Below are 220,397 nucleotides of genomic sequence, written 5' to 3' on the forward strand. Positions count from 1 at the left end.
ACCATCCGGATGGAACCCGGCGTGCAGACACCCGGCCACACGCTGCGCACCGCCCTGGGCTCCTGCCGGGATTCGGCCTGGCTGCTGGTCGCCATCCTGCGTGCGTACGGCCTGGCCGCGCGCTTCGTCTCCGGCTACCTCATCCAGCTGGCCCAGGATGTGCCCTCCCTCGACGGACCGTCCGGCCCGCCCGCCGATTTCACCGATCTGCACGCCTGGACCGAGGTCTACATTCCCGGTGCGGGCTGGATGGGCCTGGACCCCACCTCCGGCCTGTTCGCCGGGGAGGGCCACATCCCGCTCGCCGCCACCCCGCATCCGGTGTCCTCCGCCCCCATTACCGGCGCCACCGACCCGGTCCGGGCGACCCTGGACTTCTCCAATACCGTCCGCCGCATCCACGAGGATCCCCGAGTCACCCGCCCCTACACCGAAACCCAATGGGACCGCATCACCGCCGTCGGCGCGGCGGTGGACACCCGCACCGAAGCCGCCGACATCGGCCTGACCGTAGGCGGCGAACCCACCTTCGTCGCCATCGACAACCAGACCGCCCCGGAATGGACCACCGCCGCCGACGGCCCGCACAAACGCGAACGCGCCGCCGACCTGGCCCAGCGCCTGCGCCGCATCTACGCCCCCCACGGCCTGATCCAATACCGCCAGGGCAAGTGGTATCCGGGAGAACCCTTGCCCCGCTGGGACATCGCCCTGCTCTGGCGCACCGACAACCAGCCCCTGTGGCACCACCCCGACCTCCTCATCGACCCGTGGCTCCCGCCGCCGCATCCGGAACAGGCGCACAGGGAGGCGTCCACCGCCCCACGGCGGATCTCTGATTCGGAGCTGGGAACCGCGCTCGATCCCGGCGGCGTCGTGAGTGCGGAGCGGGTTCGCGCCGAGTCCGAATCGGAGTCGAACCCAGCTGTGCACCGGGAAGCGGACGAGCGCGGTGCGGGTGATCCGCTGCCACACTCGGATGCCGGTGCCGCGGTCGCGGTGGCAGGTGCGGACCCGCAACAGCTTTCGCGGCCGACCGGTCCGTTGCCCGGTCGGGCCGGGCAGGGCGGAGTGCTGGTCGACGATCATGGCGCCGAACGCGCGGTCCGCTCGCCCGCCGTGCCGGACGGCGGCGCGGCGGTGACGCCGGACGATGAGGAGTGGGGCGCAGACCCGCAGCGGCGGTTACGGGCGGGCGGATCCGAATTCGATGACGGCCGGGAAAGTGGGCGGCAGGAGCCGATACGGCGCGGTGGTCGGCCGGTCCGGCGTATCGCCGACTCCGCACAGAGTGCGGAGCGGACTGATTCGCCGCTGCCGTGGCGCGCCGAGGCGGCGGCCGCGCGGGCGGTCATCGCGCATGTCGCGGCCGGTCTCGGGCTGCCCGGCACGCAGGTGCGGGCGGCGTATGAGGATCCGTTGTTGCGTATGGCCGCGAAAGCCCATGCGCCCGAAGGGGAACCGGTGGAATCCCCGGACGATCTCGTGCCGGAGGAGGATTCGGCGCAGGCGCGCAAGGACCTGCTGGCGCGGTGGGATGCGGCGGTGACCGAGCCCGCCGCCTATGTGCTGTCGCTGTATCGGCGGTCGGACGAATCCGGGTGGGCCAGCGCCGATTGGCGGTTGCGGCGGGGCCGGATCATGTTGACGGAAGGGGATTCTCCCGCGGGTCTGCGATTGCCGCTGGGTGCGATCTCCTGGCAGTCGCCGCCGCCGCGGCCGGAGGTCGATCCCTTCGCGCCGCCGCGGCCGATGCGGGCCGATGAACCGGTCGCGGTGGTGGAGACCGCGGATCGCGCGCCGACCACCGCGCTGGTGGCCGAGGTGCGGGACGGGCGGCTGTTCGTGTTCCTGCCACCGGTGGAGGAGCCGAACGCGTTCTTCGATCTGGTGCGGCGGGTGGAGGCGGCGGTGGCGGCGGTCGGGCAGCCGGTGGTGCTGGAAGGGTATGCGCCGCCGGTGGATTCGCGGCTGCGGACCTTGTCGATCACGCCGGATCCGGGGGTGATCGAGGTGAACGTGCAGCCGACCGGGTCGTTCGCGGAGCAGGCCGGGTTGCTGGAGAACCTGTACGAGCAGGCGCGGTTGGCGCGGTTGAGTACGGAATCGTTCGATGTGGACGGGACGCACAGCGGGACCGGGGGCGGGAATCACATCACGCTGGGCGGGCGGACCCCGGCGCGGTCTCCATTGCTGCGGCGGCCGGATCTGCTGGTGTCGATGCTGAGGTATTGGCAACGGCATCCGGCACTGTCGTATCTGTTCTCCGGGCGGTTCATCGGGCCCACCTCGCAGGCGCCGCGGGTGGACGAGGGCCGCGACGAGGCGCTCTACGAGCTGGAGATCGCGTTCGCCGAGATCGCGCGGCTCAGCGCTGACGGCGGCGGCGTCGCGCCGTGGCTGGTGGATCGGGCGCTGCGGCATCTGCTCACCGATCTCACCGGCAATACCCATCGCGCCGAGTTCTGCATCGACAAGCTGTTCAGCCCGGAATCCGCGCGCGGGCGACTGGGGCTGGTGGAGTTGCGTGGATTCGAGATGCCGCCGCATCACCGCATGGCCATGGTGCAGTCCCTGCTGGTGCGGGCGCTGGTGCTGCGGTTCTGGGAGCGCCCCTGCACCGCGCCGCTCATCCGGCACGGTGCGAATCTGCACGGGCGATATCTGCTGCCGCATTTCCTGCTGGCCGATATCGCCGAGGTCGCGGCCGATCTGCGCGCGCACCGTATCGAATTCGATATCAGCTGGCTCGATCCGTTCGCCGAGTTCCGTTTTCCGCGGGTGGGCACGGTGGTACTAGGTGATATGGAAGTCGAATTGCGCGGGGCCATCGAGCCCTGGAACACCCTCGGCGAGCAGACCACCGCGTCGGGGACCGCGCGCTATGTGGATTCCTCGGTGGAGCGCCTGCAGGTGCGGGTGGTGGGCGCCGATCGCGGCCGGTATGCGCTGACCTGCAATGGTTTCCCGATTCCGCTGCTGTCCGCCGGGAAGGCGGATGTGCAGGTGGCGGGTGTGCGCTATCGGGCCTGGCAGCCGCCGAACGCGCTGCACCCGTCGCTGACGGTGGACGCCCCTTTGGTTTTCGATGTGATCGACATGGAGACCGGTCTGTCGCGTGGCGGCTGTACTTACCACGTCTCGCATCCGGGCGGCCGCTACTACGAGGGGCCGCCGGTGAATGCCGTCGAGGCGCAATCCCGGCGCAATCGTCGATTCGAACCTTTCGGACATACCGCTGGTCCCGTCGACACCGCCGCCCTGCGTGCCAAAATGGCCGTACAGGCCACCGATATCGGCGCACCCGGAATCCTCGACCTCCGCCGGGCGCGAACCGTGTGGGGCGTGGCCGGCGACCGGTAGGCATCCCGTGGGAAGTGGTAGCGGTGACACTGCTCGATGCGACGCCACCGGGTGACCCCATGGCCGAAGAACCGGACCGGTGGACCGACCCGGCCGCCCGGCCGGGCGTCGCCGCGGATTTCGCCGCGTATCGCGCCGCCGCGGCCGAGACCGGCGGTATCGACGCGTGCGGTCTGCCCACCGGCGGCTACTACGACGAACTCGCCGACGGCGCCGGGCGATTGCGGCCCATGTGGACCGATCTCTCCGCCGACTTCCTGGAACAGGGTCGCGCCGGCCTGCACCGGATCGACGGCCGGGTGCGGCGGCTCATCGAGGACGACGGGATCACCTATACCGAACTGAAGCCCGCCCCGGAGGAAACCGCCGCACCCGCCCCGTGGCGGCTCGATCCGATCCCACTGCTGGTCTCCGCCGAGGATTGGGCCACGCTGGAAGCCGGTGTGGTGCAACGCTCCCGCCTGCTCGACGCCCTGCTCGCCGACCTCTACGGCCCGCGCCGCACCCTCACCGCCGGACTGCTGCCGCCCGCGGTCGTCTTCGCACACAGCGGTTATGTCCGTGCCGCGCACGGTATTTCGCTGCCCGGCCGCCATCAGCTGTTCCTGCACGCCTGCGATATCAGCCGCTGGAGCGACGGCGGCTTCCGCGTGCTCGCCGACTGGGCGCAGGCGCCCTCCGGCATCGGCTATGCCGTCGCGGACCGGCGGGTGGTGTCGGCCGCCATTCCGGAGGCTTTCGAACTGGCCAGCCCGCTGCCGCTCACCCCGTTCGTGCGCGCCATGCGGCTCATGCTGGTGGAGGCCGCGCCGCATGCGGCCGCCGAGGAGCCGGTGGTCGTGGTGCTCAGTCCCGGCGTGCATTCCGAAACCGCCTTCGATCAGGCGTATCTGGCGTCCATCCTGGGATTTCCGCTGGTGGAGAGCGCGGATCTGGTGGTGCGTGACGGCCGCCTGTGGATGCGCTCGCTGGGCACGCTCAAACAGGTCGATGTGGTGCTGCGCCGCGTGGACGCCGAATTCTCCGATCCCCTGGACCTGCGCCCGGATTCGCGCCTGGGCGTGGTGGGGCTGGTGGAGGTGCTGCGCCGGGGCGCGGTCACCGTGGTCAATACGCTCGGCAGCGGACTGCTCGAGAGCCCCGCCGTGGCAGCCTTCCTGCCGCGCCTCTCTCGCCTGCTGCTGGACGAGGAACTGAAGCTGGCGGGCATCGAATCCTATTGGGGCGGAGATGATTCCGAACGTGCCGCACTGACCGCCAACCTGCACCGGCTGATCCTGCGCTCCGCCATCGACAACACCACCGTCTTCGGTCCCATCCTCACGAAATCCCAACGCGCCGAATGGCGTTCCCGCATCGACTCCGAAGGCTGGAAGTGGGTGGGCCAGGAACCCGCCCGCTTCTCCGTCGCCCCCGCCGTCGCCGCGGCGGGCGGCCTCGCCGCCGCACCGGTCGCCCTGCGGCTGTTCTCCCTCGCCGGGCGGGTCGGCTACCGCGTCATGGCGGGCGGCCTCGGCCAGCTCCATCAACGCGGCGGCCCGGACGGCATGATCGGCGAGGCGGCCGCCAAGGATGTCTGGGTCCACGCCGCCCCCACCCCGGTCCCCGCGGTCGAGGTCGTCGAGGAACGCGAACGCCGCGCCCCGGCGGTCCCGGGCCTGGCCACCGTCAGCTCTCCCCGCGTCCTCGACGACCTGTTCTGGATGGGCCGCTACGGCGAGCGCGCCGAGGCGACCGTCCGCCTGCTCGCCGCCATCCACGACCGGCACCAGGACTACCGCTACCGTCCCTGGATGGAGGGTGCGGAGGCCATGCCCATTCTCATGCGCGCACTGGGCCATATGACCGGCGCCGGCCCGCCCGCTTCCAAACACCCGGGGGGCCAACGGGAGTCGGCTCCAGAAGAGCTGGAACAGCAGCAGGGCCCGACCGAGCCGCGCACCGAGGCGGGGGAACAACGGCGGGGTCCCCGCGGACAGCAACAGCGCGGCCGCGGCGGCGAACAGCGCCAAGGCTCCGGCGAACAGCGGCAGGACGGCGGCAGCGACGAGAGGCGGCGGCTCGCCGACGAACTGCGGGCGGCGCGGCGGCGCGAATACTCCGATGAGCCGACCATGCCGATCGCGCTGCCGGGTGCGTCCCATCGCGACCACGACTATCTGGTGTCGCTGACCGTCGACCGGGAGCTGCGGGGGTCGCTGGCCTTCGCGGTGGATCGGTACGGGAAGGCGGCGCGGGCGGTGCGCGATCAGCTGTCGCCGGATACCTGGATGATCCTCGGTTCGGCCGATCGCGCGCTATCGGAATACCGTGCGGCGCACGGTGATCGCGGTGCGGCGCTGTCGGCGGTGCATGCGCGGGCGCTGACGGCGCTGCTGTCGCTCTCGGGTATCGACGCGGAATCCATGGTGCGCGATACGGGCTGGCATGTGCAGGACATCGGTCGCCGCATCGAACGCGGGCTGACATTGTCCGCATTGCTGCGCGCCGCGCTGACCGAGACCTGTCCGCAGGAAGTGACGCGAGTGGTGATCGACGCGGTGCTGCAGGCGACCGTCTCCTCGGTGAGTTACCGGCGACGGCACCGGGATTCCATGCGGATCGCCGCGCTGGCCGGGCTGCTGCTGTTCGATGCGAGCAATCCGCGCTCCCTGGCCTACCAGCTCGAACGGCTGGAGTCCGACTTCCTGGCGCTGCCCGCGGCGAGCGGATCTTCCCGGCCGCAACGGCTGCTCACCGATGCCCAGCGCATGCTGCGCCGCATCGATCCGGCCGATCTGGAGGCGGCCGACGCCGATGGCCACCGAGCCGAACTCGCCGAATTGCTCGACGGCGTGCACCTGCGGCTGCGCAAGATCTCCGAATCCTTCGAGGCGACCCGGCTTTCGGTGCCGCGGGAGATCCAGCCGCTGTGGGGCTCCACCCGGGTGGTCGGATGAACACGCGGCGCTATCGAATCCTGCACAGCACCACCTACGTGTACTCCGACGCCGTCACCAGTTCCTACGGCCGCGCCTATCTGACGCCGCGTGAATTTCCGGGACAGCGATTGCGCGAGCACGAGATTCGCATCGATCCGGTGCCCTCGGATCTATCGGTCGGCGCGGATGTGTACGGCAACACCACGCTCTACTTCCATGTCACCGCCGAACACCATCGCCTGGAAGTGACGGGGGAGTCCGTGGTGGAGGTCGTTCGCCCGGCGCGCGCGGGCGTCTCCGAGCCCTGGGAGAAGGCTCGCCCGACGGCCGAGAACGGCCCGCTCGCAGTGGAATTCACCCTCGATCTCATACCGCCCGAGCTCACCCCCGAGATCGCCGCCTATGCCGCGGAGTCCTTCGCTCCGGGCCGCCCCCTGCTCGCTGCCGTGGCCGAGCTGACCACCCGCATCCACACCGACTTCACCTACGAATCCGGGTCCACCACGGTGAGCACCAGCGTCGCCGATGTCTTCGCCGCCCGCACCGGCGTCTGCCAGGATTTCGCCCGCCTCGGCCTGGCCTGCCTGCGCTCGCAGGGCCTGGCCGCGCGATACGTGTCCGGCTATCTGGCCACCGAACCGCCGCCGGGCAAGGAACGCGTGGTGGGCGCGGATGCCACGCACGCCTGGGGGGCGGTGTGGCTGCCGGGCGAATCCGGCGGCCACTGGGTCGGTTTCGATCCCACCAATGATCAATTCGCCGACGAACGCTATGTCACCCTCGCCTGGGGCCGCGACTACGCGGATGTGCCGCCGCTGCGGGGCATCATCTACACCGACGCCAAGGAGAGCACCATCACCGTATCGGTCGACGTCGCCCCGCTGGAGGTGGCGCCGGATGCGTGATTTCGCCTGCCCGGAATGCGGTCAGCGGCTGGCCTTCGAGAACTCGCTGTGCCTGGGCTGCGGCCGTCCGCTCGGTTTCAGCCTCGCCGAGCGAGCGCTGGTCATCGTGGACAGCGGATTCCGGCTCTGCGACAACCAGCAGGTGGCGGAATGCAATTGGCTGGTGCACAGCGATGGCGGCCCGGCCCTGTGCGAATCCTGCCGGCTCACCCGCACCCGCCCGGCCGATTCGGACGCCGAGGGCATGCCCGCCTTCGCCGAGGCCGAGGCCGCCAAGCGCCGGCTGGTGCTGGAGCTCGCCGAACTCGGCCTGCCGTTGGTCGGCCGCGACAGCGATCCGGAGCACGGCCTCGCCTTCGACCTGCTCTCCAGCGCCGACCGCACGGTCACCACCGGGCACGAGAACGGCGTCATCACACTCGATCTCGCCGAAGGCGACGATCTGCACCGCGAACAGCTCCGCGTCGAGATGGACGAGCCCTACCGGACCCTGCTCGGTCACTTCCGCCACGAGATCGGCCACTACTACTTCCCGGTCCTGGTCACCGCCGACGCCGGCCTGAACCGTTTCCGTGAACTCTTCGGCGATCCCTTCGCCGACTATCAGCAGGCATTGCGGCGGCACTATGCCGAAGGCGCGCCGCCCAATTGGGAGTCCGATTACGTCTCGTCCTACGCCACCATGCATCCGGCCGAGGACTGGGCCGAGACCTTCGCTCACTACCTGCACATTCGCGACACCCTCGACACCGCGGCCGCTTTCGGCTTCGCCCCCGCGGGCGCGACCCTGGATCGGCCGCAGTCCGGCCCGGCCGCCTTCGGCCGCATCATCGACCTCTGGCTCCCGCTGGCCTGGGCGCTGAACATGGTGAACCGCTCCATGGGCCACCACGATCTCTACCCGTTCGTGCTCGCCGATCCGGTGCTCGACAAGATGCGCTTCATCCACGACCTCTGTGCCGCGGAGGAGCGCTGACTATGTGGTCAGCAGCCGGACGACGGCGATCAGGCCGACCGCCACGATGACCCCGCGCAGCACGGCCGGGGGCATCCGCCGGCCCACACGGGCTCCGATCTGACCGCCCGCGATCGAGCCGATGGCGATCAGAGCCGCCGCTTCCCAGGCGATATCGGCGATCGCGATGAAGATGGCCGCGGACAGCGCGTTCACCAGCAGTGCGAGGAAATTCTTCACGCCATTGAGCCGCTGCAGCTCGTCGTGCACGAAGATGCCCAGCAGGCCGATCAGCAGAACGCCCTGGGCCGCACCGAAATAGCCGCCGTAGACGCCGGTCCCGAAGACCGCCGCGAACAGCAGCGGCCCGCCGTGCTCGGGCATGGCGCCGGCCTGCCGCCGCTTCACCCACGCCGAGACGCGCGGCTGCACCACCACGAGCGCCAGGGCGATGATGATCAGCACCGGCACGATCGCCTTGAACGCGCCCGCGGGCAGGGTCAGCAGCAGGACCGCGCCGAGTGCGCCGCCCAGCAGCGAGGCCGTGCCGAGCCGGAGCAGCCGCGCCTTCTGCCCGGCCAGTTCGCGGCGGTAGCCGTACACGCCGCTGAGCCCGCCCGGCACCAGTCCGACGGTATTGGAGACATTCGCGGTCACCGGCGGATAGCCGAAGGCCAGCAGCACCGGAAAGGTGATGAGCGTGCCCGAGCCCACGATCGTATTGATGCATCCGGCGGCGACGCCCGCGCCGAGCACCGCCACCGCTTCGATCCAAGTCATTGCAGAAATCCTTCGACGTCCCGTCGGACAGCGTCCGTACAAGCGTGCTTTGCTGCGGACGCTATAGGTAGGACGAATTCGTGTGGCGCCCGCCTCCCCCCGTTCCGGGGCGGTATTGCCGCCCTGTAAACTCCGATCATCATGCAGCGGGCACTTCTTCTCCTCGGCCGCCGCGACGGGTTCTGATACGGACTGGCTCCCGTCGCGGGTGTTAGTCGTGCCGGTCTACCCCAACCTTGGGATCCAGCCACACTCTCGGAGATAAATCGCCATGTCACCCGCAGACGCCTTCGTATCCGGCCGCTCCATCACCGCGCCCGCCAAGCCGGCGCCGGCCGATCAGCCCGCCTGGAACAAGCAGAAGAACTCCTCCATGCCGGTGTTCCGGTACCGGCCGTTCGCCGAGGAGGTCGAGCCGATCACGCTGCCCGACCGGACCTGGCCGGACAAGATCATCGACCGCGCCCCGTCCTGGTGCGCCGTGGATCTGCGCGATGGCAATCAGGCGCTCATCGATCCCATGAGCCCGGCCCGCAAGCGCCGCATGTTCGATCTGCTGGTGCGGATGGGCTACAAGGAGATCGAGGTCGGCTTCCCGTCCGCCTCGCAGACCGATTTCGACTTCGTGCGCGAGATCATCGAGGACGGCGCGATTCCGGCCGACGTCACCATCCAGGTGCTGACGCAGTGCCGCCCGGAACTGATCGAGCGCACCTTCGAGGCGTGCAACGGCGCGCCCAATGTGATCGTGCACTTCTACAACTCCACCTCGATCCTGCAGCGGCGCGTGGTGTTCCGCGCGGACCGCGACGCGGTCAAGAAGATCGCCACGGATGCGGCCGAGCTGTGCCTGGAGGTCGAGAAGCGCTACCCGGACACCAGCTGGCGCTACGAGTACAGCCCCGAGTCCTACACCGGCACCGAACTGGACTACGCCCGTGAGGTGTGCGACGCGGTCTCCGAGATCATCGCGCCCACCCCGGACAAGCCGCTGATCATCAACCTGCCCGCGACCGTGGAGATGGCGACCCCCAACGTCTACGCCGACTCCATCGAGTGGATGAGCCGCAATCTGGCCCGCCGCGACTCCATCGTGCTGTCGCTGCACCCGCACAATGACCGCGGCACCGCCGTGGCCGCCGCCGAACTGGGCTACCAGGCCGGCGCGGACCGCATCGAGGGCTGCCTGTTCGGCAATGGTGAGCGCACCGGCAATGTCTGCCTGGTCACGCTGGGCATGAACATGTTCTCCCGCGGCATCGACCCGCAGATCGACTTCTCGAATATCGACGAGATCCGCCGCACGGTCGAGTACTGCAACCAGCTGCCCGTGCACGAGCGCCACCCCTACGGCGGCGACCTGGTCTACACCGCCTTCTCCGGCAGCCACCAGGACGCCATCAACAAGGGCCTGGACGCCATGAAGGCCACCGCGGACGCCGCGGGCGCCGATGTCGACGACATCACCTGGGAGGTTCCGTACCTGCCCATCGACCCGAAGGACGTCGGCCGCACCTACGAGGCCGTCATCCGGGTGAACTCGCAGTCCGGCAAGGGCGGCGTCGCCTACATCATGAAGACCGATCACGGCCTGGTGCTGCCGCGCCGCCTGCAGATCGAGTTCTCCCAGGCGATCCAGCGGATCACCGACGGCGAGGGCGGCGAGGTCACCCCGAAGGAGATGTGGGACGTCTTCGCCGACGAGTACCTGACCCCCATCCGCCCGCTGGAGCGCATCCGCCAGAAGGTCTCCGCCTCCGAAACAGACGGCGGCGTCGACCACATCGAGGCCGTGGTCAAGGTCGACGGCGTCGAACAGGAAATCTCCGGCGAAGGCAACGGCCCCCTGGCCGCCTTCGTGGACGCGCTCTCCGCCATCGGCTACGACATCCGCATCCTGGACTACTCCGAGCACGCCATGTCGGCGGGCGACGACGCCCAGGCCGCCTCCTATGTCGAATGCCAGGTCGGCGACAAGGTGACCTGGGGCGTCGGCATCGCCACCTCCATTACGACGGCGTCGCTGCGCGCCGTGGTCTCGGCCGTCAACCGGGCGGCCCGCACCCGCTGAAACCGAAGCCGATCAACAGCATTCGAGGGGCCCGCTCCGGCATCGCCGGGGCGGGCCCCTTCGCATCCGGCCGTGAACCGGCGGTTGCGGCCGAGTTGCCGAGGGGTGCGAAGACTGACCAGACCAGGATGTGAGTGGGCACGTGATGCTAGCGTTGTTTCGCATTAGCGCCGAGCTCTCTGTTCGAGCCGTCGAACAGATGGGGGACACGTGACCACTAAAGACCAGAATCCGACCTCGCAGCCCGAGTTGGGGCCGCCGGTGGACGCCGACGACATCGAACCGGACGAGCGCGCCTCGGGCGCGCTGGAACGGGACGAGGACGCCGCGGCGGAAGAGGCCAAGGACGAGGCGGAGCAGGGGTCCGGGTTCTTTCCGCCGGTTCCGGATTCGATCGACCAGACCACGGTGTTCTCGCCGGAGGGTCCCGGGCCGGGTGGATTCCCGCCGCCCGGGCCGGGTGAGGGGCCGAATCCGTTCGCGCCGGGGCCGTACGGGCCGGGCAGTGGTCCGAACCCGTTCGCCGGCGGGCCGGAAGGCGCGCCGTCGTTCCCGGCCGGGCCGTACGGCGGGCCCGGTTTCCAAGGCGGTCCGAACGGGGCCGCCGAGGGGCACGGACCGTTCTCCGGTTCCGGGCCGCAGGGGTTCGCGCCCAGCGGTGGTTTCCCGGTGCCGGATGCGGGGCAGTTCGCGCCGCCGCCGAATCCCGGTGCGCCGGGCGGGTTTCCGCCGCCGGGCGGATTGTACGGCGAGGTGCGGGACGAGACGCCGTACGGCGAGATCCGGCAGGAGATCGGGCCGGATGGCATGGTGCGCCGGGTTTTCCCGGATAAGCCGCAGTCCGAGCAACAGCAGCCGGAACCGGGCCAGTTCGGCGGGCCGTCGCAGGGGCAGTTCGCCCCCGGGAACGATCAGCCGGGCGGACCCATCTACAGCTGGTCGCCGCCGCCCGCGCCGCCGCAGCCACAGCCGCCGGTCGAGCAGTCGCAGCCGGGCTTCGCGCAGCAGCCTGGTTATCAGCAGCAGCCGCCGGGCTGGAATCAGCAGCCGCCGCAGGGTTTTCCGCAGCCGCAGCAGTCCTTCGGCCAGCAGCATCCGCAGCCGGGGCAGTCGGTCAATGATCTGAACCTGCTCAAGCGGGCCCGCAAGGCGCCGCGCAGCGGCTGGCGCCGCGCCGTGCACAAGGCGTCCGGCGGCATGATCAATCCGGGCGAATCCTCGGCGGATGTGGTCTACCGGCAGCTGGTGGACCGGGTGAACCAGCCGGTGCGCGGCGACTACCGGATCGCCATCCTGTCGCTGAAGGGCGGCGTCGGAAAGACCACCACCACGGTCGGTCTCGGCTCCACCTTCTCCTCGCTGCGCGGTGACCGCGTCATCGCCATCGACGCCAACCCGGACCTGGGCACGCTCGCCCACCGGGTGCCCCGGCAGACCCGCTCCACGGTGCGGAACCTGCTGGAGGACAGCCACATCACCCGCTACTCCGATGTGCGGGCGCACACCTCCCAGGCCCCCAGCCGGCTGGAAGTGCTCGCGTCCGAACAGGATCCGGCGGTGTCGGAGGCGTTCAGCGAGGCCGATTACCGCAAGGCCATCGGCATCCTGCAGCAGTTCTACAACATCATCCTGACCGACTGCGGTACCGGGCTCATGCACTCGGCCATGTCCGGCGTCCTGGATATGGCCAGCTCCCTGGTGCTGGTCACCTCCCCGGCCATCGACGGCGCGCGCAGCGCCTCGGCCACCCTGGACTGGCTCGACCACCACGGCTACCACAAGCTGGTGGAGCGAACCGTGGTGGTGGTCAACGCTTCTCGCAAGGGTTCCTCCACGGTCGACCTGGACCAGCTGCGCAAGCTGTTCCTGGACCGCACCCGCGCCGTGCAGGTCGTGCCCTTCGACGACCACCTGGCCGAGGGCGCGGAGATCGACCTGGAACTGGTCAGCAAGCCCACCCGGCGTGCGCTGCTGGAACTGGCCGCCATGGTCGCCGACGACTTCGGCTACCACGCCGCCCAGCAGAGCTACCCGCACCACCGGTAGCGCCGAACCTCGGACGAGAGCGCCCCGCAGCACCGTGCTGCGGGGCGCTCTCGTATCCGGGCGCGTCGCGGTCGGGTAGAGCCGCCGCGGTTCCGGCGCGTTCACCCGGGCTGGGTGGAACCCGTTCGCCCGGTGGCTTTCTGCGCGGCGGTCCGGAAGGCGGCGAGGACCGTGGCCACGGCCGGGCGCTTCTCCGCGTGCGGGCGCGTCGCCAGATCGTAGAGGCGGGCGGCGCGCACCCCGGCCAGCCGCAACAGCACCAGATCCGGATCGCGGCTGGCGTAGCGGGGCATGAGGGCCACGCCGTAGCCGGAGGCGACCAGCGCCTCGATGACGGTGAAGTCGTTGAGCCGCTGGGCGATCCGCGGCTGTACGCCGGTCACCGTGGCGATCGAGCGCAGCACATCGTCCACCGGGAACCCGCCCCGCACGCTCAGCCAGGTCTCGTCGGCCAGCTCGGCGGGCACCACGGCCCCCTTGCGTGCCAGCCGATGCTCCGGCGCCACCAGCACATCGATCGGCTCCCGCATGAGCACCCGCGAATTCACCCGCGGCCCACCGGGAGACGGCCCGCGCTCGTCCCGATGCGTCAGCACCACGTCGTAATCCGCCAGCAGCCGCGGCACCTCGATGGGCGGCACATCCTCGTCCCGCGCCAGCATCTCCACCCCGCTGTCGCGCAACTCCGCCAGCACATGCGGCAGCAGCAGCGCCGCCCCGGACGGGAACAGCGCCACCCGCACCTGCCCCCGCGGCGACCCGCGATACGACGCCATCTCGGCGGCGGCCCGCTCCATGGCCGCCAGCACCTCATCGGCCCGCACCACCAGCGCCCGGCCGGCATCGGTGAGCCGCACCCGCCGCCCATCGGGCTCCAGCAGCGCGACTCCCGCCTCCCGCGCCAGCACCTTCAACTGCTGCGACACCGCCGACGGCGTCATCGAAAGCGCCTGCGCCACCGCCGCGACCGTCCCCCGATCCGCCAATTCCCGCAATACCCGCAGCCGTTCGACCGACATGCCGGTCCCGCCGATCTGCGCGGCGGCGGGACCGGCCGCCGCGGCCCGCTCCGAAAGTCCGGCCTCCTCGTGCGTCGTAGCGGCCGCGCTACCCGTGACTCGGCGCGGCGTCTTCGGAACAGGCCGAGGCTCGGCGCCCGTCCCCGGGGCGGGCTGCCGATAGCCCTGGCCGGAGGTGAGGTCCTGGCGTCCCGCTGCGGTGACCCCGGCACTCGTCACGATCTTGCGCGGTGCCTTCCGGGTCTGCGGCCGCTCGGTGCTCGCGGGTCGCGAGGTCGATCGTCGGCTCGCTTCGCCCGCCGTGTTCGTCGGCTCGGCCGTTCGGCTACCGGTCGCGACGGCCTCGTCCGGCGGAGCTGCCGACTCGGTGGCCGGGTTGTCCGTGGATCCAGGCCCCTGACCGGTTTGCCCGGTGGGGCCGGGGATGCGTCGTGGGGGTGGGACGGTGCGCGGAGGGTGCGGGTCCGCTGGGCGGGGTGGATCGGGCTGCGGCATGGTTAAGTTCTACTACAGCATTGGTGCAGAATTATTCGATTGTTCTTACCTATCGGTGCCCGCAGAATTTTCTGCATGACCAATCGCGATCGCCTGCTCGGGCTCACTGTGGTGGTGCTGTGGGGGCTGAACTTCCTCGCCATCCGGGTGGGCCTGGACCACTTCCCGCCATTCTTCTTCGCGGGGCTGCGATTCGCGGTCATCGCGGTGCCGGTGCTGTTCTTCATTCCGCGGCCGAATGTGCCGTGGCGGTGGCTGCTGTTGTACGGCACCGGATTCGGGATCCTGCAGTTCGCGTTCCTGTTCACCGCCATGCGCGCCGGGATGCCGACGGGGTTGTCGTCGCTGGTGTTGCAGTCCTCGGCGCCGTTCACGGTCATGCTGGGCGCGCTGCTGCTGAAGGAGCGGCTGCGCGGAATCCAGCTGCTGGGCATCGCGGTCGCCATGGCCGGAATGGCCGTCATCGGCTGGGATCGCGCGCAGCACGCGGCACTGCTGCCGCTGCTACTGACGCTGGCGGCCGGATTGGGCTGGGCCTTCGGCAATATCGGATCGCGGCTGGCGGTCGCCGGTGCGGATGCGTCGCCCGACCACCCGGTCAACCCACTGCACCTCACACTGTGGATGGCCGTGGTGCCGCCTATTCCGATGTTCGCGCTGTCGGCGCTGACCGAGGGTCCCGCCACCGGCTGGCATGCGCTGGCGGCCTCCTTCTCGCCGAGCGGCTGGCCCGCCTTCGCGGCGCTCGCCTACATCGTGCTGCTCGGCACCATTGCCGGGTCGGGGCTGTGGACGTATCTGATGAGCCGCTACCCGGCCGGCACGGTCGCCCCGCTCTCCCTGCTGGTCCCGGTGGTGGGCATCGGCGCCTCCTGGGCGTTCCTGCACGAGACGCCCTCGGCGCTGTCTCTGCTGGGCGCTCTCATCGTGATCGTCGGTGCGTTCACCGCCACCTCGGCGGGCAGCCGGACAGCTATCCCGGCCCGCTGGAAGATCTTCGGTCCGAAAAAGATCACCCCTACGGACCCGGTGCCCGTTCCCGCTGCCTAGGATTCCTCCCAGCGTGGGAGGTAGCAGGGATGGCAGGACAGCGGAGGTCCGTCACGCGGCGGACGGTGCTGCGGGGCGCGGTCGCGGCGGGGGCTGTCGCGGGGGCGGCGAGCGCGGGCGCACTGCGCGCCACCTCGGCGACCGCGGCGCCGGGACGCCGGGTGGCGGTGCTGGGCGGCGGCGTGGCGGGCCTGACCGCGGCGCACGAGCTCGCCGAGCGCGGGTTCGCGGTGACCGTGTACGAGCGGCGGGCGCTGGGCGGTAAGGCGCGCAGCATCCGGGTGCCGGGCAGCGGGCGCGACGGACGGCCGGAGCTGTGGGGGGAACACGGTTTCCGCTTCTTTCCCGGCTTCTACCGGCACCTCCCGGACACCATGCGGCGAATCCCCTTCGCGGGCAATGCCAATGGGGTGTGGGACAACCTGGTCGCCGCGCCGGAGGCCCGCTTCTCCCGCCGCGACGCCGATGATGTCATCCTGCCGCTGGGCAAGGCGTTCAAGTCCTGGGCGACTCCGGATCAGTTCCGGGAGACCGTCGGCTCGGCCATCTCCACCTCGGCCAAGATGCCGACCGCGGACGCGCTGTTCTTCGCCAATCGCCTGCTGGTCTTCAATTCCAGCTGCGATGCCCGCCGCGACGGCCAGTGGGACGGCATCTCCTGGAAGGAGTACGTCGGCGCGGGCCAGCGGTCCAGGGAATTCCGCATGCTGCTCTCCCGCACGCTGACCACCCTGTTGGTGGCCGCCAAGGACGATCTGGCCAGCACCCGCACCATCGGCAATATGGGGGAGCAGTTCCTGGGCAATCCGCTCGAGATCGCCAACGACGGCCCGCTGGACCGATTGCTGAACGGCGCCACCACCGAATCGTGGATCGACCCGTGGACGGCCCTGCTGCGCGAGCTGGGCGTGGAATTCGTGCAGGCGGAGGTGCGCGGCCTGGAAGTGGAAGGCGGCCGCATCTCGGCCGCCCGCACCGCCGGCGGCTCTCGCATCGAGGCCGACCATTTCATCGCCGCCATGCCGGTCGAGGTGGCGCGAACCCTGTGGACGCCCGAGATCCTGGCGCTGCGACCGGAATTGGCGGGCATGAGCCAGCTGGTCGTGGACTGGATGACCGGTATCCAGTTCTTTCTGAAGAACCCCACCAATATCGTGCGCGGCCACGCGGCCTATGTGGATTCCCCGTGGTCGCTGACTTCCATTGCGCAGAACCAGTTCTGGAATCGCACCCCGATGACCGACTTCGGCGACGGCACCGTGCGGGACTGCCTGTCGGTGGACATCTCCGACTGGAACACCCCCGGCATCCTCTACGGCAAGCCCGCCAAGGAATGCACCCACCAGGAGATCGCCCGTGAGGTCTGGGCCCAGCTGCAGGCCCATCTCAATGACCGCGAGGACCTGCTGCGCGACGACGATCTGCATTCCTGGTTCCTGGACACCGGCATCACCTGGGATGCGGCCAACCGCCGCAATGTGAATGCCGACCCGCTGCTGATCAATACCGCCGGTTCCTGGGCGCTGCGCCCCGAATCGCATCGGCCGGCCATTGAAAACCTGTTCCTGGCGGGCGATTACGTGCGCACCGGCGTGGATCTGGCCACCATGGAGGGCGCGTCGGAGTCGGCGCGGACCGCGGTCAACAAGATCCTCGAGGTGACCGGTTCGGACGCGCCGCGCTGCAAGCTGTTCTCGCTGTACCGCGCGGCCGAGCTCGAACCCTTCCGGCAGCTCGACGTCGCCCGGTACGCGGCCGGGCAGCCCAACCTCTTCGACGTTCCGATCTAGCGAGCCCCACACCCCTTAACCACTGGCGCTCCAGCGCGGTTCACAGTTGAATCGAGTGATGAGTGAGATCACCGACCCCGCCGAATTACGTGAACTCCTCGGCACGCCCGCCGAGCGCACCGTCAAGAAGGAACGCGCCCTCCTGCATCCCCGCGATCGGGAGTGGATCGCGGCCTCCCCGTTCCTGGTGCTGGCCACCAGTGACGCCGCGGGCAATTGCGATGCCTCCCCGAAGGGCGATCCCGCCGGCTTCGTGCGGGTGCTCGATGACAAGACCATCGCGATTCCGGAGCGTCCGGGCAATCGCCGCGCCGACGGCTATCTCAATATCCTGAGCAACCCGCATGTGGGCATGATCTTCCTGATCCCCGGCCGCGGTGAGACGTTGCGCGTCAACGGCCGCGCCCGCCTGGTCCGCGATGCCCCGTATTTCGACGACATGGTGGTGCGCGGCCATCGCCCGATCATGGCCATCGAGGTCGATATCGACACCATCTTCCATCACTGCGCCAAGGCTTTCCTGCGCAGCAATCTGTGGCGGCCCGAGAAGTGGGCCGAGGTCACCCTGCCCAGCCAGGCGCAGCTGGTGAAGGAGGTGCAGCCGCAGATCTCCGAATCGGTGGAGGAGCTGGAGCGGCACTACGGCGAGCACTACGAGAAGCTGCTGTACAACACCTGATCGCACGTCACACCCGCCATCCCCATAAACTCGCGTCGTGGCAGACATCTCGATGCGGGGACGATTGGCGTTGCGGGCGGCGACGGCGGCGTCGTGGGCCTCGCAGGCGGCCGGGCGCGGCAAGGGCTCCATGATCGGCGGCCTGATCGCGCTGAAGATCGATCCGACGATCATGACCCAGCTGGGCCGCGGCCGGCGCACGGTGCTGATCACCGGCACCAATGGCAAGTCGACCACCACGCGCATGACCACCGCGGCGCTACAGACGCTGGGTCCGGTCGCCACCCAGGCCGACGGCGCGAACATGGACGCCGGAATCGTGGCCGCGCTCACCGCGAATCGCACCGCCGGGCTGGCCGCCATCGAGGTCGACGAGCTGCATCTGCCGCATGTCGCCGATGCGCTGAACCCGTCCGCGGTGGTGCTGCTCAACCTGTCCCGCGATCAGCTGGACCGGGTCGGCGAGATCAATATGATCGAGCGCCGCCTGCGCGCCGGCATGGCGAAGCACCCGGACGCGGTGCTGATCGCCAATTGCGACGACGTGCTGGTCACCTCCATCGCCTACGACCACCCCAAGGTGGTGTGGGTGTCGGCGGGCAGCGGCTGGGCGGTGGACGCCACCAGCTGCCCGCGCAGCGGCGAGCCCATCGTGTGGGAGGGCGAGCACTGGTACAGCACGGGCGCCGATTTCAAACGCCCCGAACCGCAGTGGCGCGTCGACGAGCACACCCTGTACGGCCCCAACGGCGTGGAAATCCCGCTCTCCCTTGCCCTTCCGGGCCGAGCCAATCGCGGCAACGCCGCGCAGGCGGTCGCGGCGGCGGTGGCCATGGGCGCGGATCCGGCGCGAGCCACCGCGGCGGCGGCCACCGTCCGCGAGATCGCGGGCCGCTATCGCACCGTCCAGATCAACGGCCACAGCGCCCGCCTGCTGCTGGCCAAGAATCCGGCGGGCTGGCAGGAGGCGCTGTCCATGATCGACCCGGCCGCAACGGGTCTGGTCATCGCGGTCAACGGCCAGGTGCCCGACGGCGAGGATCTGTCCTGGCTGTGGGATGTCCGCTTCGAACATTTCGAAGGCACCCAGGTGGTCGCCGCCGGTGAGCGCGCCACCGACCTCGCCGTGCGCCTCACCTACGCCGGCGTAGAGCACACCACCATCGCGGATCCCTTGCGCGCCATCGCCTCCTGCCCGCCGGGCCGGGTCGAGGTGCTCGCCAACTACACCGCGTTCCGCGATCTGAACCGCGACCTCGAGGAGAAGGCGGCCGTCTCCGCATGAACGGTCAAGCGCGGAGGCGGCAGCGGAGCGTAACCACGGAGGGCTCCGATCATGCGGCGAAAGGACACAGCATGACCGAATCAACGCTTCGAATCGGCCTCGTCCTGCCCGATGTCATGGGCACCTACGGCGACGGCGGCAATGCGGTGGTGCTGCGCCAGCGCGCCCGCATGCGCGGCCACGATGCCGAGATCGTCGAAATCTCGCTGAGCGACCCGGTTCCCGACTCGCTCGACATCTACACCCTCGGCGGCGCGGAGGATTCCGCGCAGCGCCTGGCCACGCGTCATCTGCAGCGGTATCCGGGCCTGCAGCAGGCCGCGGGCCGCGGGGCCCCGGTGCTGGCGATCTGCGCGGCCATCCAGGTGCTCGGCCACTGGTACGAGACCTCCTCCGGCGAGCGCGTCGACGGCGTCGGCCTCATCGACGTCACCACCTCCCCGCAGGACAAGCGCGCCATCGGCGAGGTGGCCACCGCGCCGCTGATCCCCGGCCTCTCCCAGCCGCTCACCGGCTTCGAGAACCACCGGGGCGGGACCAAACTCGGCGGCGAGGCCACCGGCCTGGCCCGGGTCACCCGCGGCGTCGGCAATGGCGTGGGCGACGGCCTCGAGGGCGTGGTCCAGGGTTCGGTCATCGGCACCTACATGCACGGTCCGGCGCTGGCCCGCAATCCCGAGCTCGCCGATCTGCTGCTGGCCCGCGCGCTCGGTGTGGATGCCCTGCCGCCGCTGGATCTTCCGGAGGTCGAACAGCTGCGCCGGGAACGCTTGCGCGCCTGAGGATATGAGCTCCGCACTCGGCGAGCCATAGCCGATCGGCATTAATTCCGGCCGGTTCTTTTCGAACGTGTTGAGCCGGTGCCCTCCTCCCGGTAGTGTCGCGCGCGGCCATATGTGATGAGGGAGGTGGCCGGTTGCGCAGGCGCGCCGTGTTGAAGGCTGCCGGGGTGGCGGCTCTGCTGGCGGGTGTGGGAACAGGTACCGCCGCGCGCGGTGCGGGTACCGCGTCCGCGAATCCGGTGTGGAACGCGCTCTTCGCGGAGTGGGTGCCGGAAATCTTTGCGCCCCTTCCGAATCCGCCGGAGCACTCGGAGGCCATCGTCATCGGCTCCGGATTCGGCGCGGCCGTCACGGCGCTGCGGCTGGCCGAGGCCGGCGTGCAGAACACGGTGCTGGAGCGCGGCTCGCGCTGGCCCAATGATCCGTGGCGGGAGATCTTCACCGGCGACGATCTGCCCGACGGCCGCGGCTTCTGGCATCGGACCAGCTTCACCGGCGTCACCAAGGTGCCCATGTCCTTCGCCGATTTCGGCGGCGTGCTCGATGTCACCGAATATCCCGGCATCGACGTGTGGCGGGCCGCGGCGGTCGGCGGCGGCTCGGTCATCTTCACCGGCGCCATGGTGGCCCCGCCCAAGCATCTGTTCGACGCCGTCTTCGGCGGCGTCGTCGACTACGACGAGCTGGACCGGGTCTACTACCCGCGGGTGCGGCAGATGCTGCGGCTGAGCCCCATGCCCGCGGATGTGTACAACTCCGCGCCCTTCGCCCATTCCCGCATCTGGGACCAGCAGGTGCGGGCCGCGGGTTATCAACCGCAGGCCAATGATTCGATATTCAACTGGGATGTCATCCGGGCCGAGCTGGCGGGCGCCTCGCGCGCGTCGGCCACCGCCTCGCGCAGCAATCTCGGCAATTCCAATGGCGCCAAGTTCGATCTGAACCAGAACTACCTGCGCTACGCCGAGGCCACCGGCAAATCGGCGATATACCCCGGGCACCGGGTCGATGCCATCGGCCAGGACGCCAATGGCAAGTACGTCGTCAAGGTGACGAAGCTGGCCCCCACCGGTCAGGTGCAGGCCACCCGCACGCTCACCTGTGACCGCCTGTTCCTCGGCGCGGGCTCGGTCGGCACCTCGGAGCTGCTGGTGCGCGCCCAGGCCACCGGCGCGCTGCCGCAGCTCAACGAGCACATCGGCGACGGCTGGGGCACCAATGGCGATGTGGTGCTGGCGCGCAGCTTCAGCACGCCCACCGGGACCGGAGGCGGCGTGCCGAGCGCGAGCCGCATCCTGGACGAGTCGGGCGTACCGCTGACCCTCGAAAACTGGTATGTCCCGGGCATTCCCGTGGAGACCGGCGCCATCGCCTCGCTGGGCATGGTGCTGGATCCGACGCGCGCCCGCTTCGGCTACAACCGGGGCAGCGATTCGGTCGGGCTGTCGTGGTCGCGGGCCACCCAGGATCAGGTGCTCGCGGCCTGCCGCACCGTGGACGATCGCATTGCCGCCAAGGGTGGGTCCTCGGTCGACTACACCCCGATCGGCTACGACGCCAATGCCTTCTTCACCGCCCATCCGCTCGGCGGCGCGGTGCTCGGGCGGGCGACGGATGCGCACGGCCGCGTGCACGGGCACCCGGGTCTGTACGTCATGGACGGCGCGGCCCTGCCGGGCAGCACGGCCACGGTGAACCCGTCGCTGACCATCACGGCGGTGGCGGAACGGAATATCGAGGCGATCATTCGCGCAGGTCGGTAGCCCTTTCCCGGCCCGGCCGGGTTGTACCCCTGCGGATTTCTGCTGAGCGGAAAGTCTGGGTAGCGGGAAAATTGCCCTGCGGACTTTTCGCGTTTCATGATCGGCTCGGCGCGGCCGATTACGCTGGCTCGGGACCGTTCGATGTGGAAGGGGTCGGCGTGATCGAGGCCAGTGCACCGGATCCGGAGTTCCCGCGCAAACCGCCGGCCCTGTGGACGGATTGGTTCATGCTCGCCCTGGCCGTGGCGTCGGTCGTGCTGGTCGTCTGGGTGACCTTCTTCCCGGTCTCCGGCGATACCTACCGCACCATCCAGATCCTCGACTACGCCATCTGCGCGATCTTCGCGGCCGAATTCCTCTGGCGCTGGCGGCGGGAGGGCTGGAGCTGGACATTCCCGTTCGTCTACTGGTACGAGGTGCTGGGCATGATCCCGGTGACCAGCCCCTTCTTCCGCGCCTTCCGGCTGCTGCGCATCGTGGTGATCGTGGTCCGGCTGGCCCGGATGGCCGACCGCGCCTTCGGCGACCGGGTCACCGCCGCCATCGTGAACCGTTCGGTGGGCACCATTGTCGAGACCATCAAGCGCCCGGTCACCATGGCCGTGCTGGACGAGGTGGCGCATGTGCTGCGCACCGGTCACTACACCCGCAATATCGCCAATGCGCTGGAGGAGAATCGCGGTGAGATCGACGAGATGATCGTCGAACTCATTCGCAAGGACCCGCAATTGGGCCGCGTCCGCTATCTCCCCTTCCACGAGGACATCATTCGCGGCATCGCCGACGCCAGCTTCCGCATCGTCTTCCAGGTGCTGGCCGATCCGCGTACCGACGAACTGATCGCCGATGTGTTGCGGGAGAACGTGAATCAGATGCGCGACGCCGTCCGCGAGGGGGTGCGGGTGCCGGAGTCGATCAACCACCGGCTGCCCGCGCGGTAGCGCCGCCCGGCGCCGCTAGAGCGCGTGCCGGATCTCCTCGCGGGGATCCCGGTAGCGCACGGTCTCCCAGCCGATCAGCGCCGCCAGCACCGCGCACAGCATGCCCAGCGCCGCCAGCGCGGGCAGCACGTTCGCCAGCGGGATCAGCGCGAGCAGCAGCAGCGCCGCCACCAGCCGGTGCACGCCCAGTTGCCCGGTCGCGTAATGCTTGAACCCGACCAGCGCGAGCAGGTACACCACCACGCCGCCGTACAGCGCGAACAGCGGAATTCCGTGCAGGGCGTCGCTGAGCGTGTGGTCGGTCTCGTCGCCGACGTAGTTCAACACCTTCTTCAGCCCCAGCGACAGCGCGATGACGCCGACGATCATCGGGAAATGCCAGTAGGTGTAGCAGTTTCGCGCGATCTGAATGCGCCGCGCCCCGGTGGCGTGGTGCATGGCGTGCTCCACCGTCAGCGCCGCCACATCGAAGTAGGCCCACCACAGCAGCCCGGAAACGGCCAGTCCCAGCATGGATCCCACGATGATGGGCCAGTCGATGGGCAGCCCGGCCACCCCGATGCCGATGGACACGATGGATTCGCCCAGCGCGATGATGATGATCAGCCCGTAGCGCTCGGCGAAGTGCTTGACGGAGTTGAGCCGCCAATCGGTGCCCGCGAACTGGGTCCACAGCATGTCGCCCGCGAGCGCCACGAACCACAGCCCGATCTGCCAGCCGCCGTCGGTGAAGGCGCCGATGAGCAGGAAAGTGCCCGCGACACTGAGTGATCCGGCCGCCCAGCGCACCACCTGGCCGCGCAGCTGCGCATCATTGGCGCTGGCCAGCAGGAACACCGCCAGGTGCACCAGGCGCACCACGAGGTAGGCGATGACGAATACCAGCGGCCCGTAGAAGCCGCCCGTCAGATCGTGGAAGGCCTCGGGGATGGTCAGCGCGATGACGAAGACCGCGCCCATGGCCACGAACATGGCCACCCGCACGATGCCCTCATCGGCCTTGACCACATTGCCGAGCCAGGAGTAGGCGATCCAGGCCCACCACAGCAGCGTGAGAATCAACAGCGCTCGCAGCATATTGACCGCGGTGGTCTCGTGGGCGGCGAGGTCGGTGACCATGGTGAAGGCGAAGACGATCACCAGGTCGAAGAAGAGTTCCAGCTGGGTGACGGAGGCGTTTTCCTCGACCTTCGTCATACGGGAGCGTTGCGCACCGGGCATAGGGGACATCTTGCAATGTGCAAGCCCCCGAAACAGCCCCCAAATATGGCGTGTTCGCTGTGGGCGTCAGGCGGTGCCGAAACCGGGTTCGAACTTGCCGCCGTGATGCAGCCACGGATTGTTGGTCGCTGGTTCGTAGCCCACGGAATCGACGTAGGGCATTTCCTCGAGATCGGCCGGTCCGTCGGCCAGGCCCTCGACGCCGGTGAGCGCCTCGACGAAGGCGACGAAGTTGGCGATGGTCGCCTCGCCCTCGCGCCGCGCGCCGCGCTTGAGCAGCATGCCGGGCGCGGGAATCGGCAGGTAGACCTCGGTGTGGTACCAGACCTCGGTGCTGCCGTCCTCGAGTTCGGCGAGCTCGAAGAAGCCCTGCCCGCCGGCGCCGGCGCTGCTCTCGGTGACCTTCCAGGCGACTCGGTTCTCGGTGCAGGTGTATTCGACGACCTGCCGGTCCGGGCGGCCCATGATGCTGGCGGAGACGTAGACCCGCTTGGGGCGGCCCAGCTTGTCGCGGGTGGCGACGCGCACGTCCTGGTGGGAAGGCGACCAGTCGGGCAGTTGCTCGACCAGGAGCAACGCCTCCATCACCTGATCGGGATCGATGTCGATGACGAACCGGTGATCGTTCTTAGTACGCATTCCAAACCCTCCAGCTTTGAGGCCCGATTGTGACCAGCGTCGCTTCGAGAGTCAACTGCGTCGACCGCCCCACGGGACCCCTGCGGCCGGGTTGAGCTGTGAATACTGCTGGCAGCCAAGGGAATCGGAATAAACCGTACAAAAACATAAAAATCGGTCGGCTAGCCGCCGTCCGGCGGCAGCACCTCCGCGTCCGGGCCCGGGAAGACGAGGCTCTCATGCCCGTCCGGGAACCGCACGACATACGGCGGCGCGCCGTCGTCGCCACGCACTTCGATGATCTCCGCGGTGTGATTGGGCAGGCCCACATTGCGTCCGTGAACGACAAGCTGGTCGCCGATGTTCGCTCGCATGACTGAAATTTTCTCCGCTCGTGACGCGCGTCACAAGGTTCCGGCCACATTTGCCCGTTGACACCACTCCAGCCGTAGTACTACATTCTTAATCACTACGAACGAAGTGCAACAAACGAGGCGGTTCAAATGCGAAAGCTTGTCTACTACGTCGCGGTCTCGCTCGACGGCTACATCGCTGGTCCGCAAGGTGAGTACGACTTCTATCCGCTCGATCAGGACATGGCGGCCTGGATCTGCCGGCGGTATCCGGAATCGGTGGCGGCGATGTTCCGCTCGCAGGCCGGCGTGGACGGCGTGCCCAACGAGCACTGGGACACCGTGCTCATGGGCCGCGCCACCTACGAGGCGGGCGGTCAGGCGAATCCGTACTCCCACTTGAAGCAGTACGTCTGGACGAACTCGCGCACTCTCGACGAACCCGGAATCGAGCAGGTCACCGGCGATCCGGTGGAGTTCGTGCGGGAGCTGAAGAAGCAAGAGGGCAAGGACATCTGGCTATGCGGCGGCGCGCAGCTGGCCGGCGCGCTCATGGACGAGATCGACCAGCTGATCATCAAGCACTATCCGGTGATCGCCGGTGCGGGCATCCCGATGTTCTCGGCCGGGTTCCGGCCCACGCAGTTCACGGTCACGCAGCGAGAGGAGTTCGGCAATGGCGCGACGGTCACCTGGCTCGACCGAGCCTGATCACTTCGACCCGATCATCCCGATTCTCAACGGACAAGGCGGTATTCCCATGCGAAAGCAGACCAGCACCTACCCGGCCGCGATCCAGCGGCGCTTCCAGGACCCGGGCAAGTCGAAGATCCGGGCCGACCGCGGCCGGCAGGCCAAGCAGCTCAGGCGCGTTCGCGCAGTAGTCCGGTGACCCGCACCGAGGTCTCGTGCAACCGGTTGAACACCTCGAGCAGCCATTCCAGCTGCTCGACGGTGTAACCGGCGGATATCTTCCCGAATTCTCTTGCCAGCACCTCGTAGTGGGGTGCTATCTCGTCGATGCGCTCGGCGACCGCGGTGATGATGATCCGCCGCCGATCCTGCGCATCGTTGTCCCGCCGCACGAACCCGGCCTTCAGCAGCCGGTCGATCATGCGGGTGATGGCCCCCGTGGTGAGCCCCGTGCGCTGGGCGAGTTCCCCGGCCGTGGCCGGGCCCTCCAGGCGCAGCATGTTCAGGCAGCGCAGATCCGTCACGTGCAGGCCCAGCCGATCGGCCATGGCCTGATGCAGCATCACGGCGTCGGTGGCGGTGCGCTGGGCGGCGAGGGTGAGCGCGGCCCCGAGTTCTTCCTGCTTCTTCGTCATTGCTTGACAGCTTAGTCTTACGCGGGCAGTATCTTACTCATTCAACTATTGATCTATTCAGTTAATGAACAGATCAAGCAATAAGGAGCTGCCATGACCACGCACGTCACCGACGAAACCGCCGTCCGCGCCGTCTTCGACCGGCTGAACCAGGCCTGGGCCGCGGCCGATGCCCGCGCCTATGCCGCCGAGTTCACCGAGGACGCCGACTACGTCACCTTCTTCGGCCCGCGCTACCGGGGCCGAGCGGATATAGAGGCCATGCATCAGCCGGTCTTCGAGAAATGGCAGCGGGGCACCCGGCTCGACGGCGAGGTCACCTCGGTCCGATTCCTGACGCCGGACGTGGCGCTGGTGCACGGCAAGGGCGCGGTGGTGAAGGGCAAGCGCCGGCGCAACCGCTTCAACACCAAGGTCAATCTGTTCGTCATGATTCGCGAGGACGACCGGTGGCGGGTCGCGGCATTCCACAACACCAAGCAGAATTGGTTGCTGACAATGCTTTCCACCCGGCACGACCCCCGGCCCGCGGCATAACGTGGATCACAGCCGGGAGGTAGCGCAAATCCGCTGGACCCGGCTCGGTAGTCTTGGGGATCGGTAGCAGCAGTTTGTCGATCTTGGAGGATTCCCACCGTGGCTCTCGTCGTCCAGAAGTACGGAGGATCCTCGGTCGCCACCGCCGAGCGCATCCGCAGGGTCGCCGAGCGGATCGTCGAGACCAAGAAGCAGGGCCACGATGTCGTCGTCGTGTGCTCGGCCATGGGTGACACCACCGACGAGCTCCTCGACCTGGCCCAGCAGGTGGCCCCCGCGGCCCCGGCCCGCGAAATGGACATGCTGCTCACCTCGGGTGAGCGCATCTCGAACGCGCTGGTGGCCATGGCCATTCATTCCCTCGGCGCGGAGGCCCGGTCCTTCACCGGTTCCCAGGCCGGCGTGATCACCACCGGCACGCACGGCAACGCCAAGATCATCGACGTCACCCCGGGCCGCGTCCAGGACGCGCTGGCCGAGGGCACCATCGTGCTGGTCGCGGGCTTCCAGGGCGTATCCCAGGATTCGAAGGACGTCACGACGCTGGGCCGCGGCGGCTCCGACACCACCGCCGTCGCGCTGGCCGCCGCGCTCAATGCGGACGTGTGCGAGATCTACACCGATGTGGAGGGCGTCTTCTCCGCCGACCCGCGCATCGTCTCCGACGCCCAGAAACTCGACACCGTCTCCTTCGAGGAGATGCTGGAGCTCGCCGCCTGCGGCGCGAAAGTTCTCATGCTGCGCTGCGTCGAGTACGCGCGCCGCTACAACGTGCCGGTCCACGTGCGCTCGTCGTACTCGGATAAAGAAGGCACCCTGATTACCGGATCGATGGAGGACATCCCCTTGGAGCAAGCAATCCTCACGGGCGTCGCGCACGACCGCAGCGAGGCCAAGGTGACCGTGGTCGGCATTCCGGACGAGCCGGGCTACGCCGCCAAGGTGTTCCGGGCCGTCGCCGATGCCGAGATCAATATCGACATGGTGCTGCAGAACATCTCGAAGGTGGAGACGGGCAAGACCGACATCACCTTCACCCTGCCCAAGCTGGACGGCCCGCGCGCGGTCGAGCTGCTCACCAAGCGGCAGGGCGAGATCGGCTTCTCGCAGGTGGTCTACGACGACCACGTCGGCAAGGTGTCCCTCGTCGGCGCGGGCATGAAGTCGCATCCGGGCGTGACCGCCACCTTCTGCGAATCCCTCGCCGAGGCCGGCATCAATATCGACCTCATCTCCACGTCGGAGATCCGGATCTCGGTGCTGGTCAAGGACACCGACCTGGACGAGGCCGTGAAGGTGCTGCACCAGGCGTTCGACCTGGGCGGCGACGAAGTGGCGGTCGTGCACGCCGGAACGGGACGGTAGAGCCATGGGAGTACGCGTAGGCGTCGTCGGCGCGACCGGTCAGGTCGGCGCCGTCATGCGGAAGCTGCTGGAGGAGCGCGACTTCCCGGCCGATGAGGTGCGGTTCTTCGCCTCCTCGCGCTCGGCGGGCACCAAGCTGCCCTTCCGCGGCCAGGAGATCATCGTCGAGGACACCGAGACCGCCGATCCGTCCGGCCTGGATATCGCGCTGTTCTCGGCCGGGGCCACCATGTCCCGCGTGCAGGCCCCGCGCTTCGCCGCCGCCGGTGTCACCGTCATCGACAACTCCTCGGCCTGGCGCAAGGATCCCGAGGTGCCGCTGGTCGTCTCCGAGGTCAATCCGGAGCAGACCCGCAACCTGGTCAAGGGCATCATCGCCAATCCGAACTGCACCACCATGGCCGCCATGCCGGTGCTCAAGGTGCTGCACGACGAGGCGAACCTGCGCCGGCTGATCGTGTCCAGCTACCAGGCCGTCTCGGGCTCCGGCCTGGCCGGCGTGGAGGAGCTGGCCTCCCAGGTGCGCGCCGTCATCGGCGATGCCGAGAAGCTGGTGCACGACGGATCGGCCGTGCGGTTCCCGGCCCCGAACAAGTACGTCGCGCCCATCGCCTTCGACGTGATCCCGCTGGCGGGCTCGCTGGTCGACGACGATTCCGGCGAGACCGACGAGGACCAGAAGCTGCGCAATGAATCGCGCAAGATCCTGGGCATCCCGGATCTCGCGGTGAGCGGCACCTGCGTCCGCGTGCCGGTCTTCACCGGTCACTCGCTGTCCATCAATGCCGAGTTCGCCGAGCCGCTCTCGGTGGCGCGTGCTCAGGAGTTGCTGGCCACCGCCCCCGGCGTCAAGCTGACCGACGTCCCGACCCCGCTGGCCGCCGCCGGTATCGACGAATCGCTCGTCGGCCGCATCCGCCAGGATCCGGGCGTTCCGGACGGCCGCGGCCTGGCCCTGTTCATCTCGGGCGACAACCTGCGAAAGGGCGCCGCCCTCAACACCATTCAGATCGCCGAGGTACTGCTCGCCGATCGCTGATCCGGCCGTAACGGAAAACGGGCCGTCCGATCCCCTGGGATCGGACGGCCCGTTTCGTATCTCCCGCCAAATATCCGAAATATCGGTAAGTTTGATTAGGGATCAATCGGTCCAAAGTTCGGCACAGGGGAGGGGCGGCAGTTGATCTATCGCCATCCCGTCGATCGTCACTTCAATGCAGTGCGGTCGCAGGTGTCTTGCGAGGCGTTCGGCAATTGCGCGTTCGGTGCGGTAGTCGAGCACCATGCCACCGGGAAAGCGTAGGCGCACATGAACTTCGCGTGTTCCGGGTGCCACGCTCATGACCACCTCTTGTCGTCCGTTCGGTTCGACGGGTCCTCTTCAAACGGTAAACACAGAAAAATTGCGGTGCAATAAGAAAAATACATGTTCCATACTGTGCGCCGTAAGCTCGCCGGTTCTGGAATCCTTGTCGGCAGATCCCATCGGGAAGGAGAAGGGCATGAAGGACATCGGCGAAACCAGCGGGCGGTGACGGCCGGGAAAGCCGATCAGGCAGAAGGAGTTTGACCCGGTGGCCGAAAGTACCCTTGGGGCACGGGTAGCGGAGTTACGCCGGCGGCGGGGACTATCGCAGAAAGAGCTGGGCGCGGCGATCAGGCGCTCGGAAAGCTGGGTGTCGCAGGTCGAACGGGATGTACTTCCCGTCGAGCGATTGTCGGTGCTGCAACGACTGGCCGATGTGCTCGGCGTGGCGGTGCGGGATCTGCGGCCGGAGGCGGCCGAACCCATGGCCGCCGACCGCGGGGACGGCCGGCGCGCCGGATCCGTCGTCTTCGAGCAATTGCGGTTGCTGCTCACCGGGCATCCCGCCCTGGAGCAACTCTTCGGTGACGAGGCCGATCGCGAGTCGGCCGAGAAGTTGCCGGGGCTGCAACAGCGCGTCGACATCGCCTGGCAGCTGGCGCACGAATCGCGGCTGGTGGAAGTCGGCGGCGCACTGCTGGAACTGATTCCGGAGCTCGAGCACGCCGCCCGGACCACCAGCGACAAGCGGCCGGAGGTGCTGACGCTGCTGTCGCGCGCCTACCAGGTGGCCGCGACCGCGTTCACCCGGCAGGAAGAGGTCGACGCCGCGTGGGTGGCCGCCGATCGGGCGCTCACCGCGGCCGAGGAATCCGGTGACGCGCTCAGCGTGGTGGCGGGAACCTACCGCATGGCACAGGCATTCCTGCGCTTGCAGCGACTCGAGCAAGCCGAACAGGCGGCCCGGGTCTCGGTGACGGCACTCGCGCCGCAGATCGGCGACGAGACGCTGTGCCGGCCGGAGGTGCTGTCGCTCTACGGTTCTCTGCAGCTCATGCTGGCGGTGATCGCGGCGACGGACGGGAATCGGACGGCGGCGCGCACGGGCCTGGCCGCGGCGCGCACCGCCGCGGAGCGACTCGGCGAGGGCCGCAACGACTTCGACACCGAATTCGGTCCGACCAGCGTGGCCGTGCACGCGGTGGCGGTGGCGGTCGAATTGGGCGATGCCGGTGAGGCTCTCGATACCGCCCGCACCGTGGACGCCACGGTCCTGTCCCCGGAGCGGCAGGCCCGCTTCCTGGTGGACGTGGCCCGGGCGCACGCGCAGCGGCGGCAGGCGCAGGAAGCCTTGGCGGCCTTGCTCACTGCCGAACGGCTGACCCCGGAACTGGTGCGCACCGATCATCGGGCGCGCGAGGTCGTCCGCGATCTGCTGCAGTTCGCGGGCCGCCGGCCCGCCGACGAACTGCGCGAGCTCGCGGGCCGTGCGGCGGTGACACCCTAGCGCCTACTCGCGAATGCCGGGCGTGCGCGGATCCGGGCCGACGCATGCCAGCAGCAGGCAGCCCGGCGGTGCGTCGGTGAACGGCGCCGAAAGGGGGATGTTCAAGCAGGCGTGCACATCACAGCCCGGATAGGCGTACCGGCCGAGACCGAAGACGGCGAGCGCGATCTCGGTGTCGAAGAACTTGCTGTAGTCGACCTGCAGCGGCGGCTCGACGAATTGCCCGGGGTCGGGGACGGGACGGTCGTGGAAGGCGGCGAACAGCTGCCGGAAGAACTCGTACGCGGGTTCCTCGGTGTACTGCACGATTCCGCTCACGCCGCGGGTGGTGTGCACGCCGAAGACGCCGGTCCACACCACCAGCAGATCCAGGCTGGGAATGACGTAGACGTGCTGCAGCCCCAGCCCGGACATGGAATAGGCGTCCTCGGGCAGGAAGGCGGGGTTCTCCGCGCAGTCCGCGCCGAGCCAGAACAGGTAGCCGTAGCAGCGGTAGGTGTCCGACGGTGTGACGGCGCGCGTCAGATAGTCGCCGGAGACGATCCGGCGGCCGTGCCAATCGCCGCCGTTGGCGACGAGCAGGCCGAGCCGGGACAGGTCGTCGGGCGGGATCATCAGATGCGCGTAGCCGTAGGTGTGCCCCGAGCGGTCCCGGGCCCAGTAGTAGTCCTCGCGCGCAATCCCGATGGGCCCGAACAGTTCCCGCTGGGCGAACTCCTGCAAGGGTTCGCCGACGGCCAGTTCGATGACGTAGGCGAGCAGGTCCACATTGCGCTGGCTGTAGGTGAACTCGGTGCCCGGCGGATCGTCGAACGGCAGCGCCAGCGCCTGGACGGCGCTGAACGGATCGACGGGTATGACGCCGGTGATGCCCTCGGTGACCACGCCGATCCGCAGCCCGGAGGTCTCGGTGAGCAGATTCTCCACCGTGATGGCCCGATGCGCCGCATCGCCCAGTCCCGGCGGCAGATACGCGTCGATCGGCGCGTCGATATCGAGTCTGCCCTGATCCCAGGCGATTCCGGCGAGCAGCGACACGATGCTCTTGGTGACGCTCCAGACATTCCAGGCCACTCGCCCGGTCAGCTCATTGGCGGGACCCTCGCCGATGAGGCAGCCGTAGCGAAACACCTGCACGTTCAGCCGGTTTCGGCCGGCGGCGAACTGGAGTGCGTCGTTCAACCGCTGTGCGTCCAGCCCGGCGGCTTCCGGGGTCGCCCGCTCGAATTCCCGCCCTACCGGTTCCGCGCAGCGCAATTCACCCGTATCCGCGTATGCGAATCCGCCGCCGAAGATCACGCTGCCCGCTGTCAGAACCGCCGCCACCGCGCCGGCCAACCCCCTGCGCATGCGCACCATGGGCTTCAGGCTATCGCCCGGTCCGCCGTCCTCCCTGCTGAAACGTTCACCGCGTGGCGAATTTCCGCGCCCAATAGGCGCTCGCCCCGACCGCCAGCACCGCCGCGCCCGCTAGCACCGAACTCATCGGCAGCGACAGCGCGACGACACCGCACCCCAGCGCGCCGATTATCGGAACAGCCCGCGCCGGACGGTTTTCCGAAACGCTCAGCGTCCCCGCCGAAATATTCGCGATCAGGTAATAGACCAGCACCGCGAACGACGAGAATCCGATTGCCGCGCGAATATCGAAACTCGCCGCCACCACCGCCACGATCAATCCCACCGCGAGCTCGGCCCGATGCGGCACCTGGTATTTCGGATGCACCGCCGCGAGCGCCCGCGGCAGATGCCCGTCCCGCGCCATGGCCAGGGTCGTCCGCGACACCCCCAGGATCAAGGCCAGCAGCGACCCGGCCGCCGCCAGCACCGCGCCGATCCGGACCACCGGCGCGAGTCCGTCCACCCCGGCCGCGGTGACGGCGCGCGCCAGCGGATCGGCCCCGGCCGCCAGTCCCGCCGACCCGAGCACCAGCAGCACCGCGACCGCCACCACCGCGTATACGGCCAGCGCGATACCCAGCGCCAGCGCAATGGCCCGGGGAATCGTCCGCCCCGGATCCCGCACCTCCTCACCGAGCGTCGCGATCCGCGCGTACCCGGCGAAGGCGAAGAACAACAGGCCCGCCGCCTCCAGCACGCCGCGCACGCCGATTCGATCCGGCAGCGCCGCCGCCCCGCCGTGGTCTCCGGCGAAGCACACCGCCGCTACCACCGCGAGCACCACCAGCACCGCGGCGACAATGATCCGGGTCGCCAGCGCCGACTTCTGCACTCCCGCATAGTTGATCGCGGTGATCACCACGACCGCCCCCACCGCCACCGCCCGCGCCTGCTCCGGCCAGGCATAACTCCCGACGGTCAGGGCCATGGCCGCACACGAGGCCGTCTTCCCGACCACGAACCCCCACCCCGCCAGATACCCCCAGAACTCCCCGAGCCGCTCCCGCCCGTACACATACGTCCCGCCGGACACCGGATACACCGCCGCCAGCCGCGCCGACGAGGTCGCATTGCAATACGCCACCACCGCCGCGATCCCCAGCGCGAGCAACAGCCACGATCCGGCCGCCGCGGCCGCCGGCGCCAGCGCCGCGAAGATCCCCGCCCCCACCATGGACCCGAGCCCGATCACCACGGAATCGTTCAGTCCGAGGCGCCGGCGCAGCTCGGGTTCATCGCTCATGCGCCCAATCATCGGGGAACCGGCCGCGATCCGCGCGCTACGACTCCCGGATACGCGAAACGCCGCCAGGCGGGGGGTCCTGGCGGCGCGCGCTCGCGGCGGCATCCCGCGAAGTGAAAGCCGACGTCCGACAAGCGCCTCTCGGCGAGTGGTCGCTCGTAGCGACAAAGGGTGCGGCCCGGGGCTGTCCAGGACGCCGACAGTGGGGTTCAACCGCCTTGTCCCGGTATCTATTCCGGGTACCCGCCTGTGATCCGCGCAACGCATTTCGATGGTGCGCTGTCACCCCTTCCGGATAACATTCCGCCCGTACGACAGGTGTTTTCGCGGGGGTGCGGGGGATGAACGACACGATCGACGAGACCGACAACGGTCAGGTGTGGCGCGAACGGGCGCTGGCGGAACTCGAACTGGCCCGGGAGGTCGACCGGGATGCCGCGGACCGGGACGAACACCGCTTGAACGCGGTGGTCGCGGCTCGCCGAGCCGTCGAACTGGAACCCGGGAATGCCGAGAACTACTACGTCCGGGCCCGGACCCTGCGGCAGTTGGGTCCCGCCGATGCCCTGCGCGCCCTGGAGCGAGCGCAGGCCCTCGATCCGCACGACACGCGAATCCCGCAGTTGCGGAAGACGATCGAGCACTTCATCATCACCTCGAACCCCAGGCCGGTGCGCCGGCCGGCTCCGGTCCCCGCTCCGCCCGCGCGCGACCCGGACGACGAGACGGATTGGAAGCTCATCGGCAAGATCGTCTTCGGCGTGGGCGCATTCGTGGTGGGCCTCCTGATCGACGTCGCCATGTCGGACTCGCAGAACAATCAGGACCGCCAGCGATCGGAGATCCCCTCCGCTGTGTACAACCCCTGGGCAACCACCTATCGGCCGGTCACCATCCCGCCCACCTACCTGCGCCCGCCGCTGACCACACGGCCCCAGCTGCCGGGTGTGACCGTGGCTCCCGGTGCGGTGAGGTGACGCTTCTCAGCGATATTTAAGCCTGCTACCAGCCAAAACTTTCTTTTCTTGACTTATTCCAGAAAAGGGAGCAGGGTGTAGATCATGCACACCGGATACGACGCGCGGGAGCAGTTGCGTGCGGTCGGCCTGCGGGTCACCGCCCCGCGGGTCGCGGTTCTGGATGTTCTGGCCAACTCTCCGCATACCGATGCGGAGGGGGTGACCGCCAAGGTGCGGGAGAAGCTGGGGTCGGTGTCCACGCAGGCTGTGTACGACGTACTCAGGGCGTGTGTGGGGGCCGGGTTGTTGCGGCGCATCGAGCCCGCCGGGTCGGCGGCGCTGTACGAGGCGCGTACCGGCGACAACCATCACCATCTGGTGTGCAGGAAGTGCGGCACGGTCGTGGATGTCGACTGTGTCGTCGGCGCAGCACCCTGTCTGGAACCCGATCAGTCCCACGGTTTCGTGATCGACGAGGCCGAAGTCGTGTTCTGGGGCCTGTGCCCGGCATGTAATTCCTGATCACCCGAAGGAGGTTTCGCATGACCAAGGCGACCACCACCAATACCGGCACACCGGTTCAGAGCGATAACGAGTCGCTCACCGCGGGCACCCAGGGCCCGATCCTGCTGCACGACCATTACCTGATCGAGAAGCTCGCCCAGTTCAACCGGGAGCGGGTCCCGGAGCGCATCGTGCACGCCAAGGGCGCCGGCGCCTTCGGCGAACTGGTGGTCACCGGCGATGTCAGCCGCTACACCAAGGCCGCGCTGTTCCAGCCGGGCACCCGCACCGAATCGCTGGTGCGGTTCTCCACGGTCGCCGGTGAGCAGGGCTCGCCCGACACCTGGCGCGATCCGCGCGGTTTCGCGGTGAAGTTCTACACCACCGAGGGCAACTACGACATCGTCGGCAACAACACGCCGATCTTCTTCATCAAGGATCCGATCAAGTTCCCGGACTTCATCCGCTCGCAGAAGCGCTTGCCGGGCAACGGACTTCGCGACAACAACATGCAGTGGGACTTCTGGACCCTGCGCCCGGAGACCGCGCACCAGGTGACCTGGCTGATGGGCGACCGCGGCATCCCGAAGACCTACCGCCACATGGACGGTTTCGGTTCGCACACCTACCAGTGGGTCAATGCCCAGGGCGAGCGCTTCTGGGTGAAGTACCACTTCAAGACCGATCAGGGCATCGAGTTCCTGACCCAGGCGCAGGCCGACGAGCTCGCCGGCAAGGACGGCGACTACCACCGCCGCGACCTGTGGGAGTCTATCGAGCGTGGCGAGTTCCCGAGCTGGACCCTGAAGGTCCAGGTCATGCCGGTGCACGAGGCGGAGGGTTACCGCTTCAACCCGTTCGACCTGACCAAGGTGTGGTCGCAGCGGGACTACCCGCTGATCGAGGTCGGCAAGTGGACCCTGAACCGCAATCCGCAGAACTACTTCGTCGAGATCGAGCAGGCCGCCTTCGCGCCGTCGAATGTCGTTCCGGGCATCGGTTTCTCGCCGGACAAGATGCTGCTGGGCCGCGTCTTCGCCTACGCCGACGCGCACCGCTACCGCATCGGCGCCAACCACGCGCAGCTGCCGCCGAACCGCGCCAAGGCCGCCGAGGTGAACTCCTACTCCAAGGAGGGCCCGATGCGCTACGACTTCAATGCGCCGGATGTGCCTGTCTACGCGCCGAATTCGTTCGGCGGCCCGCACGCCGATCCGGAGAAGGCCGGCGATGACGGCCTGTGGAACTTCGGCACCGAGGCGGTCCGCGCCGGCTACGTGCAGCACCGCGAGGACGGCGACTTCACCCAGGCGGGCACCCTGGTCCGCGAAGTCCTCGACGACGGCGAGCGGGATCGCCTGGTGGCCAATGTGGTCGGCCACATTCTCGGCGGCGTGCAGGAGCCGGTGCTGAGCCGCGTCTTCGAGTACTGGAAGAGCGTCGACACCGAGCTCGGCAAGCGCATCGAGGAAGGGGTCCGCTCCCAGCTCTGAGCGCGACCCACCCGTTTCCGGGTCAGCCCCTCGGAAACCGCGAGCCCGCATCCCTTTTCGGGATGCGGGCTCGTCGCGTTCTACGGCGAGGCCGGGGCCGTCATCCCGGCTGCGGCGGTTGGACCCCGTCGAGCAGGCGCGCTATGTGTTTGGCGAAGCCTTCGTCGCGGACGGTGTCCATATCGGCGGTGAGGCCATCGGTCCGCGCGTCGAAGCTGGTGTAGCGGCGGTGCAGGCGCGGATAACCGCGGGTCGCGGCCTCCGCCGCGGGCCACATCTTCTGAAACCATTCGGAGTCGCTGAGGCCGCTGCGGCGGATGGTCTGCCGGGAGGCGGCCTCGCTGATGGCCATGCCGAGAACGAACGAGAAGAGCAGTGTGACAACGTTATCGGCCTCCTCGTCGTCGAAGCCGTTCTCCTCGAGCAGGGTGAGCAGGGCCTCGTTGAGCCGCATGACATTCGGGCCCAGGTAGAGCAGGCCGATCTCGCCCAGCATGATGGACAGCCAGGGATGGCGCAGGATCATGGCGCGCAGATCGTTGGCGAGGCCGGTCAGGGCCGAACGCCAGTCGGCGCCGGCGGCGGGCGGGGGCACCTCGCCGAAGGTGGCGTCGGCGACGAGCTCCATGAGTTCGTCCTTATTGGCGACGTAGGTGTAGAGGGAGGTCGCTCCCGCGCCCAGGCGCGCGCCGAGTTTGCGCATGCTCAGGGCCTCGGGACCCTCCTCGTCCAGTAGGTTCAACGCCTCGGCGACTATCTGGTCGCGGCTGAGCGCGGGTTGTTCGCGCCGCCGCCGTGGCTGTTCCCGCGTCCATACCGAGCCGATGCCCTGTTCCTTGGTCGCCATCGCGAGTCCTCCTTCGTCTACTCATGAGCATAACCGCTGCTAGAACGCTGTTCGTATGTTCGCACATCGTTCCCACTTGCGAACAGTGTACGTCAGACCGTACAGTGTTCGATAACACCGCACGATGTGCGGAGAAGGCATCCGAAGGGGATCGACATGAGTAAGACCGAAAACGCCGCGGTGGTGAATGCGACCGCGGCCGAACGCAATCCGAAGCGCTGGCTGATTCTGGTGGTGCTCTGCCTGAGCTCGCTGGTGCTGGTGATCGACAATATGGTGCTGAATGTCGCCATTCCGCAGATCTCCACCGAGCTCGGCGCGACCTCGCAGGACATTCAGTGGATCATCGACTCCTACATCCTGGTCTTCGCCGGCCTGCTGCTCACCTCGGGCAGCCTGTCCGACCGGTTCGGGCGGCGGCTGGTCATGGTGGTGGGCCTGGTGCTCTTCGGCGCGGCCTCGGTGCTCGCGGCCTATGCCACCAGCCCGGAACTGCTGATCGCCGGTCGCGTGGTGATGGGCATCGGCGGCGCGCTCATCATGCCGAGCACGCTGTCCATCCTGATCACGGTGTTCGACGAGGAGGAGCGCCCGAAGGCCATCGCGTCCTGGAGTGCCGTGGCCATGATCGGCATGGTCGGCGGGCCCATTGTGGGCGGCGTGCTGCTCAATCACTTCTGGTGGGGTTCGGTGTTCGTGCTGAACGTCCCGGTCGTGGTGGTGGCCATCATCGCGGCGATGGCGCTCATGCCGGAGTCGAAGGGGCCGTGGGCCAAGCCGGACGTGTCCGGCATGGTGTTGTCGATCATCGGCACCACCGCGCTGGTGTGGACCATCATCGAATGGCCGACCAAGGGCATCGAGGGCACCTGGGGCTCGCTGCTCATCGCCGTTGCGGGTATGACCGCCTTCATCGTTCGTGAGATGAAGGCCGAGCACCCGATGGTTCCGCTGCAGCTGTTCCGCAACCGCGTCTTCACCGGTTCCAGCTTCTCGCTGGTGCTGGTCACCTTCGCCAATGGCGGTCTGCTGCTGGTGCTGACCCAGTACCTGCAGTTCGTGCTCGGCTACTCGCCGATCCGCACCGCGCTGGCCTTCACGCCCTTCGCCCTGACCGCCCTGATCTTCAACGGCATCGGCGCGGGCCTGGTGCAGAAGTTCGGCGTCCGCCCGGTGACCCTGATCGGCATGACCATCCTGGCCGGCGGTTTCGGCGTGCTGTCCATCCTCACCACGGAGTCCGGCTTCTGGACGCCCGCCGCGGCCATGGCACTGGTCGGCGCCGGCGCGGGTCTGGCCATGCCGGCCGCCATCGGCGCCCTGATGGGCGCGATTCCGCCCGAGCAGGCCGGTGTCGGCTCGGCTCTGAACGACACCATTCAGCAGACCGGCGGCGCCCTGGGCGTGGCGGTGCTCGGCGCGGTGCTGGCCGGGACCTACACCGACGCCATGCCTGCCGACGCCCCCGAAGCGGCCCGCGAGTCCATTGCCCCGGCCCTGCTCAGTGGTGACAGCGCCCTCATCTCCGCGGCCCGCGAGGCGTTCACCGACGCCATGTCCGCGACGTTCATCGGCGGCGGCATCAGCGTGGTGGCCGCGACCGTGATCGCCTTCTTCCTTATGCGCGGCGCCCAGGCGGCGGGACACGAGGGCGCGCCGGTCGAGTCGGCCGGCGAGGAAATGGCCGAGGCCAAGTAAGTCCAACCCGCACAACGAAATCCGCCCCCGGCTCCACTGCCGGGGGCGGATTTCTTACATCCTTGTCAAAGTTAACCGGCGAGCATAACCTTGACATGTTGTAAGAATTCAATCATGGGAGATGTGCATGCGTACTCGCCTTGTTCACGCGCTGGCCCTGCTCAGCACCGGATTGCTCGCCGGCGCTTTCGGTTACGGCGCAGCCAATCTCGCGCCCACCTTCCGGCGGGTCCCCTTGCAGATGCGGCTCGAGTTCCACACCGAGCTCATGAAGAACAACAGCGTCAGCATGCAGCTCACCATGGCCATCGCGGCGGTGAGCTGCCTCGCCTTCGCGGTGCTGACCCGGGGGCGGGCCCGGCTGCTGGCCGGGCTGGCGACCGGTTTCGTGGTGGCATCCTTCGTCATCACCCGCTTCGGCAATGTGCCGATCAACTATCGGATCAATGACTGGGTGACCGAGGGCGCGCCCGTCGACTATGCCGAAATCCTGTCGCGGTGGGATATGTTCCACTATCTCCGGACGGGCACGGGACTGGCGGCCTTCGGACTGATGATCGTTCTCGCACTGGGTGTTTCACACCAGCAGCTGCGCAATGCGAGCGGTGCAGAAGCCGGTGATGTTCATATCCGGCGGCAGCCGGACCTGATTGGACATGCGGAGTAGCGGAACCGAGAGCAGCACCGCCGCCAGGATCTCGTTGTAGCGGAGGTTGCGGACCGGCAGGCCGGTGCGCTGCTCGTAGTAGGCGATGGTCTGCGCGCGGGTGGGCGTGCCCGGCAGGCGCTCGTGGCCCTCGAAATCACTGCAGGCCCAGTCCAGGAACAGCATCCAGGCCAGATCCAGCTCGGCGTCGCCGAGATTGGCCATCTCCCAGTCCAGTACGCCGGTGACGCGAAAATCGCTGTCGTACAGAATGTTCGACATACGGGCGTCACCCCAGCACAGTGTCACCCGCTCCGGCTCGTACAGATTCTCCCGCAGGAAGGCGATGGCCCGCCGGTAGATCTCCGGCTGATTCCCGTCGCAGGCCCAGGTCAGCGCCGTGTCCAGATAGTTCACGGCTTGGGTGACCGGCCCCGCGCCGTGCCGGGGGAAGGCCAGGAACCCCAGGCGCAGCGCCCGCCAATCCACCTCGTGCACGGCCACCATGGTGTCCACGCACTCCCACCACATGCGCGCCCGCTGCTCCGGTGTGGCCTCGAAGTAGTTGCCCGCCACGTGATACGACGGGAAATCACTCGGGGCCTCGCCCGGCAGCCGGGTCATGACGACATAGGGTCCGCCGAGCTCGCCGCCCTCGCGGTCGATCCACAGCGGGGTCGGCACCGGCAATCCGGTCGCGGACAGGCGCTGCATGACCAGTACCTGACGCAGCAGGTCGTAATCCGGGAACAGCGGCGATTCCGGCGGCCGCCGGAACACCAGCGGCAGATTCCCGCTCTCGTCGTGGAGCTCGAAAACGTATGTCTCGGTGGAGAAGCCGCGATCGGTGCGGGTGAAGTTCCGGATCCGCGCCTGATCGGAGACCGGAAAGTGCTTGCGCACCAGCGGTTCCAGGGCCGCCGCCAGCTGGTCGGCCGGCAGTCTGTCGGCACACATGATCAGTGGCCCTGGTAGCCGTAGCGCGCATTGCGCCCGAAGAACACCATTTCGACCAGCCCGTAGCCGACCTTGCCCTCGGATTCGATGCGGCACAGGGTTCCCGACAGCATGCTGACCTGCTGCAGGTCCTCGGTATCGGTGAGATCGGCGACGAAGCCGTCGCTCCAGGATTCGCCCTTCCAGACCCCGGAGGCGTAGCCGCGGTAGTCGTCGTACCCCGCGATGCCCGGCCAATAGTTGGTGACCGGGGTGACGGCGAATTCGCGCCGGGCGCGATCGGCCCCGATCACGGTGAACGTGCCGCCGCTGATAATGCGGAAGTCGTCGCGGAAGGTCAGCTCGTGCTCGACATCGATGATCGGCAGCACCGGCGCGCCGGAATCGATGCGCGGCAGGATGTGTCCCTCGAAATGCCAGCGCTGCCCGTCCGCCGTCTCGCGCTGTGCGAAATGCACCAGCTCATCGTCGAATTCGAAGATGCCCATGTAATAGAGCACGCCGTCCGGCACCTCGGCCGGCTGCAGGCCGGTCCCCTCCGGCAGGCTGCCGCCGCCACCGCCGTGCCGGGTGCCCCAGGAGTGGTCGCGGCCGAACCACCACTTGGCGGGATCGATATCGATACGCTCGCCGTGGATTTCGATCCAGCCCGAGACCACCCCGTTCTGGTAGAACCGCCGCGCGTCCTCCCGCACCCGGCCCCGGCTCCGGAAGAACGCGGGTTCCTGTTCGTAGGCTTCGAATTCGCCGTCGAAGTCCAGGTGCATCCGGATTCCGTGCTCGTTGTCGTCGAGCGTGCCGCGCACCTTGCGCAGCGGTTCCACGATCTCGTAGGTGAACGGCCCGACCTTCCAGGAGGTGAGGCTGTCGGAGCCGGAATCCAGCTGCCGGGAGAATCGCGCCACATGGGCCTGTTTGTTGTCGATGGTGACCATGACGTAGGCGTCCGCGACATTCCGGTTGGGGTAGCGCGCCATGCCGGTCATGATGTTGACCTTGCCGCTGGTGTCGAACCCGTACAGCACGATTCGCTCGGTCCAGCGCAGATCGCTCTGTGCGACATGGTCGAAGGTGGTGGGCAGCTGATGGCAGAGCAGCTCGTCCTGGGGAGTCAGCATCGACGGATACCTCTCATGCATACGGCCTGGCCGTAATTCGAATACGGGCCGTAGCGTATTTGAAACAGGTTCTAGCTGTAGCCTGAATCGCGGAATTCGCTTCGACCCGAGGGAGATGCCCGTGAGCGCACCCGCAGGGACCCGACCCGGCCCGGGGCGCCCGCGTGACCCGCAGCTGGACGCCCAGTTGCTGGCCGCCACGCAGGAACTGCTGGTCAGCGAGGGTTATCAGGCCACGACCATTGCCGCCGTGGCGCGCCGGGCCGGAGTGGTCACCACCTCGATCTACCGGCGCTGGCCCAGTAAGCGGGCGCTGGTCGAGGACGCCATCTTCGCCCTGGACGGCGGCGTCTTCCCCGAGCCGACCGGCGATCTGCGCGCCGACCTGCTGGCGTGGATACGGCTGTTCCTGGAATCGGCCTCGCATCCCGCCGCGCGGTCGGCGCTGCCCGGGCTGATGTCGGAGTATCACGACGATCGCGACAGCTACCGCCGGCTGCTCGATCGCGGCGAGCTTCCGACGCGAGAAGCCTTGCGGGAGTTGATAGCCGGAGCCGCGGCCGCAGGCCAGGCGGACGCCGATTGCGATGTCGACGCCCTCTTCGAGCTACTGCGCGGGGCCACCCTGATCCGGGCGCTGACGCACGGCACCGACGACTCCGGTGAGTTCTGCGAGCAGATCGCCGATGCTCTGCTCGCCGTCGCCTCGGCTCAGCGTAAGAGGCCGAACCAGTAGATCAACGTTGCCAGCAAGAAGACGACCACGGTTTCCATCGTCTGTTCCAATCTCTGTGGCGACCTTATTTCCATGATGCAGTGCGCGGCGCCCGTTCTGCCACGAAAAAGAACCCACCGGACCTGACACCCCTCGTGGACAGGTCCGGCGGGCCGATTGGTTTGCCGGGGCACGAACCGACACCCCTCGTAGACGGGTCGTGCCCCGGCGCTCCACCCCCCGATCGGGTGGTCTCGCACCGGTTGTTCCGGTGCTGACACAAACGATGCGGGTTGGCGCTTGGCACGGCCTTAACAAGATCTTGTATCCGGCATTCGTCCCATTTGTCCGCCCGAAAATCCCTGCAAAACACCTAAATTCGGCCATTCCGGCGTGCCGCGCGGGCGCCGGGCGAGGACCCTTCAACGATGTCGCTGTCAATCAGCACAACTCCCCGATAAGCACGACTCCTAGGAGGAGCATGTGAAGTTGTGGCGATCCCGCTGGTGCCGGGCGGCGGTGCTGCCCACACTGGTGGGTGCGACCGCGGTGGCCGGTCCGGCGGCCCGCGCCGATATCGGCGCCGAGATTCCGCGGATCATCGATGTCAGCACCCTGCCCGGCGAGCGGTGCGACAGCCCGCTGCGCGGCACCACCTCGGTCTTCCTCCCGCCGGGCGGGCCGGCCGGGACCGAGGTGGAGTGGCGCATCCTGGCCGGGCAGCAGCCCCTGCGCTCCGGCATCGCACCGGTCAATGCGGAGGTGATGACGGTCGGTTTCGATATCGCCCAGGACGAGCTACCCCCCGACGGCCTGCTACGCATGGACGCCCGCACCCGCACGCCCGGCGGCGCGGTCGGCGAGTACGGCAAGCCGTGGAATTTCCGGGTGAGCCGGGAATGCCATCCGCTGCACGTGGTTTCGGTCGGCGATTCGGTGCTGTGGGGTCAGGGCCTGGATCTGGAACGCAAATTCGCCCACCTCACCGCGGAGGCGCTGGGCGTGCAGACCGGCCGTGGCGCCGAACTACACGACTACTCGCGCTCCGGCGCCGTACTGGACTCCCCGGAGCTGCCCGCCGGCAATGACGACAGACTGTGCCGGGCCGAATCCGGCGCGGAGGCCATTGCCGGCGGCTTCACCGAATCGGGCATGAATCGCCTGCCCGATGTCTTCTGCCAGCTGGAACAGGCCGCCGCGGCGGCCAGGAACCAGGGCTACACGGTCGATCTGGTGCTGCTGGACGGCTGCATCAATGATCTGGACCCCTTCTTCGGCATTCCCGTCGGCGTCACCCCCGGCACCCAGGATCTGACCGCCGCCATCCACCGCGAATGCGGCGGCGCCGGAGCCGAACCGGTGAATCCGGCCGCCAATGTCCCCTATTTCAGCAGCGCCGCAACGGGTTACGGCGGACGCGGCATGCAGGAGGCCATCGAGCTCGCGCATGCCCTGCCCGGACGCCCGAAAGTCTTGGTGGCCAATTACCTCCACGGATACGACACCGAGAGCGTCCCGGATGCGCTGCGGCAGCGCTGGTCGGAATTCGTCCGCGTCTCGGCCGAAGTCTTCCGGATGGCGGCCAAACAGGCCAATGCCGTCGCGGGCGAGAACTTCGCCGTATCCGCCGACGGCCTCTACGCTCGTCCCACGGGGCGCTCCGGTGATGATCGCCGGCCCGCCATGAATCCCCTGGGCGACGAAGGGATTTCACTGCGCCTGCTGGCCTGCCCGCAGCTGGGTGAACTGCCGCCGCAGTGCCTCGGGGCCGTGGGACCGCCGGATCCCGAGGGCGCCCGCCGGTATGCCGAGGCGTTCCTGCTGAACCCGCGCATCCGCGAATGGTTCGGCGGCGGCGGTCCGGCCGGGGAGGGCTTCACCGTCGACGGCACCCCCGGCGCCGACGGTGTGACGGTCGATTTCGACGCGACCCCGGCGGGCGGCGCTATCCGCCAGTACGAGTGGCATTTCGGCGACGGCACCCACCTGGTCACCACCGAACCGGTGATCTCGCACCACTACACCGACAGCGGCCCGTATCTGCCGCGGCTGGTCGTCACCGATATGACCGGCAATCGCAGCCTCTACGAACACGGGAAGGCCCTCGTCGTCGACTGAGCCCGGGACAGTGAGCGGGGCGCCGGTGGTCGTCATCCGGCGCCCCGCGAGCGGTTCGGGAGAGCAAGGGAAGTAACAGCACTCACGATCCGCCGTCTGTGACGGCTACACTTCGATGAACTCGGCGCACTTCTCGCCGATCAGGTAGCTGGGCGCATTGGTATTGCCGCCGGTGATGGACGGCATGATGGAGGCGTCCGCCACCCGCAGGCCCTCGATTCCGCGCACCTTCAGCGTCGGATCCACCACGGCCCGCTCGTCGGCGCCCATGCGGCAGGTGCCGACCGGATGGTAGATGGAGTGCACCCGGTTGGGCAGTTCCGCCCGCAGCGCGGACTCGTCGGCCCACTCGTCGCCGGGGAAGAAGTTCTCCACCACGTCGCCCGCGATCTCCTTGTGCGACATGACGTCCCGGATCATCTTGATGCCCTCCACCAGGAATTCGGTATCCCATGGATCGGTCAGATAGCCCGGGTCGATGAGCGGTGAGGCGAATGGATCGGCCGAGGCCAGCCGCACCTCGCCGCGGCTCTTCGGGTAGATGAGGCTGGGCATGACGGTGAGCGCCGCGCGCCGGTCCACCATGTGCAGCTTGTCCTCGTCCTGGTTGGGCGTCGGGTAGGACCACGGCAGGGTGTGGATCTGCATATCCGGGTGGTCGCCCTCGGCGAACTTGGTCTTGACGAAGCCCGCGGCCTCGAAGACCGTGCGCCCCATCCAGGAGCTGCCCGGATTGCGCAGCTCACGCAGGATGCCGCGCGCGAAGTAGGTCGGAATACCGCGGTGCAGCGCCTTTTTCGAGACGAAGGTCATGGGCACGAACAGGTGATCGTGCAGGTTCTGCCCGACCGGCAGATCGGCGTGCACCGGCAGCCCGAGCTCCCGCAGGTGCGCGGCGGGGCCGATGCCCGAGAGCATGAGGATCTGCGGCGAACCCACCACGCCGCCGGAGACGATGACCTCCTTGGCGGCGCGCACAATCCGGCGCGCGCCCTTCTTGTCGGCGATCTCGACGCCGGTGGCCCGGCCGTTCTCGATCACCACTCGGGTCACGTGCGCGTGCGTGAGCACGGTCAGGTTCGCGTTCGGCCGATCGGTGATGAAGGCGCGAGAAGAGCTGTAGCGCAATCCATTGCGCACGCTCTGCTGGAAGATCGAGATGCCTTCCTGCGATTCGCCGTTGTAGTCGTCGATGATCGGCGCGCCCAGCGTCTCCGAGGCGGCGACCATGAATTCCTGGGTGATGGGGGTGATATCGCGCTGCCGGGTGACCTCGACCGGTCCGCCCGCGCCGCGCACCTCGCTGGCCCCGCCCTCCCAGTTCTCCAGGCGCTTGTAGGCGGGCAGCACGTCCTCGTAGCTCCAGCCCTTGCAGCCCTCGGCGGCCCAGGAGTCGAAGTTGGCCCGGTTGCCGCGCACGAAGAGCATGCCGTTGACCGAGCTGGATCCGCCCAGCACCCTGCCGCGGGTCATGGGGATGAGGCGATCGTTGGCGTGCTTCTGCGGGGTGGAGAACTGCTTCCAGGTCACGCGCTTCTTCAGCTGCGGCACCGTGTGCACCATGGTGATCATGCCGGGGGAGGTGACCAGGCGGGTGTCGTCCTTGCGCCCGGCCTCCAGCAGGATCACGCTGGCGCCGCGCTCGGCGAGCCGGCCCGCCACGACGGCGCCGGCGCTGCCCGCGCCTACGACGACGTAATCGGCCTCGGTTGCGGCGTCCGCGGAGCGCGGCGAAGCGGTCATGTCAGTACCTCATCCTCGAGTGTGCCTGCGATCACTGTAGAACAAGTTCTAGTCTGCGCACACGGTGGACACAATGTCCAGTCACAAGATCAAAGTTCAGCACCCCTGTGGGCGCAATTGTGCCACAGGGAGCTTATTGTCGAACGTGTTCTAGAGAAGTGCTGCGGGATAGCTGGCGCGGCGAAGGTGTGATCGGGTGGATTCGGCGACCGAAAGCCCTGTCTGGACACGTGTCGATGTGGTTGAATCGGCATGAAACACGTTCCAATTCCGTGATCATAGCGGGAGCATGCCCGAGGAGGAACAGTGTCTGTTCCGTCATTGCCCGCCGGATTCGATTTCACTGATCCGGCCTTGTGGGCCGACCACAGTCCCGCCGCGGAGTTCGCCGCGCTGCGCCGGACGGCGCCGGTCTGGTGGAATGCGCAGACACCCGAACAGGCGGCCCCGTTCACCGACGGCGGCTACTGGGCGATCACCCGGCACGAGGACATCAAGGAGATATCCCGGCGCCCGGATCTGTGGTCCTCGCATCGCACCGGGGCGATCATCCGGATGCCGGCCGATGCGACCGCCGAGCAAATGGAATTGTCGCGGAATGCGTTGCTGGTGAATATGGATCCGCCGAAGCACACCAAGATCCGGCGGATCGTCTCCAAGGGATTCACCCCGCGCGCGGTGGAGGGTCTGCGCCGGGCGCTCACCGATCGCGCGGCCGCCATTGTGGCCGAGGCGAAGGCCGCCGGCGGCGGCGATTTCGTCCAGCAGGTCGCCTGCGAACTCCCGCTGCAGGCCATCGCCGAACTGCTCGGGGTACCGCAGGACGATCGGCACAAGCTGTTCACCTGGTCCAATCAGCTGCTCAACTACGACGATCCGGAATTCGCCGGCGAGAACATGACCGCCAATGCCGAGCTGCTCGGATACGCCTACACCATGGCCGAACAGCGCCGCGCCCACCCGGTCGACGATATTGTCAGCCAGCTGGTGAACGCCGATATCGACGGTGAGGCCCTGGGTTCCGACGAATTCGGATTCTTCGTCATCCTGCTTTCGGTGGCGGGCAATGAAACCACCCGCAACGCCATCACCCACGGCATGAAAGCCTTTGTGGACAACCCGGATCAGTGGGAGCTGTACAAGGCGCGGCGCCCGCGCACCGCGCCGGACGAGATCGTGCGCTGGGCGACCCCGGTCACCGCATTCCAGCGCACCGCCATGCAGGACACCGAACTCGGCGGGCAGAAGATTCGCGAGGGCGATCGGGTGGGCCTGTTCTACAGCTCCGCGAATTTCGACGAGGACGCCTTCGAGAATCCGTTCCGGTTCGATGTGCTGCGCGATCCGAATCCGCATGTCGGTTTCGGCGGCACCGGCACCCACTTCTGTGTGGGCGCGAATCTGGCCCGCCTGGAGATCGACCTCATGTTCAATGCGATCGCCGATGCGATGCCGGAGATCACCGAGGTCGCGCCGCCGGAGCGATTGCGCTCGGGGTGGATCAACGGCGTGAAGCGCTGGGAGGTCAGCTACGGGTGACGCGGTGCCGGTCACGAACTCGTTCTAGTATTCGATCGTGACCTCACTTCGCGAAATTCCGCTGCGCACCCTCTCCGATGAGCCCACCACGCTGGCCGAACTGGCCGGTGAGAAGGTGGTGCTCCTGGTCAATGTCGCCAGCAAGTGTGGCCTGACCCCGCAGTACACCGGCCTGGTGGAACTGCAGCAGAACTACGGCCCGCGCGGGTTCACCGTGATCGGCGTGCCGTGCAATCAGTTCATGGGCCAGGAGCCCGGCACCGCCGAGGAGATCGCCGAATTCTGCTCGGCCACCTACGGCGTGGACTTCCCGCTGCTGGAGAAGACCGAGGTCAACGGGGAGAACCGGCACCCGCTCTACCGGGAGCTGACCCAGGTCGCCGATGCCGGCGGCGAGGCGGGCGATATCCAGTGGAACTTCGAGAAGTTCCTCATCGGCCGCGACGGCGCGGTGACCCGCTTCCGCCCGCGCACCGAGCCCAAGGACGCCGCGATCACCGAGGCCATCGAGGCCGCGCTGTAAACACCCGCTATCGGCGGCGGCGCCGGTACCGCACCGCGCACGGCTGCTCCAGCTGCACCACCATCTTGGAGTGGTCGTTGCGATAGCTCTCCGATGGCTGGGCCAGTTCGAATTCCCAGTCGCGCAACAGGATCGAGAAGATCGCCTTCAACTGCATGAGCGCGAAGGCGGCGCCCACGCAGCGATGCCGCCCGGCGCCGAAGGGAATCCAGGTCCAGCGGTTGGCGAGATCCTCCTGCTTGGGGTCGAGGTAGCGGCCCGGATCGAAGCGATCCGGGTCCGGGAAGTCCGCGGCGATCCGATTGGACACCGCGGGCGTGGCGGCGACCAGGTCCCCGGGATCGATGCGATGCCCGCAGACCTCGAACTCCGCCCGCGCCACCCGCATCAGGACGATGAGCGGCGGATGCAGCCGCAGCACCTCCTTGAGCACCGCCTCCAGCTGCGGAATCTGTCGCAGCGCATGGAAACTCACGTCCGCGCCGTCGGCGTAGAGCGCCTCCAGCTCGGCCACCACCCCGGCCAGCGCCTCGGGGTGCCGCAGTAATTCGATGATCGTCCACGCCGCCGTGCCCGAGGTGGTGTGGTGGCCGGCGAACATCATGGAGATGAAGATTCCGGTGACCTCGCTGGCGCTGAAGCGCGGATTGCCCTGTTCGTCGCGCACCGACACCAGCACGTCGAGCATGTCCCGATCCGCCTTGCCCTGCGGCGGATTCGCCATGCGCCCGGCCATGATGTGCCGCACCAGCTTCACCAGCTGCCAGCGCGCCTCGTCCCGGCGCCGGAAGCTCTCGATCGGTGCGTAGGGGTCCACGTAGCAGTAGGCGTCGGTCCCGCGCTCCAGTTCGTGATAGAGGTGCGCGAACCGCCCGTCCAGCTCCTCGCGGAACTTGGCGCCGATGAGGCAGGCCGAGGATGTGTAAATGGTGAGTTCGGCGAAGAATTCGAGCAGATCGATCTCGCCCGCATCGCCCCACCGCGCCACCATGCGCTCCACCTCGCGCGCGATGGTGGCGGCGTGCCCGCGCATCTGCTCGGCCCGCAGCGCCGAATTGTGCAGCATCTCCTTGCGCCGTTCCGGCGGCGCGTCGAACACCACGCCCTCGCCGAAGATCGGCTTCATGAACGGATAGGCGGCGGCCTGGTCGAGCTCGTCATCGCCGGCCCGGAAGAAGAACTCGTTGGCCTGTGCGCCGGACAGCATGATCACATCGCGGTCCGCGAGCCGGAATGCGCCGATATCACCGCATTCGGCGCGGACCCGTGTCATGAGCGCGATGGGATCGGTCCGGAACTCCTCCAGATGGCCGTGTTCGTGCTCGCCGCCCGATACCTGCCGGGGCTTGACCAGGGTCATGGGAATCCTCCCGCGTCATGGACACCTGTCTGGACGGTACTACGGGAGTCGTTGCGCGGCAAGATATTCCACGACAATCGGGAGATTTTCGCGAAGGCGGGAAATTGGGGGTGAAAACTCAGTCGCGCAGTGCGCGCACGGCCGATTTCTCCAAGAGGTCGGCAATTTCCGCATAGGAGGCATAACCCATGCCCGCGCGCACCAGTGCGCCCGCATATAGCAATTCCAAGGTCTCCACGATTTCCGGATCGGCCGGTTCGCCGAGCGCGTCGACCAGTCGCTGCCGAATCTCGCGCCCGATGCGCAAGCGCAGATGCGCCACGTCCGGATCGGTGCCCAGCAGCGCCGCGGTCACCGCGCCCGCCAATTGCGGATCATCGGCCACCAGCATGGCGATCTGCCGCAATACCGCCACCACTCGGGCGGTCGGGTCCGGCTCCTCGGTCGCGGGCGGTTCGGTGGCCGCCAGTCGGCGCCAGAACATCTCCGCGACCAGGTGTTCCTTGGAGGAGAAGTAGGTGTAGGCGGTGGCCGTTCCCACGCCCGCGGCGGCCGCGACCATGCGCACGGTGAGCCCCGCGAAACCCTCGCGCGAGAGCACCTCCATCGCCGCCCGGGTGAGCCGGTCGACGGTGTCGGCCTGCTTCTCGGTGAGGCGGCGGCGGGTGGCCTCCATGTTCACCACCGAGCGGGAAAGGGAATCAGACACGTGTCCGGATGCTACTATGGGTCGGCTCTCCGAGCAACTCGCTCCATGCCTGACCGGCATGAATGCGATGGCTCCAGAAAGGTTTTCGGATGACGCAGGCCGAGATTTCCGACCGCACCGGCGAATTGTTCGCACTCGCCGAACAAGTCCCCGGATTCATGCCGCCGGAAGAAGGCCGTGCCCTGTACGAGGCCGCGCGCGACTACGCCGGTGACGGGGTGATCCTGGAAATCGGCACCTACTGCGGCAAGTCCGCGATCTACCTCGGCGCGGCCGCCCGCGAAACCGGCGCCACCGTCTACACCGTCGACCATCACGGCGGCTCGGAGGAACACCAGCCCGGCTGGGAGTACCACGACCCCACCCTGGTCGATCCCGAGACCGGCGTCTTCGACACCGTGACCGCCTTCCGCCGCAGCATGATTCGCGCCGGGCTCACCGATACCGTGGTCGGCGTCCTCGGCTCCTCCGGCGCCGTCGCACGGCATTGGCGCACCCCGTTGCGCCTGCTCTTCATCGACGGCGGGCACACCGAGGAGGCCGCCCAGCGCGATTACGACAACTGGGCGCACTGGGTGGCCGGCGGTGGACTGCTCGCCATTCACGATGTCTTCCCGGATCCGGCCGAGGGCGGGCAGGCGCCGTTCCACATCTACCGGCGCGCTCTGGACAGCGGAAAGTTCCGGGAGCTGTCGGTGACCGGCTCGCTGCGCATCCTCCAGCGCACCGCGGCCTGCAATTAGCGAGCCAGTTTGGGCCGGACCGTCGTTCACGCCGCCCACCGCGTGAGCATATAGCCGTGCGGAGATCGGGCGGCTCAGCAGCCGGAGTCCCGGAAGATTCCATGGGCGGGGGTGGTCCGGGTCAGCGCGTCGGCCGCCAGCAGCATGGCCGCGGCGGTCCAGGTGGTGCGTTCCTCGGGCCAGCGTTTGCCATCGGTGAAGACCAGACCCGTCCAATAGGATCCGTCGGTCTCGCGCAGATGCTGCATATTCGTGAACAGCCGCAGCGCGCGGTCGTCGTCGCCCAGGGCATTCAGGGCCAGCACCAGTTCGCAGGTTTCCGCGCCGGTCACCCAGGGCTGATCGGAGACGCAGCGGATGCCCAGCTCGGGCACCACGAACTCGGACCAGTGGGCGTCGATGCGGGCGCGGCCCGCCGCGCCGCGGATCGCGCCGCCCAGGACCGGGTAGTACCAATCCATGGAGTAGCGGCTCTTGTCGAGGAAGGCCTCCGGATGGTCGCGCAGGGCACGGCCCAGGCGCTGTGCCGCCGCCGCCCATCCCGGCTGTGGATCACCTACGCGTTCGGCCAGCCGCACCGCGCAGTTCAGGCTGTGGAAGATGCTGGAGGAACCGGTGAGCAGGGCTTCGCCGGTACTGCCGTCCGGGCCGCAGGACCAATGGATTTCGCCGCGGTCGCCCTGGAAGCGCAGCACGAAGTCGATGGCCGAGCGCACCACCGGCCACATCTCGGCGGCGAAGTCCGCATCGCCGGTGCCGGTGAGAAAGTGCAGGACCCCGGTCGCGATATAGGCGCAGAAGTTGGTGTCCGCGTCATGGTTCTCGATCCGGCCCTGGCGGAACTGCATGGGCCAGGAGCCATCCGAGCGCTGGGTCTTGGCCGACCAGATGTAGGCGGCGCGGGCCTCGTCCAGCAGCCCGGCGGTGGTCAGGGCCATGGCGTTCTCGACGTGATCCCACGGATCGGTGTGGCCGCCGGTGAACCAGGGAATGGCGCCGTCGGGTTCCTGGGCGGCGGCAATGGATTCGGCCGTCCGCAGACAGTCGCGGGCGCTCAGGACACCGGGGACGACGGGTAGTTCAGAGACCGGCACGGCGGCTCACAGGGTTCGGTTTGCCGAAGTACAGGGCCACGCTCTTACCGATGAACGGGTCCAGCAGGCGCTCCGCGACGCGGGTCAGCGGCGGAGCGGACATCATGTCCCACACCAGCATTCGGTGATACGCCGACACCAGCGGGTGCTCGCTCTCGGATACCCCCACAGCGCATTTCAACCACCAGTACGGCGCATGCAGGGCGTGCGCGTGCGAGGTGTGGGTATGGCGCAGGCCGTGCGCGGTGACCTTGTCGCGGAGCTGATCGGCCCGGTAGATGCGGACATGGCCGCCCTCATTGGCGTGGTATTCGTCCGACAGCGCCCAGCAGATGCGCTCGGGCAGCCAGCGCGGCACCGTGATCGCCAGTGCGCCGCCGGGCCGCAGCACCCGCACCAGTTCCGAGATGGCCTGCATATCGTGCGGGATGTGCTCGAGGATCTCCGAGGCGATGACCACGTCGAATTCGCCGTCGCCGTAGGGCAGATCGAGGGCGTCGCCGCGCACCGTCTCCGCCTTGGCGTAGTCGGGGGCCTCACCGGCCGCGGCCATGGCCTCGAACATGGTCGCCACGCCCGCCAGATCCTCGGCGTTCTGGTCGAAGGCCACGATGTCCGCGCCGCGGCGGTAGGCCTCGAAGGAATGCCGTCCGGCGCCGCAGCCCACGTCGATGACGCGGACGCCGGGTTCGATGCCGAGGCGGTCGAAGTCGACGGTCAGCATGGGTGTTCCTCCTGCCAGGGGTTGTGGATGATCACCGGGGCGCGCCCAGCGGTCCGATGGCCGGGCGGATCAGATGCCGGGCGATGGCCTGCTCGTACACCGTGACCGTCCGGGCGGCGACGGCCTCCCAGCTGAAGACCTCGAGCGCGCGCCGGCGGCCCGCGGTGCCCATGCGGCGCAGCCGATCCGGGGAGTCCAGCAATTCGCCGAGCACCCGGGTCAGCTCGTCCACATTGCCGGGCTCGACCAGTTCGGCGCAGTCGCCCACCACCTCCGGCAGCGCGCCCGCGCGACTGGCGACCAGCGGCGTGCCGCTCGCCATGGCTTCCACCGCGGGCAGTGAGAAGCCTTCGTACATGGAGGGAATGCAGGCGATCTCCGCCGAGCCGAGCAGGTCCGCGAGCTGCTCGTCGCTCAGCCCGCTCGCGGCGGTGACGATATCGGAGATGCCGAGTTCGGCAATGAGCTTCTCGGTGGGGCCATTGGGCTCCAGCCTGGCGACCAGCCGCAGTTCCAGATCGTGGGTATGACGCAGCCGGGCAATGGCATTCAGCAGATGCGCGATGCCCTTGAGCGGTTTGTCCGCACTGGCCACCGCGACGATGCGCCCGCGCACCCGCCCGGTGTCGCGCGGGCGGAACAGCTGGGTGTCCACACCCAGCGGCACCGTCCGCAGCTGCTGCGGCGCGACCCCGAAATCGGCCGCGATATCGGCCGCCGAGGACGCGGAGACCGTGATCAGATCCGGAATCCGGCGCGCCACCCGCCGCTGCATCCCGAGGAACCCGTACCACCTGCGCACGAACGGTTTCCGCCGCCACGGCGCGGCCGCCAGATCCACCGCCCGGTCCCGGGTGATCGGATGGTGGATGGTGGCCACCAGCGGCAGATGCGCCGCGATATCCAGCAGCCCGTAGCCGAGGCACTGATTGTCGTGCACCACATCGAAATCCGCGGCTCGCTCGCGCAGCAGCCGCGCCGCCCGCAGGCTGAACGTGCGCGGCTCCGGGAACCCGGCGGTCCACATGGTCGCCACTTCCAGCAGGTCGATCCGATCGCGGATCTCGCTCGGGCGCGGCGTCCGGAACGGATCGGGTTCCCGGTACAGGTCCAGGCTCGGCACCTCGGTCAGCCGCACCCGGGGGTCGAGCAGTTCGGGATACGGCTGCCCCGAGAACACCTCGACCTGGTGCCCGAGCTCGGCCAGTCCCTGGCTGAGGTATCGGACGTACACCCCCTGACCCCCGCAGTGGGTTTTGCTGCGATAGGACAGCAGGGCGATACGCAGCACGTCACAGCCTTTCTTCGGGCATGGCGAAAATCCCGGAAGGGAAATGGATTTCAGAAGCGGCGCGGGCTCAGCGGGTCAGGCCGAGCGGTTCGAGCTTGGCGGCCAGCCGGTCCAGGTACGCCAGGACGTCGGCCTCGGGCTTGTCCGGAAGTCCGTACAGCACATCGGTGACTCCGGCCTCGGCCCAGCGCGCCAGCCGATCCGGATCCGGTTTGAAGTCCAGGGCGACCACCCGCGGTGCGCCGTCGCGCCCGGCGTCCTGCCAGCACTTCAGCAGCAGCGCCGTGGCGGCCGACACATCGGATTCCTGCGGCGTGGTGATCCAGCCGTCGGCCGAGCGGGCGATCCACCTGAAGGTCTTCTCGGTGCCGCCCGCGCCGATCAGTAGCGGCACATGCGATTGCACCGGCTTCGGCCAGGCCCAGCTGGGGCCGAAGGACACGAACTCACCGGAGTAGCCGGCCTCCTCCTGCGTCCACAGCGCCCGCATGGCCTCCATGTACTCGCGCAGCACGGTGCGCCGCTTATTGCCGGGCACGCCGTGATCGGCGAGTTCATCGGTGTTCCAGCCGAATCCGGCGCCCACGGTGACCCGGCCGCCGGACAGGTGGTCCAGGGTCGCGATGGTCTTCGCGAGGGTGATGGGATCGCTCTCGGTGGGCAGCGCGACCGCCGTCGACAGCTCGATGCGCGAGGTCACCGCCGCCGCCGTGCCCAGCGACACCCACGGATCCAGCGTGCGGGTGTACCGGTCGTCGGGCAGCGCCGCCGTGCCCGTACCCGGGTGCGCCGCTTCCCGTTTCACCGGGATATGCGTGTGCTCGGGCACGAAGAAGGAGTGGAAGCCCCGCTCCTCGGCGGCCTTCGCGGCGGCCGCGGGCGTAATGCCCCGGTCGCTGGTGAACAGGACGATGCCGAAACGCATGCGCTGCAATCCCTCTCAGTTGCCCTTGGCGGCGGACACGCCCGCGCGCCGGCCGTAGAAGCTGCCGTCGCCCAGCGAGCAGCCGCTGGCGTAGCCGCCGGTGCAGATGCCCGAGGTGACCCGGCCCGCCGCGTACAGTCCGGGAATCGGTTCCCCGTCCACGTGCAGCACCCGCGAATCCAGATCGGTGCGCAGCCCGCCGAGGGTGAATCCGCCGGTGTAGCCGCGCAGGTCGTAGGCGCCCAGCGGGGCGCCGATGGGCTTCACCCATTCGGACTTCTTGTGCAGGAAGGGATCCTCGCCCTTGGCGGCGTGATGGTTGTACAGATCGAGGGTGGCCTGCAGGGTGTTCTCCGGCAGCCCCATCTCGCTCTCCAGCTCCGCCACCGTCTCGGCCACCCAGGTCGGCGCGATGCGCAGGAAGGACATGGAGGACTGCGTTTCGAACGCCTCCTCCAGTGCGGTCTCGTCGATGATCAGGTACGCCTGGTTGTCCTGATCCTGCAGCACCGCCTGGCCCATACGGCCCGGATAGGTGTCCTCGGTGATGAAGCGCTGACCGCGGCCGTTCACCAGAATGCCGCGCACCACCACCTGCGGATCGGCCACCAGCGCGACCTCGGTGGCGTCCATGTGCGCCAGGTCCGCGCCGAGCGCCTGGGCGACCCGGATGCCGATGCCGTCGTGCTCCTCCACCGTGGCGGCCGGGCGGCCGTGGATCTTGGGCGCGAACCGCTCCACCATCTCGTGCTGGTAGGCGAAGCTGCCGGTGGCCAGCACCACGCCGCGCTCGGCGCGCACGTGCACCGGCTTGCCGTACCGGGTGGCGGCCACGCCGACCACCCGGCCGGCCTCGTCGACGATGAGCCGCCGCAGCCGGGTGTCGTATTCGTGTCGCACGCCGAGTTTTTCGGCGGTCTGGGCGAGCGGTTCCATGAGCATGTAGCCCCCGCCCTTCTCGCCCAGCTTCTTGTCCTTGGTCCAGGCCAGATGCCCGCGCGGGGCGGGATCGGCAATGGCGTTGAACGGGGCGGCGTTCTCGCCGCCGGAGTACATCAGGCCCTGATCGGCCGGGGGCTCGTAACCGGGTTCGCCCCAGAACTCCTCCTTGAACGGAACGCCCTGCGCGACAAGCCAGTCGAAGTGCTCGACACTGCCCTGGCAGTAGTCGTGGATCTTGGCCTTGTCCACGCCCGGACCGAGGGCCGCGGTCAGGAACTTCTCCATGTTCTCGGGAGTGTCCTCGAAGCCGAGCTTCTTCTGGAGCGCGGTGCCGCCGCCCAGATAGATGAACCCGCCGGACATCGCGGCCGCGCCGCCCCAGCCGCCGGTGCGCTCCAGGACCAGGGTGTCGGCGCCCGCGCGGGCGGCCTCGATGGCGGCGCAGGCCCCGGCGACGCCGAAGCCGACGACCACCACATCGGCCTGGAGGTCCCAGGTGCTCACCTCACTGGACCGGAGCGGTCGCACGGTTGCGGTTTCGGCCATGGTTACTGAATTCCTAACTGGTGAACGGGAATACTGCGGAGAACCTATTGCTTGCGTGACTTCTTGTCCTGGGCGATGACCTTGCCGATGACGCCGTCGAGCTTGGTGCCTGCGGGCCAGCCCGCGTAATGGCAGAGAAACAGCGCGATCTCGCGCAGCTGCTCCTCGTCGAGTTCGTCATTGCGCAGTGCCGCGCCGATCTGGATCTCGGCGATATCGAACAGGCCCTGCGCGGTGAGCGCGCCCAGCAGCAGCAGGCGGCGGTCGCGTATGGACAGGCCGGGGCGGGACCAGATATCGGCGAAGAGGTGATCGGCGGTGACCGCGAAATGGGCGCCCGGCCCGTCCTGGAACTCCCACCCGTAGACCTCGGTCATCTTCTTCAAGCCGCGCTGCCTGCGCTCGTCGGTCATGACTGTTCCTTCGCGATATCGCCGGGACCGACGCCGAGACCGTCGCCCAGATTGTGCAGGGACTGCTGCGCCAGCGGAAGATCCACACCCAGCCGCCGCCCCAGCTCGAGAGCCAGGGACAGGTCCTTCTCGCCGAGATTGCGGACATGGCTGAGGATGGGGAACCAGAAGTCGTCCGCGGCCACCGGCGCGGTGGTGTTGCGCAGCATGATCGAGCCCGGCCCGCCGGTGTGCGCATCGGAATGCCGGACCACCTTGCCGAGTTCGGTGATGTCCAGGCCCGCCGATTCGGCCAGGCGTTGCGCCTCCGAGGCCGCGGTGAAGGCGACGAAGTGCATGAGATTGCGCGCCAGTTTCATGCGCGTGCCCGCGCCGACCGGCCCGGCGTGCACGAGCAGGGAGCCGAAGCGGGAGAACGGTTCTCGTACGGTGGCGAAGGCCGTCTCGCTGCCGCCGACCATGACCGCGAGCGCGCCGTGCTGTGCGGCCGGAGCGCCGCCGCTGATGGGCGCGTCCACGAATTCCACACCGGCCTCGGCGCACTCGGCGGCCAGCTGCACCGCCGTGGCATCGGCGATGGTGGAGTGGACCGCGATGACGGTGCCGGGCTCGGCCGTCTGCAGGAGTCCGTTCGGACCCGAGACGACCGCGCGTACCTGGGCGTCGTCGAGCACGACCACCGACACCACGCCGCAGCGCTCCGCGACATTGGCGGCCGAATCGGCCTGTACCGCACCGTCTTCGGCAAAAGGCCGCACCGCCTCGGCCCGCATGTCGCACACCACCAGCCCGCCGGGCCAGTCGAGCAGCCGCCGGGCCATGGGCGCGCCCATATTGCCCAGGCCGATGAAACCGACTGTGATTTCGCGTGTTTCGCTCATGGCCGGAAGACTTGCCCGCCGTCGACGGTGAGCACCTGTCCCGTCACCCACTTGGCGTCGTCGGAGAGCAGATACAGGCACGCGCCCACCAGGTCCTCCGGCGTCCCGAGCCGTTTGATGGCCATCTGCTGCACCATGAGATCGACAATGCTGCCGGGCACCTTGGTGCGGGTGGCCTCGGTATCGGTGGGTCCCGGTGCGATGGCATTGATGCGGATGTTCGACCCGCCCAGCTCGTGCGCCAATTGCTGGGTGAGGCTGTTGATTCCGGCCTTGGCCACGCCGTAGAACCCGGAGTACAGCCAGGCGGCATTGGAGGACTGGTTCACGATGGACCCGCCGCCCCGGGCCGACATGTGCTGCCAGACCGCGCGGGTCATATTCAGCGCGCCGTCGAGATTCACGCCCATGAACGTCTTGTAGTAGTCCCAGGGCACGGTGAGCAGCAGGTCGAGTTTCATGGAGCCGTAGATGGCGGCATTGTTGACCAGATGGTCGATGCCGCCGAACTCGTTCACCGTGAATTCCGCGACGGCCGCGGCGGATTCGGGATCGGCGACATCCGCGGTGTGGAAGACGGCTGTGCCGCCGTCCGCGGTGATCTGCTTGGCGACTTCCGCGCCGCGCTCGCCGTCGATATCGGCCACCACGACTCGCGCCCCTGCGGCGGCCAGGGCCTGCGCGTACACCGCCCCGATGCCCTGGGCGGCTCCGGTGACTATTACGGACTTATCGGTGAATCGGGCCATGTCCTGCACTCCTTCAGACGCCGGTCGCGATGAGCTTGGTCTCGGTGTATTCCTCGAATCCGGCGACGCCCATCTCCCGTCCGATGCCGGACTGCTTGTAGCCGCCGAACGGGGCGTCGGCGGAATACCAGATGCCGCCGTTCACGCTGAGGGTCCCGGTGCGCACGCCCTCCACGACGGTGCGGACGCGATTCGGATCGGCGCCCCACACCGAGCCGGACAGACCGTAGGGGGAGTCGTTGGCGAGGCGGACGGCATCGGCGTCGCCGTCGTGCGGAATGATCACCAGGACCGGGCCGAAGATCTCCTCCTGCGCGGGGGCCGCCGAATTCGGCAGTCCGGCAATGAGAGCCGGCTCGAGGAAATAGCCGTCCCGATCCGGTCGCGCACCCCCGGTGACGATGGCGCCGCCCGCGGCGCGCGCGAGGTCCAGATAGCGTTCGACGCGTTCGCGCTGGCGCTCGGAAATCAATGGACCGCAGACCGTCCCGCTCTTGTTCGGGTCGCCCGGCTTGATAGTGCCGAGCGTGCGCGTCGCGATCTCGACGGCCTCGTCGTAGCGCTCCCGCGGCACCAGCAGCCTGGTGTTGATCGCGCAGCCCTGACCCGCGTGCACGCAGACGCCGAAGGCCGCGTAGCTGACCGCCGCGTTCAGATCCGCGTCGTCGAGCACGATGAAGGCCGACTTGCCGCCCAGTTCGAGGAAGACCTTCTTCAAAGACGCCGCCGCCGCGGCCATGACGGCCCGCCCGGTCTGCGTGGACCCGGTGAAGGTGATCATGTCCACCCGCGGATCGGTGACCAGCTGCGCGCCCAGCGCATGGTCGTCGCCGGTGACGATATTGACCACGCCCGCCGGAATATCGGTCTCCTCGGCGATGATCCGGCCCACGACCGCCGCGCACCAGGGTGTGTCGGGTGCGGGCTTGAGCACCACCGTGGTGCCCGCCGCCAGCGCCGGGCCCAGCTTCGCGAAGTTGATCTGATGCGGGAAGTTCCAGGGGGTGATGGCCCCGACCACGCCGACGGGTTCGCGCCGCAGCCGCCGGCTGCTCTTGATGCCCATGGGCGCGGCGATGCCGAGATCGGTTTCCCAGCTGTAGTTCTCGGCCAGATCCGCGAAGTAGCCGAGATCGTTGACCGGCCCTTCGAGCTGTGGACCGCTGGTGAGCATGCGGGGTGCGCCGGCCTCGGCGATGGTGATCTCGCGCAGCGCCTCGATATTGTTCCGCAGCGCATCGCGCAATTGCCGCAGACAGCGCGCCCGGAAGGCGTGCTCGCGGCTCCAGTCCGTGGCGTCGAAGGCGGTGCGCGCGGCGGTGATGGCGGCGTCCATATCGGTGGCGTCGGCATTGGCCGCATGGCCGAGCACGGCGCCGTCGGCGGGGTTGACCGTGGGAAACAGCCCGCCCCGGCCGGGCACGAGTTTGCCGCCGATCAGCAGCGCGGAGTTGCCGTCGGGAACGAGACTGCTCGAGCTCATCGGTAGCTCCCATGCTGTCCGGACACGTGTACGGACTATAGGTTCGGCACTTCCTGGCGCGCAAGAACATGTTTCAGAAATGGCGGTTTTCGGCGACTGCCCGATCCGGCCAAATTCCGGATTCCATTGTCATGTACCAGCCGCGCTAGTACCGTACAGACACGTGTCCAGCTACGTGTCCCCGTAGCCGCCGGGCGTTCCGCGCTGCCGCTGAACGCGTTATCGAATACGAGGTGCAGAGACGATGACCGCAGCCTCCCTCGAGCCGCTGCTCTTCGACCCTTACGACTACCGCATCCATGACGACCCGTACCCGGTCTACCAGCGGATGCGCGCCGAAGCGCCGCTGTACCACAATCCGGAACTGGACTTCTGGGCCTTGTCGCGGCATGCCGACGTGACCGCCGGATTCCGCGACGATAGGCGGCTGTCCAGCGCCAATGGGGTCTCGCTGGATCCGGCCGCCTGGGGGCCGCACGCGCATCGCACCATGTCGTTCCTGGCCATGGACGATCCGGCGCACCTGCGCCTGCGCAAGCTGGTATACCAGGGGTTCACGCCGCGGCGGGTGAACGAGATGAGCGATCGGATCCGGGAGATCACGCTGCGGCATCTCGAACCCGCGCTGGCGGCAGGCGGTTTCGACTGGATCGACGAGGTGGCGGGCAAGCTGCCGATGGACGTGGTGTCCGAACTGCTCGGGGTGCCCGAGGCCGATCGGGCCGAATTGCGCAGGCTCGCCGACATTCTGGTGCATCGTGAGGAGGGTGTGCTCGATGTGCCCGTCGCGGCCATGGAGGCTTCGCTGCGCCTGATCGGCTATTACGCCGAGATGGTGGCGCGGCGGCGCACGCGGCCCACCGCGGATCTCACCTCCGCGTTGGTGGCGGCCGAGGTCGATGGGGACCGGCTCACCGAGGACGAGATCATCGGGTTCATGTTCCTCATGGTGGTCGCGGGGAACGAGACGACCACGAAACTGCTGGGGAACGCGCTGTATTGGGCCGGACGCAATCCGGAGCAGTACGGCAAGGTCGTGGCGCATCCGGAACTGGTCGAGGACTGGGTGGACGAGACGCTGCGCTACGACGCGTCCACGCAGATCCTGGCGCGCACGGCGGCGGCGGATCTGGAGTACTACGGGCGGACCATTCCGGCGGGGTCGAAGGTCCTGCTGCTGATCGGATCCGCGAACCGGGACGACGCCGTCTTCCACGCTCCGGATCGATACGACATCGAACGGCCGGACAAGGGCGGGTTGATCAGCTTCGGGCGGGGCGTGCACTTCTGCCTGGGCGCGCACCTGGCGCGGCTGGAATCGGCGATCGTATTGCGGGAGTTCGCGACCCGGGTGCGCGGGTACGAGGTCGCGGAATCCGGGGCCGAGCGGGTGCATTCGGTCAATGTGCGCGGTTTCGCCAAGCTGCCGGTCACGGTGGAGGTGCGGTAATGCCTCGCTTCGCACCACACCCGCGGCGGCGGCCGGCGCTCATTGCGGGCGCGTCCTCCGGGATCGGGGCCGCCACCGCCGTCGCCCTCGCCGAACTCGGGCATCCGGTCGCGCTGGGGGCCCGCCGCGTCGAAGTCTGCGAGACCCTCGCCGAGAAGATCCGCGCCGACGGGGGCGAGGCGTTCGCGCACCGGCTCGACGTCGCCGACGGCGCATCGGTGGACGAGTTCGTGACGGCTGCCGAAAAGGCGCTCGGCCCCATGGAAATCGTCGTCTCCGGCGCCGGTGATCTGGAATTCTCGCACGGCTGGACCATGGATCCCGAGGTTTTCCGATCACAGATCCTCGTCCACCTGGTCGGCGCGCAACGGCTCGCGCATCGCCTCATGCCCGGCATGGTCGAGCGGCAGCGCGGCGATTTCGTCGTCATCGGCTCGGATTGCGCCGATCACGCCCGGCCCGGCGTCGGGGCGTACAACGCGGCCAAGAGCGGTGTCGAAGCCTTCGCCCGGCAATTGCGCATGGAACTCGAGGGCACCGGCGTGCGCGCCTCGATCGTGCGGCCCGGCCCCACCCAGACCGGGATGGGCATGACGGCCACGCCCGAGGTGGTGGGGCCGCTGCTGGAGGACTGGGTGAAGTGGGGATTCGCCCGGCACCCCTACTTCCTGCGGGCCTCCGATATCGCCGCGGCCGTGACGGCCGTGGTGTCCACACCCCGCGGCGCACATCTCGTACTGGTCGAGGTGCAGCCGGAAGCGCCGCTGCGCGAACCGGATTCGGGAGGCATGTGATGCGGCTGGTCGTCGATCTCGACCTGTGCCAGGGGCACGCCGTCTGCCAGGACGAGGCCCCGGACCTGTTCGAGGTGCCCAAACAGGGACAGGTGCGGATCCTGCGCGCCGATCCCGGAACCGATCTGGAGGCGGCGCGGCTGGCCGTCCGCTACTGCCCGACGCAGGCGCTGTCCCTGCTCGACGATTGAAAGAGGCCGCCATGAGCTGGGAACGCTCCGAACTCGACGATATGATCGCCCGCTGGATCGAGGAGAACAAACGCTGCGAGGCGCTCGGCGACTGGAAACCCCTCGCCGACTTCTACACCGAGGACGCCACCTACGGCTGGAACTACGGGCCCGCACAGGAATTCATGGCCGTCGGCCGGGACGAGATCCGCGACCTCGCACTCGATCAGGAGATGTTCGGGCTGGAGGGCTGGACCTATCCGTACCAGGAATTCGTGGTCGACGAGCGCAGCGGCAATGTCATCGGCTTCTGGAAACAGGTCAACGAGAAGCAGCGGCCGGACGGACGGCCCTACAGCCCCGAAGGCATCGGCGGCAGCTGGTTCCGCTACGGCGGCAACGGGCAGTGGAGCTGGCAGCGTGACTTCTTCGACTTCGGCAATGTGACAGCGCTTTTCGTCGAGATGATGTCGGACAACGCGCTCTCGCCCGGCATGCAGAAGCGCATCGAACGGTCCATGACCGGCGAGCGGCTGCGCGGCTGGTATCGGGTGGGTGAGGGGCCGGTCCCGCTGTGGTGAGCAGTCGCTACGAAACGCTGTCGCGGTCCGAGCTGGCGGCGCTGGCGCCGGAACTGCTGCTGTGCGGGCACCTGATCGACCGGTCCGGCATGGCGCACGCCATCGGCGCCTTCGGGCGGGAGGGCATGACCGCGATCGCGGTCGAGGAATGGCGGCTCGCCAGTCCGGTGTACACGCGGCGGCTGCGAAAAGCGCTGGGAATCACCGGTGATGGCGTGGACGCCATCTTCAAGTGCTTCCAGTTCGATATCGGCGCGCCCCCGCAGTTCATGGACTTCCGGTTCCGGGTGCACGACCACGATCACGGGGAATTCCACCTCGATCACTGCGGCGCGCTGGCCGATGTGGAGCCGATGGGGGAGGAGTACGTGGTGGCCATGTGCCATCACATCGAGGATCCGACCTTCGACGCGACCGCGCTGGCGACGAATCCGCATGCGCGGGTGCGGCCGGTGCACCGGCCGCCGCGGGTGCCGGCGGATCGGACACCGGTGTGCGCGTGGACGGTGACGATCGACCCTGCGGCCGAACCGGTCCCGAATCCGGAGTCGGCGCTCACGGATACGCATGCGGCGCGCGTGGAACTCGGTGCGATCGATCCCGGCGACCCTGGGCTGGCGGACTATGCGGGACCGTTGCTCAGCGATGTGCCGTGGGGCGAGTTCTCCCGGTCGGCGCTCGTCCGGATCGCGGATGAGATTGCCCTGCAACATCATCTGCTGACTCTCGGCTTCCGCGCCGGGGTGGACGCGCGGGCGGAAGCCGGGGTGGCGGCGGATATCGTTCGGAAGCAGTTCGCGGGCATCGCCGGGCTCACCTCGGAACGGATTCGTACCGCGCTCGGACTCGGCGACGACGCGGCCGCGCTGGCCAAGGTGCTGCGGGTGCACCCGGCGTTGAATCCGGCGGCCTATGTGCACGCCGAGGTTTCGAGCGAAGTGCGCGACCGGGATCGGGTCGTGGAACTGCGGCTGGCCCGCGACTGCGGGGCGGTCGCGGACGGTGGCTGGGCCGCCCTGCTGGACGTCGGGCACCTCGATCCGCTGAACGCCCTGGTGCGCGGCGTGAACCCGCACTTCGAGGCGCGCGTCCGAGCCGCCGACGCGCAAGCGTTGACCATCGAAATCGCTTCCGCGGCCACGCCTTTCCCGGAAGCGCCCGAGGTCGCCATCACCCGCTTCAGCTCCGGGGCCGCCTTCACCTTCACCGATCGAGGCGCACCCCTGCCACTCACTGTCCTTTAGGAGTCAGGAGCAGTCATGGCCCGCAACTTCGCCGACCTCTTCGAACACGCCGCCGACGCGGTCCCCGACCGGACCGCGGTGGTGCAGGCGGGGCGGCGGCTCACCTTCGCCGAACTGGACCGCCGCGCCAACCGGCTGGCCCACCACCTCGCCGCCGCCGGGGCGAAGCCGGGCACCCATATCGGATTCCACATGCACAACAGCATCGAGACCCTCGAAACGCTGCTGGGCTGCTTCAAGATTCGCGCGGTGCCGATCAATATCAACTACCGGTACCGGGCCGAGGAACTGCGCTACGTCTACGACAACGCGGACCTGGAAATGGTGGTCCACCACCGCTGTTACGCACCCCTCATCGAAGAAGTGCGGCCGCAACTGCCCACGCTGCGGCATGCGCTGGTGGTCGAGGACGATCAGGGCGGGGACGGTGTGCCGTCCCGCTCGGTGGCGTACGAGCGGGCGCTCGAAAGCGGTTCTCCAGACCGAGATTTCGGTGAGCGCAGTTCCGATGACCTGTTCATCATGTACACCGGCGGCACCACCGGTCTCCCCAAGGGCGTCATGTGGCGGCAGGAGGACATGTGGCGAGTCCTCGGCGGCGGCATCGACTTCTATACCGGTGAACCGGTCGCCGACGAATACCAGCAGTCCCGCAACGGATCACAAGCCCAGCCCATGCGCTGGTTCGTGCTGCCGCCCCTCATCCACGCCGCCGCCATGATGCCGACCTTCACCGCCCTGTGGTCGGGCAATACGGTCATCTTCGAACCCCGCTTCGATCCGGCCCGAGTCTGGCGAGTGCTGGCGGCCGAACAAGCCAACATTCTCGTCATCACCGGCGACGCCATTGCCCGCCCCCTCATCGACGCCTACCGCGCCACGCCCGTGGACACATCCTCCCTGTGGTCCATCGGCTCCGGAGCCGCCCAGCTGACCCAGCCGGTGAAAAACGAGCTACTGGAGCTGTTCCCCTCCACCCTGATCACCGAATCCATCGGCTCCTCCGAAACCGGTTTCGGCGGAATAGGATTCGCACAGAAGGACGATGACCCGGCCCGCGGCCCGCGCGTCAACGTCAGCCGTGGCGCGACAGTCGTCGACGACGCCGGGCACCCCGTGCCGCCCGGCGGCGAAGGCTGGGTCGCCAAAACCGGCAATGTACCCATCGGCTACTACAAGGACCCCGCCAAGACCGGCAAGCTCTTCCGCACCGTGGAGGGCGTCCGCATGGTCGTCACCGACGATCGAGCCCGAGTCGAGGAAGACGGCTCGGTCACTCTCATCGGCCGCGGCAACATGGTCATCAACACCGGCGGTGAGAAGGTCTTCCCGGAAGAAGTCGAAGCCGTCGTCAAGGCCCACCCCAGCGTCTACGACGCGGTCGTCATCGGCGTCCCGCACGAACGCTGGGGCCAGCAGGTGGTCGCCATCGTCTCTGTCGCCGGTGAGCCGGACGTCCCCGACCTCGAAGGCCATGTGCGCGACCACCTCGCCGGGTACAAGGTGCCACGCCGCATCTGGGTGGCCGACACGGTGGGCCGCACCCCGAGCGGTAAACCCGACTACCGCTGGGCCAAGGCATACGCCGCCGCCCGCCCGGCCGATCACGAAGTGCGATAACCGGTTATGGAATCGAAGCCCATCTCCGGGCCCGTTCAATGGGATAACCCGGCAGAACCTGTGGCGGATACCACAGGAACCTGTTCTAATTCGAGCATGGCGGAGGCACATTCCATCCAGGGTGAACACGTGCGAATGCCGGTGCGGATCCGCCAGGCGGACGCGTGCTCGGCCTTGTTCGCGGCCGATCCGGCCGCCGCGCGGGTAATACTCGCGGCGACCGGGCTCGAGCCCGTCACCGTGTTCGGGCGGGCCGTGGTGTCGCTGGCCTTCGTGCGCTACGTCGACGGGGACCTCGGGCCGTACCACGAATTCGCCTTCTCGCTCATGGCTCGGCAGCCGGGGCGCAAAGGCAGCACCGGGGCCTATATTCACTGGCTGCCGGTGAATCAGAGCTTCACCTGTGAAGCCGGGCAATCGATTTGGGGGTTTCCCAAGTTGATGGCCGATATCGACATCACGCCGGTGCGGGGCGGCAAGCGCTGCGAGGTGCGGGTGGACGGGCAACTCGTGGTCGCCTTGCGCATCGCCGCGGGCCTGCCCATGCCCGGCGGGGCCGGTGGGGCGTCCATCGACGCCTACACCTATCGCGACGGCCTGCTGCGCCGCACGCCGTGGGTGATGAATCCGGCGCGGGTGCGGGGGCGGCCCGGCGGAGCGCGGGTCGAACTCGGCGACCACCCTGTCGCCGAACGGCTCCGCGCACTCGGCCTGCCCCGGAAGGCGCTCTTCTCCAGCGCAATCGGCGCACTCCGCATGACTTTCGACGACGCCACCACGGTGTTGCAGACCCGGGAGGGACGATGACCCAGACAGCACTCGTAACCGGCGCGGCCAGCGGCATGGGCCGCATAGTCGCGCAGCGGCTGGCCGCGGCGGGCTGGCGGGTGGCCGCCGTCGACTTGAATCCGGACGGTCTGGCCGAGACCGCCCAGCGGTCGCCGAACATGCACACCTACACCTGCGACGTCTCCGATACCGAGCAGGTCTTCGCGGTCGTGGAGAAGGTGCGCGCCGAACTCGGCGCCATCGACCGGCTGGTGCACGCGGCGGGCATGTGCCACGTGCACGCCCACGCGCTGGATCACAATGTGGCGCAGATCAAGAAGATGATCGACGTCAACTACATCGGCACCGTCAACCTGTGCCAGGCCGTCATTCCCGCCATGCAGCAGGCGGGCGCGGGCACCGTGGTGCTGTTCGCCTCGGTGGCGGGCTGGCTGCCGTCGCCGGGCATGGCCGGATACTCGGCCTCGAAGTTCGCGGTCATCGGATTCGTCGACAGCCTCTCCTACGAGCTGGCCGGCTCGGGCGTGCGACTGCTCGCGCTGTGCCCGCCCATGGTCGAGACGCCGTTCCTGGACGCGGTCCGCAAGGAGAACGAATCCGTCCTCGGCGGCGCCGCCGGCGTCACCCCGGAATCGGTGGTGGACACGCTGGAGAAGGCGCTCGCCAAGCCGAAGAACCCGCTGTTCGTCTTCCCCGGCCCGGCCAAACCCCAGTACTACATGCGGCGATTCGCACCCGGCCTGGCGCGCCGGATACTGGCCCGCATGGTCAAGCCGACGGACTAGCTCCGTCGTGCGGACGCCGGCACGTGCTCCGATCGGCATCCGCAACCGGCGCTGGGCAATCGGGGCTCTGCGATTGCCCAGCGCTGTCCACCCGCTGGTCCCTTTCGAGATTCCGGGCGGTTTCAGCCCTGGGAGTCCTGCTCGCCCGTTTCCGGATTCCTGGGGTTCCGGCCCTGGGGAGCCCCGCTCGTCTCGGTCCCGGGGTTCCAGGGGTGGCAACCCGTGGGAGTCCCGAGAGTGGGTCCAGCTAGCCCTCAGCGAATATTCGCTGGCCTGCGACCGCCCGGGCGCGAGACCATAGCTCACCTGCATCGCTCGTCATTTCGAGTCGAGAGGGGAAGCATGAGTTCACGCGCAACGGCGGTCAAGCTGGTGCTGCGTTTCTACGGCCGGGAGATGGCCTCCCGCAAGGCCATTGCGATTCCGGCGCTGCTGGCGCCGGCACTCGGCAATATCTGCAACCTGTACGTGGCGCCGCTGCTGGTCGCCATGATGGTCGGCAGGGTGGCGGTCACCGGGGATGCGAGTTTTGGGGCGCTGGCGCCCTACATTCTCGCCTTCGCCGGTTCGCTGCTGCTCGCGGAGGTGTTGTGGCGCATCGGAATACACTGCCTCAACCGGGTCGACGCCTACGGTATCGAGGCGTTGTACGTGCGCGCCATGGACGAGCTGCTCGCCAAGGACGCCGCGTTCTTCCACAATAACTTCGCCGGTTCGCTGACGAAGCGGTCGCTCAGCTTCGCGTCCCGGTTCGAGCAGTTCGTGGACACCCTCGCCTTCGAGATCTTCGCGGCCCTGGTGCCGCTGCTCTTCGCCTCGGTGGTGCTGTGGCGCTACGACCCCATGCTGGTCGTGGTCCTGCTGGGGATGATCGTGGTGACCGCGCTGGTCATCATGCCGCTGATCCAGCGCCGCCAGAAGCTGGTGGACGACCGCGAGGCCGCCATCGCGCGAGTGTCGGGGCACGTGGCCGACAGTCTGGCCAATATGCAGGTGGTGCGCGCCTTCGCCGCCGAACCGCAGGAGGCCGCCGAACATCAGCGCCGGGTCGCCTGGTCGCGGCGAAAGGCGTTGCGCTCCTGGGATTACGCCAACCTGCGCATCGATACGCTGGTGGCGCCGATTGTGGTGCTCACCAATGTGATCGGCCTGCTGATCGCACTGGGGCTCGCCGACGGGAAGCTGGGTGTGGAGGCCATCGTGGTGGCCTTCACCTACTACTTCAACGCCACCGGGATCATGTTCCGGTTCAACCAGATCTACCGGCGGCTGGAGAGCGTGCTCACCGAGGCGGCGCAGTTCACCGAACTGCTGGCCGACAAGCCCACGGTGCTGGATGCGCCGGATCCGGAACCGCTGCGGCCCCAAGGATTCGGTGTGCGGTTCGAGCAGGTGCACTTCACCCACGCGGGTGCGCGCCAGCTGTTCGACGGCTTGAACCTGGATGTGCCCAACGGCGCCAAGGTGGGCCTGGTCGGGCGGTCCGGCGGCGGCAAGACCACCATCACCCAGCTGCTGCTGCGGTTGATGGACATCCAATCCGGCGCCATCCGCATCGGCGGGCAGGACATCGCCCGGTTGCGGCAGGCCGATCTGCGCAGCCTGATCGCCTACGTGCCGCAGGATCCGGCCATGTTCCACCGCACCCTGCGCGAGAACATCCGCTTCGCCCGCCCCGACGCCACCGACGAGGAGATCCTGCGCGCCGCCAAGGCCGCCCATGTCACCGAATTCGCCGAAGACCTGCCCCAGGGCATGGACACCCTCATCGGCGAGCGCGGCGTGAAACTCTCCGGCGGTCAGCGCCAGCGTGTGGCCCTGGCCCGCGCCATTCTCCGCGACGCCCCCATCCTGCTCCTGGACGAGGCCACCAGCGCCCTCGACTCCGAGAGCGAACTGCTTGTCCAGCAAGCACTCTGGGAGCTGATGGAAGGGCGTACGGCGCTGGTGGTCGCGCACCGGCTGAGCACCGTGGCCGGCATGGACCGGCTGGTGGTACTCGACCACGGGCGAATCGTCGAGGAGGGCACCCACGAGCAGCTGCTCCGCGCGGAAGGAACATACGCGCAGCTGTGGCGGCACCAATCGGGTGGATTCCTCGGCGAAGAAGTAGTCGCCCGCTGATCAGGGGCGCGGCCCGACGAGGGCGTCGGGCCGCGCCGAAATCGGGGTGTTGGGCGGAGCCCGGGATCGGGGTGTTGGGCGGAGTCCAGGATCGGGGTGTTGGGCGGAGCCCGGGATCGGGGTGTTGGGCGGAGTCCAGGATCGGGGTGTTGGGCGGAGCCCGGGATCGGGGTGTTGGGCGGAGCCCGGGATCGGGGTGTTGGGCGGAGCCCGGGATCGGGGGTGTTGGGCGGAGCCCAGGATCGGGGGTGTTGGGCGGAGCCCGGGATCAGGGTGTTGGGGCGGAGCCCCAACTGGGGGTGTGGGGGTAACCCCCACCTCTCTCCCCCGGGGGGTGTGGGGGCGGAGCCCCCACACCACTTCCCTTACTTCCCTTGGAAGTTCGGCTTCCGCTTCTCGGCGAAGGCGCGAGGGCCCTCCTTCGCATCTTCGCTGCGGAAGACCGGCAAACCCACCTTGGCGTCGATCTTGAAGGCTTCCTCTTCGTGCATGCCTTCGGTATCGCGCATGACCTTGAGGATCGCCTGAACGGCAAGCGGTCCGTTGTTGTTGATCAACTCGGCGATTTCGAGCGCCTTGTCGAGCGCGCTCCCATCCGGCACCACATGCCCGATGAGCCCGAACTGCAACGCCTCCGCCGCGGTGATGTGCCGCCCGGTGAGCAGCAGCTCCGCCGCCACGGTGTACGGAATCTGCCGCGGCAGCCGCACCGCCGACCCGCCCATCGGGAACAGACTCCACTTCGCCTCGGACACACCGAATTTGGCGCTCTCGCCCGCGATCCGGATATCGGTGCCCTGCAGGATCTCGGTGCCGCCCGCGATGGCCGGGCCCTCCACGGCCGCGATGAGCGGCTTGGACAGCCGATATCCCTTGAGCAGCCCCGGCATCCGCGTCGGATCGAACGAACTCCCGCTGGTCATATTGTCGCCCGGGTTGGACTTCGCCATGTTCTTCAGATCCGCGCCCGCGCAGAACGCCCCGCCGGCCCCGGTGAGGATGCAGCTCCGGATCTCCGGATCGCTGTCCACCCGCTCCCACGCCTCGGTCATGATCGCCAGCATCTCGCCGGTGAGCGCGTTCTTGGCAGTGGGCCGGTTCATGGTGACGATGAGTGTTCCGCCCCGCTTCTCCACCAGCGCGTGCGGCTCGGTGTTGCTACTCGTTTCAGCAGTGGCTGTGGTCATCGCCGACCTTTCTTTCCGCAGGATCAAACCGTCGATTCCGGGATGAAACTACCCCGCGCCGTTGTACTGAACAATAACGTGTTCTAGTTTGGATCATGGTGACCGCCGTCACGGGCGGCAAGTAATGGAGAGAGCACCATGAGCACAACGCAGAGCGGCTCGCGGGCGAAGCTGCCCCCGCGCATCACGGAATCCCTCGTCAACCGGCTCACCGCCATGGTTGCCGCCGGCCAGGCGGGCGAGACCCGCGAACCCTACGACATGATCGAGGTCTATACCGGCGATATCGTCGGCCAGTTGCCGCAATCCTCCCCCGAGGACGTGCGGGCCGCGGTCGCCACCTCGCGCGCCGCGCAGAAGGACTGGGCGAGCCGCCCGCTGGAGCAGCGGCTCGCGGTGTTCGAGCGGGCGCACGAGCTGATTCTCTCCGAGATCGAGACCATTGCCGATCTCATTCAGATCGGCTGCGGCAAGACCCGGCGCATGGCCATCGAGGAAGCCTGCGACACCCCCATGGTGATCGCCCACTACCTCAAGACGGCCAAGAAGACGCTCAAGCCCAAGAAGCGCAGCGGCCCCATGCCGATCATCACCACCTCCACCGAGGAGCACCGGCCCAAGGGCGTGGTCGCGGTCATCGCACCCTGGAACTTCCCGTTCGCCATCTCCATGTCCGACTCCGCCCCCGCGCTCATCGCGGGCAATGGCGTTGTCATGAAGCCGGACAACAAGACCGCGCTGTGCACCCTCTACGGCATCGAACTGCTGCACAAGGCGGGCCTGCCGCGCGGCCTGATCCAGGTCGTCTGCGGCGGCGGCCCGGATGTGGGCCCGGCGCTCATCGACAGCGTCGACTTCGTCATGTTCACCGGCTCCACCGCGACCGGCCGGGTGATCGGCGAACAGGCCGGCCGCAATCTCATCGGCTGCTCCCTGGAGCTCGGCGGCAAGAACCCCATGGTCGTCCTGGACGACGCCAATCTCGACGAGGCCATCCCGTCGGCCATCTTCGCCGTCTACGGCAATACCGGCCAGGCCTGCATGCACATCGAGCGCATCTACGTGCAGGACCGCCTCTACGACGAGTTCGTCCGCCGATTCGTCGCCGCCGCAGAGGAATTGGGCGCCAAGGCCGGCGCCTCCTACACCTTCGACCCGGAGTTCGGCTCACTGGTCTCGGTGGATCACATGCAGCGCGTCGCCGCCCACGTGGACGAGGCCCGTGACAAGGGCGCGAAGGTCCTGACCGGCGGCAAGCCCCGCCCCGACCTCGGCCCCGCCTTCTACGAGCCCACCGTCCTGACCGACGTCACCCCCGATATGGCCCACGCCACCATGGAAACTTTCGGCCCCGTGGTCACCATCTACAAGTTCGCCACCGAGGAAGAAGCCATCCGCCTGGCCAACGCCACCACCTACGGCCTCAACGCCAGCGTCTGGTCCGGAAACCTCGACCGCGCCGCCCGCATCGCCGCCAAGCTCGAGGCCGGCAGCGTCAACGTCAACGACGGTTTCGTAACCACCTACGCCGCCAAGGGAACCCCCTCCGGCGGCATCAAACAATCCGGCGTCGGCACCCGCCACGGCGCCGCCGGCCTCCTCAAATACACCGACACCATCAACATCGGCGTCCAGAAGAAACAAATCATGGCCGCCCGCGCCAACATGCCCTACGAAAAACAACTCAAATCCACCCTGGTGACCCTGCGCCTGATGAAGCGCCTGCACCTCGGCTGATCCCCGCCACGAACGGCCCCGACCGATCCCGGCCGGGGCCGTCGCGCACGTTTGGCCCCGCCGATCCGGGTATATCCGAAAGGGTATGAGCGAATCCACCCTGCTGAAGGAACTGCTCGAACTGGAACACGCCGGCTGGAACTCGTTGTGCGACAACACCGGAGCCGACTTCTACAACGCCCTCATGACCGCCGACGCCCTCATGATCCTGGCCAGCGGCGCCATCATGGACCGCACCACCGTCACCGCCTCCCTGCGCGAAGCCCCACCCTGGCTCACCTACGAGATCACCGACCCGCGTGTGGTCCACGCAGGCCCCAACACCGCCGTCCTCGTCTACACCGCAACCGCTCACCGCGCCGACCACGAGCCGGCCTTCCGCGCTCTCATGTCAAGCATCTATGTCCGAGAGAACAATCGCTGGGCACTGGCGCTCTACCAACAGACACCGATCCCGGATTGATGCCGTTGCGCCGGGATCCGGTCGTTCCCGCTGCCCCAAAACTGAACTTGGGCAGTGGGTTTGAAGCGTGCCGGGGGCATTGGTTCGAATTTCACCGCGTGTCGGCGCAACATGCGGGCCGGAAGTCGCGATTGGCGACTTGTGCAGGGGAATTCGATAGCTGGTGCAGATGCCGGGTTGGGATCGTTCACGGTCGTGGATGTGGAGACCTCGGGGTTGAGTTCGGGAACGGATCGGGTGCTGTCGGTCGCAGCCGTGGCGTTGGGAGTGGACGGGCGGGTGGAGCGCGAGTTCCACGCGAACAATCCCTGATGGTGGACCTCGAAGCCTTACCCCCACACTGTCGCCGCATTGTCTGTGCCGCGGCTTTGGCCGGCGATGCGGCCACTTTCGGTGATCTCGGTCCCATCGAACTCCAAGCAAACCCGGGCACCGAAGGCGGTGCCATGGCTACGTCCACGCTAGACGCCGCTACCCGAGAGCGGACCTTACTGCTGGCCGAGCTGTACCTCCGCAACGATGCCTGGCGACTCCGCCCGGTCGGCCAGGGCTACACGACCGGTCTGGCCGCACTGGCCCAAAACTATGGAGTCGACATCGAGGACTGACCCAGCCCGTCATGTGAAACGATGCCGACCGGGAACTGGTGGCGGTAAACGTCGAGAAGCCTCCTCCACCAGTTCCCGGTCGATGATGTTTCACATCATTGGTGGGTAGTGGAGTGCTGCCGGAAAACGAGGAAGGCCCTGACCGAATGGTCAGGGCCTTCTACTGTGTCTCAACCAACACGTCGGGGTGACAGGATTTGAACCTGCGACCTCTTCGTCCCGAACGAAGCGCGCTACCAAGCTGCGCCACACCCCGTGAAGCGAACCTGGAGTAGCTTAGCGCATGGCTGGTCCGGACGTTAAATCTGCTGGTCAGGTGGCTAAATCAGGCGGAATGTGGCCAGTAGGGTGCGGGCGAGATCGCGCGTTATGGCGCGGTCTATGCCGGTGTCGGCGGCGATGGTGAGGACCAGGGCGCCGGATTCGCCGCCGACTGCGAAGGTGTAGATGGTGAAGGTGGAGGCGCAGGAGGGGGCGGGCGGGGTGAAGGCGCCGCTGGCTTCGGCGTAGACGCCGTGCAGGTCGTGGTCGCTGGAGTCGAAGGGTTCGGGGGTGGAGGCGTTGACGGAGGTGGGGGTCCAGCCGAGGCGGGCCATGCGGGCGCCGACGTCGAGGGCGGCGGCGGAGGGGTCGGCTTGATCGGCGGTGGTGAGGAACATGCTGCTGCGGACGTAGTCGGGGCAGTAGTTGACGCCCTCTTGCGCCAGGCCGGCCACCGGGACCGTGTCTGCGCCGGAACCGAATTCGGTGATGGACTGGTCTATCTGCCAGTCGGCGGGGACATCCCAGGCGGCGGTGACGCCGGAGGGGACCACCACCTGGTAGCCGGGGATCAGCGGAGCCGGGGTGGTCGGTGCGGGGGTGGTGGTCGTGGTGCGCGGGCGCGTCGTGGTCGAGGACGGCGTGGTGGAGATCGGGGGATCGGAGATGATCTCCGGTTCACGGTTCACCAGGACGATGGCGACGACGGTGACCAGGGCTACGACGAGGGCGGCAATGCCGATGTAGAGCCAGATTCGCCCTTTGCCGGGCCCGGGTGGGTAGCCATACGCCGGCGGGGTGCTCTGGTGCGGATACTGGCCCGACGCATAGGGGTTCGGGCCGATCCGCGGATCAGGGCCGGACACATAGGGGTTCGCGCCGGACGCATAGAGGTTCGCGCCGGACGCATAGGGATTCTTGCCGGACGCATAGGGATTCGGGCCGGACGAGTACGGATTCTGGCCGCGGAGTTGGGGATTCGGCCCGGAGGATTGCGGACTCGAGGATGGTCGGGGCGGTTGCGGTGGTGGCGGCCGCCTGGACGCGCCCGTATCTGGCGCGGCCTGCTGCCACCAGTTCGCGGTCGGATCCCGCCCGTCCGGATCGTCGTTCCGGTCGTCGAAACCGTTTGTCATCGTCGGACCCCCTGTCGGACGAATCGTGCCGCCCCGCCGGGCGCCCGCCTACTCGTACGGGCGGATGGTGGCGAGGATCTTCTTCGCCAGCGTCTTGTCCACGGCCTGATCCACCCCGGTGTCCGCGGCGATCGTGAAGACGAAAGCCCCACTGTCACCGGGGAATGCGAAGGTGTAGATGGAGTAGGTGGAGGCGCATCCGGTCGACGGCGCGGGCGCATTGCCGGTGATCTCCATGAAGATCCCCTCCAATTGCCCGTCCGAGGACTTGAACGGCTCGGCCATGCCGGGCGTCGTATCGGTCGAGGTGGACCAGCCGATGCGGCCCAGGCGCACACCGATATCCGTCGCCGCCTTGGTCGGGTCGGTCTCGGTGGACTGGCTCAGAAAGACATTGGTGCGCACATAATTCGGGCAGTAGCCGACGCCGTCCTGGGCGAGACCGGCGATCGGGATGGAATCGCCGCCGGAGCCGAAGGTGCTCTGACCGGTGCGGTCGACCTTCCACTCCTTCGGAATGTCATAGGCCGCGCCATTGTCCGGAATCGTGACGACCTGATAGCCGGGCACCACCGCGGCCGGGCCGGTGGTCTTGGGCGTGGTGGTCGATTTGGTCGTCGGCGCCGTGGAACTGCCGGTGGGGGTGAGCGCGCTGATCAGCGAGGGCGTCGCATTCGACTGCGCGGACTGCTCGCTCGAATCCCGGTTCACCAGCGCGACCGTCACCGCGCCGATAATGGCCAGCACCAGCACGCCGATGCCGGCGAACAACCAGATCTTGCCGCTGCCGCCACCCGGCGGCTGCTGCGGCGGGTACGGCTGCTGCGGATATCCGGGCTGTCCGTACTGCGGCTGCACCGGATACGGCTGTGACCCCGACTGATACGGCTGCGGTCCCGATTGATACGGTTGCTGCCCCGACGGAAACGGTTGCGGCCCCGACTGGTACGGCTGCTGCCCCGGATAGGGCTGCGGCCCGGTATAGGGCTGACCGGGCTGACTCTGATACGGATCCTGCGGATACTGCCCGCCCGTGATCGGCGTGGTGGGCTGCGGCGGTGTGTAACCCCCCACCCAGGTCGGATCGGACTGCTGCCCACCGTAATTCGGATCCTGCGCCGGGGCGCCCTGCTGCCACCAGTCCGGATCCGGGCCGCGCTGCCCCGGATCGTCTTTATCGTTACCACTGGTCACGGTTGTCCCCTGACTGACGACTACATACCGCGTTGTATATCGCGGCCAACGCTCAACGCGCGACAGTCTCCGATACGGTTCGTCCGCGACCGGACTCCGAGAACGGCTTCTTGGGCGGTGCGCCGACCAGAGTCAGCAGCGTCGCCTCCGGACGGCAGCAGAAGCGGTACGGCGCCCACGGCGAGGTGCCGACGCCGGCCGAGACGTGCAGCCGGGTGTGCGCGCCCCACTTCGACGCGCCCTTGACCCGCGCCCGGTCGATCCCGCAATTGGTGACCAGCGCGCCGTAGAACGGCAGGCACAGCTGCCCGCCGTGCGTGTGCCCGGCCATCACCAGGTCGTAGCCGTCCTCGGCGAAGCGATCCAGCACTCGCGGCTCCGGCGAATGGGTGAGCCCGATGCTCAAGTCCGCCAGCGGGTTCGGCGCGCCCGCGACGGTGTCGTAGCGGTCCCGCCGCAGGTGCGGATCGTCCACGCCCGCGGTCGAGATCCGCACCCCGGAGACCTCGATATCGCGGCGCACATGGGTGAGATCCAGCCAGCCCCGCTCGGTGAACGCGGCGCGCAGATCCTGCCACGGCAGCGGGTCGCCGAAAACGCGCTTGTGATCCTTCTTGAAGTACTTCAGCGGATTCTTCGGCACCGGCGCGAAATAGTCATTGGAGCCGAAGACGAAAATGCCCGGCCGCGCCAGCAGCCCGCCCATCGACTGCACCACGGAGGGCACCGCCTTCATATGCGACAGATTGTCGCCGGTATTCACCACCAGATCCGGTTCCAGCCGATCCAGCTCCCGCAGCCAGGCCTGCTTCAACTGCTGACCGGGCATCATGTGCAGGTCGGAGATGTGCAACACCCGTAGCGAAGGTTTACCCGGTTCCAGCACCGGTAGCGTCGCCTCGCGCAGCGTGAACGCATTGCGCTCGATCAGCGAGGCGTAACCGATTCCGGCGACCGCGGCCCCGGCGGCTCCCAGTGCGGCACGGCTGAGGGCGGAGGTCGAGATAACGGGCATTTGCCCAGAATAGGCGACCGGCGGCGGAAACACCGCTTTAAATGAGGTGGGCCACCACACCGGCAGGCGCTACCGTGGCCGCATGTCGGAACTCAAAGAGAAGCTGCGTGCGGACATGACCGCTGCGATGAAGGCGAAGGACGCGCTGCGCCTCGGCACGCTGCGCATGCTGCTGGCCGCGATCCAGAACGCCGAGGTCGCCGGAGCCCAGGCGCGTGAACTCACCGACGCCGATGTCATCGCCGTGCTGTCCAAGGAAGCGAAGAAGCGCAACGAGGCCGCCGTGGTGTACGAGCAGGCCGGGCGTGGCGAACTCGCCGCCAACGAGCGCGCGGAAGAGGCCGTCATCGAGGAGTACCTGCCGACCCCGCTGACCGAGGCCGAGGTCGCCGATATCGCCGACACCGCCATCGCGGATGTCGCCGAGCAGATCGGCGAGCGCCCGGGCATGAAGCAGATGGGGCAGGTCATGAAGATCGCCACCGCGCTGGCGGCCGGGCGCGCGGACGGCTCGCGCATCTCGGCCGCCGTGAAGGCCCGGCTCTGACCAGAACGTGAACAAGGCCCCTCGTCCGCTGGACGAGGGGCCTTGCCTGTTGGCGCGAAGCTCGGCACTGAGCCGAGGTCCTTGGGCACGAGCCGTGGGTTCCGGGGGGATGGCGAGGCCCGTGGTCCCCGGGGGTCTCAGGGGCGAAGCCCCTGAGAGTCCCGAGAGTTGGTGCTACCGGGGGATCGGGATGGGGATGGGGATCGGCGGGAGCTGGATCCCGGGCAGGCCGGGGAGGGTCGGCGCCGGGGCGGCCGGTTGCGGCGGCGGGATCTGGGTGCCGTCGCTGACGTAGACGGTGATCACCGAGCCGGGAATGGCCGAGCCGTCGGGGGAGATGCTGAGCACGGTTCCCTTGGCGGCGCCGGGGGCGGAGGCGATCGAGACCTGGAAGCCCGCGCCGATGAGCGTGGAGGTGGCCTCGGCCTGCGTCATGCCGATGACGTCGGGGATCTGTGAGTTGTTCGCGCCCCGCACGTACTTGTCGTCCAGTGGCGGCAGGCCCGCGGGCGGGAAGCGATCCAGCACGTTCTTCATGGCGCCCAGCCAGGTGCGCGCCGGTTCGTTACCGCCGAACAGGTTGCCGCTGCCGCAGTTCCGCAGCGGGAACGAGCAGATCTCGCCCGGGGTGGGGCTGTCACCGTAGATGTAGGCCGCGCCCGCGAAGGAGTTGGTGAAGGCCAGGAAGGCCGAGGAGCGGTGGCTCTCGGTGGTTCCCGTCTTGGCGGACAGCGGCGCGTTCCAGCCCACCGCGCGGGCGGCGCCGGCCGCGGTGCCGCTCACATCGTCCTTGCCGAGGGCGTTGGCCAGGGTATTGGCCAGCCCGGGCTCCACGACCTGCTCACAGGCCTGCTGGGTGAGCGGCACCGACTTGCCGCTGCGATCCACCACTTCCCGGATCGGGGTGGGCGGGCACCATTTGCCGCCGGAGGCGATGGTGGCGGCCACATTCGACAGCTCGAGCGGATTCACCGCGACCGGTCCCAGGGTGAACGAACCCAGGTTCTGGTCCTTGATCATGTCGGCCAGGCTCTGGTTGCCGTGCCCGGAGGTGCCGGGCTGGGTGTAGGACCGCATGCCCAGGCGCACCGCCATATCCACCGTCGGGGTGACGCCCACCGACTGGATCAGCTTGACGAACGCGGTGTTCGGCGAGGTCGCCAGCGCCTCGGTCACCGACATGGGCGACTTGTAGGCGCCGGCGTTCTTGACGCAGTAGGTCTCGGCGGGGCAGCCGGGCGTGCCCGAGTTGCCCATGCCCTTGGCGGCGAAGGAACCGGGCACGTCCAGTTGCGCGCTGATGCCGAGCCCCTTCTCCATGGCCGCGGCCGTGGTGAAGATCTTGAACACCGATCCGGCGCCGTCGCCGACCATCGAATACGGCTGCGGCTGCACGGTTTCGTTGGCGTCGCCATTGAGACCGTAGGTGCGGCTGGAGGCCATGGCCAGCACCGGATGCGAATCCTGGCCCGGCGCCACGATATTCATGACCTGGGCGATATCCGGCAGATTCGGGTCGGCGTTCTGCACCACCGAGGCCTTCACCGCGTCCTGCACCGCCGGATCGAGGGTGGTGCGGATCAGGTACCCGCCCTTGTCGATCTGATCGCGGCTGATGCCGGCGTTGGCCAGGTACTGCAGCGCGTAATCGCAGAAGAACCCGCGGTCCTGGGCGGCGATGCAGCCGCGCGGCAGCCCCTTGGGCTCCGGCAGCACGCCCAGCGGTTCGGCCTTGGCCTTGCGGAATTCGTCGGCCCGGCTGGGGATGTTCTGGATGAGCGTGTCCAGCACCGTGTTCCGCCGCTCCAGCACGCCCTGCGGGTTGGTGTAGGGGTTCAGCTTGGAGCTGGACTGCACCATGCCGGCCAGCATGGCCGACTGCACGATGTTCAGATCCTTGGCGTCGATGCCGAAGTAGGTCTGCGCGGCGTCCTGGATGCCGTAGGAGGAGTTGCCGAAGGGCACCAGGTTCAGATACCGGGTGAGGATCTCGTCCTTGGTGAGCTCCTTCTCCAGCGTCAGCGCCATCCGGATCTCGCGGATCTTGCGGGCGGGCGTGGTCTCGATGGCGGCGCGGCGTTCGGCGTCGGTCTTGGCGACCACCAGCAGCAGGTAGTTCTTCACATACTGCTGGTCGATGGTCGAACCGCCCTGCTGCACTTCGCCACCGGTGGTGTTGGTGAGGAAGGCGCGGAAGGTGCCCTGCCAGTCGACGCCGCCGTGCTCGGCGAAGCGCCGGTCCTCGACGGAGACGATGGCCAGCTTCATATCGTTGGAGATCTTCTCACTGGGCACTTCGAAGCGGCGCTGCTCGTACAGCCAGGCGAACGGCGTGCCGTTCACATCGACCATGGTCGATACCGCCGGCACCGTGCCCTCCACCAGTTCGGCGGAGACATTGTCGACGGCGTCGGCGGCGCGGTTCGACATATAGCCGAAGCCGCCGGCGAGTGGGAACAGCAGCCCGGCGAGGAGAACGGCGGCCAGGACGCAGCTGCCGGCCAGTCTCGCGAGCGTTCGTGTGATCGGCACGTGTCTAGCCTAATTGGCCTTCCGGGCAGTCGGCGCCCGCGTCGCTCGGTGTCAGTTCGTCTCAAAGGTGCCGACTGCCCGGTTTTAGGTGACGAATGCATGGACGGACGTACCAGAAAATCTCGGGACGGTCTTGCGCAAGCCGCACACTCTTACCTAGATTGAGAACCCAGTGTGATAGAGCTAACACTCAAAGTGGAATGTGGTACAGGACGCAGTGGGGTTGGGTAGCTGCGCGCTGTACTCGCGATTCTGGAGCGCCGTGACCCGGTGTTCGGACTGCAAAGGGGCACACCAAATGCACATGACTACCCCGATCGCTCGATTGGACGTGGAGCAGGCCGAAGCGAGAATCGCCTGGGTTTCCCAGGCCCGATGCAAGGAAGTGGATCCCGACCAGCTGTTCGTGCGTGGCGCAGCACAGCGCAAGGCAGCGACCATCTGCCGGCACTGCCCGGTGCTGATGGAGTGCGGGGCGGACGCCCTGGACAATCGAGTCGAGTTCGGTGTGTGGGGCGGCATGACCGAGCGGCAGCGCCGCGCGCTGCTCAAGCAACATCCGGAGGTGACATCCTGGGCCGACTTCTTCCGGGTCCAGCGGTCACAGAAAGTAGCGATGTAACCAGTATCCCCATAAGCAGAACGGACCGAGCCCGCTTTCGCGGGCTCGGTCCGTTTCTGGGGACAGATCGGGCAAATCACGCAGATCCGCCGCGTGTCACGCGGATCGCGCGGCGCCCGCCTCGGCCAGCTGATCGCCCACCGCGCGCAGCGCTTCCAGGTCCGCGACCTCGAAGGGCAGCGCGGTGACCGCGGCGATCGGCACGCTGGGGTGCGCGCCCGTGAACCGGTGCAGCAGGTGCGTTTCGCGCTTGGCGGTCGCCGCCCGGTGCGCGTGAATGCGCAGCACGGCCGCCGCCAGCGCCGCCGGCGTCTCGGCTTCGCCGTCGACCGCTGTCTCCGGGGCTAGACGATCCGCCGCGACCTGAGCCTGCTCGGCGGACAGCGAGTTCAGCAGCACCGGATGGGTGCGGTTGAGCACCAGACCCGCGAGCGGCATCTTGTCGTGCGAGAGCCGGTCCACGAAGAACGACGCCTCGCGCAGCGCGTCCGGCTCGGCCGCCGCCACCACGATGAAATGGGTGCCCGGCCGCGACAGCATGGCGTAGGTGCGGTCGGCGCGATCCTGGAAGCCGCCGAACATGGATTCCAGCGACTGCAGGAACACCGAGGCGTCCTTGAGCAGCTGCCCGCCCACAATGGTGGAGACGCCGCGCAGCGCCAGGCTCATGGCGCCGGCCACGAACTTCCCGACGCCCCTGCCCGGGGCCATGATGACCCGGATCATCTTGCCGTTCAGGAAGTTGCCCAGGCGCTTGGGCGCGTCCAGGAAGTCCAGGGCGTTCCGCGACGGGGGAGTGTCGACCACGATCAGGTCCCACTCGCGCTTGGACGCCAGCTGGCCCAGCTTCTCCATCGCCATGTACTCCTGGGTGCCGCCGAAGGAGGACGCGACGGTCTGATAGATCGGGTTGGCGAAGATCTGTTCCGCCTTGTCCGGGCTGGTGTGCTCGAGCACCATCTCGTCGAAGGTGCGGCGCATGTTCAGCATCATGGCGAACAGCTCGCCCTTGGCCCCGGGCCCGAGTTCCACCTTCTGCGGCACATTCCCGAGATCGCTGACGCCCAGGGACTGGGCCAGCCGGCGGGCCGGGTCGATGGTGAGCACCACGACCTTGCGACCCATTTCGGCGGCCCGCAACGCGATGGCGGCGGCGGTGGTGGTCTTGCCGACGCCGCCGGAGCCGCAGCACACCACGATGCGCGCGGACGGATCGGCGACGATCCGCGAGATGTCCAGCGGGACAGTGCTAGCCGGGACGATCATGGTCAGCGGACCCCCTGTGCGCTCAGAACTTCGGCCAGCTCGTAGAGCCCGCCCAGATCCATGCCATCGGCCAGCGACGGCAGGTACAGCCGCGAGATGTCGACCCGGGCCAGCTCCTCGGCGCTCTCGTCCTGCGCCTGCAGCCGGGTGGAATGCTCGACGGTTTCGGCGACCAGGCCCTGGAAGTCCGCGTCGGACAGGGTGATTCCGGCCTCGGCCAGGCCCGCGCGCAGCGCGTCGGTATCCAGATCGCCCTCGGCGGCCTTGGCGCGCAGCGACTTCGGCAGATAGCCCTCGCCGGCCCGGTTCACGATGACCGTGCCGATATTCAGGTCGTTGGCGGTCAGCTCGGCAATGGCGTCCGCGGTCTCCTGCACCGGCAGCGCCTCCAGCAGCGTCACCAGGTGGATCATGGTCTGCGGCGAATGCAGCAGCTTGGACACGCCCTCGGCTTGCGAGGCGATCGGCCCGCCCCCGGCGATCTCGGCCATGGCCTGGGTGACGTCCAGGAAGCTGGCGATGCGGCCGGTGGGCGGCGCGTCGATCACGATTTCGTCGTAGACGGGTTTACCCGACTTGTCGACGCGCACCGCGCATTCCTTGATCTTGCCGGTGAGAATGACATCCCGCAGACCCGGCGCGATGGTGGTGACGAACTCGATGGCCCCCACCCGCCGCATGGCCCGCCCGGCGAAGCCCAGGTTGTAGAACATGTCGAGGTATTCCAGGAAAGCGTGCTCGACATCCAGGGCCAGCGCGATGACCTCGCCGCCGCCGTCCGCGGTCGCGATCTTGGTTTCGGTGGGCGGCAGCGGCGGCAGATCGAACAGCTGGGCAATGGACTGCCTGCCCTCGACCTCGACCAGCAGCACCTTCCGGCCGCCGGCCGCCAGGGCCAGCGCCAATGCGGCCGCGACCGTGGACTTTCCGGTGCCCCCCTTCCCGGAAACGTAATGCAGGCGGGCCTTGTCCGCCCGCTCCGGCCAACCTGCTTCGACCCCCGGCTCAACCGAAACGGGCACTGCTATCGGTACTCCCACGCTCGCGAGCCTATAACTCGTTCCTGATTCCTGCCCAGCACCGAAACGCGACTGTCTGATACACCACTCGTACTTGCGGCCGCTCATCCGCATGTGCGAAGCGCAGGGCAGAATGTCACAGCATGAGTGATGTGACCGTGTGGGAATACGCGACGGTGCCGCTGCTGACGCACGCGACCAAGGCGATCCTGGATCAGTGGGGCGCCGACGGCTGGGAGTTGGTGACGGTGCTGCCCGGCCCGACCGGCGAACAGCATGTCGCCTACCTGAAGCGAGCCAAGAACTGATGGCCGCCGCAACGCAGTGGGCCGCGAACCTGGAGAAGCTGGGACTCGAACTCCCCGCCGTCGCAGCCCCGGTGGCCTCCTACATCCCGGCCGTGCGCACCGGCAATCTCGTCTACACCTCCGGCCAGATCCCGGTCGTGAACGGCGAGTTGCCGTTCGTCGGCAAGGTCGGGGCCGAGGTGAGCACCGAACGGGCGCAGGAAGCCGCGCAGGTGTGCGCCCTCAATGCGCTGGCCGCCGTGCACGCCCTGGTCGGGCTGGACAATGTGGTGCGCATCGTGAAGGTCGTCGGATTCGTCGCCTCCGCACCGGGATACAACGATCAGCCGGTCGTGATCAACGGCGCCTCCAACCTGCTGGGCGAGGTCTTCGGTGACGCCGGCGTGCACGCCCGCTCCGCCGTGGGCGTCTCGGAACTGCCGAAGAACGTCGCCGTCGAGGTCGAACTCATCGCCGAAGTGCGCTAGCGCGTTCCTACCGGAAGGGTTTGGGGGCCAACCCCAAACCCCCGGGAATTACCTTGGGGGCCAAGCCCCCAAACCCCCAGAGGACAAGAGCATGACCCTCACCCACCCCGCGTACGAGCAGTTGCGGCCGGTCACGCCGTCGGCTTCGGTCCTGCTGGCCGACAATCCCAGCGGAATGACGTTGGAGGGCACCAATACCTGGATCCTGCGCGCGCCGGGGAGCCCGCACTGCGTGGTGGTGGATCCGGGGCCCAAGGATCGCAAGCACACCGAGGCGATCGTGCGCGAGACCGGCGGCGCCATCGCCCTGACCCTCGTCACGCACCATCACCACGACCACACCGGCGGGATCGCGCGACTGGTCAAGGAGACCGGGACCGTGGTGCGGGCCCAGGATCCGGAATTTCTGCACGGCTCGAATGAGCCACTGGCCGACGGCGAGTCGATCGACGCGGCCGGGCTGCGCATCACCGTCCTCGCGACGCCGGGCCATACGACGGACTCGGTGAGCTTCCTCGTGGACGGTCCCGACGGCGAGCGGGCGCTGCTCACCGGCGACACCGTACTCGGCAGCGGGACCACCGTCCTCGAGTCCCGGGACGGCGCGCTGGCGGACTATCTGGACTCGCTGCACAAACTGGTCGAGGCGGGCGCGGGACGGACGCTGCTGCCCGCACACGGGCCCGAACACCCCGATGCGGAACCGGTCCTGCGGTACTACCTCTCGCACCGCGAGGAGCGGCTGAACCAGGTGCGCGCGGCCCTCGCGGAGCTGGGCCCCAACGCCAAAGCGCTCCAGATCGTCGCCAAGGTCTACGCCGACGTGGACAAGCGGTTGTGGCCCGCGGCCCACAGCTCGGTCAAAGCTCAGCTGGCCTATCTGCGTTCGCACGGCTGAGCCGCGTCCGCGGGGCGGAGAAGTCCACCGGGCTGAGCACACGTCGAGACCGGGCCATCACTCCCCGTGAGGCCCGGTCTCGTGCGTCCGTATCAGCCCGGAGTCAGCGCGCGCGCCGTGCGAGCCGCTCGGAATCCGAGATCAGCACGCTCTTGCCCTCCAGCCGCAGCCAGCCGCGGTGCGCGAAGTCGGCCAGGGCCTTGTTCACGGTCTCGCGGGAGGCGCCGACCAGCTGGGCGATCTCCTCCTGGGTCAGGTCGTGGGTCACGCGCAGCGCGCCCGCTTCCTGAGTGCCGAAGCGCTGAGCCAGCTGCAGCAGCGCCTTGGCGACACGACCCGGAACATCGGTGAAGATCAGGTCGGCCAGGTTGTTGTTGGTGCGGCGCAGGCGGCGGGCGAGCACCCGCAGCAGCTGCTCGGCGATCTCGGGCCGCTGATCGATCCACGCCTTGAGGGCGTCCCGGTCCATGGTGACCGCGCGGACCTCGGTGACGGTGGTGGCCGTCGAGGTGCGCGGACCCGGATCGAAGATCGACAGCTCGCCGAACATGTCCGACGGGCCCATGATCGTCAGCAGGTTCTCACGGCCGTCGGGCGAACGGCGGCCGATCTTCACCTTGCCGGAGGTGATGATGTACAGCCGGTCACCGGGCTCACCTTCATTGAAGATGACGTGGCCGCGCGGAAAATCCACAGGCTGAAGTTGTTTGGCGAGAGCCGCCACCGCGGTGGGCTCTACGCCTTGGAAGATGCCTGCTCTGGCGAGGGCCTCGTCCACGAATGTGCTCCTTATGGGAAATGGCTCTGTCCTGGACCGAAGCGATTCGGCCGACAGTGCAGTCTACTTTGCAATACCGCCGGGTAGTGATAGACACCACGCGGCGAGATCATTCTCCGGCACGCTGTGCTGGTTTTCGACATGCAAAGCCCGATTACGCGACACGCATGTCGACACGCCGCCGACAACCATAAGGAAGATCAGGAACCGTGCCAAAGAGCATTGTCCCGGTCGCCGCCGGGACGGTGTGAAGCAGACCGCAAAAGGTCAACTGGCCTGGGCGACATCCATGCCCTTGGCGGCCGGCCGGGCGCGGCGCGGACGTGCGGCCGCGGCGGGCAGACCCAGTTTCGTGAGGTCGCTGACCTCGGCATTCGTGGCTCGATCGAGGTACTGCTGAACCTCCGGGTCCGGCTCGAGCAGCTTCCGGAGCTTGTTCTCGACCCGTTCCATCACCAATGCGAACAGCATCAGCGCTATCGGAAACAGCACCACAGCGAGTCCTTGCATAGGCAGCAGTAAACACGGCGAAGGTCTCAGATGGAACACGGGAGGTGCTCAGCCCGGTTGTCGGGACAGGCAGGTTCCGTAAGGTGGACGCGTGCGTGTCGACAAATCCACCGTGGCCGCGAACGGGTCCGAACCCGGCGGCGCCGCCGTGCCCACCAGCGGCAAAGCAGCCAAGGCGAAGTCACGCGCCAAGGAGACCAGGCTCGGATTGGTGCGCCGCGCCCGCCGGATGGACCGCACGCTGGCGCAGGCATTCCCGGACGCGCACTGTGAGCTGGATTTCACCACCCCCCTCGAATTGGCGGTCGCCACAATTCTTTCCGCGCAGTGCACCGACGTGCGGGTCAACATGACCACGCCCGCGTTGTTCGCGCGCTATCGCAGCGCCCGCGATTACGCCGAGGCCAACCGCGCCGAGCTGGAGGAATTCATCCGGCCGACGGGTTTCTATCGCAACAAGACCAGCTCGCTGATCGGGCTGGGGCAGGCGCTGGTGGAGAAGTACGACGGCGTCCTGCCGCACAAGCTCGAACAACTCGTGGAGCTACCGGGAATCGGGCGCAAGACCGCCAATGTCATTCTCGGCAATGCCTTCGGCGTTCCCGGCATCACCGTCGACACCCATTTCGGCCGGCTGGTGCGGCGCTGGGGCTGGACCGACGAAGAGGATCCGGTGAAGGTCGAGAAGATCGTCGGCGAACTCATCGAGCGCAAGGACTGGACCATGCTCTCGCACCGGGTGATCTTCCACGGCCGCCGCGTCTGCCATGCCCGCAAGCCCGCGTGCGGCGCCTGCGTGCTGGCCAAGGACTGCCCGTCCTTCGGGACCGGCCCGGCCGATCCGGTGACCGCCGCGAAACTGATCAAGGGGCCCGAGACCGAGCATCTGCTCGAACTGGTGGGCCTGTGAGGGCAGCGAACACCTGGTGGCGCTGGGCGCTGGCGGGTGTGGTCGTCGCCGTCGCCGTGGCCATCGTGGTGGCCGGTGTGGTCGCCAGCGATGACAACGACCGCGTACTGGACGCCGCGCCCACGGCCGAAACGGTCGCCCCGGCCGATCGCGCGGCGGCGGCCCTCGCCGCCTGCCCGCAACCCACCGGAGCGCCCGTCGGCGACAGCCCGCTGCGCGGGCTCACCCTGGACTGCCTGGCCGACGGCATCCCCGTCGACCTGGCCGCCGCCTTGGCCGGAAAGCCCGCACTGCTCAATCTGTGGGCGTACTGGTGCGGGCCGTGCGCGGAGGAACTGCCTATGCTGCAACAGTTCTCGCAGCAGGCGGGAGACGCGATCACCGTGCTCACGGTGCACAGCGATCCGGGCATCGCGAAAGGACTGTCTCGGTTGACCGGTCTCGGCATTCACCTACCCGGTGTTGCGGACCCGAATGCGCAGGTACGCAAGGCCGTCGGCGCGCCCGCGGTGCTGCCGGTCTCGGTGCTGCTGCGTGCGGACGGCACCGTGGCCAAGGTCGAGGTGCGCGCGTTCGCCAGCGTGGACGATATCGCCGGCACCGTCGCCGCCGAGCTGGGAGTGCGGGCGTGAGCGCGGAACCGGCGGAATTCGTGCCGGCCCACCCGATTCCGGAATGGCTGCGCGGTATCGCCGAGCACGATCCGGCCGATCCGACCGGGGTGAATCCGGTGCTGCGGCGAACGGCCATGCGGCGCTTCGCCGCCGCGGCCGCGCGGCCGCGGCAGGCCTCGGTGCTGGTGCTGTTCGGCGGTGCGCCGGAAGCCGATCCGGAGGCCCTGGGCGGGCTGCCCGCGGACGCGGACGTGCTGCTGACCCAGCGGGCCGCCACCCTGCGCCAGCACAGCGGCCAGGTCGCCTTCCCCGGCGGCGGGGTGGAGCCCGGCGACGACGGGCCGATCGACACCGCGCTGCGCGAAGCCTGGGAGGAGACCGGGCTCGATCGCGCCGGGGTGGAGCCGTTCGCGGTGCTGCCCAAGATCTTCGTGCCGCCCTCGCGCTTCGATGTGACGCCGGTGGTCGCCTACTGGCGTACGCCCGGCGAGGTCGGCGTGGTGAGCGAGACCGAGGCGGCGCGCGTGGTGCGGGTGCCGATCAAGGATCTGATCGATCCGGCCAACCGTTTCGTGGTGCGGCATCCGCTCGGCTACATGGGCCCGGCCTTCGCGGTCGAGGGCATGCTGGTCTGGGGCTTCACCGCGGGCGTGCTGGCCGGCCTGCTGGCCGTCTCCGGCTGGGAACACGAATGGGACCATCACGATGTGCGTGATCTGCAGGCCTCACTGGCCGCGGTTGGGATGACGTTATGACTGCCTCGGGCTGGCTCGATATCGCGATCGTGATCCTCGCGCTGCTGGCCGCCACCTCCGGGTGGCGGCAGGGCGCGGTGGCCTCGGCGCTGGCCTTCCTAGGCGTGGTTCTCGGTGCCGTGGCGGGCATTCTCATCGCACCGCACATCCTCATCCACCTGAGCGAGGGCCGCTCCCGGGTACTGGTCGGCGTGCTGCTGATCGTGGCCCTGGTGATCGTCGGCGAGGTCGCGGGCATGGTGCTGGGGCGGGCGGCCCGCAGCGGTATGCGCGATCCGTTCACCCGCAGCGTGGACAGCGTGGTCGGCGCGGGCCTGCAGGCGGTCGCGGTGCTGGCCACCGCCTGGCTGCTGGCGCTGCCGCTGACCAACTCCTCGCAGCCGGGAATCGCGGCCGCGGTCAAGAACTCCCAGGTCCTCATCAATGTCGACCATGTGGCCCCGGACTGGCTGCGCAAGGTCCCCAACGAGTTCTCCAACCTGCTCAACACCTCCGGCCTGCCGGATGTCATCGGGCCGTTCGGCCGGGTGCCCATCGCCGCGGTGGAGCCGCCGGATCCGAGCGTGCTGCAACTGCCGGTCGCCCAGTCCCTGCAGGGCAGCGTGCTGCGCATCCGCGGTATCGCGCCCAGCTGCCAACGGCAGCTGGAGGGTACGGGTTTCGTGGTCGCGCCGGAGCGCATCATGACCAATGCGCACGTGGTCGCGGGCACCAACAGCGTGAGCGTGGACACCCCGCGCGGTTCCCTCGAGGCCACCGTGGTGCTGTTCGATCCGTTCAAGGATGTCGCGGTGCTCGCGGTGCCCGGGCTGACCGCGGACGTGATTCCGCTGGCCGCCAAGCCCGCCCAGTCGGGGGAGAGCGCCATCGTGCTCGGCTATCCGGGCGGCGGCCGCTACACGGCGAGCGCGGCGCGCGTACGCGAGACGCTGGACCTCAAGGGGCCGAATATCTATCGCGACGACAATGTGCAGCGCGAGGTCTACACCGTGCGCGGTTCGGTGCGGGCGGGCAACTCCGGCGGACCGCTGGTGGACACCGACGGCAATGTGCTGGGCGTGGTCTTCGGCGCGGCGGTCACCGACGAGGACACCGGCTATGTGCTGACCCTCGACGAGGTGCGCCCGGAAATCGATGCCGCGCCGGGAGCTTCGGCGCCGGTCGGCACCGGCAGCTGTGTGCTGAGCTAGCCGGAGGGGCTCAGCCGGCCAGCAGTCCGGCGAGCTCGGCGGTGACCGCCTCCGGGCTCTCCTGGTGGGCGTAGTGCCCGGCGCCGGGAATCGGGACCACCCGGCGCTGCGGCGCGAGATCCGCGCCGCGGCGGATGGTCGAGTACAGGATGTAGTGGTCGTGGGCGCCGTAGAGCGACAGCACCGGAATGCGCACGGGTTCGCGCATGGTCGACATGAAGCGCGCGCCGTCGGGACGCCACTGGCTGCGGAAGGCCCAGCGCTGATACTCCAGGGCGCAGTGCGCGGCGCCCGGAATGCGGATGGCGGTGCGCATGCGCGCCGCGGTGTCGGCGAATTCCGCGGTGGCCGACCAGCGTTCGCCGGCGCGGCGGCGCAGCAGGCGCTCCAGCTCCGCGCCGTCGTCCGCGGTGAGCAGGTGCTCCGGATAGCGCGGCGCCTGATAGCGCAGGAAGTTGGGCAGCCAGGCCCGGCGCTGCCTGCGATCGCGCAGCACGGCGCGTTTGAGAGCCACCGGATGCGGTGAGGAGATGAGCCCGATGGAGCGGGCTACCCGCGGATGCAGTACCGCCGTCGCCCAGCACACCAGGCCGCCTTCGGCATGGCCGACCAGGGTGGCCTCGGTGTGCCCGAGGGCGCGGATCAGGCCCGCCACATCACCGGCGAGGGTCCAGCCGTCATAGCCGCGCGGCGGTTTGTCGGTGTCGCCGTAGCCGCGCAGATCCACCGCCACCGTGCGATAGCCGCGTTCGGCCAGACCGGTCAGCTGATGCCGCCACGACCACCAGAAATCGCCGAAACCGTGCAGCAGCACCACCAATGGGCGGTCCGGATCGGCGGCGGCCGCTCCGGAGGGGACGGCCTCGACCACATGGAAGCGAATGCCGTTGGCATGCACGTCCCGATGGGTCCACGGTCCGTCGTAGCGGACGGCGGACGGATCCGGCAGCGAATTCGACGACACGCCGGTGAAGCGTAGTCGAGGACCTACCGCCGGGACTTGCCGAGTTCCACCGACACGTCCGCGCCGTGGTCGGCGGAGCCGCCGAAACCGCTGGGCAGCACGGTCTTCGCCTCCTTCAGCGATTCGATGGTCTTCTCCGGGGCGCGCAGCTTGCGCACCTTGAGATAGCCGAAGAAGCCCAGCGCGGCCGTGGTCACGATCATCGACAGGAAGACGATGAGGAACGCCAGCCAGCGGTACACCCACACGTCCAGCAGCTCGGCGAGGAAGAAGAAAAAGAAGAACGAGCTGAACAGCAGGACCGTCAGCGCCGCGATGAAGAAGATGCTGCCCTGCAGGCCCTTGCGGATCTCGCCGGTCACCTCCGCCTTGGCGAGTTCCACCTCGGCGCGCACCAGCGTCGACATCTGCTCGGTCGCATCGCGCACCAGGGTTCCGATGGTCGCCGAGCCATGGGCGTCGACATCGGACAACGGAATCGAGGTGATGGTGCGGGTGCGGCCGAAGTCCTGTCCGTTACCGCCCTGTGTGAAGCTCAATTGCTCGACCCTTCTCCATGTCCCGGTACTGCCCGTGAACTCACTCTTGTTCTAGCAGTGCCCGCTCGTCACGTAGTGCCTGGTGGGCACGGCCCCGACGCAACAGTAGCGCCGAACCGGCCAGGGAAGCCGCCAATGACGTCAGCAACACTGCCGCTTTTGCGAGTTCCGCCGCGGAGCCGTCGCCGACGTCCTCCAGTGCGAGTTCTGCCACCAAGAGGCTAACGGTGAAGCCGATCGCCCCGAGTACCGACAGGGCGAACATGTCCCGATAACCGAGATCACCCGGCTTCTCGGCGATACCCAGTCGCACCGCGATCCAACTGAATCCGAAGATGCCCAGCGTCTTGCCGACCAGCAGGCCCACGATGATGGCCAGCGACAGGCGGTTGGTGAACAGCTGCGAGAACACTTCCGAATCCAGCGGCACGCCGGAGGCGAACAGCGCGAACAGCGGTACGCAGACCGCGGCGGAGATGGGCTGGAAGAAGTGCTCGAGATTGGCGGCGGGCACGCAGTGCTCGTCCTCGTCCGGATCGGGCCGCACCCGGGTGAGCAAGCCGAGGATGACGCCGGCCAGCGTGGGGTGAATTCCGGCCTCGTGCAAGGCGTACCAGGCCACCAGGGCCAGCGGCACATAGAGGAAGGGGCTGCTCCACCGCTTGGACTGCCCGAAGGACCAGGCCGCGAAGGCGGCCGCCGCGACCAGCAACCAGAGGAAGGCCACGGTGGTGGTGAACAGCACCGCGATCAGGATGATGGCCATCAGATCGTCGACCACCGCCAGGCTCAGCAGGAACACGCGCGCGCTGGCCGGGATCCGGGAGCCGGTGAGCGCCAGCACGGCCAGCGCGAAGGCGATATCGGTGGCGACCGGAATGGCCCAGCCCCGGTCCATGCCGTCCACGCCCCAGCCCACCCCCAGCGCGATCAGCGCCGGCATGAGCACCCCGCCCACGGCCGCGATGATCGGCAGCGCGGCGCGTTTGCGGTCGGCCAGCTCGCCGACCACCAGCTCGCGCTTGAGTTCCAGGCCCGCGACGAAGAAGAAGATGGCGAGCAGGCCGTCCTTGGTCCAGTCGGCCAGGGTGAGGTCCAGATGCAGCGCCGGAATCGCCAGCCGGGTCTCGACCATGGTGGTGTATCCGGCTCCCCACGGCGAGTTCACCCACAGCACGGCGATCGCGGCCGCGATGAGGAGCAGTGCGCCACCGAAGGTTTCGGTTCGCAGATAACGAGTGAGCTCGGAGCGGACGTGGGAGAACACGGGGCGCACCTTTCGGCCGGACGTTCGACAAGACCAGCGGCATGCGAATCCACCAAGTTTCCGGCCGATGCACTACCGCATGCCGACCAGACTTCCCGGCACACCTTTTGTATTCCTACGTAATCTTAACGGGGCGTCCGGTTCGCCCTGACCGCGGACATGCGAAAACCCCCTCACGACTCGGTCGTGAGGGGGTTTTCCGATGGCTGCGCCGAATCGCGCCCGCGGCCGGCCCGGTTACGCCTTGCTGGCCCGGATGGCCTCGAAGACGTTCGGATCCACCAGCGTGGAGGTGTCGCCGAGCTCGCGGCCCTCGGCCACATCCCGCAGCAGGCGGCGCATGATCTTGCCGGAGCGGGTCTTGGGCAGCTCGGGCACCACGTGGATCTCGCGCGGCTTGGCGATCGGGCTGATCTCCCGGGAGACCTCGGCCTTGAGCTCGTTGATCAGATCCGCGCCGGTGTCCTTGGCCTCGGCGGTCAGGATCACGAAGGCCACGATGCCCTGACCGGTGGTGTCGTCGGAGGCGCCGACCACCGCGGCCTCGGCCACCCCGGAGTGGCCGACCAGCGCCGATTCCACCTCGGCGGTGGAGATGCGGTGGCCCGACACGTTCATGACATCGTCGACGCGGCCGAGCACCCACAGATCCCCGTCGGTGTCGAGCTTGGCGCCGTCGCCGGCGAAGTACCAGCCCTGCTCGCCGTAGCGCTCCCAGTACGTCGACTTGTAGCGCTCCGGATCACCCCAGATGCCACGCAGCATGGACGGCCACGGCTGATCGAGCACCAGGTAGCCATTGGCCTCGGTCTCGCCGAGCTCGACCGGCTTGCCCTCCTCGTCCACGACCTTCGCGGAGATGCCGGGCAGCGGGGTCATGGCGGCGCCGGGCTTGGCGGCGGTGACGCCGGGCAGCGGGGAGATCATGATGGCGCCGGTCTCGGTCTGCCACCAGGTGTCCACGATGGGGGTCTTGTTGCCGCCCACCACATCCCGGTACCAGCGCCAGGCCTCCGGATTGATCGGCTCGCCCACCGAGCCCAGCAGGCGCAGGCTGGACAGGTTGTGGGCCCCGGGAATCTCCTTGCCCCACTTCATGAATGTGCGCACCAGCGTCGGGGCGGTGTAATAGATGCTGACACCGTACTTTTCGACGATCTGCCAGTGCCGGTGCTCATCGGGGAAGTTGGGGGTGCCCTCGTAGACCACTTCGGTGGCGCGGTTGGCCAGCGGGCCGTAGACGATGTAGGAGTGCCCGGTCACCCAGCCGATATCGGCGGTGCACCAGTAGACATCCTGCCCCGGCTTGTGGTCGAAGACGTAGTGATGGGTGTAGGCGGCCTGGGTCAGATAGCCGCCGGTGGTGTGCAGGATGCCCTTGGGCTTACCCGTGGTGCCGGAGGTGTAGAGGATGAACAGCGGGTGCTCGGCGTCGAAGGCCCGGGCCTCGTGCTGGTCCGGGGCATTGGCGACGGTGTCGTGCCACCACAGGTCGCGGCCCTCGGTCATCGGGGTGTCGATGCCGGTGCGGCGCACCACCAGCACGTGCTCGACGGTCGAATCGCCGTCGGCGGCAAGGGCTTCGTCGACCGCGGCCTTGAGCGGGGCGGGCTTGCCGCGCCGCCACTGGCCGTCGGTGGTGATGACCAGCCGCGCCTCGGCGTCATCGACGCGCTGGCGCAGGGCGCTGGGGGAGAAGCCCGCGAACACGACGGAATGCGTCAGGCCCAGTCGCGCGCAGGCGAGCATGGACACGATGGCCTCGGGGACCATCGGCATGTAGATGGCGACCCGGTCGCCGGCGTTCAGGCCCAGCTCGGTCAGGTAGTTGGCGGCTTTCGACACCTCGGCCAGCAGATCGCGGTAGGTGAGGGCGCGGGAATCGCCCGGCTCGCCCTCCCAGTGGATGGCCACCTGGTCGCCGTGCCCGTCGAGGACGTGGCGGTCCACGCAGTTGTAGGCCACATTGAGCTTGCCGTCGCCGAACCAGCGGGCTACGGGGGCATCGGACCAGTCCAGCACCTCGGTGAAGGGCTGATGCCAGTGCAGCCGTCGGGCCTGTTCGGCCCAGAACGCATTCCGATCCGCGGCGGCCCGATCGTAGAGAGACGCATCGGCATTGGCGGAGGCGGCGAACTCAGCGCTCGGTGGATAGGCATCCAGGTGATCGGCGGTTTCGGTCATCTCTCGTCTCTTCTTTCGCATGCGCTTCGGCCGGGGTGGTGACCACGGCCACGTTTCGACCCTAACGGACTGTGACCTGTGCCGCGTTCGGGTCCCGGCAGGTGGATCCGGGGTTCGGTCACTGAGCCTGAACGGTCATTCATGATCGAATCGTGAACGTTGCGCGAAGTGTGCAGAGTGTCACCCAAGCAGGGAGTTTTGGGTCGTGCGTGTTGCTGTCTTGCTAACAAGCTGAACAAACCCGACGCGATCTGCTGCGAACCGCTGGCCGGATGGCTACTGTCCGATTCACCTAAGACGACCTTTCGGTGCGGACTGGCGGACCCCCGTGCGCACCGACGGGCCCGTCCTTCCTGAAATCGGGAGAATGCGTTGAGAGCAAAGATGATTGCCGCCTTGGCCGCGGCAGCCCTGGCCACGAGCCTGTCATTGACGGCCTGCTCCTCCGACAGCGGCGGCAGTTCCGACATTGTCACCGTGAACGGCGGCGAGCCCCAGAACCCGCTGGTGCCGACCAATGTGAACGAGAATATGGGCGGTCGCGTGGTCGACCGGTTGTGGGCCGGCCTGAAGTACTACGACGCAGAGGGCAAGGCCTACAACGAGGTCGCGCAGTCCATCGAGACCACCGACCGGCAGCATTACAAGATCACCCTGGAGCCGGACTGGAAGTTCACCGACGGCACCCCGGTGACCGCCAAGTCGTTCGTCGACGCCTGGAACTACGGCGCGCTGGGCACCAACGGCCAGAAGCAGAACTGGGCCTTCGCCTCCATCGCCGGCTATGACGAGGTCTCGGCGGATCCGCCCACCGCCAAGACCATGTCGGGCCTGAAGGTGATCGACGACAAGACCTTCACCGTCGACCTGAAGTCGCCCTCCATCGACTTCGAGCTGCAACTGGGCTTCGCGCCGTTCTACCCGCTGCCCGAATCGGCCTACAAGGACATGGACGCCTACGGCAACAACCCGATCGGCAACGGTCCCTACAAGTTTGCCGGACCCGACGCCTGGCAGCACAACGTGCAGATCGACCTGGTGCCGAACCCGGATTACAAGGGCGGCCGCCCGGCCAAGAACAAGGGCCTGCGGTTCGTGATGTACCAGTCCTACGACACCGCGTACGCGGATCTGCTGGCCGGCAACCTCGACGCCCTCGACGTCATCCCCGAGACCGCGCTGACCTCCTACAAGCAGGACCTCGGCGACCGCGCCATCACCAAGCCGATCGCCTACAGCCAGCACATCGGCGTCCAGCCCACCACACCGCACTTCGCGGGCGAGGAGGGCGTGCTGCGGCGCAAGGCCATCTCCATGGCCATCAACCGGGAACAGATCGCGCAGAACATCTTCCAGGGCACCCGCGTGCCCGCCCAGGACTTCACCGCCTTCACCCTGGACGGCTTCCGGGAGAACCTGCCCGGCTCCGAGGTGCTGAAGTTCAATCCGGACGAGGCGAAGAAGCTGTGGGCGCAGGCCAATGCCATTTCGCCGTGGTCGGGCAAGTACGAGATCGCCTACAACTCCGACGGCGGTCACCAGGGCTGGGTCGAAGCGGTCGCCAACAGCGTCAAGAACGTGCTCGGCATCGAGGCCGTCGGCGTGCCGTACCCGACGTTCAAGAACATTCGCGACGAGATCAGCAACAACACCATCGGCAAGGCGTTCCGGTACGGCTGGCAGGGTGACTACCCGTCCATGTTCGAATTCCTGACCGCGTTGTACCTGACCGGTTCCGGCACCAACAACACGCACTACTCCAGCCCGGAATTCGACCGGCTGCTCGCCGCGGCGCAGGCCGCGCCGACCACCGACGCCGCCTACGATCTGGTCGCCCAGGCCCAGCAGGTGCTGTTCAAGGACATGGCCGATATCCCGATCTTCGACTACAACGTCGCGGCCGGGCGCTCGGACAAGGTCAGCAAGGCCGAGGTCACCTGGTCCGGCCTGTTCGATTTCGAGAACATCGAGAAATAGCCGCTCGCGGGGGTCGTGCCCACACCCTTCCGGTGTGCGGCACGGCCCCCGCCTGGCATCGGAGTGAAATATGGTTTGGTACGTCATTCGGCGGCTGCTCCAGATGATTCCGGTATTTCTCGGAGCGACGCTGCTGCTCTACACCCTGGTGTTCTTCCTGCCCGGCGATCCCATTCAGGCGCTGGCCGGTGAACGGCAGATGACCCCGGCGGTCGAGGCCGCCCTACGGGCTCGATATCACCTGGATCAGCCCTTCTTCATTCAGTATTGGGAATATCTGAAGGGCATTGTGACCTTCGATTTCGGCACGTCGTTCTCCGGTCGCCCGGTGCGCGACGAGCTGGCGCGGGCCTTCCCGATCACCATCAAACTGGCCCTCATGGCCGTCGTCATCGAGACGGTGTTCGGCGTGGGCTTCGGCCTGATCGCCGGTCTGCGCAAGGGCAAGTGGTTCGACTCGACCCTGCTGGTGGTCAGCCTGGTCATCATTGCCGTCCCCATCTTCGTGGTCGGCTTCCTCGCCCAGTTCCTGCTGGGCGTCAAGTGGGGGATCGCGCCGGTGACCGTCGGCGGCAAGGCCGGCTTCACCGATCTGCTGGTGCCCGCGTTCGTGCTCGGCTCACTGTCGTTCGCCTATGTGCTGCGGCTGACCCGGAACTCGGTGGCGGAGAACATGAGTGCGGATTACGTCCGCACCGCCACCGCCAAGGGACTGAGCCGGCGCCGCGTCATCGTGGTGCACATCCTGCGCAATTCGATGATCCCGGTGGTCACCTTCGTCGGCGCCGACCTCGGCTACCTCATGGGCGGCGCGGTCGTCACCGAGGGCATCTTCAATATCCCCGGCGTCGGCGGGACGCTGTACCAGGCGATCACCCGCGGCGAACCGCCCACGGTGGTCGCGTTCGTGACGGTGATCATCGTGATCCTGCTGATCTCGAACGTCATCGTCGATCTGCTGTACGCCGCACTCGACCCGAGGATCCGCTATGCCTGAACCGACGGCGATATCCATTCAGAAGAATCCGGACCAGGACCAGGAGCGGGACCCGCGACCCGGACAGGAACACTTCGTGGCCCCGCCGGACGAGGTGGAGGTGCTGGCCACCGACCGGCTGGACGAGACCGCCCCGCCCACCAGCGTCTGGCGCGAGGCGTGGAAACAGTTGCGGCGCAACCCGATCTTCATCGCCGCCGCGCTGCTCATCGCGCTGGTGCTGCTGATCGTCGCCTGGCCGAGCCTGTTCACCGGTCAGGATCCGCGGTTCTGCAGCGGCGATTTCAGCATGGATCCACCCGGCGGGGGACACCCGTTCGGGTACGACAAGCAGGGCTGCGACATCTACGCGCGCACCATCTACGGCGCGCGGGCCTCGGTCATCTGCGGTGTCGGCGCGACCATTCTGTTCGTGCTGATCGGCGGCACCCTCGGTGCGGTCGCCGGGTACGTCGGCGGTCTGCTGGACTCGCTGATGTCCCGGCTCGCGGAGATCGTCTACGCGCTGCCGCTCATGCTCATCGCCATCGCGCTCATGACGGTGCTGGAGACCCGCACCATCTGGACGGTCATGATCATCCTCGCCTCGTTCAGCTGGCCGCAGGCCCAGCGCATCGCGCGCGGTTCGGTGATCCAGGCCAAGAACAGCGAATACGTCACGGCGGCAAAGGCGCTGGGCGTCTCCAGTTTCCGGACCCTGGTGCGGCACGTGCTGCCCAATGCGGCGGGGCCGCTGATCGTGGTGAGCACCATCTCGCTCGGGGTGTTCATCGTCACCGAGGCCACGCTGTCCTACCTCGGCGTCGGCCTGTCCCGCGACGTCGTGTCCTGGGGCGCGGATATCGCGGCCAACCAGAAGGAGATTCGCACCTCCGCCATCCTGTTCTATCCCGCCACGGCATTGGCGCTGACCGTGCTCAGCTTCATCATGCTGGGCGACGCCATGCGCGACGCCCTGGATCCCAAGGCCCGGAAGAGGTGACGGCCATGGATCGGCCACTGCTCGAAGTCCGTGATCTCAACGTGTGTTTCACCTCCGAGGGCAAGCAGACCCCGGCGGTGCGCGGCGTGGATCTGACGGTGTACCCCGGCCAGACCGTGGCCATCGTCGGCGAATCCGGCTCCGGCAAATCGACCACGGCGCACGCCGTCGTCGACCTGCTGCCCGGCACCGGGAAGATCACCTCAGGCTCCATCTGTTTCGACGGCAAGGATCTGGCCAAGGCCTCCAAGCACGAGATCGTCGCGGTGCGCGGGCGCGGCATCGGCTTCGTGCCACAGGACCCCATGTCGAACCTGAACCCGGTGTGGAAGGTCGGGTTCCAGATTCGGGAAACCTTGGAGGCCAATGGGATCGCCAAAGGTCAAGCGGCCAGGAAGCGCACCATCGAACTGCTCGAAGAGGCGGGCATGTCCGATGCGGCGCGGCGGGTGAACCAGTATCCGCACGAGTTCTCCGGCGGTATGCGCCAGCGCGCGCTCATCGCCATGGGCCTGTCCTGCCGGCCGAAACTGCTCATTGCCGACGAGCCCACCTCGGCGCTCGACGTCACCGTGCAGCGGCAGATCCTGGACCATCTGCAAGGGCTCACCCGGGAACTCGGCACCGCGGTCCTGCTCATCACCCACGATCTGGGTCTGGCGGCCGAACGCGCCGAGCACCTGGTGGTGATGTACCGCGGCAAGGTCGTGGAATCCGGTCCGGCACTGCGGATTCTGCGCGACCCGCAGCATCTGTACACCAAGAAGCTGGTGAACTCCGCGCCCTCGCTGGCCTCCCAGCGGCTGTCCTCGGTCCGCAAGCGCGCCGAGGTGCGCGAGCAGGCCGAGCGCATGGCCGGGCAGCTCATCGAGGCCGATACCGGATTCACCGAGACGCCCGACGATGTGGTGATCGCCGACAAGCTCACCCGGGTGTTCCAGGTGCGCGGCAGCACCCCGTGGAAGTCCACCCCGCTCAAAGCCGTGGACGAAGTGTCCTTCCGGGTGCGGCGCGGCACCACCACCGCCATCGTGGGCGAATCCGGCTCGGGCAAATCCACTGTGGCGCAAATGGTCCTGGGCCTGCTGGAGCCGACCTCCGGCCGGGTGAACTTCGACGGCCAAGAGGTGGCGAAGCTGAAGGGCAAGGCCGCCTTGGCCTTCCGGCGGCGAGTGCAACCGGTGTTCCAGGATCCCTACGGCTCCCTGGATCCCATGTACTCGATCTACCGCACCATCGAGGAGCCGCTGCGCACCCACGGCATCGGCACCACCAAGGAACGCGAGGCCACCGTCCGGGATCTGCTGGACAAGGTGTCGCTGCCCGCCTCGATCATGCGCCGCTACCCCAACGAGCTGTCCGGCGGCCAGCGCCAGCGCGTCGCCATCGCGCGGGCCCTGGCCCTGCAGCCCGAGGTGGTGGTGTGCGACGAGGCGGTCTCCGCCCTCGACGTGCTGGTGCAGGCCCAGATCCTCACCCTGCTCAACGAGCTGCAAGCCGAGCTGGGCCTGTCCTACCTGTTCATCACCCACGATCTGGCCGTGGTCCGCCAGATCGCCGACAATGTCGTGGTCATGCAACAGGGCAAGGTCGTCGAAGCCGCGGCCACCACCGAGGTCTTCGACAACCCGCAGCAGGACTACACCCGCAAACTGCTCGACGCCATCCCCGGTCGCGACCTGCTCGCCTCCTGAGGACTGCCACCCGCCGCGCCGGATCTCTCACACCGCGCGCGGCGGGCGGTGGTCGGCTCGTGCGGTGGGCCGGTGGTCGGCCGCGTGCGGCGGGTGACAACCACACTGCATGGCGGGCGGCGGCTGTCCCCACCCCCCCGGCTCGGTAGCCTCCTATTTCGTGACCGACCCGCTACAGCCCCTCGTCGACCTGCCCGGCGTCCGCGAAGCCGCCGACAAGGCCCGCGACGCCCTCGCCGAAGTGCACCGGCACAAGACGAACCGCCGCGGCTGGCCGACCACCGCCGCCGAGGCCGCCGTCCGCGCGGCCCGCTCCTCCGCGGCCATCGAGGGCGGCACCATCGACATCCCCGCCGACGGCGTGGTCGAAGACCCCATCCTCGCCGGCGCCCTCCGCGTCGGCCAGGCCCTCGACGGCGAAGCCCTCACCAACCTCGTCACCGTCTGGCAGCGCGCCCCCCTCCAGGCGCTGGCCCGCCTCCACCTCCTCGCCGCCGCCGACCTCGTCGACGACGAACAACAACTGGGCCGCCCCCGCAACGTCCCCGGCGTAGCCGAACGCCTCGACCTGCTGGCCCAAACGGTCGTCACCACCAAGGCCCCCGCCCCCGTAATCGCCGCCGTAGTCCACGGCGAACTCCTCGCCCTACGCCCCTTCGGCACCGCCGACGGCATAGTCGCCCGCGCCGCCTCCCGCCTGGTCTCCGTATCCAGCGGCCTGGATCCCCACAGCCTCGGCGTCCCCGAAGTCTTCTGGCTCCGCCGCCGCCAGCCCTACCTCGATGCCGCCGCCGCCTTCGGCATGGGCACCCCGGAAGGCGTCGGCGGCTGGGTGATCTTCACCTGCGGCGCTTTGGAAGACGGCGCCCGCGAAGCCAAGTCGATCGCCGACGCGGCGGTTGGGTAAATACCCCTGAACTACTCGAAACCCTGTGCACCGGTTCGAGGCGCGCAGTCGCCATATCAACCGGGGGGTCGGCACCCCTTGACGGTGGGCGAGTTCGGGCGGGTCGTCGAGAGTCGGCGGGGCTCGCGTAGGGCCGGCGAGAGTCCGCGGGGGTTTGGGGGCGGAGCTCCCAAGGGAGTCGTTGGGGGTTCGGGGGCGAAGCCCCTGAGAGTTACGAGAGTTGTTCTCATCAAAGCGGGCGGCGTTGCCGCATATGCGACCTCACCGCCCGCTAGCACGGACTACCCGGTTACCAAGCGTGCTTATCGGGTTGTGTCTACGGCCTCGGCGAGCTCTCCACGTTCCGCCGGTTCATCCCCGCGATCTACGCGAGGCCCTTGCCGTCGAATCCGCGGATAACGCAGGCCCACAACACTCATGCCCTTGTCGCGGCGTGCTCCGCGTGGGTGCCTGGTGTCCGTGCTGGGAAGGGTGGGTCGGGAGATGGGATCTTCTCTTCCGATCCGATCTTGGCCTTCCGTCCTTCCGTGAATCCATTGTTACTCTGTGACCGCCCCCACATCAAGAGCTGGGGAAACTTTCCAATATCCGGCGTGTTCGCGTGATTTTGCATCCGCGCGTTTCGCCGGTGAGAGCCGCGGCGCATCACCGCTTGCGGCGTAGCAGGCGGTAGCTCAACGCCCCCGCCGCCACCGCCCCCAGCCCCACCGCCACGCTCGCCGCGACCGTCGTGGTCGAGGGCTGCGGCAATCGCGCCCACAGCGACACCGGGTTGGAGAAGGTGAGAATCGGCCACCCGCGCGCCACCGCCTCCCGGCGCAGCGCCCGGTCCGGATTCACCGCCGTGGGATGCCCGACCGCGCTCAGCATGGGCAGATCGGTGACCGAGTCCGAATACGCGTAGCAGCGCGCGAGCTCGTATCCCTCGCGCGCGGCGAGCTTTTGGATCGCCTCGACCTTGCCCTCGCCGTAGCAGTAGAACTCGACTTCGCCTGCGTACTTGTTGTTTTCGATGACCATGCGGGTGGCGGCGAAGTGATCGGCGCCCAGCGCGGCCGCGATCGGCGCCACCACCTCCTCGCCCGAGGCCGACACGATGACCACGTCGTGGCCCCGAATCCGGTGGTCCGCAATGAGATCCGCGGCTTCGGCGTAGATGAGCGGGTCCACGATGTCGTGCAGCGTCTCGTTCACCACCGAGCGCACCTGGTCCACATCCCAGCCCGCGCACATCTTGGTGAGGTGCTCGCGCATGCGATCCATCTGGTCGTGGTCGGCACCGGAGAGCAGGAACAGGAAGTGCGCGTAACTGCTTTCGAGCACCGCGCGCCGGCTCAGCAGGCCCTGGTCCATCAACGGCTTGCTGAACACGAAGGCGCTGGACCTCGCGATCACCGTCTTGTCGAGATCGAAGAAGGCGGCGACTCGTCCGCGTTCGGCCGTCATGGGCTCCAGAATATGTTTCGCCGGCCGGGGAGGTGTGTCATGGGGCAATTGCCCGAGTTAGCCAGCCGGAAACCGGGTCGGATAGGCGGGAAAAAGACTCGCCCGGCGGACTTGCAAACGTGCCAGGGCTTGGGTGTAGTATCGCAGATACCTGGACATGGTCCAGGCGCGTTCAGCCCGACCCCCCGGGGCTGAACCCGACGGCCCCAGCCTCCTCCCCCCCCGGCTGGGGCCGTCCTCTATTTCCGGACAGTTCCGGCACACCCCACTCGCCGCTTTTTTATCCACAGGTCGCGTGTTGTCCACACTCGCCGCGGAGCCGCTGTCGCCGGTCTGCGCGGAGGGCGACGCTGACCTGTATGAATTCCGATGCCACCGGCCCGGCCCGGGCCCTCGCCCTGCTCTCCGACCCCCGGTTGCGCGATGAGGTGCGCCGCATCGCGGCGGCCGCCGACCGTCCCCTCGACGAGGGCGTCCCACCCCCGGGCCGGCATGCCTGGACCACCGCCGCGGCGGTCATCCTGGACACCCCCGCGGCACTGGCCTGTGCGAATGCCGATCACCCGCGCCGTGCCGGAATTCTCCTGGTGACCGAGGGTGAACCGGGTTTGCTCGACTGGCAGGCGGCCACCGCGGCCGGCGCCGAGCAGGTGCTCGCCCTGCCCGCCGCGGCCGACGCCCTGATCGCCGCGTTCGCCGCCTGTGACCAGCGCGGACGCGGTGACGGCGCGGTGGTCGCGGTGGCCGGCGCCTGCGGCCGCTCGGGCGCGTCCACCCTGGCCTCGGCCGTAGCCCTCACGGCCGCTGGGCATTTCCGCGAACGCACCCTGCTGGTGGATGCGGCCCCGTTCGGCGGTGGGCTCGAGCTGCTGCTGGGGATGGAGAACACGCCGGGCCTGCGCTGGCCCGACCTCGTGATCGAGGACGGGCGGATCGCCGCGTCCGCCCTGCACGAGGCGCTGCCCGCATCCGGCGGGGTATCCCTGCTCTCCTGCGGAAGGGGCGCCCGCGCAACGGAACTCGTGCCCGCCGCGGTGCGGGCCGTGGTCGAGGCGGGCCGATCCGCCGGGGATCTCGTGGTCTGTGATCTGTCCAGCGAACGCGGCCCGCACGCCGATCAGATCCTGGATGCGGCCGATGCCGTCATCCTGGTGGTCCCCGCCCGCTTCCGCGCGGTGGCGGCCGCCGAATCCGTGGCAGCGCACACGGTCGCTCGAAATCCCAATGTGCACTTGATTGTTCGCGGCCCCGCCCCCGGCGGCCTGCGCGGTGACGAGGTGGCCCAGGTGCTGGGTCTCCCGCTGCTCGCCTCGGTCCCGCCTCAGCCGCGCCTGTCCGAGCGCCTGGAACACACCGGCCTCACCGTCCGCCGCCGCGGCCCGCTCCGTCTCGCCGCGGAAGCCGTCCTCGCCGCACTGAGCGCGGCCGGCGAGCCGCGCTCGCGCGTACCCGCCGCGGCGGCAAGGCGATGAGCGGCCTGGTGACAGCCGAGCTCCTGGAGCGGGTGCGGGAACGGCTGGCCGAATGCGCGCAGGATCCGGAGCCCGCACAGGTGGCCGCCGCCATCCGCGCCGAAGCCGGTGGCGTACTGGGCGATACCGATCTGCTGCGCGCGCTGCGCTTGTTGCAGACCGAGATGACCGGCGCCGGTGCGCTGGAACCGCTCCTGCACGATCCGGAGGTCGCCGATGTCCTCGTCACCGCCCCCGATGCGGTCTGGGTGGACCGCGGCCGTGGCCTGCGCCGCACCTCGGTGCGCTTTCCCGACGAGGCCGCCGTTCGCCGCCTGGCGCAGCGCCTGGCCCTGTCCGCGGGTCGCCGCCTCGACGACGCGCAACCGTGGGTCGACGGCCGCCTCTCCGGAACCGAAGCAGCCCTGGGTAATTCGTTCGGCGTCCGCCTGCACGCCGTGCTCGCGCCCATCGCGCACGGCGGCACCTGCCTGTCGTTGCGGGTCCTGCGCCCCGCCTCCCAGGGCCTGGATGCCTTGGCTGCCGCCGGTGCGGTCACCGTCGAGGCGAAAGCCTTGCTGGAGCGCATAATTCGCGCCCGCCTGGCCTTCCTGGTGGTGGGCGGCACCGGCGCGGGAAAGACAACCCTCTTGTCTGGACTCCTCGCCAAAGTGGATGCGGCCGAACGCATTATCTGTGTCGAAGATGCCGCCGAACTCGCCCCGCCCCATCCCCATGTGGTGCGCCTGGTCGCCCGCCCCGCGAACGTCGAGGGCGCCGGCGCGGTAACGGTCCGCGATCTCGTCCGCCAAGCCCTTCGTATGCGCCCCGACCGCATTGTCGTGGGGGAGGTGCGCGGCGCCGAGGTGGTCGACCTGCTGACGGCCCTGAACACGGGCCACGACGGTGGCGCCGGGACCGTACACGCGAACTCACCTCGAGAGGTTCCCGCCCGCCTGGAAGCCCTTGCGTCCCTGGGCGGAATGAGCCGCGCGGCCCTCCACAGCCAACTAGCCGCGGCCATCCAGGTAGTCCTCCACGTCCACCGCCACCCCGACGGCGCCCGCACCCTCCGCGAAATCGGCCTGGTAACTCGCGCCGCCACCGAAGTCCGCATCACCCCCGCTTGGACCGCCGACGGCCGCCCAGCCCCCGCATCCGGCCTCCTCGCCACCCTCCTCGACGAAAGGACGCACCAATGAAGCCCCCACTCCGCCCGGACGACCCACACCAGATCCCCTGCTGCCCACCCGAAGCCGCCTGCCGCCCTTCCGCCCAACTCTGCACCAGCCTCTTCGGCTGGCGTCACCCCAACTCCTCATCACCCCGCCCCGGTTGGCGAAACATCTGCGCAGGCCCCGCCCCCGAGCCGACAAATTCCGCCAATCGGACACCAGATTCGTCAAGTGACGTAAGTCACCCCATGTTCATACAACTGCAATCTCATCCACGCAAAACCGAATTTCACCCCAACTCTCGGGTCTCCTTGGCCAAACCGGCCGACGAAGCCAGGCCGTCCGGTCCGCCCGTCCGCCAAGCATCCAGCACGCCAGCCGGTTTCGATGGCCGGCACGACCAGGAAAGCAAGCTTCGCCCCGGCTGCACTGAATTGCCGGTTGGTCATGTGCCCTGTGCGGCAGATGAACTCGAAAGGTGCCGGACTCGTCGAGCGGCCGGGCCGGCGCAGGGGGCCGGGCCGAGTCCGTGTTGGACGCTGGTATGCGGGGGTGAGCTGGCTCGTGAGAGCGAAGCGCGTGCCCCGGAGGCGGGTCGGAGGCAATGACATCGGTGCTGGGGCATTCGGAAACGATTCTGGGCTGTCTGGCTCTTGCCCTGTTGGTGGCGCCGGACCCGGCCGCCCGGCGGCGTTTCACTCGGGTGTTCGGGCCGGCTCGGCGTAGCCGAAAGCCTTGGACGTCCTGGTCGATTCGGTCGGGTGCGGTGGTCTTACCGCTCGTCCTCCTGCTGGTCGGCATCGGCCCGCTGATCGCGGCGGCGCTCGTTGCGGGGACGGCTGGACTGCGGTGGCGGCGGCGGACGCTCGAGCGGCGCCGGTCAGTGGAGATCTCGCGACTAGTGGAGGGATTGGAGGCGGTAATCGGGGAGTTGCGGGTCGGTGCGCATCCGAGCGCCGCGGCCGCGGCCGCGGCGCGGGAGACGGGTGGTGAGGTGGCTTGCGCCTTCGCGGTGAGCGCCGCGCGCAGCCGGCTCGGCGGTTCCGGGGCCGAGGGGCTGCGCAGACCGGGAGCGGTTGTCTCGCAGGAGCTGTCACGAATCGCGGACGCTTGGCTGGTGGCCGAACGGCACGGCCTGGCCCTGGCGGAACTGTTGTCGGCGGCGCGGGTGGACTTGGTGGGACGCCGGCGATTTCGCGACCGCACGCAAGCCGGGCTGGCCGGCGCTCGGGCCACGGCTACGGTTCTGGCTGTGCTCCCCGCGCTCGGCATCGGACTGGGGCAGCTGATGGGCGCGGCTCCGCTGCATGTGTTGTTCGCCTCGCCGGTGGGCACATGGCTCCTGCCCTTGGGTGTGGCCCTGGCCTGCACGGGTCTGCTGTGGACCGACGCGATCACCGAGAAGGTCCTGCGATGACCAGAAGGTCCTGCGAGGAGCCGTTTTCAGGTCGCTGGGCGAGTCATGTGGCGAGTCGGCTGTGCCGGGGCGATAAGGCCGGTGTGTGGAAGCGGTTCGGAAGGAGTTGCGGTGAATGGATTCTCGGGGGCCGTGGCTTTGGTCGCGCTGGCGCTGCTGCTCTGGCCGGGGCGCGTGGCCGGTCGGCGGCGGCTGCGGTTGCTTGCGGCGCCCGCCGGTGCCACGCGGGCTCGGTGCGGCGCGGCCGTCGATCCGCTCGGTGCGGCGGGGACGCTCGATCTCTTCGCGGCTTGTCTGCGGGCGGGTCTGCCGACTGCTGCCGCGGCGGGTGCGGTGGCCGCGGGTGCGCCGGAACCATTGCGGTCCGTATTGCGGCGGACGGCGGATCTGCTTGCGCTGGGGGCGGATCCGGTGACGGCGTGGGAGCAGGCGGGGGCGGGGTGTGCGGATGAGGGGGCGGGGGCGCTGGTGCGGATGGCGCGGCGGTCGGCTCGGTCGGGGGCCGGATTGGCCGGGGCGGTGGCGGAATTGGCGGAGCAGCGCCGGGGTGCGGTGGAGGATGCGGCGGCGGCGCGGGCCGAGCGGGCCGGTGTGCTGATTGGGGGACCGCTTGGTTTGTGTTTTCTGCCCGCTTTCGTGTGCCTGGGGATCGTGCCGGTGGTGATCGGCTTGGCCGGGCGGGTGCTCGGCGGGGGGTTGATGTGAATACGACTGTGCCGGTGCGGAACCGCCGCATCGGATTCGAGGAAGGGGAGTCTCGTGGGATCGACGGTGCGAAATCTCGGCTGGGGACTGCGGCGGCGGCTGCTGAGCGCGGCGGTGGGCGAGGACGGGATGAGTACGGCGGAGTACGCGATCGGGACGATTGCCGCGGCGGCCTTCGGGGCCGTGCTGTACGCGGTGGTCACCGGCGACAGCATTGTGAATGCCTTGACCAAGATCATCGACAAGGCCTTGAAGACCCAGGTCGGCTGAGCGCCCGGAGCGAGTGCGGCATGGCGACCGTCGAGGCCGCGCTCGCGCTGGCGGCACTGGTCGCGGTGCTCGTGCTGTGTGCGGGCGCGCTCCTGGCGGCGGCCGCGCAGGTGCGCTGCGTCGACGCCGCCCGGGAGGCCGCGCGGCTGGCCGCGCGGGGCGATGACGCGAGAGCCGTGTCCACGGCCGCGCGGGTGGCCCCGCCGCAGGCCGAGATCACGGTGCGCGCCGATGGTGACCTGGTGGTGGCGGTGGTGAGCGCCCGCTCGCCGCTGCTGCCGCTGACCCTGCGCGCCGAGGCCGTCGCCGCCCGGGAACCCGAGGCGGAGCGATGAGAATCCACGGCGGATCGGAGAATCGGTGGAGGCCGATGAGCCGCCGCCGGCCCGGGGCCTCGCGCGGTCGCGGGGAGGCCGGGGGTGTGACGGTGGCCGCATGCCTGGCCGTCCTCGCGGTGCTGGCGGTGACGCTGCTGGTGGCGCAGGTCGGGGTGGCGGTGGCGGGCCGTCACCGGGCGCAGGCCGCGGCGGATCTGGCGGCGCTGGCGGCGGCGCACGACTTGGTGGGCGGTACGGCGGCGGCCTGTGCGCGGGCCGAGGAGATCGCCGGTCGCATGGCCATGCGGGTGGTCGGCTGCGTCGCGGCGGACTGGGATGTGACGGTCACCGTTGAGGCGCGATTGGCGCTCGGTCCGCTCGGCACTCGAGTCGTGCGCACCATGGCGCGGGCCGGACCGATCGACGATGCGGAGTAGTAGAGGGGAGTAGTCGTTGGCGTAATGGCAATGACGGCCACTATCTCGTACCGAGCGGTTGGTTAGAAATTGGATGGCGCGGGCCACATCAACGGTCGATCGATACCTGAAATGGATGAAAGTCCCGGCCGAAAGGATTGGGTACCGATCACTTTCCAATTCGTTCCGGAAGTCGCATTCGAATGAATTCGCAGGTAAATGCGTAATCGACATTATCGAACGGAGCAACTCTCCAGTTAACAGGATCACATCCCTTTTTATTCGGCTATGCGCTACGCCCTGAGGGGCTCGCAACGAGCCCCTCGAGAACGCCCCCGATACCGTTCAGCTGCCGAGTGCCGACCGCCCGGTCGGATAGAGCTTCGGCCTCGCTCCGGCGACGGCGCGGTCACGGTTCGGCGTGATCGCCGTCACCATCGCCGAGCTCGGCCAGCACCGCCCGCAGCAGGCGCGCCGCCCCCGCCTTGTCCAGCGGACTATTGCCGTTCCCGCACTTCGGGGACTGTACGCAGGAGGGGCAGCCGACCGCGCAGGCGCAGGATTCGATGGCCGCGCGGGTGGCCGCCAGCCAGTGCCGCAGCCGCGCGAACCCGCGCTCGGCGAAGCCCGCCCCGCCCGGGTGCCCGTCGTAGACGAAGACGGTGGGCAGCCCGGTATCCGGGTGCTCGGCCGTCGACACGCCGCCGATATCCCAGCGATCGCAGGTGGCGACCAGCGGCAGCAGGCCGATGGCCGCGTGTTCGGCGGCATGCAGCGCCCCCGCCGCCTGCCGCGCGTCGATTCCCGCGCGCGCCAACAACTCCGGCGTGACGGTGTACAGCACGGCCCGGGTCGGCAGCGTCTGCTCCGGCATGTCGAGGGGCACCATATCGAGCACCTCGCCGCTGGGCAGCCGCCGCAGATACCCCACGACCTGCCGTGTGACCAGCACATTCGCCAGGGCCGCGGTGACCGGTCCGTGCTCGCGCTCGGCGGTGGTGGCCTCGATCTCGATGGAGGTGAGCGCCCGCGCGCTGGTCGTCCAGCCGGGCGTCTCGGCGTGCACCAGCGCCACGCCTTCCTCCAGGTCCAGCTCGTCGACCACATAGCTCTCGCCCTGGTGCAGGTGCACCGCCCCCGGATGCAGGGTGGCCGGGGCGCGCCCGGCGTCGGTGGTGCCCAGCATGCGCCCGGTCTCCACATCGACCACCGCGATGGCGCTGCCGATGCCGCCGCGCACGTCCACCGCATCGTGCGGATGCGCGTCCGCGGTGACGAACCAGCGCGCCGACCCATCGCGGGCGGCGCCGGCCCGCCGCCGGATCACACCCTGTCGCGCCAGGTCGGACAGCAGTTCCCAGGCCCGGAATTCGAGCACTTCGGCATCGGTGAGCGGCTGTTCCATGGCCGCGCACAGCAGGTGCGGGCCGAGCACGTACGGGTTGTGCGGATCGGTGATGCTGGCTTCCAGCGGCCGCCCGAGCAGCGCCTCCGGATGGTGCACCAAGTAGGTGTCCAGCGGGTCGTCACGGGCGATGAGCAGTACCAGCGACCCCTGGGTGCGCCGCCCGGCCCGCCCGGCCTGCTGCCAGAAGGAGGCCACCGTCCCCGGATAGCCCACCACCACGACGGCATCCAGCCCGGCGATGTCCACGCCGAGTTCGAGCGCGTTGGTGGTGGCCGCGCCCAGCAAAGACCCCTCCGACAGCGCGTTCTCCAGTGCGCGCCGGTCCTCGGCGAGGTATCCGGCCCGGTAGGCCGCCACCCGCTCGGGCAGCGCCGGGTCGACCTCGGCCAGCATGCGCCGCGTGTCCATGGCGATGAGCTCCGCGCCGCGCCGGGACCGCACGAAGGTGAGCGTGCGCGCGCCCTCCGCCACCAGCTCGGCCATTACCTGGGCCGCCTCGGCCCCGGCGGTCCGGCGCAGTGGCGCACCGTTTTCCCCGGTCAGGCCCGCGCCGATGAGCGGCGGCTCCCACAGTGCCACCGTCCGCGCCCCCTGCGGCGAGCCGTCCTCGGTGACCGCGGTGCACGGCGCGCCGATGAGCCGGGAAGCGGTGTCGGCGGGTTCGGCGGTGGTCGCCGAGCACAGCACGAATACCGGATCCGCCCCGTACCGCGCGGCGATTCGCCGCAGCCGGCGCAGGACCAGCGCCACATGCGATCCGAAAACCCCACGGTAGGTATGGCATTCATCGACCACGACGTATTTCAATTGCCGCAGCAGCCGTCCCCACCGTTCGTGGCCGCGCAACATGCCCAGATGCAGCATGTCCGGATTGGTGAAAACCCACCGTGCGTTCGATCGCACCCATTGCCTGATCTCGGCGGGCGTATCGCCGTCATAGGGGGCCGGATGAATGCTGCGCAGCGCATCCGCCCCGGTCAGCTCGGTTGCCACGCGCAATTGATCGGCCCCGAGCGCCTTGGTCGGGGAAAGGTACAGCGCGGTGGCCCGCGGATCCGCCTGTAATGCGGTGAGCACGGGCAGTTGATAGGCGAGCGATTTCCCGGATGCGGTGCCGGTCGAGATCACCACGTGCTGCCCGGAAAAGGCCAGGTCGGCGGCGCGGCTCTGATGAATCCAGGGCGCCTCCACCCCGGTGGCGTGCACCGCAGCTATCACGTCCGCGGATATCCATTCGGGCCATTTCGTGACCTGAGCAGCACGTGACGGTAGCTCCGTGACATGGGTGAGGCGGGGGTCACCGGCATCACCCCCGGTTAGGACACGATTCAGCAACGATCTACCGTAGGAGTGGTGGCTTTCCGCGCCCGCGCGGCTCATGGAGTCGGCTGCTTTCATCGGTGCGGCGCCGCGACACGCGCAGGGGGTGCGAAACGTGTGTATGTCCGGTCCTCTACCTGCCATTTCACTACAGAGTAGCGGCCTGGCTCACACCCGGTTTGCCAGATGCTCGCTCTGTTATCTGGAAGCAAACCAACTTCAAGTACGGATTTGGGCATTATGCCCCTCACCTGCGCATTCGCAAGATCAACTTTTTTGCAAATTGTGGGTAACTCAGCTGTTGAATTGCGCGAAGACATGGTTCACTGGTTCCTGGTCGCAAGCTTCTGTGTTCGAGGGAACGGATCCAAAGTCCAAACCATCAGCAGGATCGATGTTGCGAACGGTGTACTAGAGGCTTTCCTGCAGGGGGAACAGAGTACAGCGCTCGGAACGGACCCGGTGGACGAACCTACTTGTCCGCCGTTCCGGTATGGAAAGAGAAGGAACAGAATGGCACAGGGAACTGTGAAGTGGTTCAACGCGGAGAAGGGGTTCGGCTTCATCGCGCCCGAGGACGGCTCCGCTGACGTCTTCGTCCACTACTCCGAGATCCAGGGGACGGGCTTCCGCACCCTCGAGGAGAACCAGAAGGTCGAGTTCGAGGTCGGCCAGGGCACCAAGGGCCCGCAGGCCACCGGTGTTCGCGCGCTCAGCTGAGCGGGCCTACCCACAGGGTTCCGTCCCCCATCGCCTCCGGCGGTGGGGGACGACCCATATCTGGACCCATTACACTCGATCACGACCCGGGGCCATATCGTCGCTGCAACACGAGTGCGGCCAATGCAGACGGTATAAACGTTCCTGGCAGCGATATCTAGTCGCCGCCGCATGCCCCAGCCGCGTTTCGCGCGCACACCAGCGCCGCGCGGATCGACAGGAAAGGTGTGTTCGCCGGTGGCAACACGAGACCGCGGTGCAGCGCCGAACTCCCAGGCAGCGCCCGACCAGGGCCGTTCCCTGCGTCGTCTCGTCATCGTCGAGTCGCCGACCAAGGCCAAGAAGATCGCCCCCTACCTGGGACGCGGTTATGTGGTCGAGGCGTCTGTCGGGCATATCCGGGACCTGCCGCGCGGCGCGGCGGATGTGCCGGCCAAATACAAAGGACAGCAGTGGGCGCGGCTCGGCGTCGACGTCGACAATGATTTCGAGCCCATCTATGTGGTGAGCCCGGATAAGAAGGCGAAGGTCAGCGAGCTCAAGAGCCTGCTCGCCGATGCCGACGAGCTCTATCTCGCCACCGACCCCGACCGCGAGGGTGAGGCCATCGCCTGGCATCTGCTGGAGACGCTGAAGCCGAAGGTGCCGGTCCGGCGCATGGTGTTCCACGAGATCACCGAATCGGCCATCCGGGCCGCGGCCGCCGATACCCGCGAGCTGGATCAGGATCTGGTGGACGCGCAGGAGACCCGGCGCATCCTGGACCGGCTCTACGGCTATGAAGTGTCGCCGGTGCTGTGGAAGAAGGTCATGCCGCGACTGTCGGCCGGCCGGGTGCAGTCGGTGGCGACGCGCGTGATCGTGCAGCGCGAGCGGGAGCGCATGGCGTTCCGGTCCGCGGAGTACTGGGATATCGCGGCCAAGCTGGATGCCGGCGATCAGGGCGAGGGGAATCCGCGGGTCTTCGGGGCGCGGTTGGTGACCGTCGACGGGTCGCGGGTGGCGCAGGGCCGGGATTTCGGTTCCGACGGGCAGTTGAAGTCCGCGGGCGTGACCGTGCTGGACGAGGCGTACGCGCGGCGGCTGGCGGAATCGCTGCACGGGGTGGACCTGGCGGTCTCCTCGGTGGAGTCCAAGCCGTACACCCGCAAGCCGTACGCGCCGTTCATGACGTCGACCCTGCAGCAGGAGGCGGCACGCAAGCTGCGCTTCACCTCCGAGCGCACCATGCGGGTGGCGCAGCGGCTGTACGAGAACGGCTACATCACCTATATGCGTACCGACTCGACCACGCTGTCGGAGTCGGCCATCGCGGCGGCGCGGGCGCAGGCCACGCAGCTCTATGGCGCGGAGTACGTGAGCCCGACCCCGCGGCAGTACACCCGCAAGGTCAAGAACGCGCAGGAGGCGCACGAGGCGATCCGTCCCTCGGGCGACACCTTCCAGACGCCGGGCCAGCTGCACGCGCGGCTGGACAATGACGAATTCCGTTTGTACGAGCTGATCTGGCAGCGCACGGTGGCCTCGCAGATGGCCGATGCGCGCGGCACCACCATGACGGTGCGGATCACCGGTGTGGCGAATACCGGTGAGGAGTGCGTGTTCTCGGCGTCCGGCCGGACCATCACCTTCGCGGGCTTCCTGAAGGCCTATGTCGAGAGCGTGGACGAGGAGGCGGGCGGCCAGTCCGACGATGCCGAATCGCGGCTGCCGGCGCTGTCGGAAGGGCAGGGCGTCACCGCGGTCGAGCTGCTGCCGGATGGGCACACCACCAATCCGCCGGCGCGCTTCACCGAAGCCTCGCTGATCAAGACCCTGGAAGAGCTCGGCATCGGGCGTCCGTCCACCTACTCCTCGATCATCAAGACGATTCTGGATCGCGGGTACGTGTACAAGCGCGGTAGCGCGCTGGTGCCGTCCTGGGTGGCGTTCGCGGTGGTCGGGCTGCTGGAGGCGCACTTCGGGCGGCTGGTGGACTTCGACTTCACCGCGGCCATGGAAGACGATCTGGACGCCATTGCCGGTGGGCGCGAGCAGCGCGGTAACTGGTTGTCCTCCTTCTATTTCGGCGGTGATCACGGTGCCGAGGGTTCGGTCGCGCGCTCGGGCGGCCTGAAAAGGATGGTGGGCGAGCGGCTCGACGGCATCGATGCGCGAGAAGTCAACTCCATCAAGCTTTTCAGCGATGACGAGGGTCGCGATGTGGTGGTGCGGGTCGGCAAGTTCGGGCCGTATCTGGAGCGCATGGTCGTCAATCCCGATGACCCGGACGGTGATCCGGTCTCGCAGCGCGCCAATCTGCCCGATGATCTGCCGCCGGACGAGCTGACCCCGGAGGTCGCGGAGAAGCTGTTCGCGACGCCGCAGGAGGGCCGCTCGCTGGGCGTGGATCCCGAGAGCGGCAATGAAATCGTCGCCAAGGAAGGGCGTTTCGGGCCGTACGTCACCGAGGTGCTGCCCGCGCCGCCGGAGGAGGACGGGGCCAAGAAGGGTGCGAAGAAGGCGGATGCGCCCAAGCCGCGCACCGGCTCGCTGTTCAAATCCATGAGCCTGGACAGCATTACGCTCGACGACGCGCTCAAGCTGCTGTCGCTGCCGCGCGTGGTGGGCGTGGATCCGGAGTCCAATGCCGAGATCACCGCGCAGAACGGCCGGTACGGGCCGTATCTGAAGAAGGGCACCGATTCGCGGTCGCTGACCAGTGAGGATCAGATCTTCACGGTCACGCTGGAGGAGGCGCTCAAGATCTACGCCGAGCCCAAGCGGCGCGGCGGGCAGGCGGCCAGTGCGCCGCCGCTGCGCGAGCTGGGCGTGGATCCGGTGTCGGAGAAGCCGATGGTGATCAAGGACGGCCGGTTCGGGCCGTACGTCACCGACGGTGAGACCAATGCCAGCCTGCGCAAGGGTGATGAGGTGGAGTCCATCACCGATGCGCGCGCCTCGGAGCTGCTGGCGGATCGGCGGGCCCGCGGTCCGGTGAAGAAGGCGGCCAAGAAGACCGCCGCCAAGAAGGCGCCGGCGAAGAAGGCGGCCGCCAAGAAGGCCGCGGCCAAGACCACCACCAAGGTGGTCAAGAAGGCGGCGGCGAAGAAGGCGGCGGCCAAGACGGCCGATGGCGTCACCACCAAGAAGGCTGCGGCCGCCAAGAAGACAGCGGCCTCGCAGTCCTGATCAACGGCTATTTCCTGTCGGTGTCCTGCCGTAGCGTGTGTGCCGTAACACGCACCAGCGGAAGGACATTCGATGGCCGTCGCCCAGGATCGTCAGGACCTGATCGCCATACTCGCCGAACAGCGTGACATCTTCAAGATCACGCTGCGTGGGCTCGAGGACGCCGATGCGCGCCAGCGCACCACGGTCAGTGAACTGACACTCGGCGGGTTGCTGCATCACCTCATCGCGACCGAACGGCATTGGACCACCGTCATCGTCGAACGCGACGAGCAGGCGGAATTCGATCTGTCCGAGATGGATTCGCAGTATCGGATGGGCCCGGACGAAACCCTCGCGGGGCTGCTGGCCGAATGGGATGCGGTGGGCGAGCGAACCGCCGCGCTCATTCGCGAGCTGGAGAGCCTGGACGAGTCCATTCCGATTCCGACCGCCCCGTGGCAGCCGGAGCTGACCTGGCAGACGGCCCGGCACATCCTCCTGCACATCCTGCGGGAGATCTCGCACCATTCCGGGCACGCCGACATCATTCGCGAAGCCCTGGACGGCGCGAACACCACCTTCCAGCGCGCCTAGCGGTTCCTGCGCTGTCGGCCCCGGCCGCTAGGGTGTACGGCGTGGCGGGTGTCTTCGATCGGCTGGTCGGCCAGGATGCGGTCGAGTCCGAACTGACCGCTGCCGCGGTGGCGGCGCGGGGCGGCGCCGAGGCCTCGTCCTCGGCCATGACGCATTCCTGGTTGTTCACCGGACCGCCCGGATCGGGCCGTTCGGTCGCCGCGCTGTGCTTCGCGGCGGCCCTGCAGTGCACCGATCCGGAGCGCCCGGGCTGCGGGCGCTGTCACGCCTGCACCACCACCATGGCCGGCACGCACGGCGATGTGCGCCGCGTGGTGCCCGAGGGCCTGAGCATCGGCACCAAGGAGATGCGCGAGATCGTCCAGGTCGCCTCCCGCCGCCCGAGCACCGGCCGCTGGCAGGTCGTGGTGGTCGAGGACGCGGACCGCCTGACCGAGGCCGCCGGCAATGTCCTGCTCAAGGTGGTCGAGGAACCGCCCGCCCGCACCGTTTTCCTGCTCTGCGCCCCCTCCGTCGATCCGGAGGACATCTCCATCACCCTGCGATCCCGTTGCCGCCACGTGCATTTGGCCACCCCCTCGGTCGATTCCATCGCCCGGGTCCTGCGCGAACGCGACCGGCTCGACGCCGACACCGCCGCCTGGGCGGCTTCGGTGAGCGGCGGCCACGTCGGCCGCGCCCGCCGCCTGGCCACCGACGACTCCGCCCGCGCCCGCCGCAAACGCGCTCTTGCCCTGGTGGCCGCCACCGCCCGTCCGGCCGCCGCCTACGCCGCCGCCGACGAGCTGGTGAAGTCCGCCGACGACGAGGCCAAACAGGTCAGCGCCGAACGCGACGAAAAGGAACGCGACGAACTCGCCACCGCCCTGGGCGCGGGCGGCACCGGCAAAGGCGCGGCGTCGGCGACCCGCGGTTCGGCCGGTGCCCTCAAGGAACTGGAAAAGCGCCAGAAGTCCCGCGCCACCCGCACCGGCCGCGACGCCCTGGACCGCGCCTTGATCGATGTCGCCGGCCTGTACCGCGATGCCCTCGCGGTCCGCTTCGGCGCGGCCACGGCCGATTCCCGCTCCGGCGTCACCCTCACCCACCCCGATATGGCCGATCAGATCCGCGAACTGGCCACCGACATCCGCCCCGAGGGCCTGCTCCGCTCCATCCAAGCCGTCCTCGACTGCCGCGAAGCCCTCGAAACAAACGTCAAGCCCCGCTTCGCCGTCGCCGCCATGGTCGCCACTCTCATGGCCGCCCGCTCCGCCTGACCGCACCCGCCGTGACCGCGACCACGCGTTTTCGCGATCCGGGCAGCGAGACGATAGACTGCGACCGCCGAAAGGCACGCCGCCTTAGCTCAGTCGGTAGAGCGCTTCACTCGTAATGAAAAGGTCGGGGGTTCGATTCCCCCAGGCGGCTCCAGGCTTTAGCCTGATGAGAGCACGAGTTCGTGATCTTGTCGGGCTCGCGTCCACAGTCCGTGTCCACACGGGCTGTGGAACACAAGCGGTCCACCGTGAATTTGAGGGAATCGCGCGCAGACCCCTATGAGGTTTCGCCATGTCGACGGCGGTCCGTTCCCGCACCCCCAAGAAGAAGCCCACCACGCCCCGCCCCCGTGTCCGCAAGGACGGCGGGATCACCTACCAAGTCAGGTATCGGATCGACCGCGGGACCGGGAAGCCGGTCCAGTCGTCGCAGCCGTTCGCCGACCTCGAATCCGCGACCAAGTTCGCGCGGCTGCTCGACACGGTCGGCGCCGTCGAGGCCGAGCGCATTCTCGCCGCCCAGCAGGCCGCCGTGAGCGGTTCGAATGTCGTGACGTTCGTCGGCTGGTTGCGGCACTACATTGATCGGCTCACGGGCGTCGAGCCCGAGACCAAGAAGAAGTACCACCGATTCGTGGATCTGGACATCGTGCCGTTCTACGGCGAGGCGCTGCCGCTCGAGGCCGTGACGCAAGACATGGACGCGGCATGGGTGGTCTTCCTCGAGGAAGATCGCGGCAACGGTCCGAAAACCATTGCGAACAAACACGGTTTCGTCTCGGCCGCCATGTCGGCCGCGGTCCGGCAGCGGCCCGAGCCGCTGATCAAGTACAACCCGTGTGCCGACACCCGTTTGCCCACAACGTATGTCAGCGAGTTCGACATCTTCACCGCCGAAGAGTTCGAGTTCTTCGAGGCGCTGCTCGGGCCGCGCTGGCGGGCGATGTTCGAGTTCGCCGTCATGTCCATGACGCGCCCGGCCGAGTACACCGCGCTCACGAAGGGCGACATCAACCCGAAAACCGGTGCGGTGCGGGTGAATAAGGCGTGGAAGTGGGCGGGTGCGAAACGCAAACTGGGCAAACCGAAGTCGTCGCGCGGCGTCCGCACCACCTATGTTCCGCTGGAGACGATCGCGCGTCTCGACCTCACCGGCGACCCTGACGATCTGCTGTTCCCGAACGAGAACGGCGAGCCCCTCATGGTCTCGCGCATCCACCAGGCGTGGCAGCCTGCCATTCGACGTCTGGAAGCCCTCGCCACCGGTGACTACAGCGTGTTCCACGGCCGTGGTCGGGGCGCATGGCTGGGTGACTCTCCCGAGGTGCTGCTTGCCCGATACGGCCATCTGATCGACGGCCTGCGGGCCAAACGCATCACGCCCTACATCACGCGCCACACGGGCATCTCCTGGCGTTTGCAGGATGGTGTGCCGATCTGGGTCGTTTCGCGCGATGCCGGGCACGAGAGCGTGCAGACCACCGACAAGCGGTATGGGCACATCGATGCGACCGCGTCGCTTGCCGCGGCGCAGAAGGCCGCGGGGCGGTTGTCCGGCCTGCGCCGGAACGTCGTCGACCTCGAACTCGCACGGCGCCGCCGCCTCGCGCGGACCGGGGACCTCGGCGAGATCTACAAGAGCACCGAAGGCTATGAGGCCGTGTGGATGTCGGCCGAGGGCATCGTGCAGTCGCAGGTTTTCGGCACCTACGAGGCCGCCGTCGAGCACGTTGCGCTCAACGAGGCCGGCGACGACGAACTCGCCGCCGCGTGACCACCGCCCTCGGCGCCGGGTTCCGGCGCCGAGGGCATTTTCATTTCATTACCTGCTGCGACCTGAAACGAAATCAAAATGTCCGCTGGTACATGTGCTTTTCCGGTCGGCGTTGGCGAGTGCGGCGTGCCGGTCACCCCGCGCCCCGGCCCCGGCCGCCCCCGAACCTACTGCGACAACCCCAAACACAACGCGGTCGCGCGGCACCGCTACGTGCAGCGGCTCGCGAAGGCCCGCGCCGCGGCCGAGCAGCCCGCGCCCGTGGCAGAACGTGTCTCGGCGCTCGTCGACGCCGTGCAGCGTATCGAGCGGCTCAAGGGGCAGCTCGTCGCTGAGATCGCCGACGCCGAGCAGCTTGCCGCCGATCTCGCCGATGTGGACGTGCTCGCGGTCGAGCTGGAATCGGTGCAGGCGCTCGCGGTGGCCCGCGTGCGGCAAGCCGAGGCCGACCGCGATGCCGCCCTCGTGCTGCGCGATCTCGCGCGCCAGGACTCGGCCAGGGTCCGCCACGAAGCCGCCGACACGGTCACCCGGATGCGCGAGGACTGCGACCGCCAGATAGCCGCGGTGGCGGCGGTCGCCGACGCCGAGATCGAGCGGGCGATCACCGCGCACACCCTGGGTGCTGAGCGGCCGCGCTGCCGGATCGCGGCGGGCTAGCGGTCAGGCGAGTCGTTCCTGAGCGGCGCGGAGCAGCCCGGCCGCGCCGCTCAGCGACAGCAGCAGCAGTCCGGGGATCGCCCACACGCCCATGACGGTGTCCGCGTGCTCGTGCAGCAGGTGGGTACCGCCGGCGGCGACCACGGCGGCGGCGGTGACCGTGTAGCCGATGCCGCACAGGCCGACGCCCACCATCACCCACAGCGCCGGACGCGGTGCCTCGGGCGCGCGCAGGTGGCTGGCGGAGGCCGTGACGACGAGGACCCCACCCAGGAACGCCCAGGCCCCGTACATGAAGCCGAGCGTTCGCGTGCCGGTGTCGTGCAGCTCGAGCATGTCGCCGACCTCGATATCGGGCAGAGCGCTGAGCGCGAACACGACGACCACCGCGGTGGCGGTGACAATGTTGGCGAGGGTCCACAACCATTGCGCCGCACCGGAGCTGCGGCCGCCGCTCACCGCCCGCGCGAGGGTGCGTGCCCGGGGATAGCGTGCCAGGACCTGGCGGAGCCATTCATCCAGCGGGGATTCGCGTTGGAGGACACGCAGGCTGAGGATGCCCAGCACCCACCACGCGACCAGGGTGAGCAGGATATGCCCGAGGTCGCTCGTATTGGCCCAGCCGAGGCGATCGGCGAGCCACGGGTCGACGGCGGTGTCGACGACCGGAAGGTAGAGCACGAACGCGGTGGCAATCGCGCACAGCCCGCCGGTCAGCCAGCGGCGAGCGGCACGGCGCCGCGGATGTTCGTCGTGCAACCACTGTGTGCGGAGAAACGCGAGACGCGCGACGCAGATCGTGAGCAGAAGCGCCAGAAAACCGACGAGCACGGGCAGCATGGCCGAATCGTACGAGGGCGCGCCGACATGCGAAACCGAAAACGGACAGCGACATCACAGACCGAGAATGTCGCGCCATTCGTCGACCCCGGTCGGATTCGGGTAGTCACCCTCCGTCCATCGCTTCCGGGCCGCTGCGAAAAACGTTGTGGGAGAGATGTTTAGAAGTTCGGCAACATCGAAGATATCAGCTGGCGACATGTCCCTGTCACCGGCCTCGGTCCGCTTGTACGTGCCACGACGCCATCCCAGCGCCGCCCACATCTGATCAACGGTGAGACCGGCTTCCTGTCGGCGAACACGTAGCTCGTGCCCGAAGGCCCTGTTCAGACTTCCCCGATCCATGGGCCAAACGTTATCCCAATGTTTTCATTGCCAGGTCAAAAATTTGACCGTAAGGTTTGCGTTGTTGACCCGATTGTGAAGGTTGGCACATTTAGGTTTCGGCGGCTTGTCCAAGGGTTAGGGGGTACTGGCCGCCACGTGATTTCTGGGTGCGGAGGAACAGTGAATCAAGCGGTGCCGGTACACATTTCTAAGCATGAGCAGCTGAACCAGCCGCGTCCGTTGGGGCGAGGTGTGTTCCGGAGTTCTCCGCAGATCACGGCCCGTCGACCGCGTCGAAAGCTCAATGTCGAGCAGGTGATTGCGTCCTCAATCGCTCTTGACGTCTCGGCGAGCGATCTGCTGAAGATAGTTCCGTTTTGCCGCGTCGACGAGCTCCCCGGCGTCGAAATCTAGTGCGTCAGCGAACGCGTACAGCACCTCCACTTCGAGTGGGCGTTCTCCGTTCAGAAGTCGATTGATCGTCACGCGATGCATGTTTACGCGTTCGCCGAGTGCCCCCTGTGAGATGTCTGCACGAGCCAGGGCGGCACGCAGTTCTGCCGCGATCGCGGCGCGCAACGTGGGTCGGTCTACGTCGTGGCTAGGCATACGGAACAGATTACAGCCGTACGGTTACAAAAGGTAGCCGTACGGCTGTAGTTGTTGTACGTACGGCTACAGCGCTTTGACGCTTGACCTGTAGCCGATTGGTTACTACGGTCTACCGTATGGTTACAAAACGGTCGGTCTTGGGCGTTGCCGAACGGGTGAGTTCGGCGCTTTCCGCCGCAGTACCATCCCGCCAGTCTGCCGCTGCACGGATTGGCGTTTCCGCTGCCACGCTGCACCGACGATTGACAGGCCGTCGCGCGCTGCTCGTCGAGGATGTGATCGCGACCAGCCTCGTTGCTGACGTTGAACCGTCCACGCTCCTCACCGGCGAGGCCCGGCAATGAGCGCCCCGGCCGTCCATGCCGAGTACGAGACGTTCTCGCTCGAAAAGGTGTGCGAGCTGACCGGCGCGCTCTCGCCCGACTGGCTCTATCGCCGCATCGTCCGCCGCGAGCTGACCGCCGTACACAACGGCAAGAGCTGGCGCATGACGCGGGCCGACATGGCGGCCGTCGTCGCCTACATGCGTGCTCTCGCCGAGCGGGAAGTCGCCAAGCGCCGCCCGGAAACCGCGCCCGCCGCCGAGGCATCGAGCGTGCCGCTCCCCCTTACCGGCCTGACACCGCGCGGCGCCAACCGGCTGCGCCGCCGCGGCGGCACCCCGTGATCTTCCCCGGTGCGGCGCGCGCCGATGCCGCACCAGGGATCGCGCGACCGAACGGAGGGACCGCCGGGCGCCTCCCTCACGCCCTGCTCCGCTCGGTCGCGCACTGCACCAAACCGAAACCGATTGGAGGACAACGCATTGATCACTGTGCTTGCCGTAGCCGCGCTGTGGTCACTCGCATCCGTAGCTGTCCTGCCGCTGATCGTGCTGGCCATGTTCCGGCCGGCACCCGACGCGGCCCGGACTCTGCGCAGCATGGCCGCCGTCTCGAATGCCCTGCTCGCCGTCGTCGTCCTGGCGCTCGGCGCGCTCTGGGTGGTGTGGCCATGACCGCGGGAACTGCGACGCCCGGCGCGTGTCAGATCGCGCCGGGCGTCATCCAAACCGTCACCCCTGTTCCGCGCGCCGAGTTGCCCCTCGTCGCGCACGAAGCAACGAAGGAGATCATACCCATGACCAGCGAACTCGCTGACGGACTGGCGGCCGAGGTGGAGGACGCCGCCGTGATCCGGCTGCGCGAATCCTCCAAAGCCGCACTCTGGCACGGCAAATTCGATGTCGCCGAGACCCTCGACCGCCTCGCCGACGATCTTGAGAACACGACGGACCGGATCGGCGGTGCGCAATGAGCGCCACCATCGAGCGCGAGAACCACGCCGAGGAGATCGCCCGACAGCGCGCCGAGCTGGAGATCGCGCTCGCGAAGTTCGGGGCGGCAGTCCTGGATTTCGCCGATGAGATGGCCGCCGCCGACGGCTCCGAGTTCTCGCCCCCGGTCGCTGCCGGTCGCCTCCGCAACCTGGTGAGGGGGCGGTGGTGACCCCGTCCGGAATCGTCCTGATCGGCGCCAGCCTCGTAATCCTGGCTGTAACTGTCGCCGCGCTGGTCGACCTGCTGCGGAATGTGCCTATGCCCGTCTGGGTTTCGTGCCCGGACTGCGACGGCCTCGGCATCGTGGACCGCGATACCAGCGACCCGCGCACCTGCGGTACCTGCCAAGGCTGGGGCCGCGTCGAGGACACCGACCAGGCCGAGGACACCGCCCGACTGATCCCCATGAGGCTGCGCCGCATTCGTCTCGCGCGCCGATCCCGCGCGGCTTCGCGCACCCAGAGAGGTATCCAATGATGTTCGATCCCGCAGCTACAGCCGACTTCGACCAGGCACACGCCACCGTCCGCGACGCCGTCGATGGCCTCATCGAGAGCTTGATGTGCGGCGCCCGCCGCTGCCCATGTGGCGAGCCGATCGACTCCCAGCGCCACACGCTCGTACTCGTTGGCCTCATCCGTGAGCAGTATCGGCCGGAAATGCTATCGATGCTTTTCGCCGAGGCCGTGACCCGTCTCGCGATTGCTCGGGGTGCGAAATGAGTTCACCTAACCCCGAGGGCCTGATTCGTGACGGGGAGGAGTGCGAGCGGTGCCGCGGTACCGGAGCGATTTCCCGCGAGGGGCGCACTTGCCCGGACTGCGACGGCCAGGGCGTCATCTGGGATGACCCGTGGGCCGAGGATGCCGACGATCCGGACGGCGACGCCTGGGACCGCGGTCATGACCGTTGGGCTGCGGACGAAATGGGGGCGCTGTGACCTGGGAGCTACGCGCATCCTGCAACGGATCCGGGGCGTCGCCGGCACTGTGGTTCGCCGACAAGGGCCCCGATCGTGAGATGGCCAAGCAGATCTGCGCCCAAGAATGCCCGGTCCGGACGGAGTGCGGCGTCGCTGCGCGAAAGACCGGCGACCGCGAGGGCGTCCGCGCAGGGTTCTACCTCGGCACGCTGAGGGGGCGAAACGCCTTGCGTGACTGGCTCGATGGGACTCCGGCGGCGCCCACCGTGGCCGCGGCTGTCCGGTCGGGCCCGGAGCGGCCGGCGGTGCGCACCTGCGAGTGCGGTCGGCAGTTCACCCCGCCGTTCGCCAACACGATGCGCTGCGCGGCCTGTCTTCAGGGGCTCGTCGAGGTTGGCCCGACGCGGGTGCATCTGCAGCGGTTGCGGGCCGTGATGTCGCTGCACGAGGTCGCCCGCCGCGCAAACCTGGCGTGGAGCACCGTCCGCAGCATCGGCTCCAAAGATGAACGTCAGTTCGTCGACGCCGAAATCGCCGAGGCGATCCTCGCCGTCGAGCCTGTCGCCGAGGCGGTGCCCGCGTGAACGACATTTGCGACATCACTGATCTCGACCGGGAGATCTGTTGGCACTGTGGCAAGGGCCTCGCCGCTGCGCCGCCGCGTGAGCCGGGCCTGTATCCGGATCTGCCCGAGGGCGTCTACCACGCCGATACCGCCTCGCTGTCGTCAACGGGTGCGCGGAAGTTGTTGGAAGACGTTCCGGCGCAGTGGCTCTACGACCGCGATCACCCGGCTGCGGTCGAGCCGAACGAAGTGATGGAGTTCGGCACTGCGGTGCACACCCTGACCCTGGGTGTCGGCGCGGACGTGGTTGAGGTCAAGGCCGAGAACTGGAAGCGCAAGGCCGAGCAGGAGCGGCGCAAGGAGTTGCGGGCGGCGGGGGCGATCCCGTTGCTCACTCACCAGCTCCAGGCGGCGAAGGCGATGGCGCACAACGTGCGCAGTCACCCGAAGCTCGCCCGTGCGCTGCACTACGGCACGCCGGAGATGTCCGGGTATTGGCGCGACTCCGAGACCGGTGTGCTGCTGCGGCTGCGCACCGACTGCCTGTACACCGCGCCGTCGGGGGTGTCGATCGTGCTCGACGTGAAGACCGCCGACACCGCCGATCCCAAGAGGTTCGAGAAGTCGATCGAGAAGTTCGGCTACGACCAGCAAGACGACTGGTACTCCACCGGTCTGGCCGAGCTGCTCGACGACCGGCCCGCGTTCGTGTTCGGCGTCGTGGCGAAGAAGCCGCCGCATTTCGTGTCCGTGATCGAGCTCCGGCCGGAGTGGCTCGCCCGTGGCCGTCGGCGCAACCGCGAAGCGATCGATATCTACGCCCGCTGCCTCGAGTCGGGGCACTGGCCCGACTGGGGCGAGGACATCCATCAGGCCGACATGCCCGCATATCTGCTCAAGCAGGAGGAAAACCGTTGACTACCACTGAGATTGCCGTGCGTGGCGCGGCCCGTTCGGCGCTCGCCATCACGGCCGATCAGACCGACTGGACGCCGCAACAGTTCGCCGCGCTGCGGCAGCTCGGCATCGAGGACGCCCCCGAAGGCGACCTGCTCGTGTTCCGGCACGTCTGCCAGACGACCGGCCTGGATCCGTTCCGCAAGCAGATCTACATGATCGGCCGCAAAACCAAGGTCAGCTATTGGGACGAGCAGCAGCGCCGCAAGGTCGAGGACTGGGTCATGAAGTGGACCATCCAGACCGGCATTGACGGATTCCGCCGCAACGGCCGCGAGGCCGCGAAAAAGGACGGCTCGAAAGTCCAGACAGACGGCCCGTACTGGCAAGGCCACGACGGCGGCGGTTGGCAAGACGTCTGGCTGTCGGACAAGCCGCCCGCCGCCGCGAAGTTCACCATCTTCCGCGACGGCGAGGCACATGTCGGTATCGCGATGTATCGCGAGTTCGTGCAGACCGCGCCGGGCAGCGACGCACCAAACAGCATGTGGCGGAAGATGCCCGCCAACCAGCTCGCGAAATGCGCGGAGGCGCAAGCGTGGCGACGGGCCTACCCCGATGACTTCTCCGGTGTGCAGCTCGAGGACGCCGTGCAGATCATCGACCCGAACGGCAGCCCGGTCCGCGCGTCGTCCGAGCGCGTATCCGCCGCGGCGATCCTCGCCGAACCTGCCTCCGATTCAGGTGAGAAACCGGGCACCGCGCAGGTCCAGGATCCGCCCGAGCCCGAAGCCGCAGCCACTCGGGCGCAACAGGAACGGTTGCGCGAGCTACTGAATGCCTCCGGCCGGACCACGCACGCCGACAAACGCGCGTACCTGTCCGACCAACTCGGCCGCAAGATCACCAGCGCCAGTCAGCTCACCGAGGTCGAGGCCGCCGAGCAGATCGCCGAACTTGAGCGGCCGGTCGAACCCGATAGCGTCGCCGAGGCCGTCGAGGACTGGGCGACCGCACAGGCCGATCTCGAATCCACCGAGCAGAACCAGGCCGAAGGCGGCGAGCAGTGAGCGTCGACCTGCACCGCCGCAACGCCGGACGCGCGCTCGGCCGTATCCCGGGCGCTGAAACCGGAGTCGACTCGCTCGCGTTCACCAGCGAGGCCACCGCTCACGCACTGCTCGCCCTCGTCGAGCACGTCGGTGCGCTCGTCGCCGAGCTGCGCACAGCGAATCTGATCGCCGCCTACGGTGCCGACGCGCTCGATGGCCGAGTCAACTACGCAGCCTTGGAGAACGCCATTCACGCGCGCCTCGATGACATCGCACGCATACCTGAACCCGTGAGCGACAACGAAGGAACCGACCAATGACCACGATCACGGGCGGCACCGCCGATCTGTTCCAGGCTCTCACCGCGGTTCGTGTCCACGCCGCCGTCGACAAGGATCTCGCCGAATACCAGCGCGTACGTCTGGTATTCGGCCCCGAGAACCTCGCCGTGATGGCAACGGACCGATTCACCGCGGGCCTCGCGATCGTGTCCGTGTGGGAGCACAGCGCCCGGGAGCCGCTCGTCGTCGAGCTGCTGCCCGACGACGTCGCGAAGATCTTGAACATTTTCAAGATCAGCGGCAGGGACGCCGGCGAAACCCCCTCGTTCACACTGCGGTTCGACATCGACGCCGACCATCTCACCGTGACCGACTGCTCGGGCATGATCGACGGCCGCGCGCTGCGCGTCCCGCGGCTGCCCACCGACGACACCCTCGATATCGTGCCCGGCCTGATCCACCAGACGAACACCGGACAGCAAGCCCTACTCGTCGATATGACCGTGAGCGGCGACAGCCTCGCACGGTTCAAGGTCGCCGCCAAGTCCTACGGCGAGTCGGTCGTGATCGAGGCACGCGGCAACGGGCGCCGGCTGCTCATCCGCATCGGCGAGAGCTTCCTCGGCCTCATGTCGCCGCGCCGCCTCACCGAGGACGACGTCATCAAGGCCAAGGAATGGGCCGACGCATGGGATCGCCGACTGTCCGAAATCGCGACCGTGACAGTGGAATCCGGCCGCGAATGAAATCCCTCGAGGAACACGAGACGGCGGCACATGACGTGCCGCCGTTCTCGAACGGTACCGAGTGGGAGATCTGGCAGTACGGCATGTGCATGGGCGGCGGCACCCAGGCCCGACGCTGCGTCAACGACGACAACGACGACTGCCCGCTCATCGCGCTCGCCGTCACCGGCCGCACGCCCGCTGAATGGACAGGGCCGCACGGCCGCTACCAGTGCGGCGAAAAGACCACGCCCGCGCAGGCCCGGACCGCCGCCGCCCAGGCCCGCCGCGAGGCCGACACCGAGTTACAACGCCGGATCGACGAGAGCCACTACCCGATGTTCGACCTCGGCGAACAGCGCTGACAAACGAGAGGAGGACGGCCAGATGGCACGCATCCGGACTATCAAGCCCGAGTTCTGGGACTCGCCCGGCATCGAGACCATGCACCCGTTCTCACGGCTGCTGTTCGTCGCTATGTGGAACTGGGCCGACGACACCGGCCGCGGCAAGGCCGAGGCCCGCGAACTCATGGGTTTCGCCTTCCCGCGTGACGAAGACATGACCCTCGCGGAGTTTCGGCGGTACCTCGGCGAAGTCCGCCGAGTATTCGGCGTGCATTTCTACAAGGTCGCCGGACGCTCGTACTACGCCATCCCGTCATGGGACAACCACCAGAAAATTGACAAGCGCTCGGGCGCACGGTGGCCCGCCCCCGAGGACGGCGAAGAGTTCGACCCTGCCACCAATCGCCCGATCGGCATTGAATCCGCACAGGTAGAAGCCGATTCGGAGGACCTCGCCGAGTCCTCGGCGAAACCCGCCGAGACTTCGCCGAGTCCTCGGCGGATGCCGGGCGCTGGAACAGAGGAACAGGGGAACAGGGGAACAGATATACGTCCCCCCGTTTTCGACGAAACTCACGACCGCGCGCCCGTGCGAAACGACGGCGGGGGAGTGGTCGCGCTACGAGCACCACGCGGCGGGCAACAGCTCGCGCAGCGCCTCAACGCAACCGCGCGCAGCGCGCCAGCGCACCAAATCGCGGTCGCGTTCTCCGAGTCTCTGCCGACACCGCTCGAGGGCGACTTGCTCGCCAAGGTCGGCGTCGCGATCGACAAATGCCTCGGGGCCGGAATCCCACCGCCCGCCATCGCCGAGGGCCTCAAGGCATGGACCGAGTCGGACTCGTGGAGCCCCACGCAGATACCGGCATTCGTCCACAAGGCCAACAGCCGCGGAGCCCGCCGGCGTGGCCGATCCAAACCCACTCAGCGCGCGGTCGACGCCATGGCCGCCGCCGAGGAACTACTCAAGGAGGTGAGAACCCTTGGAGATCGCAGCCAGTGAACGCGCCGTCCGCGCCGCCGCCGCGGCCTGGTCCCGAGCCCGCATCTACGACGACAAGCTCGGCGACGCCGACAAGGCCCGACTCGCCGCATGGGCGGAATCCATCGAACGCTGGGACCTCGACACCCCCGACCTCGTCGAGGCCGTCATGCGGTACTACGAGGCCGAGATCGAGGGCCGCACGATCGGCATAGGCGACTTGCTGCACCACGCCCGCGAATTCCGGCGCCAGCGCGCCGAACGTGAGAAGGCCGCCGAGGTACGCCAGTCCGCCACCCTGCCCGCCGGTGCCGGGTACAACGGTCTACCGATCAATGCGCGAGGCCGTGCCGTCCCGGCCGCCTACGAGATCAACGGCGCGATCACCCGCGGCTGTCCGGACTGTGGTGCCGCCGTGGGTGATTCATGCTTCCCGAACGGATTCGAGCAGCACATACCGTGTTTGGCCCGCATGACCGGCCGCGCCGCGGCGGTCCGCCACGTTGGGCACCGCGCATGAGCGACAACGGAACTCACGCCGCCGAGGCGTATCTCGCGGGCTACCTCGACGCAACAATCGGCCACGTTCTCAGCGTCCTACTGCCCGGCAAGCTCGACCTCGACCCCGTCACGCAGGCCACCGCCGGAACTGCCGCCATGGCGCGCGCCGACGAGACACTGATCACCGGCGCACGGAACCGCCTGCGAAACCTCGGGCTCTGCCCGATCTGCCTCGGCTGGAATTGCATTCTCGGCTGGTGCCCGGACTGCGCCGTGAGGGGAACCGACGCATGAGCCGCGCCATCCTCGAACTGCCGTGGACGGCCCCGCCGCTCACGCTCAACCAGCGGCGCGCCAGCAGGGGCGCGATGTTCGCGCACGCCCGCAAGGTCGCCGAGGTCCGCGCGAAGGTGCTCCAACTCGCCGAATCCGCCGAGCTGCCGCGCGGACTCGAACACGTCACGGTGCAGATGCACTACCGGCCGCGCGACAACCGCCGCCGCGATACCGACAACTTGATCGCCACGCTCAAACCGGCGTGCGACGCGCTCACAGTCGGCCGCCCGGCTGGCATCTCACGCAAGGGCAAACCGATCCCGGAGTTGCTCGGCTACGGCCTGGTACCCGACGACATCCCCGCGCACATGGCGAAGCCGGAGCCGATCATCCACCCGGCCGAGCGCGGCAAGGGCGGCGCGCTGTGGCTCGAAATCACCTGGGAGGCATGACCATGGCCGCCGCCGACATCACCTGTGCTAGGTGCGAGCGCCCCGTAAAGGATGGGCTCACGCTGTGCGTGTCCTGCGGAAACGACCTGTGCTCAGCTCTGCTCGCAGTGCCCGAGTTGTTGCTCGAAATCGCAATCACCCGAGCCGGCCTCGGCCGCACCACTTCCGAGCGCACCATCGGTCGACCGGCCGAGCCGCCCCTACCGGTGCAATCGGTGGCCCAGCTGCGAAAGGAGGGCGAGCCCGAGCACGAGGTTGGTGCTGAACTGCTCGGCGACCGGGCCCTCGCCGCCCTCGGTCACGCCGTGATCACATGGGCGCGCGCCGTCGCCGAAGACCTTGGCGTGAGCCCGCATGTCAACGGCGCGTGGCTCGTTCACATCACCGAACAACACCGCGGCTCACCGCCCCGCGACGGCGCGACACTGCCTCTCGTCCGTCTCGGCGCCGTAGAGCAAGCCGCGGTATGGCTTGCCCAGCACCGAGAAATATTGCGCGCCCATGAGGCCGGCCTCGACATGCTGTACGACATCACCGAGGCTCTCGACCGCCTACGCGCCGCGATCGACCGGCGACCCGAGAAGCGGTACCTCGGCCCTTGCCCGAATTGCAGGACCGAACTACGCGCCGAGCCCGGCGAATCGTGGGTTCGGTGCCGGGCCTGCCGCGAGCAGTACGAGATAGCGCGTATCGAGGCCGATGCCCGCGCGGTGGCCGAGGACAGGCTCTATACGCTCGCCGAGCTGGTGCCCGTTCTCGATGCGCTCGGCGCGCCGGTGCCGAAACGCACCCTGTATTGGTGGGCGAGCGAGCGCAAGATCGAGCCGCGCGGATGGATGAACCGGGATGGACGGATTACCGACCACCGGCGCAACGACGCCGACAAGGCGGTTTACCGCACCCGCGACGCGTTGCGCCTGGCGGGGAAGCAAACCGAAAGAGGAGGATCGGCAGCATGAGCGGCGGCAAGTACGACTACATTCACAGCGCGAACCTGATCGAGTTCGGCGCGATGGATACGCTTGAGACCGTCAGGGATCGCCTGAATGGGCTCGTCGACGCGGGTGACGCGGCGCAGGAAGTACAGCACATTCTCGACGCGTTGAACGCGGCTGTGGAGCGACGCGACGCCCTCGCCGAGGTACTGCGGGCGCTCGAATGGTGGGATTCTGGAGACTACGACGAGGGCCAGTTCCGCGAGGCGCTCGCGAAGTTTCGGGCACGTGCCGGGAGAGGATCGGACGCATGAGCTGGAAATCGCAGCCGATATGCGCGGCCTGCTGGCATCGCGCCTATCCCGACCGTCGTACACCAGACGGCGAACACGGGCCACGTGAGCGCTGCGCTATGTGCGGCACCGAAACCCGCTCGGGGCTGTACGAGCGACTCGACAGCGCGAGCGTGCCGTTCCCGAAGGGCGACGCGCATCGCCCTGGTTGCTAGCAAACCGCCTGGTCGCTAGGCTTGCACTACAAACCGCGACTGACGACCCGACCCCGGAATCGTTTCAGCCGCGGTTTTTTCGTGCCCGCGCCAGCGCCGGGCCGTCCGATCTTGCAGCGCGTCAAACCCCGAGCCTCCACTGTGCACCTCGGGCAAGCGCACCCAACGAGCCTGCGCTCCAACAAGCCTGAGCACCCGAAACTCTCGGGCGGTGTTGCTGCGCGCTGCAAGCTCGTCAACCGCGACACCTCGAGGAGAACGCCAATGCTGTCCACCCTTTCCGCCATCGCTCAGGCCGTCGACTGGGGCACCGTCGCCGACGCCGTGCTCAAGCTGGTCGGTGCCATCATCAAGGCCGCGCTGTGAGCGAGCTGCTCGCCCTGCTCGACTGCCTGCGGCATCACCCGATCCGAACTCTCGAGCTGCCCCTCTACACGGCACCGCTCGCCGAGTGGCGCTGGTAGACATGCCCAACTGGCTCGACGCTCTGCTCATCAAGCTCGGGCAGCGTCTCGCCCGCCTCGTCCGGCTGTACCCGTGACCAGGCGCCGCACCACCACACAGAAGGGGCTCGGCTGGAAACACCAGCAGCAACGAGCCCGGCTACTCGCCCAGCTCCGCGACGGCGACGCGTGCTGGTGGTGCGGCCTCCCCATGTACCGCGTGCAAGCCCTCGCCGCCGACCATGAGCAGGCCCGTGCACACGGCGGCACCGAAGCCGGGCGGCTGCTCCACGAGCTATGCAACAAGCAGCGTGGTGACGGCTCCCGCGACCACCTGCGGCCGGCACTCATCCGGAGCACTGGTGGGCACGCCGCAAACGTCCTTGAGTGGGGCTGAGCCGATGGCGCTGTACGTCGTGATCGGCCCGCCTGCCGCAGGCAAGAGCACCTGGTGCCGAGCACACGCCACCCCCCGCGACGTCATCATCGACTACGACCGACTCGCCTCCGCGCTCACTGCTGCCGACGAGACCGGGCACGACCACACACCCGCCGTCAAGGCCGTGACCAAGGCGGCCCGCAAAGCAGCCATCGACACCGCCCTACGGCACACGCGCGAGATCGACGTGTACCTCATCCACTCGACGCCTTCGCCGACATTGCTCGCCACCTACCGGGCGCACGGGGCGCGGATCGTCACCATCGACCCCGGCCGCGAGATCGTCATGGAGCGGGCCAAACGCGAGCGGCCCTGGTGGATGCAGCCGGTCATCAAACGGTGGTACGAGCAGAACCCGGCCGGCGGACAGCCCGCGCCACCAGCGCCGATGGTAGCAACGCAGCCGCAAACAACGCTCGCGATTCAGCAACCCGGAGGCAATGCGCTGGACTGGGGCACCCCTTCTAAACATCGGCCCCCCGGCCCCTGACTCGGTCGCGGCAAGTCAGCGATTTCTCTCTCCCCCGGACGTGGCCGAGGGGCTGACCTGGGAGGGGGCGAGGCAGCCATGAGCGACTCACCGCCCGATCTCCGGCCCGAAAATCTCGGCGACCGAGGAGCGGCGCTCTGGGCGGCGCTGATGGCACCCAGCGGGCAGGATGCAGCCCGCGCGGTGCTCGCAGGTGAGGCCGCCCGGCTCGCAGACCGCCTCGACCATTTCGACCGGTTACTTTCCGGCGATCCGGAGTGCTGGATGCGGTTACGCACCCGCGACACCGACACCGCCGCAGTCCTGGTCGTCGACTCGGCCGCCGGTGAGGCGAGGCAGACCGCGAACACGCTGCGGCAACTGATCGCGCAGTTGACCGACGCGAGTGCCCCGACTGCGGCGGGAGGATCGCTTGAGGACGAGTTGGCCCGCCGCCGGGTTGGTCGGGACACAGGTACCTAGAGTCGCGTCCTACCCCGGTACCGCGGTCGACTACACCGCGGCCGAGGACGCGATCGACATCGCCGACATCGCGGGCCGCCGATTGCCTCCATGGCAATCGACTGTGGTCCGCGAAGGCATGGCGCGCCGCGCCGATGGCAAGTGGGCCGCATACGAGGTCTGCGTGCTCTGTAGCAGGCAGAACGGCAAGAACGGCAGCCTCGAGACGGTCATTCTCGGATGGATGCTCAAAGAGCCCGGCGTGCAGATCCTCTACACCGCACACGAATTCGCGACCGCGCTCAAGACCATGGAGAAGCTCGCCGCGCTGTTCCGGTCGTGCGGCCTGCTCGCCGCCAAGCTGCTGCCCCGACAGCCGCGCCAGGGCAACGGCCGCGAGTCCATCACGCTCGTGAACGGCAGCGCGATCTACTTCCGGACCAGGACCAAGCAGGGCGGCCGTGGTGGCTCGTTCGACCGGCTCATCGTCGACGAGGCGATGATCTGCTCGCCCGAGGCGCTGGCCGCACTGACACCGCTGCTCACCACCGCGGCTAACCCGCAAATCTGGTATCTCGGGTCGGCCGCCGACTCGGACAGCCAAGACCACTGCGGACAGTGGGCGTCGCTGCGTGGTCGGGCGTTGGCCGGCGGCGAAACGTCGTTGTTGTGGCTGGAATGGTCGGCGCCCGAACTCCCCGAGGGTGCGACGGCGGCCGAGCGTGCGGCGTGGCGTATCGACCGCGCGAACTGGGCGGCGGCGAACCCGAGCCTCGGCTACCTGTTCGACGAGGAATACATCGCGAACGAGATGAAGACCTTTGCCGCGCAGATCGAGAAATGGGAAGTCGAGCGGCTCTCGTCCGGCCGGTGGCCGCGCCCACCCGAAGATCGTGAGCCGGTTGTCCCGCTGTCGGTGTGGGAGGGCATGGCCGAGGTGGACGTACAAGTACACGGGCCGATTGCCCTGGCCCTGGACATGACACCGGATCTCAAGGTGTGTGCCCTCGGCGCAGCCACTCGCACCCTTGAGGGCCGGGTGCGCATTGAACTGGGTTACCACGGCCCTGCGCGCGACATTGTCGACCGGATCGCCGAACTCGTCGCCCGGTGGGATCCCTGCGTCCTGGTCATCAATTCGAGCAGCCCTGCGGCGTCGCTGGCTGTGAAGCTGCGCGCGCTCGGCATCGAGCCCGAGCTGACCACCGCAACCCAAGCCGCCGATGCGGCAGTCGGTTTCGTCGACGACGCGCTCGCCGGGCTGCTCTCGCACGGCGGTGACCCGCGGCTCACCGACGCACTCGGCGCGGTCGAGACCAAGCTACTCGGTGGCGGCCGATTCGGATGGGACTACACCGCCGGCGAAGTCACCCGCGTGCAAGTAATCAGCCTCGCCCGCTGGGGATTGCTGACCTTCGGCGTCGAGCCCGACACGCCGCCTCAAACACCGACGCAGGCCGAGGACACCGACGTGAACGACGACGAACTCATGGTGATGGGTTTCTAGGGGGTGAACATGAGCGCACCAACGGGCGAGATCGGTTATGCCACCGAGGGATTCAGCAGTGACGGCATTGGATTCTGGCAGGCAGCCGAGGAGACGCCGGAACTGATCTGGCCGCACTGCACGCGCGTCTACCGGCGCATGGCCCGTCAGGACGCGCAGGTGACCTCGGTCATGCGCGCAGTCACTTTGCCTGTGCGACGCACGAATTGGCGCATCGACCCGAACGGGGCGCGCCCCGAGGTGGTCGCCCACATCGCGAACGATCTCGGCCTCCCCGTGGTCGGCGGCCCGCCGGTCACAGGACGCCGACGCGGCCGGTTCTCGTGGGGCGAGCACCTCGCGGCGGCGCTGCTATGCCTGCGCTACGGACACGCGTTTTTCGAGCAGTGCTACACCGTCGACGAACGCACGGGGCTTTACCACCTGCGCAAGCTCGGCCAGCGGCTCGCCGAAACGCTCTCCGATATCGAGGTCGCACCGGACGGCGGTCTGATCGCGATCGAGCAATACGGGTGGGGCGCCGCCGGTGCCGTGCGGATCCCGGTCGAGAAGCTGGTCGCCTACGTCGTCGACCGCGAAGGCGGCGACTGGACCGGACAGAGCTTGCTGCGCCCGGCGTACAAGCATTGGCTCATCCGTGACCGATTGCTGCGCGTGCAGGCCCAAACGATCGAGCGCAACGGAATGGGCGTGCCGGTTTACGAGGCAGGCCCGGCCGACGACCAGGCGCAGCTCGATGCGGGCAAGAAGATCGCCCAGTCCTACAAGGCGGGCAGCGCCTCGGGCGCGGCGACGCCGCACGGCGCGAAACTGCGGCTGGCCGGTGTCGAGGGCAACCTCCCCGATGCCCAGCCCGCGATCAACTATCACGATGCGCAGATCGGGCGCTCGGTGCTTGCCCACTTCCTGAACCTCGGAAACCAAACGGGCAGCTGGGCATTGGGCACCACGTTCGCCGACTTCTTCGTGATGTCGCTACAGACGGTTGCCGAGATGATCCGCGACACCGCCCAAGCCCACGTGATCGAGGACCTCGTCGACGCTAACTGGGGGCCGGACGAGGCCGCGCCGCGGTTGGTGTTCGACGAGATCGGCTCGCGCAAGGACGCAACCGCGGCGGCGCTCGAGATTCTCGTGCGCGCCGGAATCATCTCGCCCGACGAAGCGATCGAGCGCGCCGCCCGCCAGGACTACGGGCTACCCGCCAAGGAAGAACTCGACGACCAACCGCCGGCCGCGGCGCCCGTGCTCGCCCCGGCGGCGCGACGCACCCGTGTCCGCATCGACTCGGACGGAGCGCTGACGCTGTGGTGAACAACTCGACCCCGCTCGGAAACCGGCGAGGCGACCGGCCCGAACCCTGGTACCAGATCAAGAACCTCGACAGCACCGCGGCCGAGGTGCTGATCTATGACGAGATCGATCCGTGGTGGGGCGTGTCCGCGGCGACGTTCGCGAAGGACCTCGCCCAGCTCAGCGCCGACACGATCACCGTGCGCATCAACTCACCCGGCGGCGACGTGTACGAGGCCATTGCGCTGCTGAACACGCTGCGCGGGCACCGCGCCCGCATCGTGACCGTGGTCGACGGCATCGCCGCCTCGGCCGCCTCGTTCGTCGCCATGGCCGGTGACGAGGTAGTCGTCTGCCGCAACGCGGAATTGATGATCCACGATGCCTGGGTCTACGCCAGCGGCAACGCCGAGGAGATGCGCCGCCACGCCGACAACCTCGACCGCATCAGCGACAACATCGCTTCCATCTACGCCGACCGGGCGGGCGGCACCGTCGAGGAGTGGCGCGCTGTCATGCAGGCAGAGACGTGGTTCTCAGCATCCGAGGCCGTCGCCGCCGGTCTGGCCGATCGGGTCGAACTCGTCGAGGCGACCGCGCTCGCGCCGGTGGCTCGATTCGACCTGTCGGCATTCAACTACGCGGGTCGTCGTGCGGCGCCCGCGCCCCGTACCCCCTCAGCCACCGAGGCCGAGGCCAACCAGAAGGGAACGCGCATGACTGCTCTGGCCGCCATCGCGAAGCGCCTCGGCGTCGCCGAGGACGCGGACACCGCCACCATCACCGCAGCGCTCGACGCCGCCCTCGCCGCGCCCCCGCGGGCAGCGATCATGCCGGTGGAGCTGCCATTCAACGACAACGACATCAATTTCCTGCGCGCGCTCGTCGCGTCCGGCCCCGAGCTGCTCGCCGCCGCGACCGCCGCGACCACCGAAGGCGTCTCGGCCGACGTCGCCGCCATCGCGCAGCCGATCGCCGACAGCTTCGAGGAAGCGATCGCCACCGCGCAGGAAGCCCTCAGCATGTGGGGACAGGAGGGCGACCCGGCCCCGGCCGCGCCCGCCGCCCCGGCCGCGTCCGCGTCTCGGCTGCCCGCCGGTGTCGTCGCGATCGACGCCGGCACCCTCGGCGAACTCCAGGCCGCCGCCCGCCGCGGCGACCAGGCCCGCGCCGAGCAGGAACGCGCCGAGCGCGCCGCCGCGGTCGATGCCGCGGTCCGGGCGGGGCGCATCGCGCCCTCTCAGCGCGCCGCGTGGGTCGCCCGGCTCGACGCCGACCCGGCCGAGCTGGCGGTGCTCAACACCCTCGCCCCGGTGTATCCGGTCGGGCTGGAAATCGGCCACGCCGGAACGATCCACAACGACGACGAGGGCGAGGCCGTGTACTCCGCCCTGTTCGGAAAGGAAGCCTGAAATGCCCGAGTACGCCCCGATTCACAAGCCCGGCGAAGCATTCAGCCGCACCACCTCGGCGGCCGTGACCGCCGGGCAGGTGCTCATCGTGTCGGGCAACGACACTGTCGCCCCCAGCTCGGCCGCCTCGGCGGCATGGCTCGGCGTCGCTGCGTTCGACGCCGCGAACGGCGACCTCGTGACCGTGCTCTCGGGCGGTGTACATGAGCTCGCCGCGTCCGGCGCCATCGCCGCCGGTGCCCGCGTGATCACCGCGGCGGCCGGTGCCGTGGCGGATATCGCCGCCGGCACCGACTACTCGCAGATCGTCGGCGTAGCCCTCGCGGCAGCGTCCGGCGGCAAGGTTCGCGTCAAGCTCGCCCGCTGATTCCTGGAAGGACAACACGATGCCGTACACCTACCCGCCCGCGGCACCCTCGATCTCGGGCGACAACATCACCATTTCGCGGTTCCTCAAGGATCCGACGTTGATCGCGCGCCGTCTGCGCACCCTCGCCGAACAGCGGTTCATCGCCGATGTGCTGCTGTCCGGCCGGTTCGACGCGGTCGGCGGCTCGATTGCCTACGAGCAGAACGAGAGCCTCTACAGCGACCGGGCACCCGAGCCCGTCGCGCCTGGCGCTGAATACCCGCTGACCTCGATCAGCGAGGGAACCGCGCAGCTCGCGAAAGCGGTCAACTGGGGCCGCGATTCCGAGATCACCGACGTGTCCATTGCGCGCCGCAAGATGGACCCGGTCAACCGCGCGTTGATCAAGCAGGTGAACCAGATGGTCAAGACCGTCGACTCGGTCGCGCTCGCCGCGATCGCGTCGCAGGTGACCCAGACCTCGGCCGCCGCCGCGGCGTGGTCGGCCGCCTCGCCGACCATCTTGCGTGACGTGCTCAAGGCGGTCGCGAACATTCGCGCCCTCAACGAAGGGTTCGAACCCGACACGATCGTTGTCGACGACATCACCTGGGCCAACGCGATGTCCGATCCGAACATCGCGAATCTGCTCAAGCGCGAGGACGGGCTCGCCCCGATCTACACGGGCAACTTCCCCGAAATCGCCGGGTTGCGTTTCCTGCCTACCCCGAACCTGCCCGTCGCCGGTACCGCGTTCGTCGTGGACTCGACGCAGCTCGGCGGCATGGCCGACGAGAAGCTCGGCGGCCCGGGCTACGTCTCGGCCGGTGGCGGTATCCCCGGTGTCGAAGTCAAGACCATCCGCGACGACCTCAAGGACTTGTATCGATTGAGGTCGCGTCGCGTCACGGTCCCGATCGTCGTCGAGCCCCGGGCGGCATGGAAGATCACGGGAGTCTGACCATGACCGTTCGTGTAACCGCGCCGCTCGTCGTCGCCCCGGACGCGGCCGGCCTGCTGCGCTACCGATACCGCGGTGCCGTGCTCGGCGTCGACGATATCGACGCCGAGGCCGCCGCTCGTCTGATCGACGACGGCATGGTCGAGCGTGTCCCCTTCGTCGTATTCAACCCCGGTGACGAGGACACAGGCGACAGCCAAGGGCAGCCCGGGGCGTCCGGCGACGGCGGCCAGGCGGGCGGCGACAACGAGGGCCAGGCCGCCAGCGCGCCGCCCGCTGCCACTGTTGCGGAGCGTCCGAAGAAGACCGCACCGGCGGCCGAGTGGGAGGCGTACGCCGTCGCCCGTGGCATGTCACCTGAGGACGCCGCCGCGCTGACGCGGGCCGAACTCATCGCGAAGTTCGCCGAGGCGTAGAGCAATGCCACTCGCCACCGCGGACGATATAGCGCTCGGCTGGCTCCCGCTCGACACCGAGGAGCGGGCCCGAGCCGAGGTGCTCATCGCCGCGGCCGAGGCGTGGATTCGCCACCCGCTACGGCGACCCGACATCCTCGACAACGACGCGATCGGCAAGAACGTCGTCGTCGAGGTGGTCCGGGCCGCCATGGCACCGCCCGCCGAATTCACTGGCCATATCGCCTATTCCGACACCATGGGACCGTGGGCGCGGTCAGGCACGCTCGCCACCCCCGCGGGCACACTGCAATTCCTCGCGGTGCACGAGAGGATGCTCGGCATTTCGTCGGCGCCGCAACCGGCCGCCGGATTCGGCGACCCGGCAGGGTACCGATACCCGCCAGCGGGGGCGGTGCTCCCGTGAGCGTCACCGTGATCCGCCACCGCGGCGGCGGATACGACCCCGACGGCAACCCGATCCCATGGACCGACACCCCACTCGTCGCCGAGGCGGTGGCGCCCGGTGCCAATCCCGACTACCTCGACCGTGGCCGCAACGGTCAGCGCGTCGAATGCTCGGTGTACTTCCGGCCCGCCGTCGACCTCATCAGCACCGACGAACTCACCGTCGACGGCCGCCGCTATCAGATCGAAGTGCAGCAGTGGAAGCCACGCAGACCGGGCCGACCGCATCGCACCGGAACACTCGCCCTGTGCAGCAGCGGAGAGGGGTGATCGCATGGCGGGCAGTCGAGTTCGGCTCAATCACGCGAATATCGCGAAGCTGCTAACGACGCAGTTCGCGGACATGGTCAACGACGCCGCGCACAAGATCGCCGCCGACGCCGGACCCGACGTCCTCGTCGAGCCCTACACCAGCGACCGCAACGCCGCCGCGGTCCTGGTGCCCGCCGAGCAGCAGGCCATCGACGGCACCCTCACCCGGGCCGCCGCCGCCAATGGCATAGAGGTGCGAGCCAAGCCGTGAAACCTGCACGGTTACCGGCAGATCCGGCCAAAGCGATCAAGAACTATCTCGCCGCGACCGTTCCGCCGCTCGTTGCTGCGCCCGCACCGACATTCGGCATGGTGCTGCCCGCGAACTGGACGACGCAGACGGCGCCGGCGGTAGTCGTGTTCGACGACTCCGGCCCAACCCGGTGGCCGGTGACGACTCGGCCGCTGATCCGGATCACGGTGTGGGCCAACGGCCGCGACCGATCTCTCGCCATCGCGGGCGCGGCACTGAGTGTGGTCATGGCGCACCGCATCCCGGGTGTCGCCACTATCTCCGAGCCCTCGGCTCTGCTCGAGGCGCGCGACTCCACCAACAGCGGGATCCTCGCCTCGTTCACCGTCCGGGCCCAGGCCCGCACGCTCCCAGCCTGATCCGGGCTGGATCCACTCCCTTCCCTCATCAGGAGGTCTTTGTCATGGCCCGTAACCCCGATAATGCCAAGCTGTACGTCGACGCCCACATCTACGTGTCCGCCGAACTCGCCCGGCCCGCGCTGCCCGCGACGATCAACGATCCGTTCGCCGCCGCGTGGGAAGAGGTCGGAATCCTCAACGGTGACGACGGCATCACCGACGAGCGCAGCCTCGCGGAAAACAAGTTCTACGGCTGGAACCTCGGCCTGATCAAGGTGTCGGCCAAGGACTTCGAGCTGCTGCGCAAATTCAGTCTGCTCGAGGACAACCCGACTACCCAGGGCATCGTCAATCCGGGCAGCACCGCGACCAAGGTGGCGCAGGCCAAGCCGGTCTATCGCTGGATCGCCTTCGAGACCGATTCCGATCTCGGTGTGAAAGAGCGCCTGTTCTCGATCCGCCGGGCGCGGTTGTGGGTGCCCGCCGACGCTCGCAAGGAAAGCGACATCACCAAGTGGGAAGTCAGCGCCAACCTCTTCGCTGACTCGAGCGGCAACGTCTTCGACCGCCAGGCCGCTGCCTAATCGCTGGCGGCCGGTACTTCCGTGCGGGTTCCGCCGCGCCGCCAGCACCTTCCATGCAACCCGCACGATCGGAAGAAGGAACCCGCATGAGCAACAACCGTCGCCGCCGTCCGCGTCCTGCCGGTGCGCCTGCCCCGCAGGACTTCAAGGAGCCGAAGAAGACCGCCGCGCAGCGCGAAGCAGAAGGAATCGAGACGGTCGTCCTCGAGTATCGCGGCGTCGAGTTCGAAGTGCCCGCCACGATGGACGATTGGCCTACCAGGGCGGTTCAGGCCGCGGCCCACAATCTCCACATCGACGCCATCGAGCATGTGCTCGGCCCGAAGCAGTGGGCGATCTTCAACGCACGATTCCCGCGCCAGCGCGATTTCGCCGAGTTCGCCGAAATGCTCGGCGAGGAAATGGGATTCGGTACAGCGGGAAACTAGTTGAGCTGCTGCGAATCATCCGCGACCACGAGGACGCCCTCGAAGCGGACCTGTCGCAGCACCATCATCTCCGCTACACCGATCGCTGGCGGCGCGACGAGCGGGGCGTCCCGCTGCTGACGCTGCGCGAAATCTGGGTGCGCATTACACAACTGCCGCCGACTGCCGCCCTGGTGATGCTCCAGAACGACGGCCGCCCCCGCTGGACCGACGCCGACTATCTGCTGTCCGACATCGCCAGCATCCTTGCCGGCCGCCAGCACCCGGCCCGCCCCCAGCCACGCAGTACGCCCGCCGAGCGCGAGAACCCGCGCCGCGCCGCGCTGCGCCAACGCCGGATCAAGGCAAAACGCGAGCGCGAAGCACAACGCACACAGGAGGGAGGCGAACACCATGGCTGAGCCGATCATCGGATACGCCGCCCTTCAGATCATCCCGTCACTGCAAGGCATCGGCAGCGGGCTGGACCAGCAGCTGACCGGGCCACTCGTCGCTGCTGGACGCAGCGCCGGGCAGGCCGCCGGCCAAGCGGTAGCGACGGGGCTCGAGCAGGCACGCGCCGCCGTCGAACGCGCGTCCGCGCAGCTCGCCGCCGCCCGCGACAAAGAGGCCGACGCCGTCGGCAAGGTCCGAGTGGCCGAGGCGAAGCTCGAGGAGCTGCGCCGCAAAGGCAACGCCAGCGCGAGCCAGCTCGCCCGCGCGGAGGAGGCGCTGGCCACCGCGCAACGCAACGCCGCCCGCACCGCACAAGCAACACGGACCGCGGTCGACAACCTCGCTCGGGCCCGCGCGGACCTGGCCAACACCACCGACGACGCGGCCGAATCCGAGGGACGTTTCTCCCGGGCACTGTCGGCGATCGGCGATCGGCTCGGCCCGGCCGGTAAGCAGATGGCCACCTTCGCCGCCGCGACGCTCGGTGCCGGCACCGCCATGGCCACCGTCGCCGAGGCGATATCGCGCGAATCGTCGGTCGACCTGCTCGCCGCCCAGCTCGGTGCAACCCCCGATCTGGCCGCCGAATACGGGCGCATCGCAGGCGAACTGTACAAGCAGGGCCTCGGCGAATCCTTCGCCGATGTGACGCAGGCAGTCGGCGCGGTGCAAAGCGCCTTCACCACCCTCGGCACCGAGGGCGAGGCCAGTATCGACAAGGTCACCGAGCGGGCTCTGAACTTCAGCGCCATTTTCGGCCAGGAAGTACCAGAAGTCGTCCAGACCACAAGCCAGCTCATCGCCCGCGGGCTCGCCCAAGACTCGACCGAAGCGTTCGATCTCCTGACGACGGCGATGCAACGCACCACGGTGGCGATGCGCGACGAAATCCCGGAGCTGATCAACGAATACGGCACATTCTTCGCCTCGCTCGGGTTCAACGGACAGGAAGCTTTCGGGCTGCTGGTGAGCGCGTCCGATCAGGGCAAGGTCGCCATGGACAAGGTCGGCGACGCCCTGAAGGAAACCGGCATCCGCGCGACCGACATCGGCGATACGGGCGCGGTCGACGCGCTCAAGGCGATCGGCCTCGAAGGCGCCAACATTCAGAACCGGCTGCTCGCGGGCGGGGAGAGCGCGAAAACCGCATTCGCCGAAATGATCCAAGGACTGCTGTCGATCAAGGACCCCGGCGAGCAGGCCGCCGCCGCAATCGCCCTCATCGGCACGCCGATGGAGGACCTCAACAAGACCGAGCTACCCGCCTTCCTCGAGGCGATGTCACACGCTGGCGAGTCGATGGTCGGTTTCGAGGGGACCGCCGACCTGACCGGGCAGACACTCAACGACAACACCGACAACGCGCTCAAGCGCGTCACACGCACCATTCAGGACGAACTCGTCAACGCGCTCACCGGCGCGGCCGGGTGGATCGAACAGAACCGCGGCGTCGCGGTCGGTCTCGGTATCGCGCGGAACCCTCGGCGCGGCGCTCATCGCGGCGAAGGCCGCCGCCATGGGATACGCGGTCGCGCAAGGCATCATGGCCGCCGCGACCGGCGCTGGCACTGCGAGCATCGCCGCGAACTCACTCGCCCTCGGCGCGTACACCATCGCGACCGGCGTAATCCGCGCTGCCACCACAGCATGGACCGCGGTGCAGTGGCTGCTCAATGCGGCGATGACGGCAAACCCGATCGGCATCGTGGTCGTCGCAATCGCGGCGCTGGTCGCCGGATTCGTGCTGGCCTACCAGAAATCCGAGACATTCCGAAACATCGTGCAAGCTGCGATGGAAGGTATCAAGGTCGCCGTTCTGTTCCTCTGGGACAACATCCTCAAGCCCTACTTCACGTTCTGGATCGACATCTTCAAGCAGGCCGGTGAGATCGCAGTATGGTTGTGGCGCAACGGGATTGAACCAGCCATGTCCGGTATCGGCTCGCTCGTGTCGGGACTCTGGACGAACTTCGTCCAGCCCGCGATAACCGGAATCGTCGGCGGCTTTCAAGCCGTCGGCGACAAGGCCGACGAGATCAAGACGTGGGTCGTATCCAAGTTCACCGAACTGATCACCTTCGTCGTCGAGCTGCCGGGCAAGATCTCGTCGGCAGCGTCGGGCATGTGGGATGGCATCTGGAACGCGTTCAAATCCGTGATCAACCTGATCATCCGCGGCTGGAACTCCCTCGAATTCAAGATCCCCGGTTTCAAGGTCGGCCCGGTCGGCTACGACGGATTCACACTCGGGCTGCCGAAGATCCCCGAACTTGCGGGCGGCGGCCTCGCGGGCGTCGACGGGTCGGGCCGCATCTTCGGACCGGGCACCGGCACCTCGGACTCGATTCTCGCTATCGGATCCAATGGCGTGCCAACGGCTTTCGTATCCGCCGGTGAGGGGGTGGTGCGCAAGTCGGCAATGGACAACGGCGGCGCCGAGCTCGTGGCCGCGCTCAACGCGGGGTGGATGCCACCTGTCGAGCTGCTGCGCGCCATGCTGCCCGGCCTGGCGGGCGGCGGACTGGTCGATGTCCAGAACTGGGCCCGCAGCCAGAACGGCAAGCCCTACCAGTATGGGGGCGTCGGACCCGACGCCTGGGACTGCTCGGGGTTCATGAGCGGCATATACGCGAGCATCACCGGAAAAGACCCGTACACACGGTATTTCAGCACTGAGTCCGACTTCGCGGCGCTCGGGTTCAAATCCGGTCTGGGCGGGGCAACCGATTTCAGTATCGGCGTCCGGCGCGGTGGTGGCGGCACGCTGTCACACATGGCCGGCACCCTCGGCGATCTCAACATCGAAAGCGGCGCTGACGGCGTCGAAGTCGGTACCGGCGCGATGGGCGCGGCCGATTTCCCTCTGCAATGGCACTTTCCGGTCCTCGGCGACGCCGGTGGCACGTTCGGCGGCGGAGCAGGCACCGGCGGCGGTGGCACCGGTGGTGGCGGCCTCGGCGGCGGTGGCACCGGTGGTGGCGGCGGTGGCGGTGCGAGCGGCGGCGGCAGTGGTGCGGCGACTCGTCCGGCCGGTGAGGCCGTCCCGGTGTGGGTGGACAACTGGCCGTCAGGTTTCGGCACCGGCACGCAGAACACGAATGTCGGCGGTACCGGCGTGGGCGACGTCTACAACCAGCCCGCCGCCACCGAAGACACCACGGGCGGCACGGAGTACCAGGCCCGCCAGCACCCTTTGCAGGGCGCGACCGGTAGCGGCGAGTTGTTCAACGGTGACGCGCCGTGGTGGTGGAACGTGTCCGGCCCACAGGAAGCCCTGACCAACTTGCAGGGCCAGGCGCAGAAACAGTGGTCCAAGACTCAGGACGATTTCACGTCCTGGGCTCAGGATTCGTGGAAAGAGATGCTCGGGACCGGTCTGGCCGTGCTCGGTATGGGCGCGGCGAGCGGTGGCGGCGACACGATCAACATCAACGTCACCAACGCCGACCCGATGACCGCGGGGGCCAGTGTGGAGCGTGTGCTGCGCCGGAAGACGATGGCGCGGCAGCGGTTCGGGGGTATGGGCCGATGACACACCCACTGCTCGCGGTCGAGGACACGAAGATCGTCTACTGGGGGTGCCGCAGCCACACTGCCTGGCCGTTGGCCGGTGTGAACGCCGGTGCCCGCGGTGTGACGTTGGGCGGCGACCCGAAGGGCTACATGTTCGCGCCTGTCTCGCTGCTGGTGTCCGAGGGCGCACGCCAGGACGGCGCCACTTTCCTGCGGTCGGTGCGCAGCAAGAAGGAGATCGACTGGGTCGTTCACGTCGGCGGCGATCGCTTGCCGAGCCCGTTCGCCTCGGCGCGCCATTTCCACGCGGTCAATGACGCATGGTGGCGGGACTGGTCGACCGATACCCCGGGCACACTCGGATTCTTCACCCGTCACCAGGGCTGGCGGTTCCAGCGCGTACGCCTGGACTCGGCCCCTGAACCGACGACCGGCTCGGATCCGGTGCTGAACCTTCACGAGGCCTACACCATGGGCCTGGTCGCGCTCGACCCGCTCGCCGCCCATCTCGACGAATGGGACGTGTGGCTCAACACCGACGGTCTGAACGAGGGCGTTGTGCGGGCGCGCAACGCCGCCGACCAGCCCGCCTGGCCGCGCTACACCATGCCCGGTCCGGGCCGGTATTCCATCGAGGACCCGACCGGGCAGTCGTTGCGCATCGTCGAGACCCCGAAAATCCTTGCGGGCGAGACGCTGCGCATCGACACTCACCCCCGGCACCGCACCGCCCGAGTCACCAGCGAGGCCAATCCGGCTGGCCGCAACGTGTGGGGCGCGCTGGGCGGTCGTCGCTGGCTCGCGTCGCTACCGCCGTGGAGTGCCACCGATCTCGTTGTCCGCTGCTCCGATGGTGCGACCACCGCGGCCGGTGTGCGCGTCGACGTCACGCCCCGAGCGTCGAGGCCCTGGTAATGACCGAATGGGATTCGGCCGCGGCCGCGCGGCAAATGGACGCCCTCGAACGCGCTGATCAGGAGTACCGCGCCGATCAGACCGTCGTCATCCGCTACTGGGACGGCGACATGGTCGAGGTGGGTGAGGAGCACAACTACAGCCACTTGCAGTTCAGCTACCCCCGCAACGCTGCCGGTGGCCTGAAACTGGTTGTGCCGTTCGAGGATTTCCTCTACTACGACCACTTTTTCGCCAACAAGAACGGCGAAGACGCGACGATCCCGATCACGGTGAACACGCGCGCGTTCCGGTGGGACGGCTACGTCACGAAAGCCTCGATCATCCGCGACGAGAACGGCCTGAAAACCGTTGATATCGAGGCCATTCACGCCTGGAACCACATTGCCGCGATCTGCTGTTGGGCCTCGCCGTTCGCGCCGATCATCGCCCAATGGCCGCGCCATCACTACGTGATCGCCCCGGCCCGGACTTTCGCCCTGTCCTACATCGTCCCCAACCTGATCCGGCTGCAAAGCCAATACGGGTCGTTGGATCCGTCGGGCGCGATGTGGCCGATCACCGTTGTTCCGGTCGACCTGTGGACCGACGACAGCAAGCTTGCGTTCGGCATCGCACGATTCGATATGGCGGACGCGGTCGTCGTGCCCGCCCTCGATACCGCGGGCTGTGTCATCACCGCACGGTTCTTCATCCCCGGTGAGGACGAGCAGCCCGCACCGGATTACTACACTCTCGACCGGCCGACGGTCGTGCTGGAAACCGAGAACCTGTCGAACATCACCGGCCCCACGGGCACGCTGCTCGACGGCCTGTTGTTGTTCTTCGAGGACTTCCTACCCGACGGCGTCACACCGGTCCGATACCCGGTACTCGACGCCCAGAGCGAATACGAGTCCGTCTACAGCAATTCCGGCCCACTCGGCACCGTCCGAGGCCTGCCGTGGGTGTGGTATCGCGAGGGTGAATACTCCGGTCTAGGGCCGAGTGAAACCGCGCTGCACAAACCGACCTCGATCGATGTCATCGTCGGCGGCCGCTCGCCCGGCTGGGTAAACGCGGGTATCGAGATCGCGATCAAGAATCTGCTCTCCTGGCTCGGGCTGTTGATCGGCGTGCCCGGTCTGGACAGCTTGTATCAAGGTCAGCTCGACGACGTGTTTCTCGCTTTCATGGTGTATCGCGACGTCGACAGGGCAAAGCGCGCAGGGCCTTTCGCATTCCGGGAGCTGTATGTCACCGGCTCGGACAAAGCCTTCACGTTGGATGGTGTGGTGGCGGGCCGCAATGGTCTGTACCTGACGCGCGGCTATACCTCCAACAAGGTCACCGTCGGCGACGGCTCGCCCTACACCCTGGGCCCGCGGGGCGATTTGTGGGTCGGGCAGGGTGCGGGTTTCGAGGTGGGCGATCAGATTTTTGTCGACCACGTCACCGAGGCGACTTTCACCGACGGCCGCGGCACCGCGGCGCGCTGGGAGCTCACGATCGGCGATGGCGCGGACGAAGAGGATTCGGTCGTCAAGGCGTGGACACGTCTCGGCGCCATGGCGCAGATCGTGAAAACGCTCGCGACCGACGTCGGCGCGGACCTCGATCTTGTCATTTTCTGACGAAAACCCTGGATAGGAGGTGTATTTCGCGTGTCCGACGTGACGTTTCCGGCGCGGATCACAGTCGATTCCGCACCAGACCTCGACGGAATGCCGATCCTGTCGGCGGTCATCACCCCCGCGGCCGCGGCCGCCGGGCGGGACCTACCCGCGGGACCCGCCGGGCCGCCAGGCGTGGTGGGAGTGCCGCGCACCACATTCCGGAAGGTCGGCGAGATCGCCGATCAGGCTGCGCGGCCGACCGGTCTCGGCCCGGAGGACCGCGGCAAATGGTGGCATCGCCTCGACACAGGCGGCATGGACGTGTGGACCGGTGCCGACTGGAAGCATTCACCCGGCGCGGTCGGCGCACAAGGGCTGACCGCGCCCGCAACGACTGTGGCGACGGCGACCACGCACGGCGAAGGCTTCACCATCCCGACGGTCAAGGTCACCGCCACCGGCGCGGCCCTCGAAATCGCTGCCACCGCCCCCGCCGGACTCCAAGGGCCGCCCGGACCGACCGGAAGTAGCGGATCCATCAGCGACGCCACCGATTTCGACGACACTGTCGCCGCCAGCCAGCGCGCCATGTTCGTCTACAACCCCGCCGGTAAGCGGTGGCGGGTCGGGCCGCCGCCCGGCGGTTTCGGGTGGTGGGCTTGGTATCAGGACGATTTCGCCGCGACCGTCACCAGCGCGACCGCGCCGGTCGTCGCGGGCACCTTCACCCTGCCGATTCTCCCGTTTCGGTGGCGGCCGATGGTGTGGATGTCCGGCGGTATCCGAGCCGTCTCCGCCACGACCACCACGCCCCTGCTCACCGCGCGACTGAACACCGTGACCGGTGTCAAAGTCGCTGAAGCCGCAGGCATTCGGGCATCCGAGCAGCTGTACCACGTCACCGGATTCCCCACGTTCGGCGACGAAGGGCCGAAACCGCTATCGCCGGCCAGCGAGTACGCCACGATCCCCGCTGGTGTGCAGGCATCGCTGATCGTGCTCGTCGAAAAGATCGGCGGCGCGGACACAAACATCGTCTGGGACCGCACCAACGCGAGCTTGGTTCTCTGGGCGCTACCGGTAGGAGGCTGATCGTGCCGACCATCGGCGAATACTTCCAGGGCGTACGGGTCCGCGGCATCGACGAAGGTATCGGCGCCCCCGGCGTCGTCCAAAGCTTTCAGGCCACCCCCGCCGACAGTTCCCTCGAGCTTCCGACCGGCCCCACCGGTCCCGCCGGCGCGCAAGGCCCGGCGGCCGCCGCCTTCCGATGGGAGGGCGATATCGCCGATCAGGCCGCGCTCAACGCCCTCGTTGCCCGGCTCGGTCCCGCCCATGCCGGAAAAGCCTGGCGTGTCGAGGAAACCAACGCGCTGGCGGTGTGGACCGGGACATTGCTGGAAACCTACCCCGACGCGTTCGGCGCGCACGGCCCGACCGGGCAGGCCAACCAGCTCACGCTCGGGACCGTGACGACCGGCGCTGTCGGCTCCGATCTCGGCGCCACGATCACCGGCAGCCCACCGAACCAGGTCCTCAATCTGTCTGTCCCGCGCGGCGTCACCGGCCGCAAGGGACCGGACGGGCCGCCCGGACCGATCACCGGCGCCAGTGATTTCGACGGCACCGTCGCCCGCGTGAGCGGCATGGTGCCGCTGTGGAGCGCGGCAACCGGGAAATGGACGCCGACGATCGATCCGTCGTGGCGTGGCCCATGGACGGTCACCGAAGATCAGCGGTGGGACGGGGGTGCAGGATTCGCCGCCGACGCCGCCAATGTGAGCACCATCCCGTATCAGATTGCGGCGCTGCCGATTCCGGCCCAAGACGTCGCCTGGCGGCCGCACGTGACCGGGGGAGCGATGGTGCGGTGCACCGGCAACCGGCCCGCCGAACGCATGGTGCTGCACGCTGTGATCTCCGGCCCCGGAACGGTCGTCGGCTACGGCGACGGCCTCGGCTGGAACTTCTACCGGCATTGCACCCTCGTCCCGCAGCTGCGCACCAACGCGGTCACGCCCGCCAGCGCGGCCGGTGTCATCGCCGCCGGGGTCGCGGCCACGATCCTGCTGCAAATCAACGGCACCAGCGGGGCGCCGCCGTTCGACTACACCCGCCAGTTCGCGCACCTCGCGGTCTGGGCCGTTCCCGTGACAGGAGCCCCAGCGTGAGTGTCTACGACGCCGATATCTCGGTCACCATGCGTACGGTCGACGACCCAGCAGGCCTGCCACACACGGTCAATCCCGTCGAGCTCGTCGACCGAGTCGCGCTCGTCGAGATCCGGCAAGGCCCGATCGGACCGGAAGGCCCGCAAGGCGCTCCGGCGTGGCCATGGACCTGGCACGGCGACATCGCCACGTTCACCGCGCTGCAAGCCCTCGGACTCGGCACCGCCGACGCCCGCAAAGCCTGGCGTGTGGTCGCCGAGAACGCCGTCTACTACTGGACCGGAAGGGAATTCATCCGCTTCGCCGACGCGTTCCAAGCGCCCGGACACCAGGCCGCGCCGACCACCCTGGTCGGGTCTGCCGTCGCGGGCCCGACCGGCTCGGCCGCGGCCGCCGCGCTCACCGGCACCGCCCCGAATCAGGCCCTCGAGATCACCTTTCCGCGCGGTGTGACCGGCCCGGTCGGCGACCCCGGACAGCCCGGCCCGATCTCCGCGGCCGAGGACGTCGACGACCTGTCCGGCGCGCGAACCGATTCCGTACTCGCGTGGGACGCGAGCACGAACTCGTGGAAGCCGCGGCCGGCCCCGCGCCTCGGCGGCCCCTGGGCCATCGCAGGGTCGCAGTTCACCGGCGGCGGCTCCAACCTCAGCGCGAGCCCGAGAACCCTTGCCACGATGAACATTCCGGCCCAGCCCTACCCGTGGCGGCCGATCGTGCTCGCGGGAAACATCGGCATCCAGAACCACGTCCAGGCCGACGGCGGCCGCGTCAACGTCGAGATCCGGCTCGGCGCGATCGACGGGCCGATGATCGGCTACGGCGCGTCGACCGCCCTCCAGAACAACGCCATGACCCAGCTGTATCCGCGCTGGGAATATCCCATCTCGCCCGGCAGCACCCTCGGCATCGTCCCGGCGCAGACCACGGCCGCGATCTACGTCGTTGCCAAGCGTGTCAGCGGATCCGGCCCCTACAGCATCCAAACCGCCGCCGCGCAGCTGCTCATCATGGCGCAGCCGATCACCTGAAACGAGACACCGTGACCGACCAACCCGCACCCGAGATCGTCGAACAGATCACCACCGCCGCCGGCCACGAGCAGCAGGCCACCGCGCCACCACCACAACCGGACGTGACGGCCTCGCCACACTTCCGGGCCTTCGTCGAGGCCCTGCTGAACGGGAAACTGCCCGCACTTCCCGAGCTCCCACCGATGGACCCGCAGGTCCTCGCCATCGCGAAGGAACTGACGATCATCCATCTTCCCGAGTGGCGCAACGCGTCCGGGCGTCTGATCGCCGAGCCCGCGACATTCGAGCTCAAATCCGCGGTGCGCATCGCCGCCTACCTGTATCAGCGAGGCATGCGGCTGCTGCCCGAACACGAGCAAATCCGCTGGATCCCGACCCCGGGTGGGCCGCCGCCCGCGCACGACGACGGAATGCACATCACTCCCGACGAACACGGCAACTGGCCCGCTCCCGACCCCGAGCGGTTCTACGACATCGCAGAAATCACCGTCGGCCGCAACGACGACGGCACCTGGACGGCAATCCATCCGCGCGGAATCCAATTCACCGGCGCGGCAACAAAATCCGAAGCGTACGCGGGCATCGTCACGCGGCTACGCGCCAAGATCGAGGAGGCTAACAATGCCGCCACTGGCGACTGACCTGGTCCCGTACCGCGAACAGATGGGTGCACAGCTCTGGAACGCGGCCGACAACACCCGGCAGCTCATCGTGCAGCACACCACCGAGAGCGAGGGCGGAAACACCTCGGTAATCGGCTATCTCGAGCGCAACCGGTCCGGCTCGTATCAGACCATGGTCGATTTCGACGGCGAGGAAGTCCGGATGGTTCCGGACGACCGGCAGGCGTGGGGCGCGATGAACGAAGGAAACCGGCGCGGACTGCACGTGTGCGCGATGGGCCGCGCCGCCTGGGATCGAAACCGTTGGCTCAGCGAACCGAAATTGCTGGAGCGCACGGCCATGCGGTACGCGGAATGGTCTCGCCGGTACGGGATTCCGCTGCACAAGATCAGCGCCGCGCAGGCTCGCGCCGGCGAGCGCGGCATCGTCGGCCATATCGACATCAGCGAGGCATGGCGCGAGTCCGACCACTGGGACCCCGGCCGAAACTTCCCGTACGACGTCGTGATCGCACGGGCCATCGAAATCAACGGCGGCGCCCCCGCCACACCACCGCAGGAGGACGACATGCCCAGTGCCGCCGAGATCGCGAAAGCACTGCTCGAAACCCGCATTCAGCGCCCCGACGGCCGCCCCGGCGAGACCGTCGGCAACGTGCTGGCCTGGATCGACCAGCATGCCGCACAGCTCGTCGTCGAGGCGCTCGGTCCCGGATCCGAAGCCATCCGCGGCCCCGTCGTCGACCCGAAGCGGTGGCCCGAGCTCGGCGACCGGACACAGGTCGAAGCCCTGGCCGCGCTACTCACCGCGGCCGGTGTCGCACCTCGGGGGCAGTGATGGGACGCTACAACGCGCCCGAGGACGCCAGCCAGGTCCGCTACCCGTGGCGGGCCGTGGCCCGAACGATCTTTCAACTCGTCGTCGGCCTGGCCGCCGTGCTGCCGATGATCGTCGCGTCGAGCGGCCTACCGACCACCGCCGCCGGTATCGGTGCCGCACTCGCGATCTCGGCGGCAATCACGCGCCTGATGTCCGTCCCGGCCGTCAACGCTGCCCTACAGCTGTGGGTGCCCTGGCTGGCGGCCGAACTGCGAGCAGGAGCCGACCTATGACACCGGAGATCATCAGCGCCGCATCCGCGGGCGTGGTCGCCATCCTCGGCGCGATCCTCGGATACCTGGCCAACAAGCAAACCAAGAAGGTCGCCGACCTCGAGGCCCGCGTCGGCAGGCTCGAGGAGGAACTCGCGCATTCGAAATCGCTGTTCCGCATGGCCATCCGATTCATTCGCGAACTACTCGGCCACATCGTCGAGCTCACCGTCGCCCACCGCCTCGGCCACGACGCACCGCCCACCCCCGAAGTTCCCGAGCTCCTACGAGAGGAGGTCTGATCGGTCATGGCTGATCTGCCCCCGCTGAAATTCGGAAAGGTCGTCGGCTGGTATCTGGCCAACATCGCCGACGGCCCCGACATCAACGACAGCCCGGAATTCGTGCCCCTCGCCGGCACCGTCACTTTCACCGCCGAGGCCTCCAAGATCCTCGTCGCCGGCGGCCAGCCCGACCCCGCCACGTATGTGCAGCTGCCGAAGCACTACGAGTGTCCGCTCGACGAATTCGGATACATCACCTGGCGCGGACAGCGCGGCGTGCGCCTGGTCGCGCCCGGCGCCGAGACCAACCCCAACGCATGGACCTGGCGAGTGTCGTTCGCCCTGACCTACGACGGCGAGCGGGTGCCCCTCGAACCATTCAGCTTCGCAGTGCCCGAATACATTCCGGGCCCGGACCCCGAGCACCCCGACATCGGATCCACGGGCCTGGTCGATCTGACACTCGTAGCGCCGGTGCCATCGAGCCCCGGCAACGCGGTGGTAGTCGGGCCGCGCGGTGAAGGGATCCAAATCGACGGCGTCGTCGCCACCTATGCAGCGTTACCCGCCAGCCCGGCCGATGGCGTGCAATACGTCGTGCAGGCCGACGGACTGCTCTACGTCTACCACGCCGCTCAGGGCGGCTGGCTGCCCAACGGACAGGGTATCGTCATCCGCGGGCCCCAGGGACTTACCGGCGCTACCGGCCCGGCTGGACCTCCGAACGTCCTCAGCATCGGCACCGTCACCACCGGCCCAGCAGGGAGCAGCGCCTCGGCCACCATCGGCGGCACCTCTCCTGCGCAGACACTCTCGCTGACCATTCCGCGCGGCGACACCGGCACCGCCCCGGATGCCACCTCCACCACCAAGGGCCTGGTGCGGCTCAACGGGATTTTGGCCGGTACTGCGGATGCGCCGGACTTCAGCTCGTTTGCATTCGGCACGACGGCTACCACCGCGTGCCGCGGCAACGATCCCCGCCTCACCGACTCGCGCACCCCCACCACCGCCGGGCAGATCTACGATTTCGCCTTCGTCGCTCAGACCGGCGTCCGCGCCACGGGGGCAGGGAATGTTGTTCCGCAAGGGGTCAAGCTGCAACGCAGCATCCGCATCTCGAAGGTCACCTACCGCTGCCAAACCGCCGACGCCAGCGGCAATCTCGTCGTGGAACTCCGGCAGAACGGGACACCGGTCTCGGGGACCTCGGCGAGCATCCCGGCGGCCAGCCAGCTCGGGGGCGGCAGCGTCACCGGCACCTGGGACCTCGAAGAGGGCGACGTGCTCTCGGTGCACATCACCGGCGTCGGAACGACACCCGGCACGCACCTGTCCGCCGATATCAAAGCGGTGGTGCGGTAATGCCACTGTTGTTCACCGGCGGCGGTCTCGCCTTCGTCCCGAGCGGCATGACCAAGAACGCCAGCACTGCACCGTGGACGCAGACCGCAACGACGATCCCCGGATGGGTCGTCGATCCCACCTATCCGGGGTCGGCGCTCGTTGGCGACAAACTGGCCGTGCAGGGCACCAAGACCAATGCCACCATCAGCGCCACGGTGCAGTTCTCAGGGTCAAACGCCTTCACCGAGCACAGAATCCAATTGGTCGACCAGAACAACAACCCCATCGGTGCAGCCGGGCAGCCGATTACCGCCGGTTCCGGTACCTGCACCGTCTCAGCGACCGGGGTCAACCTGACCGGAATCACCTCGGTCGGCGTGCAAACCATCGCCAACGGCCCCAACGGCGGAACAGTGACCGCCAGCACGCCCGCTCTATCGATCACCTGATTGACATACCTCGCACACCGAAGCGCCCCGGCTCACAGCCGGGGCGCCTTCGTCATTCTTGGGCTCAGCTACCGACAACCTCCCAGTGAGCATTTTCGGCGTCGGTCGACGGCTTACCGTTCCAGAGGTGCAAATCGTAGTTGGGATCCTTGAGTTTCGCCTCGGTCGAATAGTCAGCGCTCATGTCGGCGACGTACAGCGCGAATGTTCGCTGCCCGAGGCTCGTCGGTTTCAGCGCAGCGGCGATCGACGTCGCGATCGGGCGCAGCGCATCAGCGCTGTTGCTGTCCGGAATGCACAGATCGAGAGCAACACCGACCTGGTCGGGCTTGTTGCTCTGCTTGCTGACGCGCCCAGTGATTACCTGTACGCCGGTCGGCAACTCTAGGCCGGCCGCGAAGGCAGCAAGCTCCGGATCGTCGATTGCCCGCGCCGGGTAGCACCCGGCATCCTGCGCAGGCGCGGCGGCCGACGTCGCGCTTGCTGGGCTCGTTCGCTCGGCCGTGGTGGCTTCCTGACTGGAACTACAGCCAGCGGCCACAACAGCGGCAACGGCCGTAATGGAAAGAGCAACAGCGGTTCTCATGAATTCCCCTCCGGGTAGGTGGCCGAGACGCTACCGCGCACATGATCACCCGTCCATGGGTCGCGGCAGACGTGCACGAATTGTCAGTGCCATCGAACGAACGAGGCCCCCGACCGAGATCGAGGGCCTCGCACGTAATCGTTGTTATGGCTGGTAGTCGCCGTACCGGCGGATGCCGGATGCGGCGGCGAGCTCGGTGGCTGCCCGCCCCAGCGAGACCGCCGCCGGGTGCTCGGCACCGAGCATGGTGGCCACCTCTTCGTAGAGCGGTTGAATCCTGTCCCGCAGTTCGCGGGACGTGCTTGCGTCCAGATCAGGCAAAGGGGTTTCTGTCATCGGTAGAACCTCATCCGGCTCGTTCGATCATGGCTATGAATTCCTCGGCGTGTGGCCCGCTGATCTCGTAGGCGACGGAAGCCGGAGACTCCGAGCCGATACTCTTCGGCGTCGGTCCGGGCACTGCTGCGCGTACCCGGTCCCGGAATTCGTCGTACGACACGGGCATCGGCTCACCGAGTTCGGCATCCAACCCAGGAATGGGCAGTGCTGCCGGGCGGGCTTCTCCATCGGCCCCGTGGTGCATGATCTGGCCGCCGTCGCTTAGGCTGTACCGCGGCTTACCGTCGCGGGGCCACCACCGCGGGGCCTGCTCGCCCTCGTGCTCGATCAGCGCCGCCAGAATGTCGGCGGTGCAAATCCAGGTCCGCTCGTTGTCGGCGGCAATGCGTTCTGCGGTCCGGAGCACGGCGACCACCGCGGGGGCTACCCCGTCGACCGTTACCCGGCACTCGTCGCGGTTGCTTCCCATAACGTGAGCCTAGACTTCCAGGCCGACGCAGGTAATCGGATAGATAGCGTTTCCAACGGTATGGATGTGCGGCCCGAACACCTGCAAGCCGTCGTAGAATCCGCCGCCCTTGCAGGTGCATATGCCCTTGGTGATGTCGGTCGGGTCCAACCGGACATCCACCCATCCCTTTCCATCGGATTCGCAATCCGCCGCGCTGACCGCGGAGGCACTCCCGGTCACGAACCACAGTGAGGCCAGAGCGGCGACCGTGACGCATCCGATACGAGCGATGAACGGGCGAACGAAAACCATTGCTGTACTGCGAGATAACATTGTGAAGTTTCCTTGTGAAGTTGGGAACGACTCGCCGCCCCAGTCGATGCCAGCGAATCTGGGGCGGCGGGGAATATCGGGGCGCGTTCAACCGGGGGCGATCTCGCCCGCAGGTTGGTGGTCACTGGCGGGCGGCGTGCTCGGAGATCCGCCGTAGCACGGTGTCGAGATCGAGGTTGATCGTTTGCAGGCCCTTGATGGGCAGGTCTTCGGGGTGGCTCAGCATCGCGAGAAGCAAATGCTCGACCCCGGTCAGCCTTGCCCCGCCAGCCTCGGCGATCCGGTCCGCGTAGTGGATCAACCGCTTGAGTTCCGGATTGAGATGCTCGGCGAAGATCATCGACCTCCCTCCCCTTCGTGGGCAACGTTCGGAGCCTGGCGGGGGAAGATGTTCGCTGGGGACACAGAGACCACCGCGGCGACCTCGAGCAGCTCAGCGGGCACTTTGCGCTCGTCGAAGTGCACGGCACTCGGCACGATCACGGCGTCAACGCCCAACCGGTCGATAACCACACGCAACCGATGCACCGGATTGTCGGTGTTCGCGCTGAAAACGATGATCTTGCGCAGGTCGTACCCAGTCCGCTTGGCGGCCTGCCGAATTCGGAGTTCGTCGTGTGGCTGTGCGATCCGCGAAATATCGCTCCGCAGGTATCCCACAGCCGAGGGCAGCAGACCCACCGTCACCACCGCCGAGCCACGGGAGCGTAGCGGCGCGGTGGTTCCGCGGCGAGTCTGGCCTGAATGTCTGCCACGGTGAGTTTGGGTACCGCATCACGCGTCGAATCGACCGCGTGCCCAACAACAATGGCGGCGGTCAGCAGTAGCGCGACAAGCGTGATCACGAGGATGATTTCCATGTCGGGTGCCTCCACATCCCTGGAACGGTTTTGGAGTGCACCCGACGCCGGCGATCAATGAGGGAGCAGTCGAACCGGCGTCGGGGCTGACTAGCACGGTGGCACTGTTCACACCGCGTTCTGTCCCACAGCGGGACACATCGATAGCATGGGCGCAAGTGACGCCGTCAAAGGGCAGGGCCATGGGCGAATTTCAGGTAGACGAAGACCGATTCATCGGTCGAAAAGTGCAGATGATTCGCAGGCGCCGCGGCCTGACACAGCAGATCCTTGCTGACCGGACAGGGCTGAGCCGAGGCGCGATCGCGAAGTACGAAAACGGTGAGCGGCCTATCGATTCCCGCCGCACGCTGCTGGCCCTGGCGCAGGCGCTCGGTGTGAGTCTGGGAGACCTGACCGGCCACGAACACGATCGGCTGGACCCGTCCGCGGCCGGATTTCACATGGCGGTGCCCGATATCGAAACAGTGCTGTGGACGCGAGGCAACCTCACCCACACCGCACCGCCGCGTAGCCTGAACGAGCTGACCGCGGCGGCGAAACAAGCTGCCGGGCTGCGCATCGCGTGTGATTACGCCGCGCTAGGGCCGATGCTCGCGCCGCTGCTGACCGACTGTTTCCGGCATATCCGGGACGGAGGCGGCATCGACCGTGACCGGGCATGGGATGTGCTGAGCATGGTCGCGCACACCACGGCCGCAGCCTTGAAGTCGCGAGGGTATGGTGCGCTGTCCTGGACCGCGGCGCAGGAGGCCGAGAACGCGGCCCGCGAGATCGGCGGGACGGCTGCGCTGGCCGCAACGAACTTCGCTCGGAGCCAGGTACTCTTGTCCCGGCCCGGTTCGCTGCCCGCCGCGCTGGAACACGCAGAGGGAACAGCCGCCACCATCGCACCCGATGTGCACACGGTCGGCGAGATCGAGGGCCTCGGAATGCTGCACCTGCAAGCATCCCTTGTCACGGCCGCTCTGGGCGGTGACCCAGAATCACACCTCACCGAGGCAGCGGACCAGGCGACCAGGCTCGCCGATGCCCCGCAAGGCCGCTCGATTCTGCGCAACCCGACATTCGGCCCCGCGAATGTCGCGCTCTGGCGCATGTCGGCCGCAATGGAGCGCCGCGAACCTGGGCAGGTGCTCGCGCTCGCGCCCAAACTGTCGCCGAACGACCTGCCCGCAGAGGGCCGGCGGGCACAGTACTTCGTCGAGATCGGGCGAGCGCACGCCATGCAGCGGAACTACCAAGGTTCATTGCACGCATTGCTGCGCGCCGAACACACAGCACCGCAACATGTTCGGAACATGGTGCACGTCCGTGAGATCGTCGGCCACATGATGCGCAAGGCACGCAAGGACATGACTACCGGCGAGCTGGGCAAGCTCGCGCAGCGCGTCGGCGTAGTGCCAGACTAGACGCGGTCGTCCAGGCCGCCGAGCTGCTCGTCGTCGTAGTCGTCCTCGTCGTCCGTGTTGATCGTGACCCCGTGAGCAGCTGCCCACAGCACTGCTTCCAGTCAGAGCGCGCAACTCGTATTCTTCAGGGGCGGAGACGATTTCAGCAGATTGGACAACCATGGGGGGCGCACAAGGATCCGCACCACGTCGCGGGGTGGCCGGTCGAGGCCGCTCGCTAAGACGGCCGACGCCCCCACCTCCCGATCCCCCACCGCCGCCGGATCCTGCCCCGCCACCCGATCCGACGCCTCCACCGCCGTCCCGATGGCAACGCACGCGCCGTGCCTTCCACACGGCGATGGTGTGGCCCGGGTGGGCGAGTCTCACTGCGATCGTCACCACCTTCGCCGCCGTCGGCGCGCTCTGGTTCACCGGCCAGACGTTGCGGGCCTCCAATGACCAGGCCAAAGCGGCGCTGGAGCAGGTGAAGGCAGCGCGAGATCAGCTGGAGGTGGCGCAGGACGTGGCCATGACCGATCGGTTCCAGAAAGCTGCCGAGCTGCTTGATAAGGAGGACGAGAACACGCAGATGGCAGGCATCTTCCTGCTGGAGCGACTCGCAAAGGACTCGCCCGACAAGGACCCGGAAATCTACCTCGTGCTCGCGTCCTTCGTCCGCACGCACGCGCCAATCCAGCAGTGTGCCCCGGTACCAGATGACCGTCAGCCACCGCTGACACCGCCTCATATTCAGGCCGCACTCACTGCGCTCAGACGTCAGCCTGTCCACGACGATGAAACCCGATTCGTCGACCTCCGCGACACATGTTTGGTCAACGCAGAATTGGAGGACGCATCGCTGGTAGGCGCAGTTTTCTCGGGCGCGGACCTCACCGACGCATGGATCCCGAACGCGAACCTCACCCGTGCTTGGCTTTCGGGCACGAACCTCACCGTCGCATACCTCCAGAGTACGAACCTCACCAGCGCATGGGCCATGGGCGCGAACTTCAGTTGGGCATTGCTCGAAGACGTGAACTTCAGCCACGCATTGCTCCAGGGCGCGAACTTCACCGTTGCAGCGTGCGCGCGTGCGAACTTCGCTGGCGCGGTTCTCTCGGGTGCGATCCTTACTGACGCAATCTTGGAAGACGCCAACCTCACCGACGCCTACCTCGACGACGTGAACCTCACCGGGGCAGACCTCACCGGCGCGAATCTCACCAATATCTACTACAACGAAGCCACAGTCTGGCCAGAAGGATTCACGCCACCACCAAGCCGACCTGAGCGGTAGAACTATCCTCGCCAGTCGCCGCCCTGCTGGTGCGCGCGGCGTTGGCGAGATGGCCGCTGCGCCACAAACTCCCGGTGTGCCTGAGCTTCCTCAAGATCACGCGCCTCGGCTTCATAGAGCGAAGATCACAGGTCGGCAATGAGCAATTCCAGATCTGGCTCCATGTCGAAATGGACGCGTCCGCGGCGCGTTTGGTTCCACAGATGTGGATGCAGCCTGTGGACGGCGTCCACAAAAGGGGGTTACGCTGGCCCGGTCCAATCCAGTTGTGATTCGATCAGATTCGACTTGCCGCAGGTCGCGGGCCGATCCCCGAGGGTTGTCCCTGGCCTAAGCCCTGCCCCGTGGGGGTTCGATTCCCCCAGGCGGCTCCGAGATCAGGCCCCCGATGTGGATTCCACATCGGGGGTTTCGTCGTTTCAGGGCCTGTGTGCAAAGAAGTATTTGCAGAGATCTCTTTGCAAAGAGTACTTTGTACGTATGGCTGATGAGGTACCTGCGCCCAGGGAGATCACCGATCCGGCAGCGTTGCGGGCGTTGGCGCATCCGTTGCGGCAGCGGATTCTGCGGGAGCTGGCGGAGAAGGGGCCCGCTACGGCTACGGCGTTGGGGGCGGTGCTGGGGGAGAGCAGTGGGGCTACGAGTTATCACCTGCGGCAGTTGGCCGAGTTCGGGTTCATCGACGAGGTGCCGGAGTTGGCCAAGGGGAAGGAGCGGTGGTGGCGATCCAAGCCGCAGGACTTGCGGTATCGGGTGGATCGGAATCCGTCGCCGGAATTGCGGGAGGTGATGGAGGGGCTGCTCGCGGTGCATATCGCTGACGATGTGGAGAGCTTTCAGCGGTATCAGGCGGAGCGGGGGCAGTTGGGGGAGTGGGCGGATATGTTGCCGTTTTCGCGGGGGGCCATCTATGCGACGCGGGAGGAGCTGGAGGGGTTCTTCGAGGAGTATCTCGCGCTGCTCAAACGGTTTCAGGCCACGCATGCCGAGGGGCGGCCCGGTGCGCGCCGGGTGTTGACGCGGTTCCTCGCGTTTCCGGCGCCGGGGATGGACTACAGCGAGTAAGGATTCATCATGTTGCCGATCGTGCAGCGAATTGTCTTGTTGGTCAGCATGGTTACCGCCGTCGTGGCGGGGGCGCCGGTGGCGGGCGCGACCGAGGTCGTCGCGGTCGATATCACCTTCACCCGGTCCGACGGGACTACGACGGGCGGCACGGTGCACGCGCCCGCGGGGGCGACCGGGCTGCCGGGGGTGGTGCTCGTGCACGGGTCGGGGAATGGGCGCGGCGAGCAATACGCCCAGGTGGCCGAGGCGCTCGCGCGTGCGGGAATTGTCGCGCTGCGCTACGACAAGCGCACCGAGGACTACACGCCCTCGCATCGGGATTACTCGCTGCTCGCCGATGACGCGGTGGCCGGGCTTGCCGCGCTGCGGAATCGGCCCGAGGTGGATCCGCGGCGGGTCGGCATGTGGGGCCTCTCCGAAGGCGGATGGGTTGCGCCGCTGGCGGTTTCGCGATCGAGTGAGGCCGCGTTCCTGATTACGATCGGAGCCAACTCGCTGCCTCCGGCCGTGCAGCAGAACTGGGCGAACGAGACCAGGCTCATGGCGGGCGGAGTGCATGGGTCGATGGTCGATCGGCTGGCGCCCACCGCGATCCGGCAACTGGTGGGCGCGGGGCAGTTCGCGCAGGCGGATTACGACGGGGTGCCGGTGCTGCAGCGGATCCCGCAGCCGGTGCTCGCGATCTGGGGTGAGCTGGATCGGCTCACTCCGCCGGGGGACAGCCTGCGGGGTTTCCGGGCGGCGTTCGACGCGGTGGGTAAGACGAACTACACGCTGCGCACTGTGCCGAACGCCCAGCACGGCGGGTTCTCCACGACGGACGGATTCGACAAGCTGCCGGAGCTGGCTCCGGGATACGTTCAGCTCATGGCCGATTGGGTGCACGGGCTGCCCGGTAGCGCCGCGACCCAGGTGGATCCTGCTGCGGCACAGTCGCATTCGGCACAGCCGCTGCGGCCGCTGGCTTGGTGGGAGTCCACCGCGGTGCAGCTGATGCTGTTGTCCGGCATCGTGTTCGCTTTCGGCGGTTACGCATTGACCGGCCTGGTTCGGGCCTGGCGGCTGCCGAATGCCCGCCCCGCGCGAATCCTGGCGTCCGCGGCCGCGATCGCCACCGCCGGCGTCATCGTCCAGCTCGGATTCCTGATGCTGTCGCGCGCGACCTCGTTCGGCCCGCTCGTGTTCGGCCGCACCCTGCCGTGGCTGGCCCTGCAGCTGAGCGCGGTGTGCGCGGTGGTCGCCCTCGGCGTCGTCGTGGCGCGGGGCCGGGGCACGCTCTCCGGTGCGGGCGCGGGCGCCCGCACCAGATGGACGCTCTTGGTCTGCGGCGGCACGGCATTCACGCTCTGGGCGCTCTACTGGGGCCTACTGGTGCCCTGAGGAAACGAGGCTGCCGGCGAGCACCGGGTAGTCGGTGTAGCCGGTGGCGTCGCCGCCGTAGAAGTAGGCGTCGCGGAACGGGTTGACGGGTGCGCCGATGCGCAGGCGCTCGACCAGGTCCGGGTTGGCCAGGAACGGGCGGCCGAGGGAGATGAGATCGGCGCCCGCGGCCAGCAGGCGTTCGGCCTGCTGCTTGCCGCCGTCGGCGGGCAGCGGTTCGCCCCAGCCGAGGTAGGGGTTGGCGATGAGGGCGCCCCGCCAGTCGCGCCGGATGTCCTGGAAGACAGGGGAATCCGGGTCGGCGAAGACCACGTGCAGGTAGGCGAGGTCCTTGCCGGACAGGGCATCGATCAGTGCCGGGTACAACTCGGCGGTATCAGTCTCGGCGATGGCATTGGCGGTGACGCCGGGTGCGATGCGCACGCCGACGCGTTCCGGGCCGATGGCCGCGGCGACGGCCTCGACCACCTCCACGGTGAGGCGGATCCGGTTGCGGATCGAACCGCCGTAGGAGTCGGTGCGCTGATTGGTGTTGTCGGACAGGAACTGGTGCAGCAGGTAACCATTGGCACTGTGTACTTCCACGCCGTCGAAACCGGCCGCGATGGCATTGCGGGCCGCGGCGGCGAAATCCGCGATGGTGGTGTGGATATCGTCGATGGTCATTTCCCGCGGGACGGGAGCGGGCCGGGATCCGGCGGCGGTGTGGATGGTGTCGGGCAGCGCGATCGGCGAGGGCGCGATCGGGGTCAGGCCGCTGTTGTCCGGATGGCCGATGCGTCCGCCGTGCTGGATTTGCAGGAACATCCGGCCGCCTTCGGCGTGCACCGCATCGGTGACCTGTCGCCATCCGGCGATATGGGCCTCGGTGTGGATGGCCGGGATACCGGCGTAGGTCTTGCCGATCCGGTTGGGGGTGGCGGCCTCGGCGATGATGAGCCCGGCGCTCGCGCGCTGGGTGTAGTAGGCGGCCATGAGCTCGGTCGGGGTGCCGTCGGCGGCGGCGCGATTGCGGGACATGGGGGCCATGACCAGGCGGTTGGGCAGGTCGAGGGCGCCGAGAGCGGCGGAGTCGAAGAGGCTGTTGCGCGGTGCGGTGTTCGTCATGCGGGTACGGTAAAATCTGACATTGATGTGAGAATCAAGTCCGGAGACGGAAGGCCAGGTGGCGCATGCGAATCGGGGAGCTGGCGGCGCGCACCGGGGTCAGTGAGCGGTCCCTGCGCTACTACGAGGAGCAGGGCCTGCTGGTGTCGGCGCGCACCCCGGGCGGCCATCGCGACTATCCGGAGCCGGCGGTGGACCGGGTCATCCACATCCAGGAGTTGTACGCGGCGGGCCTGTGCAGCAAGAAGATCGCGCAGATCCTGCCGTGCATGCGCGATGCCGACGGGCGGGCCAATGAGTTCGCCACCCCGGAGCTGGTCGACGAGCTGAAAGTCGAACGGGAGCGCATCGATCGCCAGATCCGCGATCTGCTGCGCTCCCGCGATGTGCTCGACGATGTGATCGGCCGGGCCGCCGTCTAGGGCGACACCACCCCGCGGCCGGTGGTGAGCGGCAGATCGGTGGCGGTGAGCAGGCCGGGACGGGCCTGGATCACGGCGGGGATCGCGCTGACCAGCCGGGCGGCGGTGCCGACCACGCCCGCCTCGGCGTGATCGCCGTTGCTGTAGAGCTGCAGGTCGAGCTGATAGTCGGGTTCGCCCTTGATTTCCACTCGGTAGCAACCCTTTCCGGCCGGTTGCGGCCAGTCGGGCGCGAGTGCGGGATGCAGGCGGGTGACGTGTTCGAGGGTCAGCACCTCGCGGCCGTGGCGCAGGCCGTGGATCTGGAAGCGGAGCGCCGCCGCGGTGCCCGGCGCGATGGCATGCGCGCCGATCTCGATCTTCTCGGTAGCCGGAAGCCGTTCGAAATGCTGTGTGACATCGTCGAGTTCGACATCCAGCGCGGCGGCGAGCTGGCGGATCACGCTGCCCCACGCCAGGGTGAGGACCCCGGGTTGCAGTAGCAGCGGGAGGTCGTCGAGCGGACGCCCGAAGCCCATGATGTCGAACAGCACCTTGGGATTGTCATAGGTGGAGTAGTCCATGATCTCCGAGCAGACAATGGCGTCGATGCGCTCGGAGCCGCTGGACAGCAGCAGCGGCAGCCAGTCGTTGGCCCAGCCCGGATCGATGCCGTTGACCCACAGCGACACTCCGCCCGCGGTGGCGGCGTCGACGATGGGGGTGATGGCGTCGTCGGGCAGGGTGCCGTAGGGGAATTGCAGGAAGACGGGACTGCTGGAGACGACATTGATCCCGGCGCGCAGGAAGGATTTCAGATCCTCCACCGCCTCCAGCAGGCGGTCGTCGGCCATGGCGGTGTGGACGATGCAATCGGGTTTCAGGTCGATGAGCGCCTGGGCGTCCGTGGTGGCCAGGACGCCGGTGTCGCGGTCGAGACCGGCGAGTTCACCGGCGTCCTTACCGGCCTTGGCCGCACTGGAGACCCAGACGCCGACCAGCTCGAGTTCGGGGCGGGCGAGGATGGAACGCAGGGTGCGGCGGCCGACATTGCCGGTGCTCCACTGGACTACGCGGTATTTCATGGCAGAACTCCTGGCGGGCAGACGATCACAGGTCGGGAATGGGGAGCTCCAGGTTGGGGCTGATGAGTCCGCCGTCCACTTCCAGGACCTTGCCGGTGAGGTAGCCGCCGGCGGGGGAGGAGAGGTAGACGATGGCGGCGGCGATCTCCCACGGCTCGCCGAGGCGCTGCAGCGGGGTGGCGTCCTCCATCTGCTTCTTCATTTCCGGTTGCTGCGCAACGACATCCAGGGCGGAGGTGAGAGTCGAGCCGACCGCGATGGCATTGACCCGGATGCGCGGGGACAGGTCGGTGGCGGCGAGACGGGTCCAGTGCGCCAGCGCGGCCTTGGCCGTGCCGTAGGCGAGGTAGCCGCGACCGGGCACCCGGCCGAGGGTGGAGGTGATGTTGACGACCGAGCCGCCGCCGGCGGCCAGCAGGTGCGGGGTGGCGGCCCGGGTCAGGGCGTGCGCGGTCGTGACATTGAAATGAAAAGCCTGATCGAGGAATTCGGCGCTGGTGGTCAGGAAGGTATTGGGCATGGTGCCGCCCACATTGTTGACGACGATGTCGAGGCGGCCGAGATTCGCGGCCGCGGCCTCCGCGAAGTCCTTCAGCGTTCCGGTGTGCGAGAGATCGCCGGGGAAGGTGAAGGCGCGACGGCCGAGGGCGCGCACCTTGCCCGCCACCTCATCGAGCTGGGACTCCGTGCGCGCGGCGATGGCGACATCGGCGCGCGCCTCGGCGAGGGCCAGGGCGGCGGCCGCGCCGATGCCGCGGCCCGCGCCGGTAATGACGGCCACGCGGCCGTCCAGGCGGAATTTGTCCAGGATCATCGAGCGGTCCTTCCGATATGACGACGGTCACAGGTAGCTTTAAGAATTAGTTCTTAACTGTCAAGGAGAAGTTCTTCAACCGCTGCTGGGCAGGCTAGTCTGCACGCATGGCAGTCACCGAAGCGCGAGAGCGGATCATCGAGGCCGCCGAGCGGCTGATCGCCGAACGCGGGCAGGCGGTGCCGCTGCGCGATATCGCGGCGGCCGCCGGGCAGCGGAACAATTCGGCCATCCAATACCACTTCGGTTCGCGCGACGGCTTGATCGAAGCCGTGGTGGAGCACCGGCTGGCCACCCTCGAAGTGCGGCGGCTGGAACTGCTTGCGGAACAGACGGGTTCGGCGGCCTCCGTGCACGGACTGCTGGAAGCGCTGGTGCTGCCCATGTTCGAGCTGAACGAGCGGTACGGGATCAATCACTACGCGCGATTCCTGGAGCAGATCCACACCCACCCGGCGGTGACCGATGCCGCGAACCTGGCCAGCGAGGCGCGCACCTCGGTCCGGGTGATCATGCAGCGGCTCGGCGATGAGCTGACGGAATTGCCGCCGGGCGTGCGCATCCGGCGGTTGCGCACCCTGCCCACAGTGCTTTTCGCGCTGCTCGCCGATCACGAACGCGCTGTCGAGGCGGGCCGGATCGAGGCCGCGGATATGCGAGCGCGCATGGAGATCATCGATATGCTCGCGGGCGTGCTGCTCGCACCCGTCGGCGATCTGGCAGCGCGCCGCGGGCCCGGCTACCGTTGATGTTCGTGGACACCAGGTCAGCGCCCGTGAACGACAATCCGACCCGGCCCCGCTGGGTCGGCGTGGGCATGCCATTGCTCGCGGGCGCGGCGGTGGCGGGCGGACTGGCGCTGCTGCATTTCCGGGATCCGCACGCGGAAGGGTCGTACGGGTTCTGCCCGTTCTACGAGCTGACCGGGCTGTGGTGCCCGGGCTGCGGGGGACTGCGAGGGCTGCACAATCTCACCGACGGGCGGATTCTCGATGCCGTCCACAGCAATATCCTGATCGTGCCGTTGCTGCTGGGCTTCGCCGTGTGGTGGGGATCGTGGCTGGTGCGCGGGTGGCGCGGGGGAACGATTCCGCGACTACCTCAGGTGCTGCCGAAGAAGGCCATGTGGATCACGCTGGCGCTGCTCCTTATATATACGGTCGTCCGGAATACGCCGTGGGGGAGCTGGCTCGCGCCGGTTTGATGGCATGCTCGGGTTATGGCCGACACGTTGAAAGAGCGCGTGCGCGCGAAATTGATCCGGCAGCTGGAAGAGGACGGTCCCGCCGATCCGGAACAGGATGATCCGCGCGAGATCTCGGTGCGCGACGACCTGGATCTGCTGAACGCGGTGGCGGACGACGATCCCTTCGTCGAGGAACTCGCCGCCCGCTATCTGGTGCCATAACCCGACTCTCGGGACTCTCAGGGGGCTTCGCCCCCTGGCCCGTCAGAACCCGCAGGGCGCTGCTCCCGCATCGGTATTCGCGAAAGGGCGGGTCTCGGGGACGGGGTTCCAATGGCCTTCGGTGCGGGCGTAATTCCAGCTCGGGCCGTTCTCCACCAGGGTGGCGACGGCGTCGATCAACCGGTCCACGTCGGCGGCGGTGGTGCCCAGGCCGATGCTGGCGCGCAGGGCCGCGTCCACGCCGAGGCGGGACAGCAGCGGGTGGGCGCAGAAGCGGCCGTCGCGCACGCCGATGCCGTGTTCGGCCGAGAGATAGGCGGCGACCTGTCCGGGTTCGAAGCCGTCGATGGTGAAGGCGACAATGCCGACGGCGTCGGTGCTGTCCCGGAAGATGCGCAGGAACCGCACGCCCGGAACGGTTTTCAGGCCATAGCGCAGGCGGTGGGTGAGGTACCGCTCGTGCTCGAGCACGGTCGCCTCGTCCAGTCCGGCGAGGGTGTCGCAGGCCGCGGCCAGGGCGGCCACGCCGAGCACATTGGGGGATCCGGCCTCGTGGCGCTGCGGGGCGGGGGCCCAGTCGGCGCCGTCGGCGGTCACCGAGCGCACCGCGCCGCCGCCGGCCAGGTACGGCTCGGCGGCATCGAGCCAGTCGCGGCGGCCGACCAGCACGCCCGCGCCGAAGGGGGCGTAGGCCTTGTGGCCGGAGAAGGCGAGGTAGTCGATGCCGGTGGTGCGCAGGTCGATGCGGCGGTGCGGGGCCAGCTGGGCGGCGTCGACCAGGATGCGGGTGCCGCACTGGTGCGCGATCCAGGCCAGGCGCTCCAGCGGGAGCAGTTCACCGGTCACATTCGAGGCGCCCGTGATCGCCAGCAGCGCGGCGGGCTTGCTGCACAGCTCGGCGACAATGCGCTGGATGGTCTCCTCGATGGTGTCGGCAATGGGCACCACGCGGCGGCCGTGGCGGGTCCACGGCAGGAAGTTGGCGTGGTGTTCCACATCCAGGACCACGGTGTCGCCGGGCACGCAGGAGGCGAGCAGGTTCAGCGAATCGGTGGTGTTGCGGGTGAAGACCACGACCTGATCGTCGGCGGCGTTCAGGAAGCGGGCGACCGAACCGCGGGCGGATTCGTAGCAGTCGGTGGAGATGCGCGAGGCGTAGCCGGCGCCGCGGTGCACGCTGGCGTAGGTCGGCAGCAGTTCGGCGATCCGGTCGGTGACCTGCTGCAAGGCGGGGGCGCTCGCCGCGTAGTCGAAGTTGGCGTAGCGAATGGCGCCGCCCTGCACGAGGGGCACCTGGAGGTCGCAGCCGGAGACGGTGGCGAGAGCGGCACAGGTCTGGTCGGCGAAAGCAGTCATCACGAAATCCCATCGGGCCAGGGACACGCGATCGAAATGATCGAGAGTCCGCGCTTGCCGCGCCCGGTTTTGGGCTGCGGCCTGGTCGTCACCCGGAGCACCCCACCGCGGAGGAGGGTTGCCGACCAGCTAGCCGGGGCTTTGCGCTGGTACTCATGACCTGGTTTGAGAGGTTGGCAGACGGCTGGGAGCCTTGTCAACCCCGTCCGGAAAATCATCCGAAAGTTGGATCGCCGGGACCGCAAAGTTCGAATCGCGAGATCGTTGCTGACGCGTACCCTCGAAGGAGAAGTTAGGGTAGCCATACTTCGGCGCCCCGGAGTTGATGACGAGAGGTTGCGAGCACCATGTCGATGCAGGCCGACAGCACGGACACCGGCACCCCGTTCTCGACCCTCATCCGCACCGCGACCGAGCGGCAGCACGAAGAGGCCGAACACTCCACCTTCATGCGCGACCTGCTCGGCGGCGCACTCGGAGTCGAGGCCTTCTACCGCTACACCGCGCAGCTGTGGTTCGTCTACGCCGCCCTGGAGAAGCATTCCGCCGAGCTCGCCGAGAACCCGGTCGCGGGGCCGTTCATCCGGCCGGAGCTGGCCCGCCTGCAATCCCTGGAGGCCGATCTGGCCCACCTGGGCGGGGCCGGCTGGCGCGACGAGCTGACCGCGCTGCCGGCCACCGCCGCCTATGCCGCCCGCATCGAGGAGTGCGCGCGCAGCTTCCCGGCCGGGTACGTGGCCCACCACTACACCCGCTACCTGGGCGATCTCTCCGGCGGACAGGTCATTCGCGGAACCGCCGAGAAGCTGTGGGACCTGCCCAAGAAGGGCGACGGCGTGCGGTTCTACGTCTTCGACGGCATTTCGAATCCCGCTGCGTTCAAACGCGAATACCGCGAGCAGCTCGATCAGCTGCCGGTCGGCGGTCCCGAGGTCGAGCAGGTGCTCGACGAGGCGCGGCTGGCGTTCACGTTGAACACCGAGGTGTTCCGTGAACTGGGCGCGGAGTTCGCCGCCTAATTCCCTTGCCCTCGCGGCGGCGGTGCGCTGCCATGGAGGGGTGAGCCTTCCGCTGCTGCTGAGCTTTATCGGGCTGTGCCTGGTGCTGTCGCTGACGCCCGGGCCGGATTCGTTTCTGGTGCTGCGGTTTTCGATTATCGGGCGACGACCGGCGGTGGCCGCGGCGATCGGGTCGGCGCTGGGCGGGATCGTCTGGGCGGTGGTGGTCGCCGCCGGGGTGGCGGCGCTGCTGGAGCAGTCGGCCACGGCCTATCGGGTGCTGAAGGTGGTCGGCGGAATCTACCTGGTGTACTTGGGGATTCGCGCCTTCCTGGAATATCGCCGCAATCGGGCCGCCCGGGAGGCGGAGGTCGCCATCGACGCGCCGCGGGACGATGTCACCGTTCGCTCGGCATTCGCTGCGGGATTGCTGTCGTGCATTTTCAATCCGAAGGTCGGATTGTTCTACCTCGCGGTGCTGCCGCAGTTCCTGACCGAGGTGACCTTCGCGAACACCCTCGCGCTGGGCGCCATCGAAGCCGCGATCGCCGCGGTCGAAATGGTGCTGCTGGCGGTGGCGGCCTCGCGGGCGGTGGCGCTGCTGCGCAGCCCGCGCGTGCGGGACCGGCTCGAACAGCTCAGTGCCGGAATCCTGGCGGCGCTGGGCATCGGAACCGCGTCCTCGGCGGCCTGATCAGCGGGCGGATTCAGTCGGAGATCTCGGCGCGGTGGTAGGCGCCGTTGTAGTAGACCAGCGGTCCGGCCGACGGCGCGTCCTCGGTATTGTCGTGCACCCGGGTGACCAGACCGACCACCAGGGTGTGGTCGCCGATGGGAATGAGCTGATGGACCGTGGCGCGCACCCAGATCGGGGTGCCGTGCAGCACCGGTTCGCCGGTGTCCAGGGTGGTCCACAGCGACCGATCGCTGAACCGCTCCTCCGCGGCCCGGCTGAACCGCTGGGCCAGATGCTTCTGATGCTCGCCCAGGAAGTGCACGACCAGCGATTCGGCCCGCAGCATGGCGGCGATGCTCGACGAGGTCTCGGCGATATTGAACGAGATGAACGGCGGTTCCGCCGAGAGCGAGGCGAACGAGGTGGCGGTGAAGCCGATCGGCCCGTCCGCGGAGTTCAGCGTGACGATGGTGACGCCCGCCGGATAGTGCCGCATCGCGGCCCGATATTGCTGCGCGGTGATACCACTCAGATCGTCGGGCACATGTAGCTCGGCGCCGGGCGTCGCAGAATCGCTCATGGGTGCACCTCGCTGGCGCTCGGCACACCCATGCGCGATGCGCGCTGTGTCAATGGTTCGCTCGCAAGCTCGCTCACGTTTCGAACCTACGTGTCCGGGCGCCGGGTTTATTCCCCACTGTGCGAAATCGCTCAATCCATATCGATGGCCAGGCCCGCGGTGATCCGGACCAATTCGCCGAAAGTCGTGCGGAAGAGCGTGTTCGGATGCCCGCCCGCCGCCCACAGCTCGGTATGCCGCGACAGCGCGGTGTCGATGTAGGTGGGCAGGTTGACCGGATGCCCGACCGGGGCGACGCCGCCGATGGGCTGGCCGGTCAGCTCGCGCACCATGGCGGCGGTGGCGCGGGTGAGCCTGCCCTCCAGCCGCCGGCCGGTGTGTTCCAGGTGCACCTGGTGGGCGCCGGAGACGAGCAGCAGTACCGGATCCTCGTCGAGCAGGAAGACCAGGGATTTGGTGATCGCGCCGACGGGCACGTTCAGGGCCCGGGCGGCCTCGGCCGCGGTGTGGGTGGGCTGCGGTTGGGTGATGATCACCCCGTGATGGCCGCGCGCGATGAGCGTGTCCGAAACCTTGGCGGCGACGGGTGGCAGGGACCTGCGCATGGCACCAGGGTAGAGCGATTGCGGTGGATGTGCGGGTTATCAGTATTCGGGATAGCCCTCCTCCGGGCCGAGCATGCGCGCCAGGCGCGCGCGGGTGATGCGTTTCAGCTCGGCGCCGGTGCGCCCCGAAATGAACTCGCGGGCACAGGAATCGAAGACATTGTCCAGATCGGCGGCGGAGAGGGCGTCGAGTTCGGCGGCCGCGGCGGTGTGTAGTGCGGCGTAGCCGGGATAGGGACGGCCGTCGGCGATCTTGGCCGCCCAGGTGACACTGCAGCAGCATTCGTAGAGGGCGTGGATCGCGCGGCGGCGGGGCAGGGTGTTGAAGCGGTCGAGGCCGATTCCGTGATGCATCAACATCGGGACCTCCACACACGGGGAGTGCATTTGCGGACGGGTTTCATGGTGCGTCCGCGAGGTAGCCGGAAACCAGTGCGGCGCATCAGATTTAGCACAGGATTTACACCCCCCGGCCGGGCCGCCCGCACCCCCGATACGCTGGACCGATGACCGATTGGAAGGCTTTCGAGGTCGAAAGCAAGGACCACATCGCCCAGGTGACGCTGACCGGTCCCGGCAAAGGCAATGCCATGGGCCCGGACTTCTGGCGTGAGCTGCCGCTCATCTTCCGGGAGCTCGACGCCGATCCCGAGGTCCGCGCCATCGTGCTCACCGGTGCGGGCAAGCACTTCTCCTACGGCCTGGACCTGCCGGCCATGAGCCCGATGTTCGGGCCGCTGCTGGGCGGGCCCGCGCTCGCCGGGCCGCGCACCGACTTCCTGCGGCATGTGCGGGAGATGCAGGACTCGGTCACCGCGGTGGCGGACTGCCGCAAGCCGGTGATCGCGGCGGTGTCCGGCTGGTGCATCGGCGGCGGGCTGGATCTCATCGCGGCCGCCGATATCCGGCTGGCCAGTGCCGACGCCCAGTTCAGCCTGCGCGAGGCCAAGGTGGCCATCGTCGCCGATATCGGTTCGCTGCACCGGTTGCCCGGGATTATCGGCGAGGGGCATCTGCGCGAGCTGGCCTACACCGGCAAGGACATCGACGCCGCGCGGGCCGAGAAGATCGGGTTGATCAACGACGTCTACGCGGATCGGGAAGCGGTGCTGGACGCGGCGCACGCCCTGGCGCGGGAGATCGCGGAGAACCCGCCGCTGGTGGTGCAGGGCATCAAGGATGTGCTGGATCAGCCGAAGGCGGGCAAGGTGGCGGACGGTCTGCGGTACGTGTCGGCCTGGAATGCGGCGTTCCTGCCCTCCGAGGACATCACCGAGGCGATCCAGGCGGTCTTCGAGAAGCGCAAGCCCGACTTCAAGGGGAAGTAAGAAGCCCAACTCTCGGGAACTCTCAGGGGCTCCGCCCCTGAAACCCCGGCCCGCAAAAGGGGCATGCACCTCCGGTTCCCGGCCTATCGTGAGGCTGGGGGCTGGAGGTCCGCTATGGCTACATCCGAGATTCGTGAGTCCGCTTCGGGCGAAGGGGGTTTCACGCATCGGCAGATCATGGTGGTCCTGAGCGGGCTGCTGCTCGGGATTCTGCTGGCGGCGCTGGATCAGACCATTGTGTCGACGGCCATCCGGACCATTGCCGATGATCTCGACGGGTACGCGCTGCAAGCCTGGGCGACGACCGCGTACCTGATCACGGCCACGCTGGCGACGCCGCTGTACGGGAAACTCTCGGATATGTACGGGCGCAAGCCCTTCTATCTGGCGGCCATTTCGATATTCCTGCTCGGGTCGCTGCTGTGCACGTTCTCGCAGTCGATGTACGAGCTGGCGGCCTTCCGGGCGGTGCAGGGGCTGGGCGCGGGCGGGCTCATGTCGCTGGCGCTCACCATCATCGGGGATATTGTCAGCCCGCGCGAAAGGGCGCGGTATCAGGGTTATTTCCTGGCCGTCTTCGGAACTTCCAGTGTGGTCGGGCCGGTGCTGGGCGGATTGTTCGCGGGGCAGCAGAGCATTCTGGGCATTGCCGGGTGGCGGTGGGTGTTCCTGGTCAATGTCCCGATCGGGCTGTTCACGCTGCTGGTGGTGACGCGGGTGCTGCGGCTGCCGGCGCGGGAGCGATCACGCGATCGCGTCGATTACTGGGGCGCGCTGGTTCTGATCGTCGGTCTCACCCCGTTGCTGATCGTCGCCGAGCAGGGGCGTGAATGGGGTTGGGGCAGTACGAAATCAGTGATCTGCTACGTGATCGGCGCGGTCGGTGTGGCCGGATTCGTGGCGGTGGAGGCGGCATTGGGGGAGGCCGCGCTGATTCCCTTGCGAATCTTCGCCAATCGTACTTTCGCGCTGGGTGTGGTTATTTCGTTCGTGGTGGGCGCGGGCATGTTCGGCGGAATCCTGCTGCTGCCACAGTATTTGCAGGTGGTGCGGGGCTCCAGCCCGATGCTGGGCGGCCTGCAGATGATTCCGATGGTGTTCGGCATCATGATCGGCTCGGTGTTCTCGGGCCAATTGATCTCGCGCACCGGGCATTACCGGATCTTCACGATTCTGGGTGCGGCGCTGGTGACGTTGGGACTGTTCCTGCTGCACTATCTGCGCTTCGACACCGAGTTCTGGATCGTGGCGCTGTTCATGATGTGTGTCGGCTTCGGGCTGGGAAATCTCATGCAGCCCCTGATTCTGGCCCTGCAGAATGCGTTGCCGCCCAAGGATATGGGCGTCTCGACGGCCGCCGCGACCTTCTTCCGGCAGATCGGCGGGACGCTGGGGGCGGCGGTGTTCCTGTCGATCCTGTTCGCGCGGCTGGTTCCGGATATCCGCGACGAGCTGGCCGCGACGGGCCGGGACGCCTCCGGCGTCGAGCGGGTGCTCAGCGACAGTTCGATTGTGCAGCAATTGGATCCGGCGCTGGCGCGGCCGTTCCAGGTGGGGTTCGCGGAATCGCTGTCGACGGTGTTCCTGACCACGTCGGCGGTCACCTTGGTCGCGCTGGTGCTGGTGCTGTTCTGGCGAGAAGTCCCGCTGCGCACCACCGCCGGATTGTCGGCCCCCGAATGACGACGGTGGGGGCGCGGTAATCCGCGCCCCGACCATGCCTGCGGGACCGCCTCAGTGGCCGCCCTGCTCCTTCAGCCGGGCGTAGGCCTCGGTGACCAGGCTCTCGGCCTTCTCGCGGCCCTCCCAGCCCTCGACCTTGACCCACTTGCCGGGCTCCAGGTCCTTGTACCGCTCGAAGAAGTGCGCGATCTCCTTGCGCTGGAACTCCGGGATGTCCTCGACGTCCTGGATGTGGTTCCAGCGCTTGTCGCCGGCGGGCACCGCCACCAGCTTCTCGTCGGTGCCGGCCTCATCGCTCATGATGAGCACGCCGACCGGACGGGCCTCGACCAGCACACCCGGGAACACGGGCTCGGGCAGCAGCACCATGCAATCGAGAGGATCGCCGTCGCCGCCCAGGGTGTCCTCGATGTAGCCGTAGTCGGCCGGGTACATCATCGGCGTGTACAGGTAGCGGTCCAGCCGCACGCGTCCGGTCTTGTGATCTACCTCGTACTTGTTGCGCTGACCCCGGGGGATCTCGATGGTGACGTCGAACTCCACGTCATCTCCTTCTTCGGTGGGCGGTATGGCTGCCGACTCGCCAGCTCGTTCGGGGGAACGACTGCGCAACGAGGATAGTGTGGTCGGGGGTCGTGTGGGTGCGGCAGGGACTTCTCGGGCAATACCGAACCACGGGTATCAGGGAGTAGCGGCAGGTGGCAGGTCGGAACAAACAGAACATCGGTGGGCTGGAGGCCAAGCGTCGTCGCAGAACCTGGATCGTGGTGTCATCGGCGCTGGTCGTGGTGTTGGTGGCGGCCGCGGCCGTGGTGTTGACGGTGAAACCGTGGACGGAGGAATTCCGCCACGGCGGCTTGACCATTGCCGCCCCGCCATCGCCGGTGCGGGTATTGCCGCAGGTCGCGCCCGCGCCGACGAATGGGCCCGCGCCCACGGCCGCCGGGCTGACCGCGGCGCTCGCGGCGGTGGTCGCCAATCCGGATCTGGGCGTGTTCGCCGCGCAGGTGTCCGATGCCGATACCGGTGAGGTGCTGTGGGGCCACGACGCGGACAAGCCGATGATCCCGGCCTCGACCGCCAAGATCCTCACCACCGCCGCCGCCCTGCTGGCGCTGCCCGCCGATCACCGGGTGACCACCAAGGTGGTGACAGGCGCCGCGGCGAACGAGCTGGTCCTGGTGGGCGGCGGCGATCCCACGCTGACCGCGCAGCCGGACGGCAAGGGCTATTACCCGGACGGGCCGAAACTTTCGGACGTGGTGGCGCAGATCAAGGCCTCCGGGCGGAGCGCCGACACCATTGTGGTGGACGTCTCCGCGTACACCGGGCCGACCATGGCGCAGGGCTGGCTGACCGAGGACATCGCCGGCGGCTCCATCGCGCCCATCGAACCGGTCATGATCGACGGCGGGCGGCTGGATCCGCTGGTGGAGTACTCCCCGCGCACCCCCACCCCGGCGCTGGACGCGGGTAAGGCCCTGGCCACCGCGCTGGGGCTGGACCCGAATCGGGTGCGGCTGGGCGCCGCACCGGCCGGCGCCACCCAGGTCGCGGCCGTGCGCTCGGCGCCGCTGCGAGACCGCTTGCGGGACATGATGGTCCATTCCGACGATGTGCTGGCCGAGACCATCGGCCGCGAAATCGCCGCCGCCGCAGGCGCGGAGCAGTCCTTCGCCGGGACGGTCACCGGTATGACCACGACGCTGCAGGCCGCCGGTTTCGATCTGACCGGAACCACGCTGCACGACGCGGGCGGGCTCTCGGTGGACGACAAGATCACGCCAAGCCTGCTGGACAGGGTCGTCACCGTCGCGGCGCTGCCGACTTCGCCCTTCAATCAGAGCAATCCGACCGGGGACGGTGCGGCCGAGGCCGCACCCGCACCGCTGGCGGCGCTGCTCGACTATCTGCCCGTGGCCGGCGCCACCGGCTCCCTGTCCGACCGCTACACGGTGCGCGATCGCGCCGCCGCGGGCTGGGTTCGGGCCAAGACCGGAACTCTGGACGTGGCAAGCTCGTTGGTGGGGTATGTGCTGGACCGCGATGGGCGCGTACTCACTTTCGCGTTGATGTCGAACGATCGCCTGCCCGGCCTGAGCCGCCCGGCATTGGACGCCATCGCCGCCACACTGCGTACTTGCGGATGCTCCTGACGGGTGGATGATTATGACCGGACCCGAACACCATTCGGCCGACGCCGACCGCACGGGAAACGGCGTCGCTCAGACCGGTGAGGTGCTGCTGGCCGGCGAGCCGGCGCCCAAGCACCGTTCCGGGCTGGCCGGTTCCGTGGACTGGGCCCTGGCCGCCCGCACCGGCGCCGCGCTGGTGCCGGCCGGGCCGCGCACCACCAGACAGTCCGCCGAACAGGCCGTATCGGAACTCGCCGCCGCCTCGGTGCGGGCGGAGGGGCCGGTGCGGGAGGTGAGCGGGCTGATCGACGGCTCCGTGGTGCCCGATGCGCGAATCGTGGACCGGCCCGGCTGGATTCGCGCCGCCGCCGACTCCATGGCGCAGCTCACCGGCACCGGCGTCGACGCCGGTGCGAAGGGCAAGCTGGTGGGCAAGCCCGCCGGGGTGCAGGCGGGGGCCATGCTGGCCTTCCTGTCCACGGCCATCCTCGGCCAGTACGACCCGTTCAGCGGGCCGGACGGCACGCTGCTGCTGGTCGCGCCCAACATCATGGCGGTGGAACGCGCACTCGGCGTGCCGCCCAGCGATTTCCGGCTCTGGGTCTGCCTGCACGAGGTGACCCACCGGGTGCAGTTCTCCTCCGCGCCCTGGCTGGCCGAGTACATGCGGGAGAACGTCGAGGTGCTCGGCGCGGCCGGGGACGAACCGATCGCCGATATGCTCGAGCGACTGCTGGAGGCGGTGCGCGAGCGCCGCCGCGGGGTGGAGGATCCGGCGGGCGGGGTCATCGGGCTGCTGCGCGCCACCCAGGCCGAACCGCAGCGGCAGGCGCTGGACAATCTGCTCATGCTCGGCACCCTGCTGGAGGGCCACGCCGACCATGTGATGGATGCCGTGGGCCCGGCCGTGGTGCCCTCGGTCGCGCGCATTCGCGCGGCCTTCGATCAGCGGCGCAAGCGGCCCGGCAATCCGCTGCAACGCCTACTACGCGCGCTGCTGGGCATGGATGCCAAGGTGCAGCAGTACGTGCGCGGCAAGGCCTTCGTCGACGAGGCGGTCAATACCGTCGGCATGGAACGTTTCAATGCGGTGTGGACCAATCCGGAAACCCTGCCCCGCACCGACGAGATCAGCGATCCGCAGCGCTGGGTGACCCGCGTTCTGGGCTGAGCCGGGGGCGCGTGCAACGATCGGGGCGTGAACGACCGGCCCCGGCTGCCCGAGACGCGCGCCGCCCTGGAAATGCGGCACGCCCTGCGCGAGTGGCTGGCCGCCTACGCGCCCGGTGACGAGGTCGCGGTCGCGCTGTCCGGCGGCGCGGACTCGCTGGCCCTGACGGCCGCCGCCGTCGTGGAGGCCGGTGCGGTGGACGCCCTGGTGGTGGATCACGGATTGCAGGAGGGCTCGGCCGCGGTGGCGGCGGAGGCGGCCGCGACGGCCATCGCATTGGGCTGCCGGTCGGCCCGGGTGCTGCCGGTCGAGGTCGGGCGCGCGGGCGGGCCGGAGGCCGCGGCGCGGCGGGCCCGGTACGCGGCGCTGGACGCGGCTCGCGACGGCCTGCCCGTCCTGCTCGGGCACACCCTCGACGATCAGGCCGAGACCGTGCTGCTCGGTTTGGCGCGGGGATCGGGCGGGCGCTCGATCCAGGGGATGCCCGAATACTCCGAACCGTGGGGGCGGCCGCTGCTGGGCGTGCGGCGGCCGGTGACGCGGGCCCTGTGCGCCGATCTCGGGGTGACGCCGCACGAGGATCCGCACAACAGCGCACCGGAGTTCACCCGGGTGCGGCTGCGCACCGAGGCGCTGCCGTTGCTGGAAGATGTCCTGGGCGGTGGCGTCGCCGCCGCGCTGGCGCGCACGGCCGCCCACCTGCAAGAGGACGGTGCGGTGCTGGACACGCTCGCCGCGGAGTTGCTGGCCGCGGCGCTGGACGGTGAAACGCTGTCGCTCGAGATGCTCGCCACTGCGCCGCCCGCACTCCGCCGCCGCGTCGTTCGCGCCTGGTTGCTGGAACGTGGCGCAAAATCATTGACGGACAATAATTTACGGGCCGTCGATGCGCTGATCACGAATTGGCGGGGTCAGGGCGGGGTGGCCGTGGGTGGTTTGCCCGATGGGACCAGGTTGGTTGCCGCGCGTGAACATGGCAGGCTCATACTGGGCTCGGACCAGAGCGAATCCGATTCGGATAGACATCATCACTGAAGGGAAACCAGCGGACGTGTACGGGGACGACATCGCGTCGGTGCTGATCAGCGAGGACGAAATCGCGGAAAAGATCGACGAGATCGCGGACCTCGTCGCCAAGCGGTATCCCGCTGACGCCCCCGAAGGCGACCTGCTGCTGGTGGGTGTGCTCAAGGGCGCCATCTTCTTCATGACCGATCTGGCCAAGCGGCTCACCATCCCCACGCAGATGGAGTTCATGGCGGTCTCCTCCTACGGGTCCTCCACCTCGTCCTCGGGCGTGGTGCGCATCATGAAGGACCTGGACAAGGACATCGCCGGCCGCAATGTGCTGATCGTCGAGGACATCATCGACTCCGGGCTCACGCTGTCGTGGCTGCTGCGCAATCTGAAGAGCCGCAATCCCGCCTCGCTCGAGGTCGTGACGCTGCTGCGCAAGCCCGATGCGCTGCGCACGCACGTGGACGTCATGCACGTGGGCTTCGACATCCCGAACGAGTTCGTGGTCGGCTACGGGCTGGACTACGCCGAGCGCTACCGCGATCTGCCCTACATCGGCACCCTGGACCCGAAGGTCTACGGCGGCAAATAAGCCTCGGGGAGCCGCGCGCGGACCCAATCGCGAGCGGTTTTAAGCCTCATGTGACGAAACTCACCTCACCGGGTTTACGGCGACGTCGTGAGCCCGGGCCGGTTGTTGCTGGACGGCCGCGGGCCGTCCGGACCGCTTTTCGGGCGGGGTGGCGTGGTGGAGGTAACTGCTGGTCACCTGTCCGCATAGCTTGCCGGGCATTGATCTTCGTCGAATGGCCAGGAATTCGCGGGTCCGGTTAACAGCATGTTTCGCGGGCGGATTATGCTGTCTGTAACAAACCTGACGGCTGTTTTCTGATCTGATCGCAAACTTTTGGGTCGGATACGGCTGGAAAATCAAGACCGATTCTGATAGCAAGGGGCTATGGACCCGCATTTGCGCGACCTGCGGTATTTCGTCGCCGTCGCTGAGGAACTGCACTTCACCAACGCCGCCCAGCGGCTGCACATCGCACAACCCACCCTGTCGCGGCAGATTCGTCAGCTGGAACGCCAGCTCGACGTGGTCCTGTTCGACCGTAACCAGCGCAGCGTCGCCCTCACCGTCGCCGGTAAGGAACTGCTCGAAGGCGCCCGCAAGATCCTGGAACTGTGGGAGGTGACCAATGTCGCCCTGCAGGAGGCCGGCGAGGTGCTGCGCGTCGGCATCCAGTCCTCCATCGGGCGCGGCCTGATCACCGACCTGGAGAGCGCCAGCGGCCATCGGCTCGCCCTGCACTCCGCGTCCTGGACCGATCCCTCCAGCGGGCTGGCCGGCCGGCAGGCCGACCTCGCCCTCATGTGGCTGCCGGTGCCCGACACCAGCCGCTACCGGTGGCAGGTGCTGCGCACCGAGCCGCGCTGGGTGCTGCTGCCGGAGAACCACGCGCTCGCCGGGCAGGAGACCATCGACTTCGCCGATCTCGCCGATGAGCCGTTCATCGCCATGCCCGCCGAAGCCGGTGCGGCACGCGACTTCTGGCTCGGCGCGGATGCCCGGGGCGGCCGTCAGGCCCGCATCGGCGCGGAAGCGGCCACCGCCGAGGAGCGTCTCGAGGCCGTCAGCCTCGGCCTGGGCGTATGCCTGCTCGCCGAGAACAATGTGCCCATGTACCGCTGGCCCGGCCTGACCGCCCGCCCGGTCACCGGCCTGCCCCCGTGCGAGCTCGCGGTGGCCTGGCGCGCCGACGACGATCGCCCGACCATCATCGAGTTCGCCGCACGCGTACTCGAGGGCGGCTTCGCAGAGGCCGCCTCTCCGGAACTTCTGCGCCCGGCCTAGCGTCGTCGCCGGTCCCGTTCGCGTGCCGGCGGTCAGGTGCGACACCGATTCCGGGGGTACCCGATGAGTTACCCCGACCGGAACGAAATCAGTTGCCGCCCTGGCAAACGGCGGCGGTGGCAGTGGGTCGGAGGTACTGCCACCCTCGGGTAGCCGATTCGCGCGAGACTGGGTCGTCACTGATGTGACGACCCAGTTTCGTGTCTCAGGGGGCGGTTCGCTTCCAGGGCTGCGCGGTCTCCATTTGCGCGGCCAGGCGCAGCAGGGTGGATTCGCTGCCGGGGGGACCCGCCAGTTGCGCGGCGACCGGCATGCCGGTGCGCGGGTGGATGCCCATGGGGACGGAGATGGCGGGCCAGCCGACCAGATTCCACAGCGGGGTGAAGGGGGAGAAGCGCACGTTCGCAATGACATTGGCGAGCCAGGGGCGGGTGTGCCAATTGCGGGCGCGGGGCGGGGCGGCGGCCAGGGTGGGGGTGATGACCACGTCGTAGCGTTCGAAGTAGTCGAGCAGGCGGGCCTCGATGCGATCGACCTGGCCGGAACGGACCAGCCCGGTCCTGAGGACCACCCGGCCCAGCGCCGCGTGGGTGCGGGTGCGGGGTTGCAGGCGCTCGGGGTGCGGGACGGTCGCGGCCTCGCGGGCGGCATTGGCCAGCCAGCGCAGGGCCAGCGCGAAAGTGGCGCCCTGATAGGGGAGTTCGGCCACGGCCACGGCGTGGCCGGCGCCCGCGGCGAGGGAGGCGGCCTTGCGGGCCGCGGCGGTCCAGGCGCGGTCGACGCGGGCGAGAGGGACCGGTGCGGCGGTGGCCAGGCCGATGCGCAGGGCGGGCGGGGTTTCCAGTTCGGCCAGGGCGGGGCGGTCGGCCAGGACCGACAGCACCAGGGCGGCATCGGCGACAGTCGTTGCCAGAACGCCGTTTTCGGTCATGCCGCCCCAGGAGTCGACGCCGACCTCGGCGGGCACCAGGCCCCGGCCGGGCTTGATGCCGACCACGCCGCAGCAGGCGGCCGGAATGCGGACCGAGCCGAGGCCGTCATTGCCGTGCGCGACCGGCACCAGGCCCGCGCCGACGGCGGCGCCGGAGCCGCCGGAGGAGCCGCCGGAGCCGAAACGGGGATTCCAGGGGCTGCGGGTAATGCGCTCCGGGGAGTCGGTGGCGCCCCACAGGCCGAATTCGGGAACAGCGGTGAGGCCGACGACGATCGCGCCGGCCGAGCGTAGTCGGCGCACCACCGGATGGTCGGTCGCGGCGGGCTGATTCGAGCCCGCCAGCGAACCGCCGCGGGTGACCTCGCCGGCGACGTCGATATTGTTCTTCACCGCGATCGGCACGCCCGCCAGCGGCAGCATGTCCAGATCCGCGCGCTCGGCCACCGCGCGCGCCTCGGCGCGGGCGGCGTCGACGCGAAGCAGGCTGAACGCGTTGACTTTCCGGTCCCGCGACCGGATCCGTTCGATGGCGCCCTCCACCAGATCGCCCGGTGTGCGCAGGCCCTCGCGCACGGCGGCGGCGATACCGGCCGCGGTGCTCTCGTCCACCCGGGGGCCGGGGTCGACCGGCCGATCGGCGCTCGCCGTGTCGGGTACCGCCGGGTTCGCCGTCTCGGTGGGATTGCTTGCCGTGTCGTCTGTGCTCACCACTACCTCGTTCACCGCCGCGGTGCCGTCCGCCAGTGCGGTGCCCTCGTCGTACATGCTGGTCTTCCCCCGTCGCCTCGTGTCGAAATCGGGTGATCCGCTGTTGAGCCGCAAGTTATCATTCCCGCAATTGCTCGGGGATGATGGTGTCGGGTGTGGCGGATTTTATCCGCGACATCCATCGACAGTACGGATTCGACGGTATCCGTGCCGAGCCACGATGGGTGCGGACATGGCTTCTGGTGCCGACCACCGCTCCGGCCGATATTCGGCTGGAACGGAATTCACTGTGGTTGCCGCGTTCACGGCGGCCTGGGATACCGGCTCCGCGCCGCCGCAGATCGCCGATTTCCTGCCCGATGCCGCCGCGCTGCGGCGCGGTGCGCTGGTGGAACTCATTCGCGTCGATATGCGGCACCGCTGGCTGGGCGGGTCCGGATTGCCGCCGGGCCGGGCGCAGGCGCGCAAGCGTCTGACCGAATACTGTTCCGAATTCCCCGAACTCACCATCGGTGACCTGCCCCCGGGACTGGTCTACGAGGAGTTCGTCATCCGCCGCCACAGCGGGGAGCGGGTGGATCCGCGCGACTATGTGCGCGAGTTCCCGGATCAGGCCACCGAGCTGCGGGAGCTGCTCAATGCCGATGACGAGGACCAGAGCACCCGGCGGTCGGTGCTGGAGGATTCCACGCGGCCCGGATTCGGGGAGTCCACCCGCGCCGGATCGCCGCTCGACGAGCCCACGCGTGCGGCCTTCGCGCCGAATGGTCTGACCCAACCGGATTTCACACTCGACGATTCCACCCGGGCCGGCGCCCCGCCGGAGGAATCGACCCGGCCCGGAATCGACCTCGACAGCGACAGCACCCGCGTCCCCGATCCGGGTGAGCTGACCCAGGCCGACCTCGGCGAACTCACCGGCGCCGCCCCGGACGCGGCCCGCGCCACCAGCGGGATCAGCGCCCCGGAGACCACCGAACTGCTCGATCGCATCGAAATCGGCCAGCGCATCGACGATTTCGATCTGCTCACCAGCCTCGGCAGCGGTGCCTTCGCGCGGGTGTTCCTGGCCCGGCAGCGGTCGCTGCAGCGCCTGGTGGCGGTGAAGATCTCCGCCGATCACGGCACCGAGCCGCAGACGCTGGCCCAGCTGGACCACGACTACATCGTGCGCGTCTTCGACCAGCGGCTGATGTCGGGTGTGCGCACCGAGACCGGGCGGCGGCTGCGCCTGCTGTACATGCAGTTCCTGCCCGGCGGCACCCTGCTGGGGGTGCTGCGCTGGGTGCGCGCCACGCCGGCGTCCGAACGCAGCGGGCAGCTGCTGCTGGACGCGGTGGACGCGGCCATGGAGGAGAAGGGCGAGATCCGGCCCACCGATTCCAGTGTGCGCGCCGAGCTGGCCGGGCTGAGCTGGCCGGAAACCGTTGCGTGGCTGGGCCGCCGGCTGGCCGAGGCGCTCGACTACGCCGACGGCCACGGGGTGCTGCACCGCGATGTGAAACCGGCGAATGTGCTGCTCACCGCGGAGGCCGTGCCGAAGCTGGCGGACTTCAATATCAGTTTCAGCCGCAATCTGGACGGCGCGAGCCCGGTCTCCTACTTCGGCGGCTCGCTGTCCTACATGTCGCCGGAGCAGCTGGAGGCCTGCCATCCCGGCAGCGCCACCACCGCCGGTGATCTCGACACCCGCGCCGACATCTTCTCCCTGGGCGTGGTGCTGTGGGAATTGCTCACCGGCGCAAAGCCGTTCGACGACACCACGGCCGGTCCGGGCGGGCACGGCGACCGCACCACCCTGGAGGCCATGTTGCACCGCCGCCGCAGCGGCGTGGACGCCGGTGCGCTGGAGCGGGTGCCGCCCGACTGCCCGGCCGCGCTGCGCCGGGTGCTGCTCACCTGCCTGGCCCCCGCGCGCGATCAGCGCTGGAGCAGCGGGTCGGTGCTGGCCAAGCAATTCGAGCTGTGCCTGGACGAGCGGGCCCGCGATCTGGTCGACCCGCCGCCGCACAGTCCGCGGATGCGGTTGCGGCGCTGGATGATTCCGCTGGTGACGCTGTTCGTCACGGTACCGAACGTGATCGCCTCGATCTACAACATCATGCACAACGACACGCTGATCGTGAGCCGGCTCTCCGAGCAGGCCATGCGGACCTTCACGCTCACCACGGCCACGGTGAACGGGTTGTTCTATCCGATCGGGCTGGCGGTGATCATCTATCTGTGCCGGTATGTGATCACGGTGCCGCGCGGTCTGCGCAAGGGCCGCGAATTCGATGCGCGGACCTTGGCGCGCGCCCGCCGCGATGTGCTGCTGTGCGGGGAGCGCATTTCGTTCGTGGTGATCTCGGCGTGGGTGCTGGCGGGCATCACCTTCCCGCTGTCGCTGCACCTGGCCACCGGCGATATCGCCCCGCGCGGCGCGGTGCACTTCCTGGTCTCGCTGTGGGTGTGCGGCGCCATCGCCACCGCGTATCCGTTCTTCCTGGTCACCTTCTATCTGGTGCGGTGCGTCTATCCGATGTTCCTGCGGCACGGCGACATCAGCGCCGACGATGCCGCCTGGCTGCACCGGCTGGGCAACCGCTGCACCGGCTATCTGGCCATCGCGGCCTCGGTGCCGCTGCTGGCGGTGGCGGGCGTGACCTTCCTGCCGCCCGATGACATTCCGCTGGTGATCGTGGCGGTGCGGGTGCTCAGCGTGGGTGGCATCGTGGCGTTCGTGGCGGTGTACATCATGTTCCGGGCGCTCGAGGCGGATCTGCGGGCCCTGGAGCGCGTGGTCGCGCCCGGCCGTTCCGCCCATGCGGACGATGAGCGGTCGGGTATCCGATTGTGAGCGGCGATCCGATGCACGCGGTCGCCCGTTTCGCCGCCGACTGGGAATCCACGCTGCGCGGCGATCGCCCGGATCCGCCGCCGCTGGATCACTATGTGCCCGACGGGCGGGACGCGCGCCTGGCGGTGCTGACCGATCTGGTGCGCGTGGATATGCGGCAGCGGTGGCGGCGCGCCGGAATGGAGAAGCGGATCGCGGAGTACCGCACCGAATTTCCCGAAGTCGCGACCAGTCCGGACTTCGTGGACCTGGTGTGCGAGGAGTACCTGGTCCGCAGCCGCTACCGGGTGATCGATGTCGACGCCTTCGCCGTCGAGTATCCGGAGGTGGCCGGTGAGCTGCGCGCCCGCTTCGCCGAGGCGGACAGCGCGCGCCGCACCCCGCCGCCGAGCCTGCCCGAGGGCATCGGAACCGGCCGCCGCCTCGATGATTTCGATCTGCTCACCGAGCTCGGCGGCGGCGCGCACAGCCGCATGTTCCTGGCCCGGCAGCGCTCCATGCAGCGCTTGGTGGCGGTGCGCGTGGAAGCCGGGGCCGACAGCGACGCGCCGACCGTCGCGCAGTTGGATCATCAGTACATCGTGCGGGTGTTCGACCAGCGTTCGATCGTCGACGGCGGCACCGGAAAACCCTTGCGGCTGTTGTACATGCAGTATCTGCCGGGCGGCACCGCCGCGGAGGTGCTGGCCCAGCGGCGCGCCCAGCCCGGCCCGGCGTCGATCGCCGTGCTCGGCGGCCGCCTGCTGCTGCGCGCGGTGGACGCGGCCATGGAGGCCCGGGGCGAGATCCGGCCGGCGGATTCCCGGGTGCGGGCCGAGATCGCGGAGCTGAGCTGGCCGGAGACCGTGGCCTGGGTGGGGCGGCGGCTGGCGGAGGCGCTGGAATACGCCGAACGGCACGGCGTGCTGCATCACGATATCCGGCCCGGGAATGTGGTTTTCACCGCCGAGGGTGTGCCGAAGCTGGCGGATTTCGCGCTCGGGCCGCTGTCCCGGGCGGGCGCCTGGCCCGAGGATCCGCAGGCGCTGCGCTACCGCTCACCGGAAGCCCTGGCGGTCATGCTCGATCCCGCCGCGCCGCTGCCCGGCGCCCGCGGCGATCTCTACTCCCTGGGCGTGCTGCTGTGGGAGATGCTCACCGGCACAGTGCCGTTCGAGGATCCAGCCCGCGGTTCCGGCTCCGCGACGGTGGCCGATATGCTGGCCCGCCGTCGCGCCGGGGTGCCGGCGGCCGCACTGGCCGCCCTGCCCGCCGAGACCCCGGCCGCGCTGCGCCGGGTGCTGCTGGAATGCCTGCATCCCGATCCGGACCGCCGCTGGCAGCGGGGTGCGGAACTGGCCGGGCAGCTGGATCTGTGCCTGGACCCGCGCGCCCGCGATCTGGTGGATCCGCCGCGAAAGAGCCTGCGCGCCAGGATGCGCGGCTGGCCGGTGCCCATCGCGGTGGTGTGCGTCGGGCTGCCCAACGCGCTGGCCAGCTTGTACAACATCCGGCTGAATCAGAGCCTCATCGTCGATCGGCTCGCGGCCGCGGACCAGGAGCGGTTCGCGACGGTCGCGCTGGTGAACAATGCCATCGCCTTCCCCCTGGCGGCGGCGCTGCTGCTCTGGCTGGCGCGGCGGCCGCTCGCCGTCTCCTACCGGCTGGCCCACGGCCGTCACTACACCGCCGCCGAACTCGCCCGCGCCCGCGCCGACACGCTGTTGATGGGGGAACGCGCGGTGTGGATCCCTTTCGCCATGTGGCTGCTCGCCGGGCTGGCCTGGCCGGTGGCCCTGTCCCGCTCCGGGGCGGCCTTGCCGCCCAATGCCTTCGGCCACTTCTTCACCGCCCAGGTGGTGTGCGCGGCCATCGCCCTGGCCTATCCGTTCTTCCTGGTCACGGTGTACGCCCTGCGCTCGCTGTATCCGCAGCTGCTGGCTCGCGGCGCGGTCGGGCCGGACGATCGGCGCCAGCTGCTGGCGCTGGGCCGCCGCAGCAATTTCTATCTCGCGGCCGCCGCGTCGGTGCCGCTGCTGGGCGTGGCCACCGCGACCTTCGTGGCGCCGGCCGACCTGGAGCTGGTGATCGGCACGGTGCGCTGGCTCAGCGTCGGCGGCGTGCTCGCCTTCGCGCTCACCTACCAGATGTTCCGCCTCATGGAGGCCGATCTGCGCGCCCTGGTGCGCGCCATCCCGCAGAGCACTCTCGCCTGATCCGATCAGGCGGGTGCGGAAAACCGCGCCGTATCGGCGAGCACCGTATCGATCGGTGTGGCGGACAGGCCGAAAGTGCTTTCGGTGAGCGCGGAATCGAGGATGGCGGGGTGCTCGAGCGAGTAGTACATCTCGACGACCTCGGCCGCGATCGAATCACCCGCACCGGCCCAGGCCAGCTCCACCGGCGACAGTGCCGACAGCCGCGGTTCCGGCGCGTTCACCACCTTGGCCAGGCGAAGGGTCAGCTCCCGCAGTGACATATGGGTGGACGGCACATGCCAGGCGCGGCCCCAGGAGCGGTCGTCGCGGGCGACGGTGGCCAGGGTGCGCGCCACATCGTCGAGGTACGACCAGCTCTTGAGCACGTCCGGATCGCCGGGATAGGCGGCCGGTTCCCCGGCGACCACCTTCGGCGTCACCAGCAGGTTGTAGAGCGATACGGCATCGCGGCCGAGGAAGTCCGCGGCCCGCACCTCGGTGACGCGGGCCCGGCCGGCCTCGTGCGCGGCCAGCGCGTCCAGCCACATGCGGGCCCGCACAGCGCCTTTCACGGCGCGCGGGGTCATGGGCAGATCCTCGGTCAGGGGCCCGTCGACCAGGCCGTAGCCGTACACATTGGACAGCGAGACGTAATTCGCGCCGGTGCGTTCGGCGGTGGTGAGCAGGCTCGCCGCCATGGGCGGGAACTCGGTGCGCCAGCGATCGTAGGGCGGTGCGCTGCAATTGATCAGAGTTCGTGCGCCCGCGGTCAGTTCGGTGAGCCGGTCGGCGTCGGCGATATCCCCGGCGACCCGCTCGATGAGCGGATGCTCCGGGCCCAGCCCGCGCCGGCTGATCAGCCGTACTCGCTCCCCGGCGGCGGCCAGCAGCCGCGCCGTCCGGGCGCCGGTACTGCCCGCACCGGTGATGACGTGCAAGGACATCTGATTCCTCCTGGATTCGGGGGCCGCTCGCGGCGACCCGGAAACCACTGTGCCCGTGCGGATCGCGCTACAGTAGTGGCCGGAATGCCAGATATCCCAAGGTTCAGGCCATGCACAGAATCGTCGTTCTCGCGGTACCTCCGGTCACCACCTTCGATCTCGCCATCCCGGAATTGGTGTTCCCGGCGGCGCGGGTGGGCGGGCAGCCGGTGTACGAGGTGGTGGTGTGCACCCCGGACCCCGGGATCGTGCCCGGCTACAACGGCCGGGCCGTGCTGGTGGAACACGGACTGGAGCAGGTGGCCACGGCCGATACGGTCATGGTGACCGGAACCGGCGCGCGGGCCGAGGGCGATGCACGGGTCCTGCGGGTGCTGCGCGAAGCCGCCGCGGCTGGCAAGCGCATCGCCTCCATCTGCACGGGCGCCTTCGTGCTGGCGCAGGCCGGGTTGCTCGACGGGCGGCCCGCGACCACGTACTGGCTGTTCTCCGGGGAGATGCGGGAGCGCTTCCCGCGGGTGGATCTGCAGCCGGATGTGCTGTTCGTGGACGACGGGCAGGTGCTCACCGCGGCCGGGCTGGCCGCCGGGCTCGACCTGTGCGTGCACCTGGTGCGCCGCGATCACGGTGCGGCCGTGGCGAATGCGGTCGCGCGGCTGGCGGTGGTCGCGCCCATCCGGCCGGGCGGGCAGGCGCAGTTCATCGAGACGCCGCTGCCGCCGGAGACCGGGACCTCCCTGGCCGGCACCCGCGCCTGGGCGGTCGCCCGCCTCGACCGGCCGCTCACCCTCCAGGATCTGGCCGCCCACGCGCACGTCAGCACGCGCACCCTCACCCGCCGCTTCCGCGCCGAAACCGGTTCCAGCCCACTGCAATGGCTGCTGCACCAGCGCATCGACCGGGCCCGGGAGCTGCTCGAGATCACCGGGCTGCCCATGGACGAGGTCGCGCGGCGCTCCGGACTCGGCACCGCGGAATCGCTGCGCCAGCATCTGACCCGCCGCGTCGGATTGACCCCCAGCGCCTACCGCACCGCCTTCAATCGACGATGACATCGGCCGCGCCCGCACCGAAACAGGAGGTGAATTCCGTAGGGTAGGGCCGTGACCCGCGGCAGCGTCGAGATATCCCTGGCGGAATTGGCGGCGCGTGTACGCAAGCGCGCCGCGGGGCACAGCGGGCGCTTCGTGCTCGGGATCGCCGGTCCGCCCGGGGCCGGGAAGTCGACGCTGGCCCGCGGCGTGCGGGACGAGCTGAATCTGGCGGCCGGAACCGGCATTGCCGAAGTCGCGCCCATGGACGGGTTTCATCTCACCAGCGCCCAGTTGCGGGCGGCCGGGAAGCTGGCGCGGAAAGGGGAGCCCGATACCTTCGATGCGGGCGGGTACGTCGCACTGCTGCGTACCTTGCGTGCGACCGCGCCCGGCGTGCAGGTCCCGTGGCCGACCTATGACCGGGACATCCACGAACCCGTCCCGGGCGGTGTCGTTTTCGATCGGCAGGCGATCGTGGTCACCGAGGGCAATTACCTGCTCCTCGACGACGGCGATACGACCGGCTGGTCCGCGGTGCGGCCCCTGCTCGACGAAACCTGGTACCTCGACGTCCCGCGCCCGATCATCGAACAGCGCCTGGTTCGCCGTCACATGCGCGGCGGCCGCACCATGGAAGCCGCCAGAACCAAAGTGGCCCGATCCGATCTCCCCAACGCCAGCCTCGTCGAACGCACCCGCACCACCGCCGACCTGGTCCTGCGCAAATCCGGCCGCCACTACCGCATCTGCTGACCGCCGGCCCTCCCGTCCTGCGACCTCCCCGGTCGCGGGGCCGAACGCGTCGCGAGGATCTGCCCATGCCGGGCTGCCGACGACATCGACTGCAGCCGAACGGGTTCGCCCCGGCTCAGTGCCGCATCCACTCTCGCGTGCCGATATACCGGCACGAGGCGGCGGCGACTTCGGCGGCGTGGCGCAGAGCGTCGGGGAACGTTTCGCCCGAGGTATGGAAATGGCAGAACGCACCGTGCAGGATGTCGCCCGCGCCGAGGGTGTCCACAGCTTCGGTGGCCGGTACCGCCACTTCTCCCCGGGCATCGGGCATGGAGAAGCAAATCGGCCGGCCGCCACGGGTGACGGCCGCCAAGCGTGGTCCGTGCGCGTGCAGATAGTCCAAGACCGCATCGGGCGAATCGGATTGCGCGCCCGGCGGTGTGAACGCCTCGGAGCAGATGGCGATATCGATGTGCGCCAACAGGTCGGCGTGTACGCTGCGCCAGCGTCCGGCGTCGAGCACCACCGGTACGCCTGCGGCCTTGGCGGCGGCCGCGATGCGCAGGGCGGGCTCTGGGTAGTGACCATCCACCAGCACGATTGCGGCGCTGCCGAGGTCTGCCCGCACCGAATCTCCGGAGGTCGCGTCGATGCGAGATCCGTCCAGCGACACGATGGTTCGCGTGGCCGCTGCCGTGGCGACGATGATGGAAGACACCGGCGGCTGCTGATCGCCGCCGGGCGTCAGATCGACAATGGCCACGCTGTGCTGTCCCAGGTCGGACCGGATCGGTTCGGCCAGTATGTTTTTGCCGAGTGCCGTGATCAGCGCCGGGGTGCGTCCGGACAGGAAGGCGTAGGTGACAGCCGCATTGGCGGCCGGTCCGCCCGCGCCCAAGAACAGCTCGGCGGCCTGGGTTTTGGTGTCCTCGACCGGATACCGGTCGACGGCATAGGCGAGGTCGAGGGTCGACAGGCCGACGAAAACCGCAGCGGTGTCATCCATGCTTGCGACCATAGGCAATCGCGGGGATCAGGGCGGCAAGGCGCGGCGCACTCCCGCACCGGCCGGGAGAGCGTGGGGCCGGTGCGGGAGTGCCCGTGGCGCGAACTAGTCGCGCACGCGGTGTTCGTAGGCCTTGCGGGCGTCGCTGTCCACATCGTCCAGGAAGGCGGTCTGGGAACCCAGCGCCCGGCCGAGCGCATCGGCGACGGATTCCGGCAGCAGGCCGAAGACCTGTGCGATCGCACCCGCCACCGCGGTGACCCGGACCTTGGACCGGGGTTGCGCGATGAGCTTGGCGACGGCGTCCGCGATCTCCTCCGGTTCGGCCGGGCGCAGCAGCTTGGGCGGCGTGACCCCGGATCCCAGTTCGGTTTTGGTCAGCGTCGGCAGCACCGAGGAGAAGTGCAGACCGGTGCCGCGGTACTCCTCGCGCAGGGTGTCGGTGAAGCCCAGCACCGCGTGCTTGCTGGCGTTGTAGGTGGCCAGGCCCGGAATATGGCTCTCGCCGGCCAGCGAGGCGATATTGATGATGTGGCCGCGGCCGCGCGGAAGCATCCGCGCCAGGGCGAGTTTGGAACCCAGGATCACGCCGTACACATTGATGTCCAGAATGCGGCGGGTGATCTGATCCGGCTCGTCGACGACCCGTCCGGTCGGCATGATCCCGGCATTGTTGATCAGCACATCGATCGGGCCGAGCCGCTGCTCCACCTCGTCCAGGAAATCCGCGAACGACTGGTGATCGGTGACGTCGAGACGGCCGTACACCTCGAATCCCCGTGCGGCGCCGGATTCCTTGACGGTCGCCTCGTCGATATCCCCGATGGCCACCCGGGCCCCGAGCGCCTGCAGCGCCGTACCGGTGGCCAGGCCGATGCCGCGGGCGCCGCCGGTGATCACGACCACCTTGCCGGAGATGGAACTGGAGTCGGTCATCGCTTGGTCCCCTTCACGGTTTCGAATACCGACTGCACCGAGAGCCGCCGCAGTCCGCGCGCACCCGCGGCGCGCATGGCCGTCAGGGCGAAGGCCAGTTTGTTGGTGTTGTACGGGAACCAGAGCAGTTCCTTGGTCTGGGTGGGCAGCAGCGGTTTGGTGATGGCCTGCTGGCGGCAGTATTTGCGCACCCCGTTCGGGCCGCCCCAGCGCGCGCCCACCCCGGACAGTCCCCAGCCGCCCATGGGCAGCGCGTAGCTGAACATATTGCTGAACACGTCATTGATGTTCACCGCGCCCGCATTCAATTGGCGCGCAACGCGTTCGGCGCGATCCTTGTCGCCGCTCCACACCGAGGCGGACAGCCCGTAGATCGAATCATTGGCCAGCCGCACGGCTTCCGCCTCATCGGCCACCTTCATGACCGGCAGGGTGGGCCCGAAGGTCTCCTCGGTCATACAGGTCATGGTGTGGTCCACATCGGCCAGCACGGTCGGCTCGAAGAGCGTGCCCACACCGGTGCGCTTACCGCCGGTGAGCACCCGCGCCCCCGCGTCGACGGCCTGCTCGACGTGCTTCTGCACGATCTGCGCCTGGTTCTCGTTGGCCAGCGCGCCCATGTCGAACTTGGGTTCCCGGCCGTCCACACCCTGGCGCACCTCCTTGACCGCGGCGGTGAGCTTGGTCAGGAACTGTTCGTAGACCGGCGCTTCCACGTACACGCGCTCGATGGAGATGCACACCTGCCCGGCATTGAACAGGCCGCCGAAGGCGATGCCGTGCGCGGCCCGGTCCAGATCGGCGTCGGCGAGCACGATGGCCGGATCCTTGCCGCCCAGTTCGAGGGAGAACGGCACCATGCGCTCGGTGCAGGCCGCGGCGATCTTGCGGCCGGTGGCGGTGGAACCGGTGAACTGCACGTAATCGACATTCGCGACGACGGCCGCGCCGGTCTCGCCCGCGCCGGTGACCACCTCGAAGACCGGCGGCGCGCCGATCTCACGCCAGCCGCGCGCCAGTTCGACGGCCGAGAGCGGGGTCACCTCGGAGGGTTTCAGGATGACGGCCGCGCCCGCCGCCAGCGCCGGGACGACATCGATGACCGGCATGGCGAGCGGGAAGTTCCAGGGCGTGATGACGCCGACCACCGGATAGGGGCGGAACACGGTGGTGAGCGTCTTCACCCGAGCCAGCGGGCTGTGCGGCGAAGGATGTTCGTCGGCAAGGAATTTCGCGGCGCGCCGGGCGTAGTAGCCGGTGAGGTCGATGGAGAAGGCCGGATCGATGAGCGAGTCGATGCGCGCCTTGCCGGTCTCCGACTGCAGCACATCGGCCAGCCGGTCGGTGTTGTCGACCAGCCAGTCCTGCAGTTTCAGCAGCCACTCCTTGCGGCCGTCCGGGCCGATGGCCTCCCATTCGGCCTGATGCGCGCGCAGGCCGCGGACCTTCTCGGCGACGGTCTCGGCGGACACGATGGGCACCGTGCCCGCGAGGTCACCGGTCGCGGGATTGCGGACCTCGAGCTCGGTGGGGGCGGCGGCCGGTGTCGCGGCGGCTTTCGCGGTGGTGGTCCCGGCGGCCTTGCGGGCCGTGGTTTTCCGGGTCGTGGTTTTGCGGGGGGTGCCCGCGGCGGGTTCGGTATTGGTCACGATGTGCTCTCCCACGTGCGCTTCGTTGCGAACCGGACTGCTGCGCGAACTGTGTGTCAGCTCACTGAACTATGATCGTGACACAATTCCGGCGGCACATTCTTGGCTCATATGCTCAAGTGTTCCGGTCGGTTTTGTGCTCGGAATACAAATTCGGAGGTCGCCCATGGCCATTACCGCCACCAGCCCGGTGATCCGGCAGTGGATCGCCGACTTCGTCGCCGAAACCCTGCGCACCGAGACCCTCGAACAGGTGGTCACCCGGCTCGACAATGCGATCATCGCCCGCGTCCCGGAACTGCGCGACCGCGATATGCGCCGCGATCTCGCCGCCAGCACCCGCGCGCACGCCCTGGAAGTGCTCAGCGGGCTCACCCAGGACCGTTTCGAATATCCGGTGCCCGAGCAGGCGCACGCCTTCGCCCGCACCATCGCCCGCCGCGGCCACGACGTGCGCCTGCTGCTGCGGATCTACCACATCGGGCAGGACGCCGTCGTGGACTACATGGCCGAGGTCATCGACCAGCGGCAGCTCCCGCAGGACATCGAAAGAGCGGTGCTGCTGCGGCTTTTCGAGCGCACCACGCGCTGGGTCAGCGCCTCGGTGGAGACGCTCACCGACACCTATATGGAGGAGCGCGAGCGCGGGCTGCGCGCCGCGCTGAACCAGCGCACCGAGCTGGTGCGGGCGCTACTGGACGGCGCCGACCTCGATATCGAGCAGGCCTCGGCGCGGCTCGGCTACCGGCTCGCGCAGCGGCACCTCGCGCTGGTGCTGTGGACCGACGAGGACGCCGCGCCGGCGCGGCCCGACGGTGTGGACGAGGCGGCGGGGCTGCTGGACCGAGTGGTCGGGCGTTGCGCGGCCGCGCTCGGCAATGGCAGCGTGCTCACCGTGCCGTCCGGGGCGTCGGCGCTGTGGGCGTGGATCGGGGTGGACGACGGCGTCGATCCCGCCGCCGTCGCCGTGCCGGTGGAAGCGCCCGTGCGGGTCGCGGCCGGGATGCCCGCGGCGCACGCCGCCGGATTCCGCGGCAGTCATCGCGAGGCGGTGGCGGCCCGGCAGGTGGCCGAACGGGCGCGCCCGCAGACCGCGCGGCTGCTGCACTATCCGGAGGTCGAGGTGGCCTATCTGGCCGGGGCCGACGAGACCGCCATGCGGGCGCTCGTCGAGCGGGAACTGGGCGCGCTGACCGCCTCCGACGCGCAGACCGCCCGCCTGCGGGAGACGCTGCATGCGTATCTGCGCGCCCGGCGCAGTCCGGACGCGGCCGCGAAAATGCTGGGCGTACACAAGAACACCGTGCGCTATCGGATTCAGCGCATAGAGGAACTGCTCGGGCACTCCATCGACCAGCGCGGGCCGCGATTGGATATCGCGCTCGACTGCGTGGCCGTCTACGGCGTGTGAGGCTCGGCGCGCGCCGCCGTGGCGATCAGCTCGCGTCCTTGGCCGGCGCGGCGCCGCGCAGCGCCGATTCGGCCGGCGCCGCGCCGCGGCGTTCGGGCAGTTCCGCCAGCAGCGCCGTGGTGGCCGCCGCAATGGCCGCGACCGCTTTGTCCACAGCCGGTTTGGTATCCGTGGTCAAACCCGATACGCCGCCGACTTTGCGCACGTATTCCTGTGCGGCCGCGTAGATTTCCTGCTCCGTGGCCGGTGGCTCCAGACCACGCAGGAGGGTGATGTTCCTACTCATGGCCCAGAGACTAGCGTCCGATTTCATTGTGTGACAGGCCAAGAATCAGGTCTTAACTTTCCCGGCGGAACCCGGTCGCGGGTGTGTGCCGCCACACGCGATCGGCGAATTCTCGGCCACTCCAAGATCGATGAGACAGAATCGAGGTATGCCAGCCCGCGATGTGCCCACGCTGACGACCTTCCCGTACCCGGAGCTCGACCAGCGCGAGGACGACCACTGGTCCGGTGCGCAGGTCTCCGACGACGAATTGCGCGCCCTGTCGCTGGGCGGTTTCTATTCGGCGCGCTGGGACGCCTTCCACGATGCGCTGCTGCTCGGCCCGGAACGCGAGCATCCGCTCGGCGACCGGCGCGAACTCGCCATCGACACGCTGACCGGGGCGTGGGGGATCACCGACGGCACCGAGGCCATGGCATCCATGGAGCAACTCCTCGACGGTATGCACTCACCGCTCTACGCGCTGGTGCACCCGCTGGTGCAGGCCGCCATCAATTCCCCGGAACGGGACCGTTTCGGCGAACGCGCCGATCGGCACCGGGCCTTCCTGCGGCAGGTGGGTTCCTTCCGCGGGATGGAGAATCCGGAAGCGCTGGTGCGCGATTACGATATTTGGTCGCAAGCCATCAAACTCGGCCTGACCGATCACCTGGTCCGCCCGCTCCCCACCGATATTCAGGCCTGGGATCTGGCGCGCGTGGTGGCGGTCGCGCGAATGGCCTACACCGCCGGCTATATGGAAGCCGAGACCGCGTGGGATTACCTCATGCGCGCATTACCGCTGGCGCAGCGCAAATACCGCAATTGGCGGCAATTCGGCGACGCCTATCTCGCCGGCTGGACCTACTGGCAGGCCTGTGAGGACCTGGCCGAACTGAAATCGGGCGGGGTGGACCGCCGCATGGAACTGCTCCGCTTGTGGATGCGACCGACCAGCCCGTGGCGCCGCATCACCCTGCAACCCGAGGACGAGTAACGGGTTCAGTCCGGCAGCGACCGCAGAATCCCGCGCCCGTAGCGCTGGAACTGCGCGTCGTCCACCATGCCGAGCGAATGCCGCTCCACCAGCAGTTCCCATTCCGAATAGAGCTTGTGCACACCCGGATCGGCGGGCCCGGCGGCCCCATCGGCGGATTCCCGCTGAATGGCGAAATTCAAAGCGCCCGAAACGCGTTCGGTGTCGGCGCGGTCCGCGCCGATGAAATGCCAGGACTGATTGCCGTCATTGACCTCGACGCCGTATTCGCCCGGCGCCACGCCGGCCGCGGCCTCATCGGTGGTGCGCGCCCAGAGCAGGGCGGCAATGGGTAGCTCGTGCGCGAAACGCTTGTGCGCGCCGAGGGAGACGAAGATCAGCCGCGTGGTGGTGACCGCCAGCAGTCCGGTCCCCTTGGCATGCGGGGGCGCCGCGGTGGCGATGGCGGCTTCCAGCACGTACTCGTCCGGGGTGACATAGCGGTGCAGGGCCGAAATGGCCGGTTTGGCATCGCGTTTGGGGGCCATCCGCCGCACCGCGCGATCCACATCGGCGCGGGTGGGGCCGTTGCGCCCCCAGGACGGGGTGGGCGGGGTCAGATCGGGGGCCGCCACGTCCAGGCGCTGGGTGGCCAGGATCTGGGAGTTGATCCGCTCGACGATGACCGTCGCGGCGGGCACATCGTGTTCGGCGATGAGCACCGGTAGGGGAGTCCGGTCGGCCGGGACACCGGTGAGCACCGGCGTGGGGTACCGCAGATAGATCTCGATGACGACGGCGTCATCGGCGCGCCGGTTCAGCCTGACCTTGAGAAGGTCGGAAACCGGCACGTCGAGCACGCGCTCGCCGTCCGTTCCGGGTCGCAGCACCGTCAACCGCCCGTTGCCATGACGCACGATCGCTGTGGGTGTCCGTAGCTCGACTATGTCCATACCCCCTGCGCTCTGTTGTGTCGTCACTCACGATAGGACGACCATGCCATGATTGTGACCACTCGGTCCGACACCTCGGCGATGTCGTTCCGACGTGTTGCCGCAGATGGTTGGGGAACCACCCGCGTTCTTCAGCCGTTTACCTGTTGAACTGCACTAGCTGCCGAACTGCGCGATGTATCGACTAGACCGTACGCGGTAACGTGGCATGTCCGCATCCGTTCACCGGAACCGGACACGCCACGAGGCATCTCGGGCATGACCGGATACACCCCCCGGAAAGGACTGGCCGCCGGCCGACGCTCTATGAACCGCAAGACTGTGTTCCGCAACCTGGCCATAGTCGCGGGCTTCCTGCTCGTGATCTACCTGGTCAGCTACTTCAGCAACGACACGCGCGGCTGGAAGAGCGTCGACACGTCCGTGGCGCTCACCCAGCTCCAGGACAAGGGGAATGTCGACTCCGTTCAGATCGACGACAAAGAACAGCAGCTGCGCATCACGCTGAAGAACGGCAATGATGCGACCGACGGTCAAACCAAGATCATCGCGAAATATCCGGGCGGCAGCGATATTTCCGCCGAGATCCTGAAGGACGTGCAGGAGTCCGGCGCGAAGTACAACACCTCGGTCAAACAGGACAGCTGGCTGAGCCAGATCCTGCTCTTCATGCTGCCCATGATCATTCTGCTGGGCCTGTTCATCTTCGTGATGGCCCGCATGCAGGGCGGCGGCCGCGGCGGCATGATGGGCTTCGGCAAGTCCAAGGCCAAGATGCTGTCCAAGGACATGCCCAAGACCACCTTCGCCGATGTGGCGGGCGCGGACGAGGCCATCGAAGAGCTCTACGAGATCAAGGACTTCCTGCAGAACCCGGCCCGCTATCAGGCCCTCGGCGCGAAGATCCCCAAGGGCGTGCTGCTCTACGGCCCGCCCGGCACCGGTAAGACGCTGCTGGCCCGCGCCGTGGCGGGCGAGGCCGGGGTGCCGTTCTTCACCATCTCCGGTTCGGACTTCGTCGAGATGTTCGTCGGCGTCGGCGCTTCCCGCGTCCGCGATCTGTTCGATCAGGCCAAGCAGAACAGCCCCTGCATCATCTTCGTCGACGAGATCGACGCCGTCGGCCGCCAGCGCGGCGCCGGCCTGGGCGGCGGTCACGACGAGCGCGAGCAGACGCTGAACCAGCTGCTGGTCGAGATGGACGGCTTCGGCGAGCGCACCGGCGTCATCATCATCGCGGCCACCAACCGCCCCGACATCCTGGATCCGGCGCTGCTGCGCCCGGGCCGCTTCGATCGCCAGATCCCGGTCAGCAACCCGGATCTCGCGGGCCGGCGCGCCATCCTGCGGGTGCACTCGCAGGGCAAGCCGATCGCGCCCGACGCCGATCTGGACGGTCTGGCCAAGCGCACCGTCGGTATGTCCGGCGCGGACCTGGCCAATGTCATCAACGAGGCCGCGCTGCTCACCGCGCGCGAGAACGGCAATGTCATCACCGGCGCCTCGCTGGAGGAATCGGTCGACCGCGTGATCGGCGGCCCGCGGCGCAAGTCCCGCATCATCAGCGAGGAAGAGAAGAAGATCACCGCCTACCACGAGGCGGGCCACACCCTCGCCGCGTGGGCGATGCCGGATATCGAGCCGGTCTACAAGGTCACCATCCTGGCCCGCGGCCGCACCGGCGGTCACGCCATGACGGTGCCCGAGGACGACAAGGGCCTGATGACCCGCTCGGAGATGATCGCCCGGCTGGTCATGGCCATGGGCGGCCGCGCGGCCGAGGAACTGGTGTTCCACGAGCCGACCACCGGCGCCTCCTCCGATATCGACCAGGCCACCAAGATCGCTCGCGCCATGGTCACCGAATACGGCATGAGCGCGCGCCTGGGCGCGGTGCGCTACGGACAGGAGCAGGGCGATCCGTTCCTGGGCCGGTCCATGGGCATGAGTTCGGACTACTCGCACGAGGTGGCCCGCGAGATCGACGAGGAGGTGCGCAATCTCATCGAGGCCGCGCACACCGAGGCGTGGGCCGTGCTCAACGAATACCGCGACGAACTCGATTCGCTGGCGACCGCGCTGCTGGAACGCGAGACCCTGCATCGCAAGGATCTCGAGACCGTGCTCTCCACGGTCGAAAAGCGGCCGCGCATCACGGCTTTCAATGATTTCGGCGGACGCACCCCGTCGGACCGTCCGCCGGTGAAGACCCCGCGCGAGCTGGCCGCCGAACGCGGCGAGCCGTGGCCGGAGGAGCCGGTCCGCCCGGTTCCGGCCGGGCAGCCCGCCAATGGCGGGTACGCGCCCGAACCCGCCTACGGTGCGCAACCGCAGCCGCCGTACGGCTATCCCGCGCCCGCCCCGGCCGGGTATCCGGCGCCGCAGCCCGCCTACCCGCGGCACAGCGGCGGCACCCACGGTTCGCGTCCGGACTACGGCGCTCCGGCCGGGTGGTCGGCGCCGGGCTGGCCGCCGCAGGAGGACGACCCGCAGGCCCGCGGCGCACAGCCGCCGGCGCGCGGCGAGTACGGCGGCTGGGCCCCGGCCGGCGGGCAGCGGTACACCCCGCAGCAGCGACCGGATTACGGGCAGCAGCCCCCGGCCGCCGGGCGGGACGACGACGAGAACGGCGACTGGGACGGACCGAACGGTCGCCGCTGATCGCGGCCCGGATACGCTCGATATGTTCGCGGTCCGGCTCGGGCCAGGTTGGCCGAGCCGGGGGCGCGGAGTGAGACACAGTTCGCGACCCGGCTCGGGTCGACTCGGAATGCCGGGTCGACCCGGGCCGTTGGCAGTCGCGAACGCGCCGCCCTTCGCAGGCGCGGCATTTTCAACACAGGAGGTGTCGATTGTCGGCCAACAACCGTGTCGTCTCCGGCCCGATCGCGCTCGACACCGGTCGGCCGTTCGACCAGGAGCGCGCCGAGAACGCCGTGCGCGAGCTGCTGCTCGCGGTCGGGGAGAATCCGGATCGCCCCGGTCTCGCCGAAACCCCGGCCCGGGTGGCCCGGGCCTATCGGGAAATGTTCGCCGGCCTCTACACCGAACCGGACGCGGTGCTCAACACCACTTTCGACGAGGGGCATCAGGAGCTGGTGCTGGTGCGCGACATCCCCATGTACTCGACCTGTGAGCACCACCTGGTGGCCTTCCACGGCGTCGCGCACGTCGGCTACATCCCAGGCCCGCACGGCCGGGTGACCGGGCTGTCCAAGCTGGCCCGGCTGGTCGATCTCTACGCCAAGCGCCCGCAGGTGCAAGAGCGGCTCACCAGCCAGATCGCCGACGCGGTCATGCGCAAGCTGGATCCGCGCGGTGCCATCGTGGTGGTGGAGGCCGAGCATCTGTGCATGGCCATGCGCGGCATCCGCAAGCCCGGCGCCAGCACCACCACCTCGGCGGTGCGCGGCCTGCTGCAGACCAGTTCGGCCTCGCGCGCCGAGGCCCTGGACCTCATTCTGCGAAAGTGAGCGCACCGACGATGACCTCGAGCGGTTCCCGGGGGGCTGAACTGGTAGTTCCTCGCGGGGGCCGCTCCTGCGTCGTGATGGGCGTCGTGAACGTCACCAGCGATTCGTTCTCCGATGGCGGTCGCTACCTGGACCCGGGCCTGGCGGTCGCGCACGGCCTGGAGCTGTACGAGCTGGGTGCGGACATCGTCGACGTGGGCGGTGAGTCGACTCGTCCCGGTGCGGTGCGAATCGATCCGGAAACCGAAGCGGCGCGGGTGGTTCCGGTGATTCGCGCACTGGTCGCCGCGGGTGTGCCGACCAGTGTGGACACCATGCGGGCGAGTGTGGCCGAGGCCGCCGTGGAGGCGGGCGTCTCGGTGGTGAACGACGTCTCCGGCGGGCGCGCGGACGCCGATATGGCCAAGGTCGTCGCGGCGGCGGGGGTGCCGTGGATCCTCATGCACTGGCGCGCGGGGGCGGACTACCGCCACACCGGGCCGGCCGATCACTACGACGACGTGGTCGGCGAGGTGCTCGGAGAACTGCGCACCCAGATCGAACTGGCGGTGGCCGCCGGTGTGGACCCCGGCAAGCTGCTGCTGGATCCCGGCCTGGGCTTCGCCAAGAATGCCGAGCACAACTGGGAATTGCTCGGCGCGCTGGACGAATTCGTCGGCACCGGGCTGCCGATCCTGATCGGGGCCTCGCGCAAGCGATTCCTGGGCGCGCTGCTCGCCGATGCCGGGGGGCCGCGGCCGCCGGACGGCCGCGAGGTGGCCACCGCCACCATTTCCGCGCTGGCCGCCGAGCACGGCGCGTGGGGTGTGCGGGTGCACGATGTGCGCGCCTCGCTGGACGCCATCGCCGTGACCGATGCCTGGCGGCGGGCCGCCGTCGAGTCCGAGCGGCGGGCCGCTCGCCGTCGTGAACCGGGAGAACGGATTTGAGCACCGATCGCATCGAGCTGCGCGGCCTGCGGGTCTACGGCCATCACGGGGTCTTCGATTTCGAGAAGCGCGACGGCCAGGAGTTCGTGGTCGATCTGACCGTGTGGACGGACTTCTCGGCGGCGGCGAAATCCGACGATCTGGCCGAGACCATCCACTACGGCGAGCTGGCCGATCAGGTGGCGGCCATTGTCGGCGGCGAACCGCGCGATCTGGTGGAGACGGTGGTCTCCGAGATCGCCGATCAGGTGATCGCCGCGCATCCGCGCATCGCGGCCGTGGAAGTGGTGCTGCACAAGCCTTCCGCGCCGATTCCGCATACCTTCGAAGACGTCCGGGTGGTCACGTCCCGCCGTCGCGACGCGGAGGAGTAGCGGGTGAGTCGGGTAGTCCTGTCGATCGGTTCGAATCTCGGCGATCGGCTCGCACATCTGCGCAGTGTGGTGGCGGCGCTGCGGCCGCGGCTGCTGGCGGTGTCGTCGGTGTACTCCACGCCGCCCTGGGGCGGGGTGCCCCAGCAGGACTACCTCAATGCCGTTCTGGTGGCCGAGGATCCGGACCTGGAGCCCAGCGACTGGCTGCGGCTCGGGCAAGAACTGGAGCAGGCCGCCGAGCGGGTGCGTGCGGTCCGCTGGGGCGCGCGCACCCTGGATGTGGACGTGGTGTGGGCCGGGCAGCGCCGCCGCGACGGCGAGCTGGCGGTCCGCAGCAGCGATCCCACGCTGACGCTGCCGCATCCGCAGGCGCACAACCGCGCCTTCGTGCTGGTGCCGTGGCTGGAGCTGGAGCCGGACGCGGAACTGGAGGCCGCTGGCGCGCGGCGGCCGTTGCGGGATTGGCTGGCCGCCTTGGACACCGCCGAGGTGGCCGGGGTGCGCCGCACCGAACTGACGCTCGGATGGCCGTCGTGAAGCCCACGCGCGTACTGGATCTGGGCGCGAATGTGGCGCTGGCGGCGGTGGTCGCCTGGATCGCCACCAATGTCGCGTACTCCAGCTTCCCGCCCATCTCGGTGTTCTCCGGGGCCTCGCTCATTCCGGTGGCGGTGCTGGAGGTGGTGCTGGCCTTCGTGATTCGGCAGCGGGTGGAGAACCGCGGCATCGGCACCGACGAGCGGCAGCTGCATCCCATCACCGCGGCGCGGGCGGTGGCGCTGGCGAAGGCGTCGGCGCAGGTGGGTTCCCTGGTGGCCGGCATCTGGCTGGGCTTCCTGATCTGGCTGCTGCCGGAGCGGTCGGAACTGCGCGCGGCGGCGGCGGACACCCCGGGTGCGGTGGTGGGGCTGCTGGCCGGAATCGCCTTGGTGGCCGCGGCTTTGTGGCTGGAATATTGCTGTCGCGCGCCGATCGATCCGCCCGATGAAGCAGCTACTTTCTAGCTAACAGATTGGCGATGATCGTGCCCGAGGCGGGAGCCAGGGCCCGAAGATCAAGCTACGCTGGCTGACATGGTTTCACCCTCCCGTACCAGTGCCACCCGTCGTCGGCGGGAGGACGCGGGAAAACTTTTCACCGGCGTACTCATCCTTCTGGGTCTGGTAGCCAGCGTTTTCCTGGTCTTCAGCGACAGCGTGCAAATGGTGCGCGTCGGGCTCGTCGCGGCGCTCTGGGCGGCCGCCATCGGAGCCCTCGCCGCGACCCGTTATCGCAGGGAATCGGCGGTCGACAAGGCCAAAATCGGTGACCTGCAGAAGGTCTACCACCTGCAGCTGGAGCGCGAGGTTGCTGCGCGCCGCGAATACGAGCTCGGCGTGGAGCAGCGGGTGCGCCAGGAGGTCGGCGCGGACGCCGAGCAGATGGCCGCGCTGCGCGCCGAACTCACGGTGCTGCGCGAGAGCCTGCAGCGGCTCTTCGAAGGTCAACTGCCGCACGAGCGCCCGGCCCTGCACGCGGACGCCTTCCGGGTGCAGGAACTGCCGAGCCGGCAGCCCCGGGCGAACAATACTGCCGCGAACGGTAACTGGGGCGACACCGGCGACCACTGGGACCCGTGGTCCGCGCCCATCGACGACGACGTGCCGGATCCGCGCAGCCGCGTGACGCCGGTCTTCGAACCCGATCATCCGGAGCCGCCGGCCTTCGCCAGCCCGTACGACGATCCGGTGACCGCGGAGACCATGGTCGTCACCGATCAGGAATTCGATATGCGCGCGGCCAAATTCGCCGAGCCCGAATCCGAATCCGGTGCGGAGCCCGTCGCGGACACCGCGACCAAGCGGACCGAACCGATCACCGGTGTGGAGCGCGAACCGCTGACCCAGGTGCCCTGGTTCGAAACCGATCTGCCGCCCGCGGGCAATGCGGAGGCGCCGTCCGCGGGCAGTGCCGATGTGCCGTTCACGGGCAGTGCCGATCCGGCCCCCGCACCGCCCGCGCCCCGGCTGGCCCCCGAGCCGACCCCCGCGCCCATGGGCACCGCCAGCGCCCGGCGGCGCCGCCGGGCCGAGGAGGACGACACCGACTCGGCCCCCCGCCTGTCGGTCGCCGAGATCATGGCCAACCTGCGGTCGGAGGGCAAATAGCCCGCCTGAACCGGACCCGCTGTAAGACATCCCACAGTCGATGGCCCCGGCGAATCGGGGCCGATATTCTCGGTCGGTAACGTCCGGTACCCGCCCAGCGGGACTGGAACGACTTTCGAGAGGACAAGGGTGACCTCGGACAAGGATGTCTGCGGAACCGATCCTGCGCCCGCACGGTTGACGGTGGGAATCGTCTCGGCGGGACGCGTCGGATCCGCACTCGGTGCGGCACTGGAGCGTGCCGGTCATGTCGTATTCGGCGTCTCCGCGATTTCGGATGCGTCGCTGCGGCGTGCCGCCACGCGGCTGCCGGATTCGCAGGTCCTGCCCGCCGCCGAGGTCGCCGCGCGCAGCGAGTTGCTCATCCTGGCGGTGCCGGACAGCGAACTGGCCGGGCTGATCTCCGGATTGGCGGCGGCCGGGGCCGTGCGGCCGGGCACCATCGTCATGCACACCTCCGGCGCCAATGGCATCGGCATTCTCGCACCGCTCACCGAGCTGGGCGCGCTGCCCATCGCGATTCATCCGGCCATGACCTTCACCGGCCACGACGAGGACGTCGCCCGGCTGGGCAATGCCTGCTTCGGCATCACCGCCGCCGACGAGATCGGTTACGCCATCGCGCAGTCGCTGGTCATCGAGATGGGCGGTGAACCGGTCAAGGTGGCCGAGGAGAATCGCACGCTTTATCACGCCGCCCTCGCGCACGGTAGCAATCACCTGGTCACGCTGATCGTGGATGCCGTCGAGGCGCTGCGGGCCGCGCTGTCCGGTCCGGGACTGCTCGGCCAGCAGGTGGTCGACGATCAGCCGGGCGGGCTCGCCGAGCGCATGCTCGCCCCGTTGGTGTCGGCGGCTCTGGACAATGCGCTGCGCCGCGGCCGGGCCGCGCTGACCGGCCCGGTGGCTCGCGGTGACGTGGCCGCGGTGGCCGCGCATCTGGAGGCGCTCGAAGAGCTGGATCCCAAACTGGCCGCGGGGTATCGCGCGCTGTCGCTGCGGTCGGCCGAGCGCGCGCGGACCAACCCCGCCTTGATCGATCTGCTGGAAGGACCCCGCCTGGACGGTCAGGCCCGGAGGCGGCAGCGGAGCGTCACCACGGAGGGCCCTGACCAGGCGGAGAAAGGACACTGATGGACCCGAAACTGCGTGGCGCGTACAAGCGCGGTGAGCTCACCGTGCTGCACGATCCGGCGGTGGTGCAGTCGGTTGCCAAGGCTTTGCGTTCCGTCGGCCGCAAGGTTGCCCTGGTGCCGACCATGGGCGCGCTGCACGAGGGCCATCTGGAGCTGGTGCGTCTGGCCAAGCGGACCAATCAGGTCGTCATCGTGTCGATCTTCGTGAACCCCTTGCAGTTCAACGAGGCCGCCGATCTGGACAAGTACCCGCGCACCCTCGACGCCGATGTGGAACTGCTGCGCGCCGAGGGCGTGGAGCTGGTGTTCGCGCCCAGCCCGGCCGACATGTACCCGGACGGTCCGCGCACCACCGTGCACGCCGGCCCGCTCGGCGACGAGCTCGAAGGCGCGCACCGACCGGGGCATTTCGCGGGCGTGCTGACCGTGGTGGCCAAGCTGTTCCAGATCTGCCTGCCGCACGAGGCGTTCTTCGGCGAGAAGGATTACCAGCAGCTGACGCTGATCCGGCAGATGGTGCGCGACCTCAATTTCGATCTGAAGATCGTCCCGGTGGTGACCGTGCGCGAGGCGGACGGCCTGGCGCTGTCCTCGCGCAACCGGTTCCTCGATCCGGAGCAGCGCGAGCTGGCGACCACGCTCTCGGCGGCGCTCGCGGCCGGCCGCCATGCCGCCGCCTTCGGCCCCGAAGCGGTGCTGAGGACCGCGCACGAGGTGCTCGCCACCGCGCCCGCTATCGAGCTCGAATACATCGAGCTGCGCGGCTCGGATCTGGGCCCGGTGCAGGCCAGCGGCAATGCCCGCCTGCTCATCGCGGCCCGCGTCGGCAGCACCCGGCTGATCGACAACATCCCCGTCACCGTCGGCGCCCCGATCGACGGCCACCCGACCACCCCCGACCAGCCCACCCAGGCCGTATCGGATCCCGCCCTACTCCCACCCGCGTTTTAAGGAGGCGACGACGATGTTGCGCACCATGATGAAGTCCAAGATCCACCGCGCCACGGTGACGCACGCCGACCTGCACTACGTCGGCTCGGTCACCGTCGACCAGGATCTCCTCGATGCCGCCGATCTGCTGGAAGGCGAGCAGGTCTGCATTGTCGACATCACCAACGGCGCCCGGCTGGAGACCTACGTCATCGCCGGCGAGCGCGGTTCCGGCGTCATCGGAATCAACGGCGCCGCAGCGCATCTGGTGAATCCGGGCGATCTCGTCATCCTCATCGCCTACGCCATGATGGACGAGGCCGAGCTGCGGGAGTACGCCCCGCGCGTGGTGTTCGTGGACGAGGCCAACCGCCAGGTGGAGCTGGGCTCGGATCCGGCGCACGCGCCCGAGGGCTCGGACCTGATCTCGCCGCGCTCGCTGTCCTACGCGCACTGAGCGCCGGGCTCATGCTGCTGACCATCGATGTCCGCAATACCAGCATCGAGCTGGGGCTGTTCTCCGGCAGCGGGAACCACGCGAAGCTGGTGAAACAGTGGCGGATGCATACCAATCCGCTGCTCACCGCCGATGAATTCGCCCTACAGGTGCGCGGCCTGATCGGCGCCGACGCCGATCAGGTGGTGGGCGTCGCGGCGCTGTCCACGGTGCCGCCGGTGCTGCGCGAATTGCGCGAAATGCTGAACCGCTACTGGGGTCATGTCCCGCACGTGGTGGTGGAACCCGGTGTGCGCACCGGAATTCCGTTGCTGGTCGACAATCCCAAGGAAGTCGGCGCGGATCGCATCGTGAACTGCCTGGCGGCCTATCATCGCTTCCAATCCCCGGCCATCGTGGTGGATTTCGGCACCGCCATCTGTGTGGATCTGGTGTCGGCCAAGGGGGAATTCCTGGGCGGCATCATCGCCCCCGGTGTGGAGATCTCCACCGAGGCGCTGGTGGAGCGCAGTGCGCTGCGCCGCGCGGAACTGGCGCGCCCGCGCTCGGTGGTGGGCAAGAACTCCATGGAGTGCATGCAGTCCGGTGCGATTTTCGGTTTCGCCGGATTGGTGGACGGATTGATCGATCGCATTCGCGACGAATTCGACACTTTCGCCGGCGATGACGTCGCGGTGGTGGCGACGGGCGCGAGCGCGCCGCTGATCGTGCCCGAATCCGAGACCATCGAGCACTATGAGCCGCATCTCACACTGGATGGTCTCCGGCTCGTTTACGAGCGCAACCAGCAGCGGAGGGCTCGCTGATTCGCAGAGGGGGGCTGAGCCCCCAAACCCCCTTACGCCGCCGGGGCTATTGACCGGCAGCGATCCGCTGTTAGACTCTGGCCCGTGTCCTACCGCGTGAGCATCCAGGAGTGTTGTCGAGGCTAACCCGCCTCGGCCGTTGTCGAGGCTTCGTACAGCCCTCGTCAACCACACGACTCCTTGGAGATTTCGCTCGTGCGATCTTCTGTTCTTTCCCTACCTGTCGCCGGTACCTCGCGCCTGCTGCCCGAGGTGACCGAACGCGCCACCGCCTCCGCCCTGCCCACCCGGCTGCGCCCGGCCGACCTGCTGCGCCTGACCGACGAGGGCGCCGAGGACGTGCTGGCCGGCCGCTACGATCACCTGCTGCCCGAGGGCGGCCTGTGGCCCACCGAAAAGCGCTGGGCCACCAGGCTCATCGCCGATGACGAGGTGGATCTGTGGCTGATCAGCTGGGTGGCCGACAAACACACCGAACTGCACGATCACGCCGGTTCGCTGGGCGCGCTCACGGTGCTCTCCGGCGCCCTCTCGGAATACCGGTGGAATGGCCGCGATCTGCGCCGGCGCACGCTGACCGCCGGTGATCAGGCCTCTTTCCCGCTCGGCTGGGTGCACGACGTGGTGCGCGCCCCCGAGGCCGAGGCCGGAATTTCCGGTCCGCTCGATCCGACGCTGAGCGTGCACGCCTATTCCCCGCCGCTGACCGCCATGTCCTATTACGAGGTCACCGGTCACGGCACGCTTCGCCGCACCCGTTCCGTTCTCACCGATCAGCCCGAAGGTGAACTCGAATGACGCACTTGACCATCGACGGCATGCTCGCCCAGGCGCGCGAGCGGCTGCGCCGGCTGTATCCGGTGGAATTGCCGCAGGCCATCGCCCGCGGCGCCATTCTGGTGGATATTCGCCCGCAGGCGCAGCGGCTGCGCGAAGGCACGTTGCCGGGCGCGCTCGTCATCGAGCGAAATGTCCTGGAATGGCGTTTGGATCCGTCGAGTGACGCGCGTCTGGCGCTGGCCGCCGACCATGACGTGGAATGGGTCATCGTCTGCTCGGAGGGCTACACCTCGAGCCTGGCAGCCTCCTCGCTGCAGCAGCTGGGCCTGCGCCGGGCCACCGATCTGGTGGGCGGCTACCAGGCCCTCAAAGCCGCCGGACTGCTCATGGTGGCCGCCACCGCTCCGCACTTCGAACGCGAGGTCGCGACTCTCGCCTGGGTCTGATTTCGTTTGCCCGGGCGGCGGGAAAATGGGTTTCCGGGGCACGATAGGCTAAAGCCCCGTGAGCACCTCCAACCCCTCTTCTTCCGCTGATACCACGGCTCCCGCTGGGAAAACCCGTGCCGCGGCCGCTGCGGCCGAGCCCGATGTTCCCGAGCAGATGCGGATTCGCCGGGAGAAGCGGGAGCGGTTGCTGGAGCAGGGCCGCGAGGCCTATCCGGTGGTGATCAACCGCACGCACACCCTCGCCGAAATCCGTGCCGCCTACCCGGATCTGGAAGCCGATGTGCAGACCGGTCTGCGGGTCGGGATTGCCGGGCGCGTCATTTTCGTGCGCAATACCGGCAAACTCTGCTTCGCGACCCTGCAGGAGGGCGACGGCACCAAGCTGCAGGCGATGATCAGCCTCAATGGGGTGGGCGAGGACGCGCTGGCGGCCTGGAAGGCCGATGTGGACCTCGGCGACTTCGTGTACGTGCACGGCGAGGTGATCACTTCCCGCACCGGCGAATTGAGCGTCATGGCCGATGCCTGGGAGATGGCGGCCAAGTCGCTGCGCCCGCTGCCGGTGGCGCACAAGGAGATGAACGAGGAGTCGCGGGTCCGGCAGCGCTATGTCGACCTGATCGTGCGCCCGGAGGCCCGGGAGATGGCCCGCACCCGCGTGGCCGCGGTGCGCGCGCTGCGGAATGCGCTGGAGCGCAGGGGTTTCCTGGAGGTCGAGACCCCGATGCTGCAGACCATCCACGGCGGTGCGGCGGCGCGTCCGTTCGTCACCCACTCCAATGCCCTGGATATGGAGCTCTACCTGCGTATCGCACCGGAGTTGTTCCTCAAGCGGTGCGTTGTGGGTGGGCTGGAGAAGGTCTTCGAGATCAACCGGAACTTCCGCAACGAGGGTGCGGACTCCACCCATTCGCCGGAGTTCGCAATGCTGGAAACCTACGAGGCGTACGGCACCTACGACGATTCCGCGAAGATGATGCGGGAATTGATCCAGGAAGTCGCGCAGGAGGTCTACGGCACGCAGGTCGTCACCCTGGCGGACGGTACCGAATACGATCTGTCCGGTGAGTGGGCGACGGTGGAGATGTACCCGTCGCTGTCCGAGCAGATCGGTGTGGAGGTGACGCCCGAAACTTCCGTCGAGGAATTGCTGGCACTCGCCGATCGGGTGGGTCTGGAAATTCCGCAGGACAAGGGCTACGGTCACGGCAAACTGGTCGAGGAACTGTGGGAGCACGTGTACGGCGACAAGCTGTACGCGCCGACTTTCGTTCGCGACTTCCCCGTGGAGACCTCTCCGCTGACGCGCCAGCATCGCAGCAAGCCCGGGGTTACCGAGAAGTGGGACCTCTATGTCCGCGGGTTCGAACTCGCAACCGGCTATTCCGAACTCGTGGATCCGGTCATCCAGCGCGAACGGTTCATGGACCAAGCGCGTTTGGCCGCAGCGGGCGACGACGAGGCAATGCGTCTGGACGAGGACTTCCTGGCCGCGATGGAGCACGGTATGCCGCCTACGACCGGAACCGGTATGGGTATCGATCGTTTGCTGATGGCCCTGACTGGCTTGGGAATCCGGGAAACGATACTCTTTCCAATTGTGCGTCCATCGGCTCGTTGAGTTCGCTGGATTGCATTGTCGATGCCCGTTCTGGGACTATCGGAATTAGCGGTATTCTGGCGTCGGGTAATCGGCCTAACTATGCGGGTCGCACGATTTCGAGAGGACGTTCATCTCATGGCAAAGAAGGTCACCGTTAGCCTGATCGACGATGTCGACGGTGAGTCCATCGCGGACGAGACCATCGAGTTCGCTATCGATGGCGTCTCGTACGAGATCGACCTGTCGACGGCAAATGCGGCCAAGCTGCGGGACGGTCTGGAGGTTTGGGTTTCCAACGCTCGTCGCGTGAGCGGCCGCCGTCGTACCAAGGCCGCTGCTGCGGCGACCGCGGGCCCGAAGAGCCGGGTCTCGATCGATCGCGAACAAAGTGCCGCGATTCGTGAATGGGCTCGCCGTAATGGACACAAGGTTTCGGCGCGCGGACGTATCTCCGCGGACATCACCGAGGCGTACAACAAGGCTGCGGCGAAGAACTAGTGCTCTTTGCGACTGCCGCTCGGGTGTTTCGTGCGAACCCGGGCGGCAGTGGTTTGTTCATACGCTTTGCGTATAACTCGTTTGGGTAGTGCCTGCCCATCTCCGAGCCACGATCTTGCTCGTGCCCCTGCGGCACGGCACCATTGAAACTGTGCGAACGATGTCACTGGCTGGATGTAGAGAAGAGGTATCGGCGCAGTGACCGCATTTCCGGGTTCATTCCTGCGAGTCAAGGATCACGAGGGCCAGCAGCACGAGCTGATGCTGACTCCTGATCAGCCGCGCATCACCATCGGCCGCTCGCCCCAGGCCGATCTGTCGCTGTTCTGGGATGCCGAGGTGTCGCGGCTGCACGCGACCGCGGAATATCTGGGTGCGCACTGGACCATCGTCGATGACGGGCTCTCGCGCAATGGCACGTTCGTTAATGGAGACCGACTGGTTGGTAGGCATCGGCTCCAGCCCGGTGACGTCATCCGCATGGGCACCTCCCGGGTCACCTTCCACGATTTCAGCGGCGCCGCAGGCGATATCACGCAGACCTCCACCGGCGGCCTGCCCACGCTGCGCTCGCTCACCGAAACCCAGCGCTCGGTCCTGATCGCGCTGTGCCGCCCGCTGCGCGGCAATGACGGTTTCGCCTCGCCGGCCTCCAATCAGCAGATCGCCGCCGAGCTGTTCCTCAGCGTGGACGCCATCAAGACCCATCTGCGCGCGCTGTTCGCCAAGTTCGGCGTGGAAGACCTGCCGCAGAACGCCAAGCGGGTGCGCCTGGCCAATCTGGCGCTGCAATCCGGAGTCATCTCCGAACGGGATTTGTAGCCCCCGGAATTGGGGGCGCGGTGGTGTTGTGGACGCCCGCTCATGTGTGCGAGCTTCTCGGCCATGGAGACCCGCTCCCGGTCCCGGTTGACTGGAAGTCGTTGATCGCCCGGGAATTCCGCGGGTGGCAGATCCAGTCAGGAGAGTTTCATGTTCGCACTTCGCATCGCCGCACTGGTGGCGGCCACGCTGTCGACCGGGCTGATCGCCGGAGTGTTCTACGCGTACGCCAACTCGGTCATGCTGGCGCTTCGGCAGTCCGACGATCGCACCATGATCGACGTGATGCAGAAGATCAATGTGGTGATCCTCAATCCGTGGTTCATGATCGGCTTCCTGGGCACCGTCGGATTCTCGGTGCTGGCGGTGGCCCTGCACCTCGGCAAAGATGTTCGCACCACGCTGATCTGGCTGGTGGTGGCTTTGGTGCTCAATATCATTGCGTTCGCGGTGACCGCGGGGCTGAACGTGCCGCTGAACAACCAGCTGGAGGCGGCGGGCGATCCCGGGCAGATCGCCGATCTGGCGGCGGTGCGCGCCCAGTTCGAGTCCGCCTGGATCCGCTGGAACATCCTGCGCGCGGTGCTGCACACCCTGGCCTTCCTGGTGCTGTGCGGTGCGCTGTTCGTGGCGGGCATGCAGCACGGCAAGTCCGAGTCGGCGGCGCAGCCGGCGGGCGTGGCGGCGGGTTACGCGCCGGGCCGGTAATAACCGGTACTGACAGCAACAGGTTTCATAAATTACCCGTCGGTAAGGCTCTTGCCTGGAACGCGTTCCGGTTACGTTACCGGAACGCGTTCTATTTTTTGGAGGGGCTCATGCGACGTGCGCTGCTGCGCCGTTCGCCGGGATCGATGCTGGTCATGGCTGTTCTGGCGATGTTATGGGTGGGGGCGAGCGGCACCGCTCGCGCGGAATATCCGGTCGACTACAACTTCTTCGCGGGCATCCCGTACGAGCTGGCGAATCCCGGTGGCTCCCTGCCGGGTTCCAATGACTGGTCGTGCAGACCGACCGCCGCGCATCCGAATCCGGTGGTGCTGCTGCACGGCACCGCGGGCGGCGCGCAGACCAACTGGGGCGCCTACGCTCCGCTGCTGGCCAATGAGGGCTACTGCGTGTACGCGCTCACCTACGGCAGCCTGGATCTGCCGTTCCCGCTGAACGCGCTGGGCGGGCTGCGACCGGTGCCCGAAAGCGCCGCGCAGGTCTCGGCTTTCGTGGATCGCGTGCTGGCCGCCACGGGCGCGGCGCGCGTGGATTTCGTCAGCCACTCGCAGGGCAGCATTGTCGGCCAGTACATGGTGAAACGCCTCGGCGGCGCGGCGAAGGTGGAGCGGTTCGTCTCCATCGCCGGCCCGTGGATCGGCGGCGCGGGCGATCAGATGGACATGGTGCGCACCATGGGACGGCAGCTCGGCATCGAGCCCGACACCGTGGACAACATGATCGTGGGCAGCGTCTGCTACGTCTGCTCGCAAATGCTGGGCGGCTCCGGCTTCATGACCGCGCTCAATGCCGACGGCGTCTACGCCCCGCAGGTCACCTACACCAATATCGCGACCAGATACGACGAGATCGCCTTCCCCTATACGGCCGGTCTGATCGAAGCGCCCAATGCGGTGAACATCGTGGTGCAGGATGGCTGCGCGACCGACTTCTCCGAGCACATGGCCATCGCCGGCAGTCCCCGCACCGCGGGCTTCATGCTCAATGCCCTCGATCCGGCGCATCCGCGGCCGGTCGTCTGCGAGTTCATCCCGCCCTTCACGGGGTAATCCGCCCGTGTTCGCTGTGGGCGTAGCCGGGGTGGAAACGTTCCCGGCTACAGCCCCGTTATGAGGGAATGAGTCGTACTGTCGCCGGTTCGCAATAGGGTGGACGGACGACGGGCGTGACCCCTGCCAACTAGAGTGGGAGGTGGGGGATGCAACCCCAGGGCTTCATGGCAGGCTGGCGACCAGAAGGGCAGCACAGGGTCTGAAGCGCCGGATGCCGTAGACGGCGGAGCAGGAGAGTGAGGGAGCGATGTTCGAGAGGTTCACCGACCGCGCGCGGCGGGTCGTTGTCCTGGCCCAAGAAGAGGCCCGGATGCTCAACCACAACTACATCGGCACCGAGCACATCCTGCTTGGCCTGATTCACGAGGGTGAGGGTGTCGCGGCGAAGTCCCTGGAGTCCCTGGGCATTTCGCTGGAGGGTGTGCGGTCGCAGGTCGAGGAGATCATCGGGCAGGGCCAGCAGGCGCCGTCCGGTCACATTCCCTTCACCCCGCGTGCCAAGAAGGTGCTGGAGCTGTCGCTGCGCGAAGCGCTGCAGCTCGGCCACAACTACATCGGCACCGAGCACATCCTGCTCGGCCTGATCCGCGAGGGTGAGGGCGTCGCGGCGCAGGTGCTGGTCAAGCTGGGCGCGGACCTCAACCGCGTGCGCCAGCAGGTCATCCAGCTGCTGTCCGGCTACCAGGGCGGCAAGGAGGCCGTGGAGTCCGGCACCCGCGGTGAGGCGGGCACCCCGTCCACCTCGCTGGTGCTCGACCAGTTCGGCCGCAACCTGACCCAGGCCGCCCTCGAGGGCAAGCTGGATCCGGTCATCGGGCGCTCGAAGGAGATCGAGCGCGTCATGCAGGTGCTGAGCCGCCGCACCAAGAACAACCCGGTCCTCATCGGCGAGCCCGGTGTGGGTAAGACCGCCGTGGTCGAGGGCCTGGCGCAGGCCATCGTGAACGGCGAGGTCCCGGAGACGCTGAAGGACAAGCAGCTCTACACCCTCGACCTGGGTTCCCTGGTCGCGGGCAGCCGCTACCGCGGTGATTTCGAGGAGCGCCTGAAGAAGGTGCTCAAGGAGATCAACACCCGCGGCGACATCATCTTGTTCATCGACGAGCTGCACACCCTGGTGGGTGCGGGCGCGGCCGAGGGCGCCATCGACGCGGCCTCCATCCTCAAGCCCAAGCTGGCTCGCGGTGAGCTGCAGACCATCGGCGCCACCACGCTCGACGAGTACCGCAAGTACATCGAGAAGGATGCCGCGCTGGAGCGCCGCTTCCAGCCGGTGCAGGTGGGCGAGCCGACCGTCGAGCACACCATCAATATCCTCAAGGGTCTGCGCGACCGTTACGAGGCGCACCACCGGGTGTCCATCACCGATGGCGCGCTGGTCGCGGCCGCCACGCTGGCCGACCGCTACATCAACGACCGCTTCCTGCCGGACAAGGCCATCGACCTCATCGACGAGGCGGGCGCGCGCATGCGCATCCGCCGGATGACCGCGCCGCCGGACCTGCGCGAATTCGACGACAAGATCGCCGAGGCGCGCCGGGAGAAGGAGTCCGCGATCGACGCGCAGGACTTCGAGAAGGCCGCGCGGCTGCGCGACAAGGAGAAGCAGCTCGTCGCCAAGCGGGCCGAGCGCGAGAAGCAGTGGCGCTCCGGCGATCTGGATGTCGTGGCCGAGGTCGACGACGAGCAGATCGCGGAGGTCCTCGCGAACTGGACCGGTATCCCGGTGTTCAAGCTCACCGAGGAGGAGACCACCCGTCTGCTCCGTATGGAGGACGAGCTGCACAAGCGGATCATCGGCCAGGAGGATGCGGTCAAGGCCGTGTCCAAGGCCATCCGCCGCACCCGCGCCGGTCTGAAGGACCCCAAGCGTCCCTCGGGCTCGTTCATCTTCGCCGGTCCCTCCGGCGTCGGTAAGACCGAGCTGTCCAAGGCGCTGGCGAACTTCCTGTTCGGCGATGACGACGCGCTCATCCAGATCGACATGGGCGAGTTCCACGACCGCTTCACCGCGTCGCGGCTCTTCGGCGCCCCTCCGGGCTACGTGGGCTACGAAGAGGGCGGCCAGCTCACCGAGAAGGTGCGCCGCAAGCCGTTCTCGGTGGTGCTGTTCGACGAGATCGAGAAGGCCCACCAGGAGATCTACAACACCCTGTTGCAGGTCCTCGAGGACGGCCGCCTCACCGACGGCCAGGGTCGCACGGTCGACTTCAAGAACACGGTGCTGATCTTCACCTCGAACCTCGGCACGCAGGACATCTCGAAGGCGGTCGGCCTCGGCTTCGCGCAGTCGAACGTGGAGGGCTCGAACTACGAGCGGATGAAGCTCAAGGTCAACGACGAGCTGAAGAAGCACTTCCGCCCCGAATTCCTCAACCGCATCGACGATGTCATCGTCTTCCACCAGCTGACCACGGATCAGATCGTGCAGATGGTGGACCTGATGATCGGCCGCGTCGCCAAGCAGCTGAAGAACAAGGACATGGAGATCGAGCTGTCCCCGCAGGCCAAGTCCCTGCTGGCCAAGCGCGGCTTCGATCCCGTGCTCGGCGCCCGCCCGCTGCGCCGCACCATCCAGCGCGAGATCGAGGATCAGCTCTCGGAGAAGATCCTCTTCGGCGAGCTGGGCGCCGGCCAGACCGTGGTCGTGGACGTCGAGGGCTGGGACGGCGAAGGCCAGGGCGAGAACGCCAAGTTCACCTTCACCGGCAAGGCCAAGCTGACCAAGAAGGACTCCGGCGAGGAGAAGCCGGTCGTCGCCCTCGCGGGTGATGCCCCGGCTGCTGCCGCCTCCGGCGAGTAACGGTCCGTTCGAAAGCCCCTCTCACTACTGGTGAGAGGGGCTTTCTCCGTTCCGGTCAGGAAATTCGATGGCGTCTCGGTGATGGTTTCGGCCATCCTCGATCGGGGGCGGGCGACGAAAGGACCGTATTGCTCACCGAAGATCAGATTGCCGCATTCATTGCCGACGGATTCGTGAAAGTGGAGGCGGCGTTCGCGCCCGAGGTGGCCGCGGCCGGTCGGGCGATCCTCTGGAAGGCGAGCGGATGCGATCCGGACGATCCGGCTACCTGGACCCAGCCGGTGATCCGGCTCGGCGAGCAGACCGAAGCGCCGTTCGCGCAGGCCGCCACCGCACCCGCACTCCGCGAGGCATTCGACCAACTTGTTGGACCGGGACGTTGGCTACCTCGAAACAGTCTGGGCACCTTTCCCATCCGCTTCCCGAGCCGGAAATCCCCGGGTGACGATGGCTGGCATATCGATGTCAGCTTTCCCGGCGACGAGCCGCTGGACTACATGCAGTGGCGGGTCAATGTGCAGTCGAAGGGTCGCGCATTGCTCATGCTCTTCCTGTTCTCCGATATCGAGGACGAGGACGCGCCGACCCGCATTCGTGTCGGCTCGCACTTGCGCCTGCCGAAACTGTTGCAGCCCTTCGGCGAAGCAGGCGCGATGTTGGGGCAGCTGACCATGGATCGGTCGACCGCCGATCTACGCCAGGTTCTCGCCACCGGCCGCGCGGGTGATGTGTACCTCTGCCATCCGTTTCTCGTGCATGCCGCACAACCCCACCATGGTCGAAACCCCCGCTTCTTGGCACAGCCGCCGTTGTTGCTGCGCGAACCGTGCGTCCTGGATAGGGCGGACGGCGCGTATTCGCCGGTTGAGCAGGCGATTCGGCAGGGTTTGGCCGCTTAGCGGCAGCGCGCGAGAATCGGGGCGAACGGCTCGGCGAGCTCAGCGGGAACGAGGAGTTCGTCGATGCCATACTTCTCGCGGCGGTATTCCAGGAGCTCGGCCGCCTCGGCCGGATCGGCGGGGATGAGGGCCGCGGCCCCGGAGTCGCGCAGCTGGTCGCTGGTTAGCCCCATGCGGGCGGACAGGTAGTAGGGGAGCTGGATGCCGACTCCGACGGCCTGGAGGGTGAAGGCGATGGGGCGGTCGGTGTGGTCGCGGACGGTGGCGACGATTTCGGCGATGTCGTTCTCGGTGGCGGAGGGGTCCACGGCGAGGTGGATGCGGTCGGCGAGTTCGGCGGCGGTGGCCAGCATGCGGGGGCCGCTGGCGGCGATGACGATGGCGGGGGTGGGTTGGACGCCGGCGCGGACCGCTTCGATGGTGGTGACGAGGTGGCGGCGGCGGTCGCCGCCGGAACCCCAAGGTACGCCGAACTTCTCGGCCTCGGCTTGGGCGTCGGGTCGCCCGGCGCCGATTCCCAGTTCGAAGCGGCCGTCGGAAAGCATTTGCAGGGCCGCGGTTTCGCGGACGGTGGCGGCGGCCGAGCGCATGGGGGCGGCCAGCACAGTAGGGCGCAGCCGGATGGTGGAGGTGACGGCGGCCGCGGCGGCCAGGGCGGGGAAGGGGGACGGGGTGTAGAGGGTATCGGGGAGTTGGATGGAGCCGTAGCCCTGCTGCTCCGCATTCCGAACGGTACGAACCCAGTCGCTGCCGGAGCGGGGGACGGTGACGAGGCCGAAGTTCATGCTCATGGGTCGAGCATGCGCGCGGCCGATTGTCGGCGAATCGGTTTCCAGGCGGCACCTCGACTACGTCCGCTGACGTATTCGCACCTTCGCCCCACACCGAAACCGCCGGTACCGCAAGGTTTTGCCACGGTCGATCGTAAGCGGGCGAGCGTAGCGTCGATGGGGTTGGTAACAAGCCGCTCAGGGGTCGACCATGACGAATCCGGATCTCACACTCATAGCCGTACTGCTGGACCGCTCCGGCTCCATGCAGTCCATCAAGTCCGATACCGAAGGCGGATTCAACGCCTATATGGAGCAGCAGCGCGAGGTGCCCAAACAGATCGAGGTGACCCTCGCCCAGTTCGATACCGAATACGAGGTGGTGTACAAGAATCGCCCGCTCGCCGAGGTCCCGCCCCTGAAGCTGGAGCCGCGCGGCATGACCGCCCTCTACGACGCGGTAGGCAAGCTCACCACCGAGGTCGGCGCGGAGCTGGCGGCCCGCCCCGACCACCGGCGCCCGGGCACGGTCATCATCGTCGTGCTCACCGACGGCCACGAGAACTCGAGCCGGGAGTGGTCGCACTCCGCCGTGAAATCCCTGATCACCCAGCAGCAGGACGTCTACAAATGGAACTTCCTGTTCCTCGGCGCGAATATGGACGCGGTGGCCATCGGCACCGAGATGGGCTTCTCGCCCCGCCAATCCATTACCTACGCCGCCGCTCCGCAGGGCGTCTCCGGTGTCTTCCGTGCCGCCGCCTCCTACACCGGCCGCATCCAATCGGCCGCGCCCGGCGAGGCTTTCGCCGATGACGGCTTCACGGATGCCGAGCGCGACCAGTCGAATCCGGGACGCTGACCGTCACGCGCCGGTCAGGGCGAGTATGTCGCGATAGCTCGGGATGGTGGGGGTGACCGGCCGGTCGTCGAGGATGGTGCGGGCGAGGTCGGCGACCGTGCCCAGGGCGGCCCGGTACAGGAGGGAACCGGTGCTGATACGCGCGACGCCCAGTTCGGTGAGGGTGGTGAGGGAGGGGCCGGTCGCCGAGTAGAGGAGGTTGAGTGGGAGGGGTACCGCGGCGACGAACTTTTCGATGCTGTCCGGGGCGGTGAGGCCGGGGACGAAGATGCCGTCGGCTCCGGCCTGTTCGTAGCGGTGGGCTCGATCGATCGTCGAATCCTCGTCGCGCTGCTGCCAGTACGTGTCCGTGCGGGCGTTGACGAAGATGCCGGGGGTGCGGGCCTTGACGGTGGCGATGAGGGCGGCGTGGTCCTCGGGTGCGGCGAGCGCGGTATTGGCGCGGGCGTCTTCGAGGTTGACCCCGGCTATGCCCAGTTCGGCGAGTTCGGCGACGAATTCGGCCACCTCGCCTGGATTCTCGCTGAAACCGGCTTCGATGTCGACGGTCACGGGGATCGGCAGGCGGGCGAGCCTGGTTGCCAGGGCGAGGGTTTCGGCGCGGGTCGCGCCTTCGCCGTCGGCGAGACCGGCCGCGACCGCCACACCCAGGCTGGTGGTGGCGACAGCCGGGAATCCGGCGGCGGCGAGCATGGCGGCGGAGCCGAAATCCCAGGCGTTGGGGAGGATCAGCGGGCCGGGGCCGTGGTGCAGGGCGTGGAAGATGTCCGTGTTGGTCATTGCTGGGCTCCTTCGAGAAGGCCGGCGGCGAGGGCGATGGCGTGCTCCCGGCCGGGACAGGCGTGCGGGCCGGCGCCGAAACCCAGTCCCGGATGGCGCATATCGAGCTCGACGAGTTCGCCGTCGATGACGCGGCGGGTGGAACGCAGGGGCGGGTTCTCGTGCATGGTGCGGGCGATGCGTTCGTCGGGGGTGCCGGTGGTTTCGGTTTCGCGGACGTTCGCCAGCAGGGCGTCGGTGGCGGCGCAGGCCTGGACCAGGACGCAGATCTTGGCGGCGGTCACCTCGTCGGCGGTGCCGCCGCAGGCCGCGACCAGTTCGACGACGGCGGCATCGGCGGCGGAACTGCCCGGCTCGTGCGGATGATAGTGGGCGGCAACGATTTTCACGGCGTCGACCGAAGCGCCGGGTAGGGCGAGGGCCTCGATCAACACCTCGACGTGGGCGAGCGGCCGGTCGGCGGCCGCGCGGGCGCGGGCGCGGAGGTCGGCGGGGGACAGTCGGTCGAGTTCGGCGATCACGAGGGCGCGGCGGCGGACGTGGTCCGGGCCGTCGCTGAAGCGCGGGACGTGGGCGCGCAGCCAGGCCAGGCCGATCGGGTCGCGAACCGGCGGGACGTGGGGGACGGGCGCCTGGGTCAGGGCGGTGCGCACCTGGTCGGGATCGGTCAGGAAGGGGCAGGTCCGGGGCATGGTCAGACGGTATGCCCGGAATATTTCGGTGGCCGCCGAAGTGATTGCGGACGATCATGGCGTCATGCGATCCGGAGGAGCCGAACTGGCGGCGCTGGCCACCCTGCTGGCCGACCGCACGCGGGCCGATATCTGCCTGGCCCTGCTGGACGGCCGGGCGTGGACGGCGGGTGAGCTCGCCCGG

The 220,397-nt window shown here is 68.2% G+C and carries 227 protein-coding genes, 2 tRNA genes and 1 riboswitch (2 of these 230 only partly in view); of the genes, 159 read left to right on the plus strand and 70 right to left on the minus strand.

The window, feature by feature from the left end:
- The 4 genes in view from ACYQ5L_RS01580 to ACYQ5L_RS01595 are tightly spaced (at most 23 nt apart) and all read left to right on the plus strand, a layout consistent with a single transcriptional unit that may run on beyond the window.
- Positions 1 to 3,363: the 3' portion of a transglutaminase family protein gene (locus tag ACYQ5L_RS01580; RefSeq protein WP_459955036.1), read on the plus strand. 498 nt of this gene lie to the left of the window's left edge; only the last 3,363 of its 3,861 coding nucleotides appear in the window; its start codon lies off the left edge, out of view; its stop codon occupies positions 3,361 to 3,363.
- Between the two features lie 23 nt (positions 3,364 to 3,386).
- Positions 3,387 to 6,302 (plus strand): circularly permuted type 2 ATP-grasp protein, encoded by a 2,916-nt coding sequence (locus tag ACYQ5L_RS01585; protein WP_459955037.1) that lies wholly within the window; start codon positions 3,387 to 3,389, stop codon positions 6,300 to 6,302.
- Positions 6,299 to 7,189, plus strand: a complete 891-nt coding sequence (locus ACYQ5L_RS01590; RefSeq protein ID WP_459955038.1) for a transglutaminase family protein — start codon at positions 6,299 to 6,301, stop codon at positions 7,187 to 7,189. The genes ACYQ5L_RS01585 and ACYQ5L_RS01590 overlap by 4 nt, the downstream gene beginning before the upstream one ends.
- Positions 7,182 to 8,165 (plus strand): zinc-binding metallopeptidase family protein, encoded by a 984-nt coding sequence (locus tag ACYQ5L_RS01595; RefSeq protein WP_459955039.1) that lies wholly within the window; start codon positions 7,182 to 7,184, stop codon positions 8,163 to 8,165. The genes ACYQ5L_RS01590 and ACYQ5L_RS01595 overlap by 8 nt, the downstream gene beginning before the upstream one ends.
- Here the strand turns inward: ACYQ5L_RS01595 and ACYQ5L_RS01600 are convergent, their stop codons facing one another.
- On the minus strand, positions 8,166 to 8,924 hold the full coding sequence (locus ACYQ5L_RS01600) for a sulfite exporter TauE/SafE family protein (protein ID WP_459955040.1): 759 nt from the start codon (positions 8,922 to 8,924) through the stop codon (positions 8,166 to 8,168).
- 271 nt (positions 8,925 to 9,195) lie between these two features.
- Between ACYQ5L_RS01600 and leuA the strand changes: the two genes are divergently transcribed.
- Together leuA and ACYQ5L_RS01610 are read left to right on the plus strand one after the other, a co-directional pair.
- Positions 9,196 to 10,995: a 2-isopropylmalate synthase gene (gene leuA / locus ACYQ5L_RS01605; RefSeq protein WP_459955041.1), complete on the plus strand. Its 1,800-nt coding sequence runs from the start codon at positions 9,196 to 9,198 to the stop codon at positions 10,993 to 10,995.
- Positions 10,996 to 11,205: 210 nt separating this feature from the next.
- A complete protein-coding gene (locus ACYQ5L_RS01610) occupies positions 11,206 to 13,041 on the plus strand; it encodes a MinD/ParA family ATP-binding protein (protein WP_459955042.1) in 1,836 nt (611 codons plus the stop codon).
- A gap of 101 nt (positions 13,042 to 13,142) precedes the next feature.
- On the opposite strand, the gene ACYQ5L_RS01615 is transcribed toward ACYQ5L_RS01610, so the two are convergent.
- On the minus strand, positions 13,143 to 14,060 hold the full coding sequence (locus tag ACYQ5L_RS01615) for a LysR family transcriptional regulator (RefSeq protein WP_459963290.1): 918 nt from the start codon (positions 14,058 to 14,060) through the stop codon (positions 13,143 to 13,145).
- 570 nt (positions 14,061 to 14,630) lie between these two features.
- Between ACYQ5L_RS01615 and ACYQ5L_RS01620 the strand changes: the two genes are divergently transcribed.
- The 7 genes from ACYQ5L_RS01620 (at position 14,631) to ACYQ5L_RS01650 (ending at position 22,845) form a co-directional block, all read left to right on the plus strand.
- Entirely contained in the window at positions 14,631 to 15,605 is a 975-nt protein-coding gene (locus ACYQ5L_RS01620) for an EamA family transporter (RefSeq protein WP_459955043.1), read from the plus strand.
- A 29-nt stretch (positions 15,606 to 15,634) separates the two neighbouring features.
- On the plus strand, positions 15,635 to 17,395 hold the full coding sequence (locus ACYQ5L_RS01625; RefSeq protein WP_459955044.1) for a hydroxysqualene dehydroxylase: 1,761 nt from the start codon (positions 15,635 to 15,637) through the stop codon (positions 17,393 to 17,395).
- Positions 17,396 to 17,453: 58 nt separating this feature from the next.
- Entirely contained in the window at positions 17,454 to 18,074 is a 621-nt protein-coding gene (locus tag ACYQ5L_RS01630; protein ID WP_459955045.1) for a pyridoxamine 5'-phosphate oxidase family protein, read from the plus strand.
- A gap of 52 nt (positions 18,075 to 18,126) precedes the next feature.
- The gene (locus ACYQ5L_RS01635; RefSeq protein ID WP_459963291.1) at positions 18,127 to 19,359 is read left to right on the plus strand and encodes a DUF1727 domain-containing protein; all 1,233 of its coding nucleotides are present in this window, start codon (positions 18,127 to 18,129) and stop codon (positions 19,357 to 19,359) included.
- A gap of 71 nt (positions 19,360 to 19,430) precedes the next feature.
- Positions 19,431 to 20,141: a type 1 glutamine amidotransferase gene (locus tag ACYQ5L_RS01640; protein ID WP_459955046.1), complete on the plus strand. Its 711-nt coding sequence runs from the start codon at positions 19,431 to 19,433 to the stop codon at positions 20,139 to 20,141.
- 134 nt (positions 20,142 to 20,275) lie between these two features.
- Entirely contained in the window at positions 20,276 to 21,904 is a 1,629-nt protein-coding gene (locus ACYQ5L_RS01645; RefSeq protein ID WP_459955047.1) for a GMC oxidoreductase, read from the plus strand.
- A 158-nt stretch (positions 21,905 to 22,062) separates the two neighbouring features.
- A complete protein-coding gene (locus ACYQ5L_RS01650; RefSeq protein ID WP_459955048.1) occupies positions 22,063 to 22,845 on the plus strand; it encodes an ion transporter in 783 nt (260 codons plus the stop codon).
- A 15-nt stretch (positions 22,846 to 22,860) separates the two neighbouring features.
- Here the strand turns inward: ACYQ5L_RS01650 and ACYQ5L_RS01655 are convergent, their stop codons facing one another.
- The 3 genes from ACYQ5L_RS01655 to ACYQ5L_RS01665 form a co-directional block, all read right to left on the minus strand.
- Positions 22,861 to 24,066, minus strand: coding sequence for a low temperature requirement protein A (locus ACYQ5L_RS01655; protein ID WP_459955049.1), 1,206 nt, complete (start codon positions 24,064 to 24,066; stop codon positions 22,861 to 22,863).
- Positions 24,067 to 24,132: 66 nt separating this feature from the next.
- Positions 24,133 to 24,705 carry an SRPBCC family protein gene (locus ACYQ5L_RS01660; RefSeq protein ID WP_459955050.1) on the minus strand — a complete coding sequence of 191 codons (573 nt, stop codon included), beginning with the start codon at positions 24,703 to 24,705 and terminating at the stop codon, positions 24,133 to 24,135.
- A gap of 161 nt (positions 24,706 to 24,866) precedes the next feature.
- Positions 24,867 to 25,058: a DUF1918 domain-containing protein gene (locus ACYQ5L_RS01665; protein ID WP_379194141.1), complete on the minus strand. Its 192-nt coding sequence runs from the start codon at positions 25,056 to 25,058 to the stop codon at positions 24,867 to 24,869.
- Positions 25,059 to 25,187: 129 nt separating this feature from the next.
- On the opposite strand from ACYQ5L_RS01665, the gene ACYQ5L_RS01670 reads away from it, so the two are divergent.
- Positions 25,188 to 25,748: a dihydrofolate reductase family protein gene (locus ACYQ5L_RS01670; RefSeq protein WP_459955051.1), complete on the plus strand. Its 561-nt coding sequence runs from the start codon at positions 25,188 to 25,190 to the stop codon at positions 25,746 to 25,748.
- A gap of 152 nt (positions 25,749 to 25,900) precedes the next feature.
- Here ACYQ5L_RS01670 and ACYQ5L_RS01675 read toward each other — a convergent pair whose 3' ends face one another.
- Complete coding sequence (locus tag ACYQ5L_RS01675) at positions 25,901 to 26,365, minus strand: MarR family winged helix-turn-helix transcriptional regulator (RefSeq protein ID WP_459955052.1); 465 nt, start codon at positions 26,363 to 26,365, stop codon at positions 25,901 to 25,903.
- A gap of 93 nt (positions 26,366 to 26,458) precedes the next feature.
- Here ACYQ5L_RS01675 and ACYQ5L_RS01680 point away from each other — a divergent pair, with 93 nt between their 5' ends.
- The 3 genes from ACYQ5L_RS01680 to ACYQ5L_RS01690 all read left to right on the plus strand — a co-directional run bounded on the left by ACYQ5L_RS01680 (position 26,459) and on the right by ACYQ5L_RS01690 (position 29,306).
- On the plus strand, positions 26,459 to 26,902 hold the full coding sequence (locus tag ACYQ5L_RS01680) for an SgcJ/EcaC family oxidoreductase (RefSeq protein WP_459955053.1): 444 nt from the start codon (positions 26,459 to 26,461) through the stop codon (positions 26,900 to 26,902).
- Positions 26,903 to 27,001: 99 nt separating this feature from the next.
- Positions 27,002 to 28,267, plus strand: coding sequence for an aspartate kinase (locus ACYQ5L_RS01685; RefSeq protein WP_459955055.1), 1,266 nt, complete (start codon positions 27,002 to 27,004; stop codon positions 28,265 to 28,267).
- A gap of 4 nt (positions 28,268 to 28,271) precedes the next feature.
- Positions 28,272 to 29,306: an aspartate-semialdehyde dehydrogenase gene (locus tag ACYQ5L_RS01690; RefSeq protein WP_459955056.1), complete on the plus strand. Its 1,035-nt coding sequence runs from the start codon at positions 28,272 to 28,274 to the stop codon at positions 29,304 to 29,306.
- 102 nt (positions 29,307 to 29,408) lie between these two features.
- Here ACYQ5L_RS01690 and ACYQ5L_RS01695 read toward each other — a convergent pair whose 3' ends face one another.
- The gene (locus tag ACYQ5L_RS01695) at positions 29,409 to 29,609 is read right to left on the minus strand and encodes a hypothetical protein (protein WP_459955057.1); all 201 of its coding nucleotides are present in this window, start codon (positions 29,607 to 29,609) and stop codon (positions 29,409 to 29,411) included.
- A gap of 232 nt (positions 29,610 to 29,841) precedes the next feature.
- On the opposite strand from ACYQ5L_RS01695, the gene ACYQ5L_RS01700 reads away from it, so the two are divergent.
- Positions 29,842 to 31,080 (plus strand): helix-turn-helix domain-containing protein, encoded by a 1,239-nt coding sequence (locus ACYQ5L_RS01700; protein WP_459955058.1) that lies wholly within the window; start codon positions 29,842 to 29,844, stop codon positions 31,078 to 31,080.
- A 3-nt stretch (positions 31,081 to 31,083) separates the two neighbouring features.
- On the opposite strand, the gene ACYQ5L_RS01705 is transcribed toward ACYQ5L_RS01700, so the two are convergent.
- Together ACYQ5L_RS01705 and ACYQ5L_RS01710 are read right to left on the minus strand one after the other, a co-directional pair.
- Entirely contained in the window at positions 31,084 to 32,439 is a 1,356-nt protein-coding gene (locus ACYQ5L_RS01705) for a serine hydrolase domain-containing protein (RefSeq protein ID WP_459955059.1), read from the minus strand.
- Positions 32,440 to 32,485: 46 nt separating this feature from the next.
- Positions 32,486 to 33,724 (minus strand): APC family permease, encoded by a 1,239-nt coding sequence (locus tag ACYQ5L_RS01710; RefSeq protein ID WP_459955060.1) that lies wholly within the window; start codon positions 33,722 to 33,724, stop codon positions 32,486 to 32,488.
- Positions 33,725 to 34,065: 341 nt separating this feature from the next.
- Here ACYQ5L_RS01710 and ACYQ5L_RS01715 point away from each other — a divergent pair, with 341 nt between their 5' ends.
- The 3 genes from ACYQ5L_RS01715 to ACYQ5L_RS01725 all read left to right on the plus strand — a co-directional run bounded on the left by ACYQ5L_RS01715 (position 34,066) and on the right by ACYQ5L_RS01725 (position 36,680).
- A complete protein-coding gene (locus ACYQ5L_RS01715) occupies positions 34,066 to 34,701 on the plus strand; it encodes a tetratricopeptide repeat protein (protein ID WP_459955061.1) in 636 nt (211 codons plus the stop codon).
- Positions 34,702 to 34,785: 84 nt separating this feature from the next.
- Entirely contained in the window at positions 34,786 to 35,205 is a 420-nt protein-coding gene (locus ACYQ5L_RS01720; protein ID WP_459955062.1) for a Fur family transcriptional regulator, read from the plus strand.
- A 20-nt stretch (positions 35,206 to 35,225) separates the two neighbouring features.
- Positions 35,226 to 36,680, plus strand: coding sequence for a catalase (locus tag ACYQ5L_RS01725; RefSeq protein ID WP_459955063.1), 1,455 nt, complete (start codon positions 35,226 to 35,228; stop codon positions 36,678 to 36,680).
- Positions 36,681 to 36,780: 100 nt separating this feature from the next.
- Here the strand turns inward: ACYQ5L_RS01725 and ACYQ5L_RS01730 are convergent, their stop codons facing one another.
- Positions 36,781 to 37,527, minus strand: a complete 747-nt coding sequence (locus tag ACYQ5L_RS01730) for a TetR/AcrR family transcriptional regulator (protein ID WP_459955064.1) — start codon at positions 37,525 to 37,527, stop codon at positions 36,781 to 36,783.
- Between the two features lie 156 nt (positions 37,528 to 37,683).
- On the opposite strand from ACYQ5L_RS01730, the gene ACYQ5L_RS01735 reads away from it, so the two are divergent.
- Together ACYQ5L_RS01735 and ACYQ5L_RS01740 are read left to right on the plus strand one after the other, a co-directional pair.
- On the plus strand, positions 37,684 to 39,225 hold the full coding sequence (locus ACYQ5L_RS01735) for an MFS transporter (protein WP_459955065.1): 1,542 nt from the start codon (positions 37,684 to 37,686) through the stop codon (positions 39,223 to 39,225).
- Between the two features lie 127 nt (positions 39,226 to 39,352).
- The gene (locus ACYQ5L_RS01740) at positions 39,353 to 39,892 is read left to right on the plus strand and encodes an anthrone oxygenase family protein (protein WP_459955066.1); all 540 of its coding nucleotides are present in this window, start codon (positions 39,353 to 39,355) and stop codon (positions 39,890 to 39,892) included.
- Here ACYQ5L_RS01740 and ACYQ5L_RS01745 read toward each other — a convergent pair.
- Positions 39,803 to 40,828 (minus strand): phosphotransferase family protein, encoded by a 1,026-nt coding sequence (locus tag ACYQ5L_RS01745; RefSeq protein ID WP_459955067.1) that lies wholly within the window; start codon positions 40,826 to 40,828, stop codon positions 39,803 to 39,805. The two genes, ACYQ5L_RS01740 and ACYQ5L_RS01745, sit on opposite strands and share 90 nt — an antisense overlap.
- Positions 40,829 to 40,830: 2 nt before the next feature.
- Positions 40,831 to 41,946, minus strand: coding sequence for an Rv3169 family protein (locus ACYQ5L_RS01750; protein WP_459955068.1), 1,116 nt, complete (start codon positions 41,944 to 41,946; stop codon positions 40,831 to 40,833).
- A gap of 121 nt (positions 41,947 to 42,067) precedes the next feature.
- Here ACYQ5L_RS01750 and ACYQ5L_RS01755 point away from each other — a divergent pair, with 121 nt between their 5' ends.
- A complete protein-coding gene (locus tag ACYQ5L_RS01755; protein WP_459955069.1) occupies positions 42,068 to 42,682 on the plus strand; it encodes a TetR/AcrR family transcriptional regulator in 615 nt (204 codons plus the stop codon).
- Between the two features lie 462 nt (positions 42,683 to 43,144).
- Positions 43,145 to 44,779, plus strand: coding sequence for a PKD domain-containing protein (locus ACYQ5L_RS01760; protein ID WP_459955070.1), 1,635 nt, complete (start codon positions 43,145 to 43,147; stop codon positions 44,777 to 44,779).
- Positions 44,780 to 44,884: 105 nt separating this feature from the next.
- Here the strand turns inward: ACYQ5L_RS01760 and ACYQ5L_RS01765 are convergent, their stop codons facing one another.
- Entirely contained in the window at positions 44,885 to 46,522 is a 1,638-nt protein-coding gene (locus ACYQ5L_RS01765) for a GMC family oxidoreductase (protein WP_459955071.1), read from the minus strand.
- 306 nt (positions 46,523 to 46,828) lie between these two features.
- Here ACYQ5L_RS01765 and ACYQ5L_RS01770 point away from each other — a divergent pair, with 306 nt between their 5' ends.
- Together ACYQ5L_RS01770 and ACYQ5L_RS01775 are read left to right on the plus strand one after the other, a co-directional pair.
- Positions 46,829 to 48,061, plus strand: coding sequence for a cytochrome P450 (locus ACYQ5L_RS01770; RefSeq protein WP_459955072.1), 1,233 nt, complete (start codon positions 46,829 to 46,831; stop codon positions 48,059 to 48,061).
- A 34-nt stretch (positions 48,062 to 48,095) separates the two neighbouring features.
- Positions 48,096 to 48,584 carry a glutathione peroxidase gene (locus tag ACYQ5L_RS01775; protein WP_459963292.1) on the plus strand — a complete coding sequence of 163 codons (489 nt, stop codon included), beginning with the start codon at positions 48,096 to 48,098 and terminating at the stop codon, positions 48,582 to 48,584.
- Positions 48,585 to 48,591: 7 nt separating this feature from the next.
- Here the strand turns inward: ACYQ5L_RS01775 and ACYQ5L_RS01780 are convergent, their stop codons facing one another.
- Both ACYQ5L_RS01780 and ACYQ5L_RS01785 read right to left on the minus strand, forming a co-directional pair.
- On the minus strand, positions 48,592 to 49,944 hold the full coding sequence (locus tag ACYQ5L_RS01780; RefSeq protein WP_459955073.1) for a cytochrome P450: 1,353 nt from the start codon (positions 49,942 to 49,944) through the stop codon (positions 48,592 to 48,594).
- A 118-nt stretch (positions 49,945 to 50,062) separates the two neighbouring features.
- A complete protein-coding gene (locus ACYQ5L_RS01785) occupies positions 50,063 to 50,626 on the minus strand; it encodes a TetR/AcrR family transcriptional regulator (RefSeq protein WP_459963293.1) in 564 nt (187 codons plus the stop codon).
- A 116-nt stretch (positions 50,627 to 50,742) separates the two neighbouring features.
- Between ACYQ5L_RS01785 and ACYQ5L_RS01790 the strand changes: the two genes are divergently transcribed.
- The gene (locus tag ACYQ5L_RS01790; RefSeq protein WP_459955074.1) at positions 50,743 to 51,396 is read left to right on the plus strand and encodes a class I SAM-dependent methyltransferase; all 654 of its coding nucleotides are present in this window, start codon (positions 50,743 to 50,745) and stop codon (positions 51,394 to 51,396) included.
- A 74-nt stretch (positions 51,397 to 51,470) separates the two neighbouring features.
- On the opposite strand, the gene ACYQ5L_RS01795 is transcribed toward ACYQ5L_RS01790, so the two are convergent.
- The 9 genes from ACYQ5L_RS01795 to ACYQ5L_RS01835 form a co-directional block, all read right to left on the minus strand.
- The gene (locus ACYQ5L_RS01795) at positions 51,471 to 52,490 is read right to left on the minus strand and encodes a glucosidase family protein (protein WP_459955075.1); all 1,020 of its coding nucleotides are present in this window, start codon (positions 52,488 to 52,490) and stop codon (positions 51,471 to 51,473) included.
- Positions 52,477 to 53,214 carry a class I SAM-dependent methyltransferase gene (locus ACYQ5L_RS01800; RefSeq protein ID WP_459955076.1) on the minus strand — a complete coding sequence of 246 codons (738 nt, stop codon included), beginning with the start codon at positions 53,212 to 53,214 and terminating at the stop codon, positions 52,477 to 52,479. Before ACYQ5L_RS01800 ends, ACYQ5L_RS01795 begins: the two co-directional genes overlap by 14 nt.
- Positions 53,215 to 53,245: 31 nt before the next feature.
- Complete coding sequence (locus ACYQ5L_RS01805) at positions 53,246 to 54,502, minus strand: glycosyltransferase family 4 protein (protein ID WP_459963294.1); 1,257 nt, start codon at positions 54,500 to 54,502, stop codon at positions 53,246 to 53,248.
- Positions 54,503 to 54,572: 70 nt separating this feature from the next.
- Positions 54,573 to 55,430, minus strand: coding sequence for an LLM class F420-dependent oxidoreductase (locus tag ACYQ5L_RS01810; RefSeq protein WP_459955077.1), 858 nt, complete (start codon positions 55,428 to 55,430; stop codon positions 54,573 to 54,575).
- Positions 55,431 to 55,445: 15 nt separating this feature from the next.
- Entirely contained in the window at positions 55,446 to 56,918 is a 1,473-nt protein-coding gene (locus tag ACYQ5L_RS01815; RefSeq protein WP_459955078.1) for an FAD-dependent oxidoreductase, read from the minus strand.
- A gap of 44 nt (positions 56,919 to 56,962) precedes the next feature.
- Positions 56,963 to 57,331 (minus strand): carboxymuconolactone decarboxylase family protein, encoded by a 369-nt coding sequence (locus ACYQ5L_RS01820; protein WP_459955079.1) that lies wholly within the window; start codon positions 57,329 to 57,331, stop codon positions 56,963 to 56,965.
- Positions 57,328 to 58,212 carry an NAD(P)-dependent oxidoreductase gene (locus tag ACYQ5L_RS01825; protein WP_459955080.1) on the minus strand — a complete coding sequence of 295 codons (885 nt, stop codon included), beginning with the start codon at positions 58,210 to 58,212 and terminating at the stop codon, positions 57,328 to 57,330. Before ACYQ5L_RS01825 ends, ACYQ5L_RS01820 begins: the two co-directional genes overlap by 4 nt.
- Positions 58,209 to 58,961: an SDR family oxidoreductase gene (locus ACYQ5L_RS01830; protein WP_459955081.1), complete on the minus strand. Its 753-nt coding sequence runs from the start codon at positions 58,959 to 58,961 to the stop codon at positions 58,209 to 58,211. Before ACYQ5L_RS01830 ends, ACYQ5L_RS01825 begins: the two co-directional genes overlap by 4 nt.
- A 13-nt stretch (positions 58,962 to 58,974) precedes the next feature.
- Complete coding sequence (locus ACYQ5L_RS01835) at positions 58,975 to 60,444, minus strand: aldehyde dehydrogenase (protein ID WP_459955082.1); 1,470 nt, start codon at positions 60,442 to 60,444, stop codon at positions 58,975 to 58,977.
- A 244-nt stretch (positions 60,445 to 60,688) separates the two neighbouring features.
- Here ACYQ5L_RS01835 and ACYQ5L_RS01840 point away from each other — a divergent pair, with 244 nt between their 5' ends.
- The 9 genes from ACYQ5L_RS01840 to ACYQ5L_RS01880 all read left to right on the plus strand — a co-directional run bounded on the left by ACYQ5L_RS01840 (position 60,689) and on the right by ACYQ5L_RS01880 (position 70,001).
- Positions 60,689 to 61,894 carry a cytochrome P450 gene (locus ACYQ5L_RS01840; protein WP_459955083.1) on the plus strand — a complete coding sequence of 402 codons (1,206 nt, stop codon included), beginning with the start codon at positions 60,689 to 60,691 and terminating at the stop codon, positions 61,892 to 61,894.
- Positions 61,894 to 62,688, plus strand: a complete 795-nt coding sequence (locus ACYQ5L_RS01845; protein ID WP_459955084.1) for an SDR family oxidoreductase — start codon at positions 61,894 to 61,896, stop codon at positions 62,686 to 62,688. Before ACYQ5L_RS01840 ends, ACYQ5L_RS01845 begins: the two co-directional genes overlap by 1 nt.
- Positions 62,688 to 62,879, plus strand: a complete 192-nt coding sequence (locus ACYQ5L_RS01850; RefSeq protein WP_459955085.1) for a ferredoxin — start codon at positions 62,688 to 62,690, stop codon at positions 62,877 to 62,879. Before ACYQ5L_RS01845 ends, ACYQ5L_RS01850 begins: the two co-directional genes overlap by 1 nt.
- 11 nt (positions 62,880 to 62,890) lie before the next feature.
- Positions 62,891 to 63,439, plus strand: a complete 549-nt coding sequence (locus tag ACYQ5L_RS01855) for a nuclear transport factor 2-like protein (RefSeq protein ID WP_459955086.1) — start codon at positions 62,891 to 62,893, stop codon at positions 63,437 to 63,439.
- Positions 63,436 to 64,683 (plus strand): hypothetical protein, encoded by a 1,248-nt coding sequence (locus tag ACYQ5L_RS01860; protein ID WP_459955087.1) that lies wholly within the window; start codon positions 63,436 to 63,438, stop codon positions 64,681 to 64,683. The genes ACYQ5L_RS01855 and ACYQ5L_RS01860 overlap by 4 nt, the downstream gene beginning before the upstream one ends.
- Positions 64,684 to 64,698: 15 nt before the next feature.
- A complete protein-coding gene (locus ACYQ5L_RS01865) occupies positions 64,699 to 66,303 on the plus strand; it encodes an acyl-CoA synthetase (protein ID WP_459955088.1) in 1,605 nt (534 codons plus the stop codon).
- Between the two features lie 96 nt (positions 66,304 to 66,399).
- Complete coding sequence (locus tag ACYQ5L_RS01870) at positions 66,400 to 67,110, plus strand: acetoacetate decarboxylase family protein (RefSeq protein ID WP_459955089.1); 711 nt, start codon at positions 66,400 to 66,402, stop codon at positions 67,108 to 67,110.
- The gene (locus tag ACYQ5L_RS01875; protein ID WP_459955090.1) at positions 67,107 to 67,877 is read left to right on the plus strand and encodes an SDR family NAD(P)-dependent oxidoreductase; all 771 of its coding nucleotides are present in this window, start codon (positions 67,107 to 67,109) and stop codon (positions 67,875 to 67,877) included. The genes ACYQ5L_RS01870 and ACYQ5L_RS01875 overlap by 4 nt, the downstream gene beginning before the upstream one ends.
- A gap of 342 nt (positions 67,878 to 68,219) precedes the next feature.
- Positions 68,220 to 70,001: an ABC transporter ATP-binding protein gene (locus ACYQ5L_RS01880; RefSeq protein ID WP_459955091.1), complete on the plus strand. Its 1,782-nt coding sequence runs from the start codon at positions 68,220 to 68,222 to the stop codon at positions 69,999 to 70,001.
- A gap of 365 nt (positions 70,002 to 70,366) precedes the next feature.
- On the opposite strand, the gene ACYQ5L_RS01885 is transcribed toward ACYQ5L_RS01880, so the two are convergent.
- Complete coding sequence (locus tag ACYQ5L_RS01885) at positions 70,367 to 71,188, minus strand: crotonase/enoyl-CoA hydratase family protein (RefSeq protein ID WP_459955092.1); 822 nt, start codon at positions 71,186 to 71,188, stop codon at positions 70,367 to 70,369.
- Positions 71,189 to 71,326: 138 nt separating this feature from the next.
- Between ACYQ5L_RS01885 and ACYQ5L_RS01890 the strand changes: the two genes are divergently transcribed.
- From ACYQ5L_RS01890 to ACYQ5L_RS01900, 3 genes are all read left to right on the plus strand, one after another.
- Complete coding sequence (locus ACYQ5L_RS01890) at positions 71,327 to 72,925, plus strand: succinic semialdehyde dehydrogenase (RefSeq protein WP_459955093.1); 1,599 nt, start codon at positions 71,327 to 71,329, stop codon at positions 72,923 to 72,925.
- A gap of 85 nt (positions 72,926 to 73,010) precedes the next feature.
- Positions 73,011 to 73,388: a DUF4440 domain-containing protein gene (locus ACYQ5L_RS01895; RefSeq protein ID WP_459955094.1), complete on the plus strand. Its 378-nt coding sequence runs from the start codon at positions 73,011 to 73,013 to the stop codon at positions 73,386 to 73,388.
- A 311-nt stretch (positions 73,389 to 73,699) separates the two neighbouring features.
- Entirely contained in the window at positions 73,700 to 73,996 is a 297-nt protein-coding gene (locus tag ACYQ5L_RS01900; RefSeq protein WP_459955095.1) for a TerD family protein, read from the plus strand.
- A 182-nt stretch (positions 73,997 to 74,178) separates the two neighbouring features.
- Here ACYQ5L_RS01900 and ACYQ5L_RS01905 read toward each other — a convergent pair.
- From ACYQ5L_RS01905 to ACYQ5L_RS01920, 4 genes are all read right to left on the minus strand, one after another.
- A tRNA-Pro gene (locus ACYQ5L_RS01905) sits at positions 74,179 to 74,252 on the minus strand.
- A gap of 64 nt (positions 74,253 to 74,316) precedes the next feature.
- Complete coding sequence (locus tag ACYQ5L_RS01910) at positions 74,317 to 75,393, minus strand: DUF8017 domain-containing protein (protein WP_459955096.1); 1,077 nt, start codon at positions 75,391 to 75,393, stop codon at positions 74,317 to 74,319.
- Positions 75,394 to 75,441: 48 nt separating this feature from the next.
- Entirely contained in the window at positions 75,442 to 76,587 is a 1,146-nt protein-coding gene (locus ACYQ5L_RS01915) for a DUF8017 domain-containing protein (RefSeq protein ID WP_459955097.1), read from the minus strand.
- A 52-nt stretch (positions 76,588 to 76,639) separates the two neighbouring features.
- Positions 76,640 to 77,602: a metallophosphoesterase gene (locus tag ACYQ5L_RS01920; protein WP_459955098.1), complete on the minus strand. Its 963-nt coding sequence runs from the start codon at positions 77,600 to 77,602 to the stop codon at positions 76,640 to 76,642.
- An 82-nt stretch (positions 77,603 to 77,684) separates the two neighbouring features.
- On the opposite strand from ACYQ5L_RS01920, the gene ACYQ5L_RS01925 reads away from it, so the two are divergent.
- Positions 77,685 to 78,149: a GatB/YqeY domain-containing protein gene (locus ACYQ5L_RS01925; RefSeq protein WP_379204197.1), complete on the plus strand. Its 465-nt coding sequence runs from the start codon at positions 77,685 to 77,687 to the stop codon at positions 78,147 to 78,149.
- A gap of 174 nt (positions 78,150 to 78,323) precedes the next feature.
- Here the strand turns inward: ACYQ5L_RS01925 and ACYQ5L_RS01930 are convergent, their stop codons facing one another.
- Positions 78,324 to 80,681 (minus strand): penicillin-binding protein, encoded by a 2,358-nt coding sequence (locus ACYQ5L_RS01930; protein WP_459955099.1) that lies wholly within the window; start codon positions 80,679 to 80,681, stop codon positions 78,324 to 78,326.
- A 298-nt stretch (positions 80,682 to 80,979) separates the two neighbouring features.
- Between ACYQ5L_RS01930 and ACYQ5L_RS01935 the strand changes: the two genes are divergently transcribed.
- The gene (locus ACYQ5L_RS01935; RefSeq protein WP_033089817.1) at positions 80,980 to 81,303 is read left to right on the plus strand and encodes a WhiB family transcriptional regulator; all 324 of its coding nucleotides are present in this window, start codon (positions 80,980 to 80,982) and stop codon (positions 81,301 to 81,303) included.
- A gap of 96 nt (positions 81,304 to 81,399) precedes the next feature.
- On the opposite strand, the gene bagB is transcribed toward ACYQ5L_RS01935, so the two are convergent.
- Positions 81,400 to 82,569, minus strand: coding sequence for an ATPase BagB (bagB, locus tag ACYQ5L_RS01940; protein WP_459955100.1), 1,170 nt, complete (start codon positions 82,567 to 82,569; stop codon positions 81,400 to 81,402).
- Positions 82,570 to 82,571: 2 nt separating this feature from the next.
- Positions 82,572 to 83,591: an ATPase BagA gene (gene bagA / locus ACYQ5L_RS01945; RefSeq protein WP_459955101.1), complete on the minus strand. Its 1,020-nt coding sequence runs from the start codon at positions 83,589 to 83,591 to the stop codon at positions 82,572 to 82,574.
- A gap of 140 nt (positions 83,592 to 83,731) precedes the next feature.
- On the opposite strand from bagA, the gene ACYQ5L_RS01950 reads away from it, so the two are divergent.
- The 3 genes from ACYQ5L_RS01950 (at position 83,732) to ACYQ5L_RS01960 (ending at position 85,261) form a co-directional block, all read left to right on the plus strand.
- Entirely contained in the window at positions 83,732 to 83,896 is a 165-nt protein-coding gene (locus ACYQ5L_RS01950) for a Sp36 family protein (RefSeq protein ID WP_122190876.1), read from the plus strand.
- Positions 83,896 to 84,363, plus strand: coding sequence for a RidA family protein (locus ACYQ5L_RS01955; protein ID WP_459955102.1), 468 nt, complete (start codon positions 83,896 to 83,898; stop codon positions 84,361 to 84,363). Before ACYQ5L_RS01950 ends, ACYQ5L_RS01955 begins: the two co-directional genes overlap by 1 nt.
- A 91-nt stretch (positions 84,364 to 84,454) precedes the next feature.
- Complete coding sequence (locus ACYQ5L_RS01960; RefSeq protein WP_459955103.1) at positions 84,455 to 85,261, plus strand: MBL fold metallo-hydrolase; 807 nt, start codon at positions 84,455 to 84,457, stop codon at positions 85,259 to 85,261.
- Positions 85,262 to 85,364: 103 nt separating this feature from the next.
- Here ACYQ5L_RS01960 and ACYQ5L_RS01965 read toward each other — a convergent pair whose 3' ends face one another.
- Both ACYQ5L_RS01965 and ACYQ5L_RS01970 read right to left on the minus strand, forming a co-directional pair.
- Positions 85,365 to 86,039, minus strand: a complete 675-nt coding sequence (locus ACYQ5L_RS01965; protein WP_019044571.1) for a Crp/Fnr family transcriptional regulator — start codon at positions 86,037 to 86,039, stop codon at positions 85,365 to 85,367.
- A gap of 267 nt (positions 86,040 to 86,306) precedes the next feature.
- Positions 86,307 to 86,549, minus strand: coding sequence for a hypothetical protein (locus tag ACYQ5L_RS01970; RefSeq protein WP_067531589.1), 243 nt, complete (start codon positions 86,547 to 86,549; stop codon positions 86,307 to 86,309).
- A 229-nt stretch (positions 86,550 to 86,778) separates the two neighbouring features.
- Between ACYQ5L_RS01970 and nth the strand changes: the two genes are divergently transcribed.
- The 4 genes from nth to ACYQ5L_RS01990 are packed head-to-tail and all read left to right on the plus strand — an operon-like array spanning position 86,779 to position 90,018.
- Entirely contained in the window at positions 86,779 to 87,459 is a 681-nt protein-coding gene (gene nth / locus ACYQ5L_RS01975) for an endonuclease III (RefSeq protein WP_459963295.1), read from the plus strand.
- Positions 87,456 to 88,091, plus strand: a complete 636-nt coding sequence (locus ACYQ5L_RS01980) for a TlpA family protein disulfide reductase (protein ID WP_459955104.1) — start codon at positions 87,456 to 87,458, stop codon at positions 88,089 to 88,091. Before nth ends, ACYQ5L_RS01980 begins: the two co-directional genes overlap by 4 nt.
- Positions 88,088 to 88,828, plus strand: a complete 741-nt coding sequence (locus ACYQ5L_RS01985) for an NUDIX hydrolase (protein WP_459955105.1) — start codon at positions 88,088 to 88,090, stop codon at positions 88,826 to 88,828. The genes ACYQ5L_RS01980 and ACYQ5L_RS01985 overlap by 4 nt, the downstream gene beginning before the upstream one ends.
- Positions 88,825 to 90,018 carry a MarP family serine protease gene (locus ACYQ5L_RS01990; protein WP_459955107.1) on the plus strand — a complete coding sequence of 398 codons (1,194 nt, stop codon included), beginning with the start codon at positions 88,825 to 88,827 and terminating at the stop codon, positions 90,016 to 90,018. The genes ACYQ5L_RS01985 and ACYQ5L_RS01990 overlap by 4 nt, the downstream gene beginning before the upstream one ends.
- 10 nt (positions 90,019 to 90,028) lie before the next feature.
- On the opposite strand, the gene ACYQ5L_RS01995 is transcribed toward ACYQ5L_RS01990, so the two are convergent.
- From ACYQ5L_RS01995 to acs, 4 genes are all read right to left on the minus strand, one after another.
- Positions 90,029 to 90,982, minus strand: coding sequence for an alpha/beta fold hydrolase (locus ACYQ5L_RS01995; RefSeq protein ID WP_459955108.1), 954 nt, complete (start codon positions 90,980 to 90,982; stop codon positions 90,029 to 90,031).
- 23 nt (positions 90,983 to 91,005) lie between these two features.
- Complete coding sequence (locus tag ACYQ5L_RS02000; RefSeq protein WP_379204218.1) at positions 91,006 to 91,521, minus strand: phage holin family protein; 516 nt, start codon at positions 91,519 to 91,521, stop codon at positions 91,006 to 91,008.
- Between the two features lie 40 nt (positions 91,522 to 91,561).
- On the minus strand, positions 91,562 to 92,788 hold the full coding sequence (gene nhaA / locus ACYQ5L_RS02005) for a Na+/H+ antiporter NhaA (protein WP_459955109.1): 1,227 nt from the start codon (positions 92,786 to 92,788) through the stop codon (positions 91,562 to 91,564).
- Between the two features lie 237 nt (positions 92,789 to 93,025).
- A complete protein-coding gene (acs, locus tag ACYQ5L_RS02010; protein ID WP_459955110.1) occupies positions 93,026 to 94,972 on the minus strand; it encodes an acetate--CoA ligase in 1,947 nt (648 codons plus the stop codon).
- A 372-nt stretch (positions 94,973 to 95,344) separates the two neighbouring features.
- Between acs and ACYQ5L_RS02015 the strand changes: the two genes are divergently transcribed.
- The 5 genes from ACYQ5L_RS02015 (at position 95,345) to ACYQ5L_RS02035 (ending at position 101,529) form a co-directional block, all read left to right on the plus strand.
- Positions 95,345 to 96,949 (plus strand): peptide ABC transporter substrate-binding protein, encoded by a 1,605-nt coding sequence (locus tag ACYQ5L_RS02015; RefSeq protein WP_459955111.1) that lies wholly within the window; start codon positions 95,345 to 95,347, stop codon positions 96,947 to 96,949.
- Between the two features lie 70 nt (positions 96,950 to 97,019).
- Positions 97,020 to 97,946, plus strand: coding sequence for an ABC transporter permease (locus tag ACYQ5L_RS02020; RefSeq protein WP_459955112.1), 927 nt, complete (start codon positions 97,020 to 97,022; stop codon positions 97,944 to 97,946).
- Positions 97,939 to 98,928: an ABC transporter permease gene (locus ACYQ5L_RS02025; RefSeq protein ID WP_459955113.1), complete on the plus strand. Its 990-nt coding sequence runs from the start codon at positions 97,939 to 97,941 to the stop codon at positions 98,926 to 98,928. The genes ACYQ5L_RS02020 and ACYQ5L_RS02025 overlap by 8 nt, the downstream gene beginning before the upstream one ends.
- Positions 98,929 to 98,933: 5 nt before the next feature.
- Positions 98,934 to 100,622 (plus strand): ABC transporter ATP-binding protein, encoded by a 1,689-nt coding sequence (locus tag ACYQ5L_RS02030; RefSeq protein WP_459955114.1) that lies wholly within the window; start codon positions 98,934 to 98,936, stop codon positions 100,620 to 100,622.
- Positions 100,623 to 100,782: 160 nt separating this feature from the next.
- Positions 100,783 to 101,529 (plus strand): Fic family protein, encoded by a 747-nt coding sequence (locus tag ACYQ5L_RS02035; protein WP_459955115.1) that lies wholly within the window; start codon positions 100,783 to 100,785, stop codon positions 101,527 to 101,529.
- Between the two features lie 645 nt (positions 101,530 to 102,174).
- On the opposite strand, the gene ACYQ5L_RS02040 is transcribed toward ACYQ5L_RS02035, so the two are convergent.
- Positions 102,175 to 102,975 (minus strand): HAD family hydrolase, encoded by an 801-nt coding sequence (locus tag ACYQ5L_RS02040; RefSeq protein WP_459955116.1) that lies wholly within the window; start codon positions 102,973 to 102,975, stop codon positions 102,175 to 102,177.
- Between the two features lie 359 nt (positions 102,976 to 103,334).
- Between ACYQ5L_RS02040 and ssd the strand changes: the two genes are divergently transcribed.
- The 7 genes from ssd to ACYQ5L_RS02075 all read left to right on the plus strand — a co-directional run bounded on the left by ssd (position 103,335) and on the right by ACYQ5L_RS02075 (position 108,747).
- Positions 103,335 to 104,447 (plus strand): septum site-determining protein Ssd, encoded by a 1,113-nt coding sequence (gene ssd / locus ACYQ5L_RS02045; RefSeq protein WP_459955117.1) that lies wholly within the window; start codon positions 103,335 to 103,337, stop codon positions 104,445 to 104,447.
- Positions 104,444 to 105,628 (plus strand): TadA family conjugal transfer-associated ATPase, encoded by a 1,185-nt coding sequence (locus ACYQ5L_RS02050; RefSeq protein ID WP_459955118.1) that lies wholly within the window; start codon positions 104,444 to 104,446, stop codon positions 105,626 to 105,628. Before ssd ends, ACYQ5L_RS02050 begins: the two co-directional genes overlap by 4 nt.
- Positions 105,629 to 106,205: 577 nt before the next feature.
- Positions 106,206 to 107,018: a type II secretion system F family protein gene (locus ACYQ5L_RS02055; RefSeq protein WP_459955119.1), complete on the plus strand. Its 813-nt coding sequence runs from the start codon at positions 106,206 to 106,208 to the stop codon at positions 107,016 to 107,018.
- 111 nt (positions 107,019 to 107,129) lie between these two features.
- Entirely contained in the window at positions 107,130 to 107,723 is a 594-nt protein-coding gene (locus ACYQ5L_RS02060) for a type II secretion system F family protein (protein WP_459955120.1), read from the plus strand.
- Positions 107,724 to 107,789: 66 nt separating this feature from the next.
- Entirely contained in the window at positions 107,790 to 107,993 is a 204-nt protein-coding gene (locus tag ACYQ5L_RS02065; RefSeq protein ID WP_459963296.1) for a DUF4244 domain-containing protein, read from the plus strand.
- A gap of 20 nt (positions 107,994 to 108,013) precedes the next feature.
- Positions 108,014 to 108,328 (plus strand): TadE family type IV pilus minor pilin, encoded by a 315-nt coding sequence (locus ACYQ5L_RS02070; protein WP_459955121.1) that lies wholly within the window; start codon positions 108,014 to 108,016, stop codon positions 108,326 to 108,328.
- A gap of 86 nt (positions 108,329 to 108,414) precedes the next feature.
- Positions 108,415 to 108,747, plus strand: coding sequence for an Rv3654c family TadE-like protein (locus ACYQ5L_RS02075; protein ID WP_459955123.1), 333 nt, complete (start codon positions 108,415 to 108,417; stop codon positions 108,745 to 108,747).
- Positions 108,748 to 109,135: 388 nt separating this feature from the next.
- Here ACYQ5L_RS02075 and ACYQ5L_RS02080 read toward each other — a convergent pair whose 3' ends face one another.
- On the minus strand, positions 109,136 to 111,514 hold the full coding sequence (locus ACYQ5L_RS02080; protein ID WP_459963297.1) for a DEAD/DEAH box helicase: 2,379 nt from the start codon (positions 111,512 to 111,514) through the stop codon (positions 109,136 to 109,138).
- Positions 111,515 to 111,967: 453 nt separating this feature from the next.
- On the opposite strand from ACYQ5L_RS02080, the gene ACYQ5L_RS02085 reads away from it, so the two are divergent.
- From ACYQ5L_RS02085 to ACYQ5L_RS02115, 7 genes are all read left to right on the plus strand, one after another.
- The gene (locus ACYQ5L_RS02085) at positions 111,968 to 112,174 is read left to right on the plus strand and encodes a cold-shock protein (RefSeq protein WP_019044597.1); all 207 of its coding nucleotides are present in this window, start codon (positions 111,968 to 111,970) and stop codon (positions 112,172 to 112,174) included.
- Between the two features lie 237 nt (positions 112,175 to 112,411).
- Positions 112,412 to 115,345 (plus strand): type I DNA topoisomerase, encoded by a 2,934-nt coding sequence (gene topA / locus ACYQ5L_RS02090; RefSeq protein ID WP_459955124.1) that lies wholly within the window; start codon positions 112,412 to 112,414, stop codon positions 115,343 to 115,345.
- A gap of 72 nt (positions 115,346 to 115,417) precedes the next feature.
- Positions 115,418 to 115,921, plus strand: coding sequence for a mycothiol transferase (locus tag ACYQ5L_RS02095; protein ID WP_459955125.1), 504 nt, complete (start codon positions 115,418 to 115,420; stop codon positions 115,919 to 115,921).
- A gap of 41 nt (positions 115,922 to 115,962) precedes the next feature.
- Positions 115,963 to 117,180 carry a DNA polymerase III subunit delta' gene (locus ACYQ5L_RS02100; protein WP_459955126.1) on the plus strand — a complete coding sequence of 406 codons (1,218 nt, stop codon included), beginning with the start codon at positions 115,963 to 115,965 and terminating at the stop codon, positions 117,178 to 117,180.
- A 78-nt stretch (positions 117,181 to 117,258) separates the two neighbouring features.
- A tRNA-Thr gene (locus ACYQ5L_RS02105) sits at positions 117,259 to 117,334 on the plus strand.
- 138 nt (positions 117,335 to 117,472) lie between these two features.
- A complete protein-coding gene (locus ACYQ5L_RS02110; RefSeq protein ID WP_459955127.1) occupies positions 117,473 to 118,954 on the plus strand; it encodes a tyrosine-type recombinase/integrase in 1,482 nt (493 codons plus the stop codon).
- A gap of 126 nt (positions 118,955 to 119,080) precedes the next feature.
- Entirely contained in the window at positions 119,081 to 119,614 is a 534-nt protein-coding gene (locus ACYQ5L_RS02115) for a hypothetical protein (RefSeq protein WP_459955128.1), read from the plus strand.
- 3 nt (positions 119,615 to 119,617) lie between these two features.
- Here the strand turns inward: ACYQ5L_RS02115 and ACYQ5L_RS02120 are convergent, their stop codons facing one another.
- From ACYQ5L_RS02120 to ACYQ5L_RS02130, 3 genes are all read right to left on the minus strand, one after another.
- A complete protein-coding gene (locus tag ACYQ5L_RS02120) occupies positions 119,618 to 120,454 on the minus strand; it encodes a hypothetical protein (RefSeq protein WP_459955129.1) in 837 nt (278 codons plus the stop codon).
- Between the two features lie 54 nt (positions 120,455 to 120,508).
- Entirely contained in the window at positions 120,509 to 120,799 is a 291-nt protein-coding gene (locus ACYQ5L_RS02125; protein WP_459955130.1) for a helix-turn-helix domain-containing protein, read from the minus strand.
- A gap of 309 nt (positions 120,800 to 121,108) precedes the next feature.
- A complete protein-coding gene (locus ACYQ5L_RS02130) occupies positions 121,109 to 121,390 on the minus strand; it encodes a helix-turn-helix domain-containing protein (RefSeq protein ID WP_459955131.1) in 282 nt (93 codons plus the stop codon).
- 119 nt (positions 121,391 to 121,509) lie between these two features.
- Here ACYQ5L_RS02130 and ACYQ5L_RS02135 point away from each other — a divergent pair, with 119 nt between their 5' ends.
- From ACYQ5L_RS02135 to ACYQ5L_RS02230, 20 genes are all read left to right on the plus strand, one after another.
- Complete coding sequence (locus tag ACYQ5L_RS02135) at positions 121,510 to 121,737, plus strand: hypothetical protein (RefSeq protein ID WP_459955132.1); 228 nt, start codon at positions 121,510 to 121,512, stop codon at positions 121,735 to 121,737.
- Positions 121,734 to 122,060: a hypothetical protein gene (locus tag ACYQ5L_RS02140; RefSeq protein ID WP_459955133.1), complete on the plus strand. Its 327-nt coding sequence runs from the start codon at positions 121,734 to 121,736 to the stop codon at positions 122,058 to 122,060. The genes ACYQ5L_RS02135 and ACYQ5L_RS02140 overlap by 4 nt, the downstream gene beginning before the upstream one ends.
- A 138-nt stretch (positions 122,061 to 122,198) precedes the next feature.
- Positions 122,199 to 122,390: a hypothetical protein gene (locus tag ACYQ5L_RS02145; protein WP_459955134.1), complete on the plus strand. Its 192-nt coding sequence runs from the start codon at positions 122,199 to 122,201 to the stop codon at positions 122,388 to 122,390.
- Complete coding sequence (locus tag ACYQ5L_RS02150; protein ID WP_459955135.1) at positions 122,381 to 122,689, plus strand: hypothetical protein; 309 nt, start codon at positions 122,381 to 122,383, stop codon at positions 122,687 to 122,689. Before ACYQ5L_RS02145 ends, ACYQ5L_RS02150 begins: the two co-directional genes overlap by 10 nt.
- A complete protein-coding gene (locus tag ACYQ5L_RS02155; RefSeq protein WP_459955137.1) occupies positions 122,686 to 122,880 on the plus strand; it encodes a hypothetical protein in 195 nt (64 codons plus the stop codon). Before ACYQ5L_RS02150 ends, ACYQ5L_RS02155 begins: the two co-directional genes overlap by 4 nt.
- A complete protein-coding gene (locus ACYQ5L_RS02160) occupies positions 122,877 to 123,188 on the plus strand; it encodes a hypothetical protein (protein WP_459955138.1) in 312 nt (103 codons plus the stop codon). Before ACYQ5L_RS02155 ends, ACYQ5L_RS02160 begins: the two co-directional genes overlap by 4 nt.
- Entirely contained in the window at positions 123,185 to 123,433 is a 249-nt protein-coding gene (locus ACYQ5L_RS02165) for a hypothetical protein (protein ID WP_459955139.1), read from the plus strand. The genes ACYQ5L_RS02160 and ACYQ5L_RS02165 overlap by 4 nt, the downstream gene beginning before the upstream one ends.
- A complete protein-coding gene (locus ACYQ5L_RS02170; RefSeq protein ID WP_459955140.1) occupies positions 123,430 to 123,651 on the plus strand; it encodes a DnaJ-like cysteine-rich domain-containing protein in 222 nt (73 codons plus the stop codon). The genes ACYQ5L_RS02165 and ACYQ5L_RS02170 overlap by 4 nt, the downstream gene beginning before the upstream one ends.
- Positions 123,648 to 124,217 carry a WhiB family transcriptional regulator gene (locus tag ACYQ5L_RS02175; RefSeq protein WP_459955141.1) on the plus strand — a complete coding sequence of 190 codons (570 nt, stop codon included), beginning with the start codon at positions 123,648 to 123,650 and terminating at the stop codon, positions 124,215 to 124,217. The genes ACYQ5L_RS02170 and ACYQ5L_RS02175 overlap by 4 nt, the downstream gene beginning before the upstream one ends.
- Positions 124,214 to 125,116: a PD-(D/E)XK nuclease-like domain-containing protein gene (locus ACYQ5L_RS02180; protein ID WP_459955142.1), complete on the plus strand. Its 903-nt coding sequence runs from the start codon at positions 124,214 to 124,216 to the stop codon at positions 125,114 to 125,116. The genes ACYQ5L_RS02175 and ACYQ5L_RS02180 overlap by 4 nt, the downstream gene beginning before the upstream one ends.
- Complete coding sequence (locus ACYQ5L_RS02185; protein WP_459955143.1) at positions 125,113 to 126,165, plus strand: recombinase RecT; 1,053 nt, start codon at positions 125,113 to 125,115, stop codon at positions 126,163 to 126,165. The genes ACYQ5L_RS02180 and ACYQ5L_RS02185 overlap by 4 nt, the downstream gene beginning before the upstream one ends.
- Positions 126,162 to 126,467, plus strand: coding sequence for a hypothetical protein (locus ACYQ5L_RS02190; RefSeq protein ID WP_459955144.1), 306 nt, complete (start codon positions 126,162 to 126,164; stop codon positions 126,465 to 126,467). Before ACYQ5L_RS02185 ends, ACYQ5L_RS02190 begins: the two co-directional genes overlap by 4 nt.
- A complete protein-coding gene (locus tag ACYQ5L_RS02195; protein ID WP_459955145.1) occupies positions 126,464 to 127,174 on the plus strand; it encodes a hypothetical protein in 711 nt (236 codons plus the stop codon). The genes ACYQ5L_RS02190 and ACYQ5L_RS02195 overlap by 4 nt, the downstream gene beginning before the upstream one ends.
- Positions 127,171 to 127,518 carry a hypothetical protein gene (locus ACYQ5L_RS02200; protein ID WP_459955146.1) on the plus strand — a complete coding sequence of 116 codons (348 nt, stop codon included), beginning with the start codon at positions 127,171 to 127,173 and terminating at the stop codon, positions 127,516 to 127,518. The genes ACYQ5L_RS02195 and ACYQ5L_RS02200 overlap by 4 nt, the downstream gene beginning before the upstream one ends.
- 22 nt (positions 127,519 to 127,540) lie before the next feature.
- Complete coding sequence (locus ACYQ5L_RS02205) at positions 127,541 to 128,503, plus strand: hypothetical protein (RefSeq protein ID WP_459955147.1); 963 nt, start codon at positions 127,541 to 127,543, stop codon at positions 128,501 to 128,503.
- Positions 128,484 to 129,002, plus strand: a complete 519-nt coding sequence (locus tag ACYQ5L_RS02210; protein WP_459955148.1) for a hypothetical protein — start codon at positions 128,484 to 128,486, stop codon at positions 129,000 to 129,002. Before ACYQ5L_RS02205 ends, ACYQ5L_RS02210 begins: the two co-directional genes overlap by 20 nt.
- Positions 128,999 to 129,277, plus strand: coding sequence for a hypothetical protein (locus ACYQ5L_RS02215; RefSeq protein WP_459955149.1), 279 nt, complete (start codon positions 128,999 to 129,001; stop codon positions 129,275 to 129,277). The genes ACYQ5L_RS02210 and ACYQ5L_RS02215 overlap by 4 nt, the downstream gene beginning before the upstream one ends.
- A complete protein-coding gene (locus ACYQ5L_RS02220; protein WP_459955150.1) occupies positions 129,274 to 129,711 on the plus strand; it encodes a RusA family crossover junction endodeoxyribonuclease in 438 nt (145 codons plus the stop codon). Before ACYQ5L_RS02215 ends, ACYQ5L_RS02220 begins: the two co-directional genes overlap by 4 nt.
- Positions 129,708 to 130,670: a hypothetical protein gene (locus ACYQ5L_RS02225; protein WP_459955151.1), complete on the plus strand. Its 963-nt coding sequence runs from the start codon at positions 129,708 to 129,710 to the stop codon at positions 130,668 to 130,670. Before ACYQ5L_RS02220 ends, ACYQ5L_RS02225 begins: the two co-directional genes overlap by 4 nt.
- Positions 130,667 to 130,960, plus strand: coding sequence for a hypothetical protein (locus ACYQ5L_RS02230; protein WP_459955152.1), 294 nt, complete (start codon positions 130,667 to 130,669; stop codon positions 130,958 to 130,960). The genes ACYQ5L_RS02225 and ACYQ5L_RS02230 overlap by 4 nt, the downstream gene beginning before the upstream one ends.
- 797 nt (positions 130,961 to 131,757) lie before the next feature.
- On the opposite strand, the gene ACYQ5L_RS02235 is transcribed toward ACYQ5L_RS02230, so the two are convergent.
- A complete protein-coding gene (locus tag ACYQ5L_RS02235) occupies positions 131,758 to 131,889 on the minus strand; it encodes a hypothetical protein (RefSeq protein WP_459955153.1) in 132 nt (43 codons plus the stop codon).
- Between the two features lie 109 nt (positions 131,890 to 131,998).
- Between ACYQ5L_RS02235 and ACYQ5L_RS02240 the strand changes: the two genes are divergently transcribed.
- The 14 genes from ACYQ5L_RS02240 to ACYQ5L_RS02305 all read left to right on the plus strand — a co-directional run bounded on the left by ACYQ5L_RS02240 (position 131,999) and on the right by ACYQ5L_RS02305 (position 141,270).
- On the plus strand, positions 131,999 to 132,526 hold the full coding sequence (locus tag ACYQ5L_RS02240; protein ID WP_459955154.1) for an AAA family ATPase: 528 nt from the start codon (positions 131,999 to 132,001) through the stop codon (positions 132,524 to 132,526).
- A gap of 78 nt (positions 132,527 to 132,604) precedes the next feature.
- Complete coding sequence (locus ACYQ5L_RS02245; protein WP_459955155.1) at positions 132,605 to 132,988, plus strand: hypothetical protein; 384 nt, start codon at positions 132,605 to 132,607, stop codon at positions 132,986 to 132,988.
- Positions 132,939 to 134,474: a hypothetical protein gene (locus tag ACYQ5L_RS02250; protein WP_459955156.1), complete on the plus strand. Its 1,536-nt coding sequence runs from the start codon at positions 132,939 to 132,941 to the stop codon at positions 134,472 to 134,474. Before ACYQ5L_RS02245 ends, ACYQ5L_RS02250 begins: the two co-directional genes overlap by 50 nt.
- A 9-nt stretch (positions 134,475 to 134,483) precedes the next feature.
- Positions 134,484 to 135,788, plus strand: coding sequence for a phage portal protein family protein (locus tag ACYQ5L_RS02255; protein ID WP_459955157.1), 1,305 nt, complete (start codon positions 134,484 to 134,486; stop codon positions 135,786 to 135,788).
- Entirely contained in the window at positions 135,785 to 137,179 is a 1,395-nt protein-coding gene (locus ACYQ5L_RS02260) for a head maturation protease, ClpP-related (RefSeq protein WP_459955158.1), read from the plus strand. Before ACYQ5L_RS02255 ends, ACYQ5L_RS02260 begins: the two co-directional genes overlap by 4 nt.
- Before the next feature lies 1 nt (position 137,180).
- The gene (locus tag ACYQ5L_RS02265; RefSeq protein ID WP_459955159.1) at positions 137,181 to 137,546 is read left to right on the plus strand and encodes a capsid cement protein; all 366 of its coding nucleotides are present in this window, start codon (positions 137,181 to 137,183) and stop codon (positions 137,544 to 137,546) included.
- A gap of 151 nt (positions 137,547 to 137,697) precedes the next feature.
- On the plus strand, positions 137,698 to 138,489 hold the full coding sequence (locus tag ACYQ5L_RS02270) for a phage major capsid protein (RefSeq protein WP_459955160.1): 792 nt from the start codon (positions 137,698 to 137,700) through the stop codon (positions 138,487 to 138,489).
- 2 nt (positions 138,490 to 138,491) lie between these two features.
- Positions 138,492 to 138,905, plus strand: a complete 414-nt coding sequence (locus ACYQ5L_RS02275) for a hypothetical protein (protein WP_459955161.1) — start codon at positions 138,492 to 138,494, stop codon at positions 138,903 to 138,905.
- 4 nt (positions 138,906 to 138,909) lie between these two features.
- Entirely contained in the window at positions 138,910 to 139,311 is a 402-nt protein-coding gene (locus tag ACYQ5L_RS02280) for a hypothetical protein (RefSeq protein WP_459955162.1), read from the plus strand.
- Positions 139,308 to 139,622 (plus strand): hypothetical protein, encoded by a 315-nt coding sequence (locus tag ACYQ5L_RS02285; RefSeq protein ID WP_459955163.1) that lies wholly within the window; start codon positions 139,308 to 139,310, stop codon positions 139,620 to 139,622. The genes ACYQ5L_RS02280 and ACYQ5L_RS02285 overlap by 4 nt, the downstream gene beginning before the upstream one ends.
- Positions 139,623 to 139,626: 4 nt before the next feature.
- Entirely contained in the window at positions 139,627 to 139,875 is a 249-nt protein-coding gene (locus ACYQ5L_RS02290) for a hypothetical protein (protein WP_459955164.1), read from the plus strand.
- On the plus strand, positions 139,872 to 140,276 hold the full coding sequence (locus ACYQ5L_RS02295) for a hypothetical protein (protein ID WP_459955165.1): 405 nt from the start codon (positions 139,872 to 139,874) through the stop codon (positions 140,274 to 140,276). The genes ACYQ5L_RS02290 and ACYQ5L_RS02295 overlap by 4 nt, the downstream gene beginning before the upstream one ends.
- Positions 140,277 to 140,320: 44 nt before the next feature.
- Positions 140,321 to 140,842 (plus strand): hypothetical protein, encoded by a 522-nt coding sequence (locus ACYQ5L_RS02300; protein WP_459955166.1) that lies wholly within the window; start codon positions 140,321 to 140,323, stop codon positions 140,840 to 140,842.
- Between the two features lie 86 nt (positions 140,843 to 140,928).
- Positions 140,929 to 141,270 (plus strand): hypothetical protein, encoded by a 342-nt coding sequence (locus tag ACYQ5L_RS02305; protein WP_459955167.1) that lies wholly within the window; start codon positions 140,929 to 140,931, stop codon positions 141,268 to 141,270.
- On the opposite strand, the gene ACYQ5L_RS02310 is transcribed toward ACYQ5L_RS02305, so the two are convergent.
- Entirely contained in the window at positions 141,267 to 141,665 is a 399-nt protein-coding gene (locus tag ACYQ5L_RS02310; RefSeq protein WP_459955168.1) for a hypothetical protein, read from the minus strand. The two genes, ACYQ5L_RS02305 and ACYQ5L_RS02310, sit on opposite strands and share 4 nt — an antisense overlap.
- Before the next feature lie 1,583 nt (positions 141,666 to 143,248).
- Here ACYQ5L_RS02310 and ACYQ5L_RS02315 point away from each other — a divergent pair.
- From ACYQ5L_RS02315 to ACYQ5L_RS02370, 12 genes are read left to right on the plus strand one after another with little or no spacing between them, the layout of a single operon-like run.
- Positions 143,249 to 145,237, plus strand: coding sequence for an NlpC/P60 family protein (locus ACYQ5L_RS02315; protein ID WP_459955169.1), 1,989 nt, complete (start codon positions 143,249 to 143,251; stop codon positions 145,235 to 145,237).
- A complete protein-coding gene (locus ACYQ5L_RS02320) occupies positions 145,234 to 146,133 on the plus strand; it encodes a phage tail protein (RefSeq protein ID WP_459955170.1) in 900 nt (299 codons plus the stop codon). Before ACYQ5L_RS02315 ends, ACYQ5L_RS02320 begins: the two co-directional genes overlap by 4 nt.
- A 35-nt stretch (positions 146,134 to 146,168) precedes the next feature.
- Entirely contained in the window at positions 146,169 to 147,746 is a 1,578-nt protein-coding gene (locus ACYQ5L_RS02325) for a Gp37-like protein (RefSeq protein WP_459955171.1), read from the plus strand.
- Between the two features lie 30 nt (positions 147,747 to 147,776).
- Complete coding sequence (locus ACYQ5L_RS02330; RefSeq protein WP_459955172.1) at positions 147,777 to 148,820, plus strand: hypothetical protein; 1,044 nt, start codon at positions 147,777 to 147,779, stop codon at positions 148,818 to 148,820.
- A gap of 2 nt (positions 148,821 to 148,822) precedes the next feature.
- Positions 148,823 to 149,899 (plus strand): hypothetical protein, encoded by a 1,077-nt coding sequence (locus tag ACYQ5L_RS02335; protein WP_459955173.1) that lies wholly within the window; start codon positions 148,823 to 148,825, stop codon positions 149,897 to 149,899.
- Positions 149,896 to 150,930: a hypothetical protein gene (locus tag ACYQ5L_RS02340; protein ID WP_459955174.1), complete on the plus strand. Its 1,035-nt coding sequence runs from the start codon at positions 149,896 to 149,898 to the stop codon at positions 150,928 to 150,930. The genes ACYQ5L_RS02335 and ACYQ5L_RS02340 overlap by 4 nt, the downstream gene beginning before the upstream one ends.
- A gap of 11 nt (positions 150,931 to 150,941) precedes the next feature.
- Positions 150,942 to 151,574, plus strand: coding sequence for a hypothetical protein (locus ACYQ5L_RS02345; protein ID WP_459955175.1), 633 nt, complete (start codon positions 150,942 to 150,944; stop codon positions 151,572 to 151,574).
- A 22-nt stretch (positions 151,575 to 151,596) separates the two neighbouring features.
- Complete coding sequence (locus ACYQ5L_RS02350) at positions 151,597 to 152,394, plus strand: peptidoglycan recognition protein family protein (protein WP_459955176.1); 798 nt, start codon at positions 151,597 to 151,599, stop codon at positions 152,392 to 152,394.
- Positions 152,394 to 152,669 (plus strand): hypothetical protein, encoded by a 276-nt coding sequence (locus tag ACYQ5L_RS02355; RefSeq protein ID WP_459955177.1) that lies wholly within the window; start codon positions 152,394 to 152,396, stop codon positions 152,667 to 152,669. The genes ACYQ5L_RS02350 and ACYQ5L_RS02355 overlap by 1 nt, the downstream gene beginning before the upstream one ends.
- Positions 152,666 to 152,950, plus strand: coding sequence for a hypothetical protein (locus ACYQ5L_RS02360; RefSeq protein WP_459955178.1), 285 nt, complete (start codon positions 152,666 to 152,668; stop codon positions 152,948 to 152,950). The genes ACYQ5L_RS02355 and ACYQ5L_RS02360 overlap by 4 nt, the downstream gene beginning before the upstream one ends.
- Positions 152,951 to 152,956: 6 nt before the next feature.
- Positions 152,957 to 154,297, plus strand: coding sequence for a hypothetical protein (locus ACYQ5L_RS02365; protein ID WP_459955179.1), 1,341 nt, complete (start codon positions 152,957 to 152,959; stop codon positions 154,295 to 154,297).
- A 47-nt stretch (positions 154,298 to 154,344) separates the two neighbouring features.
- Positions 154,345 to 154,728 (plus strand): hypothetical protein, encoded by a 384-nt coding sequence (locus ACYQ5L_RS02370; protein WP_459955180.1) that lies wholly within the window; start codon positions 154,345 to 154,347, stop codon positions 154,726 to 154,728.
- Positions 154,729 to 154,792: 64 nt separating this feature from the next.
- Here the strand turns inward: ACYQ5L_RS02370 and ACYQ5L_RS02375 are convergent, their stop codons facing one another.
- The 7 genes from ACYQ5L_RS02375 to ACYQ5L_RS02405 all read right to left on the minus strand — a co-directional run bounded on the left by ACYQ5L_RS02375 (position 154,793) and on the right by ACYQ5L_RS02405 (position 157,297).
- Positions 154,793 to 155,314: a hypothetical protein gene (locus ACYQ5L_RS02375; RefSeq protein ID WP_459955181.1), complete on the minus strand. Its 522-nt coding sequence runs from the start codon at positions 155,312 to 155,314 to the stop codon at positions 154,793 to 154,795.
- A gap of 144 nt (positions 155,315 to 155,458) precedes the next feature.
- Entirely contained in the window at positions 155,459 to 155,650 is a 192-nt protein-coding gene (locus ACYQ5L_RS02380) for a hypothetical protein (RefSeq protein ID WP_459955182.1), read from the minus strand.
- Positions 155,651 to 155,660: 10 nt separating this feature from the next.
- Positions 155,661 to 156,122: a hypothetical protein gene (locus ACYQ5L_RS02385; protein ID WP_459955183.1), complete on the minus strand. Its 462-nt coding sequence runs from the start codon at positions 156,120 to 156,122 to the stop codon at positions 155,661 to 155,663.
- A gap of 9 nt (positions 156,123 to 156,131) precedes the next feature.
- A complete protein-coding gene (locus tag ACYQ5L_RS02390) occupies positions 156,132 to 156,437 on the minus strand; it encodes a hypothetical protein (RefSeq protein WP_459955184.1) in 306 nt (101 codons plus the stop codon).
- 121 nt (positions 156,438 to 156,558) lie between these two features.
- Entirely contained in the window at positions 156,559 to 156,777 is a 219-nt protein-coding gene (locus tag ACYQ5L_RS02395; protein ID WP_459955185.1) for a Clp protease N-terminal domain-containing protein, read from the minus strand.
- The gene (locus ACYQ5L_RS02400) at positions 156,774 to 157,118 is read right to left on the minus strand and encodes a hypothetical protein (RefSeq protein ID WP_459955186.1); all 345 of its coding nucleotides are present in this window, start codon (positions 157,116 to 157,118) and stop codon (positions 156,774 to 156,776) included. The genes ACYQ5L_RS02395 and ACYQ5L_RS02400 overlap by 4 nt, the downstream gene beginning before the upstream one ends.
- Before the next feature lie 2 nt (positions 157,119 to 157,120).
- A complete protein-coding gene (locus ACYQ5L_RS02405; RefSeq protein ID WP_459955187.1) occupies positions 157,121 to 157,297 on the minus strand; it encodes a hypothetical protein in 177 nt (58 codons plus the stop codon).
- Positions 157,298 to 157,479: 182 nt separating this feature from the next.
- Here ACYQ5L_RS02405 and ACYQ5L_RS02410 point away from each other — a divergent pair, with 182 nt between their 5' ends.
- The 4 genes from ACYQ5L_RS02410 (at position 157,480) to ACYQ5L_RS02425 (ending at position 162,436) form a co-directional block, all read left to right on the plus strand.
- On the plus strand, positions 157,480 to 158,709 hold the full coding sequence (locus ACYQ5L_RS02410) for a helix-turn-helix domain-containing protein (RefSeq protein WP_459955188.1): 1,230 nt from the start codon (positions 157,480 to 157,482) through the stop codon (positions 158,707 to 158,709).
- A gap of 340 nt (positions 158,710 to 159,049) precedes the next feature.
- The gene (locus ACYQ5L_RS02415) at positions 159,050 to 159,988 is read left to right on the plus strand and encodes a pentapeptide repeat-containing protein (RefSeq protein WP_459955189.1); all 939 of its coding nucleotides are present in this window, start codon (positions 159,050 to 159,052) and stop codon (positions 159,986 to 159,988) included.
- A gap of 480 nt (positions 159,989 to 160,468) precedes the next feature.
- On the plus strand, positions 160,469 to 161,053 hold the full coding sequence (locus ACYQ5L_RS02420; RefSeq protein ID WP_459955190.1) for an ArsR/SmtB family transcription factor: 585 nt from the start codon (positions 160,469 to 160,471) through the stop codon (positions 161,051 to 161,053).
- A gap of 9 nt (positions 161,054 to 161,062) precedes the next feature.
- Positions 161,063 to 162,436 (plus strand): alpha/beta hydrolase family protein, encoded by a 1,374-nt coding sequence (locus ACYQ5L_RS02425; RefSeq protein WP_459955191.1) that lies wholly within the window; start codon positions 161,063 to 161,065, stop codon positions 162,434 to 162,436.
- Here ACYQ5L_RS02425 and ACYQ5L_RS02430 read toward each other — a convergent pair.
- A complete protein-coding gene (locus ACYQ5L_RS02430; protein ID WP_459955192.1) occupies positions 162,422 to 163,543 on the minus strand; it encodes an alkene reductase in 1,122 nt (373 codons plus the stop codon). The genes ACYQ5L_RS02425 and ACYQ5L_RS02430 overlap by 15 nt on opposite strands.
- A 65-nt stretch (positions 163,544 to 163,608) precedes the next feature.
- Here ACYQ5L_RS02430 and ACYQ5L_RS02435 point away from each other — a divergent pair, with 65 nt between their 5' ends.
- The gene (locus ACYQ5L_RS02435; RefSeq protein WP_459955193.1) at positions 163,609 to 163,965 is read left to right on the plus strand and encodes a MerR family transcriptional regulator; all 357 of its coding nucleotides are present in this window, start codon (positions 163,609 to 163,611) and stop codon (positions 163,963 to 163,965) included.
- Here ACYQ5L_RS02435 and ACYQ5L_RS02440 read toward each other — a convergent pair.
- Entirely contained in the window at positions 163,962 to 165,029 is a 1,068-nt protein-coding gene (locus ACYQ5L_RS02440; RefSeq protein ID WP_459955194.1) for an NAD(P)H-dependent amine dehydrogenase family protein, read from the minus strand. The two genes, ACYQ5L_RS02435 and ACYQ5L_RS02440, sit on opposite strands and share 4 nt — an antisense overlap.
- Before the next feature lie 25 nt (positions 165,030 to 165,054).
- Positions 165,055 to 165,843 (minus strand): SDR family oxidoreductase, encoded by a 789-nt coding sequence (locus ACYQ5L_RS02445; protein ID WP_459955195.1) that lies wholly within the window; start codon positions 165,841 to 165,843, stop codon positions 165,055 to 165,057.
- Between the two features lie 107 nt (positions 165,844 to 165,950).
- Between ACYQ5L_RS02445 and ACYQ5L_RS02450 the strand changes: the two genes are divergently transcribed.
- The 3 genes from ACYQ5L_RS02450 to ACYQ5L_RS02460 are packed head-to-tail and all read left to right on the plus strand — an operon-like array spanning position 165,951 to position 167,251.
- Positions 165,951 to 166,592 carry a TetR/AcrR family transcriptional regulator gene (locus tag ACYQ5L_RS02450; RefSeq protein WP_459955196.1) on the plus strand — a complete coding sequence of 214 codons (642 nt, stop codon included), beginning with the start codon at positions 165,951 to 165,953 and terminating at the stop codon, positions 166,590 to 166,592.
- Positions 166,592 to 167,047: a DUF2752 domain-containing protein gene (locus ACYQ5L_RS02455; protein ID WP_459955197.1), complete on the plus strand. Its 456-nt coding sequence runs from the start codon at positions 166,592 to 166,594 to the stop codon at positions 167,045 to 167,047. Before ACYQ5L_RS02450 ends, ACYQ5L_RS02455 begins: the two co-directional genes overlap by 1 nt.
- 15 nt (positions 167,048 to 167,062) lie before the next feature.
- Complete coding sequence (locus ACYQ5L_RS02460) at positions 167,063 to 167,251, plus strand: hypothetical protein (protein WP_459955198.1); 189 nt, start codon at positions 167,063 to 167,065, stop codon at positions 167,249 to 167,251.
- Between the two features lie 42 nt (positions 167,252 to 167,293).
- Here the strand turns inward: ACYQ5L_RS02460 and ACYQ5L_RS02465 are convergent, their stop codons facing one another.
- On the minus strand, positions 167,294 to 168,607 hold the full coding sequence (locus ACYQ5L_RS02465; protein ID WP_459955199.1) for an aminotransferase class V-fold PLP-dependent enzyme: 1,314 nt from the start codon (positions 168,605 to 168,607) through the stop codon (positions 167,294 to 167,296).
- A 45-nt stretch (positions 168,608 to 168,652) separates the two neighbouring features.
- Positions 168,653 to 168,768, minus strand: a riboswitch (SAM riboswitch).
- 186 nt (positions 168,769 to 168,954) lie between these two features.
- Here ACYQ5L_RS02465 and ACYQ5L_RS02470 point away from each other — a divergent pair.
- Together ACYQ5L_RS02470 and ACYQ5L_RS02475 are read left to right on the plus strand one after the other, a co-directional pair.
- Positions 168,955 to 169,626: a biliverdin-producing heme oxygenase gene (locus ACYQ5L_RS02470; RefSeq protein ID WP_459955200.1), complete on the plus strand. Its 672-nt coding sequence runs from the start codon at positions 168,955 to 168,957 to the stop codon at positions 169,624 to 169,626.
- Between the two features lie 40 nt (positions 169,627 to 169,666).
- A complete protein-coding gene (locus ACYQ5L_RS02475; protein ID WP_459955201.1) occupies positions 169,667 to 170,299 on the plus strand; it encodes a LysE family translocator in 633 nt (210 codons plus the stop codon).
- 13 nt (positions 170,300 to 170,312) lie between these two features.
- On the opposite strand, the gene ACYQ5L_RS02480 is transcribed toward ACYQ5L_RS02475, so the two are convergent.
- From ACYQ5L_RS02480 to ACYQ5L_RS02490, 3 genes are all read right to left on the minus strand, one after another.
- On the minus strand, positions 170,313 to 170,861 hold the full coding sequence (locus ACYQ5L_RS02480) for a flavin reductase family protein (RefSeq protein ID WP_459955202.1): 549 nt from the start codon (positions 170,859 to 170,861) through the stop codon (positions 170,313 to 170,315).
- 131 nt (positions 170,862 to 170,992) lie between these two features.
- Complete coding sequence (locus tag ACYQ5L_RS02485; protein ID WP_459955203.1) at positions 170,993 to 171,466, minus strand: YbaK/EbsC family protein; 474 nt, start codon at positions 171,464 to 171,466, stop codon at positions 170,993 to 170,995.
- A 39-nt stretch (positions 171,467 to 171,505) separates the two neighbouring features.
- Positions 171,506 to 171,826, minus strand: coding sequence for a 2-oxo-4-hydroxy-4-carboxy-5-ureidoimidazoline decarboxylase (locus tag ACYQ5L_RS02490; protein ID WP_459955204.1), 321 nt, complete (start codon positions 171,824 to 171,826; stop codon positions 171,506 to 171,508).
- A gap of 146 nt (positions 171,827 to 171,972) precedes the next feature.
- On the opposite strand from ACYQ5L_RS02490, the gene ACYQ5L_RS02495 reads away from it, so the two are divergent.
- Positions 171,973 to 172,794 (plus strand): crotonase/enoyl-CoA hydratase family protein, encoded by an 822-nt coding sequence (locus ACYQ5L_RS02495; protein WP_459955205.1) that lies wholly within the window; start codon positions 171,973 to 171,975, stop codon positions 172,792 to 172,794.
- A 114-nt stretch (positions 172,795 to 172,908) separates the two neighbouring features.
- Entirely contained in the window at positions 172,909 to 174,477 is a 1,569-nt protein-coding gene (locus ACYQ5L_RS02500; protein WP_459955206.1) for an MDR family MFS transporter, read from the plus strand.
- A 51-nt stretch (positions 174,478 to 174,528) separates the two neighbouring features.
- On the opposite strand, the gene ppa is transcribed toward ACYQ5L_RS02500, so the two are convergent.
- The gene (gene ppa / locus ACYQ5L_RS02505) at positions 174,529 to 175,020 is read right to left on the minus strand and encodes an inorganic diphosphatase (protein ID WP_379192222.1); all 492 of its coding nucleotides are present in this window, start codon (positions 175,018 to 175,020) and stop codon (positions 174,529 to 174,531) included.
- A 155-nt stretch (positions 175,021 to 175,175) separates the two neighbouring features.
- Between ppa and dacB the strand changes: the two genes are divergently transcribed.
- The 5 genes from dacB (at position 175,176) to ACYQ5L_RS02530 (ending at position 180,655) form a co-directional block, all read left to right on the plus strand.
- Positions 175,176 to 176,633 carry a D-alanyl-D-alanine carboxypeptidase/D-alanyl-D-alanine endopeptidase gene (dacB, locus tag ACYQ5L_RS02510; RefSeq protein WP_459955207.1) on the plus strand — a complete coding sequence of 486 codons (1,458 nt, stop codon included), beginning with the start codon at positions 175,176 to 175,178 and terminating at the stop codon, positions 176,631 to 176,633.
- Positions 176,634 to 176,646: 13 nt separating this feature from the next.
- Positions 176,647 to 177,783 carry a zinc-dependent metalloprotease gene (locus ACYQ5L_RS02515; RefSeq protein ID WP_459955208.1) on the plus strand — a complete coding sequence of 379 codons (1,137 nt, stop codon included), beginning with the start codon at positions 176,647 to 176,649 and terminating at the stop codon, positions 177,781 to 177,783.
- A 72-nt stretch (positions 177,784 to 177,855) separates the two neighbouring features.
- Entirely contained in the window at positions 177,856 to 178,818 is a 963-nt protein-coding gene (gene tilS / locus ACYQ5L_RS02520) for a tRNA lysidine(34) synthetase TilS (protein WP_459963298.1), read from the plus strand.
- Between the two features lie 16 nt (positions 178,819 to 178,834).
- The gene (gene hpt, locus ACYQ5L_RS02525; RefSeq protein ID WP_379192228.1) at positions 178,835 to 179,392 is read left to right on the plus strand and encodes a hypoxanthine phosphoribosyltransferase; all 558 of its coding nucleotides are present in this window, start codon (positions 178,835 to 178,837) and stop codon (positions 179,390 to 179,392) included.
- 366 nt (positions 179,393 to 179,758) lie between these two features.
- Positions 179,759 to 180,655, plus strand: coding sequence for a LysR family transcriptional regulator (locus ACYQ5L_RS02530; protein ID WP_459955209.1), 897 nt, complete (start codon positions 179,759 to 179,761; stop codon positions 180,653 to 180,655).
- A 205-nt stretch (positions 180,656 to 180,860) separates the two neighbouring features.
- Here the strand turns inward: ACYQ5L_RS02530 and ACYQ5L_RS02535 are convergent, their stop codons facing one another.
- Positions 180,861 to 182,354, minus strand: a complete 1,494-nt coding sequence (locus tag ACYQ5L_RS02535) for an amidase (protein WP_459955210.1) — start codon at positions 182,352 to 182,354, stop codon at positions 180,861 to 180,863.
- Positions 182,355 to 182,586: 232 nt separating this feature from the next.
- Here ACYQ5L_RS02535 and ACYQ5L_RS02540 point away from each other — a divergent pair, with 232 nt between their 5' ends.
- Both ACYQ5L_RS02540 and ACYQ5L_RS02545 read left to right on the plus strand, forming a co-directional pair.
- Positions 182,587 to 185,136, plus strand: coding sequence for a serine/threonine-protein kinase (locus ACYQ5L_RS02540; RefSeq protein WP_459955211.1), 2,550 nt, complete (start codon positions 182,587 to 182,589; stop codon positions 185,134 to 185,136).
- Positions 185,133 to 187,331, plus strand: coding sequence for a protein kinase domain-containing protein (locus tag ACYQ5L_RS02545; protein ID WP_459955212.1), 2,199 nt, complete (start codon positions 185,133 to 185,135; stop codon positions 187,329 to 187,331). Before ACYQ5L_RS02540 ends, ACYQ5L_RS02545 begins: the two co-directional genes overlap by 4 nt.
- A 5-nt stretch (positions 187,332 to 187,336) precedes the next feature.
- Here the strand turns inward: ACYQ5L_RS02545 and ACYQ5L_RS02550 are convergent, their stop codons facing one another.
- Positions 187,337 to 188,257: an NAD-dependent epimerase/dehydratase family protein gene (locus ACYQ5L_RS02550; protein WP_459955213.1), complete on the minus strand. Its 921-nt coding sequence runs from the start codon at positions 188,255 to 188,257 to the stop codon at positions 187,337 to 187,339.
- Positions 188,258 to 188,367: 110 nt separating this feature from the next.
- On the opposite strand from ACYQ5L_RS02550, the gene ACYQ5L_RS02555 reads away from it, so the two are divergent.
- Together ACYQ5L_RS02555 and ACYQ5L_RS02560 are read left to right on the plus strand one after the other, a co-directional pair.
- Entirely contained in the window at positions 188,368 to 189,309 is a 942-nt protein-coding gene (locus ACYQ5L_RS02555; RefSeq protein ID WP_459955214.1) for a GlxA family transcriptional regulator, read from the plus strand.
- Positions 189,310 to 189,360: 51 nt separating this feature from the next.
- Positions 189,361 to 190,044: a nucleoside/nucleotide kinase family protein gene (locus tag ACYQ5L_RS02560; protein WP_459955215.1), complete on the plus strand. Its 684-nt coding sequence runs from the start codon at positions 189,361 to 189,363 to the stop codon at positions 190,042 to 190,044.
- 115 nt (positions 190,045 to 190,159) lie between these two features.
- On the opposite strand, the gene ACYQ5L_RS02565 is transcribed toward ACYQ5L_RS02560, so the two are convergent.
- The 3 genes from ACYQ5L_RS02565 to ACYQ5L_RS02575 form a co-directional block, all read right to left on the minus strand.
- Positions 190,160 to 191,032: a PfkB family carbohydrate kinase gene (locus ACYQ5L_RS02565; RefSeq protein WP_459955216.1), complete on the minus strand. Its 873-nt coding sequence runs from the start codon at positions 191,030 to 191,032 to the stop codon at positions 190,160 to 190,162.
- A 105-nt stretch (positions 191,033 to 191,137) separates the two neighbouring features.
- Positions 191,138 to 191,968 carry an SDR family oxidoreductase gene (locus tag ACYQ5L_RS02570; RefSeq protein WP_459955217.1) on the minus strand — a complete coding sequence of 277 codons (831 nt, stop codon included), beginning with the start codon at positions 191,966 to 191,968 and terminating at the stop codon, positions 191,138 to 191,140.
- Positions 191,965 to 193,617, minus strand: a complete 1,653-nt coding sequence (locus ACYQ5L_RS02575; RefSeq protein WP_459955218.1) for an aldehyde dehydrogenase family protein — start codon at positions 193,615 to 193,617, stop codon at positions 191,965 to 191,967. Before ACYQ5L_RS02575 ends, ACYQ5L_RS02570 begins: the two co-directional genes overlap by 4 nt.
- 166 nt (positions 193,618 to 193,783) lie before the next feature.
- Here ACYQ5L_RS02575 and ACYQ5L_RS02580 point away from each other — a divergent pair, with 166 nt between their 5' ends.
- On the plus strand, positions 193,784 to 195,028 hold the full coding sequence (locus ACYQ5L_RS02580; protein WP_459955219.1) for a PucR family transcriptional regulator: 1,245 nt from the start codon (positions 193,784 to 193,786) through the stop codon (positions 195,026 to 195,028).
- Between the two features lie 25 nt (positions 195,029 to 195,053).
- Here ACYQ5L_RS02580 and ACYQ5L_RS02585 read toward each other — a convergent pair whose 3' ends face one another.
- The gene (locus tag ACYQ5L_RS02585; protein WP_459955220.1) at positions 195,054 to 195,314 is read right to left on the minus strand and encodes a DUF2277 family protein; all 261 of its coding nucleotides are present in this window, start codon (positions 195,312 to 195,314) and stop codon (positions 195,054 to 195,056) included.
- A 148-nt stretch (positions 195,315 to 195,462) separates the two neighbouring features.
- On the opposite strand from ACYQ5L_RS02585, the gene ACYQ5L_RS02590 reads away from it, so the two are divergent.
- Positions 195,463 to 196,290 (plus strand): DUF1266 domain-containing protein, encoded by an 828-nt coding sequence (locus ACYQ5L_RS02590; protein ID WP_459955221.1) that lies wholly within the window; start codon positions 195,463 to 195,465, stop codon positions 196,288 to 196,290.
- A gap of 5 nt (positions 196,291 to 196,295) precedes the next feature.
- On the opposite strand, the gene ACYQ5L_RS02595 is transcribed toward ACYQ5L_RS02590, so the two are convergent.
- Positions 196,296 to 197,222 carry a hypothetical protein gene (locus ACYQ5L_RS02595; RefSeq protein ID WP_459955222.1) on the minus strand — a complete coding sequence of 309 codons (927 nt, stop codon included), beginning with the start codon at positions 197,220 to 197,222 and terminating at the stop codon, positions 196,296 to 196,298.
- A gap of 306 nt (positions 197,223 to 197,528) precedes the next feature.
- On the opposite strand from ACYQ5L_RS02595, the gene ftsH reads away from it, so the two are divergent.
- The 20 genes from ftsH to ACYQ5L_RS02695 all read left to right on the plus strand — a co-directional run bounded on the left by ftsH (position 197,529) and on the right by ACYQ5L_RS02695 (position 217,109).
- Positions 197,529 to 199,883: an ATP-dependent zinc metalloprotease FtsH gene (ftsH, locus tag ACYQ5L_RS02600; RefSeq protein WP_459955223.1), complete on the plus strand. Its 2,355-nt coding sequence runs from the start codon at positions 197,529 to 197,531 to the stop codon at positions 199,881 to 199,883.
- Between the two features lie 191 nt (positions 199,884 to 200,074).
- The gene (gene folE, locus ACYQ5L_RS02605; RefSeq protein ID WP_067531507.1) at positions 200,075 to 200,695 is read left to right on the plus strand and encodes a GTP cyclohydrolase I FolE; all 621 of its coding nucleotides are present in this window, start codon (positions 200,075 to 200,077) and stop codon (positions 200,693 to 200,695) included.
- Between the two features lie 77 nt (positions 200,696 to 200,772).
- Complete coding sequence (gene folP / locus ACYQ5L_RS02610) at positions 200,773 to 201,624, plus strand: dihydropteroate synthase (RefSeq protein ID WP_459955224.1); 852 nt, start codon at positions 200,773 to 200,775, stop codon at positions 201,622 to 201,624.
- The gene (gene folB / locus ACYQ5L_RS02615) at positions 201,621 to 201,998 is read left to right on the plus strand and encodes a dihydroneopterin aldolase (RefSeq protein ID WP_459955225.1); all 378 of its coding nucleotides are present in this window, start codon (positions 201,621 to 201,623) and stop codon (positions 201,996 to 201,998) included. The genes folP and folB overlap by 4 nt, the downstream gene beginning before the upstream one ends.
- A 3-nt stretch (positions 201,999 to 202,001) precedes the next feature.
- A complete protein-coding gene (folK, locus tag ACYQ5L_RS02620; RefSeq protein ID WP_459955226.1) occupies positions 202,002 to 202,535 on the plus strand; it encodes a 2-amino-4-hydroxy-6-hydroxymethyldihydropteridine diphosphokinase in 534 nt (177 codons plus the stop codon).
- On the plus strand, positions 202,523 to 203,002 hold the full coding sequence (locus ACYQ5L_RS02625) for a DUF3180 domain-containing protein (protein WP_459955227.1): 480 nt from the start codon (positions 202,523 to 202,525) through the stop codon (positions 203,000 to 203,002). Before folK ends, ACYQ5L_RS02625 begins: the two co-directional genes overlap by 13 nt.
- Positions 203,003 to 203,071: 69 nt before the next feature.
- Positions 203,072 to 204,145 carry a DUF6779 domain-containing protein gene (locus ACYQ5L_RS02630; RefSeq protein ID WP_459955228.1) on the plus strand — a complete coding sequence of 358 codons (1,074 nt, stop codon included), beginning with the start codon at positions 203,072 to 203,074 and terminating at the stop codon, positions 204,143 to 204,145.
- A gap of 129 nt (positions 204,146 to 204,274) precedes the next feature.
- Positions 204,275 to 205,279: a Rossmann-like and DUF2520 domain-containing protein gene (locus ACYQ5L_RS02635; RefSeq protein WP_459955229.1), complete on the plus strand. Its 1,005-nt coding sequence runs from the start codon at positions 204,275 to 204,277 to the stop codon at positions 205,277 to 205,279.
- Positions 205,279 to 206,232, plus strand: coding sequence for a pantoate--beta-alanine ligase (panC, locus tag ACYQ5L_RS02640; RefSeq protein ID WP_459955230.1), 954 nt, complete (start codon positions 205,279 to 205,281; stop codon positions 206,230 to 206,232). The genes ACYQ5L_RS02635 and panC overlap by 1 nt, the downstream gene beginning before the upstream one ends.
- 13 nt (positions 206,233 to 206,245) lie before the next feature.
- A complete protein-coding gene (gene panD / locus ACYQ5L_RS02645; protein ID WP_459955231.1) occupies positions 206,246 to 206,668 on the plus strand; it encodes an aspartate 1-decarboxylase in 423 nt (140 codons plus the stop codon).
- Between the two features lie 11 nt (positions 206,669 to 206,679).
- On the plus strand, positions 206,680 to 207,474 hold the full coding sequence (locus ACYQ5L_RS02650; RefSeq protein WP_459955232.1) for a type III pantothenate kinase: 795 nt from the start codon (positions 206,680 to 206,682) through the stop codon (positions 207,472 to 207,474).
- 240 nt (positions 207,475 to 207,714) lie between these two features.
- The gene (locus ACYQ5L_RS02655) at positions 207,715 to 208,272 is read left to right on the plus strand and encodes a cupin domain-containing protein (protein WP_459963299.1); all 558 of its coding nucleotides are present in this window, start codon (positions 207,715 to 207,717) and stop codon (positions 208,270 to 208,272) included.
- A 5-nt stretch (positions 208,273 to 208,277) separates the two neighbouring features.
- Positions 208,278 to 208,700 carry a rhodanese-like domain-containing protein gene (locus tag ACYQ5L_RS02660; protein ID WP_459963300.1) on the plus strand — a complete coding sequence of 141 codons (423 nt, stop codon included), beginning with the start codon at positions 208,278 to 208,280 and terminating at the stop codon, positions 208,698 to 208,700.
- A gap of 157 nt (positions 208,701 to 208,857) precedes the next feature.
- On the plus strand, positions 208,858 to 210,324 hold the full coding sequence (gene lysS, locus ACYQ5L_RS02665; protein ID WP_459963301.1) for a lysine--tRNA ligase: 1,467 nt from the start codon (positions 208,858 to 208,860) through the stop codon (positions 210,322 to 210,324).
- A 117-nt stretch (positions 210,325 to 210,441) separates the two neighbouring features.
- Complete coding sequence (locus ACYQ5L_RS02670; RefSeq protein WP_379192277.1) at positions 210,442 to 210,804, plus strand: histone-like nucleoid-structuring protein Lsr2; 363 nt, start codon at positions 210,442 to 210,444, stop codon at positions 210,802 to 210,804.
- A gap of 198 nt (positions 210,805 to 211,002) precedes the next feature.
- The gene (locus ACYQ5L_RS02675; protein WP_379192279.1) at positions 211,003 to 211,626 is read left to right on the plus strand and encodes an FHA domain-containing protein; all 624 of its coding nucleotides are present in this window, start codon (positions 211,003 to 211,005) and stop codon (positions 211,624 to 211,626) included.
- A gap of 150 nt (positions 211,627 to 211,776) precedes the next feature.
- Positions 211,777 to 212,334, plus strand: a complete 558-nt coding sequence (locus tag ACYQ5L_RS02680; protein ID WP_459955233.1) for an anthrone oxygenase family protein — start codon at positions 211,777 to 211,779, stop codon at positions 212,332 to 212,334.
- Between the two features lie 110 nt (positions 212,335 to 212,444).
- Positions 212,445 to 213,404: an esterase/lipase family protein gene (locus ACYQ5L_RS02685; protein ID WP_459955234.1), complete on the plus strand. Its 960-nt coding sequence runs from the start codon at positions 212,445 to 212,447 to the stop codon at positions 213,402 to 213,404.
- Positions 213,405 to 213,654: 250 nt separating this feature from the next.
- On the plus strand, positions 213,655 to 216,210 hold the full coding sequence (locus ACYQ5L_RS02690; protein WP_379192283.1) for an ATP-dependent Clp protease ATP-binding subunit: 2,556 nt from the start codon (positions 213,655 to 213,657) through the stop codon (positions 216,208 to 216,210).
- A gap of 128 nt (positions 216,211 to 216,338) precedes the next feature.
- Positions 216,339 to 217,109 carry a phytanoyl-CoA dioxygenase family protein gene (locus ACYQ5L_RS02695; protein ID WP_459955235.1) on the plus strand — a complete coding sequence of 257 codons (771 nt, stop codon included), beginning with the start codon at positions 216,339 to 216,341 and terminating at the stop codon, positions 217,107 to 217,109.
- Here the strand turns inward: ACYQ5L_RS02695 and ACYQ5L_RS02700 are convergent.
- Complete coding sequence (locus ACYQ5L_RS02700) at positions 217,106 to 217,900, minus strand: LLM class flavin-dependent oxidoreductase (protein ID WP_459955236.1); 795 nt, start codon at positions 217,898 to 217,900, stop codon at positions 217,106 to 217,108. The two genes, ACYQ5L_RS02695 and ACYQ5L_RS02700, sit on opposite strands and share 4 nt — an antisense overlap.
- A 190-nt stretch (positions 217,901 to 218,090) precedes the next feature.
- On the opposite strand from ACYQ5L_RS02700, the gene ACYQ5L_RS02705 reads away from it, so the two are divergent.
- Positions 218,091 to 218,741, plus strand: a complete 651-nt coding sequence (locus tag ACYQ5L_RS02705) for a vWA domain-containing protein (protein ID WP_459955237.1) — start codon at positions 218,091 to 218,093, stop codon at positions 218,739 to 218,741.
- Positions 218,742 to 218,744: 3 nt separating this feature from the next.
- Here the strand turns inward: ACYQ5L_RS02705 and ACYQ5L_RS02710 are convergent, their stop codons facing one another.
- Complete coding sequence (locus ACYQ5L_RS02710; protein WP_459955238.1) at positions 218,745 to 219,521, minus strand: isocitrate lyase/PEP mutase family protein; 777 nt, start codon at positions 219,519 to 219,521, stop codon at positions 218,745 to 218,747.
- Positions 219,518 to 220,213, minus strand: coding sequence for a hypothetical protein (locus ACYQ5L_RS02715; RefSeq protein WP_459955239.1), 696 nt, complete (start codon positions 220,211 to 220,213; stop codon positions 219,518 to 219,520). The genes ACYQ5L_RS02710 and ACYQ5L_RS02715 overlap by 4 nt, the downstream gene beginning before the upstream one ends.
- A 64-nt stretch (positions 220,214 to 220,277) precedes the next feature.
- On the opposite strand from ACYQ5L_RS02715, the gene ACYQ5L_RS02720 reads away from it, so the two are divergent.
- On the plus strand, positions 220,278 to 220,397 hold the start of the coding sequence (locus ACYQ5L_RS02720) for an ArsR/SmtB family transcription factor (protein ID WP_459955240.1). 588 nt of this gene lie beyond the right edge of the window; only the first 120 of its 708 coding nucleotides appear in the window; its start codon is at positions 220,278 to 220,280; the stop codon falls past the right edge of the window.

The organism is Nocardia sp. IFM 10818, from assembly GCF_054655275.1.

Excerpts from the sequence above, each read along its gene's own strand:
- ACYQ5L_RS01590 (WP_459955038.1), top strand. The coding sequence starts at position 6,299 with ATGAACACGCGGCGCTATCGAATCCTGCACAGCACCACCTACGTGTAC.
- ACYQ5L_RS01595 (WP_459955039.1), top strand. The coding sequence starts at position 7,182 with ATGCGTGATTTCGCCTGCCCGGAATGCGGTCAGCGGCTGGCCTTCGAG.
- ACYQ5L_RS01600 (WP_459955040.1), bottom strand. The coding sequence starts at position 8,924 with ATGACTTGGATCGAAGCGGTGGCGGTGCTCGGCGCGGGCGTCGCCGCC.
- leuA (WP_459955041.1), top strand. The coding sequence starts at position 9,196 with ATGTCACCCGCAGACGCCTTCGTATCCGGCCGCTCCATCACCGCGCCC.
- ACYQ5L_RS01615 (WP_459963290.1), bottom strand. The coding sequence starts at position 14,060 with ATGTCGGTCGAACGGCTGCGGGTATTGCGGGAATTGGCGGATCGGGGG.
- ACYQ5L_RS01620 (WP_459955043.1), top strand. The coding sequence starts at position 14,631 with ATGACCAATCGCGATCGCCTGCTCGGGCTCACTGTGGTGGTGCTGTGG.
- ACYQ5L_RS01625 (WP_459955044.1), top strand. The coding sequence starts at position 15,635 with ATGGCAGGACAGCGGAGGTCCGTCACGCGGCGGACGGTGCTGCGGGGC.
- ACYQ5L_RS01630 (WP_459955045.1), top strand. The coding sequence starts at position 17,454 with ATGAGTGAGATCACCGACCCCGCCGAATTACGTGAACTCCTCGGCACG.
- ACYQ5L_RS01635 (WP_459963291.1), top strand. The coding sequence starts at position 18,127 with ATGCGGGGACGATTGGCGTTGCGGGCGGCGACGGCGGCGTCGTGGGCC.
- ACYQ5L_RS01640 (WP_459955046.1), top strand. The coding sequence starts at position 19,431 with ATGACCGAATCAACGCTTCGAATCGGCCTCGTCCTGCCCGATGTCATG.
- ACYQ5L_RS01655 (WP_459955049.1), bottom strand. The coding sequence starts at position 24,066 with ATGCCCGGTGCGCAACGCTCCCGTATGACGAAGGTCGAGGAAAACGCC.
- ACYQ5L_RS01660 (WP_459955050.1), bottom strand. The coding sequence starts at position 24,705 with ATGCGTACTAAGAACGATCACCGGTTCGTCATCGACATCGATCCCGAT.
- ACYQ5L_RS01665 (WP_379194141.1), bottom strand. The coding sequence starts at position 25,058 with ATGCGAGCGAACATCGGCGACCAGCTTGTCGTTCACGGACGCAATGTG.
- ACYQ5L_RS01670 (WP_459955051.1), top strand. The coding sequence starts at position 25,188 with ATGCGAAAGCTTGTCTACTACGTCGCGGTCTCGCTCGACGGCTACATC.
- ACYQ5L_RS01675 (WP_459955052.1), bottom strand. The coding sequence starts at position 26,365 with ATGACGAAGAAGCAGGAAGAACTCGGGGCCGCGCTCACCCTCGCCGCC.
- ACYQ5L_RS01680 (WP_459955053.1), top strand. The coding sequence starts at position 26,459 with ATGACCACGCACGTCACCGACGAAACCGCCGTCCGCGCCGTCTTCGAC.
- ACYQ5L_RS01690 (WP_459955056.1), top strand. The coding sequence starts at position 28,272 with ATGGGAGTACGCGTAGGCGTCGTCGGCGCGACCGGTCAGGTCGGCGCC.
- ACYQ5L_RS01695 (WP_459955057.1), bottom strand. The coding sequence starts at position 29,609 with ATGAGCGTGGCACCCGGAACACGCGAAGTTCATGTGCGCCTACGCTTT.
- ACYQ5L_RS01705 (WP_459955059.1), bottom strand. The coding sequence starts at position 32,439 with ATGGTGCGCATGCGCAGGGGGTTGGCCGGCGCGGTGGCGGCGGTTCTG.
- ACYQ5L_RS01710 (WP_459955060.1), bottom strand. The coding sequence starts at position 33,724 with ATGAGCGATGAACCCGAGCTGCGCCGGCGCCTCGGACTGAACGATTCC.
- ACYQ5L_RS01715 (WP_459955061.1), top strand. The coding sequence starts at position 34,066 with ATGAACGACACGATCGACGAGACCGACAACGGTCAGGTGTGGCGCGAA.
- ACYQ5L_RS01720 (WP_459955062.1), top strand. The coding sequence starts at position 34,786 with ATGCACACCGGATACGACGCGCGGGAGCAGTTGCGTGCGGTCGGCCTG.
- ACYQ5L_RS01725 (WP_459955063.1), top strand. The coding sequence starts at position 35,226 with ATGACCAAGGCGACCACCACCAATACCGGCACACCGGTTCAGAGCGAT.
- ACYQ5L_RS01730 (WP_459955064.1), bottom strand. The coding sequence starts at position 37,527 with ATGGCGACCAAGGAACAGGGCATCGGCTCGGTATGGACGCGGGAACAG.
- ACYQ5L_RS01735 (WP_459955065.1), top strand. The coding sequence starts at position 37,684 with ATGAGTAAGACCGAAAACGCCGCGGTGGTGAATGCGACCGCGGCCGAA.
- ACYQ5L_RS01740 (WP_459955066.1), top strand. The coding sequence starts at position 39,353 with ATGCGTACTCGCCTTGTTCACGCGCTGGCCCTGCTCAGCACCGGATTG.
- ACYQ5L_RS01745 (WP_459955067.1), bottom strand. The coding sequence starts at position 40,828 with ATGTGTGCCGACAGACTGCCGGCCGACCAGCTGGCGGCGGCCCTGGAA.
- ACYQ5L_RS01750 (WP_459955068.1), bottom strand. The coding sequence starts at position 41,946 with ATGCTGACTCCCCAGGACGAGCTGCTCTGCCATCAGCTGCCCACCACC.
- ACYQ5L_RS01765 (WP_459955071.1), bottom strand. The coding sequence starts at position 46,522 with ATGACCGCTTCGCCGCGCTCCGCGGACGCCGCAACCGAGGCCGATTAC.
- ACYQ5L_RS01780 (WP_459955073.1), bottom strand. The coding sequence starts at position 49,944 with ATGACCCTGGTCAAGCCCCGGCAGGTATCGGGCGGCGAGCACGAACAC.
- ACYQ5L_RS01790 (WP_459955074.1), top strand. The coding sequence starts at position 50,743 with ATGACGCAGGCCGAGATTTCCGACCGCACCGGCGAATTGTTCGCACTC.
- ACYQ5L_RS01800 (WP_459955076.1), bottom strand. The coding sequence starts at position 53,214 with ATGCTGACCGTCGACTTCGACCGCCTCGGCATCGAACCCGGCGTCCGC.
- ACYQ5L_RS01810 (WP_459955077.1), bottom strand. The coding sequence starts at position 55,430 with ATGCGTTTCGGCATCGTCCTGTTCACCAGCGACCGGGGCATTACGCCC.
- ACYQ5L_RS01815 (WP_459955078.1), bottom strand. The coding sequence starts at position 56,918 with ATGGCCGAAACCGCAACCGTGCGACCGCTCCGGTCCAGTGAGGTGAGC.
- ACYQ5L_RS01820 (WP_459955079.1), bottom strand. The coding sequence starts at position 57,331 with ATGACCGACGAGCGCAGGCAGCGCGGCTTGAAGAAGATGACCGAGGTC.
- ACYQ5L_RS01825 (WP_459955080.1), bottom strand. The coding sequence starts at position 58,212 with ATGAGCGAAACACGCGAAATCACAGTCGGTTTCATCGGCCTGGGCAAT.
- ACYQ5L_RS01830 (WP_459955081.1), bottom strand. The coding sequence starts at position 58,961 with ATGGCCCGATTCACCGATAAGTCCGTAATAGTCACCGGAGCCGCCCAG.
- ACYQ5L_RS01835 (WP_459955082.1), bottom strand. The coding sequence starts at position 60,444 with ATGAGCTCGAGCAGTCTCGTTCCCGACGGCAACTCCGCGCTGCTGATC.
- ACYQ5L_RS01840 (WP_459955083.1), top strand. The coding sequence starts at position 60,689 with ATGACCGCAGCCTCCCTCGAGCCGCTGCTCTTCGACCCTTACGACTAC.
- ACYQ5L_RS01845 (WP_459955084.1), top strand. The coding sequence starts at position 61,894 with ATGCCTCGCTTCGCACCACACCCGCGGCGGCGGCCGGCGCTCATTGCG.
- ACYQ5L_RS01850 (WP_459955085.1), top strand. The coding sequence starts at position 62,688 with ATGCGGCTGGTCGTCGATCTCGACCTGTGCCAGGGGCACGCCGTCTGC.
- ACYQ5L_RS01855 (WP_459955086.1), top strand. The coding sequence starts at position 62,891 with ATGAGCTGGGAACGCTCCGAACTCGACGATATGATCGCCCGCTGGATC.
- ACYQ5L_RS01865 (WP_459955088.1), top strand. The coding sequence starts at position 64,699 with ATGGCCCGCAACTTCGCCGACCTCTTCGAACACGCCGCCGACGCGGTC.
- ACYQ5L_RS01870 (WP_459955089.1), top strand. The coding sequence starts at position 66,400 with ATGGCGGAGGCACATTCCATCCAGGGTGAACACGTGCGAATGCCGGTG.
- ACYQ5L_RS01875 (WP_459955090.1), top strand. The coding sequence starts at position 67,107 with ATGACCCAGACAGCACTCGTAACCGGCGCGGCCAGCGGCATGGGCCGC.
- ACYQ5L_RS01880 (WP_459955091.1), top strand. The coding sequence starts at position 68,220 with ATGAGTTCACGCGCAACGGCGGTCAAGCTGGTGCTGCGTTTCTACGGC.
- ACYQ5L_RS01885 (WP_459955092.1), bottom strand. The coding sequence starts at position 71,188 with ATGACCACAGCCACTGCTGAAACGAGTAGCAACACCGAGCCGCACGCG.
- ACYQ5L_RS01890 (WP_459955093.1), top strand. The coding sequence starts at position 71,327 with ATGAGCACAACGCAGAGCGGCTCGCGGGCGAAGCTGCCCCCGCGCATC.
- ACYQ5L_RS01895 (WP_459955094.1), top strand. The coding sequence starts at position 73,011 with ATGAGCGAATCCACCCTGCTGAAGGAACTGCTCGAACTGGAACACGCC.
- ACYQ5L_RS01900 (WP_459955095.1), top strand. The coding sequence starts at position 73,700 with ATGGTGGACCTCGAAGCCTTACCCCCACACTGTCGCCGCATTGTCTGT.
- ACYQ5L_RS01910 (WP_459955096.1), bottom strand. The coding sequence starts at position 75,393 with ATGACAAACGGTTTCGACGACCGGAACGACGATCCGGACGGGCGGGAT.
- ACYQ5L_RS01920 (WP_459955098.1), bottom strand. The coding sequence starts at position 77,602 with ATGCCCGTTATCTCGACCTCCGCCCTCAGCCGTGCCGCACTGGGAGCC.
- ACYQ5L_RS01925 (WP_379204197.1), top strand. The coding sequence starts at position 77,685 with ATGTCGGAACTCAAAGAGAAGCTGCGTGCGGACATGACCGCTGCGATG.
- ACYQ5L_RS01935 (WP_033089817.1), top strand. The coding sequence starts at position 80,980 with ATGCACATGACTACCCCGATCGCTCGATTGGACGTGGAGCAGGCCGAA.
- bagB (WP_459955100.1), bottom strand. The coding sequence starts at position 82,569 with ATGATCGTCCCGGCTAGCACTGTCCCGCTGGACATCTCGCGGATCGTC.
- ACYQ5L_RS01950 (WP_122190876.1), top strand. The coding sequence starts at position 83,732 with ATGAGTGATGTGACCGTGTGGGAATACGCGACGGTGCCGCTGCTGACG.
- ACYQ5L_RS01955 (WP_459955102.1), top strand. The coding sequence starts at position 83,896 with ATGGCCGCCGCAACGCAGTGGGCCGCGAACCTGGAGAAGCTGGGACTC.
- ACYQ5L_RS01960 (WP_459955103.1), top strand. The coding sequence starts at position 84,455 with ATGACCCTCACCCACCCCGCGTACGAGCAGTTGCGGCCGGTCACGCCG.
- ACYQ5L_RS01970 (WP_067531589.1), bottom strand. The coding sequence starts at position 86,549 with ATGCAAGGACTCGCTGTGGTGCTGTTTCCGATAGCGCTGATGCTGTTC.
- nth (WP_459963295.1), top strand. The coding sequence starts at position 86,779 with ATGGACCGCACGCTGGCGCAGGCATTCCCGGACGCGCACTGTGAGCTG.
- ACYQ5L_RS01990 (WP_459955107.1), top strand. The coding sequence starts at position 88,825 with ATGACTGCCTCGGGCTGGCTCGATATCGCGATCGTGATCCTCGCGCTG.
- acs (WP_459955110.1), bottom strand. The coding sequence starts at position 94,972 with ATGACCGAAACCGCCGATCACCTGGATGCCTATCCACCGAGCGCTGAG.
- ACYQ5L_RS02020 (WP_459955112.1), top strand. The coding sequence starts at position 97,020 with ATGGTTTGGTACGTCATTCGGCGGCTGCTCCAGATGATTCCGGTATTT.
- ACYQ5L_RS02025 (WP_459955113.1), top strand. The coding sequence starts at position 97,939 with ATGCCTGAACCGACGGCGATATCCATTCAGAAGAATCCGGACCAGGAC.
- ACYQ5L_RS02030 (WP_459955114.1), top strand. The coding sequence starts at position 98,934 with ATGGATCGGCCACTGCTCGAAGTCCGTGATCTCAACGTGTGTTTCACC.
- ACYQ5L_RS02040 (WP_459955116.1), bottom strand. The coding sequence starts at position 102,975 with ATGACGGCCGAACGCGGACGAGTCGCCGCCTTCTTCGATCTCGACAAG.
- ssd (WP_459955117.1), top strand. The coding sequence starts at position 103,335 with ATGAATTCCGATGCCACCGGCCCGGCCCGGGCCCTCGCCCTGCTCTCC.
- ACYQ5L_RS02050 (WP_459955118.1), top strand. The coding sequence starts at position 104,444 with ATGAGCGGCCTGGTGACAGCCGAGCTCCTGGAGCGGGTGCGGGAACGG.
- ACYQ5L_RS02055 (WP_459955119.1), top strand. The coding sequence starts at position 106,206 with ATGACATCGGTGCTGGGGCATTCGGAAACGATTCTGGGCTGTCTGGCT.
- ACYQ5L_RS02070 (WP_459955121.1), top strand. The coding sequence starts at position 108,014 with ATGGCGACCGTCGAGGCCGCGCTCGCGCTGGCGGCACTGGTCGCGGTG.
- ACYQ5L_RS02080 (WP_459963297.1), bottom strand. The coding sequence starts at position 111,514 with ATGAGCCGCGCGGGCGCGGAAAGCCACCACTCCTACGGTAGATCGTTG.
- ACYQ5L_RS02085 (WP_019044597.1), top strand. The coding sequence starts at position 111,968 with ATGGCACAGGGAACTGTGAAGTGGTTCAACGCGGAGAAGGGGTTCGGC.
- ACYQ5L_RS02095 (WP_459955125.1), top strand. The coding sequence starts at position 115,418 with ATGGCCGTCGCCCAGGATCGTCAGGACCTGATCGCCATACTCGCCGAA.
- ACYQ5L_RS02110 (WP_459955127.1), top strand. The coding sequence starts at position 117,473 with ATGTCGACGGCGGTCCGTTCCCGCACCCCCAAGAAGAAGCCCACCACG.
- ACYQ5L_RS02120 (WP_459955129.1), bottom strand. The coding sequence starts at position 120,454 with ATGCTGCCCGTGCTCGTCGGTTTTCTGGCGCTTCTGCTCACGATCTGC.
- ACYQ5L_RS02125 (WP_459955130.1), bottom strand. The coding sequence starts at position 120,799 with ATGGATCGGGGAAGTCTGAACAGGGCCTTCGGGCACGAGCTACGTGTT.
- ACYQ5L_RS02130 (WP_459955131.1), bottom strand. The coding sequence starts at position 121,390 with ATGCCTAGCCACGACGTAGACCGACCCACGTTGCGCGCCGCGATCGCG.
- ACYQ5L_RS02135 (WP_459955132.1), top strand. The coding sequence starts at position 121,510 with ATGGTTACAAAACGGTCGGTCTTGGGCGTTGCCGAACGGGTGAGTTCG.
- ACYQ5L_RS02140 (WP_459955133.1), top strand. The coding sequence starts at position 121,734 with ATGAGCGCCCCGGCCGTCCATGCCGAGTACGAGACGTTCTCGCTCGAA.
- ACYQ5L_RS02155 (WP_459955137.1), top strand. The coding sequence starts at position 122,686 with ATGAGCGCCACCATCGAGCGCGAGAACCACGCCGAGGAGATCGCCCGA.
- ACYQ5L_RS02165 (WP_459955139.1), top strand. The coding sequence starts at position 123,185 with ATGATGTTCGATCCCGCAGCTACAGCCGACTTCGACCAGGCACACGCC.
- ACYQ5L_RS02170 (WP_459955140.1), top strand. The coding sequence starts at position 123,430 with ATGAGTTCACCTAACCCCGAGGGCCTGATTCGTGACGGGGAGGAGTGC.
- ACYQ5L_RS02195 (WP_459955145.1), top strand. The coding sequence starts at position 126,464 with ATGACCACGATCACGGGCGGCACCGCCGATCTGTTCCAGGCTCTCACC.
- ACYQ5L_RS02200 (WP_459955146.1), top strand. The coding sequence starts at position 127,171 with ATGAAATCCCTCGAGGAACACGAGACGGCGGCACATGACGTGCCGCCG.
- ACYQ5L_RS02205 (WP_459955147.1), top strand. The coding sequence starts at position 127,541 with ATGGCACGCATCCGGACTATCAAGCCCGAGTTCTGGGACTCGCCCGGC.
- ACYQ5L_RS02215 (WP_459955149.1), top strand. The coding sequence starts at position 128,999 with ATGAGCGACAACGGAACTCACGCCGCCGAGGCGTATCTCGCGGGCTAC.
- ACYQ5L_RS02220 (WP_459955150.1), top strand. The coding sequence starts at position 129,274 with ATGAGCCGCGCCATCCTCGAACTGCCGTGGACGGCCCCGCCGCTCACG.
- ACYQ5L_RS02225 (WP_459955151.1), top strand. The coding sequence starts at position 129,708 with ATGACCATGGCCGCCGCCGACATCACCTGTGCTAGGTGCGAGCGCCCC.
- ACYQ5L_RS02230 (WP_459955152.1), top strand. The coding sequence starts at position 130,667 with ATGAGCGGCGGCAAGTACGACTACATTCACAGCGCGAACCTGATCGAG.
- ACYQ5L_RS02240 (WP_459955154.1), top strand. The coding sequence starts at position 131,999 with ATGGCGCTGTACGTCGTGATCGGCCCGCCTGCCGCAGGCAAGAGCACC.
- ACYQ5L_RS02245 (WP_459955155.1), top strand. The coding sequence starts at position 132,605 with ATGAGCGACTCACCGCCCGATCTCCGGCCCGAAAATCTCGGCGACCGA.
- ACYQ5L_RS02255 (WP_459955157.1), top strand. The coding sequence starts at position 134,484 with ATGAGCGCACCAACGGGCGAGATCGGTTATGCCACCGAGGGATTCAGC.
- ACYQ5L_RS02265 (WP_459955159.1), top strand. The coding sequence starts at position 137,181 with ATGCCCGAGTACGCCCCGATTCACAAGCCCGGCGAAGCATTCAGCCGC.
- ACYQ5L_RS02275 (WP_459955161.1), top strand. The coding sequence starts at position 138,492 with ATGACCGTTCGTGTAACCGCGCCGCTCGTCGTCGCCCCGGACGCGGCC.
- ACYQ5L_RS02280 (WP_459955162.1), top strand. The coding sequence starts at position 138,910 with ATGCCACTCGCCACCGCGGACGATATAGCGCTCGGCTGGCTCCCGCTC.
- ACYQ5L_RS02290 (WP_459955164.1), top strand. The coding sequence starts at position 139,627 with ATGGCGGGCAGTCGAGTTCGGCTCAATCACGCGAATATCGCGAAGCTG.
- ACYQ5L_RS02300 (WP_459955166.1), top strand. The coding sequence starts at position 140,321 with ATGGCCCGTAACCCCGATAATGCCAAGCTGTACGTCGACGCCCACATC.
- ACYQ5L_RS02305 (WP_459955167.1), top strand. The coding sequence starts at position 140,929 with ATGAGCAACAACCGTCGCCGCCGTCCGCGTCCTGCCGGTGCGCCTGCC.
- ACYQ5L_RS02310 (WP_459955168.1), bottom strand. The coding sequence starts at position 141,665 with ATGGTGTTCGCCTCCCTCCTGTGTGCGTTGTGCTTCGCGCTCGCGTTT.
- ACYQ5L_RS02315 (WP_459955169.1), top strand. The coding sequence starts at position 143,249 with ATGGCCGCCGCGACCGGCGCTGGCACTGCGAGCATCGCCGCGAACTCA.
- ACYQ5L_RS02320 (WP_459955170.1), top strand. The coding sequence starts at position 145,234 with ATGACACACCCACTGCTCGCGGTCGAGGACACGAAGATCGTCTACTGG.
- ACYQ5L_RS02325 (WP_459955171.1), top strand. The coding sequence starts at position 146,169 with ATGGACGCCCTCGAACGCGCTGATCAGGAGTACCGCGCCGATCAGACC.
- ACYQ5L_RS02350 (WP_459955176.1), top strand. The coding sequence starts at position 151,597 with ATGGGTGCACAGCTCTGGAACGCGGCCGACAACACCCGGCAGCTCATC.
- ACYQ5L_RS02355 (WP_459955177.1), top strand. The coding sequence starts at position 152,394 with ATGGGACGCTACAACGCGCCCGAGGACGCCAGCCAGGTCCGCTACCCG.
- ACYQ5L_RS02360 (WP_459955178.1), top strand. The coding sequence starts at position 152,666 with ATGACACCGGAGATCATCAGCGCCGCATCCGCGGGCGTGGTCGCCATC.
- ACYQ5L_RS02365 (WP_459955179.1), top strand. The coding sequence starts at position 152,957 with ATGGCTGATCTGCCCCCGCTGAAATTCGGAAAGGTCGTCGGCTGGTAT.
- ACYQ5L_RS02370 (WP_459955180.1), top strand. The coding sequence starts at position 154,345 with ATGACCAAGAACGCCAGCACTGCACCGTGGACGCAGACCGCAACGACG.
- ACYQ5L_RS02375 (WP_459955181.1), bottom strand. The coding sequence starts at position 155,314 with ATGAGAACCGCTGTTGCTCTTTCCATTACGGCCGTTGCCGCTGTTGTG.
- ACYQ5L_RS02380 (WP_459955182.1), bottom strand. The coding sequence starts at position 155,650 with ATGACAGAAACCCCTTTGCCTGATCTGGACGCAAGCACGTCCCGCGAA.
- ACYQ5L_RS02385 (WP_459955183.1), bottom strand. The coding sequence starts at position 156,122 with ATGGGAAGCAACCGCGACGAGTGCCGGGTAACGGTCGACGGGGTAGCC.
- ACYQ5L_RS02390 (WP_459955184.1), bottom strand. The coding sequence starts at position 156,437 with ATGTTATCTCGCAGTACAGCAATGGTTTTCGTTCGCCCGTTCATCGCT.
- ACYQ5L_RS02395 (WP_459955185.1), bottom strand. The coding sequence starts at position 156,777 with ATGATCTTCGCCGAGCATCTCAATCCGGAACTCAAGCGGTTGATCCAC.
- ACYQ5L_RS02405 (WP_459955187.1), bottom strand. The coding sequence starts at position 157,297 with ATGGAAATCATCCTCGTGATCACGCTTGTCGCGCTACTGCTGACCGCC.
- ACYQ5L_RS02410 (WP_459955188.1), top strand. The coding sequence starts at position 157,480 with ATGGGCGAATTTCAGGTAGACGAAGACCGATTCATCGGTCGAAAAGTG.
- ACYQ5L_RS02415 (WP_459955189.1), top strand. The coding sequence starts at position 159,050 with ATGGTGTGGCCCGGGTGGGCGAGTCTCACTGCGATCGTCACCACCTTC.
- ACYQ5L_RS02420 (WP_459955190.1), top strand. The coding sequence starts at position 160,469 with ATGGCTGATGAGGTACCTGCGCCCAGGGAGATCACCGATCCGGCAGCG.
- ACYQ5L_RS02425 (WP_459955191.1), top strand. The coding sequence starts at position 161,063 with ATGTTGCCGATCGTGCAGCGAATTGTCTTGTTGGTCAGCATGGTTACC.
- ACYQ5L_RS02430 (WP_459955192.1), bottom strand. The coding sequence starts at position 163,543 with ATGACGAACACCGCACCGCGCAACAGCCTCTTCGACTCCGCCGCTCTC.
- ACYQ5L_RS02435 (WP_459955193.1), top strand. The coding sequence starts at position 163,609 with ATGCGAATCGGGGAGCTGGCGGCGCGCACCGGGGTCAGTGAGCGGTCC.
- ACYQ5L_RS02440 (WP_459955194.1), bottom strand. The coding sequence starts at position 165,029 with ATGAAATACCGCGTAGTCCAGTGGAGCACCGGCAATGTCGGCCGCCGC.
- ACYQ5L_RS02445 (WP_459955195.1), bottom strand. The coding sequence starts at position 165,843 with ATGATCCTGGACAAATTCCGCCTGGACGGCCGCGTGGCCGTCATTACC.
- ACYQ5L_RS02450 (WP_459955196.1), top strand. The coding sequence starts at position 165,951 with ATGGCAGTCACCGAAGCGCGAGAGCGGATCATCGAGGCCGCCGAGCGG.
- ACYQ5L_RS02455 (WP_459955197.1), top strand. The coding sequence starts at position 166,592 with ATGTTCGTGGACACCAGGTCAGCGCCCGTGAACGACAATCCGACCCGG.
- ACYQ5L_RS02460 (WP_459955198.1), top strand. The coding sequence starts at position 167,063 with ATGGCCGACACGTTGAAAGAGCGCGTGCGCGCGAAATTGATCCGGCAG.
- ACYQ5L_RS02465 (WP_459955199.1), bottom strand. The coding sequence starts at position 168,607 with ATGACTGCTTTCGCCGACCAGACCTGTGCCGCTCTCGCCACCGTCTCC.
- ACYQ5L_RS02470 (WP_459955200.1), top strand. The coding sequence starts at position 168,955 with ATGTCGATGCAGGCCGACAGCACGGACACCGGCACCCCGTTCTCGACC.
- ACYQ5L_RS02480 (WP_459955202.1), bottom strand. The coding sequence starts at position 170,861 with ATGAGCGATTCTGCGACGCCCGGCGCCGAGCTACATGTGCCCGACGAT.
- ACYQ5L_RS02485 (WP_459955203.1), bottom strand. The coding sequence starts at position 171,466 with ATGCGCAGGTCCCTGCCACCCGTCGCCGCCAAGGTTTCGGACACGCTC.
- ACYQ5L_RS02490 (WP_459955204.1), bottom strand. The coding sequence starts at position 171,826 with ATGTTGATGCATCACGGAATCGGCCTCGACCGCTTCAACACCCTGCCC.
- ACYQ5L_RS02495 (WP_459955205.1), top strand. The coding sequence starts at position 171,973 with ATGACCGATTGGAAGGCTTTCGAGGTCGAAAGCAAGGACCACATCGCC.
- ACYQ5L_RS02500 (WP_459955206.1), top strand. The coding sequence starts at position 172,909 with ATGGCTACATCCGAGATTCGTGAGTCCGCTTCGGGCGAAGGGGGTTTC.
- ACYQ5L_RS02515 (WP_459955208.1), top strand. The coding sequence starts at position 176,647 with ATGACCGGACCCGAACACCATTCGGCCGACGCCGACCGCACGGGAAAC.
- tilS (WP_459963298.1), top strand. The coding sequence starts at position 177,856 with ATGCGGCACGCCCTGCGCGAGTGGCTGGCCGCCTACGCGCCCGGTGAC.
- ACYQ5L_RS02530 (WP_459955209.1), top strand. The coding sequence starts at position 179,759 with ATGGACCCGCATTTGCGCGACCTGCGGTATTTCGTCGCCGTCGCTGAG.
- ACYQ5L_RS02535 (WP_459955210.1), bottom strand. The coding sequence starts at position 182,354 with ATGTACGACGAGGGCACCGCACTGGCGGACGGCACCGCGGCGGTGAAC.
- ACYQ5L_RS02550 (WP_459955213.1), bottom strand. The coding sequence starts at position 188,257 with ATGTCCTTGCACGTCATCACCGGTGCGGGCAGTACCGGCGCCCGGACG.
- ACYQ5L_RS02555 (WP_459955214.1), top strand. The coding sequence starts at position 188,368 with ATGCACAGAATCGTCGTTCTCGCGGTACCTCCGGTCACCACCTTCGAT.
- ACYQ5L_RS02565 (WP_459955216.1), bottom strand. The coding sequence starts at position 191,032 with ATGGATGACACCGCTGCGGTTTTCGTCGGCCTGTCGACCCTCGACCTC.
- ACYQ5L_RS02570 (WP_459955217.1), bottom strand. The coding sequence starts at position 191,968 with ATGACCGACTCCAGTTCCATCTCCGGCAAGGTGGTCGTGATCACCGGC.
- ACYQ5L_RS02580 (WP_459955219.1), top strand. The coding sequence starts at position 193,784 with ATGGCCATTACCGCCACCAGCCCGGTGATCCGGCAGTGGATCGCCGAC.
- ACYQ5L_RS02585 (WP_459955220.1), bottom strand. The coding sequence starts at position 195,314 with ATGAGTAGGAACATCACCCTCCTGCGTGGTCTGGAGCCACCGGCCACG.
- ACYQ5L_RS02590 (WP_459955221.1), top strand. The coding sequence starts at position 195,463 with ATGCCAGCCCGCGATGTGCCCACGCTGACGACCTTCCCGTACCCGGAG.
- ACYQ5L_RS02595 (WP_459955222.1), bottom strand. The coding sequence starts at position 197,222 with ATGGACATAGTCGAGCTACGGACACCCACAGCGATCGTGCGTCATGGC.
- ftsH (WP_459955223.1), top strand. The coding sequence starts at position 197,529 with ATGAACCGCAAGACTGTGTTCCGCAACCTGGCCATAGTCGCGGGCTTC.
- folP (WP_459955224.1), top strand. The coding sequence starts at position 200,773 with ATGGGCGTCGTGAACGTCACCAGCGATTCGTTCTCCGATGGCGGTCGC.
- ACYQ5L_RS02625 (WP_459955227.1), top strand. The coding sequence starts at position 202,523 with ATGGCCGTCGTGAAGCCCACGCGCGTACTGGATCTGGGCGCGAATGTG.
- ACYQ5L_RS02630 (WP_459955228.1), top strand. The coding sequence starts at position 203,072 with ATGGTTTCACCCTCCCGTACCAGTGCCACCCGTCGTCGGCGGGAGGAC.
- panC (WP_459955230.1), top strand. The coding sequence starts at position 205,279 with ATGGACCCGAAACTGCGTGGCGCGTACAAGCGCGGTGAGCTCACCGTG.
- panD (WP_459955231.1), top strand. The coding sequence starts at position 206,246 with ATGTTGCGCACCATGATGAAGTCCAAGATCCACCGCGCCACGGTGACG.
- ACYQ5L_RS02650 (WP_459955232.1), top strand. The coding sequence starts at position 206,680 with ATGCTGCTGACCATCGATGTCCGCAATACCAGCATCGAGCTGGGGCTG.
- lysS (WP_459963301.1), top strand. The coding sequence starts at position 208,858 with ATGCGGATTCGCCGGGAGAAGCGGGAGCGGTTGCTGGAGCAGGGCCGC.
- ACYQ5L_RS02670 (WP_379192277.1), top strand. The coding sequence starts at position 210,442 with ATGGCAAAGAAGGTCACCGTTAGCCTGATCGACGATGTCGACGGTGAG.
- ACYQ5L_RS02680 (WP_459955233.1), top strand. The coding sequence starts at position 211,777 with ATGTTCGCACTTCGCATCGCCGCACTGGTGGCGGCCACGCTGTCGACC.
- ACYQ5L_RS02685 (WP_459955234.1), top strand. The coding sequence starts at position 212,445 with ATGCGACGTGCGCTGCTGCGCCGTTCGCCGGGATCGATGCTGGTCATG.
- ACYQ5L_RS02690 (WP_379192283.1), top strand. The coding sequence starts at position 213,655 with ATGTTCGAGAGGTTCACCGACCGCGCGCGGCGGGTCGTTGTCCTGGCC.
- ACYQ5L_RS02700 (WP_459955236.1), bottom strand. The coding sequence starts at position 217,900 with ATGAGCATGAACTTCGGCCTCGTCACCGTCCCCCGCTCCGGCAGCGAC.
- ACYQ5L_RS02705 (WP_459955237.1), top strand. The coding sequence starts at position 218,091 with ATGACGAATCCGGATCTCACACTCATAGCCGTACTGCTGGACCGCTCC.
- ACYQ5L_RS02710 (WP_459955238.1), bottom strand. The coding sequence starts at position 219,521 with ATGACCAACACGGACATCTTCCACGCCCTGCACCACGGCCCCGGCCCG.
- ACYQ5L_RS02715 (WP_459955239.1), bottom strand. The coding sequence starts at position 220,213 with ATGCCCCGGACCTGCCCCTTCCTGACCGATCCCGACCAGGTGCGCACC.